Genomic DNA, 227,853 nt, shown 5'->3' on the forward strand with positions numbered 1-227,853 from the left:
CTGACCACGCTGCTGATCCTGTTGCTGCTGCTGTGGCCGTCCGCCCGTCCCGCGGCGGCCACCCCCACGCCCCGGGCCATCGAAGACCCGTCCGGCTACTGGCGCGAGGTATCCGGCCACGTCTACGCGCTGCTGCCGCTGTGGGCGGGCCACATCTCGCTGGGGCGGGAACAGATAGACGACGCCGCCACCCAGCTCACCGCGCGCTTCGAAGGCATGCTGCGCCAGCTGGCCCCCCCGCCGGCGGAAGCCGGCGAGCCGTCGCCCGAGCCGCAGGATGCCCCGCCCGGCGACGGGCCGCCCGACTGGCGCCAGCGGCTGCCGCAGCTGGTCGAGGCCGGCCAGCGGCTGGAGACGCTGGCGCAATCGGAGCAAGACGGCCGTCTCGCCGAACAGGCCGGCAGCCTGAGACGACAGCTGGAAGAGCTGGAGCGCGATGTCCGGGCCGCGACGCCGTTGCGGCTGGACGCGGCCGTCAGCGGCAAATTGCAGGCAGCCATCGAGGACATCCTGACCCAACTGCAATTCCAGGACCGGGTCAGCCAGATACTGTCCCATGTCCAGAACGATATCTGGCAACTGGAAACCACGCTGCACGAGGCCTTGCACAGCGACGGGGAACTGCCGGCGCCGCCGGATACCGAGGCCTGGCTCGCCGCGCTGAAAAGCAGCTACACCACCCACGAGCAGCGCGCGCTCCACAACCGGGAGCATAACGACAAGACGCCCGGATCGAGCGACATCACCTTTTTCTGAAATACGGGGACGCGCCAGATGGCCAAGACCATATTGATAGTCGACGACTCCACCACCTTGCGACAGGTGGTGCGGATGACGCTGGCCGGCGCCGGCTACGAGGTGCTGGAGGCAGGCAACGGCAAGGAGGCGCTGGACATCCTGGACGGCCGCAAGATCCATCTGATCATCTCCGACGTCAACATGCCCCAGCTGGACGGCATCGGCCTGCTCAAAAGCATCAAGCAGCTGCCGCATTACAAATTCACTCCGGTCATCATGCTGACCACCGAGTCCGCCGAGGACAAGAAACTGGAAGGCAAGGAGGCCGGGGCCAAGGCCTGGGTGATCAAACCCTTCCAGCCCCCGGTGCTGCTGACCGCCGTATCCAAGCTGATCCTGCCCTGAACGGCCCGACCGACGAAGGAGCCGATCATGCCGCTTGTCATTGCCTCGGGATGCGAACAAACCATCTACCAGGCGGCGCAATGGCGCGCCGAACTGGAACAGGCGCTGCGCGCCGACGGTGACGGCGACATCGAACTCGACCTGTCGACGGTGGAGGAATTCGACTGCGCCGGCGCCCAGGTGCTGCTGTGGCTGTTGCGCGAGGGCGAGCGCCGCGGACAGCGGGTGGCGCTGCGCGCGCCCAGCCGCTGCATCCGCGACTTCGTCCGGCTGATGGGTCTGAACGAGCTGGCCTTGCCGGCCGAGGGGGACGGCGATGGATCTTGAACAGGCGCGGCAGACCTTTCTGGAAGAGGCCCGCGAGCTGTTGGCCGAGATGGAGGGCATCCTGCTCGACATCGAGCCGGCCCGGGCCAGCGGCGAGCAGCTGAACGCGCTGTTCCGCACGATGCACACCATCAAGGGCTCGGCCGGCCTGTTCGGGCTGGACGCCATCGTGGGCTTCACCCACCAGGTGGAAAACCTGCTGGACCAGTTGCGCGACGGCCAACTGGCGCTGGACGACGAGCTGGTCGGCCTCTTGTTGCGCTGCCACGACCAGGTCAAGCTGATGATACAGGCGCTGGCCGCCGGCGAGCCGCTGGAAACCCTGCTGGACGAAGCGCTGCTGGCCGCGCTGCTGGGCTATCTGGCGCTGCCGCAGGCGATGCAGCCGGCCGACGAGGCCGCGGCGGAGCCGCTCGGGGAGAAGGAGGCCCGGCGCTGGCTGCTGTCGCTGCGCTTCGGTCCGGACGCGTTGCGCAACGGCCTGGACCCGTCGTCCTTCATCCGCTATCTGGCCACGCTGGGCACGGTGGAGCGGATCGAGACCATCGCCGCCAGGCTGCCGGCCGGCGACGCCTTCGACCCCGAAAGCAACTATCTGCGGTTCGAGGCGCTGTACTACGGCGACACCGGCGAACGGGCCCTGCACGAGGTATTCGAGTTCGCCCGCGAAGACAGCATGATAGGCATCTGGCCGCTGGACGCCGCCGCCGCCCATCTGGGGGAGGCCTGCATAGACTCGGCGCCGGACGAGGCCGAGGCGGTGCGGCAGGCCTGGTCTCGCTTCGGCGCTTTCGGCCCGGCCGCCGCGCCGGTCCAAGAGGCGGAAGCCGAAGCGCAAGCGCTGCAGCCTCTTCCCGACGCCGCGACGGCGCCGCCCGCCCCGACGGCGGAAGGCCGCGGCGGCAAGGCGGCCGAAAGCAAGTTCCTGAAAGTCGAGGCCGGCAAGCTGGACAGCCTGATCGACCTGATAGGCGAGCTGGTGATCGCCGGCGCCGCCGCCAACCTGATCGCGCGGCGTTCGCAACAGACGCCGCTGGTCGAGGCGACGCTGACGATAGCCAACCTGATCGAGCAGATACGCGCCGGCACGCTGTCTATGCGCATGGTGCAGATAGGCGAGATCTTCCAGCGCTTCCCCCGCGTGGTCCGCGACGTGTCTCGCGAGCTGGGCAAAGATATCCAGCTGCACATCGTCGGCGCCGAAACCGAGCTGGACAAATCGATGGTGGAGAAGCTGGGCGATCCGCTGATGCACATCGTGCGCAATGCGATAGACCACGGCATCGAAACGCCGCCGGTCCGCCAGGAGAACGGCAAGCCGGCGTCGGGCAATCTGTGGCTCAACGCCTATCACGAATCCGGCAGCGTGGTGATCGAGGTCGCCGACGACGGCGGCGGCCTGAAGCGCGAGCGCATCCTGGCCAAGGCGCGCGAACGCGGCCTGATCGGCCCCGACGACGAACCGCCGGACAATGTGGTGTACCAGCAGATCTTCGAAGCCGGCTTTTCCACCGCCGAACAGGTGACCAGCCTGTCCGGCCGCGGCGTCGGCATGGACGTGGTCAAGCGCAGCATAGAACAGCTTCACGGCATGATAGACATAGACAGCGAGGCCGGCCGCGGCACCAGCTTCCGCATCCGCCTGCCGCTGACGCTGGCCATCATCGACGGCTTCCTGGTCGAGGTCGGCCGCTCCACCTTCGTGCTGCCGCTGGAAGCGGTGGTGGAATGCATAGAACTGCCGGCCGGCCTGCCGGAGAACGGCGTGCACGATTGCATCAATCTGCGCGGCGAACTGCTGCCGCTGCTGCACCTGTCGCGCTTCTTCGAGCAGGAGCCGGTCGCCGTGGCGCGACGCAACGTGGTGGTGGCGCAGTACGGCGAACGCAAGGCCGGCCTGGTCGTCGACGCGCTGGGCGGCGAGTTTCAGACCGTGATCAAGCCGCTGGGGGCGCTGTTCAACACGCTGAAGGCGATCAGCGGCTCCACGATACTCGGCACCGGCGAGGTGGCTTTGATACTGGACGTGCCGTCGCTGATCCGCCACGCCTGCCGCAAGGAGGCCGAACGTTTCGTTCTGCCGCCTCCGTCCCCGCAAACGCAAGGGAGCGCATCATGACCGCGATATCGGGCATGCGCCTCGCCACCCGGCAGGCCCTGGGCTACGGCGCCATCGTCGTCCTGCTGCTCTTGTGCATCGCCGTGGCGATGCTGGGCTTCGGCGAAATCAACGCGGCCATCCGCGACATCACCCGCGTCAACAACGTCGAGGCGCGGCTGGCGCACCGGATGCTGGAGCAGAACCAGCAGGTCCGCATCGACATCCGCAACGGCCTGCTGGCGCAGACACCCGAAGAGGTCGCGCGCGCCGGACAGGCGCTGCAGGATTCGCTGCGCCGCTATGCGGACACCGAACAGCAACTGGCGCAGATGCTGCAGCGCGAGCCGTCGACGAGCGCCCGCGAGCACGAGCTGATCGCCGCCATCCAGGCAAACAGCCGGGAAGTCCACCAGGAATACCAGCGGGCGCTGGAGCTGGTACAGCGGGGACAAGGCGGGCAGGCCCGCGCCCAGGCCACCGCCGGCAAGGGCGCGCGCCTGAACGACACCATAGGCGCGCTGGCCGACGTCGAGGACAAGCTGAACGATGACCTGGCCCGCAGGAGCGAGGCCATCTACGCCGCCAGCCTGCAGCGGATGATGATCCTGGCGGCCGCCGCCGTCGCCGCCAGCCTGCTGATCGCCGCCGCGATACGACGCAATCTGCTGAGCACGCTGGGCGGCGAACCGCAGCAGGTGGCCGACATGATGCGCGAAGTGGCGCGCGGCAATCTGCTATGCGCGATTCCGCTGCGGCCCGACGACCAGCACAGCCTGGCCGCGTCCATCGTGCAGACGATACAGACGCTGGGCGCCATCATTGGGGAAGTGAAGACCGGTTCGGAAAACCTGTCCGTCGCCGCCCAGCACATCCACTCCACCTCGCAGCTCTTGGCGCAATCGTCCAGCGAGCAGGCCGCCGGGCTGGAACAGACCTCGGCCTCGGTCGAACAGATGTCGGCCTCGATCAACCAGACCAACGACAACGCCCGGATCACCGAGGGCATCGCCGAGAAAGCCTCCAGCGAGGCCGCCGCCGGCGGCGAAGCGGTGCAGCAGACGATACGGGCGATGCGCGAGATCGCCGACAAGATAGGCATCGTCGACGACATCGCCTATCAGACCAATCTGCTGGCGCTGAACGCGGCGATAGAGGCCGCCCGCGCCGGCGAGCACGGCAAGGGCTTCGCCGTGGTCGCCGCCGAAGTGCGCAAGCTGGCCGAACGCAGCCAGGTGGCCGCGCAGGAGATCAGCGGCCTGGCGCGCGGCAGCGTGGCGCTGGTCGACGGCGCCGGCAGCCTGCTGGAGGAGATCGTCCGCTCCAGCAGCCGCACCTCGGACCTGGTGCAGGAAATCGCCGCCGCCGCCAGCGAGCAGTCGGCCGGCGTCGGCCAGATCAGCCTGGCGGTGCAGCAGCTGAACCACAGCACCCAGCAGAACGCCAGCGCCAGCGAGGAACTGGCCGCCACCGCGGAACAGATGAACCGTCAGGCGGAGAACCTGCACGACCTGATAAGCTTTTTCCACCTGGGCGCGCTGCATGCCGGCGGCGCGGCGGCGCGCGGCGGCATGCCGCACTGAAGCGGGAAAGGAATCGAGATGGCCGCACTGAACATCCTGCGCCGCAGCGACAGTTATTCCGCCCAGCAGGAGAGCGCCGAAGTCCGGCAATTCCTGACCTTCCAGCTGGCCGGCGAGACGTTCGCCATCGGCATCCTGCGGATACGAGAAATCCTGGAATACGTCCGCCCCACCGTGGTGCCGCTGATGCCGGACTTCATCCGCGGCGTGATGAACCTGCGCGGCGCCGTGGTGCCGGTGATAGACCTGTCGCTGCGCTTCGCCCGCGAGCCGACCGCGATCAATCGCCGCACCTGCATCGTCATCATCGAGATGGCGCACGAGGAACAATGCCAGCTGATCGGCGTGCTGGTGGACGCGGTGCACGAGGTGCTGGCGATTCCCGACGACGAGATCGAGCCGCCGCCGCAGTTCGGCAGCCGGATCCGCGTCGACTTCATCCAGGGCATGGCCAAGGTCGATAACCGCTTCGTCGTGCTGCTGGACGTGGACAAGGTGCTGTCGCTGAGCGAAATGTCCTTGCTGTCCGAACTGAGCCGGCAGGAAGAGGCGGAGGAGGAATGATGGCGCGCCCGCCGTCGATCCGTCCGTCGCCCGCCGCCGGCCATGGGGGAAACGCATGAGAAAACTGACCGTGCGCCGGCAATTCATGCTGCTGGCCGCCTGCGCCATCGTCAGCCTGTCGCTGCTGGCCGTCACCGCCTGGCAGGGCTTGCGCACCGTGATGATCAACGGCGATCTCTACCACCAGGTGGTGATAGGCAAGGACTTCATCAACGACCTCGATCCGCCGACCCAGGCGCTGGAAGCCGCCTTCCTGCTGGTCAACCAGCTGCGCAACACGCCAGACCCGTCGATACGCCAGCGCCTGCTCGAACAGCTGCAGGCGCTGCGCGCCGAATTCTACAACGGCCAGAAGAAATGGGCCGACAGCGCGCTGCCGGCCGAAATCCGCGCGGTGCTGGCGCAGCAGGTGAAGTCTACCGCCGACGCCTTTTTCCAGGAGGTCGACAGCCGTTTTCTGCCGGCGCTGGACGCCCACGACCAGCTGGCGATCAATCTGTCCTTCGACCGGCTGGCCGCGCAGTACGAACAGAACCGCCAGGCCGTCCAGCCGCTGATCGCCCGCACCGGCGAATTGCAGCGGCAGACGGAGGCCGCCGCCGACCGCAGCACCCGGCGCACCTTCGCCACGCTGGCAGGCGTCAGCGCGGCGGCGCTGCTGCTGCTGGTCGCCTCGCTGATCCTGATCTACCGCCAGCTGATCCACCGCCTCGGCGGCGAGCCGCACCAGGTGGTGCGCGCCACCCGTGAAGTGGCCGCCGGCAAGCTGGACATCGAACTGCCGCCTGCGCCGGAAGGCAGCCTCAGCGAATCGATGCGGCAGATGTGCCAGCAACTGCGGGCCATCATCGCCGAAGTGAAGAACAGCTCGGACGGCGTCGCCAGCGCCGCGCTGCAGATCAGCTCCACCGCGATGGCCCTGTCGCAGAGCGCCAGCGCCTCCGCCGCCGGGCTGCAGCAAAGCTCGGCCTCGATCGAGCAGGTGTCGGCGTCGCTGAATCAGACCAGCGACAATTCCCGCGCCACCGAGGCGATCGCCGAAAAGGCCTCCGGCGAGGCCACCGAGGGCGGCCAGGCGGTGCAGCAGACGGTGCAGGCGATGCGCCAGATCGCCGACAAGATCGGCATCATCGACGACATCGCCTATCAGACCAATCTGCTGGCGCTGAACGCCGCGATCGAGGCCGCCCGCGCCGGCAAGCACGGCGCCGGCTTCGCTGTGGTCGCCGCCGAGGTCCGCAAGCTGGCCGAGCGCAGCCAGGTGGCGGCGCAGGAAATCGGCGAACTGGCCGAGCGCAGCGTCGGCGTGGCCGAGCAGGCCGGTCGCTTGCTGAAGGAAATCGTGCGCTCCAGCGGGCGCACCTCCGACCTGGTGCAGGAGATCGCCGCCGCCACCCGCGAACAGGCCGGCGGCATCGGCCAGATCAACCATGCGATCCAGCATCTGAACCACGCCACCCAGCAAAACGCGGCGGCCAGCGAGCAGCTGGCATCCACCGCCGAGGAGATGACGCTGCAGTCGGAACGGCTGCAACAGGCGATGGGCTTCTTCCAGCTCGGCGGCGCCGCGCCGCCGCCGGCCGCCGAGCCTCTGCCCCCGCGCGCGCCGGAAGCGCCGCCGACGCCGGAACAGGACGCCTACCAGGATCTGTTCCGCTTCTGAAACGGTCGCGGACAGGCCCTTGTACTAAATTGAAACCATGGACGCCGCGGCAGACCGCCCGGCGACGGACAAGGAAGCGAGACATCATGACCCCGACTCCGCCGGCCTCGCCGGCGGCCCCCTCGACGCCCGACAGCCGGCTCGGCAGCTCCGCGACGGCCGACCCGAACGGCGAAGCGGTCTTCCTCCATCCCGGAGACTGGCACTTCGGCGGCGGCGGCACCCGCATCCGCACGCTGCTAGGTTCCTGCGTGTCCATCATCCTGTGGCACCCGCAGGCGCGCGTCGGCGGCATGTGCCATTACCTGCTGGCGCAGCGCACCGGCCGTCGCGGCGAAACCCTGTCCGGCCGCTACGGCGACGAGGCGATGCTGCTGCTGCTGCACGAAATCCTGGCCTGCGGCCTGCCGCTGCAGGAGTTCCACGCCCGGCTGATCGGCGGCGCCTCGATGCTGCTCAACCGGGAACGCAAGCTCAGCCACGATGTGCCGTCGCGCAACATCAGCCTGGCGCGCGCAATGGTCAAGCAGCTCGGGCTGCGGCTGCAGGCCGAGGACCTGGGGGGCAATTGTCCTCGGCTGGTGCTGTTCGACGTCGCCAGCGGCCAAGTCTGGATCAAACAATCACAAGAGGCCGAACTGGAAATGACGCCTCCACCCAACACAAGGATCCACAAATGAGCATCAAGGTCATGATCGTCGACGATTCCGCGGTGGTCCGCCAAGTATTGACCGCCGTGTTCAACGAGGCCAACGGCATCGAGGTGCTGGACGTCGCCAACGACCCGTACATGGCGATGGACAAGATGAAGCTGAAATGGCCCGACGTGCTGGTGCTGGACGTGGAAATGCCGAAGATGGACGGCATCACCTTTCTGAAACAGCTGATGGCCACCCGGCCGACGCCGGTGGTGATCTGCTCGTCGCTGACGCAGAAGGGCACCGACATCAGCATGCAGGCGATGGCGGCCGGGGCCGTCGAGGTGATCGCCAAGCCGGTGGCCGGCGTCAAGGGCTTTCTCGAGGACAGCGCCAACCATCTGGTGATGGCGGTGCGCAGCGCCGCCGCCGCGCGGATGAGCCGGGTGCGCGTGATGCCGTCCGCCTCGGCCCCGCCGTCCGGCCACGCGCCCGGCGCCAATCCGCTGGAAACCCGGCCCAAGCTGTCGGCCGACGCCATCCTGTCGGCGCCGACCGGCGGCAATGTGTTCGCCACCACCGAGCGCATCATCGCCATCGGCACCTCGACCGGCGGCACCCAGGCGCTGGAGGCGGTGCTGACCGAGCTGCCGCGCACCTGCCCCGGCCTCGCCATCGTCCAGCACATGCCGGAGAAATTCACCCGCTCGTTCGCCGAGCGCCTGAACAGCCTGTCGCAGATCGAGGTGAAGGAAGCCAGCAACGGTGACCGCATCCTGCCCGGACGCGCGCTGATCGCGCCCGGCGGCAAGCACATGATGGTCAAGCGCAGCGGCGCCTACTATCAGGTGGAGGTGGTGGACGGCCCGCTGGTCAGCCGGCACAAGCCGTCGGTCGACGTGCTGTTCCGCTCGGCGGCCAAGTTCGCCGGCAAGAACGCGCTGGGCATCATCATGACCGGCATGGGCGACGACGGCGCCAAGGGACTGAAGGAAATGCACGACTGCGGCGCGCGCACCATCGCGCAGGACGAGGAGAGCTGCGTGGTCTTCGGCATGCCCAAGGAGGCGATCAAGCTCGGCGCCGCCGACGAGGTGATGGCGCTGGAGATGATAGCCAAGGCGATCTGCCGCTGATTCGGGGCGCCGGCCTCAGGCCGGCGCCCGGCACCTCAACACGACCAAAGCGGCGCCTCGTCCATCAGCGCGATCTGCTCGCGCAGCGACAGGATCTGCTCCTCCCAGTACCGTTGTCCGCCGAACCAGGGGAAGGCCGCCGGAAAGGCCGGATCGTGCCAGCGTCGGGCCAGCCAGGCGCTGTAATGCAGCAGGCGCAGCGTGCGCAAGGCCTCCAGCAGGTTCAACTCGCGCGTGTCGAATTCGCAGAAATCCTCGTAGCCGGCCAGCACCTCGGCCAGCTGGCGCGACTGATCGGCCCGGTCGCCGGACAGCAGCATCCACAAGTCCTGCACCGCCGGTCCCGTCCGGCTGTCGTCGAAATCGACGAAATGCGGGCCGGCGTCGGTCCACAGCAGATTGCCGACATGGCAGTCGCCGTGCAGCCGCAGCGTGCCCACCGGCCCGGCCCGCTCGAAGCAGCGCGCCACGCCGGCCAGCGCCTGCTCGGCCACGCCGCGGTACACCGCGGCCAGCTCCGGCGGCAGCCAGTTCCCGGCGACGATGAAGTCCACCGGCTCGCGGCCGAAGCTCTGGATGTCCAGCGACGGGCGGTGGCGATACGATTCGGTGCGGCCCAGCGCGTGGATGCGGCCCAGGAAGCGGCCCACCCATTGCAGCGTCTCGTCGCGGTCCAGCTCGGGCACCCGGCCGCCGCGGCGCGCGAACAGCGCGAAACGGAAGCCGGCGTGGCCGTGCAGCGTGCGTCCGTCGAGGACCAGCGGCGGCACCGCCGGGATTTCGCGCTCGGCCAGCTGCAGGGAAAACGCGTGTTCCTCGAGAATGGCCTCGTCGCTCCAGCGCGCCGGGCGATAGAACTTGGCCACCAGCGGCGCGCCGTCGTCCATGCCTATCTGATAGACGCGGTTCTCGTAGCTGTTCAACGCCAGCAGGCTGCCGCTGGCGCGCAGGCCCAGGCTTTCGACTGCGTCGAGTATGGTGTCCGGCGTCAGGCCGGCGAACGGGGGCGATATATTGTCCATGACCGGATTATACCGGCAAGCGGCACCGTCCAGCGCGGCGCCTTCGCGCCGCCGCCTCGGCAGTGCGGCTCATTATCGTTTTCATTATCATTTAAAATTGCAATCGATTTTAAATGACCAATAAAAAAAACAATGCGATAATTGCACTACCCACCCGCAGGATGCCGACCATGAACCACCCTCTTTCCGCCCGCGACGGCCTGGACAGCGCCGAGCGCCGTCAGGCCGCCCGCAGCAGCACCCTGGTCAGCGTCGCCGTCAACCTGTTGCTGTCGACGCTGCAGATCATCGCCGGCGCCTGGTCCCATTCGTCGGCGCTGATCGCCGACGGCATCCACTCGCTGTCCGATCTGATCGCCGATTTCGTCGTCCTGCTGGCCGGCCGCCACAGCGGCAAGGGACCGGACAGCGACCACCAGTACGGCCACCAGCGCTACGAGAACGGCGCCTCGCTGGCGCTGGGCCTGTTGCTGCTGGCCGTCGGCGGCGGCATGCTGTATTCGGCCGCGGCCAAATTCCTCCACCCTGAGCAGATCCCGGCCGTGCACTCGCTGGCGCTGTGGATCGCCGCGCTGGCGCTGCTCGCCAAGGAAACGCTGTTCCGCTACATGCTGGCGGTGGCGCGGCGTGTGCGTTCCAGCCTGCTGGTCGCCAACGCCTGGCACGCCCGCTCCGACGCGGCTTCGTCGCTAGTGGTGGCCGCCGGCGTGGCCGGCAATCTGCTCGGCTATCCGATACTGGACCCGGTGGCGGCGCTGATCGTCGGCCTGCTGGTCGGCAAGATGGGCTTCGGCTTCGCCTGGGACGCGCTGCACGATCTGATGGACCGCGCCGCCGACGAGAGCGACGTCGCCGCGATCCGCGACACACTGTTGTCGACGCCCGGCATCGCCGGCATCCACGATCTACGCACCCGCAAGATGGGCGATCAGATCCTGGTCGACGTGCATCTGGAAGTGGACGGACGCATCAATGTCTACCAGGCGCACGCGATCACCGAGGACGCGCAACGGCGCGTGCTGCAGCGCCATCCGGTGCTGGACGTGATGACCCATATCGATCCGGCCGGCCTGCCGCACCATGGCGGCATGCCTGCCGCGCACTAAAGCGGGTTCTGCGTTTTTTGTAAAACGCATCTTTTACGTGCAACTTTTCGCGCATCGTCGTAGTCTATACATACTATGACGATACCATTTCAATCGGTGCCGCGCTGGCTGCTGCATGCCTTGCTGCTGCTGCCGCTGCTCTGGCAATTTGAGACCTACGCCGTCAGTCGCGCGCCCGCCGCGCCCCACCCGGAGCCGACCACCATCAGCACCTGGACCGAGCATCTGCCGGACGATACGCCTTTCCTGCTGGTCCAGGAGGTGCGCGACCGTTTCCGCCACGCCGACGCGAAACGCGACGCCGGCACGCCTGTGCGCGACATCGCCGCGATGCCGTTGCGTCCCGACGGCGCAACCTGATATCCGCGCTTGAACGAAAAACGCCGGCCGCAAGTTGCGGTCGGCGTTTTTTATTCCATATAGATTTTATCGGCGCCAGCGGACGGCCTGGCGGATTGCGGGACCGGCCGCCGGGATGGCCGCGATCGATGGCACCGCCCCAAAAAAACCAAGCCCGCGGCAGACGGGCTTGGTTCAAGGTCAGCGGATGATCTCGACCTTGTAGCGCGGCGGCAACAGCAGCGCCGGCACCTCGCGCTTTTCCTTGCGATTGCGGCGCCCCGGCCTAGCCTGTTTCAAGCCCTCACCCTTGCCGGCGCTCAGCGCCGGCGCCTGCGGCGCGGATTGCCGCTGGAATTCGCGCTGGGGTTCGCGCTGGGGTTCGCGCTGGGGTTCGCGCTGGGGCTCGCGCTGCGACTTCGGCCGCGGCAGCCAGGACGGCCAGAAACCGTCTACGCTCTGCGGCGTCAGCGTCTGCTTGGTCAGCTTCTCGATCGCCTCGTGCTGGCGGGTTTCCTCCGGGCTCATCAGCGAAATCGCCACGCCGGTGGCGCCGGCGCGGCCGGTCCGGCCGATGCGGTGGACATAGTCCTCCGGCGCATTGGGCATCTCGAAGTTCACCACATACGGCAGCTCGGAAATATCGAGACCGCGCGCGGCGACGTCGGTGGCCACCAAGACGCGCAGCTGGCCTTCCTTGAACGCCGCCAGCGTCTCCAGCCGGGCGCCCTGGGTCTTGTCGCCGTGGATGGCCTCGGCGTCCAGGCCGTCCCGCTTCAGGTCGCGCGCCAGCTGGTCGGCGCTGATCTTGGTCTTGCAGAACACGATGACCTGGCTCATTTCGCGCGAGCGGATCAGATGCGCCAGCAGCTGGCGCTTCTTGAACGCGTCGACCTGGAACACCAGCTGCTCCACCTGCTCGTTGGTGGCGTTCTGGCGCGCCACCTCGACGGTTTGCGGCGTATGCATGAAGTCGGCCGCCAGCCGCTTGATCTCCGGCGCGAAGGTGGCGGAGAACAGCAGGGTCTGACGCTCCTTCGGCAGCATGCTCATGATCTTGCGGATATCCTGGATGAAGCCCATGTCCAGCATGCGGTCCGCCTCGTCCAGCACCAGCACTTCCACCTTGTTGAACTGCACGGCCTTCTGCTGGATGTGGTCCAGCAGGCGGCCCGGCGTCGCGATCAGGATCTCGACGCCGCGGCGCAGCTCCTGGGTCTGCGGATCCATGTTGACGCCGCCGTAGACGGTGGTGGCGCGCAGCGGCAGATACTTGGTGTAGCTTTGCACGTTGACGCCGATCTGGTCGGCCAGCTCGCGCGTCGGCGACAGGACCAGCGCGCGGATCGGGTGCATCGCCGGCGATACGCTGGTATTGGCGAACTTCTTCAGCCGTTCCAGAATCGGCAACATGAAGGCGGCGGTCTTGCCGGTGCCGGTCTGCGCGGCAGCCAGCAGGTCGCGGCCGGACAGCACCAGGGGGATCGCCTTCTCCTGGATCGGCGTCGGCTGGCTGTAGCCCTGCTCTTCGATCGCGCGCAGGATCTCCGGCGACAAGCCGAGTTCGGAAAACAACATGTAACACTCCTGCAATACGTAAGGGCACGTTGCAAGGTGCAACGCGCCCCGATGTTCATTGATAAACCGGCGGCGGATAAAGCAAATGCCGCCCCGAAAGGCGGCAACACACCGTCAGCCCATATGGCTGGCCACGCTGATCAGCAGCGTCACCGCCAGCCACAGCAGCGCGGAGCGCCAGACCAGTCCGACCGCGCTTTTCAGAAAACTGGGATCGGCCTCGTCGCCCAGTCCCAGTTCCGGCCGGTATTTCACCGAGTAGTCCTGCCTGAGCGGATCGCCCAGCTTCACGCCCAGCGCGCCGGCGGCCGAGGCGAGCAGGATGCCGTTGGCGTAATTCCCCCAGGTCCGGGCCTGGGAACGCCAGCAATAGATCGCATCCTCGAAATCGCCCATGATCGCGAAGGCGGCGGCGGTCAGCCTGACCGGAATCCAGTCCAGCCATGCCGCGGCCCTAGCCGCGAAGCGCCCGAACGGGTCCTCGTCCACGTCGCGGCTGCCCCATTTCTGGTTCAGCATAGAACACAGCCGGTACAGCAGCGCGCCGGACGGTCCCGGCAGCACCACGAACCAGAACATCGTGCCGAACACGTGGCGATAACTGTCCAGAATGCCCTGCTCGATCGCCAGACGGGAAATCTCCTCCACCGACAACTCGGCTGTCGGCTGCCCGGTCCAGTTGGCCAGCGCCACCCGCGCATCCAGCTCCCGCCCTTCGGCCAGCGCCTGCGAGATATCCGAGAATGCGCCCGAGAAATGGCGAAAGCCCATGGTCAGGTACAGCATCAGCACATTGAAGGCCAGCGCCAGCAGCGGACTCACCGATTTCAGCGAGTAGAACACCAGCAGGCTCAGCGCCAGCGCGGGCAGGATGGCGACCAGCCAGGCCAGAACGCCATGGCGCTCGGCGCCGGCGTTCAGATTGCGCTCGAGATGGTTGGCATAGCGGGTAAACAACAACCACACCCGGTTGCGATTGCCGAGCGGTCTCAGCTGCTCCAGGGCCAGGGCGAGAATCAGGGAGATCAGAGTCATGGGTTCTGGATGTGATTTTCACGGGACCGCTGGGGAAGATACCATAAAGGCCAGCCTGCGCCCACCCGCGCGCGGCGCAAATGCGAAGGGCGTCGTTCGGACGCCCCGTTTCCAAACCCTGGGGCTCAGGCCGAACCGAGCAGCCGGCGGCCGGTGACCGCTTCGCGCTGATTGCCGCCGCGGTCGTATCCCAGCGTGGCGGCGGCGGCGGCGCGCAACACACCCAGCGACTCCTCGACCTTGGCCAGCTTCTCGTTGACGAAGCTGCCGTTCAGCTGGTTGATGCTCTGCGCGCGATTGACCGCGTCCTCCAGATCGGTCCAGGCCTCGCAGGCCGACGGCTTGTCTGCCAGCCAGATGTAAAGCGTGTCTCTATCCAGCACGCCCAGCGAGCCCATCAGGCTGCCGCGCGCCGCCGATTGCCGCGCCAGCTCGTCCAGCACCTGGCTCTTGCTGTCGGACAGCGACTCCAGCTTGTGCTCCTCGCCGTGGATCAAGAGCTTCTGCTCTTCCTCCAGAAGCGCAACCAGCCGGGACACGAGTTCGGCCTCGTCCCGGCAAAAACTTACAAACTCATCGATGACTGACATGTTCCCGCTTCTTCCATGCCGCCCGTCAGCCGTTCAACAGCTCCTGGGCCGAGGAGATCAGGCCGTCGGCGATCTTGTCGGCATTGATGCTGAAGCTGCCGTTGGCGATCGCGGACTTGATCGACTCCACCTTGGCGGCGTCGAACGACGGTTGCTGCGTGCTGGGATCGTTGCCGATCGCGCTCAGGCGGCTGGCAAGCGAATTGATCTGCACATTGTCGCTGCTGCTGCCGGCGCTGCTGGCGGAACTGGACGGCGCACGGGCGGCAGTCTTGCCCTGCGTGCCGTAGGTGCCGGACAGCTTGCCCGAATTGTCGATTTTCATGGCCAGGCCTTCCCGTAGCTAAACTCAACTGATCCTATTATCGACCGAAAAAACAATCTCTTGAACTCTTTTTTCACGGCGGCCGCGGACTAGAAAACCACCGCCACGCTGCCGTCGGCCTGCACCGTGCCGCGCACCACCCTGCCGGTGCTCAGCCGCACGCTGATCTGGTCGCCCTGGGCCGCGTTGCCCAGCGCCGTGCCTTCGGCTTCGGCGCTGAAGCCGTCGCCCTGCGCCATCACCTTGACCTGCTGATTGCTGCGCACCAGATAAGGCGCGCGCACCATGAAGTTGCGCAGCCAGGCCCCGGTCGGGGCGCCGGTCCGCATCACCTGGCCTATCGCCTGGCTGGCGTCGGTCAGCACATTGCCGGCCAGCGCCGGATTGCTGATGTCGACCAGCCTGACGTCGTCGGCGGTGATCTGCTCGCCGGGCGCCATCGCCCGGTTCAACGCCACGCCGACGCGCTTTTCGTCGATCCTCACCGGAATCCGCAGCGCCCAGCCCAGATCGGGACAGGACACCGCCACCGCGGTGGCGCCGGTGGTCACGCCCGGCGTCGCCCAATCGGCTTTGGGCTTGTCGCAGGCCGGCACCACCAGCCTCCGGTCCAGCTGGCCCAATTTCCAGGTGGCCGCGCGCAGCGCCAGCTCGTGTTTCAGGAACTGGTCGGCCAGCTTTTCCAGCAGGCCCAGGTTCTGATTGCCGGCCGCCCAGGCCGGCGCCGCCAGCATCAGGCAGCAGCAACACCACAGTATTCTTCGCATGCCGTATTTTAGCCGAAGCCGCGGCGACGGCGCGATGCCGATTGACAACCCTCCCCGACCTCTCGAATAATCGTTTGAATAGAGCTTAGACTCTTGACACTAAATACAACATCAACATACTCGTTTGTCGAGGAGGAACTCGATGCGCAGCCGCCTGACCGTCATCGCCCTGGCCACCGCACTGGCCGTGCCCGCCGTGGCCAATGCCTACAGCAATTTCTATTTCTTCGGGGACAGCCTGTCCGACATCGGCGCCTTTGGAGGCCAGGCCGGCCTGCCGGTCGGGGCCCACTGGACCTACCAGAACAAGCCCAACTGGACTTCCGTCCTGACAGGACACTACGGTCTGAGCTCCGTCGCCAACAACCCCAGCAACGCCCAGAACACCAGCAGCACGGGCAATAATTACGCCCAGGGCGGCGCCGTCGCGCAGAGCTATCAATCGATCACCCAGTTCCCGGGCACCACAGGGGCGAACGGCTCCGTCGAGCAGTTCGGCCCGGACGGTCAGACCGCCATTCTGGAACTGCCGACCCAGGTGCAGAACTACCTCGCCGCCACCGGCGGCAAGGCCAACCCCAATGCCGTATATTCGGTATGGATCGGCGGCAATGACTTGTCGGCCGCGGCGGGCACGCTGAGTTCCGACATGACGGGAACGACCGCGACCAAACTGCTGGCCACGTCAGCCGCCACTGCCAGTCAATTGATCGGAACCCTGCAGGGCGCCGGCGCAAAAACGATCATCGTGCCCAATGTCCCCAATCTCTCGTCGACTCCCGCCGCGCTATACCAGACCGTGCAAGGCGTCGCCACCGCAGTCGGCCAAGGGGCAGGACTGAGCGGTGCCAACTTGACCGCCTATGTCAACAATGCGGTAAAAGCCGCCTGGACCGCGATCAGCAGCGGCAGCGCCACCCAGGCCAATCAGGCCACCGTCATTTCCCAAGCGTTGGCCGCGGCCAACGCCGCGATGGGCGCGCCGGACTCCGTCACGACCCTGACCGCGCAATACAACACCACCTTGGCCGTCCTGCAGCAACTGACGACCGGCTACAACAGCCTGGTCGACCTCGCCCTGCAAACCAACGGACAACAGCATGGCGTGGTACGCGCCAACATCGCCCAGCTGATGACGGAAATCAGCGCCAATCCGGGCAAATACGGCTTCACGAATACGCTCGGCTCGATCTGCCCTGCCGATGCCATCACCTGCTCGCAATCGGCCTACAACCAGAACTACGTCTTCACCGACGGCCTGCACCCGACTCCTGCCGCGAACCAGATCATCGGCGACTACATCTACGGCCTGCTGCAGGCGCCCTACTTCGCCGGCGCCATCCCGGAGGCCTCGCTGAGCAACGCCCGCCAGCTCGGCGGCGCGCTCGACGCCCGCTATCAGGCGATACGCGCGCAGCAGCGCGCGGTCGGCACCGTCAGCGCCTTCGTCGACGGCGCGTTCAGCAGCGACAAGATCGGCTACGACAACGGCCTGAGCGCCAAGCCCAAGGGCCAGCTGTACACGCTGGGCATAGACTATCAGGCCACGCCGGCGCTGAGCGTCGGCATCGCGATGTCCCGCCAGCAGGGCAAGACCGATATCGACAGCGGCGGCGCCGCCGGCAGCATCAACGACCGCAGCACGCTGATGAGCGGCCTCGTCAGCTACAACCAGGACAAGTTCTGGCTGGACGGCGACCTTCATATCGGCTCCGGCGATCTGGACCTGAGCCGCAGCGTGTCGCTGGGCTCGAGCTCGATCACGGAAAGCGGCAAGACCCGCGCCACCCAGTACGGCCTGCGCGTCGGCGGCGGCTACCGCCTGCAGTACCGCGGCGTCACCACCGGCCCGGTGGCCGGCCTGGAATACAACTACGCCAACGTCAACGGCTATAACGAGCAGAACGGCGACAGCAGCAGCATGTGGTACAACGGCCAGCACATCAGCTCCCTGGTCGGCCGCGTCGGCTGGCAACTCGACGCCGCCATCGGCAAGTTCAACCCGTACGCCAAGGTCAGCTTCGCCCACGAGTTCAAGCAGGACGAGCGCAGCGTGACCTCCGGCCTGACCAGCAGCATCGGCGACTGGACCACCAATCTCGGCAAGCCGGGCGGCAACTGGATGGAATGGACCGCCGGCGTCAGCGCCAACTTCAGCAAGAGCGTCAGCGCCTTCGGCCAGCTGACCGCCACCAGCGGCAGGAACGGCGGCAACCAGGCCGGCGGCAACATCGGCGTCGCGGTATCGTTCTGATCCCGTCCGAGGCAAAAAAAACAGGCTCCCTCGGGAGCCTGTTTTTTTTGTCCGCCCTCGATCGCGGATCAGCCCAGCGCCTTCTCGATCAGCGCCTTCACCGCGCCGGCGTCGGCCGGCAGCGTCACCACCCGCTGAGGCAGCGATTCCAGATGCTCGAAACCGGCCGGGCGCGGCGGATCGCGGTCCAGCGCCTCGCGTATGGTCTCGGCGAACTTGGCCGGCAGCGCCGTCTCCAGGCAGACGACGTTCTCGCCGTCTCGGCGCAGCTGGCGCGCCACCTTGATGCCGTCGGCGGTGTGGGTGTCGACGACGACGCCGTCCTCGGCGTCCACCTGCCGTATCGTCGCGATGCGGTCGGCGTGTACGCTGCTGCCGGAGACGAAACCGAAGGCGTCTCGCACCCGGCCCATCGTTTCCGCATCCAGCTGGAAGCCGCCGCCGGCGTCCACTTCGGCCCACAGCCGCTTGACCTCGGCCCCGTCGCGACCGACCAGGTCGAACACGAAGCGCTCGAAGTTGGACGCCTTGGAGATGTCCATCGACGGGCTGGACGTGACATAGGTGCGTTCGCTGCCGCGCGGCGCGTAGCGGCCGGTGCGGAAGAATTCGTCCAGCACGTCGTTCTCGTTGGTGGCGACGATCAGCCGCTCCACCGGCAGGCCCATGCTGCGCGCCACATGGCCGGCGCAGACATTGCCGAAATTGCCGGAAGGCACGCAGAAGCTGACTTTCTCGTCATTGCTCTCCGTCGCCCGGAAATAGCCGTTGAAGTAGTACACCACCTGGGCGACGACGCGCGCCCAGTTGATCGAGTTGACGGTGCCTATCCTGTGGCGCGCCTTGAACGCGTGGTCGTTCTGCACCGCCTTGACGATGTCCTGGCAGTCGTCGAACATGCCCTCGATGGCGATGTTGTGGATGTTCCCGTCCTGCAGGCTGTACATCTGCGCGCGCTGGAAGGCGCTCATCTTGCCGTCCGGACTCAGCATGAACACATTGATGCCGCGCTTGCCGCGCATCGCGTATTCGGCGGCAGAGCCGGTGTCGCCGGAGGTGGCGCCGACGATGTTCAGCGTCTCGCCGCGTTGGTCCAGCACGTACTCGAACAGCTGGCCGAGAAACTGCATCGCCATGTCCTTGAACGCCAGCGTCGGGCCATTGGACAGTTCCAGCACGGCCAGGCCGTCATGCAGGCGCTTGATCGGCGTGATGGCCTCGCTGCCGAACGTTTCCGGGCGATAGGCCCGCTCGACGATGCCCTTCAGATCGTCTGCCGGGATGTCGTCGGCGAACAGGCTGATGATCTCGAAGGCCAGCTCGGCGTAGCCCAGACGGCGCCAGGCGTCCAGCGTGGCGCGGTCGATTCGCGGATAGCGCTCCGGCAGCAACAGGCCGCCGTCCGGCGCCAGGCCCATCAGCACGGTCTCGCAGAACGGCAGCGGCGCCATGCCGCCGCGGGTACTGATATATCGCATCAACGTTGTTCCAGGTATTGGCCGCAGGCGGCGGAGGCTTCCTTCAGCCTCTGCTTGCCGCGCGGGTCGTCCTTCTTGATCTGGCCGGTGACCACGCCCATCACCTCTTCCTCGGTGAAGGTGCCGGCCAGCTTCTCGCTCGCGCACTGGCAGTAGCGCTGCACCTGCTCGTTGCCGGGCTGGCCGACGCCGTCGGACGCCGGCGTGCGCTTCAGACAGCCGCGCATCAGGAAACCCTGCAGCAACTGGTGCTGTCCGGGGCTGAGCGGCGTGGCCGCGGCGACGCCGGCCAATAATGCGGCGCACAGGCCGGCTTGCCAAAGTCTAGTCATTCAGTTCTTCCATCCTCAGGCGCACCACCTTGCCGGCCACGCTGTCCAGCGCTTCGATGCCGTCTATGGCGCGGTTGATCGCCTTCTCCTGCACCCGGTGGGTCAGGATCACCACTTCGGCGGTACCGTCGCTGACCGAGCCTTTCTGGATCAATGCCTCGATCGAGATGCCGTTCTCGGCCAGCAGGCGGGTAATGTTGGCCAGCACGCCGGCGCGGTCTATCGCCCCTATCCGCAAGTAGTAGGAACTCGTGACCTCGGCGATCGGCAGAATCGGCAGATCCTGCAGCTGGTCCGGCTGGAACGCGAGGTGCGGCACGCGGTGTTCCGGATCCGAGGTCAACAGGCGGGTGACGTCGACGATGTCGGCCACCACCGCCGACGCGGTCGGCAAGGCGCCGGCACCGGCGCCGTAGTACAGCGTCGGCCCCAGCGCGTCGCCCTTGACCAGCACCGCGTTCATCACGCCGTTGACGTTGGCGATCAGCCGGCCTTCCGGAATCAGCGTCGGGTGCACGCGCAGCTCCACGCCCTTGTCGGTGCGGCGGGTCAGGCCCAGCAGCTTGACGCGGTAGCCCAGCTCCTCGGCGTAGCGGATGTCGCGGCCGTCGAGCTGGCTGATGCCTTCCAGATAGCACTGGTCGAACTGCATCGGGATGCCGAAGGCCAGCGCCGCCATGATGGTCAGCTTGTGGCCGGCGTCATGGCCCTCGATGTCGAAAGTCGGGTCCGCTTCGGCGTAGCCCAGCTTCTGCGCCTCGGCCAGCACCTCGGCGAAGCTCGCGCCCTTGTCGCGCATCTCGGTCAGGATGAAATTGGAGGTGCCGTTGATGATGCCGGCTATCCATTCGATGCGGTTGGCGGCCAGGCCCTCGCGCAAGGTCTTGATGATGGGGATGCCGCCGGCCACCGCCGCCTCGAACGCCACCATCACGCCCTTTTCCTGCGCGCGGGCGAAGATCTCGGTGCCGTGCAGCGCCAACAGCTTCTTGTTGGCGGTGACCACGTGCTTGCCGTTGGCGATCGCCTTCAGCACCAGGTCCTTGGCGACGGCGTCGCCGCCGATCAGCTCGACGACGATGTCGACTTCGGGGTTGTCGACGACCTGCTGCACGTCGTCGACCACCGACACCTCCGGCCCCAGCGCGGCGCGCGCCTTGGCCGCGTCGCGGCTGGCGGCCACCAGCAGCCGGATTTCGCGGCCGGCGCGGCGGGTGATCTCGCCGGCGTTCCGTTTCAGCACGGTGGCGGTGCCGCCGCCGACGGTGCCCACGCCCAGCAGGCCGATATTGATCGGTTTCATGTACATCTCCATTCAGTCCCTGGTTTTATTCCGGCCGAAGGCCGTCTGGACAGGCGCGTCCTGTCCGGGCGGTCCTCGGGCGGCGGGAAGACCCGCCGCCCGCGCTCGCTTCAAACGATCAGGCGGTCGCGCCGTGACGCTTGCGGTAGCTTTCCAGGAAACGCGCGATCCGGCCTATGGCCTCGATCAGGTCGTCCGAATTGGGAAGGAATACCACGCGGAAGTGATCCGACGCAATCCAGTTGAAGCCGGTGCCCTGCACCAGCAGCACCTTCTCCTGCTGCAGCAATTCCAGGATGAACTGCTGGTCGTCGGCGATCGGATAGACCTTGGGATCCAGTCTCGGGAACAGATAGAGCGCGCCCTGCGGCTTGACGCAGCTGACGCCGGGAATCTCGGTCAGCAGCTTGTGCGCGAGGTCGCGCTGGCGGGCCAGCCGCCCGCCGGGCGCCACCAGGTCGTCTATGCTCTGGTAACCGCCGAGCGCGGTCTGGATCGCGTACTGCGACGGCACATTGGCGCACAAGCGCATCGAGGCCAGCATGTTCAGGCCTTCGATGTAATCCCTGGCGTGCTTCTTCTCGCCGGACAATATCATCCAGCCGGCGCGGTAGCCGCAGGCGCGGTAGTTCTTCGACAGGCCGTTGAAGGTCACCGTGAACAGGTCCGGCGCAAGGGACGCGATCGAGGTGTGCTTGACCTCGTCGTACAGCACCTTGTCGTAGATCTCGTCGGCGTAGATGATCAGCTGGTGCTGGCGGGCCACATCGACGATGCGCTGCAGCAGCTCCGGCGGGTACACGGCGCCGGTCGGGTTGTTCGGATTGATGATGACGATGGCGCGGGTGGACGGCGTGATCTTGGCCTGGATGTCCTCGATGCTGGGGAACCAGCCGTTCTCCTCCTCGCAACGATAGTGCACGGCCTTGCCGCCTGCCAGGCTGACCGCCGCGGTCCACAGCGGATAGTCCGGCGCCGGCACCAGCACCTCGTCGCCGTTGTCCAGCAGTGCCTGCATCGCCATCACGATCAGCTCGGACACGCCGTTGCCGACGATGATGTCGTCCATCGCCACATTGGGCAGATGCTTCTGCTGCGCGTAGTGCATGATGGCCTTGCGCGCGGCGAACAAGCCCTTGGAGTCGGAATAACCGGACGCCGCCGGCAGATTGGCGATCACGTCCTCGATCAGCTCGTCCGGCGCGAAGAAGCCGAACGGCGCCGGATTGCCGATGTTCAGCTTGATGATGCGGTGGCCCTCGTCCTCCATCCGCTTGGCGTGCTCGAGCACGGGACCGCGGATGTCGTAACAGACGTTGGCGAGTTTCTGCGATTTGTGGACTGGCTGCATGGCGGCGGCGGCTTCCGTATCTGGCCGCCCGCCGGACGGGACGGTCTTGCGTTGGCGGTGTGCTTGTTTCATGGGGTCTCTGTAATCGTCGGCGCCCGGCGCTTGAAACCATATTCAGGGCGTGGTCGCGCCGTGGCCGGGTCTGGGTATAATCCTATCCCAATCTTTGGTGCGCTGCACAGCGCCGCCGCGCGGCCCGTCCGCCGCGCCCCGAACTCACGCCAACGGAGCCAAACCGATGAAAATGCAGCAATCGCTGGGACAGGGCAAAAACCTGTTCACCGGCTATGGCGATGGCCATGTGCTGATCAACGCCGAGCGCCACGACGGCAATCTGATCGTCAGCGGCGACGAGATCGCCGCCTGGGCGGCGCCGGACTTCGCCGGCCTCGCCGCCGAACATTTCGAGGCGCTGCTGGCCTACCGGCCCGAAGTGGTGCTGTTCGGCTCCGGCCGCAGCCAGCGCTTCGTCCACCCGCGGCTGTACGCGGCGCTGACCGGCGCCGGCATCGGCGTCGAGAGCATGGACACCCAGGCCGTCTGCCGCACCTTCAACATCCTCCTGGCCGAAGACCGCCGCGTCGTCGCCGCGCTGCTGGCGATCTGAGCTATCGCTCGGGCCCGCCGCCGTCGCGGTGGTAGGCCCACACGACGGCGGCGGAGGCCAGCGACACCAGCGCCAGCAGCGCGAACAGCGCCGACTGGCTCCAGGCCAGACCGATCAGCACGCCGCCCAGCCACGGCCCCAGCACCGAGCCGACGCGGCCGACGCCCAGGCTCCAACCGACGCCGGTGGCCCGAAGGCCGGTCGGATAGGCGCTGGCCGCCAGCGCGTTGACCGCCGGCTGGCCGCCGATGATGAAGAAGCCGACGCAGAACAGCAGCACGTACAGCCACAGAGCCTCTCCATTGATCCGGCCCAGCACCCACAATCCCAGCGCGGCCGACAGGAAGCTGGCCAACAGCACATTGCGAAAACCGACGCGGTCTATCCAGTATCCGAAAGACAGCGTCCCGGCCACGCCGCCCAGCTGCAGCATGCTGCCGGCCAACAGCGCGTCGCGCATCTGTAGCCCCTGGGCCCGCAGCAGCGAAGGCATCCAGTTGGACAGGAAATACAGCACGATCAGATTGAGGAAGCTCAGCAGCCACAGCAGCAGCGTGCGCCGGGCCAGGCCGTCGCCGAACAGCGCGGCGACAGGGCTTTGGGACGGCAGGCTCTCCGCCAGCCACGGCCGGCAGTCGGCCGGCAAGGCCGGCTCCATCCGCCGCAACCAGAACAGCGCCTGAGCCGGCCTGCCGCGCAGCAGCAGGAAGCGCGCCGATTCCGGCAGGCCGCTCAGCATCGGCAGCCACAGCAGCAAGGGCGCGACGCCGCCGACGACGAAGACCGCGCGCCAGCCGTGCGCCGGAATCAGCCAAGCCGCCAGCAGGCCGCCCAGCAGCGCGCCGGCGGTGAAGCCGCAGGAAATCATCATCATCAGGCTGGCGCGCCGCCGCGCCGGGCTGTATTCGCCGGCCAGCGCCATCGCGTTCGGCATGATGCCGCCCAGGCCCAGCCCGGTCAGAAAGCGTAGCGCGATCAACTGCGGCAGCGTCTGCGCGGCCGCCGTCGCCAGCATGCCGGCAGAGAACCCCAGCGTGCAGACCAGCAGGATGGGTCGACGGCCGACCCGGTCGGCCAGCGCGCCGAACAGCAGGGCTCCCAGCAACAGGCCGAACAGTCCGGCGCTGAACACCGGCCCCAGCGCCGACTTGGCGATGCCCCAGTCCTCCAGCAAGGCCGGCGCGACATAGCCCATCGCCTGCACGTCGAAACCGTCCAGAATCATGCACAGCCCGCACAAGGCCAACAAGCGGTACTGAAACCCGCCCAAGGGCCGCTCGTCCAACCACCCGCCCAACTCCATGCCCGCCCCTTCGATATGCAAATGTCAAAACAGCATCGAATAAAGGCGGGAGCGGGTCAAGCTGCGGCGCAGCACACATTCAAGCGTATGTTATCCATCCATGAATGACAAAGCAGTGGCCACGCCATGGCAAGTCATCAGTTGTATCCGCTGCGCGGATAATATTTTAGGTGGCGGTTCCGCCCGCCAAACGGGCCAGGGGCTGTGCGGCCAGCCCCTTGGCGATCCCAGGCCGCCCCTCAGCCCGCGAAACCCCGGCAAAAAAGCGCCTGGCCAGGAGCCGCCGAAACTAGCCGCGCGCTAACGTCGCGCGGCGTCGAACAAATCGGCGGCTTAAAACCTGGCCAGACGCTTTTTTGCCGGCGCGTGCCGAAGGGGGTATGGTCGCCCATCAGCCATCTACCCGAACGCCAAAACCGGCAGACATCCACTGCTTTGTCTCCAAAGAAAATGCCGCTCGCCAAACCGGCGAACGGCATCGATGCAGACGGGCCCGGCCCCGCCGGAGCCGCCTCAATGCAGCTTCAACGCCGGCCGCGCCGCCCGCCTCAGCTTGTCGCCGATGAACAGCAGTATCGCCAGCACCCAGCCGTGCACCGCCGCCTGGTGCATCCGATACAAGGACGCGTAGATCAGCTTCGCGCCACGGCCCTCGACGTGGTAGTCGCGCTTCGGTCCGACCAGCGCCGCCAGGCTGCCGACCGCGGTGTGCTTGCCCAGCGACACCATCATGCCCTGCGGCTTGAAGACGAAGGGCCGCGCCGGCTTGTCCTCCAGCCTGCGCGCCAGCTCGTCTGCCAGATAGCGCGCCTGCTGGTGCGCCACCTGGGCGGTGGCCGACAGCATGCGGCCGCTGTCGCCGTCAGGCGCGGCGGCGCAGTCGCCCATCGCGTAGATGCAGTCGCCGCCGGCGCAATGCAGGCGGGTGTCGACCACCAGCTGGTTGACGCGGTTGGTCTCCAGCCCGTCCAGGCCGGCCAGCCAGCCCGGCGCCTTGACGCCTGCCGCCCACACCGTGATGTCGGCCTCCACCTTGCCGCCATCCTGCAGCGCGACGCCGTCGGCCTCGACCGCCGCCACACGGCTGCCGGTCAGCACCCGGATGTGCTTGCCGGCCAGCTGCTCCTCCGCATAGGCCGACAAGGACGGCGGCGCGGCGGCCAGGATGCGGTCGGCCCCCTCGATCACGCTGATCTTGACCCGCTCCGGCTGCAGACGCGCGCCGTAGTGGTGCAACTCGCACATCGTGTGGTTCAGCTCGGCCGCCAACTCGACGCCGGTGGCGCCGCCGCCGACGATGGCGATGGACAGCGCGCGCGCCGGCGCCGCGCCGCCGCTGGCGCGAAAGGCCTGCTCCAGCACGCGGTGGCGCAGCTTTTCCGCGTCGGCCGGCGTGTTCAGGAACATCGCGTGCTCCGCCACGCCAGGCGTGCCGAAATCATTGGCCTCGGCGCCGACGGCGATCACCAGCCAGTCGTAGGGCACGTCGCGCTCGGGACTCAGCTCGCTGCCGTCGTGGCCGCGTATCGCCGCCAGCCGGATCGCGCGCCGGCCCTGGTCGAGGCCGGTCATGTAGCCGAACTCGAAATCGTAGCCGTTGCGGTAGCCGTGGGCGAAGTAGTTGACCTCGTCCTCGCCGGTGTTCAGCGCGCCGGTGGCCACTTCATGCAGCAGCGGCTTCCAGATATGGGTGGGCGAACCGTCGACCAGAATGATCTGCGCGCGGTGGCGCGCGCCCAGCGTGCGCCCCAAGCGCGTCGCCAGCTCCAGCCCCCCGGCCCCTCCCCCGACGATGACGATGCGCGGCAAGGCCGCGTTTCGGCTCAACATAAGCAGCTCCTGATGAGTGGTATTTTTTGCCAAGATTACCGCATTTTCTGTCCGGCCTGCGGCGCCCGGCGACAATTAGCACCATGCCATGGAGGATAGATGCCGCCGGTCTGCCGCCATGCAATAAAAAACGGGCAACAGCCAGCGGCCATTGCCCGTTTTCCGTCCCCGGTCCGCGCCGGCGCCCTACCATAGCGACTTCGCCAGCAACGCCGCCAGCAGGATGGCGATCAGCAGCAGCAGGCAGTTCTGCCGCTTCTGCTCTCGCATCAGCTGGATATAGCCTTCCACCAGCAGGTCGGTCTTGGCCGACGACAGCGTCTCGTGCAGCTTGCGCGGCAAGGTAGGCAGCGTGGTCGCCCATTGCGGCGCCTCGTTCTTCAGCGTGCGCAGCAAGCCGCGCCAGCCGACCTGCTCGTTCATCCACTTGGTCAGGAACGGCTTGGCGGTGTCCCACAGGTCGAGATCCGGATCCAGCTGCCGGCCCAGTCCTTCGATGTTCAGCAGCGTCTTCTGCAGCAGCACCAGCTGCGGCTGGATCTCGACATTGAAGCGGCGGCTGGTCTCGAACAGCCTCAGCAGCACCATGCCGAACGAGATCTGGCTCAGCGGCTTCTCGAATATCGGCTCGCACACGGTGCGCACCGCCGCCTCCAGCTCCTCGGCGCGGGTGTCCTTGGGCACCCAGCCCGATTCGATGTGGGCGGTGGCGACGCGGTGGTAGTCGCGGTTGAAGAAGGCCAGGAAGTTGACGGCCAGATAATGCTTGTCGTTGTCGGTCAGGCTGCCGACGATGCCGAAATCGAGCGCGATGTAGCGGCCGTCCGGCGCGACGAAGATATTGCCCGGGTGCATGTCGGCGTGGAAGAAGCCGTGGCGGAACACCTGGGTGAAGAAGATCTCGACGCCGTAGCGGCTGAGCTTCCTCAAATCGACGCCGGCTTCGCGCAGACGGTCTATCTGCCCCACCGGGATGCCGTGCATCCACTCCAGCGTCAGCACTTCGCGGCTGGACTGGTCATAGAACACCTCGGGCACGATCAGCAGCTCGGAGCCTTTGAAATTGCGCCGCAGCTGCGAGGCGTTGGCCGCCTCGTGCATCATGTCCAGCTCGTCATGCAGGTATTTGTCGAACTCGGCCACCACCTCGCGCGGCTTCAGCCGCTTGCCGTCGGAAAACAGCCGCTCCACCCAGCCGGCCAGCGCCCGCATCAAGGCCAGATCCTGCTCGATCACCGACAGGATGCCGGGGCGCAGCACCTTGACCGCCACCTCGCGGCCGCGGCCGCCGTCCGGCTGCCTGAGCCAGGCCTTGTGGACCTGGGCGACCGAGGCGCTGGCCACCGGCTTCGGGTCGAAATCGACGTAGACGTCCTCGACCCGGCGGCCCAGGCTGCTTTCCACGACCTGGCGGGCGACGGCGCCGTCGAACGGCGGCACCCGGTCCTGCAGCAGCGCCAGCTCTTCGGCGTATTCCGCCGGCAGCAGATCGCGGCGCGTCGACAGCACCTGGCCGAACTTGACGAAGATCGGCCCCAGGCTCTCCAGCGCCAGCCGCACCCGGCGCGGCAGCGGCGCCGAGGTGTCCCGGCGGATCGGACACAGGCCGAACAGCTTGTGCAGCAAGGCGAGTTTGGAGTGCCCCTCGAGGAAATCGTCCAGACCGTAGCGGTACAGGGTGGCAACAATCTTCAGCGAACGCGATATCGGCATAAATCCGTCAGGTCTGGGAATTCTGTTTATTGAGTTCGGCTTCCAGCCGCGCCAGCCGCTTGTCCAGCCGGCCGGCGTCGTCGCGCAGGCGATCGACGTCGGCGACGAAGCGCTGCACCAGATGGCGGCTGGCCAGCAGCGGCGCCTCTTCGCGCAGATGTTCGATCCAGCCGTCGGCCAGGCGGAAGGCCAGTTGGCCCTTGAAGCCGAACAGGCCGCGCGCCAGGTTCTCCATCCGCTCGGCGGCGGCGTCGCCGAACACGCGCGACAAGTCCTCGCCGGCGTGCCAACGCAGCTGGCCGACGATGCGGCCGACCGCCGACGCCAGCTCGACGTCGCCGTCCAGCGAAATGTCGGACAGCCTCGGCGCCTGGCCGGACAACTGCGACAGCATCGCGCCGTGACGCAGTTTCAGCCTGGCCTCCGGCTCGCCGTCGCAAGACGCCAGCCAGCCCTCCGCCGTGATCACGCCGACCACCTCCAGCGGCGGCAAGGCGATCGCCACCCGGCGGCCGGCGTGGGCGGCCAGTTCGGCGCGCCGCGCCGGATGCTGGTTCAGCAAATGGTTGAAAGCCGCAATCTGGATGGCCATGGCTCGCTCTCCCGCGAGATCAGAATTTGACGCCCTTGTGCAGCGCAACAACGCCGCCGGTCAGATTATGGTAGTCCACCTTGCCGAAACCGGCGTCCAGCATCATCTGCTTCAGCGTCTCCTGATCCGGGTGCATCCGTATCGATTCGGCCAGGTACTGGTAGCTGTCGGCGTCGTTCGCCACCAGCTTCCCCATGATGGGCAGCGCCTTGAAGGAATAGAAGTCGTAGAGAGGCGACAGCGGCTTCCACACCTTGGAGAATTCCAGCACGAACAGCTTGCCGCCCGGCTTCAGCACGCGGCACATCTCCTTCAGCGCCGCGTCCTTGTGCGTCATGTTGCGCAGGCCGAACGCCACCGACACCGCGTCGAAATAATTGTCCGGAAACGGCAGCTTCTCGGCGTCGGCCAGCGACACCGGCAGGATCAGGCCCTCGTCCAGCAGGCGGTCGCGGCCGACGGTCAGCATCGAGCTGTTGATGTCGGTCAGCCACACTTCGCCGGTCTTGCCGACGCGCTTGGCCCAGCCGCGCGACAGGTCGCCGGTGCCGCCGGCGATGTCCAGCACCTTGTCGCCGGCGCGCACGCCAGAGGTGGTCAGCGTGAAATGCTTCCACACCCGGTGCAGGCCGCCGGACATCAGGTCGTTCATCACATCGTATTTGCCGGCCACCGAGTGGAAGACTTCGGCCACCTTGCCGGCCTTGTCGCTTTCCGCCACGGTCTTGTAACCGAAATGCGTGGTCTTATCCATATTCACTCCCTGCTCGCGCCGGCGGCGGCGAGCTTGTCCAGGTATTGCTGCCAATACTGGTCGCGCTTGGCGCCCAGCTCGTATAGATAGGTCCAGCTGTAGAGGCCGCTGTCGTGGCCGTCGTCGAAGGTGATCTTCAGCGCGTAATGGCCCACCGGCTCCAGCGCCGTGATGCCCACGTGCATCTTGCCGGTCTGCAGCGTTTCCTGGCCTATGCCGTGGCCGCGCACCTCGGCCGACGGCGAATGGACGCGCAGGTATTCGCACGACAGCTCGAAGCGGGCGCCGTCGTCGAAGGCGATCTCCAGCACCTTGGACAGCTGGTGCAGCTGGATTTCCACCGGCTGGGCGGTTTGCGGGGCGGCTCCGGACATGGGCGGCATCCTTGTTTGTCGTTGGACCGCGGACGGTCAGGCCTTCTTTTCCAGCAGCATGGCGTCGCCGTAGCTGAAAAAACGGTATTCCTTCTCCACCGCGTGGCGATAGGCGGCACGGATCTCGTCATAGCCTGCGAAGGCCGACACCAGCATCAGCAGCGTGGACTTCGGCAGATGGAAATTGGTCAGCAGGCGGTCCACCACGCGGAAACGGTATCCTGGCGTGATGAAGATGTCGGTCTCGCCGCGACCGGCCGCCAGCTCGCCGCTGCGGGCGGCGGACTCCAGCGCGCGCACGCTGGTGGTGCCGACGGCCAGCACGCGGCCGCCGCGGGCGCGGGCGGCGGCGACGGCGTCCACCGTGGCCTGCGGGATCTCGTAGATCTCGCTGTGCATCTTGTGCTCGGCGACGTTGTCCACCTTGACCGGCTGGAAGGTGCCGGCGCCGACGTGCAGCGTGACGAAGGCGGTTTGCACGCCCTGGGCCTTCAGACCGGCCAGCATCTCGTCGGTGAAGTGCAGGCCGGCGGTCGGCGCCGCCACCGCGCCCTGCTCGCGGGCGTAGACGGTCTGATAGCGCTCGTCGTCGTCGTTGCCCGCGCTGCGTTCGATATAAGGCGGCAGCGGCAGCTTGCCGGACGCCTCCAGAATGTCGAACACATTGTCGTCGGCCAGGAAGCGCAGCTTGAACAGCGAATCGTGCCGTTCCACCATCTCCGCCTCCCAGCGGCCGGCGAAGATCAGCCGGCTGCCCGGCTTGGGCGCCTTGGACGCGCGGACGTGGGCCAGCGCGGTATGGTCGTCCAGCACGCGCTCGATCAGGGCCTCCACCTTGCCGCCGCTGGCTTTTTCGCCGAACAGCCGGGCGCGGATGACGCGGGTGTCGTTGAACACCAGAAGATCGCCGGCTTGCAGGCAGGCGGGAAAATCGGCGAAGGCCAGATCGGACAGCGTCATGCCGTCTACGCGCAACAGGCGGCTGGCGCCGCGCACGGCCGGCGGGTGCTGGGCGATCAAGGCCTCGGGCAGGTGGTAATCGAAATCGGAAAGCTGCATGGCGGGAACTGTCATTCAGAATCGGCAAATTATACCTGCGCGCTTCCGCCCGGCACAGTGCCGCGCAACAAGACCGTCATTTGCCCGATCGGTCGCCATGCTGATATTCTATTGGCATATCGCAAATCCGCCACAATCCCAAAGCACTGCAAAACCTAGCGTTTTCACTCTAAAACCTTGGCGGAGCCGCGTGGAAACAAGCTCAAACGGCCGTTTCAAATTCCGTAAACACTAGACATCTTGCGGCGAAGTGCGGCAAACTCGCGGCCAAGATGAAAAACAGGAGTCAGGCCTTGAGCCGATCCATCCTTGTGCTGCACGGCCCTAACCTCAACTTGCTGGGGGTGCGGGAACCTCAACACTACGGCCGGGACACCCTTGACGCCATCAACCAGCGGCTGACCGCGCAGGCCAAGGCCGCCGGTTTCGCCCTGTCGGCGCTGCAAAGCAACGCCGAACATGTACTGATAGAACGCATACACCAATGTCTGGATGACGGCACCGCCTTCATCCTGATCAATCCGGCCGCTTTCACCCACACCAGCGTCGCGCTGCGCGACGCGCTGGCGGCGGTGAAGCTGCCGTTCATTGAAGTACATCTATCCAACGTCCACGCCCGCGAGCCGTTCCGCCAGCATTCGTATTTTTCCGATCTGGCGCTCGGCGTGATATGCGGACTGGGCTCCCATGGTTACGAGCTGGCTCTTGCGCACGCCTTGCGGCACCTGTCCGCGCAAGCCTGACCGCCGTTACTGACAGAACATCCCATTCGAAGGATTGACAATGGACCTGCGTAAACTGAAGAAACTGATCGACCTGGTCGAAGAGTCCGGCATCGCCGAACTGGAAGTGACCGAGGGTGAAGAGAAAGTCCGCATCACCCGCGTGTCGGCCAACCAGCAACAGGCTTACGTCCAGCCGATGGCGCAGATGTACGCCGCCCCGACGGCCGCCGCGCCGGTCGCGGCACCCGCCGCCGCCGCCGAAGCCGCTCCGGCAGCCGCCAACGACAAGAACGCGATGAAGTCGCCGATGGTCGGCACCTTCTACCGTTCGCCGAGCCCGGGCGCCAAGTCCTTCATCGAAGTGGGCCAGAGCGTCAACGCCGGCGACACGCTGTGCATCATCGAGGCGATGAAGCTGATGAACGAGATCGAAGCCGATCGTTCCGGCGTGGTCAAGGCCATCCTGGTGGAAGACGGCCAGCCGGTGGAATACGGCGAACCGCTGTTCGTCATCGAATAAGGCGCTCGGACGACATCGCGAGATTCAGGGCACGGCCAAGGTCTGTGCCCTTGTCGTTTGACGTGACAGCAACGGCCCCCGGCCGGAACGGGCGAAACGCCCCGCCGGGGCCTGTCCGCGGAGAGATTCCATGTTCGAAAAGATTCTGATCGCCAATCGTGGTGAAATTGCGCTGCGCATCCAGCGCGCCTGCCGTGAAATGGGCATCAAGACCGTGGTCGTGCACTCCGAGGCCGACCGCGAAGCCAAATACGTGAAGCTGGCCGACGAGTCGGTCTGCATCGGCCCGGCGCCGTCGACCAAGAGCTACCTGAACGTGCCGGCGCTGATCGCCGCCGCCGAGGTCACCGACGCCCAGGCCATCCACCCCGGCTACGGCTTCCTGTCGGAAAACGCCGACTTCGCCGAACGCGTCGAGCAATCCGGCTTCGTCTTCATCGGCCCGCGCCCCGACACCATACGGATGATGGGCGACAAGGTGTCGGCCAAGCACGCGATGATAGAGGCCGGCGTGCCCTGCGTGCCCGGCTCCGACGGCGCGCTGCCGGAAGATCCGGCCGAAATCGTCAAGATCGCCAAGAAGATCGGCTACCCGGTCATCATCAAGGCGTCCGGCGGCGGCGGCGGTCGCGGCATGCGCGTGGTCCATTCCGAAGGCGCGTTGATCAGCTCGGTGCAGATGACCCGCACCGAGGCCGGCGCGGCCTTCGGCAACCCGACCGTCTACATGGAAAAATTCCTGGAGCTGCCTCGCCACATCGAGATCCAGATCCTGGCCGACGAGTACGGCAACGCCATCTACCTGGGCGAGCGCGACTGCTCGATGCAGCGCCGCCACCAGAAGATCATCGAGGAGGCGCCGGCGCCCGGCATCACCGACAAGCAGCGCCAGAAGATAGGCGAAGCCTGCGCCGAAGCCTGCCGCCGCATCGGCTACCGCGGCGCCGGCACTTTCGAGTTCCTGTACGAAAACGGCGAGTTCTACTTCATCGAGATGAACACCCGCGTGCAGGTCGAGCATCCGGTGACCGAAATGATCACCGGCGTCGACATCGTGCAGGAGCAGATCCGCATCGCCGCCGGCGAGAAACTGCGCTATAAGCAAAAAGACATCGTGCTTTCCGGCCATGCGATGGAATGCCGCATCAATGCCGAGGACCCGTTCACCTTCGTGCCGTCCCCGGGCAAGATCGAGAGCTACCACCCGGCCGGCGGCCCCGGCATCCGCATCGACTCGCACATCTACCAGGGCTACACCGTGCCGTCGCACTACGACTCGATGGTGGGCAAGCTGATCGCCTACGGCGACACCCGCGAGCAGGCGATGGCGCGGATGCGCGTGGCGCTGTCGGAAATGGCGATTTCCGGCATCAAGACCAATATCCCGCTGCACCAGGAGCTGTTCCTGGATGCGGCCTTCCAGCGCGGCGGCACCAGCATCCATTATCTGGAGCACCGGCTGCAGCAGAAAAAAGGGGAAGCCTGATGGCCTGGTTGCAAGCCACCATTGACTCCGATTCCGCGGTCGCCGAACGCCTGGCCGACGCGCTGATGGACGCAGGCGCCTTGTCGACCGCGATCGAGGACGCCTGGGCCGGCACCGACCGCGAACAGCCGATCTTCGGCGAACCGGGCGAGCCGGTGGAGCAGATGTGGAGCCAGAGCCGCATCATCACGCTGTTCGACGAGAACGCCGAACCGGCGCTGCTGATCGCCGCCGCCGCCAACGCCTGCCGTCTGGCGGTGCCCAGCTACAAGCTGGAGCGCGTCGAGGAGCAGGACTGGGTGCGGCTGACCCAATCGCAGTTCGAGCCCATCCGCATCTCCGACCGGCTGTGGATCACGCCGACCTGGCACGAGGCCCCGGCGCCGAACGCCGTCAACCTGCAACTGGATCCGGGCCTGGCCTTCGGCACCGGCAGCCATCCGACCACCCGCCTGTGCCTGCAGTGGCTGGACAAGCAGCTGGCCGGCGGCGAAAGCGTGCTCGACTACGGCTGCGGCTCCGGCATCCTGGCCATCGCCGCGCTGAAGCTGGGCGCCGCCTCCGCCGTCGGCATCGACATCGATCCGCAGGCGGTGCGCGCCAGCCGCGACAATGCCGAGCAGAACGGCGTCGAGGCCGAGTTCCTGCTGCCCGACGCCACGCCGACGGCCCAATACGACGTGGTCCTGGCCAATATCCTGGCCAATCCGCTGCGCATGCTGGGCGAGCTGTTGGCTAGCCATGTCAAAACCGGTGGTAGAATCGTGCTTTCCGGCATCCTCGCCGAACAGGCCGACGAGCTGTCGGCCATCTACGGCCAATGGTTCGAAATGGACGCGCCGGTGTTCGACGAAGGATGGACCCGCTTGACAGGAACCCGACGCGCCCAGGTATGACGTATACGACTCAGTGCCCAAACTGCCAGACCCGCTTCAAGGTCAACGACTCCCAACTGGCGGCCGCCAACGGACTGGTACGCTGCGGGCGCTGTTCGCATGTATTCCGGGCACCTGATCATTTCGTCGCCGCGCAAGCCGCCCCGGCGGCGATGAGCGCCGCGCCGGCCCCGGCCGAGCGCGACCCCATCGACGACTTCGAGCTGGAAGTGCCGGATTTCGATCCGCAGGCGCAGCAGGCCGAGGAAGCCGTCGCCGAAGCGGAAGCGCCGGCCGAACCGGAGGCGCCGCCGCAGCAGGAACTGGAGGCGTTCCAGCGCGCGCTGGCCGAGGCAATGCAGAATCGCCATGCCACCGCGCCTATCGGCAACCCGTTCGACGAGCCCGCGGCAGCGCCCGAACCCGAAGTCTTCGGCAGCCGCCGCCGCGCCGAAACGACGCCGGAGCCGGCGGCCGAGCCGCCTCGTCCGGCCGTCCGGCCGTTGCCCGAGCCGGAGCCCCCGCTGTTCACCGACGCCGACGCCGAACAGGAGGATGAGGCGCGCCGCCACCGCCGCAGCGCGCCGTGGCTGAACGGCGTACTGGCGGCCCTGGGCGTGCTGGGGCTGCTGTTCCTGGCCGCACAGCTCGTCTACATCAACCGCACCCGCATCGCCGCCGAAGTGCCGGAATCCCGGCCGGCGCTGGAGCGCCTGTGCCAGTCGCTGGGCTGCGAGGTGCCGTGGCCGACCGATATCTCGCGCATCCGCACCGAGTGGTCTGAACTGGCCTTCGTCCCCGATTATCCCAACCTGATCCAGTTGTCGGCGACGCTGAAGAACCACGCGCAATACGCGCAGGCCTATCCGATGCTGGAAGTGACGCTGAAGGACAGCGACGACCAGGTGCTGATCCGCAAGGTGTTCACGCCCAAGGAATACCTGAAGCCGGACGACTTCAAGCTGGGCCGCTTCAATCCGAACAGCGAGTCCAGGATCACCATGCGGCTGGACGCCGGCAAGGTGCACGCGATGGGCTACAGCCTGTACTGGTTCTATCCCTGAACCGGCCCCGCCATCCAGGCGGAACGGCGGCCATCAGTCGTACGAGAATCCGAAGGTCTGCGTCAGCTGCAAGTTGGGCGCGCATTGATATTGCCGCAGCGCCGTCTCTATCGAGGCGGCGAAGGCCGCCCTGTCCTGCTCCGGCATCCCGGTATTGAATTTCAGTCGGAACAGGCCGTGGTAGCGGGCGTCGGCGCCGGTCTCGAAATAGGCCTCCACCGTCACCTTGACCGGACGCTCGCGGAACACGGCGGCCGGATACTCCGGCGCCGCCGTCCGCTCGCAAATGCCCGCCTGGGCCGCCCCCGCCGCCAACAACGGCAGCGCCGCCAATATCGATCGCTTCAGCACATCATCCCCGCTCGGCAAAAGCGCGCATCTTTCCATACCGTCGTCATCCGAAAAACTCCTCCAGGTATTCGACGAAGACCCTGACCTTGCCCGGCACATGCCGGCGCACCGGGTAGACCACCGACAAATCCAGGCAGTGCCAGTCGTAGTCCCGCAGGATGGCCGCCAGGCTGCCGTCGGCCAGCCCCTGCTCGACCAGGAAGCGCGGCTGCAGCACCACGCCCATGCCGTTGATCGCCGCGTCGGTCAGCACGTCGCCGTTATTGGCCCTCAACGGCCCCTTCACCTTGACCTTGCCCTGGACGCCGTCCGGCGCGCGGTAATCCCAGACATTGGGCTGGGCCGTCAGCGCGTACAGCAGACATTGATGCTCGGCCAGCTCGGACGGATGGCGCGGCGTACCGTGGCGCGCCAGATAGTCCGGCGAGGCGACCACCAGATCGCGGATCTGCGCCAGCCGTCGCGCCACCAGCGTCGAATCGGCCAGATTGGACACCCTGAGCGCCAGATCGAAGCCCTCCTCCACCAGGTCGACGCGACGGTCGTTCAGGTTCAGCTCCACCTCGATGCGCGGATGGCGCTGGTGGAAGCCGCCGATGATGCGGCCCAGATAGCGCATGCCGAACGATACCGGCGCCGACACCCTGAGCCGCCCGGCCGGCTCGCTGGCGCCGTGCGACAGCCGGGCGTCCAGCTCGTCCAGCTCCGCCAGCAGGCCGCCGGCCTGGGACAGATAGGTCTCCCCGGCCTCGGTCAGCGACAGCTTGCGGGTGGTCCGGTGCATCAGCCGCGCGCCCAGCCGGTTTTCCAGCGCCGCCACCAATTTGGTCACCATCGCCCGCGACAGCTCCAGGCGCTCGGCCGCGGCGACGAAGCTGCCGAGCTCGGCCACGGCGACGAAAGCGCGTATTTCGGAGAAGCGATCCATATTGTTTCTTTAAGTTAAATAATGATTTTCAAATAACCGTATTTATTGAATATATAGTCAATGGTCAAATAGCGCCATCCAACACGATACGGAACCCCCACCATGAACCGTCTGCAAAACCCCTATCTGGCCGCCCTGCTGCTGCGGCTGTCGCTGGGCCTGATGTATCTGTCGCACGGCGCGCTGAAGCTGTTCGTCTTCACCCCGGCCGGCACCGCCGGCTACTTCGCCAGCCTGGGCCTGCCCGGCTTCTTCGGCTACATCGCCATCGCGGCCGAGATCGGCGGCGGGCTGCTGCTGCTGGCCGGCATCCAGGCGCGTTGGGTCGCCCTGCTGCTGGTCCCGCAACTGCTCGGCGCAATCGCGCTGGTCCACGCCGCCAACGGCTGGATGTTCACCAATGCCGGCGGCGGCTGGGAGTATCCGGCCTTCCTGATCGCCGCCTCGCTGGCGCTGTTCTTCCTGGGTCAGCCGCCCCGCCGAGGCGCCGCGGCCTGAGCAAGGCCGAGCGCCGGTCTGCCGTCCCTTGCCGGCCCGCCCACGCGGGCCGGTTTCGCATGCCGCCGTTTTTAGAGTTGCATTACAAAAATGCAACAACCCCTCCCCGCCGCGCCTCCGCGCCAAGTCCCTGCCAGATAAGCCGATCCGCCGCAAAGCCGCGCCGATGCTGCATTGCAGCACGCAACCAAGACAATTCTGACTTGCACATTTTCTTGATTCCCATCAAGCTGCTGCGTAATTCAAATGTAGTTTAACTACAAAATAGGCAATATACGCGGCAGGCCGCCGCAGGCGCCTACAGGCACCCCGTCTGTATATAATTGCCGAAAACCATGCAGGACAAGCCAAGCCGCAGCACTTCCTCCATCCGGTCCGAATGGCGCGATAAAAACAAACGGCTTGCTTGACGCTCGTAATAAAACGACTGGAATTATCCACGTATTGAGGAGTTTCACATGGGCACCAACGCACCAAGATTAGACATCCTCGCCCCTCTCTCCGGATGGCTGGTCCCGCTGGACAGCGTTCCGGATCCGGTTTTCGCCGGCAAGATGGTGGGCGACGGCGTCTCCGTCGACCCGACCTCCGGCAGCCTGCTGGCGCCGGTCGGCGGCGTGATCAGCAATCTGCACTCCGCCCATCACGCGCTGACCATCACCACAGCCGAAGGCGTCGAGGTGATGGTGCACATCGGCATCGACACCGTGATGCTGAAGGGACAGGGCTTCTACCCGCTGGTTCAGCAGGGGCAACAGGTATCCGCCGGCCAGCCCGTCATCGACTTCGACATCGACCAGGTTGGCCGCCAGGCCGCCAGCCTGCTGACCCAGATCGTGGTGACCAACGGCGAGACCGTGGCGCGGATGCAGGCGGCGCAGGGCCTGGTGGCCGCCGGCCGCGACGTGGTGCTGACGCTGGAGCTCGCCAACGGCAAGGACGCGTCGCCGCAGGCCGGCGGCGAGCCGCTGCTGTCGGCTGAAATCGCCATCGGCAACCCGGCCGGCCTGCACGCGCGGCCGGCCGCGGTGTTCGCCGCCAAGGCCAAGACCTTCTCCTCCGACGTCCGGCTGCTGCTGGGCGACAAGGAGGCCAACGCAAAATCGGTAGTGTCCGTGATGGGACTGGCGACCAAGCTGGGCGACCGGGTGCGCATCCGCGCCCAGGGCCCCGACGCCGAAGCCGCCGTCGCGGAACTGGGCCGGCTGCTCGACGAGCGCTGCGGCGAGAAGGCCGACGAAGCGCCGACCGCCCCGGCCGCCGCGCCGACGGGCGCGATGCAACAGGACAGCGACACCCGGCTGGCCGGCGTCGGCTCCTCGCCCGGCATCGCCATCGGCCGCATCGTCCACCACCGCCTTCAGGAATTCGACGTGCCCGAGCGGGGCCAGGCCGCCAATATCGAGCAGCAGGCCTTCGCCCGCGCCACCGAGGAGGCGGCGGCCCAGCTCGACCAGGTCAAGGCCCAGCTGAGCGATCCGGCCAAGCAGGCCATCCTGGCCATGCACCAGGAACTGCTGCAGGACCCGGAACTGCTGGCGCAGACCTATTCCGGCCTGGCCGACGGCAAGTCCGCCGCCTGGTCCTGGCGCGCCGCCTTCAGCGCCTACTCCGCCCGGCTGGAGGCGCAGGACAATCCGCTGCTGCGCGAACGCGCCAACGACATACGCGACGTAGGCCGCCGCGTGCTGGCGCTGCTGGCCGGCGTCAAACAAGCCGCGCTGGACCTGCCGGCCGGCTCCATCCTGATCGCCGAAGACCTGGCGCCGTCCGACACCGCCGCGCTGGATCCGGCCAAGGTCAGGGGATTCTGTACCCGCACCGGCGGCGCCACCAGCCATGTCGCCATCCTGGCGCGTTCGCTGGGCATCCCGGCGATCTGCGGCATCTCCCAGGCCGCGCTGAAGCTGCCGGAAGGCCGCGAGGTGATCCTGGACGGCGGCGAGGGCACGCTGACGATAGCGCCGACGGCCGACGAGATCGCCGCCGCCGAACGCGAGATCGCCCGCCTGGCCGAGCGCCGCGCCGCCGAGGCCGAACGCTCGATGCTGCCGGCCGCGACCCGCGACGGCGTGCGCATCGACGTCGTGGCCAATATCCGCAACGCCGCGGACGCGCGCGAAGCGGTGGCCAAGGGCGCCGAAGGCGTGGGCCTGCTGCGCTCGGAGTTCCTGTTCGACAACCGCGACACCGCGCCGAGCGAAGCCGAGCAGGCTGCCGAATACTGCGCGGTGGCCGAGGCGCTGGGCAAGGACAGGCCGCTGGTGGTTCGCACGCTGGATGTCGGCGGCGACAAGCCGCTGTCCTACCTGCCGCTGCCCAAGGAAGACAACCCCTTCCTCGGCCTGCGCGGCATCCGCGTCAGCCTGGAGCGTCCCGACCTGTTGCGCACCCAGTTGCGCGCCATCCTCAGGGCCGCGCCGCTGACGCAGCTGCACATCATGTTCCCCATGGTGGCCTCGCTGGACGAGTTGCGCGCCGCCAAGGCCGTGCTGGCCGAGGAGCAGGTCGCCGCCGGCCAAGCCGACGTCAAGGTCGGCATCATGGTGGAAGTGCCGTCGGCCGCCGTCCTGGCCGCGCGCTTCGCGCCGGAGGTCGACTTCTTCTCGATAGGCACCAACGACCTGACCCAGTACGTTCTGGCGATGGACCGCGGCCATCCGCAGCTGGCCAAGCAGGCCGACGCGCTGCACCCGGCCGTGCTGGCGATGATCGCGCAGACCTGCGACGGCGCCCGCGCCCACGGCAAATGGGTCGGCGTCTGCGGCGGCCTGGCCTCGGACGAGCGCGCGGCGCCGCTGCTGGTCGGCATCGGCGTGACCGAGCTGTCGGTCAGCACGCCGGCCGTCGCCTCGGTCAAGGCCACGCTGGCGCGCTGGAGCCTGGACGAATGCCGGCAGCTGGCCGACGAGGTGCTGGCGCTGTCGACGGCCGCCGAGGTACGCCACAGCCTGAATCAGAGCGCTCGCTGAAGGAATGGGCGCCGACGCGGACGCAGCCCGCGCCGGCGCTTGCATAGAGGGGACGGCGTCATCGCCGCACATTCAATAAGCATGTCAAAGCAGGATAATAATCATGTTTAGTCAATCGTTCGCTTTTCTGCAGAAGATAGGCAAGGCGCTGATGCTTCCGGTGGCGGTGCTGCCGGTGGCGGGCCTGCTGCTCGGCATCGGCGCCACCGACTTCCACACCCATAACACCATCGCGCTGGCCATCCTGTCGCTGATGAAGAACTCCGGCGACGTGATCTTCGGCAATCTGCCGCTGATCTTCGCCGTCGGCGTCGCGCTGGGCTTCACCGAAAACGACGGCGTCGCCGCCATCGCCGCCGTGATCGGCCACCTGGTGACAACCGTCACGCTGGGCGTGATGGCCGGCCTGATGGGCGTCAAGCCCGACACCATCATGGGCCTGCCGTCCATCCAGACCGGCGTGTTCGGCGGCATTCTCGCCGGCGGCCTCGCGGCCTATATGTTCAACCGCTTCTACCGGATCAGGCTGCCCGAATACCTGGGCTTCTTCGCCGGCAAGCGCTTCGTGCCCATCATCACCGCCGTCAGCGCCATCGGCCTGGGCGTGGTGCTGTCCTTCGTATGGCCGCCGATAGGCAACGGCATCAAGGCCTTCTCGCAGTGGGCCGCCGTCAGCGACCCGCGTACCGCCGCCACCGTCTACGGCTTCGTCGAGCGGATGCTGATCCCGTTCGGCCTGCACCACATCTGGAACGTGCCGTTCTTCTTTGAAATCGGCGCCTTCCCGGACGCGTCCGGCAAGATCATCCACGGCGACATCAACCGCTTCTTCGCCGGCGATCCGACTGCCGGCATCCTGTCCGGCGCCTTCCTGTTCAAGATGTTCGGCCTGCCGGCCGCGGCCATCGCCATCTGGCACTCCGCCAAGCCGGAGAACCGCGTCAAGGTCGGCGGCATCATGATCTCGGCCGCGCTGACCTCCTTCCTGACCGGCATCACCGAACCGATCGAGTTCTCCTTCCTCTTCGTCGCCCCGGTGCTCTATCTGATCCACGCCGTGCTGGCCGCCTCGGCGCAATTCGTCGCCAATACGCTGGACATGCACATGGGCTTCACCTTCTCCCAGGGCGGCATCGACTTCCTGATGTTCAACCTGATAGGCGACAAGGCCAAGCACGCCGTCTATGTGTTCATCCTCGGCCCGATCTACGCCGTGATCTACTACTCGGTGTTCCGTTTCGTCATCGCCAGGTTCAATCTGAAGACGCCGGGCCGCGAGGATGAAAGCGCGGAAACGGCAGGCGCCGTCAGCGAGGACCAGCGCGCCCGCGAGCTGGTGCTGGCCTTCGGCGGCCGCTCCAACATCCGCAGCCTGGACGCCTGCATCACCCGCCTGCGCATCGCCGTGCAGGACACCGCCAAGGTCAACCAGGCCAAGCTGAAGGCCATGGGCGCCTCCGGCGTCGTCGTCGTCGGCAGCGGCATCCAGGCCATCTTCGGCCCGCTGTCGGAGAATCTGAAGACCGATATGGAGATCTATCTGCGCAGCGCAGGCGCCGATGCCGAAGTCGGCGCGTCCCCGGCGCCGGCCCAGTCCGCACCGGCGCCGCAGGCCGCCGCGCCGGCCGCGGCCAGCGCCGACGTCGCCGCGCTGGAGAAGGCGCTGGGCGGCCGCGCCAACCTGGCCAAGGTGGAGGCGATCGCCCACACCCGGCTGCGGGTGGAATTGAAGGACGCCGGCCGCTTCGACGCCGCCGCCGCCAGCGCCGCCGGCGTGACGGCGTCGATGCAGGTGGCGCCGGGCACGCTGCACCTGATCGTCGGCGATCAGGCCGCCGCGCTCGCCGCCGCGCTGCAGGGCTGACGCTGGCCGACTCCCGGAAAAACGCCGGCGCGATGCGCCGGCGTTTTCGCTTTCGGCCGCCTCAGCGCGCGACGCGCAGGCCGCCCTCGACGCCTTGCGGGCTGAACAGCACCTGCCACAATTGCAGGTCCCGCGCGCGGAAGGCGCCGGCGCAGGCGTTCAGGTAATAGCTGAACATCCGGTAGAAGCGCTGCGGATAGCGCCCGCTCAGTTGCGGCCAGGCTTGCTGGAAACGCTGCAGCCAGGCCATCAGCGTCAAGTCGTAGTCGGCGCCGAAATTGTGCCAGTCCTCCATCACCCAGCCGGCGGAACTGGCCTCGTCTATCTGCCCGATCGACGGCAGGCAGCCATTGGGAAAGATGTATTTCTCTATCCACGGGTCCACCCGCATGTCGCCGACCCGGCTGCCGCAAGTGTGCAGCAGCAACAGGCCGTCCGGCTTCAGGTTGCGCGCGGCGACATCGAAGAAGGCCCGGTAATTGCGCGGCCCCACATGTTCGAACATGCCCACCGAAGCGATGCGGTCGGCCTTCAGCCGCAGTTGGCGATAGTCCTGCAGCCTTATCGTCACCGCCAGCCCGGCGCACCGCGCCTCGGCCAATTGCCGCTGCTGTTCGGAAATCGTGACGCCGGTGACGGTGACGCCATAATGGCTGGCGGCGTAGGCGGCCAGACCGCCCCAGCCGCAGCCTATGTCCAGCAGATGCATGCCGGGCGCCAGCTGCAGCTTGTCGCAGATCAGCCTGAGCTTGTCCTCCTGCGCCTGTTCCAGCGTCGCGGCGCGGTTCCAGTAGGCGCAGGAATACTGCATATGGGGATCGAGCATCGCGGCGAACAGATCGTTGCCGAGATCGTAGTGCCGCTCGCCGACATGGCGGGCGCGCCGCAGAGACTGCGGATTGAACAGGCGGGCCGCCATCGCGTACAGGATGTCGCGCAGTCGATGCGGCAGGCGCCGCTCCAGGCCGGCGCGCAGCGCGCGCTGGAAGAAGACATCGAGGCGCTCGCACTCCCACCAGCCGTCCATATAGCTTTCTCCGAGCCCCAGCGAGCCCTCGCTCAGCACCCGCCGGAAAAACCGCGGATGACGGACCTGGATGTCGAACGGTCGGCTGCCGTTGACGGCGATGTCGGCGGCGGCGAGCATCGCCTCGACGACGGCCCTCCCCGGCTGGCGGATATCTCCGCCTCCTTTTTCCAGACACGATGAATTCATGACAGCCCCCCTGGCATGGCCATTCAGCACGACGAACCCGATCGACAATCAGAAACAAGGACAGATGTTTCATCCAGCTTAGCCCGCCCTCTCCCCGCTTTGCCAGCGGCGGCGGGCCCAGGCGCCCGTCCGCGGCCTTCTCGAGGCGGCAGGGCGCACATTCGACGAAGCGGACGATGCCGGAAAAGAAGCGTGAACCGGCGCTAACCGAGTTGGAACAATTCGCGCAGATGCAGCGCGACGCCCGACTCCGCATGGCTGCCTATGCGGCGGGCCTGCGGCAACATGTCGCTGAGCCGGGGATGGGCGTTCGCCATCACCCGCGGATGCCCGGCCGCCAGCAGCAGCTCGACATCGTTCTGCCCGTCGCCGAATGCCAGGCAGGCGTCGGCCGGAATGCCCAGCCGCCGCAGCACCAGTTCCAGCGCATGGCCCTTGGACACCCCGGCCGCCATCACCTCCAGGCAATGCTCCAGCGAGAAGGTGATGTAGAGCCTGTCGCCGAAACCTTCCCTCAGCCTGCTCTCCAGCTGCAGCAGGTGCTCGTGCGGCGCGATGTACAGGACCTTGCCCACGCCCTCGCCGTCATGGCCGGCCAGGTCGCACACCCGGTACACCGTGCCGGAATCCTTGTGCATGTCCAGCAGTTCCTGGCTGGGCTGGTCTATCAGCCATTCGTCGTCGAGATAGAAATTGACGATGGTGCCGGCGGCGAACTCCGGCTGGGCGATGGCGCGCACCAGCTCCGCGTCGATGTCCTGACGATGGATCAGCGCGTCGTCCGGGTCATGGACCCGCGCGCCGTTGGAGGTGATCAGGTGGGCGCGCACGCCCAGCGCCTCGCGTATGCCGCGCACGTCCATATGGTGTCGGCCGGTGGCGAGGGCGAACTGGATGCCGCGCGACTGCAGCGTCTGCAGCGTGGCGGCGGTCAGCGCGTTGACGGCGTGATGCTGATCCAGCAGCGTGCCGTCGAGATCTGAAGCGATGAAACGGTAAGACATGAAGGCTCCGGGTGCGTCGGAAGTGCCTGATTATACGCTGATAGCGCTAACAGTGCGGACTGTTGCCACACGTCCGAACGGCCAGCGCGCCCTGGCCGACGCCGGATGAGCGAATTCTGGAAGCGGCCCGCCCCTCAGAATATAAGAATTCCCTCATCAATGAAACCGGACGCCGCCAAGCGGCGTGAAACCCGCCATGCCCGATTTATCCGCCTTCCATCGCAACGCAGCCGATCTGCTGCGCCACCTGGGCTTCGACGCGCCGCCGGCCGACGGCCGCGACCTGATCAGCCTGACGGTGGAACAACGCTTCCAGCTTCACCTGGGCGCCATCGACCATGACAGCTGGTTCATGCTGGCCGAGCTGGGCAGCCCGCCGGCGTCGCCGGAGGCGGCGCTGCGGGCGCTGGACGGCAACCGACTGGCCGCGTCCCCCTGGCAGCCGGTGGCGGCGCTGGACGACGACGGCCGCTTGTGCTGCTGGCTGCGCCTGCCCGGCAGCGGCTGCGATCTGCCGCAGCTGGCCACCGCCTTCGACGCGCTGATCGCCCGCGCCGAAGCGCTGCTGGACGATACGCCGGCCGCGCCTTGACCCGGCGCGCCGGCGCGCTGCGCCGGCCGCCGCCATAAGCCCCGATGGGCAACCCACTAAGAAAGAGGCAAGACATGAGCACCATCCACACCGGCATCGCCATCGCCCGCCCCGATCTGGCCGGCCTGAACCGTCTGAACGACGGCAAGATCGATGCCGACACCGCCCGCATCGGCATCCGCAAGGACGGCGCCCTGGTCGTTTACACCGGCCGTTCCTATCTGCTGCATCCGGACCAGACCCGCCGCGCCCAGCAATTCCTGCGCCGCGAAGGCCTGTTGGAAGCGCAGGAACGTCCGCGCGACATCCGTCTGGTCGACCTGATCACCCGGCTGAACACCCGCGCCAACACCGACACCAGCCCCAGGAAAGAAGACCTCGCCGCCCCGCCGCGCAGCCAGCGCCCCAATCTGCGCTGGGCCGACACCGAGGCGCAGCAGGCACGCCGGCAGGAAAGCGCCACGCTGAGCCAGCGCCGCGGCCTGTCGCTGAAATTGACGCCTGCGGCCTCCGGCTCGCCTGACGGACTCAAGGCCTCGCTGGCTCAGAAGCTGGGCAGCAGCGACAAACGCGTCGGCCTGTTCGACGCGCTGCAGCGCCAGGTCGGCCCGGCGGCCTCCGGCGCGGCCTTCATCGGCGATCTGGCCGGCGCCCGCTTCCGCGACGTCCCGACCGCCGCCGCCACCCTGGTACGCTCGCCGGACGGCGCGCCGCTGCCGGCCAACCGGGTACGCGTCGGCGGCGCCAATGTCGCCATCGCCAGCCAGTATCCGACCGCCGGCCAGCTGGAAAGCTATTTCGGCATGCTGGTCGCCAACCGCACGCCGGTGCTGGTGGTGCTGGCCTCGGACAGCGATCTCGCCAAGCCCGGCATGCCGCGCTACTTCGCCGAAAGCGGCCGCTACGGCCAGACCGAAGTCAGCGCCAAAGCCGGCAAAAGCATGACGCTGGCAGGCGGCCTGGAAGTGCGCCACCACCAGCTGACGGTGCAGAACGGCAGCGGGAAACTGTCCATCCCGGTGCTGCATGTGCCCAACTGGCCCGACTTCGGCGCCCAGGGCGCCGACGCGCTGAAAGCGCTGGCCGAGCATGTCGACGCCGTCGCCGACCAGAAAATCGCCTTCTACCGCAACAACAACAGCCGCGCGCTGGGCGATCCGAACAAGCTGCTGCCGGTCATCCACTGCCGCGCCGGCGTCGGCCGCACCGGCCAGCTGATCGCCGCGCGCGAGCTGCTGAAGCCGGGCGCCGCCAGCCTCGAGTCCATCGTGTCCGACATGCGCGTCAGCCGCAACCACCTGATGGTGCAGACGGCTGGGCAGCTGGACACGCTGGCCGATCTGGCCCACCAGCAGGGCCGGGCCATCCTCGATGCGGAGCAGGCCGCCGAGCCGATCTACGCCAACGATGCGCCGCCGCTGCCGCCGCGCCGCCATAGCTGAGCCGTCGCGCCGATGAAAAAAGCACGCCCAGGCGTGCTTTTTTCTTTTGCGGCCGGCCCTACGATGCCGACCGTCGTCAAATTGACAAAGACATAAGGCGCAGCTAGCTTGACCGATTGCACGAAGCCTCCCGCCGCCGCGCGGACCACCGCAAGGAGAAGCCACATGAGCAATCGATACGGCCAGTTGTTCCGCACGCCGGGCGTCCCGGCGCTGGCGCTGGCCGGCTGGGTGGCGCGGCTGCCCAGCACCATGGTGATCGTCGGCGTCATCACCATGCTGTCGCTGAGCCGGAACAGCTACAGCCTGGCCGGTTCGGTCGCCGCCACCTTGACGCTGGCCACCGCCCTGCTGTCGCCGCAGGTGTCGAGGCTGGCCGACCGCCACGGTCAGAGCCGCGTGCTGCCGCCGGCCACCGGCATCGGCGTCGTCGCCCTGTTGGCGCTGGTGCTGTGCAACCGCCTGGACGCGCCGCCCTGGACGCTATACCTGTGCGCGGCCCCGGCGGGCTGCCTGCCCAGCATCCCGGCGATGACCCGCGCGCGCTGGGCGCGGCTGCTGGAAGGCCAGACGCTGTTGCCGACGGCGTTCGCGCTGGACAGCGTTTTGAGCGAGATCGCCTTCGTCATCGGGCCGCCGCTGGCCATCGGCCTGTGCATGGCCTGGTTTCCGGAGGCCGGCCCGCTATTGGCCGCCCTGCTGATGCTGCTCAGCGTTTTTGCGCTGCTGCGCCAGAAATCCACCGAACCCCCGGCCCATCCGGGCACCGCGGACAGCCGCCGTCCGGCGCTGTTCCTGCGGCCGGTGCCGGCCCTGGCGCTGCTGATGGGCACGCTGGGCGCCATCGCCGGCACCATCGACGTCGCCTCGGTGGCCTTTGCCAAGGCGCAGGGTTCGCCGTCGGCCGCCGGCTGGGTGCTGGCGCTGTACGCGCTGGGCTCCGGCATAGGCGGGCTGGCCTTCGGCGCGATCAAGCCGGCCATGCCGCTGGGCAGGCTGCTGCTGTACTGCTGCGCGGCCACCGCGGCGAGCTCCGCCTTCATCGCGCTGGCGCCGAACGTCGCCTGGCTGGCCGCGGTGATGCTGCTGTCCGGGCTGTCGTTCGCGCCGACGCTGATCGTCGCGATGGAAATGGTGGAGAAGGCGGTGCCCCGCGCGCGGCTGACCGAAAGCCTGACCTGGCTGGTCACCGGCATCCAGCTGGGCGTGGCCGGCGGCGCTTCGCTGTGCGGCTTGGCGACCGACGCCTACGGCGCCCGGGCCGGGCTGAACCTGGCGCTGGCGGCCGGCGTCTGCGCGCTGCTGATCGCCGCCGCCCTGCCGCGCGCGCCGCAGCCCAAACGCGCCGTCGAGGACGCCTGAGCGCGACGGAATGCAAAAAGCCGAACCCTTGCGGATTCGGCTTTTTCAATCTGGTGGCCAGTCGCGGAATCGAACCACGGACACGCGGATTTTCAATCCGCTGCTCTACCAACTGAGCTAACTGGCCTTGCTGTGGTGGCCAGTCGCGGAATCGAACCACGGACACGCGGATTTTCAATCCGCTGCTCTACCAACTGAGCTAACTGGCCACTTCTCCCAACCGCGCTGTCGCGCCGTCAGAGCCACGCATTTAATCAGAGCAGCCCGGTCGAGTCAAGGAATAATTGCAAAAAAACCGCCCGGCCATCGCTCTGCGAAGCAGGCGGCCCGCCCGCGCGCGGCGGGCGGGCCGTCGGATCAAACACTTACACCGCGTCCGGCTGCCGGGACGGATGCGCGTCGGCGAAGGCCGGCACGCGCTCCAGCGCGTCGGCGACGCGGACGATGTTCGGATAGCGCGCCATCTCCACGCCGAAACGACGGGCGCTGAACACCTGCGGCAGCAGGCAGACGTCGGCCAGCGTCGGTTCGTCGCCCGCGGCATAGCGGCTCGACGACTCGGCCAGCAACGTCTCCAGCGCGTCGAAGCCGGTGCCGATCCAGTGGCGTATCCACCCGGCCTTGCCCTCCTCGTCCTTGCCGTACTCGGTCTGCAGATACTTGCCTACCCGGGAGTTCTGCAGAGGATGGATGTCGGCGGCGATGGCGAGCGCGAGCGAACGCACCCGCGCCCGCGCCGCCGGATCGGCCGGCAACAAGCGCGGGGTGTCCGGATACGCCTCGTCCAGGTATTCGCAGATGGCCAGCGACTGCGCGATCCTGACGCCGCCATCGTCCAGCAGCGGTACCAGACCGTGCGGATTGATCGCCAGGTACTCTGGACTCTGCTGTTCGCCCTTCAGCAGGTTGATCGGCTGGTAACGGTAATCCAAGCCCTTCAGGTTCAGCGCGATGCGAACCCGGTAGGCGGCGCTGGAGCGGAAATAACCGTAGAGGACGCGCTCAGCCATGGGCCACCACGGTCTGCTCGATGACGCCGAAGATGCTCTCGCCGGCGGCGTTCCGCATCTCGATGCGCACGGTGTCGCCGACCTTCATGAACGGCGTCTTGGGCGCGCCCTGCTCGATGGTTTCTATCATCCGCTGCTCGGCCAGGCAGCAGGAGCCGACGCTGCGGTCCTGGTTGGAGATGGTGCCTGAGCCGACGATGGAGCCGGCGACCAGCTCGCGGGTCTTGGACACGTGGGCGACCAGCTGCGGGAAGTTGAACTGCATCTCGACGCCGCAGTTGGGCTTGCCGTAGAAGGCGCCGTTGTAGTCGACCAGCAGCGGCAGATGCACCTTGCCGTCCCGCCATGCGTCGCCCAGCTCGTCCGGCGTGACGGCGACCGGCGAGAAGGCGGTGGCCGGCTTGCTCTGGAAGAAGCCGAAGCCCTTGGCCAGCTCGCCGGGGATCAGGCCGCGCAAGGTCACGTCGTTGACCAGCATCAAGAGGCGGATATGCTTGGCGTCGGCCGGCGCGCCCAGCGGCACGTCGCCGGTGACCACCGCCACCTCGCCCTCGAAGTCCAGGCCCCAGGCCTCGTCGCGCAGCGGGATGTCGGCCGTCGGCGCCAGGAAGGCGTCGGAGCCGCCCTGGTACATCAGCGGGTCGGTGTAGAAGCTTTCCGGCACCTCGGCGCCGCGCGCCTTGCGCACCAGTTCCACGTGGTTCAGATAGGCGCTGCCGTCGGCCCACTGGTAGGCGCGCGGCAGCGGGCTCAGGCAACGCTTGGCGTCGAAGGCGACCTCGTCCGGCACCTTGCCCTGGTTCAGCGCGGCGTAGACTTCCTTCAAGCGCGGCTCGGCCTGCGCCCAGTTGTCCAGCGCGCCCTGCAGCGTGGCGGCGATGGCCGGCACGGCGACGGCGCGGGTCAGATCGCGGCTGACGACCATCAGCTGGCCGTCGCGGGTGTGGTTGTGATAAGTGGCTAATTTCATCTTGATGTTCTTTCTGCTAGCGGCCGCTGCGGGCCGTTCCTCTATGTCAATTCTTCAGCCTGGCCTGAACGCGATTGCGTCGCGAGCGGGCCGAGGTCGGCGGGAGAAGCGCAGCGGTACAAACCGTACCGCGAGCATCGCAGCGCCGAGATCGGCTCGCGCAGCAGCAATGGCGTCAGGCCTGTTTGGGTTTCCAGCTGTCGACGTAGCCCTGCCACTCTACGCTGGCCAGGCCCGGGCCCTGCTCCAGCGCGTCGCGGGCGTCTATCATCACCGCCACCTCGTCGGTGAAGGTCTTCGGGTCGGTCATCGCCTTGGCGAAGGCCTTCGGGTGCGGACCGTGGGTGAAGCCGGCCGGATGGAAGGTCAGCATGCCCGGCTTGATATTGTCGCGGCTGAAGAAGTCGCCCGCATGATAGAAGATCACTTCGTCGTAATCGTCGTTGTTGTGATAGAACGGCACTTTCAGCGCGCCCGGATCGGACTCGATCGGCCGCGGCACGAAGGTGCAGATCACGAAGCCGTCGGCGACGAAGGTGGTGTGCGCCGACGGCGGCAGATGGTAGCGGTGGCTCATCAGCGGGCGGATGTCGCGCCAGTTGACGCGCGCCACCGACAGATTGCCGTGCCAGCCGATGGCGTCCAGCGGATTGTACGGATAGGTGACGGTGGACAGCGCGCCGCGGCGCTTGATCACCACCTGCCATTCGTCCTCGGTCTGCTGCGCGCGGAAGGCGTCGTCTATCGCCGGTACGTCCAGCACCGCCTCGTCGAAAATCGCGTGCGGGCCGACCAGGCCCTTCTCCGGCAGCTGGTAGGCGCCGTTGCTGGTCTCGATCATCAACATGGTAGTCGGGCTGGCCGGCTCGATGCGCCAGCTGGTCGAGCGCGGCACCAGGATGTAGTCGCCGTCGCGGTAGCTCAGGTGGCCGTAGTCGCAGAACAGCTCGCCGCTGCCGGCGTGGATGAACAAGAGGTCGTCGCCGTCGGCATTGCGGAACAGCTGGGTCATCGCCTTGTCGCAGCGCCAGATGCGCAGCTTGCACTGGGCGTTGTGCAACACCAGCGGCGCATCCCACGGCGCCGGCGTGCCGTGCGGCAGTTCGTTCAGATCGAAGGCGCGCGGGCGCAGCGGGCCCTCCCAGGCGCTCCAGCCGGTCGGCGGATGCTTGTGGTGCAGATGGGTGGCCGGGCCGAAGAAGCCGCTGCGGCCCACTTCGCGCTCGTAGATGGCCTCGGCCGGGAAATCGGCGTGGGCCTGCCGCGAGATGGTGCCCTCGCGGTGCGGGTAACTGATCCATTTACGCATTTTGAATGTCCTGTCGGCGCGGCCGGCGACGCACAGACCGCGCCCTTGCATGATGTACGCACGGCAAAACGCCGCGGCGCCCGTCCGGGAATCCGGGACGGGCCGCCACGGCGGGAATGGATCAATCGGCCTTCAGCACGCCGCGGCGGATCTGGTCTTCCTCGATGGACTCGAACAGGGCCTTGAAGTTGCCCTCGCCGAAGCCCTCGTTGCCCTTGCGCTGGATGATCTCGAAGAAGATCGGCCCGATCACGGTCTCGGTGAAGATCTGCAGCAGGATGCCTTCGACCGGCGCGCCGTCGATCAGGATGCTGTTCTTCTTCAGGCGGGCGACGTCCTCGCCATGGTCCGGCACGCGGCTGTCCACCTTCTCGTAATAGGTGTCCGGCGTATCCAGGAAGCGGGTGCCGCGGGCCTTCAGCGTTTCCACCGTGGCGTAGATGTCGGCGGTGGTCAGCGCGATGTGCTGGATGCCTTCGCCGTTGTACTGGCGCAGGAATTCCTCGATCTGGCTCTTGTCGTCGGACGATTCGTTGATCGGGATGCGGATCTTGCCGCAGGGGCTGGTCATCGCCTTGGACACCAGACCGGTCAGCTTGCCTTCGATGTCGAAGTAGCGGATCTCGCGGAAGTTGGCGATGCCGGTGTAGAAATCGGCCCAGGTGGCCATATTGCCGCGCGCGACGTTGTGGGTCAGGTGATCGATCTCGGTCAGGCCGACGCCGTACGGATGCTGGTCGACGCCGTCCAGCGGCACGAAGTCGATCTCGTAGATGTCCTTGTCCTTGCCGTAGCGGTCGACGAAGTACAGCGCGGAGCCGCCTATGCCCTCGACGGCGGGGATGTTCAGTTCCATCGCGCCGACCGGGCGCTGGTACGGCTTGGCGCCGTGCGACAGCGCGTACTCGTACGCCTTGGCGGCGTCCTTGACGCGCCAGGCCATCGCACAAGCCGACGGGCCGTGCGCCTTGGCGAATTCGCTGGCCGGCTGGCTGCGCTCGGCGTTCAGGATGAAGTTGATGTCGCCCTGGCGGAACAGGCTGACGTCCTTGCTGCGATGGCGGGCCACTTCGGTGAAGCCCAGCGACAGGAACAGCTGGCGCAGCTTCTGTACGCCTTCGGCGTCGGGCGCGGTGTATTCGACGAACTCGAAACCGTCGGTGGCGAGCGGATTTTGCAGCATGGCTTCCATTTTCATCTGTTTCTCCTCTGTTTATAGATCGCCGCAGGATTATCCGGTGAACGATAATCGATGCGGTCTGAACTCTACTTGTAAACGTCTGCAGGCGATCCGCGTTATGTAAGCAGGCCGCCGCCGTCCCGCAGTGCGGGACAATGGCAGTTCGACGGAACGGGAAGAAGCAGAACAAGGAAAACCGGGATGCGCGCGGGATGCCGGCGCCACCTTCGGCCGCCGCCGGCGGCCCGGTCTGGTTCTCCTCCGAACGAATCGTTATCTGCTGTCACGCACCATCGACATGCACCGGCAGTCTGGCGCTGCCGTTTGCTGATTTAGGCTTTTTATTCTATGGAAAGCGCCCAGCAATTATCTTGCTAAATAGCTTGGAATGGGCAATACATAGGAATAAAATGTCTCAACAAACCGATAATCAGGAGAAAATATGCCAAGTCTCACATTAGATAAGACAGACTTGCGTATTCTGGCCGAATTGCAGCATGACGGCCGGTTGACCAACGTCGAACTGGCCGAGCGCGTCGCCCTGTCGCCATCGCCCTGTCTGCGCCGGCTCAAGCAGCTGGAAGAGTCCGGCGTGATCCGCCAGTACGTCGCGCTGCTCGATCCTGCCCATATCGGTCTGGGCCTGCAGGCCTGGGTGCGTGTGACGCTGGAAAAACGCGGCAATATGCACCTGCAGAGCTTCATCGAAGCGGTTCAGAACTGGCCGGAAGTGATCAATTGCTTCGCGATGACCGGTGAAATGGACTATCTGCTGCAGGTGTATTTCGAAGACATGGAGCACTTCTCGCGCTTCGTGATGGACGAGCTGCTGCAGCATCCGGGCGTGGAGGACGTCAAGTCCAGCTTCGTGCTGAAGGAGATCAAGCGCACCACCGCGCTGCCGCTGGGACAGATGCGCGGCATCTGACCAGTCCCGCGCGGAAAAGCGAAACGGCCCTCACGGGCCGTTTCGCATTGGGGCGCGCGCTCAATGGCGCTGATGCTGGGCGGTGCTGCCCGCCAGCAGCTTGTCGGTATAGGCTATCGCCGCCGCCGACAGCAGGAAGGCCAGGTGCAGGAACAGCTGCCACTTGATCGTGTGCTCGTCGATGCGGCTGGCGTTGATGAAGGTCTGCAGCAGGTGGATGGACGAGATGCTGATGATGGCCATCGACAGCTTGACCTTCAGCACCGAGGCATTGACATGGTCCAGCCATTCGGGCTGGTCCGGATGGCTGTCTATGCGCAGCCGCGACACGAAGGTCTCGTAGCCGCCGACCGTCACCATCACCAGGAGATTGGCGATCATCACCACGTCGATCAGGCCCAGCACCGCCAGCATGATGTCGGTCTCGGTCAGGTGGTTCAGCCCCTCCAGCAGCTCCCACAACTGCGCGAGAAACTTCCACGCATAGACGCCCTGCACGACGATCAGGCCGAGGTAGATGGGCAGTTGCAGCCAGCGGCTGCCGAAAATCACCTGGCCGAGCAGCGACTTCCTGGGTTCGGATTGGACTTGCGCTTGGACGTGTTGCTGGTCTTGCATGGGCTTTCCTGTCATTCGCGGCGGCGGGAGACGCAAGGCCTCCCGCGCGCCGTCACAGGCCCAGCCTCTGCCAGATGGTGGAGACCAGGCCCGCCTGGTTCAATGTGTAAAAATGCAGTCCGGGCGCACCGCCCTGCAGCAGGCGGTCGCACAGCTCGGTCACCACGTCCAGGCCCAAGGCGCGGATGGACGCGGTGTCGTCGTAATAGGCCTGCATGCGCAGGCGCAGCCAGCGCGGCACTTCCGCTCCGCACATGTCGGAGAAGCGGCACAGCTGGCCGAAATTCGAGATCGGCATGATACCCGGCACGATGGGAATGTCCACCCCGCGCGCGCGGACTTCGTCGACGAAGCGGAAATAGCTGTCGGCGTTGAAGAAGTACTGGGTCATCGCGGAATCGGCCCCGGCCCTGACCTTGCGCACGAAGTTGGCCAGATCGTCCTCGGCCGAACGCGCCTGCGGATGGAATTCCGGATAGGCGGCCACCTCGATGTGGAAATGGTCGCCGTGCTCGGCGCGTATGAATTCCACCAGCTCGTTGGCGTAGCGGAATTCGCCGGCCGCCACCATGCCGGACGGGATGTCGCCGCGCAAGGCCACCAGGTGGCGGATGCCGTTGCCGCGGTATTCGTCCAGTATCGCGGCGATGTTCTCGCGGGTGGAACCGATGCAGGACAGGTGCGGCGCCGCCGCCTGCCCCTCGCTGCGGATCTCCAGCACGGTGGACAAGGTGCCGTCGCGGGTAGTTCCGCCGGCGCCGAAAGTCACCGAGAAGAACTGCGGCTTGAACTGGGCCAGCTGCTGCCGCGTCGTGCGCAGCTTGGCCACGCCTTCCGGCGTCTTGGGAGGGAAGAATTCGAAACTGAAGGTGCGGGGCGTCTGCGTCATGGTGATCCTCTCTATCGCGGTCCTGGCTGCCGGCCTCTTTGTGCCGTTGATCGTTTTGCGTGCCCGAAAAAAACGGACAGCTCCATTTTATGGGGGCTGTCCGTTGCGCCTTGGTTCAATAATCAATAACGATAGTGATCCGGCTTATAAGGCCCCTGCTTGGGCACGCTGATATAGGTGGCCTGCAGGTCGGAAAGCTCGGTCAGGCGCGCGCCGATGCGCGCCAGGTGCAGCCGGGCCACCTTCTCGTCCAGGTGCTTGGGCAGCACATAGACCTTCTTGTCGTACTGCCGGCCGTTGGCGAACAGCTCGATCTGCGCCAGCACCTGGTTGGTGAAGCTGTTCGACATCACGAAGCTCGGGTGGCCGGTGGCGCAGCCCAGGTTCACCAGGCGGCCTTCGGCCAGCAGGATGACGCGCTTGCCGTCGGGGAAGATGATGTGGTCGACCTGCGGCTTGATGTTTTCCCACTGGTACTGGCGCAAGCTGGCAACTTCGATCTCGCTGTCGAAGTGGCCGATATTGCAGATGATGGCGTTGTTGCGCATCTTCTTCATGTGCTCGTGGGTGATCACGCCGACGTTGCCGGTGGCGGTGACGAAGATGTCGGCCTGATCGGCCACCTCGTCCATCCGCACCACGCGGTAACCTTCCATCGCCGCCTGCAGCGCGCAGATCGGGTCGATCTCGGTCACCCACACGGTGGCGCCGAGGCCGCGCAGGCTCTGCGCGCAGCCCTTGCCGACATCGCCGTAGCCGAGCACCACCGCCACCTTGCCGGCGATCATCACGTCGGTGGCGCGCTTGATGCCGTCGACCAGCGATTCGCGGCAGCCGTACAGATTGTCGAACTTGGACTTGGTCACCGAGTCGTTGACGTTGATCGCCGGGAACGGCAGCTGGCCGTCCTTCTCCAGCTGGTACAGGCGGTGCACGCCGGTGGTGGTCTCCTCGGTCACGCCCTGGATATGCTGCAGGCGCTTCGAGTACCAGTGCGGATCGACGGCCAGGTGGCGCTTGATCGACGCGAACAGCGCGGTCTCTTCCTCGTTGGTCGGATGGGCGATCGCGCCGATGTCCTGCTCCGCCTTGCTGCCCAGCATCAGCAGCAGCGTGGCGTCGCCGCCGTCGTCCAGGATCATGTTGGCCGGCTGGCCCTCCGGCCATTCGAAGATCTTGTGGCTGAATTCCCAGTACTCGTCCAGGCTCTCGCCCTTGAACGCGAATACCGGAATGCCGGCGGCGGCGATCGCGGCCGCGGCGTGGTCCTGGGTGGAGAAGATATTGCACGAGGCCCAGCGCACTTCGGCGCCGAGCGCGGTCAGCGTCTCGATCAACACCGCGGTCTGCACCGTCATGTGCAGGCTGCCGGCAATGCGCGCGCCACGCAGCGGCTGGCTGGCGCGGTATTCGTCCCGGGTCGCCATCAGACCGGGCATCTCGGTCTCGGCGATATTCAGTTCCTTGCGGCCCCAGTCTGCAAGCTTGATGTCAGCTACGTGAAAATCGGAAAAATCAGCCATCGCGAACAGTCCTTGTTTCACGCGGCCAGGCAGGATGCGGCTCACCCGTCATCCCGTACCCGCCACGGTCAATGAGTCAGGCGAGCGCCGTTTGGTCGCCGGACGACGAGGTGGCCGGCGGCTCCCGAGCCTGGGGATCCGGCTTTCGCATCGAAACCGTCCTCGCAGCGCCCCTCGGGATGCCAGGCAAGTATACCGGGTCCGCCCGAAAAAGGTAGGGCCTGTCGCGGCGCCGCTTTCCGCCGCCTCCGGACGCAAAAAAACCGCCGGCTCGCGCGGGCGGTTTCCATGGTCCGGCCGTTCGGCCTACAGGCCGGCGTCGGCGCGCAGCGCCTCGACCTTGTCGGTGCGTTCCCAGCTGAATTCCGGCTCCTCGCGGCCGAAGTGGCCGTAGGCGGCGGTCTTGCCGTAGATCGGGCGCAGCAGGTCCAGCATCTGGATGATGCCTTTCGGACGCAGGTCGAAATGCTTCTTCACCAGCTCGACGATCTTCTCGTTCGGGACGCGGTTGGTGCCGAAGGTGTCGACGGCGATCGAGGTCGGCTCGGCCACGCCGATCGCGTACGAAACCTGGATCTGGCACTGGCGCGCCAGGCCCGCGGCGACGATGTTCTTCGCCACGTAGCGGCCGGCGTAGGCGGCGGAACGGTCCACCTTGGACGGATCCTTGCCGGAGAAGGCGCCGCCGCCGTGCGGCGCCGCGCCGCCATAGGTGTCTACGATGATCTTGCGGCCGGTCAGGCCGCAGTCGCCCATCGGGCCGCCGATGACGAAGCGGCCGGTCGGATTGATCAGGAACTTGGTTTCCGGCGTGATCATCTCCGGCGGCAGCACCGGCTTGATGATGTCCTCGATCACCGCGTCGGTCAGCGTCTTGTGGTCGATGTCCGGCGTGTGCTGGGTCGACAGCACCACGGTGTCGATGCGCTTCGGCAGACCGGTGGCGGCATCGTAGACGCAGGTGATCTGGCTCTTGGCGTCCGGGCGCAGCCACGGCAGGCGGCCGTCCTTGCGCAGTTCGGCCTGACGCTGCACCAGGCGGTGCGCGTAGTAGATCGGGAACGGCATCAGCGTCGGGGTTTCGTCGCAGGCGTAGCCGAACATCAGGCCCTGGTCGCCGGCGCCTTGATTCAGATCCAGACCCTCGCCCTCGTTGACGCCCTGGGCGATGTCCGGCGACTGCTTGTCGTAGCAGGCCATCACCGCGCAGCCGCGGAAATCGAAGCCCAGCTCGGAATCATCGTAGCCTATGCGCTTGATGGTCTCGCGCGCGATCTTGATATAGTCGACATTGGCGGTCGTGGTGATTTCGCCGGCCAGCACGACCAGGCCGGTGTTGACCAGCGTCTCGGCCGCGACGCGGGCATGTTTGTCCTCGCGCAGGATGGCGTCGAGGATGGCGTCGGAAATCTGGTCCGCCACTTTGTCCGGATGACCTTCGGACACCGATTCCGAAGTAAACAGGTATTCGCTCATTTATTCTGCGTTCCCAAAAAATACAAAACCCTGTGATGGTAAAATAGGCCGCTTTCAGACCAAGACTGCAGCATCGCTCATGTCCAAGCTAGCTAGATTACTACTGTCTTTCCTGGCGCACCTCCCCTTATCCTGGCTACAAGGTCTGGGGGCCGCTCTCGGGCGGCTGACTTATCTCAGCTCCCCCGGCTACGCCGGGCGGCTGCGCGAGAACGTCAGCTCTAGTAAAATCTTCGAAAGCTATCAGGATTTGCCGCAGCAAGTCAAACGCTGCTGCGCCGAAACCGGCAAGGGCGCGCTGGAGCTGGCGATCGCCTGGTGCCGCAGCCCGGAGGACATCGCCGCCATGGTCAAGGCCTGCCACGGCTGGGAGCATGTTGAGGCGGCGTTGGCGCGCGGAGACGGTATTATATTCGTAACGCCGCATTTAGGCAGCTATGATATCGCCGGACGTTATATCAGCTCGCGGCTACCGTTCCCGCTGACCGCGATGTACCGCCCGCCGAAACTCCAATGGCTGGAACCGGTGATGCAGGCCGGCCGGGCCCGCGGCAAGGGCAAGACCGCGCCGGCCACCGCGGCCGGCGTCCGCGTGCTGATGAAGGCGCTGAAATCCGGCGAAGCCACCATCATCCTGCCGGACCAGGTGCCCGGCAACGGCGAAGGCGTCTGGGCGCCGTTCTTCGGCCGGCTCGCCTACACGATGACGCTGGTTCCCCGGCTGGCTCAGATGAACGGGGTGAGCACCCTGTTCTTCGTCGGCGAGCGCCTGCCGCGCGGCCGGGGCTTCGCCGTCCACATCGAGCCGCTGGCAGCGCCGTTCTCCGGCGACAAGGATGCCGACTGCGCGCGGATGAACGCTCAGGTGGAAGGCCTGATCCGCCGCTTCCCCGAACAGTATCTGTGGAGCTACAACCGTTACAAGTGTCCGGCCGGCGTCAGCCGCCCGGAAGCAGAACAAGGACACGCATGAAATTCGCTTTCGCCCTGTTGTGGCTGATCCGCCTGCTGCCTATGCGGGCCATCGGCCTGATCGCCGCCGGCCTGGGCAATGTCGCCTATCTGCTGGCGCGCGGCCGCCGCCGCGTCGGCCTGATCAATCTGCGGCTGTGCTTCCCCGACATGCCGCTGGCGGAGCGCCGCCGGCTGGTGCGCAAGAACTGCCAGCACATGATACGGATGGTGCTGGAATACGGCGTGTGCTGGTGGAGCTCGGCCAAGCGCATCGACGATCTGGTCGACATCAAGAACCTGCACTACGTGACCGAGCTGCGCGACCGCGGCGAGGACGTGATCCTGTTCTATCCGCACTTCGTCGGCTTCGAGATGTGCGTGTACGCGCTGAACCAGTACATCCCGCTGGTCAGCGTGTATTCGCACCAGAAGAACGAGGCGCTGGACAAGCAGATCTACGCCGGCCGCCAGCGCTACGACAATGCCTATATCGTGTCGCGCCAGGAGGGGCTGCGCCCCATCATCAAGGCGATGCGCAAGGACCACGCGCCCTTCCTCTATCTGCCGGACCAGGACTTCGGCGTCCGCGACTCGCTGTTCGTCGACTTCTTCGGCGTCAAGGCCGCCACCATCACCGGCATGTCCCGCATCGCCAAACTGGCCCGCGCCAAGGTGGTACCGGCCATCGCCCGCCGCGTCGGCGACCGCTTCGAACTGGAGTTCTACCCGCCATGGGACGACTACCCCAGCGAGGACATCGAAGCCGACACCCGCCGGATGAACGCCTTCCTCGAAGAGCGCATCCGCGAGATTCCCGACCAGTACTTCTGGCTGCACAAGCGCTTCAAGAACCGTCCGCAGGGCGAGGCGCGCTTCTACTGACCAGCCTGCCCGGCCTCACGACGGCCGGGCGGCTTTCGATGCCCCGCTACCATTTGGGCAGCAAGAACGGCTCCGAGCAATTGTCCTCGTACTCGCCGGCCGGCGTATCGACCAGGCTGTCCGCGGACGGGAAGCTGTCCAGCTTGTCCGTCCTTATCGTGAACCAGGCTTGCGTCAGCACATTGCGCTGCCTGGCGTCCTTGCCGCACTGCAGTTGCAGCGCGCGGCGCTGGTCGGTGCCGAAAGCCTTGGCGAACGCCTCGACCAGCTCCTCGCGCGTACGCACGGTGCCAGCCTGCGCCAGCAGGTAGCGGCCGAAATCGCTGTCTACCACATCCTCGCGCATCTGCAGCGCGGTGCCGAAGAAATCGGCGGCCTTGTAGCCGAAACATTGCACGTGCTTGACGTACTCGTGCGTCAACAAGTCGTCCTTCAACTGCGGCATCGTCTGCCGCAGCCGCTGCCGCAGTTCGGCCGGCAAGACTGGGATCGCGTTGACATGCGGGAAGAAGGCGCAGCCCTTGGCCCACCATTGCTGCACCGGCACTTTCTGGGCTATCAGGCTCTGCGGCAGCGACGGCCACAGGCCGTGCAGACCGATCAGCTCCTCTTTCGGCTGATCGGGAAGGCAGCCGTCGCCGGTGGCACAGAAGCCGGGCTGCCAGGTCAGCGCATAGGTGTAATGGGCGAAATCGCCGTGGCGGGCGGGTTCCAGCGACTGGGCGGAGACGGCGCCGGCGAACAGCAGCGCGCAAAGACTGAGAAATTTAAGCATGATGTCGGGCAATGGTCATGACCCCGCACGCGTGCGGGTGGCGCGGACAATACATGCTAATGTCAACCTATTCCGCCATGGTGGCAAGCCATCGCCGTAAAAAACAAAAAAGCACCGCGATGCGGTGCTTTTTTGCCATGGAAAACCGTCTACAGCGCCGGTTTTCGCCAGAAATAGCGGTAGACGAAGCCCGGGAAGGCCGCCACCAGGAACAGCGCCAGCGTAGTGACGTAGAACTGCCAGTGCTGCTCATGCACCGGCATCTGGCGCGACTCCAGCAAACGGGCCAGGCCGCCGACCAGCGCGAACAGCACCGCCAGCTCCAGCGCCTGCCAGCCGAAATGCTTGCGCGCCACCTTGAACACGCCGGCCACCCGCGAAGTGGCGAACGGCAAGTTGGCGGCCGCCACGGCCAGCAACAACAGGATCACGATGCTGCTCTGCATGGCCGCCGCCTCAGATCATGCCCAGCGACTGGCGCATCGCCTGCACGCACAGCTCGAGCAGAGACTGCGGCAGCACGCCGACCACCAGCAGCGCCAGCGCGTTCAGCGACAGCACCAGCTTCATGTCGCCGCGCACGGCGATCGGGGCGGTATCCTGGGCCTCGTCGAAGTAGATGGCCTTGACCACGCGCAGGTAGTAGAACGCGCCGATCACCGACATCAGCACCGAGAACACGGCCAGCTTGATCATGCCGATGTCGACGATGGCCTTGATCACGACGAACTTGGCGTAGAAGCCCAGCAGCGGCGGAATGCCGGCCATCGAGAACATCGCCAGCAGCATCAGGATGGCGTACCAGCTGTTGCGGCTGTTCAGGCCCTTCAGGTCGTCGATCTTCTCGCACTCGAAGCCCTGGCGCGACAGCGCCAGCACGATGCCGAAACCTACCATCGACATCGCCACGTAGACCACGGCGTAGAACAGCGCGGCCGCGTAACCCTGCTGGGTGCCGGCCAAGACGCCGAGCAGCAGGAAGCCCATGTGCGAGATCGTCGAGTAGGCCAGCATCCGCTTGATGTTGGTCTGCACGATGGCGGTGATGTTGCCGATCGCCATCGACAGCACGGCGACGATGACCAGCATCGATTGCCATTCGCCGACCAGCACGTCCAGGCCCTGGGCCAGGATGCGCAGCACGAAGACGAAGGCGGCCAGCTTGGGCGCGGCGCCGACCATCAGCGTCACCGAAGTCGGCGAGCCCTGGTAGACGTCCGGCACCCACATGTGGAACGGCACGGCGCCCAGCTTGAACGACAGGCCGGCGACGATGAAAACCAGGCCGAACACCAGCAGCATGCCGTTGGCGGAATGCGACTTGATGGACTTGGCGACGGCGGCCAGCTCGAGCGAGCCGGTGGCGCCGTAGATCATCGAGATGCCGTACAGCAGCAGGCCGGAGGCCAGCGCGCCCAGCACGAAGTACTTCATCGCCGATTCGGTGGCCGCCACCGAGTCGCGCTGCAGCGCGATCAGCGAGTACAGCGCCAGCGACAGCAGCTCCAGGCCCATGTACAGGGTCAGGAAGTGCGAGGCCGACACCATCAGGTTCATGCCCAGCAGCGCGAACAGCGACAGCGAGAAGTACTCGCCCTTGAACAGGCCGCGGTCGGCGGTGTACTGGCGGCTGTACACCAGCACCACCGCGGTGGTCGCGTACATCGCCAGCTTGACCAGCGAGGCCAGCGGGTCGGCGACGTACATGCCGGAGAAGGTCGTCACCGGGTAGGGGACGAAGGTCCATACCTGGACCGCCGCGGTGCCGGCCAGGGTCAGCAGCGTCAGGCCGTAGGTGATGCAGCGCTTTTCATCGGGGATGAAAAGATCCAGCATCAGCACCACCAGCAGCGCGCCGATCAGGAACAGCTCCGGCATCGCGGGTATCAGGTTGAGATCAGCCCAATTCATTTGTATGTATTCCTTCCGCGCTTACAGCTTGCTCTGCGCAACATGCGTGATCAGGTCGTTGACGGCGAAGTGCATCTTCTCGACGAAGGGCAGCGGGTACAGGCCCATGCCCAGCACCGCGATCGCCAGGATGGCCAGCACCAGGAACTCGCGCTTGTTGACGTCGCTCAGCTCGGCCACATGCTCGTTGGCGACGTCGCCGAAGATCACGCGCTTGTACATCCACAGCGTGTAGGCGGCGCCGAAGATCAGCGTCGTGGCGGCCAGCGCGGCGTACCAGAAGTTCACCTGCACCGAACCCAGGATCACCATGAATTCGCCGACGAAGCCGGAAGTGGCCGGCAGGCCGGAGTTCGCCATCGCGAACAGCATCATGAAGGCCGCGAAGATAGGCATCTTGTTGGCCACGCCGCCGTAGTCGGCGATGTTGCGGCTGTGCACGCGGTCGTACATCACGCCGATGCAGAAGAACATCGCGGCGGAGACGAAACCGTGGGACACCATCTGCACCAGCGCGCCCTTGACGGCCCAGGCGTTCATTTCATTGCCGGCGAACAGGAACATGCCCAGCGTCACGAAGCCCATGTGGGAAATCGACGAGTAGGCCACCAGCTTCTTCATGTCGGACTGCACCAGCGCCACCAGGCCGATGTAGACCACGGCGATCAGCGACAGCACGACGATGATGGGCGCCAGCTCGCGCGAGGCGTCCGGCAGGATGGGCAACGCGAACCGCAGGAAGCCGTAGGCGCCGATCTTCAGCGTGATCGCGGCCAGCACCATCGAGCCGCCGGTCGGCGCCTCGACGTGGGCGTCCGGCAGCCAGGTGTGCACCGGCCACATCGGCACCTTCACCGCGAACGACAGGAAGAAGGCGACGAACAGCAGGATCTGCACCGTCAGCGGAATCTTGGCCAGATTCTGGAAGGCGTGGATGTCGAAGGTCTTGCCGGCCTGGAAGTACAGGTAGATGAAGGCCACCAGCATCAGCAGCGAGCCCAGCAGCGTGTACAGGAAGAACTTGATCGACGCGTAGACGCGACGCGGACCGCCCCAGATGCCGATGATCAGATACATCGGGATCAGCATGCCTTCGAAGAAGACATAGAAGAGGATGGCGTCCAGCGCGGCGAATGCGCCGTTGATCAGGCCGGACATGATCAGGAAGGCGGCCATGTACTGCGACACGCGCTTCTGGATCACTTCCCAACCGGCGACCACCACCAGCAGCGTGGTGAAGCTGTTCAGCACCACGAACAGCATCGAAATGCCGTCGACGCCGAGGTGGTAGTTGATGTTGAGCGCGGAAATCCACGGCTTCAGCTCTTCATACTGCATGCCGCCGTTGAAGTTGTTGAACTCGGTGAACAGCGGCACCGACAGCAGGAAGCCCGCCAGGGCTCCCGCCAGGGCCAGCCAGCGCGCCAGCGGCGCGCGCCGGTCGCCGGCGGCCAGCACCACCAGGCCGGCCACGATCGGCGTCCAGATCACCAGACTGAGCAGATTTGTGAACATAATCAAACCTATATTGTTATTTCAATCCCGAAGCCCGGACTCAGCGCAGAATCAGCGGCACGATCCACCAGCTCATCAGGCCCAGCACGCCGATGATCATCGCGGTGGCGTAGCTGTAGATGAAGCCGGTCTGCAGGCGGCGAATCACGCCGGAGAAGCAGCCCACCAGCTTGGCGGTGCCGTTGACCAGCAGGCCGTCGATCAGCAGCATGTCGCCGACCTTCCAGAACAAGGTGCCCAGCGCGCGCGAGCCTTTGGCGAACACGGCGAAATAGATCTCGTCCAGGTAGTACTTGTTTTCCAGCAGCTTGTGGATAGGCGCGCACTTCTCCTTGATGGCGGCCGGGATATGCGGCGCCTTCATATAGAAGTACCAGGCGACGACGACGCCGGCGATGGCCAGCCACAGCGGCAGCGTGGTCAGCGAATGCAGGCTCATCGCGACGGCGCCGTGGAACTCGTGCGCCAGCTCTTCCATGCCCGGATGCGCTTCGTTGTTGATCGCGATCACGCCCTTGAAGAAGTCGCCGTACACCAGCTTGTCGATGGCGAAGAAACCGACCAGCACCGACGGGATGGCCAGCAGCACCAGCGGCAGCGTCACCACCCACGGCGACTCATGCGGCTTGTCGTTCGGACCCAGGCCGTGATGGTGGTCGTGCTCGTCGTCATGGCCGTGGTCGTGATGGTCGTCCTTCTTCTCCATCCAGCGTTCCTTGCCGTGGAAGACCAGGAAGTACATGCGGAACGAGTAGAAGGCGGTGACGAACACGCCGGCGATGACGGCGAAGTGGGCGAAACCGGCAGCCGGCAGGTGCGAGGCGGCGACCGCCTCGATGATCGAGTCCTTCGAGTAGAAGCCGGAGAAGAACGGCGTGCCGATCAGCGCCAGCGAACCGATCAGCGAGGTGATCCAGGTGATCGGCATGTACTTGCGCAGACCGCCCATATTCCGCATGTCCTGATCATGGTGCATGCCGATGATCACCGAGCCGGCGGCCAGGAACAGCAGCGCCTTGAAGAAGGCGTGCGTCATCACGTGGAACATCGCCACCGAGTAGGCCGAGGCGCCCAGCGCGACGGTCATATAGCCCAGCTGCGACAGCGTCGAGTAGGCCACGACGCGCTTGATGTCGTTCTGCACGATGCCGAGGAAGCCCATGAACAGCGCGGTGATCGAACCGGCCACCAGGACCACGTTCAGCGCGGTGTCGGACATTTCGAACAGCGGGCTCATCCGCGACACCATGAAGATACCGGCCGTCACCATCGTGGCGGCGTGGATCAGCGCGGAGATCGGGGTCGGGCCCTCCATCGAGTCCGGCAGCCACACGTGCAGCGGGAACTGGGCGGACTTGCCCATCGCGCCGATGAACAGCAGGATGCAGGTGACCGTCATCAGCGACCATTGCTGGCCCGGGATGATCTCGACGGTCTTGCTGGCCAGCGCCGGAGCGGCGGCGAACACGTCGCTGTAGTTCAGCGAACCGCCGAAATAGGCCAGCACCATGCCGATACCCAAGAGGAAGCCGAAGTCGCCGACGCGGTTGACCAGGAAGGCCTTCAGGTTGGCGAACACCGCGGTCGGGCGCTTGAACCAGAAGCCGATCAGCAGGTAGGACACCAGGCCCACCGCCTCCCACCCGAAGAACAGCTGGATGAAGTTGTTGCTCATCACCAGCATCAGCATCGAGAAGGTAAACAGCGAGATATAGCTGAAGAAGCGCTGATAGCCCGGATCTTCCTGCATGTAGCCTATGGTGTAGATGTGCACCATCAGCGACACGCTGGTCACCACCACCAGCATCATCGCGGTCAGCGAGTCCACCAGGAAGCCGACCGCGTAGTCGTGGCCGTCCATGGTCAACCAGGTGTAGACCGGTCCGTTGAACACTTCCGCGCTTCCGTTCAGGAAACCCAGGAGCACCTTGAGCGACAGCGCGGCGGACACCGCCACGCCGGCTATCGTGACGACGTGCGAGGCGCGCCGTCCGATCGCCCATCCAAACAGGCCTGCAATGATGGAACCCGCCAGCGGAGCGAGTGCAATCAGCAGGTATAAGCTCTTCATATCCATGCTTTTGTGCTTTAGTTGTGGTTCCGGTTTGCCTTAGCCCTTGAGGCTGCCCAAGTCTTCAACGTTGATGCTCTGCAGGTTGCGGAACAGCACCACCAGGATCGCCAGACCAATGGCGGACTCGGCGGCGGCAACCGTCAGGATGAAGAATACGAAGATCTGGCCTGCCGAATCCGACAGGTAATGCGAGAACGCGATGAAATTGAAATTCACCGCCAGCAGCATCAGCTCGATGGCCATCAGCAGGATGATCAGGTTTTTCCGGTTCAGGAAAATCCCCAGCACGCTGATGGCGAACAGGATGGCGGCCAGCACCAGAAAGTGAGTCAGTGTCAGCACGTTTCCTCCCTTATTGGTTTATTGGCCGTCAGGCCTGTTGCTCACCGGAATCGGCCGGCTCGGCCTCTTCCACTTGTTTCACCGCGTCCATCTTGACGATGCGGACGCGGTCCTCGCGGCGCACCTTCACCTGGCTCGCCGGATCCACCACCTTGCTGTCCTTGCGCGCGCGCATCGTCAGGCCGATCGCGGCGACCATGGCCAGCAGCAGCACGACGGCTGCGATCTCGAACGGCAGCAGATAGGTGGTGTACAGCTGATGGCCCAGCACCTTGACGTTGCTGAAGTCGGCGGCCAGCGGCGCGCCGGCCTTGTAGGTGTCGAGGCCGGTCTTCGGGCTCATCAGGATCAGCGCCATCTCGGCGACCATGATCAGGCCGACGGTGGCAGCGACCGGCAGATTGCGCCAGAAGCCTTCACGCAGCTTCTCGATGTTGATGTCCAGCATCATCACCACGAAGAGGAACAGCACCATCACCGCGCCGACGTAAACCAGCACCAGGGTGATCGCCAGGAACTCCGACTCCATCAACAGCCAGTGGCCGGCGCTGGTGAAGAAGGCCAGCACCAGGTACAGCGCGGCGTGCACCGGGTTCTTGGCCGTCACCACGCGCAGACCGGCGAAGATCAGGATGGCGGACAGAACGTAGAAAATTACCGTTGTAAGGTTCATGGCCTCCCCTTAGCGATACTTGGCGTCGGCCGCCTTGTTGGCAGCGATTTCGGCCTCGTACTTGTCGCCGATGGCCAGCAGCATCGGCTTGGTGTAGTAGAGGTCGCCACGTTTTTCACCGTGGTATTCGAAGATGTGGGTTTCCACGATCGCGTCCACCGGACAGGCTTCCTCGCAGAAGCCGCAGAAGATGCACTTGGTCAGGTCGATGTCGTAGCGGCTGGTGCGGCGGGTGCCGTCGTCGCGCTCTTCCGACTCGATGCTGATCGCCATCGCCGGACACACCGCCTCGCACAGCTTGCACGCGATGCAGCGCTCTTCGCCGTTGGCGTAGCGGCGCTGCGCGTGCAGGCCGCGGAAGCGCGGCGAGATCGGCGTCTTCTCTTCCGGGAACTGCACCGTGATCTTGCGGGCGAAGAAGTAGCGGCCGGTGACCATCAGGCCCTTGACCAGCTCCACCAGCAGGAAGGTCTTGAAAAAGTTGCGGATCGAATTCATTTTTTCACCTATCCCCTGTCTCAGTGCCAAATCGACAGCGGGGTAAACATCCACACGCCCACCACCAGAATCCACACCAGGGTCACCGGGATGAACACTTTCCAGCCCAGGCGCATGATCTGGTCATAGCGATAGCGCGGGAAGGTGGCGCGGAACCACAGGAAGCAGAACAGCACCAGCGCGACCTTGATCGCCAGCCAGATGAAGCCGCCGGCGCCCAGCAGGCCCCACGAAGCCGGGAACGGCGACAGCCAGCCGCCCAGGAACAGCAGGGAGGTCAGCGTGGCCACCAGGATCATGTTGGCGTATTCGGCGAGGAAGAACACCGCGAAGGCCATGCCCGAGTACTCGACGTGGAAGCCGGCGACGATTTCCGACTCGCCCTCGGCGACGTCGAACGGCGCGCGGTTGGTCTCGGCCACGCCGGAGATCAGGTAGACGATGAACAGCGGAAACAGCGGGATCCAGTTCCAGGACAGGATGGAACCGGCGCCCATGCCGAAGGACTGCTGCTTGACGATGTCGACCAGGTTCAGGCTGCCGGACACCATCAGCACGCCGACCAGGGCGAAGCCCATCGCCAGTTCGTACGAGACGATCTGGGCGGCGGAGCGCATCGCGCCGAGGAAGGAGTACTTCGAGTTGCCCGCCCAGCCGGCGATGATCACGCCGTACACGCCCATCGACGTCAGCGCCAGGATGTACAGCAGCGAGGCGTTGATGTTGGCCAGCACCAGGCCGTCGGTGAACGGCACCACCGCCCAGGCGGCCAGCGCCGGACCGATGGCCAGCACCGGCGCCAGCAGGAACAGGCCCTTGCTGGAGCTGGTCGGCAGGATGATTTCCTTCATCAGCAGCTTCAGGCCGTCGGCGATAGGCTGCAGCAGGCCGAACGGACCGACGCGGTTCGGGCCGATGCGGATCTGCATATAACCGATCACCTTGCGCTCGGCCAGCGTCAGGTAGGCGACCGCGCCCATCATCGGCAGCACGATGGCGATGATCTTCAGCAGGGTCCACACCAGGAGCCCCGCTTCAGTGCCAAGAATACCTTGCAAGAACTCCATGGTTTACCCCTGCTTGATCTCGATAGCGTCGAACATGCCGCCCAGCGCCAGCGTCGAGGCGTGCGCAACGGCGACCCGCACCACGTCGGCCGGCAGGCTGTCGTCGGCCTCGACCGAAACGCGCGCCTCGCCGGCGCCCTGCTTCAGCACCACCTCGGCGCCGGAGGCGATGCCGAGCTTGGCCAACAGGCTGCCATGGACGCGCGCGACGGCGGCGCCGCGGGCTTCGCTGGTTTCCTGCAGGGACGGCGCGCGGCGGCAGACGGCGTCGGCCTGGTACATCGGCACCTCGCCGACGCGCACCAGACCGGAAACGGTCGCGGCTGCGGTGGCGGAGACCGAGGCCAGCGCGTTGTTCAGCACGGCGGCGATGTCGCCGTTCGCGAACTCGGCGCGCACTTCCTCCGCGCTGTTGTAGTCGAAGCCGGCCAAGTTCAGCATATTGCCCAGCACGCGCAGCACCTTCCAGGCCGGACGGGCCTCGCCCAGCGGCTTGACGACGCCGTTGAAGGTCTGCAGCTTGCCTTCCATATTGACGAAGGAGCCGGCGGTCTCGGAGAACGGCGCGATCGGCAGCAGCACGTCTGCGTAGTCGAGCAGACCCTGGCCCTTGTAGGCGGTCAGCGCGATCACGGTGGCGGCCTGCTTCATCGCGGCCACGGCGGCCTGGCCGTCGTAGCTGTCGAACTCGACTTCGGTGTTCAGCAGGAAGTAAGCCTTCTTCGGCTTGGCGATCATCGCGGCGGCGTTATCGCCGGCGTTGACGGCCGAACCCAGCGCGCCGCGGGTCGGCAGCGCGCCGACCAGTTCGGCGCCGACGCTGTTCGCGGCCTCGGCCAGCACGCCGAAGCGGCCGCCGGTCAGACGCGCGATTTCCTGCGCCAGCGACAGCAGCTGGCCGTAGGCCGGATGGTGCTGGGCGACGTTGCCGAGCACGATGGACGCGGTTTCGGCGCCGCTCAGGCTTTCGGCGATGCGGCGGGCCTCGGCGGAGACCTCGACGCCGGCCAGATCGATCTGGCTGGCGCCGGACTTGATCTCGGCCACGGCCTTCAGCACTTGCGACAGCGCGTTCACCAGCGCCAGCGGCGACACGATCAGCTTGCCGTTGATCTTGGTCAGCAGATTGTCGTCGGCGACGTGGATAATGTTCAGCTCGGTACCCTGCTTGACCGAGGCGCGCAGGCGCGAGGCCAGCAGAGGCTGTTCCTTGCGCAGCGTGGAGCCGACGGCCAGCACCGACTTGGCGGAGGCCAGCTCGACGATGGTCGAACCCAGCCATTCGGCGCCCTGCTTGGCCGCGTCGGCCGAGAAGTCGCTGCGGCGCAGGCGGTAGTCGATGCTGTTGACGCCGAAGGCGCGCGCCAGCTTCTGAGCCAGGAACAGCTCCTCGGTCGTCGAGTGCGGGCTGGTCAGGAAGCCGATGGCCTCCTTGCCGTGATCGGCGGACACGCCGTTCAGGCCCTTGACCACGTATTCGAGCGCGGTTTCCCAGTCGGTCTCGTGCCACTTGCCGTCGAACTTGATCATCGGCTTGGCGAGGCGCTCGGCGCTGTTCAGGCCTTCATAGGAGAAGCGGTCGCGGTCGGCGATCCAGCACTCGTTGATGGCTTCGTTTTCCAGCGGCAGCACGCGCATCACCTCGTTGCTCTTGACCTGGACCACCAGGTTGGAGCCGAGGCCGTCGTGCGGGCTCACCGACTTGCGGCGCGACAGCTCCCAGGCGCGGGTGCTGTAGCGGAACGGCTTGGACGTCAGCGCGCCCACCGGGCACAGGTCGATGACGTTGCCGGAGATTTCCGAGTCCACGGTCTTGCCCAGGAAGGGCAGGATCTCGGAGAACTCGCTGCGGTTGGCCATGCCGATTTCCTGGAAGCCGCCGACTTCCTCGGTGAAGCGGACGCAGCGCGTGCAGTGGATGCAGCGCGACATTTCCTCGGCCGAGACCAGCGGACCCATGTCCTTGCCGACCACCACGCGCTTCTCTTCCTCGTAGCGCGAGGTCGAGTTGCCGTAGCCGACGGCCAGATCCTGCAGCTGGCATTCGCCGCCCTGGTCGCAGATCGGGCAATCCAGCGGGTGGTTGATCAGCAGGAACTCCATCACGCCCTGTTGGGCCTTCTTGGCCAGCGGGGACGCGGTGTGGACCTTCATGCCGTCGGTGACCGGAGTGGCACAGGCCGGCAGCGGCTTCGGCGCCTTTTCCACTTCCACCAGGCACATCCGGCAGTTGGCCGCGATGGACAGCTTCTTGTGGTAGCAGAAGTGCGGAATATAGGTGCCCACCGAGTGGGCAGCCTCGATGACGGTGCTGCCTTGCGGCACCGTCAGTTTCTTACCGTCGATTTCGATTTCAAGCATCGCTCAACACCATTTGTGATCCACCAAGGTCTTTCCGTGTTCGATCGCGTGCTCGAACTCGTTGCGGAAATGCTTGGTGAAACTGCGAACCGGGAACACCGCGGCGTCGGCCAGCGCGCAGATGGTGCGGCCGGCCATATTGTTGCCCACGGAATCCAGAAGCTCCAGATCGCCCGGACGGCCCTGGCCGTTGGCGATGCGGTGGATCACCTTGTACAGCCAGCCGGTGCCTTCGCGGCACGGCGTGCACTGGCCGCAGGATTCCTCGTGGTAGAAATAGGCAAGACGCTCCAGCGCCTTGACCATGCACACGCCGTCGTTCATCACGATCACGGCGCCGGAGCCCAGCATCGAACCGGCCTTGGCGATGCTGTCGTAGTCCATCGTGCACTGCATCATGATGTCGGCCGGCAGCACCGGCGCGGACGAACCGCCCGGGATCACCGCCTTCAGCTTGCCGCCCTTCATGCCGCCGGCCATTTCCAACAGCTCGGAGAACGGCGTGCCCAGCGGCACTTCGTAGTTGCCCGGACGGTTGACGTGGCCGGAGACCGAGAACAGCTTGGTGCCGCCGTTGTTCGGCTTGCCCTTCTCGAGGAAGGTCTGCGCGCCGTCGCGGATGATGAAGGGCACCGAGGCGAACGACTCGGTGTTGTTGATCGTCGTCGGCTTGCCGTACAGACCGAAGCTGGCCGGGAACGGCGGCTTGAAGCGCGGTTGGCCCTTCTTGCCTTCCAGCGATTCCAGCAGCGCGGTTTCCTCGCCGCAGATGTAGGCGCCGTAGCCGTGGTGGGCGTAGAGCTCGAAGTTGAAGCCGGTGCCGAGGATGTTCTGGCCCAGGAAGCCGGCCTTGCGGGCCTCTTCCAGCGCCTCCTCGAAGCGTTCGTAGTCTTCGAAGATCTCGCCGTGGATGTAGTTGTAGCCCGCCTTGGTGCCCATCGCGTAGCCGGCGATGATCATGCCCTCGATCAAGGAGTGCGGGTTGTAGCGGATGATGTCGCGGTCCTTGAAGGTGCCCGGCTCGCCCTCGTCGGTATTGCAGACGACGTATTTGTCGCCCGGGAACGAGCGCGGCATGAAGCTCCACTTCAGGCCGGTCGGGAAACCCGCGCCGCCGCGGCCGCGCAGGCCGGAGTTCTTCACCTCCGCGATCACATCCTCTTGCGCCATCTTGGCGTCGAGGATGCGGCGCAGCGCCTGGTAGCCGCCGCGGGCCACATAGGCGTCCAGACGCCAGCAGTCGGGCTGCGCGGTGTCGACGCCGTCGAAAATCACGCCATTAGCGAAGACTGCCATTATTTCAACTCCGCCAGTTTTTTGTCGATTGCTTCGGGCGTCATGAAGCTGCACATCTTGTGGTTGTTCACCAGCAAGACCGGCGCGTCGCCGCAGGCGCCCATGCATTCGCCTTCCAGCAGGGTGTACATGCCGTCGGCGCTGGTTTCGCCGATGGCGATGCCCAGTTTCTTCGAGATGTACTGGGCGGCATTGACGCCGCCGGACAACGCACAGGGCAGATTGGTGCAGACGGTGATCTTGAATTTGCCCACCGGCTTCATGTCGTACATGTTGTAGAAGGTGGCGACTTCGTAGGCGGCCACCGGGGCAATGCCCAGGTAGTTCGCGACGAACTCGATCAGCTCCTTGTTCAGGCAGCGCGTTTCCGGGGTTTCACCGGTGGCGCGCCGCTCGTCCAGCGCGATGCGCAAAGCGCCCATCACTGCGGAGCGCTTCTGGTCGGCCGGATATTTGGCGACCTCGCGGTCGATCAAGGCTAGCGATTGTGCGGACAGCATCAGCGGTCAATCTCCCCAAACACGATATCCTGCGTACCGATGATCGCGACGACGTCGGCGATCATGTGGCCGGTGGCCATCTCGTCCAGCGCGGCCAAGTGGGCATAGCCCGGCGCGCGGATTTTCAGGCGGTACGGTTTGTTGGCGCCGTCGGACACCAGATAGATGCCGAATTCGCCCTTCGGGTGTTCCACCGCCGCGTAAGCCTCGCCCTCCGGCACGTGCATGCCTTCGGTGAACAGCTTGAAGTGGTGGATCAGGTCTTCCATATTGGACTTCATGCCTTCGCGCGAAGGCGGCGCCACCTTGTGGTTGTCGGTGATCACCGGACCCGGATTGTCGCGCAGCCAGGCCACGCACTGCTGGATGATGCGGTTGGACTGGCGCATTTCCTCGACGCGGACCAGGTAGCGGTCGTAGCAGTCGCCGCCGACGCCGACCGGCACGTCGAAATCCATCTTGTCGTACACATCGTACGGCTGGGTCTTGCGCAGGTCCCAGGCGACGCCGGAACCGCGCAGCATCGGGCCGGTCATGCCCAGATTCAGCGCGCGCTCGGCCGACACCACGCCGATGTCCACGGTACGCTGCTTCCAGATCCGGTTGTCGGTCAGCAGCGTCTCGTACTCGTCGACATAGGTCGGGAAACGCTTGGTGAAGTCGTCGATGAAGTCCAGCATCGAGCCCTTGCGGCCTTCGTTCAGCCGCGCCAGCTCCTTGGCGTTCTTGATCTTGGACACCGTGTACTGCGGCATCGAATCCGGCAGGTCGCGGTAGACGCCGCCCGGACGGAAGTAGGCCGCGTGCATCCGCGCGCCCGACACCGCCTCGTAGCAGTCCATCAGGTCTTCGCGCTCGCGGAAGGCGTACAGGAACATCGTCATCGCGCCGATGTCCAGCGCGTGGGCGCCGATCCACAGCAGGTGGTTCAGCACGCGGGTGATCTCGGCGAACATCACGCGGATGTACTGCGCGCGCTCCGGCACCTCGATGCCCATCATCTTCTCGATGGCCAGGCAGTAGGCGTGCTCGTTGCACATCATCGACACGTAGTCGAGACGGTCCATGTAGGGCAGCGACTGGATGAAGGTCTTGCTCTCGGCCAGCTTCTCGGTGCCGCGGTGCAGCAGGCCGATGTGCGGGTCGGCGCGCTGGACGACTTCGCCGTCCAGCTCCAGCACCAGGCGCAGCACGCCGTGCGCGGCCGGGTGCTGCGGACCGAAGTTCAGGGTGTAGTTACGGATCTCAGCCACCGTAGTTCTCCTCGCGGATGATGCGCGGGGTGATTTCGCGCGGTTCGATGGTAACGGGCTGATAGATCACGCGCCGCTGGTTCGGGTCGTAGCGCATTTCCACGTGCCCCGACAGCGGGAAGTCCTTGCGGAACGGGTGACCGACGAAACCGTAGTCGGTCAGCAGGCGGCGCAGGTCGGGGTGGCCTTCGAACACGATGCCGAACAGGTCGAACGCTTCGCGCTCGAACCAGTTGGCGGCGTTCCAGATGCCGTTGACCGACGGGATCACCGGGAAATCGTCGTCTTCGGCGAAGACGCGCAGGCGGATGCGGTGGTTCAGCTTGACGGACAACAGGTGGTATACGGCGGCGAAGCGCGGGCCGTCCCACGGCTCGTCGCGGTAGGCGCTGTAGTCCATGCCGCAGACGTCGATGCACTGCTCGAAGGCGAGCTCGGCATGGTCGCGCAGCGTCTGCGCGACGGACAGCAGATCGGACGCCTTGCACACAATGGTCAGCTCGTCCAGGGCCAGCGTGCTGCGCACGAGCTTGTCGCCCAGCGCCGCGGCAACGACCGAACCCAACGCTTCCATTTTCTTGGAGGCCATAAGTTTCTACCTTAGCGGGCGATGGTGTTGGTACGTTTGATCTTGTTCTGCAGCTGGATGATGCCGTACAGCAGCGCCTCGGCGGTCGGAGGACAGCCCGGAACGTAGACATCGACCGGCACGATGCGGTCGCAGCCGCGAACAACGGAATAGGAGTAATGGTAATAGCCGCCGCCGTTGGCACAGGATCCCATCGAGATCACCCAGCGCGGTTCGGCCATCTGGTCGTACACCTTGCGCAGCGCCGGGGCCATCTTGTTGCACAGCGTGCCGGCGACGATCATCAGGTCGGACTGCCGCGGGCTGGGGCGGAAGACGATGCCGAAACGGTCAAGGTCGTAACGCGCCGCGCCGGCGTGCATCATTTCCACCGCGCAACAGGCCAGACCGAAGGTCATCGGCCACAGCGAGCCGGTGCGGGTATAGTTGATAAGCTTGTCGGCCGTCGTCGTGACGAAGCCTTTCTCCAGAATCCCTTCTACTCCCATTCCAGAGCTCCCTTCTTCCACATGTAGACGAAGCCGAGCGTCAGCACGGCCAGAAACTCGACCATCACGCCCAAACCATAGACGCCCAGATCCTTCAGCACCACGGCCCACGGAAACAGGAAGGCGATTTCCAGGTCGAACAGGATGAAGAGGATGGCGATCAGGTAATAGCGGACGTCAAACTTCATGCGGGCATCTTCGAAGGCCTCGAAGCCGCATTCGTATGGAGAAAGTTTCTCAGCGTCGGGACGATTGGGTGCCAGCAGTTTGCCCAAGACGATAGGGCCCACGCCGACCAGAAGTCCGACGATGACAAACATCAGAATGGGAAAGTAGTTTTGCAGCATTTCCCGTACACCCCCAAAAAAAGAGGGGTCGCCCCCTCTTGGCTCCAAATAAAACAGGCCACCGGAGTCCCGGTGGCCTGTTTTTGAATGGTGGTGCCGACAGTGAGACTCGAACTCACACAGCTTTCGCCACTACCCCCTCAAGATAGCGTGTCTACCAATTTCACCATGTCGGCACAGCAAAGCTTTTTAAATTGTCACTCCGGAATCTTCGATGCCGTTCCGGAAGCGTTTTTATTAGGCGCGCCTGCCGGGATTTGCGGCGCCACCTGTTCAATCTTTCCGCCCATCACGCCCAGATCGTTCTTTCCACCCCCGGAAAGATAGACCAAGCTCAGGGAAGTCGCGAAGAATACTGCCGCTGCGATGGCAGTCGTCCTACTCAAGAAATTCGCAGAACCAGACGCCCCAAACAGACTGCCGGACGAACCGCTACCAAAGGCCGCGCCCATATCCGCACCCTTGCCGTGCTGCATCAAAACAAGGACGATGATGGTCACTGCGGACAGGAGGTTTACAATCCAAATAAGCGTCTTAAGAAGTTCCATACTATATCATATTTCCTGCGGCTTGGCAAATCACTCTGAATGAATCGGCGTCCAGAGAGGCCCCTCCAACCAATGCTCCGTCGACGTTTTTCGTCGCCAGGATGGCCTCGGCATTCTCTGCTTTGACACTGCCGCCGTAGAGGACGCGAATCTTATCCGAGCCGTCCGTGTTTTGCAAGCACCAGTTTTTGATGAATGCATGAATCTCGGCGATCTGTTCCAGCGTCGCCACCTTGCCCGTGCCTATCGCCCAAACCGGCTCGTAGGCGATGACGTATCCGTCGCCGGCGATCTCGGTCAGGATGGCCAGCTGGTCCGCGATCACCGCCAGATGGCGGCCCGCCTCGCGCTCCGCCAGCGTTTCGCCGACGCACAGCACCGGCGTCACGCCGGCCGCTGCGGCATTGCGCATCTTGGCCAGCAGCGCCGCATTGTCCTCGCCGAAATACTGTCGCCGCTCGGAGTGGCCGACCAGCGTGTAACGGCAACCGACATCGGCCAGCATCGAAGCGCTGGTCTCCCCGGTATACGCGCCGTCGGCGGCGAAACGGCTGACATCCTGCGCCGCCAGCGCCAGGCGGCCGCCGGCCAGTTGCCGGGCCAGATCGGAGAGATACACCGCCGGCGCGGCGATGCCTACGCCTTCCCGGTTGGTCGCCGAGTCGGCCAGCAGCGCCGCCGCCAATTCGCGCGCGCCATCGCCGCGCGTGTTCATCTTCCAGTTGCCGATCACCAGCTTGCCGGACATGCGTCTCTCCACATCATATATCGGATTACGGGTCGCCGCCGATTATAGCGCGATGCGACGCCGGCTCCAAACCGCCGCCGGCCGTACCTTCGACCGTACGTTTACGACTTGTAATATTAATGAAAGATTTGCCCGATACGATGGCGGCCATCACAACAGCAATCCCAACCTTGCTCGGGAGTTAAGCATGAAACAGTCTGTACGTCTGGCAGCCGTTCTCGGTTCCGTGCTGATCGCAGGTTCGGCCTACGCCGCGGACATCACCGGCGCCGGCGCGACTTTCCCCTATCCGCTGTACGCCAAGTGGGCGGCCAGCTACAAGGGCAGCACCGGCAACAATATGAACTACCAGTCCATCGGTTCCGGCGGCGGCATCAAGCAGATCCAGTCCAAGACCGTGGATTTCGGCGCCTCCGACATGCCGTTGAAGCCGGAAGAGCTGGACAAGTCCGGCCTGACGCAATTCCCGACCGTGATGGGCGGCGTGGTGCCGGTGTACAACATCCCGGGCATCGCCGCCGGCCAGATCAAGTTCACCGGCCCGCTGCTGGCCGACATCTACATGGGCAAGGTTTCCAAGTGGAACGACGCGGCCATCGCCAAGCTGAACCCGGGCGTCAAGCTGCCTGACCAGCGCATCTCCGTGGTCCGTCGCTCCGACGGCTCCGGCACCACCTTCATCTTCACCAACTACCTGTCCAAGGTATCGCCGGAATGGGCGAAGGACGTCGGCTCCAATACCGCCGTCAGCTGGAAGGGCAGCTCGGTGGGCGGCAAGGGCAACGAGGGCGTGGCCAACTACGTGTCGCGCATCAAGGGCGCGATCGGCTACGTCGAATACGCCTACGCCAAGCAGAACAAGCTGGCCTACGGCCTGCTGCAGAACCAGGCCGGCGCCTTCGTAAAGCCGGACGAGGCCTCGTTCAAGGCCGCCGCCGCCAACGCCGACTGGCACAAGGCACCGGGCTTCTACCTGCTGCTGACCAACCAGCCGGGCAAGCAGAGCTGGCCGATCGCCGGCGCCACCTTCATCCTGATGCACAAGAAACAGGACAAGCCGGCGCAAGCCTCCGAAGTGCTGAAGTACTTCGACTGGGCGTACAAGAACGGCGACAAGACCGCCCAGGAGCTGGACTACATCCCGATGCCGGACAATGTGAAGACCATCATCCGCACCAGCTGGAAGCAGATCACCGACGGCAGCGGCAAGGCCGTCTGGAACTGATCCGCGAGCAGTCCGCCGCAACCAGGCCGGAGGGAGCCCGCTCTCTCCGGCCTTGTGTCTGAACCATCAAGAATCGACACATGCAAAAACTGAGCAATGACCGGCAGCTGGGCCTTCAGCAGCAGCTGGACCAGATTTTCCGCGTGACCACCCGCTGTTTCGCCTTCCTCGTGCTGGCGCTGCTGGTGGGCATACTCATTTCGCTGCTGGTCGGCGCGATGCCGAGCATCAGGGGCTTCGGCTGGGGCTTCCTGGCCAGCACGGACTGGGACCCGGTGCAGCAGAAGTTCGGCGCCATCGTGCCCATCTTCGGCACGCTGGCCACCTCCATCATCGCGCTGCTGATCGGCGTGCCGGTCAGCTTCGGCATCGCGCTGTTCCTGACCGAGCTGTGCCCGACCTGGCTGAAGCGGCCGCTGGGCATCGCCATCGAACTGCTGGCCGGCATCCCGTCCATCATCTACGGCATGTGGGGCCTGTTCGTATTCGCGCCGTTCTTCTCCGACCACATCCAGCCGTGGATCATCGACCACCTGGGCGACGTTCCGCTGATCGGCTTCCTGTTCCAGGGCGCCCCGATGGGCATAGGCTTGTTCACCGCCGGCCTGATCCTGGCCATCATGGTGATCCCGTTCATCGCCTCGGTGATGCGCGACGTGTTCGAGGTGGTGCCGGTGATGCTGAAGGAGTCGGCCTACGGCCTCGGCTCCACCACCTGGGAGGTGGTGCGCTACGTGGTGCTGCCCTACACCAAGACCGGCGTCGTCGGCGGCATCATGCTGGGCCTCGGACGCGCGCTGGGCGAGACGATGGCGGTCACTTTCGTCATCGGCAACTCCACCCGCTTCACCACCAGCCTGTTCGAACCGGGCAACTCCATCGCCTCGTCTCTGGCCAACGAATTCGCCGAGGCCAATGGCGACCTGTACATGGGTTCGCTGATCGAACTGGGCCTGATCCTGTTCTTCATCACCTTTGTGGTGCTCGCCTGCTCCAAGCTGCTGCTGCTGCGCCTGAAGAAGCAGGAAGGCAAGCCTTCCTGACATGAAAGACGCCACCACGATGAGCCAAGCAACAATGAACGACGCCTTGCCGACCTCCTCCGCCGTCAGCCTGAAGCAGGACAGCGCCACCTACCGCCGGCGCCGGCTGACCAACCGCCTGACGATGACCGCGTCGATGCTGACGATGGCCTTCGGCCTGTTCTGGCTGTTCTGGATCCTGATCACGCTGCTTCAGCACGGCCTGTCCGGCATCAACTGGCAGGTGTTCACCGAAAGCACGCCGCCGCCGGGCTCGACCGGCGGCCTGGCCAACGCCATCTACGGCAGCCTGGTGATGACCGGCTTCGGCACGCTGTTCGGCACGCCGATCGGCATCCTGGCCGGCATCTATCTGGCCGAGTTCGGCCAGCGCGGCTGGCTGGCGCCTGTGACCCGCTTCATCAACGACATTCTGCTGTCCGCGCCGTCCATCGTCATCGGCCTGTTCGTCTACGAGGTCTATGTGGTGTCGGTCGGCCACTTCTCCGGCTGGGCCGGCTCGTTCGCGCTGGCCATCCTGGTGATCCCGGTCGTCGTGCGCACCACCGAGAACATGCTGCGCCTGGTGCCGAACAGCCTGCGCGAGGCAGCCGCGGCGCTCGGCGCGCCGCAATGGAAGGTGACGCTGTACGTGACGCTGCGCTCGGCCAAGGCCGGCGTGCTGACCGGCATCCTGCTGGCCGTGGCCCGGATTTCCGGCGAGACCGCGCCCTTGCTGTTCACCGCGCTGAACAACCAGTTCTTCAACAGCAATATGAACCAGCCTATGGCCAACCTGCCCATCGTGATCTTCCAGTTCGCGATGAGCCCGTACGAGGACTGGCACACGCTGGCCTGGGCCGGCTCGCTGCTGATCACCTTCAGCGTCCTTACCCTGAATATCGTCGCCCGCTGGATGGGCGGCCGCAAGAATCAATCGAATTAAGGCATGACGACCATGACCAGCACCGCCTCCAAGCTCGAGGTCCGCAATCTCAACTTCTACTACGGCAACTTCCACGCGCTGAAGAACATCCAGCTGGAAATCGCGCCGCGCAAGGTCACCGCCTTCATCGGCCCGTCCGGCTGCGGCAAATCGACGCTGCTGCGCACCTTCAACCGCATGTACGAGCTGTATCCCGGCCTGCGCGCCGACGGCGACATCCTGCTGGACGGCCAGAACATCCTGGCCCGCGACATCGACGTCAACCTGCTGCGCGCCAAGGTCGGCATGGTGTTCCAGAAGCCGACGCCGTTCCCGATGTCCATCCACGACAACATCACTTTCGGCGTGAAGCTGTACGAGAAGCTGTCCAAGGGCGAGATGGAGGACCGCGTCGAATGGGCGCTGCGCAAGGCGGCGCTGTGGGACGAGGTCAAGGACAAGCTCAAGCAGTCCGGCAACTCTCTGTCCGGCGGCCAACAGCAGCGTCTGTGCATCGCCCGCGCGGTGGCCTCGAAGCCGGAAGTGCTGCTGCTGGACGAGCCGACGTCGGCGCTGGACCCGATCTCCACCGCCCACATCGAGGAGCTGATACACGAGCTGAAGGAGGACTACACGATCGCCATCGTCACGCACAATATGCAGCAGGCGGCGCGGGTGTCCGACTACACCGCCTATATGTATCTGGGCGAGCTGGTCGAGTTCGGCAACACCGACACCATCTTCACCACGCCGCAGAAGAAGGCGACCGAGGACTACATCACCGGCAAATTCGGCTGAGGCCCGTCGCGGCCGGCTCATGCCGGCCGTCGCCCTTCCATCGGCCGGCCCATGCCATCGCCATTCGGCAAATCATGGGCTTAGCCGTTTTTCAACCCGCCGCTGTCAAGCGGATTTTGCCGTTTTCGCAGGCAAAACCACAGGCTTTGCATTTTTTTTATAAAGACTTGACGGCACTGGCGGGGGACACAACAATCCCGCCTTTACGATAATCTCAGACACGCCATGCTGGACCTGTTTTCCGGGCTCGACCCCCATGTAGCCGTCACCTTGCTACTTTCGCTGGGCTTCGTGCTCGCCTTTGAGTTCATCAACGGTTTCCACGACACCGCCAACGCGGTCGCCACCGTCATCTACACCCAGTCGATGAAGCCGCGGCTCGCCGTGTTCTACTCCGGCGTCTGCAACTTCCTCGGCGTGATGAGCGGCGGCCTGGCCGTCGCCTACGCCATCGTCCACCTGCTGCCGGTGGATCTGTTGATCTCGGTGAACACCACGCGCGGCATGGCGATGGTGTTCGCGCTGCTGGCCGCCGCCATCCTGTGGAATCTCGGCACCTGGTACCTGGGCCTGCCGGCATCCAGCAGCCACACGCTGATCGGCGCCATTCTCGGCGTCGGCGTCGCCAACAGCCTGATCAACCACACCTCGCTGTCGCACGGCATCAACTGGGGCAAGGCGATCGACGTCGGCGCCTCGCTATTGGTCTCGCCCGTCGTCGGCGCGGTGATGGCGGGCCTGATCGTCATCCTGCTGCGGCGCTACCGCCCGCACAGCAACGTCCACAAGACGCCGTACCAGCGCCAGCAGGTCGAGGGCCGCAAGCACCCGCCGTTCTGGACCCGCTTCATGCTGATCGTGTCGGCGATGGGCGTCAGCTTCGCCCACGGCTCCAACGACGGCCAGAAGGGCGTCGGCCTGATCATGCTGGTGCTGATCGGCATCGTGCCGGCCAAGTTCGTGCTGAACCTGGACAGCACCCCGTACCAGCTGGAACGCACCCGCGACGCGGCGCAGCACCTGCAGCAGTTCTACCAGCGCCACGAGGCCGACCTGTCGAAGATCATCGTCAAGTCCAACAGCACCAGCCAGTACGAGTGCCATCCGCAGCAGACGGTGGCCACCGCCGAGCAGCTGCTGAAGCTGATGGGCGACGGCAACGACTACCACAAGCTCAGCGCCGCCCAGCGCTGGGAAGTGCGCACCCAGCTCTTGTGCCTGGACGACGCCGCGAAGAAGGCGTCCGCGCTGCCCAAGCTGTCGTCCGACGACAAGCAGCTGCTGGACAATCTGCGCAAGGACCTGACCACCACCACCGAATACGCGCCGACCTGGGTGATCATCGCCGTCGCGCTGTCGCTGGGCATAGGCACCATGGTCGGCTGGAAGCGCGTGGTGAAGACCGTGGGCGAAGGCATAGGCAAGAAGGACATGACCTACGCCCAGGGCGTGGCCGCGCAGACCACCGCCGCCGTCTCCATCGGCCTGGCCAGCTGGTTCGGCTTCCCGGTGTCCACGACCCATGTGCTGTCCAGCGGCGTGGCCGGCACGATGATAGCGGACAAGGCCGGCCTGCAGCTGTCCACCGTGCGCTCGATCGCACTGGCCTGGCTGTTCACGCTGCCGGCGTCGATGGCGCTGGCCGGCGGCCTGTACTACCTGTCGGCTCAGTGGTTCTGAGCCCGGCATGGCCCAAACGAAAAGCCACCGCTCGCGGTGGCTTTTTTCATCGGTTGACCCAGATCAAGGAAGCGGCGGACTGCGCTTGAAGAAGAAATTCATCGATTGCTAATATGTATCCGCTTCATCAATGGTTTCTTTTGTTTGCAGCAACCCTCCTTCGCCGCCGCGTTTACCCCCGAACCCGGCGGTTTTTTACGCCTTCAGGAACTGCTCGCGTCCAGCCAGCCATCGCTCCAGATGCGCCTCGGCCGCCTGCGGCCAGCGCTCCAGCAGCATAGGCGCCAGATCGCGCGCCGCCTCCAGCAGCGCCTGGTCCTGTTCCAGATCGGCGAAGCGCAGCATCGGCAGGCCGCTCTGGCGCGCGCCGAGGAACTCCCCGGGGCCGCGGATTTTCAGATCCTGCCGCGCGATCTCGAAACCGTCGGTATTCTCGTAGATCACCTTCAGCCTGGCCTTGGCCAGATCGGACAGCGGGTTCTCGAACAGCAGCACGCACACGCTCCTGGCGCTGCCCCGCCCTACCCGGCCGCGCAGCTGGTGCAACTGGGCCAGGCCCATGCGCTCGGCGTGCTCTATCACCATCAGGCTGGCGTTGGGCACGTCGACGCCGACTTCGATCACCGTCGTCGCCACCAGCACGTCCACCTGGCCGGCGGCGAAGGCTGCCATCGCCTCGGCCTTCTCCGCCGCCTTCATCCGGCCGTGCACCAGGCCGATACGACGGCCCGGCAGGTCCTGCTGCAATTGCTGATGGCAGTCCACCGCCGTCTGCAGCTGCAGCGCCTCGGACTCCTCGATCAGCGGGCACACCCAGTAGGCCTGATTGCCCTCCTGGCAGGTCTTCTCGACGAACTGGACGACTTCGGCGCGGCGGGGACTGCCTATCAGCTTGGTGACGATGGGGGTGCGGCCCGGCGGCAGCTCGTCTATCACCGACACGTCCAGATCGGCGTAGAAGCTCATCGCAAGCGTGCGCGGGATAGGCGTGGCCGACATCATCAGCTGGTGCGGCTCCCCGCCCTTGTCCTGCAGCGCCAGCCGCTGGCCGACGCCGAAGCGGTGCTGCTCGTCGACGATGGCGAGACCCAGATTCTGGAAGGCCACGTCGTCCTGGAACAAGGCGTGGGTGCCGACGGCCAACCGGCACTGGCCGGAAGCGATCTCGTCCAGCGCCTGCTGCCTGGCCTTTTTTCGCAGGCTGCCGGACAGCCAGGACACGCCCAGCCCCAGCGGCGCCAGCCAGCCGGACAGCTTCAGATAATGCTGCTCCGCCAGGATTTCGGTCGGCGCCATCAGCGCCACCTGGTAGCCGGCCTCTATCGCCGCCAGCGCCGCCAGCGCCGCGACGATGGTCTTGCCGCTGCCGACGTCGCCCTGCAACAGCCGGTGCATCGGGTGGGCCAGCCGCATGTCGGCGCGGATCTCGTCCAACACCTTGCGCTGCGCGCCGGTCAGCCGGAACGGCAGATGGGCCAGCAGCTTCTCGCTGAGGCTGCCGTCGCCGGCGATGCGCGGCGCGTGGCCGAGCCGGCGCGCGCGGTAGGCCAGCCGCATCGACAGCTGCTGCGCCAACAGCTCGTCGAACTTCAGCCGTTGCCAGGCCGGCAGCCTCGGATCGGACAGCTGCTGCGCCGACCACTCCGGCGGCGGCTGGTGCAACAGGCGGATCGCGTCGGCGAACGGCTGCAGCGCCAGCGGCGCCATCAAGGCCTCAGGCAGCAGTTCGTCCAGCCGCTGCGCCCGCAGCTCGGCGTCGACCAGTTTGCGCAACACCGGCTGGGTCAGGCCGTTGACGGTCGGATAGACCGGGGTCAGGCTGGCGGCCAGCGGCGCGCCCTCGCGCACCTCGCGGGTCTTAGGATGGACCATCTCGTCGCCGGCGAAGCCGCGGCGTATCTCGCCGAGCGCGCGGACGCGGCTGCCTTCGGCGAACTGCTTGAGCTGACTGGGATAGAAATGGATGAAGCGCAGCAGCAGCGTGCCGCTGCCGTCCTCGATCTGCACCCTGAGCTGCTTGCGCGGCTTGAAGCTGACCTCGTGCGCGACCACCGTGCCCTCGACCAGCGCCGGCTGGCCGTAAGGCGCGTCGGCGATCGGGTAGATGTGGGTCTCGTCCTCGTAGCGCAGCGGCAGATGCAGCACCAGGTCGAAGCGGCGGCGTATGCCCAGCTTCTCCAGCTTCTTCGCCAGCGCGGCCGGCACGGCCGGCGGCTGGTTGGCAAGATCGGTCGGCGGATTCATGAGGACAGATTGTACCCAACAATGCAAAAGGCGGAAGCGGCTTGCGCCGGCTTCCGCCTTTTCGATGGACCTGGCGTCCGTCGGCTTACTGCTGGCGCTCCCAGACCTGGGAACGGAAGAAGGGGCCGATATAGCCGCGCACGCGCAGCTTCTTGCCGTCTTCCATCAGCTTGGCGCCGGAGGTGTAGATCTTGCCGGACTTCGGATCGAGGATCTGGCCGTCGGACCATTCCTCGCCGTTCTTCTTCAGGCCCCACAGGATCTGCATGCCGTTGACCGGCTTGCCCTTGTTGGCGCCGTCGCACTTGTCGCATACCGCGTCCGGATGCAGGTAGAGCTTGACGACCTTGCCGGTCAGCTCGCCGTTCGGCGCTTCGTTGATCTGCACCAGCGCCTTCGCCTGGTGGGTTTCGTCGTCTATGGTCTTCCACAGGCCGGCGGCGCTGCCGGCCAGCGCCAGTTGGCTGGCCAGACCCAGCACTGCGGCGAGACCGGCGGCTTTGGCGATTCGAATCATGATGTTTTCCTCGTCTTGCTTATTATCGGCAGTTTATGAAACAGCAGTTTGGAGTAGCGGCTCTAGGATGCCAACAGCCGACCGCAACGTCAAGCCGGGCGACGGGGTCAACAGCGGAACTCGCCTCCGCCCATGAACTGGGTCCGACCGCCTACATTGACCGCGCCGTCGGCATCGACGTCCAGATGGAGCACATTCGGCCGGCCTATCGCCTCGCCCTGCTCCAGCCGCCACGACAGCGGCGCCAGGCCGTTCAGCGCGCACCAGCCGCCCAGATTGGCGCAGGCGCTGCCGGTGCCCGGATCCTCCAGCACCGCGCCGTCCTGTTCGAAGAACAGCCGCACGGTGGCGACGCCTTCGCGCTGGTGCCAGACATAGGCGACGCTGCGCCCCGGCCTCAGCGTCGCGTGCCGGACGAACAGCACCGGATCGGGCCGGGCGCGCAGCACCGCCTCGCGGCTGGAGAGCGCGATCAGCAGCTGTTCGCTGCCGGTATCGACCCATTGCGGCGCGTGTCCGATGTCGGCCTCGTCCAGACCCAGCATCGCCGCCGCCTCGGCGGCGGCGCAGCCCGGCCTCGCCTTCGCCGGCAGCGCCCGCAGCCGGAACACCCCGTCGTCGTGCGAGATGGCGATCGGGCCGGCGCGGGTGCGCAAGGCAAACGCGTCGCCGTGCTCGCCGGCCGCGTGCAGAACGGCCGCCGCGCCCAGCGTCGGATGGCCGGCGAACGGCAACTCATGGCCGGGCGTGAAGATGCGCAGGCTGGCGGCGCAGTCGGCGTCGCCGGGAAGCAGGAATACGGTCTCGGACAGATTGAACTGCCGCGCGATCTGCTGCATGTCGCCGTCGGACAGGCCGGCGGCATCGGTGAACACCGCCAACGGGTTGCCGCCGAAGCGCTGCTCGGCGAACACATTGACGATCTGGAATCGGTAAGCGCCCATCAGTCCTCCTGATATAGATGGCAGGCCCGATCCTGCATCTGTTCCTCGAGCTTGGCAAGGCGCTGCCGCCCGCGCGCGGCTTCCCGCAGCGGCAGGCTGCGGCGCAGCTCGGCGGCCAGGACGCCGCGCCTGGCGTCCAGCCTGCGGCAATGCTCCCGCTCGGCCTGCCGCTTACTCCGCTGAGCGGCCCGTTCGCGCTGCTCGGCGCGGGCATCGGCCCGCCGGCGCTTCTCGCGTCCGTCCGACCACTGCTCCAATTGCTCGCGGTAATGCCCCGCCTCCCGCCCGCCGTCTTCGCGCTCGATCACGCTGAAGGCGCCGGAGGCCGACTCGAGCGCCCGGCTGCCGGGCGGGCAGGGCTGCTGGCCGTAATGGATGCCGCCGTCGGCGTTCCGGCACTTGAATACTTCGGCCAGGCACAGGTCCGCGCCTAACAGCAAGCCGAGCAGGAAAAGATTTTTCATCTCGCGGCCTCAGAGTCTCAGTCTCTGAACCATGCCCCACTTCCCTCCGCCTCGCCACTGCCCGGCCGGACAAAAATGACAAACGAAAAATGTCAATATACTATCACGTCCTAATTTTTCTTCCCCGCTCTGCGAAACCAGAATCATTCGAATGATGAATACCGTGATGAAACAACCCATTCTCGCCTTGGCCTGCGCGCTCGCGCTGACGGCCTGCGAAAGCAACGACGACCACGCGGCGTCCGGCGCCAGCGGCCAGACGCTCGGCCAAATCAGCGGTACCGCGGCTTCCGGCGCCCCCTTGGACAATGGCTCGATCACGATCAAAGACGCACAGGGCCGCGCGATTACAGTGCAGACCGATGCGCAAGGACGCTACAGCGCGGACTTGAGCCAGTTCGCCTCGCCTGTGCTGCTGGAAGCCACGGGCCTGATCGGCGGCATGCCGGTATCGCTCCACTCCGTCGCCACGCAAGCCGGAGCCGTCAATATCACCCCGCTGACCGATGCCATCCTGTCGATGAGCAGTGGCGTCGAGGCAAGCGAGTGCTTCCTCAACGCCGCGGCTTGCACGGCAAAGTTCGACATCGCCAAACTGGAGCAGAGCCAGGCCAGTCTGAAAGCCGCGCTGGCCTCCCTGATGCAGGCGGTCGGCCTGGATAGCCGCACCGATCTGCTGCGGACCGCCTTTGCCGCCGACAAGACCGGGCAGGATAAATTGCTGGAAATGGTGGACGTCTCCGCCGACGGCCAAGCGGGAAGCATCCGTTTGCAAAGCAAGCGCGCCCAAACGGCAATTAAGGTGAGCCGCGATCAAAAGCCAAGCCCGTTGCCGGCCAACGATCTACCCGACCTGAGCCGGCTGGATGAGCTGGCCGCACAGCTGAACGCCGCGTATCTCAGCGCGGACGGCCTGGACAAGCGCCTGGCGACATTGCTCAGCGACGATTTCCAGTTTGACGGCGACAATGCGGCGCAATACCTCGCGCGGGAAATGGATGACGCCGGATACGGGGAAACCTATGTCGGCGGACGTTTCTCGCCGCCGAAAGTGGAAACCTGCTACAGCGCCGCGCTTTGCCAGATTTCGATGACGGTCCGCGTGCCGGGCATGGCACCCGGGTCTTTCCGCATGAAGGCCCGCTTGCAGAAAGAAGGCTGGAAGCTGGCGGGAAATGACAGCCCCGTCTCCTTGCAAATGGATGCCGGGGCCCGCCAGATCATCAGCGCTCCCGACAAGAGCAGCGCCAAGGTCAGCCTGCTGAATCTGGTGCTCAGCCAATATGCCCGGCACGACAACCCGATCTATATCCAGCCAGACCGTCCCGCCGCGCAAATTGTCGCCCGCAGCGCCCAGTTGCTGGCCGATGGCAAAGCCATCCTTACCCTGAAGGAAAATGCCGAGTGCGCGCAACTGGAGCCTCAGGAGCTGGCATCGGCGAATCCTGACTATCCTTGCCCGGTAAATTACCTGACGCCCGACAGCTTTGCCGCCGTCTACAACGACGCCTTGAGCCGGAACGCTCTGAAATTGCGCTTTTACGCCGATGATCACTTCGCCCAGCCGGTCGGGAAGGACTTCAGCCCGCGCGCGCCGCTGTTCACCGCCGGCGAAATCGCTCAGCAGGCTTTTCCCGCTCTGACAAGCGACACGCTGCAGACGCTCGCCAAGGCCAACGGCGCCAGCGATCTGAAAGTTGCCTGGCAGATACCGCCGCAACTCTGGTTCAACAGCCTGCTGCTGGACATGCGTCAAAAAGGCCAGCCGCAACGCATCGAAGACAACGCGGGCGCATTGGCCAATCCGCTGACGCTCAACGCCCGCAAGAGTCCGACGCTGACCTCGCCCGACTTCCTGCGCGTCACGATCTGGAGCCAGGATCGACAAGGCAGGGGCCTCTACACCCGCTATCAACTGCGCTGAAACCGTTTCTCAGCAAAAAGCCCCGGATTTCCGGGGCTTTTTTTTGCGGTGGGGATGCGCTTACAGCACCAGCACCGCTTCGGCTTCCACCAGCACGCCCTTCGGCAGGCTGGCCACGCCGACGGCGGCGCGGGCCGGGAACGGCTGGCTGAAGTACTGGCCCATGATTTCGTTGAAGGTGGCGAAATTGGACAGGTCGGTCAGATAGGCGTTGAGCTTGACGATCTGGTCCAGGCTGCCGCCGGCGGCTTCGCACACGGCCTTCATGTTCTTGAACACCTGGTGGGTTTCGGCGGCGAAGCCGCCTTCCACCACGGCCATGGTGGCCGGATCCAGCGGGATCTGGCCGGACAGGTAGACGGTATTGCCTGCCTTGACGGCTTGCGAGTAAGCGCCGATGGCGGCCGGAGCCTTGTCGGTGTGGATAATTTCCTTGGCCATTATTGATCTCCTTCTTTGAGGAACAGGGTGAGCAAATCGTTGAGGAAGCGCTGGCCTTTCAGCGTCGGCCGCAGAATGGCGCCGTCGCCGTCCAGCAGGCCTTGCGCCCGGGCCTCGTCCAGCTGGCGGCGGATCAGCGCCAGCGGCAGTCCGGTGCGCTCCTGGAACAGGCGGCTCTCGAAGCCGCCGGTCAGGCGCAGCAGATTCATCATGAATTCGAACGGCAGGTCGGCGCGGGCGACTTTCTGGCTGCTGAACAGCGGCTTGCCGTCCGCCACCGCCTTCAGATAGGCCGCCGGCTGCTTGTGCCGCATCTGGCGGACGATGCCGGCGTGGCTGCTGATCTTGCCGTGGGCGCCGGCGCCGATGCCGACGTAGTCGCCGAACTGCCAGTAATTGAGGTTGTGCCGGCTGTGTCGGCCGGGTCTGGCGAAGGCCGAGGTCTCGTAGTGATCGAAACCGGCGGCTGCCAGACGGGACTCTATCGCCTCCTGCATGTCGGCCGACACCTCGTCGTCCGGCAGATTCTTCGGCGTCTCGACCGCGAACATCGTATTCGGCTCGATGGTCAGATGATAGGCCGACAGATGGGTGATGCCGTAGGACAGCGCGGTGTTCAGGTCGGACAGCGCCTCGTCCATGGTCTGGCCCGGCAGCGCGTACATCAGGTCCAGATTGACGTTGTCGAAATGGGTCAGCGCGATCTCGACCGCGCGCTTGGCCTCGTCGCCGTCGTGGACGCGGCCCAGCGCCTTCAGGTGCCTGGGATCGAAGCTCTGGATGCCGATGGACAGCCGGTTGATTCCGGCCTCGCGATAGCCGCGGAAGCGTTCGATCTCGAAGGTGCCGGGATTGGCCTCCATCGTGATTTCGGCGTCCGGATGCAGTTTCAGCCGCGCACGCACGCCGGCCAGCAAGACGTCCATCGCCTGCGGGCTGAACAGGCTGGGCGTGCCGCCGCCCATGAAGATGCTGCTCAGCGGCCGGCCCCACACTTCCGGCAGCGAGTATTCCAGATCCCGCAGCAGCGCGTCGACATAGGCCATCTCGTCGAAACCGCTCTTCGGCTCGTGCGAGTTGAAGTCGCAATACGGGCACTTGCGTATGCACCACGGGAAATGGATGTACAGCGACAGCGGCGGCAGCTCGCGCAGGCCGCCGCTCAACGCCGACAGGTCGACTACGCTCATGCCAGCGCCTTGAGCTTGGCCATCAGCGCGGCCAGCGCCTGACCGCGGTGGCTGATGCGGTTCTTCTCGGCGGCGTCCAGTTGGGCCACGCTGACGCCGTGGCTCGGCAGGAAGAAATAAGGGTCGTAACCGAAGCCGCCGTCTCCGGCGGCCTCGTCGCGCACCTCGCCCAGCCAGATGCCGTCGGCCACCAGCGGCTGCGGATCGTCGGCGTGGCGCACCAGCACCAGAACGCAGTAGTACCAGGCGCGGCGGTTGGCCTCGCCCTGCAGCTTTTCCACCAAGAGCGCGTTGTTGCGCGCGTCGGACTTCGGCTCGCCGGCGAAGCGGGCGGAGTACACGCCCGGCGCGCCGCCCAGCGCCTCGACGCAGATGCCGGAATCGTCGGCCAGCGCCGGCAGGCCGGTCAGCCGGCTGGCATGACGCGCCTTTTCCAGCGCGTTTTCCAGGAAGGTGTGGTGCGGCTCCGGGCATTCCGGCACATCGAAATCGCGCTGCGGACGCACGGTGACGCCCAGCTCGGCGAATAGCGCGCCGAATTCCTTCAGTTTGCCGGCGTTATTGCTGGCAAGAACCAGTTGCTCGAACATCTTTTCGCTCTTTCTATCTCGTGATTGCGGCCGAACCGGATCGATGGCGTCCGGCCAGGCCGCCAGCTTAGCGGCTGACCTTCACTTCCGTCCACATCCGCGCCAGCGCGCGACGCTCCACCGGCGCCAGCTCGCGCAATACCGTCCATTTCTTCGCCTGCTCCGGCGTCGGATGGATCACCGGGCTGGCTTTCAGGTCGGCGCGGAAATATTGGCCGGCGGTGGCCACCGGATTGGTCGCGCCGTTCAGATTGGTCAGCTGGGCGGCGTTCCGGCCGTCCAGCATGAAATTGATGAACTGGTGCGCCAGGTCCGGTCGTTTGGCGCTGGCGGTGATCGCCATCGTGTCGACGCCGAGCTCGTTCCCCTCGCGCTGCGGCACATTGCCGATGTGGAACGGCCGCCTGGTCAGCCTGGCGTCCTCGCTGGCCTGGAAGAATTCGGTCGAATAGCCGAGCGCCACCCAGATGTTGCCGACAGCCAGCTGCTTCAGATAGCTGGCGTTGGAGAAGGCGGCCCAGTAGGGCTTGGCCTTTTTGATCACATCGCGCGCGGCGCGCATGTCGGCGTCCGAGGCCTGGTTCGGGTCCTTGCCCAGGTAGAACAGCGCGGCGGCGAACACCTCGCGCGAGCTGTCCAGCACCGTCACCTTGCCCTTGATCTTGCGCAGCACCGCCGGATCGAAGATCACCGACCAGCTGCCGGGGTCGACGCCCAGCTGCTTCAGCTTCTCGACGTTGTAGCCGACCGAGGTCAGCGACAGCACCGTCGGGACCGTATAGCGGTTGCCGACATCGTAGCTTTGCGACAGATAGGCCGGCGCCACGTTCTTCAGATTGGGGATCTGGCGGTGATCCAACGGTTGCAAAAGCTTCTGCTTGGTCATCGCCTGCACGACGAAGCTGGACGGGAACACCATGTCGTAGCCCTTGGCGCCGGCGGCCAGCTTGGCCAGCATTTCCTCGTTGTCGCCGTAATAGTCCTGCACCACCTTGCAGCCGCAGTGCTGCTCGAACTGCCTGACGATGCCATCGGACAGCGAGCCGCTCCAGTTGTAGATGTGCAGCACGTCATTGGGGCCGGCCCAGGCCAGGCCGGAAGACAGCGACAGGGCGAGCGTCAGCCTTTGCAACTTTTTCAATTGGGATCCACCTCCAGACGGTCATGCCGGGCATGACGACCATGACAAAAGGCGGCCGTAGCCGCCTGGCGAAGACAGCCGCCCGTCGGCGGCTATCGGATAATCAGGCGCGGCGACCCGCCAGCGTCGCCTCGTAGGCCTGGCGCAGCAAGCCGGCGTCGGCGCCGTCCAAGAGCTTGGCGTCGGACAGCATCCGGCGCCAGTTGCGCGCGCCGGGCAGGCCCTGGAACAGGCCCAGGATGTGGCGGGCGATGTGGCGGACGTTGCTGCCGTCCCCCAGACGCGCCGTCACATAGGGCATCATCGCATCGACCACCGCCGCGCGCTCCGGGCCGGCGGCCTCGTCGCCGTAGAACAGCGCATCCCACTCGGCCATCAGCCACGGGTTGTGGTAGGCCTCGCGGCCGACCATCACGCCGTCGACGTGCCGCAGATGCTCGGCGATCTCGGCATTGGTCTTGACCCCGCCGTTGATCAGGATTTCCAGATCGGGCCGCTCCCGCTTCAGCCGGTAGACGTAATCGTACTTCAACGGCGGGATCTCGCGGTTTTCCTTAGGGCTCAGGCCCTTCAGGATGGCGTTGCGCGCATGGACGATGAAGGTGCGGCAGCCGGCCTCGGCCACGGTATCGACGAACTCGCGCAGGTAATCGTAATGCTCGATCTGGTCGATGCCGATGCGGTGCTTGACGGTGACATCAATGTCGACGACGTCGCGCATCGCCTTGACGCAATCGGACACCAGCGCGGGCTCGGCCATCAGGCAGGCGCCGAAAGCGCCCTTCTGCACCCTCTCGGACGGACAGCCGACGTTGAGGTTCACTTCGTCGTAGCCCCACTGCTGGGCCAGCTTGGCGCAAGCAGCCAGCTCGGCCGGCTCGCTGCCGCCCAGCTGCAACGCGAGCGGATGCTCGGCCTCGTCGAAGCGCAGATGGCGCGCGACGTCGCCGTTCAGCAGCGCGCCGGTGGTCACCATCTCGGTGTACAGCCAGGCATGGCGCGTGATCTGACGGGCGAAGTAGCGGTAGTGGCGGTCGGTCCAGTCCAGCATCGGGGCGACGGACAGACGGCGCGGCGGCAACGGGGGATGTGCTTGATTCATGCGGCGAAATCGGGCTTGCCGCGACGGCGCCGGCCCGAGGCCGGGGCAACCCGGCGTCCGGCATCCAGACGACTGCGACTAAGCGTTTGTAATCAAACGAGGAATTATCCTACCGACGGCCGGCCAGGGTCAAGGATCAATACGGGCGGACTACTCCACCCGCCGCATGTGGGCGCGCACCCAGTCGCGCTCGGCGGCCTCGAAATGCCACCACTCGGTGGCGATGCCGTGAAAGCCCACCCGCTCCATGCAGCCGCGCAACAGCAGGCGGTTGGCCAGCTGCGGACCGCTCAACAGGCCGTCCGCCTGCATCTGCCGCTCGCGCTGCGGCTGGGCCAGCTCGGTGAAGTCGTCGAAACCGGTGCCCATGTCCAGTTCCAGCCCGCGCTCGTCCTCCAGCGTCAGGTCCACAGCCATGCCGAAGCTGTGTATCGAGCCGCGCGCCGGATCGGCGACATAGATGCGCTGCGGCGTGTCCTTGACGATGTCCCATAGCACCCGCTGCACCCGGCCCGGCCGCAGCGCGTCGAAAATCCGCAGCCGATAGCCCGGCCACAGCCGATCCAGCTCGCGCGCGGCCAGCCTGAGCCGCTCCGCCGCCCGCCGGTGCAGCAGCGCCGGCACCGCGCCGCCGTACAGGTCCCGGCCGACGAAGTTGTCGGCGCAGGCGTAGCGCAGGTCCAGCCGGACCCCGTCGATGTCCGCGATCGGGACATATTCCGGATCGCCGGCCAGGTCCTCCAAGCTGATCATCGCCGCCATCTCTCGCCTCCAGACTGTCTGAAACATCGCAAACCGCCGCCGTCCGCTCGCGGTCCCGGCCGCCGAGTATGCGATACTCTGCGGGCACATCCCACCCGGGCGCCGTCGACTGCCGCCGCGCGCCAGCCAACAGGAAAACGGCCATGATCCTATCCCGTTCCCTCTACGCCCTGCTGCTGAGCGCCGCCCTGGGCGCGGCGGTACCCGCCGGCGCCGCCAGGCCGCTGGTCTTCTGCGCCGAAGCGTCGCCGGAAGGCTTCGACCCGGCGCTGTGGGACAGCGCCACCACCTACAACATCACCAAGCCGGTGTTCCAGGGCCTGGTGGAATTCCAGCGCGGCGGCGTCGCGCTGCGCCCGGGCCTGGCCGAGAGCTGGACCGTGTCCGACGACGGCCTGCTTTATACATTCAGACTGCGGCGCGGCGTCAAGTTCCATCGCACCGGCTATTTCGCGCCCAGCCGAGACTTCGGCGCCGACGACGTGGTGTTCACCGTCAAGCGCTGGATACGCCCGGAACTGCCGTTCAACCAGGCGTTCAGGACCCCGCTGACCGGTCCCGACGGTTACGGCCTGTCCAAGCTGATCGCCTCGGTGGCCAAGGTGGACGAGCGCACCGTCCAGATCCGGCTGACCGAGCGCAACGCCACCTTCCTGACCTTCTTCGCGATGGGCTTCGCCGGCATGCAGTCGGCCGAATACGCCGAGCAGCTGCTGAAGGCCGGCAAACCGCAGCAGATCAACCTGCTGCCTGTCGGCACCGGCCCGTACCGCTTCAAGAGCTACGCCAAGGACTCCATCATCCGCTACGAGGCGAGTCCGCAATACTGGGGCAAGCCGCAGAAGACCCGCGACCTGGTGTTCGCCATCGTCGCCGATCCGCAGGTCCGCCTGCAGAAGCTGAAGGCCGGAGAATGCCATGTCGCGGCGGCGGTCCGCGAATCGGACCTCGACGCGCTCGCCGCCGACAAGCGCATCAGGATCGCGTCCACCGGCGCCAGCAACATCTCCTACCTGGCCTACAATCTGAAACGGCCGCAGTTCGCCAAGCGCGACGTGCGGGTGGCGCTGGACATCGCCATCAACCGCGACGCGCTGTTCAAGGCGATGTTCCCGAAAGGCGGCGCCACCCAGGCGGTCAATCCCTTCCCCCCGTCGACCTGGAGCTGGAATCCCAATACCCGCAACGAATACAACCCGGCCAGGGCGAAGGCCCTGCTGGCGCGGGCCGGCTACCCCGACGGCTTCACCGTCAATCTTTGGGCGCTGCCGGTGCAGCGGCCGACCAATCCCAACGGCAAGCTGATGGCGCAGATGATCCAGCAGGACTGGGCCAGGATAGGCGTCAAGGCCAATATCCAGTCCTACGAATGGGGCGAATACCTGAAGCGCGCCGCCGCCGGCGAGCACGACGTCTATATGTCCGGCCTGACCAGCAACTCCGGCGATCCGGACGACTTCCTGTGGAACAGCCTGTCGTGCAGCGTCAGCAAAGGCGGACAGCGCTTCTGCGACGCCGAGTTCGACCGCCTGCTGCAGCAGGCCCGCCAGACCACGGACCAGAAACGGCGGACGCAGTACTATCTGAAGGCGCAGGAGATCTTCAAATACCAGCGTCCATGGATCACCATCGCCCATTCCCGCATCTACATCCCGCTGCGCGCCGATGTGCAGGGCTTCGTGATCAATCCTAACGGCGCTTTCGATTTCGAGGACGTATGGCTCAAATGAATCCGGACTGGCCTCAGGCCTTCGCCCACCACCGCTACCAGGCGCTGCGCGCCGGACCCAGCCTGATCGTCACCGGCGCCGTGCACGGCAACGAGATCTGCGGCGCCATCGCCATCCGCCGCGTGATCGCGGAGCTGGAGCGGGGCGCGCTGGCGCTTTGCGCCGGCCGGCTGACGCTGGTGCCGGTGGCCAATCCGCTGGCCTACCGGCTGGGCCAGCGCGGCGGCGACCGCAATCTGAACCGCAATCTGGCGCCGGTGGCGGCGCCTCGGGACTTCGAGGACCACGTCGCCAACTGGCTGTGTCCGCTGCTGGCCGAGCACGAGGCGCTGCTGGACCTGCATTCGTTCCGCTCGCCGGGGCAACCCTTCGTCTTTCTCGGCCCGGCCGACAACGACGGCGCGCTGGAACCGTTCGGCCACGCGGCCCGCGAGGAAGCGCTGGCCCGGCTGCTGGGCGTGGCGCGCGCGGTGGACGGATGGCTGTCCACCTACGCGCTGGGCGTGGAGAGGCGGCGGCGGAACCCGCTGGGCGACCCGCGGCAGCGCGAGCTGAACGGCGACGCCCGCTACGGCGTCGGCACTACCGAATATATGCGCAGCCGGGGCGGCTGGGCGCTGACGCTGGAATGCGGCCGCCATGATGACCCGGACGCGCCGGAAGTCGCCTACCGCGCCATCGTCAACACGCTGGCGCATCTGGGCATGATCGCGGCGCCGGCACCCGAACCCGGGCCGATGGAGCTGTTGAGCCTGTACGAGGTGGTGGACAAGACCGACGACGCCGACCGCTTCGCCCGCGGCTGGGCCAGCTTCGACGCCGTCGCCGGCGGCGAGACCATAGGCTGGCGCGCCGACGGCGAGCCGGTGCTGGCGCCGGAGGACGGCCACATCGTGTTTCCCAACCCGGATGCGCCGGCCGGCCAGGAGTGGTTCTATCTGGCCAAGCCGTCGGCGCGGCTGGGCCGCTGAACGGCGGCCAAAGAAAACGCGCGGCCGACAGACCGCGCGTTTTGTCCTTCATACGCCGCCGGAATGCGCTCAATCGCCCTGGCGCACGTCCAGCAGTTCCTGCAGCTGGCTCAGCGTGCCGCTGTCCTTGACCACATGCTGCAACCATTCCTCCAGGCTCATCTCGGCCCAGCGCGCGGCGCGCTCGGCCAGCAGCGCCACCGGGCTGTGCGGCTCGTTGTGACGGAAATAGCGCGCCACCTCGGTCAGCGCGGTCACCGCCTCCTGGCGGCTGCGGATCTGGCCATTGAAGGCGCTGGCCGGAACGGCGGTATGGACCGGGCTGGACGGGGTCTGGCTCACAGGCTTGCTCTCCTCGACGGGCTGCCGTTGCGGCACGGCCGCCGGCTGGTTGACGGCGAACTGCTGGCGGTAGCGCAGCACCAGGTCCTGGCAGGCGTAGACGGCGTTGCGGATGTCGGCCAGGCTGGGGCCGTCCTGGCCGAAACGCTGGTCGACCAGCGCGTCCAGCTCCTCGTAGGCGGTCAGCAAGGCCACCAGTTCCTCGGCCTTGGCCTGGAACCAGCCGTGGCCGGACAGGGTGGCGGCCTTCTCGAAGGCCTCGCCGCTGAGCTTGCCCTCGGCGATCGCCGCTTCCCGCGCCTCCCCGTCCTTCAGGCCCAGGTTCTCGACGTCGCGGGACTGCTGCCACTGGTGCCAGCTGTAGCCGCCGAACTCGGGCTTGATCAGCGGCACATTGCGCAGCGCGTTGCCGAGCTGCTGGTTCATCCATTCCAGCTTGGCCACGCGCTCGTCCAGATCGTGCGGGTCCAGCTCCGGATAGCCGCTTTCCCAATACTCACGCAGCCAGCCGCCGACCAGGGCCAGCCCGCGCGTGAGGCCCTGGACGCCGTTGACCTGGGTCTGCGCCTCGGCGTACCAAGCCAGTAGTTGCAGATCCTTGCTCTTGTTCTGCAACGCGTCCTCGCACAGCCGTATCACCTGCGGCCACTCTGCCGTCTTCAGCGACTGCTCCCAGTCGCCCATCGCCAGCGACGGATCGTCGCTGCGGCGCGCCTCCCGTATCTGGTCGAAGATCAGCGAATAGGCCAGGTCCTCCCCGGCCGGCGCGGCCGGACTCACCGGCCGCATCAGGTGTTCAATGCTTTGATCCATATGCTTTCTCTATCCCTTGCCGACCTGCGGCAACGTCGAAATCAACGTGGCGCCGCAGCTGACCTTGTGTCCCTCCAACGCCACCGCCTTGCCGCCGACCAGCCAGCTGCCGTCGCCTTCGACGATGGTGCAGTTGACGTGGCCCTGCTTCGGGCAGGTGACGGAATCGCCGACGCAGGCTACCTGCTTGCCGAACAGCGTGGTGCTGGACGCGGCGCTGACCACCTTGCCGCCATGGTCGGTCGGGTCTCCCAAACGGATTACAGCCTTCATGCCGTCGCCTCCTCCGCCGGCGGCCTGGCCAAGGCCAGCGACACCAGCTCGTCTTCAAAATGGGTAATCACGGCGGGCGCCTGCAGCCGCGCGCAATGACTGACGGCCGCGGCTGCCAGCAGCATCGGCGTCGCCGCGCCGGCATCGCCCCATTCGCGCACGACATTGCTCGCCTCGTCTATCGGATGCAGCTCCACCTGGTGCCGCGACAGCGCGGTGGCGATGGCGGCCAGCCGCACGCCGCCGACGTCGATCTGGCCGCTGTTGTGGCACAGCCAGGCCAAGCTGGACGCCTGGTTGTTTTCCGGCCTGGCCTCCTCCGGGCTGAACGGATAGTCCAGCAGCGCCGCGTTGACCAGCGCGTTGTCCAGCACCGGCTGCAGGCTGCGCGCCAGTTGCAGCGCCCTGCCCTGCGCCAGGCTGATCGAACTCGACTGCGCCAGCACCGCCAGCGTCGGCAGGCCGGCCAGGCTGGCCTGCCGGCTGGGCGGCACCGCGCCCCAGCCGGCGGCCGGACCGGCGAAATCCCTCTCCCAGTAAGGCTGGTACGGATCGGCCCCCTCCTCCTGCCGCCACTCCAGCGGCAGGGGCAGGCCGTCGCGCAGGAAAAGCATGGCCACCACCGCCATGCCCGGCTCGCCATGCCAGCGGCGATGCTCGCGCAGCGCCGGCTCGACCTCGCCCCAGTCGTCGTCTCCGTCCAGCGCGGCCAGCGGCGCGTCGGCCGCCAGCACCACCAGGCCCGGCAACTCCGGGTCCTGCCTGAAGACCTGCAGCACGCGGTCGGCCAATTGGCCGCTGCCGGGCAGGAAGCGGCAGTCGCCGGACGCCTGGGCGTCGGCGCCCAGGCAATCGGCGGCGGCCTGCCGCCTCAAGGCCTTGATCCGCGTCAGCTGCTCGACGCCGGCCACCTGCGCCATCGGCTCCAGATACAGCGGCAGCCAGGCGGCGCCCGGCGCCTCGGCGTACAGGCCGGCCAAGAGCTCGGCCAGATGCGGCTCCAGCGCGTCCAGCGCGTCGCCCGCCTCCACCTCGTCCTTGTCCAGCGCGATCCAGGTGGCGCCGTCGCCGGTCTGGGCCAGCCAGGCCGGCTCGTCCTTGGCCGGCGTCGCCGCCGCCCACAGCCAGCGGCAGGCTACCGCGCGCTGGCGCTCCTGCAAGGCGGCCAGATGCTGGACCCGCGCCGCCTCGCGCTGGCCGTCGCGCTCGGCGGCGGCCCGCTCTTCCTGCTGCCTGGCCTCGTCGGCCGCGCGCTTTTCCTTCAGATAGCCCCACAGCTTGATGGCCGCGCCCAGCAGCATAGGCGGCGCCAGATGCAGCATCAGGATGGCCGACGGGCTGATGCGCTGCCAACTCTGCGGCAGCGCCAGCCACAGCAGCGCCCACCAGCCTATGGTGATGCCGCCGAACAGGCCCAAGGTTCTCCACATCGCGAACACTCCTTAACTGACCTTCACCTTGAGCTGCTCGCCCTTCAGCGCGACGGCGATCTTCTTCACCGGCTTGCCGGAGGCCATCCGCGCCAGCAGGTCGTTGGAGATCTGCGCCAGCAGCGTGCGGGTCAGGATGGCGTCGGCGTTGCGGGCGCCGCTGTCCACATCCAGGCAGCGCGCGGCCATCTGCTCGGTCAGCTCCTCCGGGAACTCGACGTGCGCGCCGTGGTTGTCGGCGATGCGCCGGCGGATCTTGTCCAGCTTCAGACCGACGATGGCGCGCAGCACCTCGTCGCTGATCGGGAAGTAGGGCACGATGGTCAGGCGGCCGAGGAAGGCCGGCTTGAACGTCTTCTGCAGCGTAGGACGCAGGATTTCCACCAGGTCGTCGGCGCTGGGATCGCGGGTCTCGCCGTCCACCGTCACGCCGTGCTCGCAGGCGCGCATCACCAGGTCGGTTCCGGCGTTCGACGTCAGCAGGATGATGGTGTTCTTGAAATCCACCTCGCGGCCTTCGCTGTCTTCCAGCACGCCCTTGTCGAACACCTGGAAGAACAGCTCCATCACGTCCGGATGCGCCTTCTCCACCTCGTCCAGCAACACGACGGAGTAAGGCTTGCGGCGCACGGCCTCGGTCAGCACGCCGCCCTCGCCGTAGCCGACATAGCCCGGCGGCGAACCCTTCAGGCCGGACACGCTGTGCGCCTCCTGGTATTCGGACATATTGATGGTGATCAGATTGCGCTCGCCGCCGTACAAGGCCTCGGCCAGCGCCAGCGCGGTCTCGGTCTTGCCGACGCCCGATGGTCCCACCAGCAGGAACACGCCCTTGGGCTTGCCCGGGTCTTCCAGATTGGCCTTGGCGATCTGCACGCGCTCGGCGATCTGCTCCAGCGCGTGGTCCTGGCCGATCACGCGCTCGGCCAAGAGCTTGGCCAGCCTCTGCACCTGTTCCAGCTCGTTGCTGACCATGCGGCCCAGCGGGATGCCGGTCCAGCCGGAGATCACGTCGGCGATCACGCTCTCGTCCACGCACTCGAAGGCCAGCGGCTGATGCTTCTGCAGCTCGCGCAATTCCTTGCGCTTGGCCTGCAGCGGGCTGGCCTTCCTGCCCTTGGCCGGCTTGGACTCGTCCTTGGCCGCCTTCAGCTCGTCGATCTCGGCGATCAGCTTCTGCTGCGCCTCCCAGGCCTGGTGCAGCGCGGCCAGGTCCTGCTCCAGCTCGGCGCGCCGCGCCTGCAATTCGGCGATGCGCTCGGCGTGGCCGTCCTCGCGCTCCAGCGCCGCGGTTTCGCGGTCGATATTGTCTATCAACACCGTCACGTCCTCGATCGGACCGGGTTTGCCGGCGCGCGACAGCGCGACGCGGGCGCAGGCGGTGTCGAGCACGCTGATGGCCTTGTCCGGCAGCTGGCGGCCGGCGATGTAGCGGCTGGACAGCTGCACGGCCGCGGCCACCGCCTCGTTGAGGATTTCCACCTTGTGGTGCTTGGCCATCGCCTCGGTCAGGCCGCGCACCATCTGCACGGCGATCTCCGGCGCCGGCTCTTCCACCTTCACCACCTGGAAACGGCGCGCCAGCGCGGCGTCCTTCTCGAAATACTTCTTGTACTCGGCCCAGGTCGTCGCGGCGATGGTGCGCAGCTCGCCGCGCGCCAGCGCCGGCTTCAGCAGATTGGCCGCGTCGTTCTGGCCGGCCGCGCCGCCGGCTCCGATCAAGGTGTGCGCCTCGTCGATGAACAGGATGATGGGCACCGGGCTGGCCTTGACCTCGTCTATCACCTGGCGCAGGCGGTTCTCGAACTCGCCCTTGACGCTGGCGCCGGCCTGCAGCAGGCCCAGGTCCAGCGTGCGCAGCGTGACGCCGGCCAGCACCGGCGGCACCTCGCCCAGCACGATCTTGCGCGCCAGGCCTTCGACCACCGCGGTCTTGCCGACGCCCGGCTCGCCGGTCAGGATGGGGTTGTTCTGCCGGCGCCGCATCAGGATGTCTATCATCTGGCGGATTTCGACGTCGCGGCCCAGTATCGGGTCTATCCTGCCGGCCTTGGCCTGCGCGGTCAGGTCTATCGTGTATTTGTCCAGCGACGGGCTGCCGCGCTTGCCCTGCGGCGCGGCCGGCTGCTCGCCGCCCTCCTCGGCCAGGGCCTCGGGCTGCGCGCCGTCGGCCGTTTCGCCGCCGTGCTGGCGCAAGGCCGCGTAGGCGCCGTCCAGCCGGCCGGCGTCCTGGCGCGCCAATGCCGGCGCGCCGGACTGCAGCGTGCCGCGCAAGGCCTCGTCCTGCCACAGCGCCAGCAACAGGTCCAGCGTGGAGACCTTGTCCTGGCCTCGCTCGGCGCTGGCCGACAGCCAGGCCTTTTCCAGCCACTTCGGCAGCCACGACGACAGCACCGGATTGCGGGTATTGCCGCTGCGGAAATTGTCCAGCGCGGCGTCCAGCTCGCGCTCGACGCGGGACAGGTCGGCACCCAGCGCGCGCAGCGCCGCCAAGGCGGCGTTGTCGTCCTGGTCGAACATCGCCAACAGCACGTGCTCGATCTCGATCTCGAAATGGGTGCGGGCCAGCGCGCGGCTGGCGGCCTGCTCGATGGCCTGACGCGCGGTGGGCGTCAGCCGGTCTATCAGCGATTTCAGCGCTACGGACATAGGTGCTCGTTTTCTCTAAAGGTATCGATTCAAATCATTCGTCGTTGGCGGCGACGATCGGCATCATCCCGTCCAGCCAGTCCTTGAGCGCCACACAACCGTCTTCGTCAAGGTCGGCCAGCATCGCGCCATACCAGTCCCGGAGCTGCGCCGGCCTCAGGCACTGCTGCAGCAAGGGCCAGCTGCTTTCCAGGAAAACCGCCAGAAAGGGCACGCCGCGCCGCTGCAAAAACCTGTCGTCGGTGACCTTCAACTGGCGGTACAGCTCGCGCAGCCAGGTCAGATAGGGCAAGGTCTCCGCCGCGTGGCCGGCCTGGGCCAACGCCGCGATGAAGCTGGCGTAGGCGGCGGCACAGGGCACGTCGCGGCTGACGCGGTTCAGCTCGTCGAACTTCATCAGCCAGGCCTTGCCACGCCCGACCTCGCCGGCCATGACCGAGGCGGTGGCCAGCTCCAGCGCGTTGTGGGCGGACGGCTCCAGCTCGAACAGCTTCTGCCAGCAGGACAAGGCCGTGCGCCATTGTTCCAGCCGGCTGGCGGACAGCGCGCACAGCCGATAGGCGTCGGCGCGCAACTCGGCCGACTTCGCCTCCAGGTGCGGCTGCGCCAGCCGCAGCGCCCGTGGCCAGTCGTCCTGCCGCAGCGCGGCCACCGCCGGCCGCAGCTCGGGCGGCGTGTCGCTGCGTTCCACGCCCAGCGTTGGGGACTTCCGGCGCCCCAGCAAACGGTTGATGATGCTCATGCCTTTCCGATCTCAGTTCAACAGCGTGTAACGCATATCGTCGGGATGGCCCTGCGGCCGTCCCAGCCAACTGTCCCCGCCCAGGCTCAGCGCGGCCGATCCCAGCACCGCCGGCGCGACGTCGCGCTCGTCCAGCACCAGGCACACCTCGGCGGCCAGGCTGTGGCCGAGCGCGAACTGCATCAGGGCCCGCAAGGCCTGCGCGCCGGCGGCGTGCGGCTGCAGCGCGTCGAACTCGGCGCGCCTGAGCGGCCCCAGCCTCAGCTTCAGCTTGGTCTGGCGGTCCCAGATGCGCTCGCCGGCGAAGGCCGACAGGCCCAGCTCGCAACCGGCCATGCCCAGCTGGCTCTGCTCGCCGTCCGGCACCTGAAGCCATTGGCCGACGAACTGCTCCAGCGCGGCCCGCACGCCGAAGAAACCCTCGACCAGCGTCAGCAGCGCCTGGCCGGACAAGGGCTTCTGGCTCAGCAGGCCGGCGTAGTAGACGAACATCCGCTCGTCCAGCTCGGCGCCCGGCCCCATCTGCTGCCTAAGCTGCGACAGGCCCACGCCGCCGAGATCCAGCAGATTGCGGGTGAAGCCGTCGCGCTCGCCGGCCTCGACATGGATCCAGCTGCGGTACTTGCACCAGGCCTCGAAGAACAGCGAGGCCGCCCGGTGGCTGAACAGGTCGAAGAAGGCGTGCATCGTGTCGTCGCGGTGGCGCAGCCGGCGCTCCAGCAACAACTCGGTGTAGGCGGTGGGCAACGCGCCGCTCGGCCCGGTCAGGCCGAGAAAGCTGATCGTCATCTCGTCCGCCGCGTCGCCGTCTTCGGCCGCCGCCGGCTTGTAGGCGGTCAGCTCGCTGGCCGGGAAGGACAAGGACGCCAGCGTGCGGAAGCGCAGCCGCGCCGGCAGCCTGCCGGCGCGCGCGCCGGCCCGCTTGTGGCCGGACAGGCCCAATATCCGCGCCGCCTGGAAGAAGCCGAACTGACTGGCGTCGGCGGCCAGCTCGCCGCGCAGATCGCGCGGCTTGCGGCCCGGCGGCGGCGCCTTCCCGACGACCGGCACGTCGGCCGTTTCGAGATCGACGCTCATATCACCAGCGCCTCGCCTGCCCGCGCCGGCCATGCGGCCACTTCCTGGTTCTGCTGCGTCGTCTCCACCCGCAACCGGGTGAAGCTGTTCGGCGCGCAATACAAGGCGAAGAAGCGCTCCAGCACCGAGGCGAACAGATAGACGCTGCCGCCGACATAATAATCGGCGTCCAGTTTCAGGCGGATGTCGCTGCCGCGGACGAAGCCGGCGAAATCGCGGCCGCTGACGCGCGTCACCGCCGCCTCGCTATGTATGCCGACGATGCCCTGGATCTGGCGCACATTGACCGGCGAGGCGGTCAGATTGTACAGCGCCAGCATCTCCTGCAAGGCGGCCACGCCGGAATCGACGATGGACATGTAGTTCAGCGACAGGTGGGAGATCAGCCGCCATTGCACCGCGCGGCCCAGCGGGCTGCGCTGGCTGGCCGACGGCTTGCGCAGCAGCCGCACCCGCTTGACCACCGAATGGCCCGGCAAGGAGAAATCCGTGCGCTGCGCCGCCTGGCTGCCGCCGAACGGGATCTGCTCCGGCAGGTCGCGGTTGCTGCACAACAGGTCCAGGCTCAACACCTCGGCCGCCGGCCGCACCGCGTTGAACTGCAGGTCGACCAGGTGCAGTTCCAGATCGGTGCCGCGGTCGCCCTGGCGCGGCGAGCCTTCGCGGCTCGCATGCCAGTAGAAGCGCGGCGCCTGGCGCTCGCCGCCGTGGCGCGTCGCGTAGAACGGCGGCACCTCCTCGCTGCTTTCGCCGTCGCCGGACTTCTCCACCCTCACCACGCGGCGGATCTGGATCACCTCGTAGGCCTGCTGCTTGCGTCCGTCGGCCAGCACCGGGTAGCCGGTCTTCTGGTGGCTGACGCGTATCGGCTCGCCGGGCTGATTGAACAGATTGACGATGGGCGTGCAGCCCAGCTTCAGATGCTGGGCCTGCAACTGCGCCAGCAGCCGGTGGTGGCGCTCGCTGTCCGGATAGTCGGCCAGAGCCAGCTGCAGCACCAGCTTGCCGCCGTCCAGACGCGCCGCGGCCTTGCCGAGCTCGGCGATGTCGATGAAGAGGAATTTGTCCGGATAGCAGAAGTATTCGGTCAGCAAGCGGTAGCCGACGAAGGAGCGCTGGTCGTACTCCAGCATGCCCTCGTCGCGGCCGAAGCCGACCGGGCGGATGACGGAGGCCGGCAGCGTCGTCGTCGAGGCCGGATTGTCGCCGCCGTCGCCGACTCGGATGCGCAGCACCTGCGACAGCAAGAGCTCGTACAGCAGATGCATCAGCGCCGGCTCGCCGTCGAGGAAGAAGCGCAGCGACTCCAGGCCGATGTCGGCCAGCGGCAGGCCGCCGTGGGTCTGGAATTCCAGCGTCAACAGCGCCGCCGCGTCCGGCGCCTGCTGGCGCAGATACGGCGAGCCGGCGGTCAGCTCCAGCCGCGCGCTTTCCAGCGACAGCGGATACAGGTCCACCGGATAGGCGCTGCGGAATTTGCACACCACGCCATTGATCGCCGGCGCCTGCACCTGCTGGCCGCGCTCGACGCGGTAGCGCTTGGCGATCTCCGGCCGCGCCGGATCGCACTCGAACTGGACGACGGTGGCCGACGGAATCGGCTGCAGATAATGCGGATACAGCACGTCGAGGAAGCTCTCCGCCACCTCGGGATAATCGTCGTCCAGCTTCTTGTGGATGCGCGAGGCCAGCAGCGCGAACGACTCGATCAGCCGCTCGGTGTGCGGATCGGCGCACTGGTCGCCTTCCATCTGCAGCCGGCCGGCGATCTTCGGATAACGGCGCGCGAACTCGCCCGACAGCTCCCGCAGGTGGCCGAGTTCGCGTTCGTAATAGGGAAGCAGGCTTTCTAACATTGCATCAGCTTATTAATCATCTCGTTCATTCACTACCGGAAATCAGTTGCCGCCCATCGATTGGCGGTTTTCCTCATCGCGCGCGCGCATTTCGCGCTCAATATCCTTGGCCCTGGGCGACGAGCAAATTTCGCTCTTATTGTTATTGCCGTCGGTGAAGAACACCGTGCGGTAGCGCAGATAGCTGCCATGCGGCTCTAGTTCGTCCAGCGCGGAGTGCATGAACCAGGCGCGGGAATCATGCACATGCTCGTCGTACAACGCCATCAGGTCCGCATCGCCCAGCACCGTCGGGTACAACTGCTCGCCATCGGGGATCAGCATTTCACGCTCTGCTCGGCAATCGGTGCCGAACGGCCGCGAAAAGGCGGTGAAGAACGACACCAGCTTGCCGGTGAAATTGCCGGAGGGCGACGATAGGCCGAGATAAGCCCTGCGGAAGTCGTCCGCGCCGACACGCAGTTGGCGCTGGTCGCGGCATGGCTCGTAGGACTTGTCGACATTCGGGGTATACCACTCGTCCTTCGCCTGATCCTTTGGCAGATTCGGATTTGTCAGTTTCGCCGGCCTGCGGCGGTTGGCGATATCCCGCGGCTGCTTGTCCCAGGCGGCCCTCTCCTGCTCGATCCGCCACTCCGGCGTGTCCTTGGCATTCTTGTAATAGTCGGTATCTTTTTGGCCTGGACCGCCAGCGCCCTTGATGCCGCCGGCGTACCGCGCGATGCGCCAGGCGGTGATCTGCGCGGTCTGGTATTCCATGATGGCTTCCAGCGGGCCGTCGCTGCCGGCCTTGGCGCGCCAGGCTTCGAAGCGCTTTTTCAGCTCCACAGAGATTTCGAATTCCTTTGGAGTCTTGTCATCCATAAATCGCCACGGCTCATCTGCTTGCAGCTTTGCCAACCGTTCTTTGTCGCTATCGGGAAATACAGATGGATCGATCTGCAATGGAGCCCCGGCATCAAACGCCAGCCGATACATATGCAACAACGGCAGCTGCGACAGCAACATGCCCTGCCCCTGGCTCGCCTTGCCCTGGTCGCCGGGCGGATAGCCGCCGCCGACATCGCTGTGCATGCCCGGATACACCCATTCTCCTCGCGAGCTGCCCGGATAGCTGCCGTTCTTCAGCCTGATGGAATCCAGCGGGAAGCACAGGCGCTGCTCGTGGCCGCTGACCAGGTGGGCGCAGCCCTTCAGCAGCGTGGTGTCGGCCGGCAACTCCATCGTGTTGTCGGCCCAGCCCATATGGCCGCGCGCGCCCGGCGCCAGCTCGGTCAGCCCCACCGACGCCACGGTGTCGAACAGGCCGAGAAACTCTATGCTGATCGGCACGCCGTAAAACGTGCCCGCCGCCTCGTCGCACAATTCGCGCAGCCGGCCGACGAAGGCGCGCGCCTCGGCCGCCCCGCGCGAGAAACCGTAGACGAACAGTTTCATCCTCAACACTTTGGGCTCATAGCTCAGCAGCTTGGCCGCCACCTCCTTCATCGCCTCGTCCATCGCCGCCTTGCGGTCCGCCTTCAGCGCCGGCGCTACTTTTTCGATATTGCGGTCGTCCTTGTAGCGCACGTACTCCATCTTCTTGATCAGCGCCAGCGCATCGGCGGCGCCCAGGAAGTCGCCCTGGGCGCTGACGGAGCGGCGCAGCGCGTCGACCAGCCGGGTCAGCCCCCACAGGATGCGCCGCTCGCCGCCGGTGGCGAAACGCAGGCCGTTGTCGCTGGGCTCGGTCTCCCCGATTTCCTTGAACACGGTGCCGACACCCTGGATGTAATAGGTGTAATACCCGCTGGGACGCGCATCGTCCTGAACGGTTGCGTGGAACAGGCGGGCGACATTGCTGGTGGACACCGGATTGGCCAGCTTGTCCGACGGCTCGTGATTATTGGTGCCGTCAAAGAACAGGCTGATATTCAACACCTGGGCGCAGGGCGCGGGCAGCCCCTTGGCCCGCTCCGCCATGCAGCTTTCGCTGACCTCGGCCTGCTGGCGCTTGCGCTGCGCCAGCACCTCGGTCAACCGGGTCGGCAAATAGCCCGCCGGCGGAAATGCCGGCGCGATCAAGGCTTGGGACATATGCTCTTGCCCCCCAAGCGGCGCTGGATTTCCGGCTTCATCGCATTGCCGCCAAACACCCGGCTGTGTTGCTTGGTGTCTATCAATGGATATACTTCATCGCAGGGCAAAAATACCAGAACCAACGAGGCTACCTTATCGTACTGAGGTACCGGAACCGTTGCGATATGGCGCCGATAATTGGCCTCATGTGTTTCCATCCATCGTTGCCTCTCAACCGTTGTCGTGCCATCGGGATTCGGCCTCGGTCGTTTGACGCCCCCCGGATTCACCCCTGGGCTAGGATCGACTTCCCACTCGATAGTCGCCGTCATCCCCGGCTGCCAGCGCAGCGGCAGGCTGACGCAGCAGCCCTCCCCCCCACCGCTCGTCACCGGTTGGCCGTTGTAGATGGCGCTGACTATCGTGGTGCCCGGCACCGTGTTCACCACGCTGGCGCCCGCGCCTATCGTTTCCGGCTGCGCCAGGCTCTGACAGGCGCTCAGCCCCGCCAGCGCTACCACCGCCAATAGCTTGTACCACCTCATGGCCGCCTCTCCTTAAAAGTACTGTTGATGCTTTGCTCTACGCCGCCTCGGCCATACCGGGAGCTGTGCATGTTCACGTCCCGCCACCGGATGAATGCATGCTCCCACTCATCTCCCCTCGCCGGAACCATCAAGACTTGGAACATAAGCCTGTCCTCCCTAACCGCCGGACAATTTCGGGCTCCCACAACCGCCCCCCAGGCAAATTGCCCATCACCTGGCTATGTTGCTTGGTATCAATCAACGGATACACCTCATCGCAGGGTAGGAACACCAACACCAGCGAGGCCACCTTGTCGTATTGGGGAACGGGAATCGTCGCCGCACGATGTTGATAATTTTTCTTATGCACCTCCATCCAGCGTCGCCATTCCGGCGTGGAGGATCCATTAGGATTACGGCGTGGCGGCAAAGAACCATCTGGATTTCGTTCACTATCCGGGTCTATCGTCCACTCGATGGTCGCCGTCATCCCCGGCTGCCAGCGCAGCGGCAGGCTGACGCAGCAGCCCTCCCCCCCACCGCTCGTCACCGGTTGGCCGTTGTAGATGGCGCCGACTATCGTGGTGCCCGGCACCGTGTTGACCACGCTGGCGCCCGCGCCTATCGTCTCCGGCCGCGCCGGACTCTGGCAGGCCGTCAGCCAGACCGCCGCGGCCAGCGATGCGGCGGTCCTCATCCGACGCCTTCCTGCAACAGGCTCTCCACCAGCGGCATCCGCTCGGGCTCGGACCACAGCCTGGCCTTGTCGGCCGCCTGATGCGCCCGCGCCAGCCGGCGCATCAATTCCTCTTCCGAGTCCAGTCCGTACATCGCCGGCGTCAGCAGATAATCCCGCCGCCAGGTTTCGGCCAGATGCCAGCTGCTCAGCGCGTCGATATGCCGCTGATCCAGCGGCATCGTCTCCTCCGGCCAGGCCAACGGCGGCTGCGCCCGCAGCGCGGCCGCGTCCAGCATGCGGGCGTGGCCGTCCCGATCCAGCCAATGCCATTGCGCCGCCGGCTCCAGCAACAGCTGGCGGCGCGGCTCGTCCAGCGCGTCGACCACGGCGGCGAACAGCCTGGGATCGTGATAGCGCAATACCCCCTGCTGCAAGCCTTTGTCCCAGGAGGCTTGCAGGCATAGCGTCAGCCGCTGCGCCAGGACATCGAATGGCCAGTCGCCGAGCAGCGCCAGCACCCGCGGCTGGCCCCGCCACTGCCGCAGCAGCTTCAACAGTCGGAGCTGCGATTGCTGGACGGGCAGGCGCACCAATACCGGGCCCTCGTCGGCGGCGTCGGCATGCGGCGTCGCCTGCAGCAGCGCCAGCGGCGGATGCTGCGTGTCCAGGCGGCGCTGCCAGCGCGAACCGATCCCGGCCTGATCGACGATCAGGTCCAGCGACGACAGCCCCAGTTCGCGCGCGCCTTGCAACAGCAAGGCCAGCCACGCTTCCGGACTGGCGGCGCGCATCACGATAGCCGGCGTCATTTGGCGGCCACCAGCGGATTGGCCTGGCTGAAGGCCTGGGCCATGCATTGCTTGCACACGGTGTTGGGGAAGCGCGGCAGCGGCGGATTCATGCTGGCCGGGCCGCTCCAGTCATGGCTGGCCCCCTTGAAACTGACGGTGCCCGGCGCATGCAGCTCGATCTTGCCGTCCTTGATCCGCACATAGGCGCCTCCGCTGGTCAGCAGCACTTCCTGCTTGGCGTTGAACTGGATTTTCTGTTTGACCGAGGTGATGGTGAGGTCCTGGTCGGCCGTCAGCTCCATCGCGTCGCTCTGCGCCTGCACCTGCACCTTGCCCTTCGCCGCGATCAGCTTCAGCGCCACCTTGTCCTTCACCCCCGCCACGAACAGGCTGATGTGCTGCCCGACATTGTGCAGCCAGCGCCGGCCCGTCACCTGGTTCGCGTCCCGCTGCGCCACCAGGTTCAGGTTCTGCCCGGCTGAGACGGTCTGGCTTTGCTCGGTGACGCTGGCGATGCCGGCCGGACCCGACAGCACCAGCAGCGGCTGTTGTCCCGCCTGCTCCTTGCCGCTCTTGCCATCTTTGTCGGTGTTGCTGCCCGCTTCCCAGGCCTTCAGCGCCTCCGCGTGGTGCTGCAGGTGGCCGTCGGCCTTCTTGCCGGCCTTGCCGTTGTCCGGATCGATGCCGTCCGGACCGGTTTCCATCGTGTCGGCCAGCTGGCCCGCCGCCGCCTCGCCCAGCGATTGCGCCAGGTTCAGCGCCGTATCGAGCTGCGATTGAGCGTGCTCTCTGGCCAGTTGTTTGCCGGACGCGCCGTTCTGCGCTTCGGTGCTCAGCAAGAGACCGTGCGCGGCGCGGATGGCGCCGTGGTGGTCGGTCCTCAGTTCGAAGCCTTCGCCGCGCGGCTGCGCCTTGCCGTTGCTGCGCGGGTGGGCGAGGTAGCCCTGGTTCAGCTGGGTCTTGCCCGCTTCGCTGCTGAGCTTGGCCCGCACTTCGCCGGGGGTGTCGTCGAACAGCAGCTCGCTGTAGCCGCCGCCCTGGTGTTCCTTGCTCTTGATGCCGGACAGCGTCTTGTTGGCCGGCAGGCTGCCGGCGCCGCTGAAGTCCGGCGTCGGATGGCTGCCGTTGTACAAGACCCCGGTGATCACCGGGCGGTCGATGTCGCCTTCGATGAAGTCCACCAGCACTTCCTGGCCGATGCGCGGCAGGAACTGGTGGCCCCAGCCGGCCCCGGCCGACGGCATCGCCACCCGCAGCCAGCACGACGATTTGTCGTCCAGGCCGGCGCCTATCGTCGGGTGTTCGTCCGGCCGCTGCCAGTGGAACTGCACCTTGATCCGGCCTTGCTCGTCGGTGTGCACTTCCTCGCCGGCGGGGCCGACCACGGTGGCGGTCTGCACCCCGAGGCTGGTCGGCCTGGCCTGTTCCGTGTGGGCGTAGGCCGGCGTCAGCGGAATGCCGCGGCGCTGGGCCTGGATCCGGGTGGTGAACGGGGCGTCGGCTTTGTCGCCCGCCGGTAGGATGGACTGCAGATCGGTCGGCAGGTTGTTGCGCACCTGCAGGGTCTGGCCGGTGACGACGAATTCGCGCTGCTCGGCGGCGTCGCCTTCGTGCGCCGGGTGGTCGTCGAGGCGGAACCACTGGCCGGCGGTCAGGCCGCGGATGGAGCCTTCCCCCTCGAAGGTCTTGGCTTCGGCGTCGTGCGCCTGCTGGCGCAGCCGGGCGTAGTGGCTCAACTGCTCGGCGTCGCCGGCGTAATACAGGCCCTGCGGGTCGTAGTCCTGCAGGCTGGCTTGCAGCGCCTGGCCGGCCTGGCCCTGTTCGATCTGGCTGCTGTCGCCGCTGTGCTGCGTCGACACCGGTCGGTAGTCGAAGCTGGCCAGCGCGACGCTGCCGGGCACGATCCGCCGCGCCGCCTGCCAGTCGGTCAGGCCATCCTCCTCTTCCGTCGCGTCGCTGCGGTGGAAGCGCACGCGCTCGACTTCGGCCGGCGGCAGGCCGTAGACGTCGTCGAACACCACCAGCTTGACCTGCGGGCTGTCTCCATCAAGATGTTCGAAACGCCAGGCATAGCCCTCTTCGTGCAGCAGGCGGACGATGAAGTCGTAGTCGCTTTCGCGGTATTGCAGGCAGTAGCTTCTGGGAGAGGTCGGGCCGACCTGGATGTCCAGCGCCTGCACGCGGGCGAAGGCCGGGTTGGCCGCCTGGTGTTCTTCGAGGATCTGCCGGACGATGGCCGGCACGTCGAGGTCCTGGAACACGCGCGAGGCGCGGCGGTGGCGCAGCAGCGCGAACGGCGGTTCCACCGTCAGTTCGTAGCGGGAGAAGCCGCCGTCGGAGCCGGCGAGCCGGGCCTGGCTGACGACGCCGCAGCGGACGGTTTCGCGGCCCTGGGCGTCGGCGATGCCGAGGCGGGCGCTCTGGCCGAGCAGGGTCTTCAGTTCGATATTGGCGTCGGGCGACAGGCAGCTGACGGTGTAGCGGTACGGTCGGGACACGCCCTCCTCGCCGTCCAGCGTCTGCGGCAACAGTTGCCCGGCGGCGATGTCGCCGTAGCCGAGCGCCAGCGTCAGCAGGCGGTGGTCCTGGGTGAAGGCGGAAGCAAAGCTGGCGAGCAGGGTGCTGATGTCCATGGCGGTGCGTATATCGTGTCTATTCTGAGGCATGGCCCGATGCCGCGGCTGCCGCCGCGCGCCAGGCTGATGGGGCGATCGGCAGCTTGCGGTACAGGGCGGCCCGGTATCAGTTGTCTACCACCAGGCGCACGGCGTGCAGCGAGCGTTCGGTGTCGTAACGCAGGACGATCTTGCTCGACGGGATGCCGGCGTCCACCAGGTATTCGCGCACATTGGCGGCGCGGGTCTGGGCGGCGGCCTTGGCATTGCCGATGTCGTTGCGATAGCAGTGGCCGCGCACGACGATGGACTTGGCGGTCTTCAGGCTGGGCATCAGCAGCACCAGTTGCGCCTCGCCGACCGGGCTGAGCTTGGCGCTCATCTTGTCAAACGGGATCAGCGTGGAATCGGCGGCGTAATTGGCGGCCGCCTGCTTAGCGATCTGAACTTTGGGATCGTTGGCGGCGGCTTCGGCGGCTGCCTTGTCGGCCTCTTCTTTAGTGGGCATGGTCTTGCAGGCGGCGCAGGACAATGCGACAAGCAAGGCGATCAACAAACGTTTCATGGCTAAACTTCCCCAGTGACGAAAAAGACTGAAAAACCCGCCCGAGACCGGGCGGGTCGGCATTCCGCTAGCGGAATCAAGCGATCGTTTTGTTCGCGGTCAGGTCCCAGCCGGCGCTGACATTGCCGCCGCCGGCGCCGTCGGCGCGCTTCTGCTGGGTGTAGGTCCACTTGATCTTGCCGTAGCTGAAGCTGACCTTCTCGCCCGGGAAGCCGCTGTCGGTGGCGGAACCTTGCGGCTCGACCTTGGAGATCAGGACTTGTTCCATCTTGATTTCCATGTACTTCACCTTGTCGCCGCCTGCACGGCACAGCTCGATGGTGATCTCCTTGATGTGCTTGCCGGTGCAGCACGCCTCGTAGATCTTCGGGCTGGCCTTGTCCAGGAAGTGGGTGATTTCGTACACGCCGTGGTTGACGCGCTCGGCGGTGGCGCCGCCGGCGGTGCTGGCGGAAGCCTGGGCCGGCTGTTCCAGCTTGTGGCTGAACGATTGGATCTCGATCCAGTCTTTGTGCTTGTCGTCGCTGCTTTCGCCAGGAATGCCATCGATTTTCAGGAATGCATCAAAAGCCATTACTACGTCTCCTTACAAAGGTCGAAAAACGGGGGAAGGCTCTCCCCCTGTCTGATCAATGCGTCAGCCGTCAGCCCGCCGGTTGCGGCAACTCTGCTACCAGACGCAAAGAAATGGTCAGCTCATCGAGCTGGAAGTGGGGACGCAGGAAGGCGGCCGCGCGGTAGACGCCGGGCTTGCCCGGCACTTCCACCACGTCGACGCGCGCTTCGCGCAGCGGATACTTGGCCTTGGCTTCCTGGCTGGCGGAGTCGTCCAGCAACACGTATTGGGCCAGCCAGGTGTTCAGGTAGTCCTGCACGTTCTGACGCGAGGCGAAGCTGCCGATCTTGTCGCGCATGATGGACTTCATGTAATGCGCGATGCGCGACACCGCGAAGATGTACGGCAGCTGCGTGGACAGCCGCGCGTTGGCGTTGGCCGAGTCGGTGTTGTAGGTCTTGGCCTTCTGCGCCGACTGGCCGCCGAAGAAGGCGGCATAGTCGGTGTTCTTGCAGTGCACCAGCGAGATGAAGCCGAGGTCGGACAGCAGCTTCTCGGTGCGGTCGGTGATCGCCACTTCGGTCGGGCACTTCAGCGCCACTTCGCCATCGTCGGTCTTGAAGGTGTGGGCCGGCAGGCCTTCCACCAGGCCGCCGCCTTCGACGCCGCGGATCGCCGCCAGCCAGCCGTACTGGGCGAAAGCGTCGGTCAGCCGCGCGGCGTAGGCGTAGGCGGCGTTGGTCCACAGATACTTGTCGTGGTTGCTGCCGTCGACATTCTCTTCGAAGTCGAATGCCTCGACCGGCACATTGTCGCGGCCGTACGGCAGGCGGCCCAGCACGTGCGGCAGCACCAGACCGACGTAGCGGGAGTCTTCCGATTCGCGGAAGGACTTCCACTTGGCGTATTCGACGGTGTCGAAGATCTTGGCCAGGTCGCGCGGCTTGCCGATGTCGGAGAAGCTCTCCAGGCCGAACAGGCCCGGATCGGCCGACGAGATCAGCGGCGCGTGGGCCGAGGCGGCCACGTGCGACAACTCGTCCAGCAGATAGAAGTCTTCCGGATGGCGGGTGAATTCGTAATCGCCGACCAGCGCGGCGTAAGGCGCGCCGCCGAAGGTGCCGTACTCTTCCTCGTAGATCTTCTTGAACAGCGCGCTCTGGTCGAACTCGGCCGCCGCCTTGAAGTCCTTGACCAGGTCCTTCTTCGACGCGTTCAGCACCTTGATCTTCAGCTGGGTGCTGGTCTCGGACTGCATCACCAGGTAGTTCAGGCCGCGCCACGACGCTTCGAGCTTCTGGAACTCGGCGTGGTGCATCACATTGTTCAGCTGGTCGGAGATCAGCTTGTCGATCTCGGCGATGCGGGCGTCTATGCTGGCGGACAGGTCGCGCGAGACGGTGACGCTGCCTTCCAGCACCTGGTCGACCAGTTCGCCGATCAGGTCGCGGGTGTGGTTTTTCTCGCTGTCGTTGGTGGCGATGCGGCTCTGCTCGATGATGCTGTCGAGCAGGCTGGCGCCCTCCGCCGCGGCCGGCGCCGCCTGTTGTTGCAATTCCGCGCTCACTGCTCGCCTCCTTCTTTCTTGCCGCCGATCTGGCGCAGCTTCTCGGTGTCGCGCACCACTTCGTCCAGCAGCTCTTCCAGCTTGTCGTTGCCGGCCAGCTTGTTGCGCAGGTCGGCCAGGCGGGTGCGGGCCTCCAGCAGCTGGTTCAGCGGTTCGATCTGACGCACCACGTTCTGCGGCTCGAAGTCGGACAGGCTTTCGAAGTTCAACTCGACGCCCAGCTGGGTGCCGTCGTCCTTCAGCGCGTTGTCGACCTTCACCGCCAGCCGCGGCGCCATGCCTTTCAGCACTTCGTCGAAGTTGTCGCGGTCGATCTGGACGAACTTGCGCTCCTTCATCTTCGGCAGCGGATTCTTGCTGTGGCCGGAATAGTCGCCCAGCACGCCCAGCACGAAAGGCAGCTCCTTGGTCTCGATCGCATCGCCGATCTCGACGTCATAGGTGATCTGCACGCGCGGCGGGCGTACCCTCGACAATTTTTTCTGAGTGCTCTCTTTACCCATGGCTTTTCTCTAAGGAATCAAAAGGTTCGAAAAGATGACTACGCGATATTGCGCGCAAGGCTGGATAGAATAGTCCGCAGCTGTACTAAAGACAGGTTCGGATCATTCAATTGGCGCCCCAGCACATAGGCCGCCTCGGCATAAGCCTGGTGGCTGCGCCACGGCGCCTTGACGTCTTCGATGTCGACCACCAGCTTGGTGTCGAGCGGGCCGCCCCAGCACTGCGCGGCGATGGACTCGTTCAGGCCGGCCGGCAGCAAGGCCAGGAAATGGCCTTCCGGACGGCGCAGGATCAGGCATTGCTCCAGCGCCGCGTCGTTGTCGGTGGCGGCGTGGTACAGCGCCAGCCAGGTGACGGCGGCCAGCACATTGTCGCCCTCCACCGCCGGCAACGGCAGGAAGTAGGCCTGCACCGGCAAGCTGTCGCGGAATTTCTTCAGCAGCCTGTGATGAAAGATGAAGGCCAGCAGCACCGATTCCAGATCGCCGCGGCCGGCCTGGCTCAGGCTGCGCATCAGCTCGGAGACCGGCGTCACCGTCAGGTGCTTTTCCAGCAACTGCTGCGCCAGGTCGATGTCGGCCACCGAGGAGGCGCCGAAACGCAGCTGCTCCTCCAGGAACTGCTTGCAGGCCAGCATTTCCACCGAATTCTCGATGGCGCTGGCCAGCTGCTCCCGAAGGCCGGTGAAGAACAGCTCGTTGGCCAGCAACAGGATGGCGGTGGACGGCAGCGACGGATCGACCGCCACCAGCGAGGCCGCAACCAGCGGATAGTTGCGCCCGCCCTCGTCGCGGCTGGGCTGGATCACGCCCAGCGACAACCAGTTCTGGTCGCGGCTTTGCAACACGAAGGAGCTGGCGGGCATCGCCAGGTAATCGCGCGTGGCCTCCGGTCCGAACTCGACCCGCTGCAGGCTCTGCGCCAGCAGCTGGTCCAGCTGCATCGCGGCCGGATGCGTCGCGTTGACGCGCACGAAGTCGGCGCGTCGCGGCAACTTGCCGAAAATGCAGAACTGCGGAGGCACCTCCTGGGTGCGCTTGAAATTGAACGCCATGCCGGTTCTTCTCCTTACAACGTCACGCGTTCGGGCAACGTCAGTTTGTAGAGGCGGTTCAGCTGCAGCGGGTTGACGCCGCCCAGCATGCGGAAATTGAAGCGCACCGTCTGGCCGTCGGCGCCGCTGCCCTTGGGCAGGCTCCAGCTCAGCTGGGCGGAGCCGTCCGGACCGTCCTGGCTGACCTTGGCGCCGGCCAGCAGGCGCATCAGGCCCATCCGGCCCTGCTGGTTGCCGACCACGCTGCTGGCGCCGGCGTAATTGACCACCTGGATGCGCGCGCCGTCGCCGCCGCCGCTGCCCGGCCAGTTGAACGGCTGCCATGCTTGCGGACCGTTGCGGTAGCGCAGCTCCTGGCCGTCTATGCTGAGCACGATCTCGGACAGGCCCGGGGTCGGCAGCGGCTGCAGTTCGAAGCGGCTGTTCTCGCCGTCCTGCAGCTGGCTGCTGGCCAGGGCCATCAGGCGACTGGCGCCGACGAGGAATTCCGGATTGAAGCGCACGCCCTGGTTGCCCCAGGCGCGCGGCACCAGCTCGTCGCCCTTCTTCTGCACCAGGCCGGACAGGTATTTGTTGACGAACTTGTCCAGCGTGCCGTCGTTGGCCTTGACGAAGCGGTTGATGTCGGCGACCGAGGCGCTGCTGCTGGAGTCGCTGAACGGATACTTGCCGGCCAGCTGCTTCCATTGCGGCAACACCTCGGTGGCCCAGGCCTGGTTGATGTCCTGAGCCACCGGTCCCAGCAGCGCGCTGTAGGACTGCGACAGCGGACGCACCAGCATCGGGCGCACCATTTCCACGGTGTCGGCATTGGCGCCGGCCAGCAGCGTGTTGTCGACATAGGACAGCGAATCGCCGAGCTCGGAACCGGAGCCGCTCAGCGTCGCCTGCAAGGCGGCGCGCGCCTGCGGGCCCGGCTGGTCGGTGGTGGCGATGGCCGCCATCTTGGCCTTCAGCTTGCCCAACTGGTCCAGGTAGGCGTTGATCGGCGCGTTATCGCCCTTGACCAGCGCGGCCACGCCGGCGAAGTGGGCGCCAACCGTGCCGTACTGCTTGTCGCCCTTGGCCTCGGCCGGCGCGTCGCCGCTCTTGAAGAAGGCCGTGGTCTTCTCCAGCACCGAGCGCTTGGCGCTCTCCAGCGAGCGATTCAGTTCGGACGGGTTGTCCCAGGCGGTCTCCTGCGCCGCGCGCGCCAGGATCAGCTTGATCGGCGAATTCTGCTTGTCCGACAGCCTGGCCATCGCCGACGCCGACTGCGCCGGATTGGCGATGTCGCGCACCACCACGCCGGCCAGGAACTTGTGCCAGGCGACGATGTACTGGGCGCGGTACAGCGCCTCCAGCGCGGCGCGGTTCTTTTCCACGTCGCCGTCCTTGCCGAGATTGTCCTGGCTGCTGGACGCCAGCACCCAGTCATCGCTGCGGATTTCACCGCGGCTGGCCTCGTCGATGGCGCCGCGCACATAGGTGTTCCAGGCCTCGCGGGTGTAGGCGCCCTCCACCATCTGGCTGCTGGCCATGATGTCCATGTCGCGGTTGTCCAGGATGCGGGCCACCGTCAGCGGCGCGAAGCGGGTATTGGCGCGCGCCTTGATCTCGTTGAACACGCGCTCCTGCGCCGACAAGCGCTTGAACGAGCCGCGCAGCACATCGCGCGCGTCGGCCACAACCTTGGGATCGTTGTCTATCAGCGGCAGATCGGGCTCCTTGATCTGGCTGACGTAGAAGGCCACCAGCTTCTCCGCCTGGCCCATCACCTCGCTGACCGGATACTCGCCGCGCTGGCTTTCCAGCCACGGGCGCCAGTAACGCGGCAGCTGGTCGGCCAGCTGCGCCTCCTCCATCCGCTTCTGCTCATGCAGCATCAGATAGGTTTTCAGCGCGTTGTAGGCCACGTCCAGCTGCGGCGACTTCTGCTGCGGCTTGTCGGCCGCGCCGGCCGCCGGCGCCGAGGCGTCCAGCTTGGCGGTGGTGGCGCGCTGCGGCAATTCCAGCGCGCTCAGATTGATATTGGGCAGGCCGTGGCCCTTCGGGCGCGGGCGATGCGGCTTGGCCGGCGCCACAGGCGGCTTGGCTTCCGGCTTGGGCGCCGGCTTGGCCTCCACCGGCGGTTTGGCCGGCTCGGTCACCGCCACCGGCTGCGCCACGCCGGGCTTCAACGACGCCAGCGTGGTTTCCAGATTGCGCTGCACCGGGTTCAGCATCACGTCCTTCAGGCCGGCGAAATAGGCCTTGCGCAGATTGCGTTCCAGCTGCTCGCCCTGATACAGGCCCAGGCCCACCTGCCACGGCTCGCCGTTGCGGCGGTAGTTCTGCAGCTCCTCCAGCCTGCGCTGCAGGATCAGCAGGCCGCCCAGGCGATCGTACAGCTGGCCGGAGGCGGCCAGCTTCTGCGCCTGCACGCGCTCGGCGTTGATCTGGGCGATCATCTGCTGGTTGCCGATGAAGGACCAGGTCCACAGGCCGGCCGCCGCCGCCAGCGTCACCAGGCCGGCCACCATGCCGGCCAGGCGCCAGCGGCTGCCGCTGGGCTTGGTCTGCTGGAAGATCAGATGCTGGTCGGGGAACAGCACTTCGCGGAACAGGCCGCGCAGGAAGTAGCTGTACGACGCCGGCGCCTGCTGCTTGTCCAGGCTGGCGGAGGACAGGTCGAACTGGCCTTGCACCCTACCGGCGGTGACGATGCGCGGCACGCCCTCCTGCAGGGCGCTGGTGAAGTAGAAGCCGCGCAGCAGCGGACGCGAGTGGTACGGGTCCTCCTCGAACAGCAGACGCACGAACTTGACCACCGCCTCCTGCAGGCCGTGGAACTCGATCGGGAAGGCGAAGTGGGCCGACTTGACGGCATTGCCGCCGGCATTCACCAGTTGCGCCTCGCCCATTTGCACCAGGCCGCGATACAGCTGCTCGAATTGCTGAGACACGACGGCGCCGGCGTCGAAGCCGGTGCCCTGGTCGGCCGACAGCGTCGCGCCCCATACGCGGGAACGCTCCTCCTCGCCGGCGTCCTGGAAGAACTGGGCGAAGCCGCCCAACAGGTCCAGCTTGGTGAAGACCAGATAGATCGGCACCATCAGGCCGAAGGTGTTGCACACCTCGTGGATACGCTCGCGCACCTGGCGCGCGTACAGCACGAAGCCCTCGCTATTATGCTGGGCCAGTTCGGGCAGGCTGATCGCCACCATGATGCCGTTGACCGGCGCCTTGGCACGATGCTTCTTCAACAGCTTCAGGAAGGCCAGCCACTCGCCGCGATCCTCGCTCTCGGTGGCGTAGCGGCCGGCGGTGTCCAGCAGGACGCCCTCGGTCGAGAAGAACCAGTCGCAGTTGCGGGTGCCGCCTATGCCCTGGATGCCGCTCTTGTCGCTGAACGGGAAGGACAGGCCGGACTGCAGGATGGCGGAACTCTTGCCGGCGGCCGGGTGTCCGATGATCATGTACCAAGGCAATTCATACAGCGCGGCGCTGCCGCGGGCGCTGCCGATATTGGACTTCTTCAGCGTGTCGATCGCGCCCAGCAGCCGTTGGCGCAGCAGCGTCACCTCGGCCCGCTTGTCGGCGCTGGCGTTGATCACCGCGTCGTCGGCCTGGCGGCGCAGCATCCCCTCCAGCATGCCGCCGGCGCGGCGTGCCAGCGCCTGGCCGATCAACAGGGCCAGCACCCATACGATCATCACCGCCACGATCCAGCCCAGCCTCGCCTCGACCGACTTCAGGCCGAGCCAGGGCCCCAGCCACCAGATCAGCGCGATCAGGATCAAGAATCCGATGGCGGACGCCACCTTGGCATTGCGTAGCCAACCTTTGTTAAACACGTGTACCTTCCCTTAAGAAGCTGAAAAGACAATCATTTGCCATTGCGCCGCGCCAGCAGCGCGCGCAATGAGCCTGTTCGCTCGATGTGGCCGTAGTCGCGGAAACTCCACACACCGCCCCAGGTCAGACCGATCGCGCGGGACTCTTCCCCCAGCGCGTTGTAAGCCTGCATCGCCCAGGGATCCCGCTCGGAAATCACCACCTTGCCGTTTCGCACCGGCGCCAGATCGGCCGCCAGGCCGTACTGATGCTTGCTCTCGCCGCCCTTGGCCTGCGTCACCTTGGTGCCGCCGCCGGCCAGACGGTCCTGCCGCTCGGCGCTGCGGAAGCCCTCCAGCAAGACCATGGGGAAGCCGCGCGCCTTCATTCTCTCCATCACCCTCAGCACGTCCTGCACGAAGGCGGGATCCATCTTGCTCCAGTCGCGATCGGCCTTGTCCAGCGCCAGCTGCGGCTTTTCCGCCACCGCGTCGACGAAGGCGCTGGGCGGCAACGGCGGAGGCGGAACCAGCTTTTCCTCCAGCAGGGCCTGCCGGATCTGGCTGCCGTGCGCATATTCCTTGGGCATGAACTGCGGATCGCGGTGGTAACCGGCAAAGTGCAGCGTAATCGCCACAACCGCGCCCACCAGCGACAGCGACGCCAGTGGCAAGACGACGCGCCGCGAGGGGAGCCTCAAGCGCGAAAACGGCGCGAACGCCCCCTTCGCGACACGCAAAAATCCGCCTGCGGGCCGGTCGTTTGCAACCGGTTCGCCAGTCGGATTCGGGGAAGGGCCAATCGTCGCCTGTTGAACTTGCAGCCTTGCTCCGCCAAGGAAATAACGCCAGCCGAGCCACAACAAAAGCAGTACGATGCAAGCCACTATCAGTGGCGCCAATAACATCATCGGAATTTTTTATACAAACGATTGATGAAGGTGCAAATAACGCGATATGCTTGATTTGATTTGCAAAGAAGTCAAGAGGCCGCGTCGAATTCGACACGGCGCTTGCAAGCAGCAGCAAGCGGATTGTTTAGAATCCACGCTTGTCCGCCATCTTATTTCGGGTGTGAATTATATGGATTTAACTCAGCACTGGCAAAAAACTTGCGCGATCACAGCCGTGATGATCCTGCCATTGCTCGGCGGCTGTGCAGGCCCAAAAAATATCATGGTTAACAGCGAAGCCAGCCCAACGATAAACCGCGACAGGCATGGAAAACCGCTGTCCGTCGTCGTCCAGCTCTATCAGCTAAAGAACGACCAGGCATTCAAATTACTCACACCTGACCTTTTGGCCAGTGGAAAGCCGATTCAAGATGTGATTGGCTCCGCGGTATTATCGAGCAAGGAACTTATATTCGTTCCGGGCAGCAAGCAGCAGTTGGATCTGACCATCCAGGAAGACGCTAATTATATTGGGGTTATTGGTTACTTCCGTCAGCCCAACCCCCATTTCTGGCGCCTGCTTTATGACGCCGGCAGGGTACGCAGCAAGGATCTTAAATTCAAAGTCGGCGATTGCTATTTACAGGCGATCAAACCTGAAACGATCGCGCTGCCCGATCAACCCAATAACAGCAACATAGAATGCCCAGCCGGCCGCAACCCTTAAGCGCGCGCCGGCCGGACACCAAGCCGAGGTTCAAGCAGTAATGCTTCACGCACAGAGAATCCTATGGGGCGAAGGCATGTTCCTTCGCCCGCAGCATTTCCAGCAACTGGCGCTGTTCCAGGAGCAGACCCAGGCCACGCTGCTGCAACTGACGCGCCGCCACGCCTGGGGCATACAGCGGCTGGCGCTGGACGAGGCCGCGCTGAAAGGCGGACTCGTCCGCGTCGACGGACTGACCGCGCTGTTCCGCGACGGCACCCTGTACCAGGCGCCGGAACATGCGCCGCTGCCGCTGAGCCGCGACCTGGCCGCCGTGCCGCAGATAGGCATCAAGACCACGCTGTACGCCTGTCTGGCCCAGTTGCAACCGTACGGCGGCAACACCCGCAACGGCGAGGCCAGCGCCCGGCCGACCCGCTACCACAGCGACCACCGCGAAGTGTCGGACCTGTACACCCAGGCGCTGGCCGCCGATCTGACCACGCTGCAGCTGGACGTCAAGCTGATGCTGGAGGAGGAAAACCGCGATGGTTACGACTCCATCCCGCTGTGCCAACTGGAAAAGGACGCCACCGGGCAGTGGACGGTCGGCCGCGACTACCTGCCGCCGTTGCTGGCGATCGAGGGTTCGACCGAACTGATGCAGATGCTGCGCCGGCTGCTGGACATCCTGCTGGTGAAGAGCCAGGCGCTGGCCGGCGCCCACCGCGAGCGTGCGAAGAGCGTGATGGAATTCGGCTCGGCCGACATCAGCTCCTTCTGGCTGCTGCACACCGTCAACCGCAACTTCGCGCGGCTGCGCCACCTGTCGCAATGCCAGCCGCTGCCCCCGGAAGAGTTGTACATGGCGCTGGCCGAGTTCTGCGGCGAACTGCAGACTTTCGCCACGCTGTACACGCTGTCCGACATCCCGGCCTACCGCCACGACCGTCTGCACGAAGTGTTTCCGCCGCTGGACCTGCAGATCCGCGAATTGCTGGAGACCGTCGTGTCCGCCCGCTACAAGGTGATTCCACTGCACTCGCCGCGGCCGTCCTTCCATATCGGCCGTCTGGAAAGCGACCGCCTGCTGGACAATGTCGACTTCTACCTGTCGGTGCAGAGCGACCAGCCGGCCAGCCACGTCATCGACAATGTGCCGCTGAAGCTGAAGATAGGCGCGCCGGACGACGTAGAGCGGATACTGAACTCGGCGATGCGCGGCGTCAGCCTGGCCCACTCGGCGCAGACGCCGTCGGCGATACCGGTGCGGGTCGGCAACCACTACTTCGCCCTGGAGCCGCACAGCGAGATCTACAGCCGCATGCTGCAATCGCGCAGCATCTGCATCTATGTCCCGCAAACCCTGGCCGATATTTCGATAGAACTGATTGCGGTCTTCCGCTGATAACGCCATGAACCAAGCAAGCACCCAGACCCCGGAACGCGCGATCGCCGTTTCCGCCCCCGCCGCCCCGACGCTGCGCGAGATGCTGGAGGACGGCATCTACCTGCTCTTCCTGCTGAAGGAAGGCAATCCGCCGAGCAGCGCGGTGGAATTCAACCGCCGCGTCGACCACTTCCTCGGCCAGTTCGAACGCAATGCCCGCAACTTCGGCAAGGACGGCAACGCGATCAGCCACGCCAAATACGCATTCTGCGCGCTGATGGACGAGATCATCCTGTCCTCCGAATTCGCGCTGCGCGACGAATGGGAACGGATGCCGCTGCAACTGAGGCTGTTCGGCGAGCACCTGGCCGGCGAAGGCTTCTTCAACCGCCTGGAACAGCTGCGCAACAATCCGGCCGAGAACATCGAGGCGCTGGAAGTGTTCTACACCTGCCTGCTGCTGGGCTTCCAGGGCAAATACCTGCTGGAAGGCCAGGAGAAGCTCGGCTATCTGGTGCACAAACTGGGCCAGGAGATCCAGCAGGTGCGCGGCGGCAAGGCCGAGTTCGCGCCGAATTGGCAACTACCGCAACGCTTCCAGGCCTTCGTCCGCCACGAGCTGCCGCTATGGCTGTACTTCGCGCTGCTGGCGGTAGCCGGCGCCGGCATCTTCGTCGCCTTCCGCTGGATGCTGGCGCGCCAGGCGGCCTCCGTATTCGGGCTATGAGCGGCAACCGCCACGCCCAGATCCTGCCGTCGGTGCTGGACCGACTGCTGGACGACGCGCCCGAGCTTAGCCACACGGAGCCGGTCAGCCTGTTTGAACTGTCGCAGTTCAGGCAGGCGCTGGCCCGCGACCTGGAAGCCTTGCTGAATACCCGGCTGATGCCAATGGAAGAGACGCTGGAGCCCTTCCCCCAGGCCCGCGACAGCCTGCTCAGCTATGGCATCCCGGACCTGTCCGGCATCAGCCTGCTGAATCCGGACGACCGCGAACTGCTGCGCGAGCAACTGCGTCGCTCGATCGAGCTGCATGAGCCGCGGCTGTCCCGCGTGCGCGTGCATCTGGACGCGCCGCGCGAAATGGAGCGCCATCTGCGCTTCCGCGTCGACGCCGTGCTGAAGGTGCATCCGCACCGCCCGCCGGTGACCTTCGACGCCACCCTGCAACTCTCCTCCAACGTTTACAAGGTGCAGGGCTGATCCCCCGACCTCACGACCTTTACCGCCATGGACCTTAGCACCCTGCTCGCCAGCTTCGCCTCCGCCTTCACCCAGGACCACCGTCTGCTGACGCTGGCGCTCGGCCACGGCGACATCGCCGCCGGGCAACTGTTGCCGCAGACGCTGGACGGCGAGGAGGGCGTGTCCCGACCGTACCGCTACACCGTCAGCTGCCTGTCGCCCGACGCCAATATCGAACTGAAGACCCTGCTCGGCCAGAGCGCCCGCCTCGGCATCGCCGACGCCCAGGGCCGCGAAACCGTCCGCTGCGGCGTCGTCAGCCAGGCCCGGCTCGCCGGCTCCGACGGCGGCTTCTCCCGCTACGAACTGACGGTGGAACCGCCGTTCGCGCTGCTGCGCCACCGCCGCGCCTCGCGCGTGTTCCAGGACCTCGACGTGCCGGCCATCGTCCGGCAGATCCTCGAAGAACACCAGGCGGCCAACCCGGCCTTCGCCCGCGTGCAGGCGCTGGACATCCAGGTCGGCCCGACCTCTCCCAGAAGCTACTGCCTGCAATACCGCGAAAGCGACTACGACTTCATCGTCCGCCTGCTGCACGAAGAGGGCTATGCCTGGCGTTTCGAACATCTTGATGGAGACAGCCCGCAGGTCAAGCTGGTGGTGTTCGACGACGTCTACGGCCTGCCGCCGGCCGAAGTCGAGCGCGTGCGCTTCCACCGCAGCGACGCGACGGAAGAGGAGGATGGCCTGACCGACTGGCAGGCGGCGCGGCGGATCGTGCCCGGCAGCGTCGCGCTGGCCAGCTTCGACTACCGACCGGTGTCGACGCAGCACAGCGGCGACAGCAGCCAGATCGAACAGGGCCAGGCCGGCCAGGCGCTGCAAGCCAGCCTGCAGGACTACGACCCGCAGGGCCTGTATTACGCCGGCGACGCCGAGCAGTTGAGCCACTACGCCCGGCTGCGCCAGCAGGCGCACGACGCCGAAGCCAAGACCTTCGAGGGGGAAGGCTCCATCCGCGGCCTGACCGCCGGCCAGTGGTTCCGCCTCGACGACCACCCGGCGCACGAAGGCGACGCCGCCGAGCAGCGCGAATTCGTCGTCACCGGCCAGACCCTGCAGGTGCGCAACAACCTGCCGACCGATCTGCAGTCCATCCTACCGGCGGGCGACAAAGCCGACGCCCCGTTCACCACCCGGATCCAGGCCCAGCGCCGCGGCATTCCGCTGACGCCGGCCTACGCCCACACGGAACAGGCCAGGCCGACCAGCCTCGGGGTGCAGACCGCCACCGTGGTCGGCCCCGCCGGCGAGGAAGTGCACACCGACGAGCAAGGCCGGATCAAGGTGCAGTTCCACTGGCAGCGGCCGGACGAACACCCGACGATAGGCGCCGGCCTGGACGACAAATCGTCGTGCTGGCTGCGGGTGGCGATGCCGTCGGCCGGGGCCGGCTGGGGCCACCAGTTCCTGCCGCGCATCGGCCAGGAAGTGCTGGTGGACTTCATCGAAGGCGACATCGACCGCCCGGTGATCACCGGGGTCTTGTACAACGGCAGCCATCCGACGCCGGACTTCAGCGGCGCCGGCAGCCTGCCGGCCAACAAGACGCTGTCCGGCATCAAGAGCAAGGAACACCAGGGCGGCGGCTACAGCGAGCTGCTGTTCGACGACACCCCCGGCGAAGTGCGGGCCAAGCTCAGCAGCGAAGCGGGCAAGACCCAGCTGAACCAGGGCTACCTCGCCCACCCGCGCAGCAACGGCAAGGCGCAGCCGCGCGGCGAAGGCTTCGAACTGAGGACCGACCACCACGGCGCGATCCGCGCCGCGCACGGCTTGCTGCTGTCCACCGAAGCGCAGAACGGCGCGTCCGGCAAACAACTGGCCAGAGAGCACGCTCAATCGCAGCTCGACACGGCGCTGAACCTGGCGCAATCGCTGGGCGAGGCGGCGGCGGGCCAGCTGGCCGACTCGATGGAAACCGGTCCGGACGGCATCGATTCGGACAACGGCAAGGCCGGCAAGAAGGCCGACGGCCACCTGCAGCACCACGCGGAGGCGCTGAAGGCCTGGGAAGCGGGCAGCAACACCGACAAAGACGGCAAGAGCGCCAAGGAGCAGGCGGGACAACAGCCGCTGCTGGTGCTGTCCGCACCCGCAGGCATCGCCAGCGTCACCGAGCAAAGCCAGACCGTCTCAGCCGGGCAGAACCTGAACCTGGTGGCGCAGCGGGACGCGAACCAGGTGACGGGCCGGCGCTGGCTGCACAACGTCGGGCAGCACATCAGCCTGTTCGTGGCGGGGGTGAAGGACAAGGTGGCGCTGAAGCTGATCGCGGCGAAGGGCAAGGTGCAGGTGCAGGCGCAGAGCGACGCGATGGAGCTGACGGCCGACCAGGATGTCACCATCACCTCCAGCAAGGACAAGATCATCGTGCACGCCGGCGACGAGATTCTGCTGACCGCCGGCGGCGCCTACATCCGCATCAAGGGCGGCAATATCGAGGTCCACGCGCCCGGCAAAGTGACGGTAAAGGGCGCCAGCCATACGCTGGACGGCCCGGCCAGCATGGACTGGTCGCAGCCGCAGTACAAGAAGATCGTCTGCACCGAGCAGATCGACGCCCAGCTGCTGACCGAGGCCCACCCAGAATTCAGCGGCAAGAAATACGTCTACTACTCCGCCGACACCGGCAAGAAGCTCGCGACCGGCGCGCTGGACGGCAGCGGCATGACCGACCGCATCCACCTGCCCGGCGTCAACAACATCAAGGCCCTGATCGGGTCAGGCGAATGGGAAATCCTGTAATGAATCATCGCTACGCTATTATCGCCATCGGCGCGCTGGCGCTGTCCGCCGCCCACGCCGGCGCCGCCAACCAGCCCGAGGACGTCTCGGTGGACCTGGGCTGGAACACGCTGCAGCTTCACGCCAGCCAGACGCTGGCAAGTTCGACGCCGGCGCAGTATTCGGCGAAGAACCTGTTCGACGCGAGCCCGGCCAAGGCCTGGGTATTCCATGGCGAGCAAACGTCGCGCGAATCCGATCAGATCAGCAATCCGGCGACACTGACGCTAACGCTGGCAAAGCCGAGCCCGCTGTTCGCCGTCGCGCTGACGCCGGGCTACGCCAAGTCGGCGGCCACCCAGTTCCAGAACGCCTCGCCGAAGAGCGTCACCATCAGCCTGTACCGGCCGCATGAGGACAAGCCGTTCGAAACGCGCCGCTTCGCCCTCAGCTACCACGCCCGCGAGTACTCGCTGCCCCAGTTGCAGCGGGAGCTGAAAACCGTGGCCTTCGGCAACCAGTCCGACGACAAGATCACCGGCAAATCGGACAATGCGCTGAACACCGCCGAACGGCTGCTGCTGATCAATGCCGGCGGCGCCGAAGTCGCCAAGCTGGAGCTGAAGATCTCCGCCATCGAGCCGGGAGCGAAATTCACCGATGTCGCCGTCAGCAAGCTCCGGCTGCTGGACCGGCAAGCCGGTCAGAACAGCGCCGAATTCCGGCTGGCCCGCTTCATCGCGCGCGACCTGGACAAGGCCGCCGGCCGGCTGGCCGGCCTCCCCCGCTGCCTGGTCTACACCGAGCAGAACCCCTGGCCGCTGCTGAGCGACCGCGCCTGCACCGGTCCGGCCGCGCAACTGCAGCAAGGCCAGGCCGATCAGGGCGTCGACGACGTCATACTGAGCCGCAAGGACGCGGCCAGCCGTCAATACCAGGTTCCGTTCGCCGTCGCGCTGCGCGACGCGCAAGCCAGCGGCGCCGGCGGCAGCCGGCGGCTGCGCCTGTCCGCCGCCGACGTGGCGGGCAATGAGCTGATACTCGGCAAGAACGCCGGCGGCCAGTTGCAGGCGCTGTCCGGCCTGACGCTGACCCAGGCCTTCCTCGCCAACCGGGCCGACGGCTTCGGCAAGGCTTATCTGCAGCCGCAGGGCAGCCCCTACTTCTTCTTCGCCTATGCCCGACCGCAGTTCACGCCGGACAAGGACGGCTACCAGCTGAGCATCTACGGTCCCGCCGGCCGCCAGGAGGCGCAATGGGCAACCAAGTAGAAAAGTACAAGGATTTCGACTTCGGCAAATACAGCGAGGAACAGAAGTACGACATCCTGCAGCGGCTGTTCGAACACCACGCCGCCGCCAATGGCAAGAACAATGTCGACGGCTTCGCCTTCGAGACCGCCAACGGCCGGGTCAACCTGATAGGCGCGCGCGGCTTCGACCACGGCAAGGTCGTCAAGGACAGCAACAAGGTATTCGACGACACGCTGTTCGTCGTCTACAAGGACGCGTCCGGCCAGAAAAAAGTCGCCGAGTTCGAATTCAACACCGAACCGTACAGCAAGCAGAACGGCCAGCTGGCCGGCCGGGTGCTGATCAACGGTCTGTACCAGTACCGGCTGGGCAATCACAAGATATCGTCCTACCACGACCATGCCAGCTTGGCGGAAATGCAAAGGACGCACCATTTCGCCCAGCGCCACAACTACCGGGCGCTGAGGATAGTCAAGGGACTGGCCTTCCGCGCCCAGAACACCGGCAGCGCCAAAGCCCCCGAATACGAGTTCAGTCCGGACCAGCCCGACGCGCCGTCGACGACCTACGAACACAATATCCACTACGGCGGCGAAGGTCCGGGCAACCGCACCAGCAACTGGAGCGAAGGCTGCCAGACGGTCAAGGGCCTGGACAACTACATCCGGCTGCTGAAGATACTGGAGCAGGACTACAGCCTCTTCGGCACCATCCACAACGAGCTGATCGCCAAGCCGGCGGTCGACGGCAAGCGCGCCGTGGTCTACGCGCTGCTGGACGGCCACCAGATCGCCGACGAAACCAAGATCCAGGCCAAGTTCCTCGACCGCATCCTCCAGCCCATGATCGATGTCTGGTATGAAATCCGCCACGGCGACCTGATCATCACCGGCAAGACCGATCACGATGGCGACACCGGCCCACTGTTCGGCCACGATCCCAAGGACAAGATAGACGTCAAGGTGAAAGGGCCGGTAGGCGATGCCAAGAAGCTACCGCCCGTGCAGGCTGAAGAAAGCGTATTCCACAAATACCTGTGCGTGATCAGTCCCAAAGTGTTGTGTGACGGCTTGTCGCGTCCGGACGCCGACCATAAGGAACCGGAGATCGACAAGACCCAATCCAAGACGCACAAGCACCACAACAAGGAACGCAAGCCGGTTTCCAAGGTGGAGGTGCCGAAAGACCGCAACCCGCTGGAAAAACCGATTCCGGACGATGAGTTCGAGGACTGCAACGCGCTGAGCCAGGAGCAGATCACCAGCATCATCAAGGCCAACAATCCGGTGCTGGTCGACCAGTACCAGGCTGATGTGCTGGTCTACAAGGCGGCGCAGAACTACAAGCTGAACCCCAAGGTGCTGCTGGCGACGATGAAGCAGGAACAGGGCTGGGCCAAGAATAACAATAAATACAACAAGCTGATGGGCGTCGGCCCGGGCGGCCAGCCGACATCGATGGGGGTGGAGGCGTCGATCAACAAATCTGCGGGCATCTATCGCAAGCAGTTCGACGACGGCAAGAAAAAGCTTTCATCGTTCAAGATCAACTACGACCCCGGCGCCCACGAGGTGGCGGCTGTCGGCAGCGGCGGCGCCGCCGTCAGCGAGGACGAGGCCAAGGCGATGAAGGAAGGCTATCTGTACACGCCGCGCACCGCCTCCGAATACGCCAAGCTGCACTACACGCCGTGGACCTATTTCCCGCCGCAGCGCAGCCGCCCTTACGATACCTGGGTGAAAACCTTCCGGAGCTTCTGAATGAAAATCTCACTCCTGCTGGCCCTGGGCGCCCTGCTGCTGACCCAGCATGCGCTGGCCGCCTGCGACAAGGACGACTGGCGGCAGTTGCTGCGCCACGCCGACGCGCCCGCCGTCGCCGGCTATGTCCAGCGCAATCACTGCGACGTCGACCAATCGCTAGACGACGTCTCCAAGACGCCGCTGATCTACGCGATAGACGCCCGCAACCGCGCCGCGGTGCAGGCCCTGCTCGGGGCCGGTGCCAATCCCAATGTCGACGGCTACGACGGCAACACCCCGCTGTTCTACGCGGCCAAGAGCAACGACGCCGGCATCGTCTCAGACCTGATCGCGAAAGGCGCCGACGTCAACGCGTCCACCCGCACCAGCGAAATCACCGTGCTGATGAGCGCGGTGCTGGATGCCAGCCCGGCCATCGTCCGCTATCTGGTCGCGCACGGCGCATCGCTGAGCGACACCGACAAATACAATCAGACCGCCGCCGACTACGTCGGCAAGCTGCCGGCCGCGCGCCGGGCCGCGATGCGCGCCGCGTTGAAGAAGAACTGAGCGGCAGACGCCCAAACCAAAACGGGGAGCCGCGCAAGCGGGCTCCCCGTTTCCAATCCAATAGATGCAGCGCCTGGCTGCATCGCGGGCCGTCCCGGCAAGCCGTTTGCTACAAGCGGCGCGAACCGAGCATGCCGATCAGATCGCGACCTATCATATTATTGGCGTAGTCCGAAATATGGTCCCCGTAGCTGTACAGGAAGCTGCCCTTTCTCTCGATCGGACAAACGCCATGCTTGAGATCGCACAATAACGGCACCGGGTTATAAATCAGCAAGCCGGGATTCCGCGCATGCAACTCGTCGACCAATGCCCGATATTCCTGCGTATCACGCAGGTACTTCTGGTAGCTCATATGACAATCGGGATTTCCTTTCTTCTGCTGCAGCCAGGCATTGAGCAGCGGCACTTCCGTCCATCGGGGCGCCAGGCACGACTTCGCTTCCGGCAAGGTCGGATTATCGACGACAAAAACCACCTTCTTGCCGGCAGACTCCAGCCGCTTTACCGCCTCGGTCAAGCCAGAGATCACCGCCTGCCGTGACGATTGCGCCGACGCGTCCGCGGTATAGTTGGCGTTGAGCAGAATTCGTTGAGCCGTTGCCAATACCACGACCTTGATACTTGAATCGGATATGATGTCCTGAAACGCCAGTTCATTCGATCTGGCGCACTCGGACGGATCGTAATCCGTCGCGCTGTAAGTGCTTGTCCTGTGCACCCCCACCATCGGTGCGCAGCTATACCGCCCCAGCATCATCCAACCGCCGCTCTGCTTGGCTTGCCTCACCAGGCCCCAATAGAGCGCATCGCCCTTGCTGTCGCCCCAGACCGCGTACTTCTGGCGCACCCCTTTGCTCTGATGACAAAAGCTCACAAACCTCTTGCCATCACCGGAAATGCCACAGTTGTCTTCAGCATATTGATCTCGCTCAGCTCCGACAACAGCAGTCCGCACATCCAGATTCATCTTGGTAATTGGCCTGAAATCCAGACCATCACGCTGGTACGCATTGTAACCGGCATAACCAACGCCACTGAGTAGCAGACATAAAAATGCCGGCTTCAACCACCCTTTAGGCTGACCAAAACGTATTGGCTTTTCAATCAAACGATAAGTCAGCCAGGACAGCAGAACCGCCGCCGCAAGCAATAGCATTCTGACCGCAGTACTCGGCATGTCTGCCTGCATGATATAAGCAAACGAAAGCAAGGGCCAATGCCAGAGATACAGTGGATAGCTGATCGCACCAATAAACAGCATGAAGCGATTGGACAAAACGCGCTCATTTACCCAGGCCACCGGCCCGGCAAGAATCAACAAGAAGGCACCCATTACCGGCAGCAACGCCCAGGCTCCGGGGAAAAGACTATCCTTATCGAGCAACAAAATGCCCAAGCCAATCGACAATAGTCCAGCAAAAGACAATATAGTATTCAGCGAATCAAGACGATCAAGCGATGATTTTTCCTGCCTGCGAAAAATTACCACCATCAAAAAGCGAGATACTTTCTCACGGTGAAACATCTGCAGATAGGCAAGACATCCACCAGCCAGCAACTCCCAGAACCTACCCTGTGGCAGGAAAAATGCTGCAATAGGATCCTTGGACAACAACCAAAGGCCCCAGCCAAATGACAATGACAATAAAATCAGCAAGATCGACAACAAGTTCAACCCTAATCGCCATACCAGCAAAACCAGCAGTGGGTATAGCAAATAGAATTGTTCCTCAATCGCCAACGACCATAGATGCATCAGCGGCTTCAACTCCGATGCATGATCAAAATAGCCAGCCTCACTCCACAGCATCAGATTTTGTATAAAACCAGCCCCGCTGACGATATGCTTGCCAAGCTGCTTGAATTCATCGGGCAATAATACTGCCCATGCAGCGCAATAACAGGTCAATAAAACGACAATCAGCGCAGGAAAAATTCTCTTAACTCGATGAATATAGAAGTCAATGATACTGAAATTCTGATTAACCATCCCTTTGAATATGATGCTGGAAATCAAAAAACCAGAAATGACGAAAAATATATCGACACCGGCATAACCTCCCGGCAGACGGCCAGGAAACGCGTGAAACAGTACTACTGACAAAATAGCGACAGCTCTCAGACCATCAATATCTGGCCGGTACGATAACGCTCCCGGCTTCTTCTCCGTACTCGGTACCGCTTTCATTCAATTCCCCACGCCCGGCATCAACACAAAAGTTGTTGATTCTACACCTCCTTCATAATTCTCACCAGTTCTGAAAATTGACAACAAATCAAGCAATTTATTGTAAAAAACATATGCATATTGGAATTTTATGTGAAGCATCACGGAGTTAAATGATATAAACAACCAATTTAACTTTTTATGATTTAATAAATTAATTATTTAATTATCAACCATCGGTCCGGCGTCAATCATCGTCCGTCGGGCTGGCCTGTCATGACAGCTGTAGCGGCCCAAGAATAAAAAACGGGGCGCCGCGCAAGCGGCCCCCCGTTCGTCATTGATGCGATGGTTCGATTAACGATACATGCCGGCGTCCGCCGTCATCACCGCGCGGCCGCGCGGCGGTGTCTGCCCGTCCACCGCCATCATCACGCTCAGAGAAGTGATGGTGATGATGGAGAAGAAGAAGACCTGGCGCGCCCAGGCGCGGTCATCGGTTTCCCGCTTGTAGCCGGACAAGGCCATCTTCAGCCACCACAGGCTGGTGGCCACCGCCACCGCCAGATAGCCGTAGCCGGCGTAGCCGCCGAAGACCAGCATCACCGTTGCCGCGCCGAAGGCCAGGATGTACAGCACGATCTGCTGCTTGGCGGCCGAGATGCCCTTGACCACCGGCAGCACCGGGATGCCTGCCGCCTCGTAATCCTTGAAGCGGAAGATGGCGATCGCGTACGAATGCGGCATCTGCCACAGGCAGAACATCAGCAGCAGGATGGCAGCGCCCATGTCGAAGCGGCCGGTGACGGCGCAGTAGCCGGCCACCGGCGGCACCGCGCCGGACAGACTGCCGACCAGGGTGCCGTACACCGAGTTGCGCTTCATGTACAGGCTGTACACGCCGACATAGATCACGAAACCGAACAGCACACAGCCGGTAGCCAGCGGATTGGTGCAGAACCACAGCAGGGCGAAGCCGGCCAGGCCCAGCAGCACGCCGTGGGCCAGCGCGGCCTTGGCGCTCATCGCGCCGGTGACCAGCACCCGTTTCTGGGTACGAGCCATCTTGGCGTCGATGTCGCGGTCTATGCAGTTGTTGATCGCGCAGCCGGAGGCCACCACCAGCGACAGGCCGATGACGGTGGCCGCCAGCAGCCACCAGTCCACCGGCCCTCGGGCCGCCAGCAGGAAACCGCCGACGGCCGAGATCAGGTTGCCGAAGATGATGCCCGGCTTGGTGACCTGAAGATAGCGTTTGAACTTCAAAACGGTGTCCTCAACACGGCCTCAGCGCATCATCAGCGCGTCGGCGGTGTAGATGATCCAGATCGACAGGCCGACCAGCAGCACGATCACCATGCCGGTGAACAGGAAGGAGAAGCTGTTCAGCTTGCCTTCCTTGCTGAAGTCCAGGTGCAGGAAATACTTCAGGTGCACGATGATCTGCACCACCGCCAGCGCGAAGATGCCGATCAGCGTCGCCTGCTTGGTGAAGGCGCCGCCCATCACCATCCAGAACGGGATGGCGGTGAGGATCACCGACAGCACGAAGCCGACGATATAGCTCTTCACGCTGCCGTGATTCGCTTGCTCATGCGCGTGACTCATCACATGGCTCCTTTCAGGTAGACGACGGTGAACACGCAGATCCACACGATGTCGAGGAAGTGCCAGAACAGCGACAGGCAGTTCAGGCGGGTCATGGCGCGGCCGGTCAGACCGGTCTTCACCACTTCCAGCATCATCACCGCCATCCAGATCAGACCGGCGGTCACGTGCAGGCCGTGCAGGCCCACCAGGCCGAAGAAGGCCGACAGGAAGGCGCTGGTCTGCGGGCCGTGGCCCTCGACGATCAGGTGGTGGAACTCGTTGATTTCCAGGCCGATAAAGGCGGCGCCGCACGCGAAGGTCACGGCCAGCCAGCCGAGAACGGCGGACTTGTTGCCTTTGTGGCCGGCTATCATCGCGAAACCGTAGGTGATGGAGGACAGCAGCAGCGCCGCGGTCTCGACCAGCACATAGGGCAGCTCGAAGATTTCCTTGCCGGACACGCCTTCCGCCACGTTGCGGAACAGGACCGCATAGGCCGCGAACGCCGTCGCGAACAGGATGCAGTCGGTCATCAGGTAGAACCAGAAGCCCAGAACGGTCTGTGAACCGCTGTCGTGGTGCTCGTGGTCCTCATGCGCGTCGTGCGCTTCTTTTACATAAGTCGTCATGTCGGATTCAGCCTGTTACGCGGTCGTGGTCGGACGGGCGGCCTTCTTCGGCTTGGCCTGATCACGCTCGGTGTAGTTGTCGACGTCGATGCCCAGCTTCTCGAAGCGTGCGCGCTCGATCGCCTCCACTTCGTCCACCGGCACGTAGTAGTCCAGGTCGTTGTCGTAGGCGCGGACCAACATGCTGCCGACGATGCCGACCAGGCCGACGATGGCCAGCCACCAGATGTGCCAGATCAACGCGAAGCCCAGCGCCGTGGTGAAGGCGCCGATATAGATGCCCACCGCGGTATTGCGCGGCATGTGGATCGGCTCGTACGACTTCGGCACCACGTAGGCCACGCCCTTTTCCTTCATGTCGGTGAAGGCGTCGATGTCATGCACTTGCGGCAGCTTGGCGAAGTTGTAGAACGGCGCCGGCGACGAGGTCGACCATTCCAGCGTGTGGCCGTTCCACGGGTCGCCCGTTTCGTCGACCAGCTTCTTGCGGTCGCGGATGCTGACGGCGATCTGCAGCAGCTGGCAGGCGATGCCGGCGGCGATCAAGAGCGCACCGAACAGGGCGATGTACAGCCACGGCTCCCAGGCCGGGTTGTCGGTGTGGTTCAGGCGGCGGGTCATGCCCAGGAAGCCCAGCACGTACAGCGGCATGAAGGCGAACATGAAGCCAATCTGCCAGAACCAGAACGAGGCCTTGCCCAGCTTGTCGTTCAGCTTGAAGCCGAACACTTTCGGGAACCAGAACGACACGCCGGCCAGGTAGCCGAACACGGCGCCGCCGATGATGGTGTTGTGGAAGTGGGCGATCAGGAACAGGCTGTTGTGCAGCACGTAGTCGGCGCCCGGCACGGCCAGCAGCACGCCGGTCATGCCGCCGATCGAGAAGGTCACCATGAAGCCCAGCGTCCACAGGATCGGCGTTTCAAAGCGCAGGCGTCCCTTGTAGATGGTGAACAGCCAGTTGAACAGCTTCACGCCGGTCGGGATCGAGATGATCATCGTCGCGATGCCGAAGAAGGCGTTCACGTTGGCGCCGGAGCCCATCGTGAAGAAGTGGTGCAGCCATACCATGAAGCCCAGCACCGAGATCGCGCCGCTGGCGTAGATCATCGACTTGTGGCCGAACAGGCGCTTGCCGGAGAAAGTGGAAACCACTTCCGAGAAGATGCCGAAGGCCGGCAGAACCAGGATGTACACCTCGGGGTGGCCCCAGGCCCAGAACAGGTTCAGATACATCATGGCGTTGCCGCCGGCTTCCGCGGTGAAGAAGTGGAAGCCCAGGTAGCGGTCCAGGCTCAGCATCGCCAGCGCGCCGGTCAGGATCGGGAAGGAGGTGGCGATCAGCACATTGGCCCAGGTGCAGGTCCAGGTGAAGATCGGCATTTCCATCAGCTTCATCCCCGGAGCGCGCATCTTGATCACGGTCACCAGGAAGTTGATCGCCGTCAGCGTCGTCCCTATGCCCGATATCTGCAAGGCCCAGGTGTAGTAGTCCACCCCGACGTCGGGGCTGAAGCCCAATTCGGCCAGCGGCGGATAGGCGACCCAGCCGGTGCGGGCGAAGTTGCCGACGCCCAGCGACAGGTTGACCAGAATCACAGCCGAAACCAGCAGCCAGAAGCTCAGCGAGTTCAGGAAGGGGAAGGCCACGTCGCGCGCGCCGATCTGCAGCGGCACCACGATGTTCATCAGGCCCGTCATGAACGGCATCGCCATGAAGATGATCATGATCACGCCGTGGGCGGTGAAGATCTGGTCGTAGTGCTCAGGCGGAAACACGCCGTGGGCGCCGCCGGTGGCCATCGCCAGCTGGGTGCGCATCATCAGCGCGTCGGCGAAGCCGCGCAGCAGCATGATCATGGCGACGATGATGTACATCACGCCGATTTTCTTGTGATCGACCGAGGTCAGCCATTCGTTCCAGAGATAGCCCCACTTGCCGAACTTGGTGATCAACGCGAACAGCATCAGCCCGATCAGGCCGGCGCCGCCAAGCGCCCCCATGATGATGGGCTCATGGTACGGGATCGCGTCCAGAGTCAGTTTACCTAACCACATCAATCGTTACTCCTTGACAACCGGCGGCGTGATCGCGGCGCACAGTTCTTTGGTCATCTTCGTCAGCTTGATGGCGTCATCGCTATCAGCCAGCGACGGACGACCGGCCATGTACTTGTGCACCACGGCCTCGAACAGATACGGCGTGGTCGACGCGTAATAGTTGACCGGGTTGTTCTCGCTAGGCTTCAACAGCTGCAGGTAGGCCGGCGCGTCCAGCGTCTTGCCGGAGGCCTTCACCTTGGCCACCCAGGCCTCGAACTCGGCCGGAGTCTTGGTGGCGATCGCGTTGAACTTCATGCCGGAGAAACCGGCGCCGCTGTAATTGGACGAGAAACCCTTGTAGGTGCCCGGCTCTTCCGCCAGCAGATGCAATTGGGTCTGCATGCCGGCCATCGCGTAGATCTGGCCGCCCAGCTGCGGGATGAAGAAGGAGTTCATCGCCGCGTCGGAAGTGATCTTGAAGCTCACCGGCACATTGCTCGGGAATACCAGCTCATTGACCGAGGCGATCTGCTGCTCCGGGTAGATGAACAACCACTTCCAGTTCAACGCCACCACCTGTACCTGCACCGGCTTGACGGCCGAGTCCAGCGGACGATAGGGATCGAGCTTGTGCGTGCTCTTCCAGGTCAGCGTCGCCAGGAAGGCGATGATGATGCAGGGGATCAGCCAGACCACGATCTCGATCTTGGTCGAGTGCGACCATTTCGGTTCGTAGGCGGCGTCCGTGTTGCTCGCGCGGTACTTCCAGGCGAAGTACAGCGTCATCACGATCACCGGAATGACCACCAGCAGCATCAGCGCGGTTGCCGTGATGATCAGGGACTTCTGGTCCGCCGCCACCGGGCCCTTGGGGTCAAGGATACCGCCTTGACAACCGGAGAGCAGTGCGACGAGCGGAGAAAGCCCCCACAACAGGCGGGAGGGTCTATGGTTTCTCATCTTACGACTTTACGGGTTAAAAATCCTTCAACGCGCCGATGCGCAACAGGCGTTGCGAGCCATGCTCCAACGCCAGCGAAATGTTCAGCAGACGGCCCCTCCTCCCCGGACTCCGAGGGAAGGCGACGTCAGGCGAAACAACAGACTTTCAGGGCTCGCGGATTCCGCGAATCGCCGGCGCGCATCCGTTTCCACGGCGGAAACGCACCGGGTGGAAGCGACTCCACAATCGCTTCCGGGCGATGACGTGACAGCTGAAGCTCCACTGTCCGAGTGAGGCGCCGGGGCGCGGCGCGGCAAGACAGGAATTCGGCAAACACTAACATCTGCGCTCGCCGCGGGCCGCTGCGGCAAATCGTCGCAGCACACGTGACAAGCGGGCGTATTAGAAACATTTTTGCCTGATATTTCAAGGGCCTTGACCAGGATCAAAAGTCGCCCGCGGCAAGATATGCAAATCGATTGACGCTCATCAAGATCAGCGTCCGGGAAAATCTATAGCCGCAACAATGGTTTAAGACAATGTACTTAACGTGATATCGTCATGACCGACATTGCAAACTGTTACAAAAAAGTTCGGAACCGAGATAGGGCATCGCAACAAGCGAACAAATCTTGCAGGGCGATGCAAGATCGGCGTCAAAGAATAGGCTGGCCGCGCGCAATCGCGCATAGTGATTTGCGGGTTTGCGCGCAAGAAACTGCCAAGCGCTTTCCGGCGCGGCGCGCATGGAATGCAAAAAGCCGAATCGGAACGATTCGGCTTTTCGGGAATGCTTGGTTGCGGGGGCAGGATTCGAACCTACGACCTTCGGGTTATGAGCCCGACGAGCTACCAGACTGCTCCACCCCGCGTCAGAGAGGTTGCATATTAAGACTATCGAATCACTTCGTCAACAACTTTTTTCGAAATACCATGAAAAAGGGCGGCCAAGGCCGCCCTGTCCACCGCTTCGCGCGCTTACTTCCTCTCGGCGCGGGCCTTGGCGATCAGCTCGTTCATCACCTGGATCATCCGCTCAGGCGTGCTGGTCACCACCACGTATTTGCCGTTGACGATCACGGTCGGCGTGCCCTGGATCTGGTAGTCGCGGGTGATCTTGGCCGCGCGCGCCACCTGGGCGTTAATGCCGAAGGAATTGTAGGTCTGCAGCAGCTTGGCGCTGTCCACGCCCTTCTGTTGCTTGATCCACTTCTGGAACTGGTCGGCGTCGGCCAGGTTCACGCGCTGCTTGATCTGGGCGTCGAAAGCGGCGCGGTGCAGCTTGTCGAAAGTGCCGGTGGCGTTGAACGTCGCGAACATGCGCGCGAAGCCTTCCATCGACTTCTGCCACACGATCTGCTCCTTGCGGAAGCTCACGTCGGCAGGCAGCGTCTTGGACCAGGCATTGAAGGCCGGATCATCGTCGTAACAATGGATGCAGTGATAGGAAAAGAACTCGATCACTTCGACCTTCTTGGGATTGGCCACCGGCTGAGGCGTGCTCAGCATCGTGTAGTCCTTGCCCAGCTCGATGGCGGCATTCGCCATGCCGCTCACCGCCAGCAACATCAACAGCAACCATTTCTTCATCTTGTTTTCCCGTATGTTCAAATAAGGCCTACTCGGCCTTCACCACATTGGCGCTGATACCGTCCTGCTTCAATTGCGCGCGCAGTCGATCCACCTCGTCCTGGCGGCTCAGCGGCCCCACCCGCACCCGGTGCACCATCCCCTTGTCCGGCACATTGACCGACTGGATCTTGGCCTCGACGCCCAGCAAGGCCAGCTTGGCCTTCAGGTTGTCGGCGTCGTCCTGGTTCTGGAACGCGCCCAGCTGCAAATAAACCCGTTTGGCAGTCGCCGACGACGAAGGTTCCGACGAACGTCCGCCCTTGGCGTCGGACGTCACCGCATCGACCTGCCCCGGCAGGATCTTGTAGAAATCGAAGCGCTGGTCGTTCTTGTCGCTCTTGGCCTGGGCCGCCGGCGCGGCCGGCTTGGCCTTGGCTTCCGGCTTGGCCTCGTGCGGCTGGACCGGCGGCGGCAGCGGTATGCTGTCCCCGGAGTCCAGCGTCGCCTGCGGCTGCGCCTGGGCCGCCGGCTGCGGCGCAGGCGCGGTGGCCGACGCGGCGTCGGCAATGCGGGTGCCCGGCGCCAGCAACTCGGTCGGCGGTTGCGAGGTCTCGGGCTTATTGGCATTCTTGGCTTGGAACGGCGCCGGCGAGCGATTGAGATACATCGCCAGGCCCACCGCCACCGCGACGCCGACGATCAGGCCGATGATGATGCCGGCCAGCATGCCGCCGCCGCCGCGCGACGAGGAGGACGAGTTGCCGCGTCCGCGCGACGGACGGGGGGAGTTTTTCAGATCTCGATTAGCCATTCACCACTACCGCTGTTGTCTGTCCGGACGGCGACGCGCCGTCCGGGCTGGATTGATCAATTTCTTATGTCAGGCGCCGCCAGGCATCATGCGCCGCAGCTGTATCGCCTGCAGGACATGGCCGCGGCCGATCCGTTCGGCCTGTTCCAGATCGGCGATGGTGCGCGAAACCCGCAGTATCCGATGATACGCGCGCGCCGACAAGCCGAGCCGCGGCAAGACCTCGGCCAGCAAGGCCAGCGCCGACTCGTCGCCCTGGCAATGCCGCTCCAGCGCCGCGCCCTGCAAGGCCGCGTTCAGGCAGCCCTGCCTCCGGTGCTGGCGGAGCCGGGCCAACTCGACCCGCTGGCGGACCGCCGCGCTCGACTCTCCGGGCGCCGCCTGCTGCAATTCCACGGCGCTCAGCGCCGGCACCTCCACCTGCAGGTCGATGCGGTCGAGCAATGGACCCGAGATTTTACCGCGATATCGTCCCACTTGCTCGGGCGTGCACCGGCAGCGGCCCGATGGATGGCCGTGATAGCCGCATGGGCAGGGGTTCATCGCCGCCACCAGCTGGAAGCGCGCAGGGAAACTGGCCTGTCGAGCCGCTCGCGAGATATGGATCACACCGCTTTCCATCGGTTCGCGCAGCACTTCCAGCACCTTGCGGTCGAATTCCGGCAACTCGTCGAGAAACAGCACGCCGTGATGCGCCAGGCTGATCTCGCCGGGCCGCGGCTCGCCGCCGCCGCCGACCAGCGCCACCGCCGACGCGGTATGGTGCGGCGCCCGAAACGGCCGCACCCGCCAGCGTTCCGGCTGAAAACCCTGCGAGCCGAGCGACAGCACCGCCGCGCTCTCCAGCGCCTCCGGCTCGGACAGCGGCGGCAGCAGGCCCGGCAGACGCGCCGCCAGCATGGACTTGCCGGTGCCCGGCGGCCCCATCAACAGCAGGCTGTGCCCGCCGGCGGCGGCGATTTCCAGCGCGCCGCGGGCGACGGCCTGGCCTTTGACATCGGCCAGATCCGGGTAGTTCGGCGCGGCGGCGGGGGCCGGCTGCGCCAATGCCTCCAGCGGCTGCAAGCCATTCAGAAAGGCGCAGGCCTGAGGCAGGGACTGCACGGCGTAGACTTCGGCGGAGGCCAGCACGGCCGCCTCCGCCGCGCTGGCCTCGGGCAACACGAAGGCGCGGCCGGCCGCATGGCACTGGCAAGCCATCGCCAGCGCGCCGCGCACCGGACGCAAGGCGCCGCTGAGCGCCAGCTCGCCGGCGAATTCGAAACGGGCGATGTCCTCGCACTTGACCTGGCCCGAGGCCAGCAGGACGCCGATGGCGATCGGCAGGTCGAAACGGCCGGAATCCTTGGGCAGGTCTGCCGGCGCCAGATTGACGGTGATCTTGCGGGCGGGGAATTCGAAACCGGAGGTGAGGATGGCCGCGCGCACGCGGTCGCGGCTTTCCTTGACCTCGGTCTCGGGCAGGCCGACGATGTTGAACGCCGGCAAGCCGTTGGCCAGGTGGACCTCGACGGCCACCTCCGGGGCGTCAAGCCCGGACAAAGCCCTGCTCGCCACCACCGCCAGCGTCATGGCCGCTCAGGAATGGCCGAGTTCGGACTGCTCTTCCACCCTGGCCGCTGCCTCGTCCGGAAACAGCTGGGTTTCCAGACGCGCCAGACGCGTCTCCAGCGCAGCCAGCTGTTCGCGGGTGCGCGTCAAGACCGCCTGCTGCACGTCGAATTCCTCGCGCGTCACCAGATCCATCTTCGCGAAGGTCGAGGACATCATCGCCTTGACGTTCTTCTCGATGTCCTTGGCCGGGCTGGCGGCGATGGTTTCGCTGATCTTGGCGCTGATCTCTTCAAACAGTTTCTGGCTCAACATGGTGGCGGCTCCCGTCGGGTGTCTTGACATGTTGCCGAGTGTAGCAAAAAGCGCCGTCGCGCTCCCGTTTTCCTGTACGCATAGTCATGGTCGCCGCGTCGCCAGCCGCGGCCATTCGACTCGACGATGCTGCAGCGCAACTTTGCACCAAAGTTGTGCAGTCTAGGCAGGCACGGTGCACAAGGAAAGTGCCCAAACGGCCAGAGACGTCTCTTTTGCACTGCATCACAATTCAGAGAACGTCCGCGGCGGCCTGGCACGATTCCTGCATTGACCGCCGCAGCAGCAATCGTCAGTCACTCGACCTTCCGAGAAGGAGCCACCATGAAGCTCGTCACCGCAGTCATCAAGCCGTTCAAGCTTGACGAAGTCCGCGAAGCGCTGTCCGCCATCGGCGTCCAGGGCGTCACCGTGTCCGAGGTCAAGGGCTTTGGCCGCCAGAAAGGCCATACCGAGCTGTACCGCGGCGCCGAATACGTCGTCGACTTCCTGCCGAAGGTGAAACTGGAAATCGCCATCGACGACGCCCTGCTGGACCAGGTGGTGGAAGCGATAGAGAAGTCCGCCCGCACCGGGAAGATCGGCGACGGCAAGATCTTCGTCTACGACCTGGAGCAGGTGATCCGCATCCGCACCGGCGAAACCGGCGCCGACGCCGTCTGACCACCGGAAAACTGGGGAAACATAATGAAAAAGATGCTCGCCGCAATGGCCTCCGGCCTGACCGCCCTCTCCCTGCCCGCGCTGGCCGACGCGCCGGCCGGCCCGGCCGTGGCCGCCGCCAAGGTCATCAATTCCGGCGACACGGCCTGGATGCTGACATCGACCGCGCTGGTGCTGTTCATGACCATACCCGGCCTGGCCCTGTTCTACGGCGGCATGGTCCGCAAGAAGAACGTGCTGGCCACGCTGATGCAAAGCTTCGCCATCACCGCGCTGGTGACGGTGCTGTGGACCGTGATCGGCTACAGCCTGGCCTTCACCGTCGGCACGCCGTACATCGGCGACCTGTCGCGCCTCCTGCTGGACGGCATGGTTTACATGAAGGACGCCGGCAAGCTGGCCGTGCATCCGCTGGCCGGCACCATCCCGGAATCGGTCTTCATGACGTTCCAGATGACCTTCGCCATCATCACGCCGGCGCTGATCACCGGCGCCTTCGCCGAGCGGATGAAGTTCTCGGCGATGCTGGTCTTCATGGCGCTGTGGTCGCTGCTGGTCTACGTGCCGGTCGCGCACTGGGTGTGGGCGCCCGGCGGCTGGATGGGCGACAAGGGCGTGCTGGACTTCGCCGGCGGCACCGTCGTGCACATCAACGCCGGCGTGGCCGGCCTGGTGACCGCGCTGGTGCTGGGCAAGCGCATCGGCTTCGGCAAAGAGGCGATGCCGCCGCACAACCTGATTCTGACGCTGGTCGGCGCCTCGATGTTGTGGGTAGGCTGGTTCGGCTTCAACGCCGGCTCAGCCGGCGCCGCCGACGGCCGCGCCGGCATGGCGATGGTCACCACCCAGGTCGCCACCGCGATGGCCGCGCTGGCCTGGATGTTCGCCGAGTGGGCGACCAAGAAGAAGCCGTCCGTGCTGGGCATCGCCTCCGGCGCCGTGGCCGGCCTGGTGGCCATCACGCCGGCCGCCGGCTTCGTCGACGTCAAGGGCGCGCTGGTGATCGGCCTGGCCGCCGGCGTGGTGTGTTTCTGGGGCGCCACCGGACTGAAGCACATGCTGGGCTACGACGACTCGCTGGACGCCTTCGGCGTGCACGGCGTCGGCGGCATCGTCGGCGCGCTGCTGACCGGCGTATTCGCCGTCAAGGACATCGGCGGCGCCGACGGCAGCCTGGCCACCCAGGCGCTGGGCGTCGGCGTCACCATCGTCTACTGCGGCATCGTCACCTTCGTTCTGCTGAAGCTGGTCGACATCGCGCTGGGATTGCGCGTCGCCGAGGACGAGGAGCGAGAAGGGCTGGACGTGGTGCTGCACGGCGAACGGGTCGAATAGCGCCGACAGCGATAACGATTTGTTGTGTAAGGGACTTTCGGGGCGTTCGCGCCCCGTTTTTTTTGCGCCGCGCGGACAGCAAAAAACCGGCCACGGGGCCGGTTCGAATCCAAAGGCGGGCGTCTACTTGACGATGCGCAGGCTGGGACGTCCGCTGGGACGGCCGCCCGGCCCCGGATCGTCTCCGTCCGGCCGCCCGTCGCCTTCCGGCGCCGGCCGCTCCTGGACGGCCTCGACCGCCGGCTCCACCTCGAAGCCCATGCCCTCGCCGGTTTCGCGCGCGAAAATCGACATCACGTTGCCGACCGGCACCCAGATATCGCGGGAGACGCCGCCGAAGCGGGCCGAGAACGAGATCCAATCGTTGTCGATCTGCAGGTTCTTGGTGGCGCCGTAGGCGATATTGAGCACGATCTCGTTGTTCTTGACGTACTCTAGCGGCACGTCGGCACGATCGTTGACCCATACGACGATGTACGGGGTATGGCCGTTGTCGCTGCACCACTGGTGCAGCGCGCGGATCATATAGGGCTTGGTGCTTGAGCTCATCGCGTCACCCTTATTTGCGCATCGCCTTTTCGGACGGCGTCAGCGAATCGATGAAGGACTGGCGCTGGAAGATGCGCTCGGCGTACTTCAGGATAGGCGCGGCGCTCTTGCCCAGATCGATGTTGTAATGCTCGAGGCGCCACATCAGCGGGGCGATGGCCACGTCTATCATCGAGAAATCGTCGCCCAGCATGAATTTCTGCTTGGAGAAGATCGGAGCGATGGTGGTCAGGCCGTCGCGGATCGCTTCGCGCGCCTTGGCCGCTTCCTTGCCGGTCGCACCGGCTTCCAGCGTCTTGACGTGGATGAACAGCTCGTTCTCGAAGCGATGCAGGAACAGGCGCGCGCGGGCACGCATCACCGGATCGGCCGGCATCAGCTGCGGGTGCGGGAAGCGCTCGTCGATGTATTCGTTGATGATGTTGGACTCGTGCAGGATCAGGTCGCGCTCCACCAGAACCGGCACTTCGTTGTACGGGTTCATCACAGCCAGATCTTCCGGCTTGTTATGGATATCCACATCGATGATTTCGAAATCCATTCCCTTTTCGAAGAGCACAATGCGGCAGCGCTGACTGAACGGGCAGGTGATTCCGGAGTAGAGGGTCATCATGGCGGAGTAAATCCTTGACTAACTTAAAAAATGAGTGCAGCGCGCATTCTAGCACCTTCGGCACGCCACATTCCAGCCTTTCAACACAACATCATGATTTCAAAAAGAAAAAAGGCGGAATCGCTTCCGCCTTTCCGACTCACGCCGACACGCGTCAATGCACGTCGCGCCAGTACTCCTTCTTGAGCAGATAGACCAGCGGGAACAGCAGCAGGCCCAGGAACATCAGCACCACGTAGCCGATCTGCTGGCGCTTCACCGCCGCCGGCTCGCCCATGAAGACCAGGAAGTTGGTCAGGTCGGCCATTCGCTTGTCGTACTCCACGGTATTGGCCTTGCCGTTCTCCAGCTTGGTCAGCGTGCCGGCCTTGACCAGCTCCAGCTTGTGCACCTCGTTGCCCTCGGCGTCCTTCGAGGTCTTCAGCACCTGCTCGCCCTGCCACTCCCAGAAGATGTGCGGCATGCCGACCTTGTCGAACACCAGGTTGTTCCAGCCGGTCGGGCGCGACGGATCGCGGTAGAAGCCGCGCAGATAGCTGTACAGATAATCGGCGCCGCGCGACCGGGCGATCAGCGACAGATCCGGCGGCGTCGCGCCGAACCAGGCCTTGGCGTCCTTCTTGTCCATCGCGATATTCATCTGGTCGCCGATCTTGGCGCCCTCCGGCAGCAGGTTCGCCTTGATCTGCTCGTCGCTGAGGCCGATGTCCTCCAGCCGGTTGTAGCGCAGCATGCTGGCCGAGTGGCAGGACAGGCAGTAGTTGACGAAGATCTGCGCGCCGCGCTGCAGGCTTTCGGTGTCCTGGATGTCGATCGGCGCCTTGTCGAGCTTCGGACCGCCCTCCTCGGCGAAGGCCGGCGCCGCGAACGGCAGCAGCAGCGCGACGGCGGCGATCAGCTTGCGGATATTGTTGTTCATTTTCCTTATCCCCCTGCTTACACGTTCATGGCGAACAACGCGGCCAGGAACACGGTCGCGGCCACCATGATCAGGAACTGGAGCTGCCGGCTGGCATTGGTCTCGGTCACGCGCTCCGGCACCGGAATGCTGCCGTCGGTGTTCTCGACCAGCACCAGGCCCAGCAAGGCCGCCAGATACACCACGGCCAGCACCACCGTCACCGTCGGCACCGCGGCCAGGTTCGCCATCACGACGTAGACGCCGGCGGCGCCGAACGCCACCAGCAACGGCAGCGACATGGCCAGACCCGGCTTGCGCGGCGCGGTGAAGCCCGGCATGCCGATGAAGAACAGGAAGTAGAACAGCGTGAGGAACTGCGACAGCGCCCCGCGCAGCGAGGTCGGCGGCATCGCGCCGAGTATGCCCAGGCCGATGAAGGACGCGATGAACAGCAGCAGCGCCGCCTTGAACTTCAGTCCGCGGTAGCGGATGGACTTGACCGGCGAACGGTCCAGCCACGGCAGGAAGGCGATCAGCACCACCGCCGCGCCCATCGCCAGCACGCCCCAGACCTGGGTGCCGGCGAAGGACGGCACCGCGCGCAGAATCGCGTAGAACGGGGTGAAGTACCATACCGGCGCGATGTGCGGCGGCGTCTTCAGCGGATCGGCCTGATCGAAGTTCGGATGCTCGAGGAAGTAGCCGCCCATCTCGGGCAGGAAGAACACGATCACCGAGAACACCACCATGAACACCACGACGCCCAGGATGTCCTTGATCGTGTAGTACGGATGGGAGTAGATGCCGTCCAGGTAGAGGCCGGTGTTCGGATCCTTCGGCTGCTTCTTGATCTCGACGCCGTCCGGATTGTTGGAACCGACTTCATGCAGCGCCATCAGGTGGGCCGCCACCAGCGCCAGCAGCACCAGCGGCACAGCGATCACGTGCAGCGCGAAGAAGCGGTTCAGCGTCGCGTCCGACACCACGTAGTCGCCGCGTATCCACACCGACAGATCGGGACCGATCACCGGGATCGAGCCGAACAGGTTGACGATCACCTGGGCGCCCCAGAACGACATCTGGCCCCACGGTAGCAGATAGCCCATGAAGGCCTCGGCCATCAGGCACAGGAAAATCAGCGTGCCGAACACCCACACCAGCTCGCGCGGCTGCTTGTAGGAGCCGTAGATCAGACCGCGGAACATGTGCAGATAGACGACGACGAAGAACATCGACGCGCCGGTGGAGTGCATGTAGCGGATGATCCAGCCGCCTGCGACGTCGCGCATGATGTACTCGACCGAGGCGAAGGCCACCGGCACGCCGGCGGCGTTCAGCGTGCCGTCCGGCTTGTAGTTCATCGTCAGGAAGATGCCGGTGACGATCTGCAGCACCAACACCAGCATCGCCAGCGAGCCGAAGAAGTACCAGAAGTTGAAATTCTTGGGGGCGACGTATTTGCCCCATTGGCTTTCCCACAAGGCGGTCAGCGGAAAGCGCTCGTCCACCCAGTTCAGCAACTTTTGTGCTTTGCTCATTATTGCGCCCTCAGCTTATTTGTCGTCGCCAATCATCAGGCGGGTATCGGACAGATACTTGTGCGGGGGGATTTCCAGGTTCTTCGGCGCCGGCACGCCCTTGAACACCCGGGCGGCGAGGTCGAACTTGGAACCGTGGCAGGGGCAATAGAAGCCGCCCAGCCATTCCGGCCCCAGATCGGCGGGCGCCAGATCGGGCCGGAATGTCGGCGAACAGCCCAGGTGGGTGCAGATGCCGACCGCCACCAGGAACTGGGGCTTGATCGAGCGGTGTTCGTTTTTGCAATACGGAGGCTGCTGGTCGACTTCCGAGCCCGGATCGACCAGCTTGGGGTCATTCTTGGGCAGGTTCTTCAATTGCTCCGGCGTCCGGTTCAGAATCCAAACCGGCTTGCCGCGCCATTCGACGTTGATCTTCTGCCCCGATTCAATCTTGCCGATGTCGACTTCGACCGGCGCGCCCGCCGCCTTCGCCCGCTCAGACGGGAAAAAGCTCATGAAAAAGGGCGTGGCCGCGCCAACTACCGCAACACCCCCAACAGCGCTGGAAGCGATCGTCAAAAAGCGACGGCGCCCCGTATCGACTTGTTGCTCACTCATACAGTCATCCTCAATCGTGGAAATCGAGCCCTAAACCGCCAGATTTTACCCGATTACTAGTAGGGACTTGAAGCTTCTATGCAAATAAATTGATCAGGACGCCAGCAAGATGCTTATACCGGATTAAAAACGTCAATAAATTCGACACTTATGCCGTTGGATTGTGATAAATGCTGTCCCAAGGCTCTGATGCCGAAGCGTTCCGTGGCATGATGTCCGGCGGCAATGAATGCGATATCGCTTTCCATCGCCATGTGGTAATTCTGTTCCGATGCCTCACCGGTTATGAAGGCATCGACGCCGAGGGCGATGGCGTCCGCGAAAAATCCCTGAGCCCCGCCGGTGCACCACGCCACCTTGCGCACCGGCTTGTCCGTCCGTCCCAGTAATTGGGCTTCCCTGCCCAGCGCCGCCGACACATGGCCGGCCAGCGCGGCGGCGTCCCCGCCTCCGTTCCAGTCGCCATGCCACAACAGCCCCTGCTCCCCGGCCTGCCCTCGCGCCTCCAGCCCGAGCACCTTGCCCAGCTGCGCGTTGTTGCCCAGCTCCGGATGCCCGTCCAGCGGCAGATGGTAGGCCAGCAGGCTGATGTCGTGTTGCAGCAGACTGCGGATGCGCTGCCGCTTCATGCCGCAGATCCGCGCGTCCTCCCCCTTCCAGAAATAACCGTGATGCACCAGGATGGCGTCGGCGCCGCGCGCCGCGGCGGCATCGATCAGCGCCTGGGACGCCGTCACGCCGGTCACGATCTTGCGCACCTCGCCTCGTCCTTCGACTTGCAAGCCATTCGGAGCATAGTCCTTGTAACGCCAAGGCTCCAGGCAAACGTCCAGGATATTGAGCAATTCTTTAAGCTGCATTGAGTTCATGTCCTAAATATCGATTACCGCCACCGCTTTGTCATCATGGCGCGTGCATTCTGTACCGTCGGCGCCGGCGCACAAGTTTTGCCGAATGTTTTCAAAGCCGATAAAATCGGCAAGCCTGTATAGGTATCGCCTATATCGGCGCGGCTTAAGACCCGCTAACAAAACCCCTGATCCTGCGTTGCGCCTCCTTGTCGTACTACTTGTACTGCCTGCGTCGGCGCGCCTTGGCTCAGGTACGCTATGCGGTTTTGTTAGCGACTCTAAATAGCCGCCGACAAAACCTTTCGGGTCCTGCTGCGACGCGAAGCGGAACGGAGGTTTTGCCAGCCACGCCGAATCACACCGGACACGGAATCAACCGCCGCTTCGGCGCGGAGCGCGCCGTATCCGGATGCATCTCCCCGCGGACGGCGCGCGCGTCCGCACATGCGATCGAATACATCGGCTCCGCGGCGCGATCCGCCCGGCCTCAAAACCGGCTTAGAGACGCCAGCCCGCCGAGCCTCACCCGAATCATACAGGAAGCTTCAATGACCATTCTCGTCACCGGCGGCGCCGGCTTCATCGGCGGCAATTTCGTCCTGGACTGGCTGGCGCGTCACGATGAAAAGCTTGTCAACCTGGATGCGCTGACCTACGCGGGCAATCTTGAAACGCTGCAGACGGTGGCCCGGCACCCGCAGCACGTCTTCGTCCGAGGCGACATCGGCGACCGGGACGGCGTCGCCGCGCTGCTGCGCCAGCACCGGCCCAGGGCCGTCGTCAATTTCGCGGCGGAGAGCCACGTCGACCGCTCCATCCACGGGCCGGCCGACTTCATCCAGACCAATATCGTCGGCACCTTCAACCTGCTGGAGTGCGTGCGCGAATACTGGAGCGGCCTGGACGGCGAGGAGCGCGCGGCCTTCCGCTTCCTCCATGTCTCCACCGACGAGGTCTACGGCACGCTGCAAGCCGGCGACGCGCCGTTCGCCGAGACCCACCGCTACGAGCCGAACAGCCCCTATTCGGCGTCCAAGGCGGCTTCGGACCATCTGGTCCGGGCCTGGCACCATACCTACGGCCTACCGGTGCTGACCACCAATTGCAGCAACAACTACGGCCCCTACCACTTCCCGGAAAAGCTGATTCCGCTGGTGATACTGAACGCGCTGGCCGGCAAGCCGCTGCCGATCTACGGCGACGGCCGCCAGGTGCGCGACTGGCTGTACGTCAAGGATCACTGCGGCGCGATCCGCCGCGTGCTGGAAGCCGGCGTGCCCGGCGAGACCTACAATGTCGGCGGCTGGAACGAGAAGACCAATCTGGAAGTGGTGCACGCCATTTGCGCCATCCTGGACCGGACCCGGCCCCGCGCCGACGGGCTCGGCTACCGGGAACAGATTCAGTTCGTCGCCGACCGGCCCGGCCACGACCGCCGCTACGCGATCGACGCCGGCAAGCTGGAGCGCGAGCTCGGCTGGCGGCCGGAGGAGACCTTCGACAGCGGCATAGCCAAGACCGTCGAATGGTATCTGGCCAACCCGGAATGGATAGAACATGTCAGCAGCGGCAGCTACCGCGACTGGCTGAACAAACAATACGGTTGAACGCCATGCCCCGCATCCTCATCACCGGCAGCAACGGCCAGGTCGGCCACGAATTGGTGCGCAGCCTGGCGCCGCTCGGCGAACTGATCGCCACCGACCGACGGCAACTCGATCTCGGCCAGTCCCCGGCCGTGATCGAAGAGGCGCTGGAACGATTCCGGCCCGACATCATCGTCAATCCGGCCGCCTACACCGCGGTGGACCGGGCGGAAGGCGACGAGGCCGCCGCCATGGCCGTCAATGCCGCCGCGCCCGGTGTCCTGGCCCGCTGGGCGGCCGGGCATCGGGCGCTGCTGGTGCACTACTCGACCGACTACGTCTTCGACGGCGGCGGACAACGGCCGTGGCGCGAGGACGACGCGACGGCTCCGCAATCGGCCTATGGCCGCAGCAAGCGGGACGGCGAGGAGGCGGTGCGCCGCGAGACACCATCCCACCTGATCCTGCGCACCAGCTGGGTATTCGGCGCCCATGGCGGCAATTTCCTGAAAACCATGCTGAAACTGGGACAGGAAAGGACAGCGCTCAAGGTGGTCGACGACCAGATAGGCGCGCCGGCCTCGGCCGCCTGGATCGCCGACGTGACCGCGGAGCTGATACGGCGATACCTGGCCTCGCCGGCCGGCTTCGCCTACGGCACCTACCACCTCGCCCCCGGCGGCGAAACCAGCTGGCATGGCTACGCCGCCTATCTGCTGAAGCGCGCGGCAGCCCTGGGACTACCGCTGGCGCTGGACCCGGAGCGCATCGAAGGCATCCCGAGCAGCGAATATCCGCTGCCGGCCAAGCGCCCGGCCAATTCCCGGCTGTGCTGCGACAAGCTGCGACAAACCTTTGGCATCGAGCAGCCCGCCTGGCAGGCCGGCGTCGACCAGGTCCTGGCCCAGCTGCTGCCGGCCGAAAACAACCACGCCACGCGCCGATAAAAGGAAAACCATCATGAGACGCAAAGGCATCATTCTCGCGGGCGGTTCCGGAACCCGGCTCTATCCGGCCACCATCGCGGTCAGCAAGCAGCTGCTGCCGATCTACGACAAGCCGATGATCTACTATCCGCTGAGCACGCTGATGCTGGCGGGCCTGCAGGACATCCTGATCATCTCCACTCCGCAGGACACGCCCCGCTTCCAGCAACTGCTCGGCGACGGCAGCCAGTGGGGGATCAATCTGCAATACGCGGTGCAGGCGAGCCCGGACGGACTGGCCCAGGCCTTCCTGATAGGCGAGTCCTTCCTCGACGGCAGCCCGTCGGCGCTGGTGCTCGGCGACAACATCTTCTACGGCCATGAGTTCTCGACGCTGCTGCAGACCGCCAACGCCCAGGACGACGGCGCGACGGTGTTCGCCTACCGCGTCAGCGATCCGGAGCGCTACGGCGTCGTCGAGTTCGACCAGCGGGGCAAGGCGCTGTCCATCGAGGAAAAACCGGCTCGGCCGAAATCCAGTTATGCGGTGACCGGCCTGTACTTCTACGACAATCAAGTCGTCGAAATCGCCAAGAGCATCCGTCCGTCCCCGCGCGGCGAGCTGGAGATCACCGACGTCAACAACCGCTATCTGCAGCAGGGGCGGCTGACGGTGCAGACCATGGGCCGCGGCTACGCCTGGCTGGACACCGGCACCCACGAGTCGCTGCTGGAGGCCGGCCAGTTCATCGCCACGATAGAAAATCGCCAGGGGCAGAAAGTCGCCTGCCCGGAAGAGATCGCCTTCCGCCAGGGCTGGATAGGCGCCGAGCAGGTCGCTCGCCTGGCCCAGCCGCTGCAGAAGACCGGTTACGGCCGCTATCTGATGGCCATGCTGGCGAACTGAGAACTCCGGACGGAACACATGAACGTAATCGATACCGACATCCCCGCAGTCAAGATCATCGAACCCAAGGTATTCGGCGATGAGCGCGGCTTTTTCTTCGAAAGTTTCAATCATCGGCAGTTCGAGCAGGCGATCGGCGAGACCGTCGCCTTCGTGCAGGACAATCACAGTCGCTCCGGCAACGGCGTGCTGCGCGGCCTGCACTATCAGCTGGATCCGCATCCGCAGGGCAAGCTGGTGCGCGTCGTCGCCGGCGCGGTATTCGACGTCGCCGTCGACATCCGGCCCGGCTCCGAGACCTTCGGCAAGTGGGTGGGCGTGGAATTGAGCGCGGCCAACAAGCGCCAGCTGTGGATTCCCGCGGGTTTCGCCCACGGCTTCCTGACGCTGAGCGACGACGTGGAATTCCTGTACAAGACGACGGACTACTGGCATCCGGAGCTGGAACGCAGCATAGCCTGGGACGATGCCGAGCTGGCGATCGCCTGGCCGCTGAGCGGCGCGCCGACGCTGTCGGCCAAGGACCAGGCCGGCGCGCCGTTCGCCTCGCTGCCGCGCTGAAACGCCGCGCCGCAAACAAACAGCCCCGCAGGCTTGCGCCGCGGGGCTGTTTGCGTCGACGGGCATGCGAACATGCCCGCCTGTACGGCTCGATTTACATCATGCCGCCCATGCCGCCCATGCCGCCCATGTCCGGCATGCCTGCGGCCGGCTTGTCTTCCGGCAGCTCGGCGATCATGCAGTCGGTGGTCAGCATCAGGCCGGCCACGGAAGCGGCGTGTTGCAGCGCGGAGCGGGTCACCTTGGCCGGATCCAGCACGCCCATTTCCAGCATGTCGCCGTATTCGCCGCTGGCGGCGTTGTAGCCGAAGTTGCCCTTGCCTTCCAGCACCTTGTTCACGACAACCGACGGCTCGTCGCCGGCGTTCTTGACGATCTGGCGCAGCGGAGCCTCGATCGCGCGCAGCACGATCTTGACGCCGGCTTCCTGGTCGACGTTGTCGGTCTTCAGGCTTTCCAGCGTGGCGCGGGCGCGCAGCAGGGCTACGCCACCGCCAGGCACCACGCCTTCTTCAACCGCGGCGCGGGTCGCATGCAGCGCGTCTTCGACGCGGGCCTTCTTCTCTTTCATTTCCACTTCGGTGGCGGCGCCGACCTTGATCACGGCAACGCCGCCGGCCAGCTTGGCCACGCGCTCTTGCAGCTTCTCGCGGTCGTAGTCGGAAGTGGCTTCTTCGATCTGCTTGCGGATCTCGCCGACGCGTGCCTGGATGGTGGCGGCTTGACCGGCGCCGTCGATGATGGTGGTGTTTTCCTTGCCCACTTCAACACGCTTGGCTTGGCCCAGCTGGTCCAGCGTAGCCTTTTCCAGCGTCAGGCCGACTTCTTCGGCGATCACTTCGCCGCCGGTCAGCACGGCGATGTCGTTCAGCATGGCCTTGCGGCGGTCGCCGAAGCCCGGAGCCTTGACGGCGACAACCTTCAGGATGCCGCGGATGGTGTTCACCACCAGCGTAGCCAGCGCTTCGCCTTCGACGTCTTCGGCGATGATCAGCAGCGGACGGCCGGACTTGGCCACCTGCTCCAGCACCGGCAGCAGATCGCGGATGTTGGAGATCTTCTTGTCGAACAGCAGGATGAACGGATTGTCCAGAGCGGCGATCTGCTTGTCCTGGTTGTTGATGAAGTACGGGGACAGGTAGCCGCGGTCGAACTGCATGCCTTCCACGACGTCCAGCTCGTTGTTCAGGCTCTTGCCGTCTTCAACGGTGATCACGCCTTCCTTGCCCACTTTTTCCATCGCGTTGGCGATGATTTCGCCGATATCGCTATCGGAGTTGGCGGAGATGGAGCCGACCTGGGCGATTTCCTTGGAGGTCGCGCACGGCTTGGCGATCTTGGCGATCTCGCCGACCAGCGACACCACGGCCTTGTCGATGCCGCGCTTCAGGTCCATCGGGTTCATGCCGGCGGCGACGAACTTCATGCCTTCCTGCACGATGGCCTGGGCCAGAACGGTGGCGGTGGTGGTGCCGTCGCCGGCCACGTCGGAAGTCTTGGAAGCCACTTCCTTCACCATTTGCGCGCCCATGTTCTCGAACTTGTCCTTCAGTTCGACTTCCTTGGCGACGGACACGCCGTCCTTGGTGATGGTCGGCGCGCCGAAGGAGCGGTCCAGCACCACGTTGCGGCCTTTCGGGCCCAGGGTCACCTTGACCGCGTCGGCCAGGATGTTGACGCCGGCCACCATCTTGGTACGGGCGGATTCACCGAACTTAACGTCTTTAGCTGCCATGCTTAACTCTCCAGAATTCTGTCTTTAAGTGATCGGTTCAGGGGTCGGATTACTCAACGATGCCCATGACGTCTTCCTCGCGCATCACGAGGACTTCATTGCCGTCGACCTTGACGGTCTGGCCGGAGTACTTGCCAAAAATCACTTTGTCGCCGGCTTTCAGTTCCAGCGGACGGCGCTCGCCGTTTTCCAGGATCTTGCCGTTACCAACGGCCAGGACCTCGCCCATGTCCGGCTTCTCGGCCGCGGCGCCCGGCAGAACGATACCGGAAGCGGTCTTTTCTTCAGCCTCGAGGCGCTTGATAACAACACGGTCGTGCAGGGGACGGATTGCCATTGATCTCTCCTAATGCAGTGGCTGTTTGAGAGTTGAAAACCAAAATCTATCTGGGTAGCGGCCAAGCGGATTAGCACTCGACCATCGCGAGTGCTAATAATAGGGACGACACGGGGGGTTTTCAAGAGGGGCGGCCGCCCCTCCGGAAACGGCGGCCTCAGCGGGCCGTCGAGGAACGCCGCAGCACCAGCCAGCGCGGCGTGCGGAAACGGATGATCATCCGGTAAACCGCCATATAAGCCATCACGAACAGCAGGCAGAAGGCGGCCAGCACCGGGGTGCTCTGCCAGAACAGCATCGCCGGCACCACCGAGATGCTGGACAACGCCCACAGATAGGGCGAGGTCAGGCTGTTGCGCAAGGTCAGGTGCATCGCGTCCTTGGAGCCGACCATCCAGCGCACCAGCCGCTTGTACACCAGCATGTGCAGGTGCAGGCCGTCCGGCATGCCGGGCGACATGCCGCGCAGAAACTTCTTGCGGTAGATCGAATACAGCGTCTCGAACACCGGGTAGATCACGCACAGCATCGGGAACCACGGCGACACCTGCGGATGGCGCGCCACCAGCAACACCGCCACCTCGGCGATCATGAAGCCCACCAGATAGGCGCCGCCGTCGCCGGCGAAGATCAGGCCCCGCGGGAAATTCCAGAACAGAAAACCGGCTATCGCGCCTATCATCGCGAAACAGACGCCCAACAACAGCGGGTCCTGTACCTTGAACGCGACATAGGCCATCGCCAGGAAGATGAAAATGGCCACCACGCCGGACAGGCCGTTATAGCCGTCGATGATGTTGACCGCGTGCGCGACGCCGCCGACCGCCACCACCGTCAGCAGAAAGGACAGCACGGCGAAATGGCTCAGCAACGGGTCCAGGAACGGAATGTCGAGCCGCGTCAGCCCGGCGCCCAAGGCGAAATAGGCCAGACCCGCCGAGACGAAGGTGGCCAGCAACCGCGGCAACGGACCGATCTTCTTGGTCATGTCCTCCAGCAGGCCGGCGCAGAAGGCCGGCAGCGCGACGGCCAGCAACAGCAGGATGTCCAGATCGCGCAGCAGCCAGGCCAGCACGCAGCAACCGCCCAGCAAGCCCGCCGCCAGCGGCACGCCGCCGACCCTAGGCACAGGCAGCGCGTGGAATTTCTGAACCCCGCCGAGATCATGGTCGGAAGTGAAACGTTCGTGCAGATGGCTGAAGTGGATCAGGAACATCGCAACGAATAACGATAGAAAAGTCGAAATTATCAGAATTTGTAGCATAAGTTTTCGCCGACAGTTCAGATTGAGAAAGTCCGGTGCCGGCGGCGCGGTGGGTCGCCCCCAGCCACACCAAGACCGCCCATACCTCCACCGGGATCCATACCTGCGTCCAAGAAACCGATATGACCATGTTGCAAACAAAAAGCTCCCGCCCAGCGGCCATGCTGCCAACGCGCAAGCCCATTACCGCAGCAAACCCATGCTACAAACATTCAACCCGATACCGCGCATGCCCAATCTCCCGCATGCGCCGCCGCATTATAAGCCGGTAAGGCCACTCAGCCAAAACAAGCGCGCGCCGGCCGCCTCTTGCATTCGATTTCATAGTCGATTTACCCTGTTCCCCGATACACCGGCCTTGTCCGGCGCCGCCATGACAAGCTGCGGCGCTTCCCCCATGCCGGGGCCCCCGGCGAGGGCGTCGCACGGCCAGAGCGGTATTTCGATGTCGATGCAAGTCCGGCCCCCCGGACGTTTGGCCAGGGGAGAACATCCCCCCGGCCCGGAGAAAATAAGCGACAATCGCCGGCTCCGGCAGACGAAATGACAACAAGATGTGCCGGCGACGTTCCGCACCCGAGGATTTGCCAGTCAAATCATGCGGAGAGTGCTATAAATCCGATTGGAGCCGGTAAAAACGGCCGCATCCCAAAACGAACAAAACAATAATGAATCAGGGAAAGAGAAACTCCGCATCTATCCCTGAAAAAGCATCTGTCTGACATACGGTTTACGCTGCAAATAAAACAAGCTCGTCCCGACAAGCCGTCGGAAGACAGCCGAACGATCCAGAACCTGCATTGCCAATTGCACAGGGGGATTTGCAAGCCATGTCGATCAGTCTAGCCACATTCCGCGAGAGCAGCGCTTCCCGCGCCGCGACGTCTCCTTTTTGCCCGAGCGCCATCTGCCGGCAATCTCCTCCCCAACGACAGGCATCCCGCCCAGTCCTCCGCCCGCAACCATGGGCAGGCGACCGCACACGCGGCCGGTCATAAGCTCACACGCGTCTTTACATAGCAACGATACGCAGCCGCCGCATCCTTGAGCGGGCGTGCGCGCCCATTTCCGGAATTCCTTCCAAGGAGGAAGTATCGAAATGAAAGCCGTTATTCTTACCGGTGGCCTCGGCACCCGAATCAGCGAGGAAACGATAGCCCGGCCGAAACCGATGGTGGAAATCGGCGGCAAGCCGATACTGTGGCACATCATGAAGATCTACTCCCATTACGGGATCAACGACTTCGTGATCTGCTGCGGTTACAAGGGCTATGTGATCAAGGAATACTTCGCCAATTACTTCCTGCACATGTCCGACGTCACCATAGACATGTCGAACAACCGGATGGAAGTGCATCAGCGCTACGCCGAGCCGTGGCACGTGACGCTGGTCGATACCGGCGAACTGACGATGACCGGCGGCCGCCTGAAGCGGGTGCGCAAGTATCTGCAGGACGAGGACGCCTTCTGCTTCACCTACGGAGACGGCGTCGCCGACATCCACATCGGCCAGTTGATCGACTTCCACAAGACCCACGGCGCCCGCGCCACGCTGACGGCGGTCTACCCGCCGGCCCGCTTCGGCGTGCTCGACATCCAGGGCCACATGGTCTCCACTTTCCAGGAAAAACCCAAGGGCGACGGCGGCATGATCAACGGCGGCTTCTTCGTGTTGTCGCCTTCGGTGATAGACCTGATCCCGGATGACGGCTGCGTCTGGGAAAAGGAGCCGCTGGAAACGCTGGCGGCGCAGGGCCAGCTGGCAGCCTTCGCCCATGACGGTTTCTGGCACGCGATGGACACGCTGCGCGACAAGCTGCATCTGGAGGAGTTGTGGAAGAGCGGCCGCGCCCCATGGAAGGTCTGGGAATGAATCCCGACTTCTGGCGCGGCAAGCGGGTTTTCCTGACCGGACACACCGGCTTCAAGGGCGGCTGGCTGGCCTTGTGGCTGCACGCCCTCGGCGCCGAGGTCACCGGCTACGCGCGCGAAACCGCCCCGGGCCTCAGCCTGTACGAGGCCGCCGGTATCCGCGACGCGATGCAGGCATCCATCATCGCCGACATCCGCGATCCCGAGCGCCTGCGCGAGGCCATGATCGATGCCCGCCCGGACATCGTGCTCCATCTGGCGGCGCAGGCGCTGGTCCGCCCGTCCTACGCCCATCCGGTAGACACCTACGCCGCGAATGTGATGGGCACCGTCTATCTGCTGGAGGCGGTGCGCTCGACGCCGACGGTGCGCGCCGTCGTCTGCGTCACCAGCGACAAATGCTATGAAAACCGCGAATGGCCATGGGGCTACCGCGAGAACGAGGCGATGGGCGGCTATGACCCCTACAGCAGCAGCAAGGGCTGCGCCGAATTGGTCGCTGCGGCCTACCGCAACTCCTTCTTCCATCCAGAGCGTTTCGACGCCCACCGCGTCGCCGTCGCCACCGCCCGCGCCGGCAATGTCATCGGCGGCGGCGACTGGGCCCAGGACAGGCTGATCCCCGACTTCATCCGCGCGATCTCGGCCGGCCAGACGCTGGCTATCCGCAATCCGGCGGCAATCCGGCCATGGCAGCATGTGCTGGAGCCGCTGGCCGGTTATCTGCTGCTGGCGGAGAAGCTGTACCGGCATGGCCCCGAATTCGCCTCGGCCTGGAATTTCGGTCCGCGCGAAGACGATGCCCGCACCGTGGAATGGATCGCCGCCGAGCTGACGCGGATCTGGGGAGAGGGCAGCGACTACCGGGTGCAGCGAGACGACGGCGCCGTCCACGAGGCCCATTACCTGAAGCTGGACTGTTCCAAGGCGAGGCAGGCCCTGGGCTGGCGGCCGCGCTGGACGCTGCCGGACGCGCTGCGGCGGATCTGCGACTGGCACCGCCGCCATCGTGCCGGCGACGACATGCGCGCGGTCTGCCTCGAGCAGATAAACGACTTCCAGCTCGCCGCGGCAACGGATTGATTGACCACACTCACGATGAGAACGCGCCGGCATCGGCGCCCGCTTGTACAGATTGGATGCGATATGGAAGAAAAAGCGCAACAGCTGCGCCGGCAGATTGCCGAACTGGTGGCCGAATACGCCGACATCGCGCTGGCCCCCCGCCCCTTCGTTCCCGGCCAGACGGTGATTCCGCCGTCGGGCAAGGTCATAGACGGCGCCGAACTGCAGCATATGGTGGAGGCCTCTCTGGACGGCTGGCTGACCACCGGCCGTTTCAACACCCGCTTCGAACGGCAGTTGGCGGAGTTCCTGGGCGTCAAGCACCTGCTGACCACCAACTCCGGCTCGTCGGCCAACCTGCTGGCGTTTTCGGCGCTGACCTCGCCGCAGCTGGGCGAGCGCGCGATCCGCAAGGGCGACGAGGTGATAGGCGTCGCCGCCGGCTTTCCGACCACCGTCAATCCGATACTCCAGTTCGGCGCGGTGCCGGTGCTGATCGACGTCGACATCCCCACCTACAACGTCAAGGCGGAGCTGATCGAGTCGGCTATCACGCCCAGGACCAAGGCCATCATGCTGGCCCACACGCTGGGCAATCCGTACAACCTGGCCGCGGTGCGGGACATCTGCGACCGCCACGGCCTGTGGCTGATCGAGGACTGCTGCGACGCGCTGGGCTCGACCTACGACGGTCGCCTGGTCGGCAGCTTCGGCGACATCGGCACCTTGAGCTTCTACCCGGCGCACCACATCACGATGGGTGAAGGCGGCGCGGTCTTCACCAATAGCGAGCAGCTGAAGAAAATCGTCGAATCGTTCCGCGACTGGGGCCGCGACTGCTACTGCGCGCCCGGCTGCGACAATACCTGCGGCAAGCGCTTCGGCTGGCAGCTGGGCAGCCTGCCGCTCGGCTACGATCACAAATACACCTACAGCCACCTCGGCTACAACCTGAAGATCACCGATATGCAGGCCGCCTGTGCGCTGGCGCAGCTAGGCAAGCTGGAACGGTTCATCGACGCGCGGCGCGCCAATTTCGCCTATCTGAGCGAGCGCCTGGCCAGCTGCGAGGAGTTCCTGATCCTGCCCCGCGCCACCGAGCGCTCGTCGCCGTCGTGGTTCGGCTTCCCGATCACCATCCGCCCGGACAGCGGCATAGCGCGGGTCGACGTGCTGCGCTATCTGGACGAACACAAGGTGGGCACCCGATTGCTATTCGCCGGCAACCTGACCCGCCAACCGTATATGCAGGGTCAGAACTACCGCGTCCACGGCGAACTCGCCAACACCGACCTGATCATGAGCCACACCTTCTGGATAGGCGTGCATCCGGGCCTGAGCCGGGACATGCTGGACTACGCGGCGGAAAAGCTCGAAACCATCATAGGCGTGAACTTCTAAGGAGCAGGCAATGGAAAAGACCAGACTATCCGTCTACAACGCGGCGGTTGCCGCCAACTTTTCTTTCCTGAAACAGGCCGGCGACATCCAGCAGGCCTATCTGCGCGCCGTGCCCATCGCCGGCGGCGGCTATCTGCTGCCGGTCTGCCGCATGCACCTGCAGGACGCGGCGCTGATCGCCAAACTGACCGAATGGCGCAACCGCAATGCGGCGGTCTATCCGACCCAGTTCACCGCCACCGGGGAAAGCACGCGGGACTGGATGGAAAAGCAGCTGCTGGACATCGATGACCGCATGCTGTTCCTGGTGGTCACCGCCGCAGGCGAAACGGTCGGCCATATCGGTTTCAACCGCTGCCGCAACTCCGACATGCTGTTCGAAATCGACAATATGGTGCGCGGCGTCGCCGGCGTCGAGCCGGGACTGTTCTCCCGCGCGCTGGCCACGCTGATCGAGTGGGCCCGGACCACGATCAACGTGAACGGCTTCTTCCTGCGCGTCATCGACGATAATCCGCACGCTATCGCCTTCTATCGGAAAAACCACTTCTCGGCCGAGTCCGACACGCCGCTGGTGGCGGTGCGCGACGGCGACAGCGTCAGCTACCGCGAGGCCCTGCCATCGGAGACGCCGAGCAAGCATTTCGTCCGCATGGTCTACAAGGCGCCGACGCAAGCCGTCGGCGACAGCATGATCCTGACGGCCGGCCCTTCGATCTCGGCGCGCGAGGCCGCCTACTCCTTCGACGCCGCGCTCAACGGCTGGAACGGCAATTGGTCGAAATACCTGAACCGCTTCGAGAAAAGCTTCGCCGAATACGTCGGCGTCCGCCATGTGCTGGCCACCTCCAGTTGCACCGGCGCGCTGCAGATCGCGCTGATGGCGCTGGACATCGGTCCCGGCGACGAAGTGATCGTGCCGGACCAGACCTGGGTCGCCACCGCCAACGCCGTCCGTTACACCGGCGCCATTCCGGTGTTCGCCGACATCGAGCTCGACACCTGGAACATCGACGCCCGTTCGGTCGAGTCGCTGATCACAAGCAAGACCAAGGCCATCGTCGCCGTCCACATGTACGGCCACCCGGCGCGGATGAACAAGATCCTGGATGTGGCGCGCAAATACAATCTGAGAGTGGTGGAGGATGCCGCGCCGGCGATAGGCGCCGAATGGCAGGGCAAGCGCTGCGGCAGCTTCGGCGACTTCGCCGCCTTCAGCTTCCAGGGCGCCAAGCTGATGGTCACCGGCGAGGGCGGCATGCTGGTGACCGACGACGACGACCTGTACAAGAAGGCGTACAAGATCTGGGATCAGGGCCGCAATCCGTCGCGCACCTTCTGGATCGACGAGGACGGCGTCAAATTCAAGATGTCCAACATCCAGGCGGCGCTGGGCCTCGGCCAGCTGGAGCGCGTCGACGAACTGATAGAAATGAAGCGTCGCATCTTCGACTGGTACCGGGAGGGCCTGGAAGGCGTGCCGCACATCCGCCTGAACCGCGAAGTGGAAGGCGCGCGCAGCATCTACTGGATGAGCAGCATCCTGCTGGAACCCGAGGCCCGCCTCGGCCGCGATCAATTGATGCAGGAGTTGAAGGCCCGCAACGTCGACACCCGCCCGGTCTTTCCGGCCATCAGCCAGTATCCGATCTGGCCGCGGCAGCAAGAGCCGCAGCCTAACGCGATGTTCGTCGGCCAGCAGGCGATCAACCTGCCCAGCGGCGTCTGCCTGAGCCGCGACGAGGTCGCCTACGTCTGCCAGCAGATACGCGGCCTGCTGCTCGGATGAGCGCGATGGAACACGCTATCGCCCTGGCCCGCGAGATACGCGCCACCGCCTTGCGCATGGTCCATGCCGCCCGGGCCTCGCATATCGGCGGCGCGCTCTCCATCGCCGACATCCTGGCGGTGCTGTACGGCGGCCGCCTGCGCTTCGACCCCGCCAAGGTCGACGATCCGGAGCGCGACCGCCTGATCCTCAGCAAGGGCCACGCCTGCGTCGCCGTCTACGCGGCGCTGGCCGAAATCGGCGTGCTGAGCCGCGACGAAATCGCCAGCTACGGCCAGGACTTCTCGCCGCTGATGAACCACATCAGCCACAAGGTCCGCGGCGTCGAGTTCTCCACCGGTTCTCTGGGTCACGGCCTGCCGTTCGCGGTCGGCAAGGCGATGGCCGCCAAGCTGCGCCGCCAGCACTGGAAAAACTATGTGCTGCTCGGCGATGGCGAGATGGACGAAGGCAGCAACTGGGAGGCGCTGATGTTCGCCGCCCACCACGGACTGGACAATGTCGTCGCCATCATAGACCGCAACAATCTGCAGAGCCTGACCACGGTGGAGGCCACGCTGGCGCTGGAGCCGCTGGACCGGAAGCTGGAGGCCTTCGGCTGCCGCGTGTTCGACGTCGACGGACACGACCACCAGGCGCTGGACGCGGCCTTCGCCGCCGCCGCCGCGGTGCGCGGCCAACCGACGGCGCTGATCGCCCGCACCGTCAAGGGCAAGGGCGTCAGCTTCATGGAAAACAGCGTGGACTGGCACTACCGCAGCCCGGACGCGCAGCAGTTGCGGCAGGCGCTGGCGGAACTGGGAGTGCAATATGCGTAACGCCTTCATCGACGAGCTGGTCAAGCTGGCCACAATTCACGACGACATCGTGCTGATGGTCGGCGACCTCGGCTATGCCGTGGTGGAACCATTCGCCGAGCGTTTTCCCGACCGTTTCATCAATGCCGGCATCGCCGAGCAGAACATGATGGGCATGGCCGCCGGCATGGCGTCGGAAGGCTGCCACGTATTCGTCTACAGCATCGCCAACTTCCCGACTTTCCGCTGCGCCGAGCAGATCCGCAACGACGTCGACTACCACAAGCTGCCGGTCACCGTCGTCAGCGTCGGCGGAGGTCTGGCCTACGGCAATCTCGGCTATTCGCACCACGCGGTGCAAGACTACGGCCTGTTGCGGATGATGCCGAACATGCTGATCGCCGCGCCGGGCGACCCGATGGAGGTACGCGCCTGCCTTCGCTATCTGGCGCGCCACCCCGGACCGTCCTATCTGCGTCTGGGCAAGGCCGGCGAACCCTGCCTGCACCGCGAAGTGCCGGATGTCGCGCCGGGCCGCTGGCTGCCCATTTCCCTTCGCGACGGTGCGGCGACATTGCTGTCCACCGGCGCAGCCGTGTCCAGCGCGCTGGAATGGCTGGACACGCCAGCCTACGCCGGCCACTCGCTGCATTCGATGCCGCTGTGGGGCATGGGGTCGAAACCGCAGCAAGCCGAACGGCTGTCCGGATGGGGCGAGGTGATCACGGTCGAGGACCATATCCACGACGCCGGCTTCGGCAGCTGGCTGCTGGAGGCCGCCGCCTCGGCCGGCCTGGCCGGCAAGGTGCGCAACCGCGCGCTGTCGACGGAAATATTCGGCCAGGTAGGCAGCCAGAAAACCCTGAACCGGCTGGGCGGGCTGTAATGATCCTGGCGCTGAAGAAGACGCTGGGCCTGGACCGCGCCATCATATTCGTCCTGTTGAACCGAAGCTGGACGGTATTGGCCGGCTTCGCGACGCTGTATCTGATTTCGACGCATCTGAACAAGGCCGAACAGGGTTTTTACTACACGTTCTCAAGCATTCTGGCGCTGCAGATCTTCTTTGAACTCGGTTTCAGCGGCATCATCGCCCAGTTCGCCAGCCACGAGATGGCCAGGCTGCACTGGCGGGGCGGCGATCTGGTCGGCGACCCTCAAGCCCGCCGGCGCTTGCTGTCGCTGTTCCGGCTGGCGATCAAATGGTACGGCGTCATCTCGTTGCTGACGGTGCTGCTGCTCAATACCGCCGGCTACGCCTTCTTCTCCAACTCGGCGCCGCAGACCGAGGTGCTCTGGCGAGCGCCCTGGGCGCTGCTGACGCTGGGCGCGACGCTGAACCTGTTTCTCAGTCCGCTGCTGGCGCTACTGGAGGGCAGCGGACTGATCGCCGCCGTCAGCGCCCTGCGCCTGCTGCAATCCGTCGTCGCCTACACCGCTGGCTGGATCGTGCTGCTCAATGGCGGCAAACTCTATGCCGCCGCGGCCATTTCACTGCTCACCGCCGCGACCGGCTTCCACTGGCTGCTGCGCCACTACGCGCCGCTGCTGCGCTCGCTGCGGGAGGATTTGCGCCATGGCCCGCGCGACGACAGGATTTCCTGGCGCGACGAAATCTGGCCGATGCAATGGCGGATCGCGCTGAGCTGGCTCAGCGGCTATTTCATCTCGCAGCTGTTCACGCCGCTGGCCTTCCGCTACCAGGGCTCCGAGACCGCGGGCCGGCTGGGCATGTCGCTGAGCATCGTCACCACGCTTTCCACCGTCGCCAGCGCCTGGCTGAGCACCAAACTGCCGCGTTTCGGCATGCTGATCGCCGATGGGCGGCGCGACGAACTGCGGGCGCTGTTCCGCAGCAGTTGCGCGCAATCGGCCGCGGTCCTGCTGACGCTGCACTGCCTGTTCTTCGGACTGCTGCTCGCGATGCGCCAGCTTGACGTCGCTTTCGCCGGCCGGCTGCTCGCGCCGGTCGAACTGCTGCCGCTGCTGCTCGCCTCGCTGGCCAGCCACATCGTCTTCCTGCAGGCCTCGTATATACGCGCCCACAAGATCGAACTGTATCTGAAACACGCCATCATTCTCGCCGTTCTGATCTCCTGCTCCAGCTATTACCTGATCCGGCACGGCTCCGTCGGCGAAATGCTCGTCGCCTATGCGCTGGTCTGCTGCACCGTGGGCCTGGGCTACTCCAGCTATATTTATATTGGCTTCAATAGAAAAAAAACCATGGAGCGCTGAAATGGAACAGGCACTGCTGTCGATCTGCATCCCGACCTTCAATCGGGAAAAATATCTGAAACGCCTGCTGGACGCGCTGCTGCCCGCGATCGCCCGCCAACAGGGAACCGTGACGCTATCCGTGATAGACAATGCCTCCAGCGACGGCACAGGCCAATTGTGCCGCGACTATCAGTCGGCAGGTCACGCGCTGACTTATATCCGCAATGAAGAAAACATCGGCGCCGACGCCAACGCGGTCAAGGCGTTCGAACAGGTGGACGGCATTTACGGCTGGGTATTGGGCGACGACGAATATGTCTATGAGCAGACGCTGGACAGCGTGGTCGCCGTTCTGAGCAATCGGGCTCCCGCCATCGTCTACCTGAAAAGCGAGACCTGCACCGCCGCCGCCATAGCCGACAACCGTGCCAGGGGCCAGGCCTTCGACTATCACACATCCCGGCTCGACTATGCCCGCAACATCGGCGTCTATTTTACCTTCATCTCGGCGATCATCTTCAGGAAAGCCCTGCTGGTCTCGGCAGACAAGCCACCGCTCAAAATCATATACGGCACTTATATCCCTCAACTGGCCTGGGTACTGCCGCTGCTGGAGCAAGGTTCGCTGTTCGCCTGCAGCCGGGAATGTCTGATCGCTGCCGAGCCCAACAATACCGGCGGATACCGCTTGTTCGAGGTATTCGGCGCCAATATAAAAACCATGTTGGATCATTTTCTTATCGATGAGCCAAAAATTAGAAAAGTCATATTAACGTCCGCAATGTGGTTCTTGGCCAGTTTCTTTTACGGCAGCGCCAGCGATTTTAAAAAAGAAAACCCTTTAACCGCATTCGACTTTGCATTCAAAGAGCTTTTCTCTTATCGTCTTTTCGTACGCCCATTATTGTCATACAAGAATCTGGCATCGAAAATTTTCGTCAAAGCGATTTGCCACATACGAAAAAATACACTGTATCAATCATAAGACCGTGATCGACTCATTACCTGGGGTGTGGTGCTCTCATGAAGATACTCATCATCAAGTTATCGGCATTAGGAGATGTATTGGCCAGCAGTCCAATTTTTCATCTGATCAAAGATGAACATCCAGAATGCCAATTGCACCATTTGGTCATGAAACAGTGTTCCGTCGCGACGGAAAGCAATCGCCACATCGACAAACAACATATTATCGAATTGGTCCCATCCGGAAAAATACTGCGAGATTTGAAGATTCTGACGGTGCTATGGTGGAAAATGCTGTGGGAACGTTATGACACAGCCATCATACTGCATCGAAACATCCGCTTTCAGCTCCTGTGCAAGGCTGCCGGAATCAAGCGACTGATCGGTTTTTCGAGACAGGAGTGGAATATTCTAGACTGCTCTATGGAATTCACCATGAAGGGCAATCGCACCATGCAAGAAGTCGAGCTGCTGCGCAAAGCGGATCTGATACATGGCAACCCCACCTCGCTTGAGTTCTATATAGATACCAACAAGGTCGATTTAGCCAAGCTATCCGTATTGCCCGCCAACTATATCGCCGTCAACCCATGCGGTGGAAATCCGCATGCGCCAGCCGACAACAAGATTTGGCCAACAAGCAACTATATCACCCTAATAAACAGCCTTGACCTTCCCGTCATACTACTGGGAAATGGGGACCGGGAAAAAGCGATTGCCGACCTGATAGAGCAGAATTGTAACACCCCTGTCATCAATATGGTCAATAGAATAAATTTTCATGAAGCCGCCCATATCATTCAACGCGCCAGGCTTTATATCGGCAATGATAGCGCCCTGCTCTATCTTGCTGCGGCATTGAAAACCCGCTCGATTGGCCTGTATGGTCCGACAGCAGTCAGCGCATTCTTGCCATTGGGGAATAAACAGTTTTACATCCATTCCCAAACCTCCTGCTCCCCATGTTATAATTCGCTGGATGGCGTCAAATCCAAAATGTATTCCTGCGCCGATAATGTTTGCATGAAGAGCATTTCTCCATCACAGGTCTTGAAAAAAGTTCAGTCGATACTGGAGATAGAGAACCAGGTTTGTAAATGAAACTCAAAACATTGAAATTTTTCGATAAACTATTGGCTACGATAGTGAGTCGACTTTCCCCCAAAACCATGCGCCACCATGCAGCGCCGCCTTCCCGGATACTAATCATCAAGTTATCCGCCATGGGCGATGCCTTATGCATGTTCCCCGCCGTGCGCCAATTATCCATAGCCTTTCCTGATGCCCGCATCGAATGGCTGACGACCAATCGCAGCAATCCGTCCTATTTCTCAGGACTGCCATTTCTCAACAAGATCATTATTCTCCAGACATCTATACGGAATATTTTCACCTCCGGCCTTCGTATTTTTCTGTCCTTGAGAAAATATGATCTTATTATCGATTTTGATCAGTATTATCGCGTATCGGAATTACTGTCCCACTTCGGCGCAGTCAATGCCGGCTTTGAGGCTCCGTTGAAAGGTTCGGCTTTCACAATCAAGATTCCTTACGATCCCGACATCAATGAAACCGATATGTTTCATCGTCTGATCGCCCGAGTCCTGGCCGAGTATTCGATTCCATCGGCAGCACCCGTCCGCTTCGACCTGCCGGAACTGCTGTCCGGCTTTCAACCATCGGACCGGCTGCGGGAGATCGCCGTCCGGATCCGTTCCATTGGCTTGCCGGTACTGGCGTTCTATCCCGGCTCAAGCCGTAACGCCGCCTTTCGTCGACTGGACTCGGCTAAATACCTGCAAGTGATAGAGAGCCTGCGCAACCGTTGTGCCATCGTCATTGCCGGCGGCCCGGACGAGGCTGAGCTGAAAACCGTCTTTCCCGCCTCTTCGACTCAACTGTTCAATCTGATAGGAGAATTGAGCCTGCAGGAATGGACCTGGCTATTTCATTCGGCCATCGACGTCTTCGTCGGCAACGACGGCGGCCTGCTGCATGTGGCTGAAAGCCAGTCCGTCCCCGTCGTCGGCATCTTCGGCCCGGCTCTGTACCGGAAATGGGGATCGGCCAACCCGAAATCGATCGCCGTCGAAACCAGTCTGCCCTGCCGCCCCTGTCTGAAGAACTACCTCGGAGTGGTTCCGTCCCGCTGCCAGTTCGAGACTGTCAAATGTCTGGATGCGATCGCGGCGCAATCCATCGTCGACGCCGTCGATGCCGTGCTCGACAAAACAGCCGTCCCACATCGGTGAGCCCATCATGCGACTCCTGGCCCAACTGAACGAGTTACTTTTCCGGCGCGCCGGGCCGCGGCTCCGCGGCCGGCTGTCCGGGCCGCTCCGCCAGGTATCCTTTCATCGCCTGGGCCGCCACAACAAGATTTATGGCGGCACGGCGATCCGGACCGGCCAGCGGGTCTGCATCGGCGACTTCTGCTGGATAGAGGCCGTCGTCCGCTACGGCGCGCAGTCGTTCCAGCCCGCCATCGTGCTGAACGACGGCGTGATGATATCGGACATGACCCATATCAGCGCCGTCTCGCGGATAGAGATAGGAAGGGACTGCCTGCTGGGCAGCAAGATCTATATCGGCGACCATTCCCACGGCACGGCGAGGCTGGATGCCGACAGCTGCCGGATACCGCCCGGCCGACGGCCGCTGGACGACATCGCCGAGATCGCGATAGGCGACAGCTGCTGGATAGGCGATGGGGCCGTCATCCTGGCCGGCAGCCGCATCGCGGCCGGCTCCATCGTCGCCGCCAACGCCGTCGTCAAACTGCAGACAGACAGGCCGGCGCTGATCGCCGGCAATCCGGCCAAGGTTGTTCGTTACTTCGAGTGAATCGACATGACCACCATTACCGTAGCGGTACCATCGTTCTCCCGTCCGAATGAATTGAGGGAGCTGATCGAGTCGGTGCTCGGCGCGGACGAGCTGCCCGACGAGCTGTTGATCTGCGAAGACCGCTCACCGCGACGCAACGAGATCGCGGCCGTGGTCGGCAGCTTCCGAGAGGCCTTCGCCGCCACCGCCTGCAAGCTGAGCCATGTCGAAAACGAGCAGAATCTCGGTTACGACGGCAATATCCGCAATCTGCTGCAGCAGGCGTCCAGCGACTACGTGCTGATCCTAGGCGACGACGATGTCATCTACGCCAACGCCATCGCCGAGTCCCGGCGCTTCATCGATGCCCACCCCGGCATCGCCTTCGTGTCCCGCACCTACAGCCGCTTTTCCTCATCGCCGCGGGACATCATCAACACGACCTGGCTGCGCGGCGAAGACTGCGTGGTGAATCCGTCGAACTCGACGCCGAATCTGGTGTTCCGGCTCTGCGGCTTCGTCGGCGGCCTGATCATCAAGCGCGACTGGGCCAACGCCAAGGCGACCACGCGCTACGACGGCTCGCTGTACTACCAGTTCTATCTGGCCTGCCTCGCCTACTACGAAACCGGAATAGGCTATATCTTCGCCTCCATCGTCGGCGGCAGGGCAGGCAATCCGCCGCTGTTCGGTTCCGCCGAACACGAGAAAGACGTCCACATTCCAGGCTCCTACCGCCCGAAGGGTCGCGCAAAGATGTGGGCCGGCTTGCTGCGTATCGCCGCCGACGTCGACGCCGGGGGGCATGCCGGCCTCTACCGCAGCATGCGCAATGAAATCGCAGGCCGGCAATCATTCCACATCTTCGAAATGATGCCGGCCCAGGGCCGCAGGGCGACACTGGAGCTGTTCTGCGAACTGCGCAAGCTGCGCTTGACCCACAAGTTCCTGCCCTGGCTGCTGACCACCTTCATCTGCATTTTCGGAAGCTATGCCGGGCTGGGCTTCGCGCTGTTCCGCAAGCTCCAGTTCTCGATCGAAGGCGGCATCGGCGTCAAGATGTGACCGCAGGCGGCTGGCCAGGCAAACCGACACAAGGCGCGACGGCATGAGAAAACTGACGCTGTTCTACTTTTACTTCATCTGCCTCTACTGGTACCCCGCCACATTGCTGCAATGGGGCTCCTACGGCAGCGTCGAAGAGGCGATACCGGCCTGGTTCAAACTGCTGCGCGCGGTGCTGGTGCTGGTTCTCGTCGCCCAGATCGCGTCTTCGCCCAGCATCAACCGCAAACTGGTGATGCCGCTGGCCTTCTTCTGCTACTGCGTGCTGCTGTCGCCGCAACTGCCCGCCGTCATCGCGCTGGGCACCTTCGTGCTGTCGATCGCCATCAGCTACAAGATCCGGATAGCGACGATAGACTGGGATCGCCACATCCGGCTGATCAGCTGGATCAGCTATTTCGCCTGCGCGCTGGAGATCGCCGGCATCGTCGTCTCGCCCCACTCCTACGGCGGCGAACTGCGGGTCGTCGCCACTTTCGGCGGGCCCAACAACGCCGGGATCATCCTGTCCGGCTTCGCACTGCACCACTATCTCCGCTTCCGCGACGGCAGAAAGTTGTCCGACCTGCTGCATTTCGTCGGCTGCACGCTGGTGTCGCTGCAGACCGCGTCGCTGAGCGCCACGATGGCGTTCGCGCTATGCCTGGCCGCGCTGAACCCTATCATCGCCGTGCTGCTGCCGGTCCTGCTGCTGGCCACCGCCTCCGTCAACGATTTTCTGACGCTGAAAATCGAGCATCTGATGGATACCGTCAACGGCGGCAACTCGATAGGCTCGTTCAACGACCGGGTGGACAATATCAACAGCATCATCGGCAACTTCAACGCCTCGCCGTTGAAAGCACTGTTCGGCAGCCGGCTGGGCTCGGAAAGCGATTATCTGGGAACGCTGGGCCAGTACGGTCTGGTCGGCGTGGCGCTGCTGCTGCTGTCGCTGCTGCCGCTGCGGCTGAACGTGTTCCTGGCGCTGGGCCTGCTGCAGGGCGTTTTCACGCCATTCCTGTTCTCCTTCCCCAGCTTCGCCATCCTGTTTCTGTTATCGCGGATTCACCAGTATCGGAAACAGAACGCACTCGCCGGATCCCCTCCTCCGGCGCGACCGCGGGCGGCGACGCCGCCGCCGCTTGCCTAAGCGTAGCCCGCGCCCGATTGCAGCACCGCCACAAAGCCATATCGCCAACTGTATCGATGAACCACCACAGGATCATGATCATGAAAAACCAGTTCAAGATAGCCTTGTTCGCCAATCACTATCCAGGCTTGCAGATCGCACGATACCTGGCGGCCAATCACGCGACCGACACCGTGGCCGCGCTCTACCTCGCCGGCGAACAGGCCGACAACGACCGCGCCATCGCGGAAGCCCTCAATATCGACAGTGACCGGGTCTTCGTCGGCCGTGCGGCGATACAGGACGCCGAACATATCCAGTGGTTCCGCGCCCAGGACTTCGACGCCATCATCTGCGTCTACTGGCCCTGGTTGCTGGGCAAGGAAGCCTTCACCGCGGCGCCGATCACCGTCAACTTCCACCCGGCGTTGCTGCCGATCAACCGCGGCTGGTTCCCGCATGTGCACAGCCTGATCGACGGCAGCAAGACCGGCGTCACGCTGCACAAGATAGAGGACGGCGCCGACACCGGCTCGATCTGGGCCCAGAAAGAGGTACCGATCGCACCGACCGACACCGCAAAAGACATCTACGATCGGCTGCAGCAGGAAATCATCGCGCTGTTCCAGCAAAAATGGGACGACATCAAGCATGGCCGCATCACACCGACCTTGCAGAACGAGGCCGGAGCGGTCTACCACGGCAAGAAGGAAATCGAGGGACTGGACCGGATCGACCTGGATCGCGACTACAGCGCCCGCGAGCTGATCAACCGCATGCGCGCCCGGACTTTCGGCAACCGCGGCTTTGCCTACTACGAGGAAAACGGCGAGAAGATCTATGTGAAGATTTCGCTGTCGCGCAGCAGCAAGTTCGACTGAGCCGCTCCGCCGTCCAATGAAAAGCCCCTGTCGCGCAAGCGACAGGGGCTTTTCAAGCAATGGCGATCAGATGATGTCCAGATAGCCGAGAATGCCTTCGGCCGCCTGGCGGCCGTCATGCACCGCGCGCACCACCAGATCGGCGCCGCGCACCATGTCGCCGCCGGCGAAGATCTTCGGATGGCTGGTCTGGTAAGCATGCCTGCCGCGCGCCGGCGCCAGCGTGCGGCCGTTGGCGGCGGTGGCGATGCCCAGGGCCTCGAACCAGCCGGCCGCCTCGGCCTGGAAACCGAAGGCGACGATGACGTGGTCGCACTCGACGATCTCCTCGCTGCCCGCCACCACCTCGGCGCTGCGGCGGCCATTGGCATCCGGCTCGCCCAGGCGGGTCTCCGCCAGCTTGACCGCCAGCGTGCCGCCTATCATCGGCTCAATCGCGAGCGGCTGGCGGTTCCACAGGAACTCGACGCCCTCCTCCCTGGCATTGGCCACCTCCCGCTTGGAGCCCGGCATATTGACCTCGTCGCGGCGATAGGCGCAGATCACCCTCCTGGCGCCCTGGCGTATCGCCGTGCGGTTGCAGTCCATCGCGGTGTCGCCGCCGCCCAGCACCAGCACGCGCTTGCCGCGCATCGACAGCGCCGCTTCGTCCTTGGGCAGCGTGCCCAGGCTCTGGCGGATATTGTTGACCAGATAGGGCAGCGCCTCCATCACGCCGGGGCTGTCCTCGCCGGGAAAACCGCCGCGCATATAGCGATAGGCGCCCATGCCCATGAACACCGCGTCGTGCTTCTTCAGCAGCTTGTCCATCGGGATGTCCTTGCCGATCTCGGTATTCAGTACGAACTCGACGCCCATGCCCTCCAGGACCTCGCGCCGGCGGCGCACCACCGCCTTCTCCAGCTTGAACTCGGGGATGCCGAAGGTCAGCAGGCCGCCGATCTCCTCGTAGCGGTCGTAGACCACCGCCTTGACGCCGTTGCGCGCCAGCACGTCGGCGCAGGCGAGGCCGGCCGGGCCGGCGCCGATCACGGCGACGGACTTGCCGCTGGCGATGACCCGCGACATGTCCGGCCGCCAGCCGGCCTTGAACGCCTCATCGGCGATGTATTTCTCGATGCTGCCGATGGAGACGGCGCCGAAACCGCCCTGGTTCAGCGTACAGGCGCCTTCGCACAACCGGTCCTGCGGGCAGACGCGGCCGCAGATCTCCGGCAGGCTGTTGGTCTGGTGCGACAATTCCGCCGCCTCGAACAGCCGGCCCTCTTCGACCAGCTTCAGCCAGTTGGGGATGTAGTTGTGCACCGGGCACTCCCACTCGCAATACGGATTGCCGCAAGACAGGCAGCGGCCTGCCTGGTCGGCGGCGTCCACCGCGTGCAGCGGCTGGTAGATTTCCTTGAACTCGACCTTGCGGACCGCCGCGTCGACCTTGTCGCCGGGGTTGCGCGACAACTTCATGAACTGGAATACATCGGACATCTTGTTCTCTCCCGCTGGGATGGGGCGGCGCCTCCGGGCGCCGCCGCGTATCGATTCAGGCAGCGCTTAGTCTTTGAGCAGGCTTTCCAGCTTGGCGGCCTTGGGCTTCACCAGCCAGAAGTAGTCGACGTAGTCGTCGAAGTTCTGCAGCATCGCGCGGCCGGTCTCCGAGCCGGTCAGCTCCACGTGCTTGGCGATCTTCTCCAGCAGGAAGGCGCGGTACATGCCCATCGCCTCGCCGTTGATCAGATGGATGTCGATCAACTCATTGTTGTAGCGGTAGGCGAATTTCTCGCTCGGGTCGTAGACGAAGGCGAAGCCCCCGGTCATGCCGGCGCCGAAGTTGTAGCCGGTCTCGCCGAGCACGACGACGGTGCCGCCGGTCATGTACTCGCAACAGTGGTCGCCGGCGCCCTCGATCACGGCCAAGGCGCCGGAGTTGCGCACGCCGAAACGCTCGCCGGCGATGCCGGCGGCGAACAGCTGCCCGCCGGTGGCCCCGTACAGACAGGTGTTGCCGATGATGATGGACTCGCCCGCCTTGTAGCCGGCATCCTTCGGCGGATAGATGGTGACGCGGCCGCCCGCCATGCCCTTGCCGACGTAATCGTTGGCGTCGCCTTCCAGCTCCAGATGCAGGCCGGGCGCGTTCCACACGCCGAAACTCTGGCCGGCGCTGCCGGAGAACTTCACCTTCAGGCAGCCGAACGGCAGGCCGGCCGCGCCGTGGACGCGGGCGATCTCGCCGGACAGGCGGGCGCCTATCGAGCGGTGGGTGTTTTCTATCGGATACGCCAGCTCCAGCATCTGCCGGTTGTGTATCGCCGGCAACGCGTCGCGCTGGATTTGCTCGGCCAGCTCGCCCTTGTCGAACGAGGGGTTGCTGTCCTGCACGCAGAAACGCGGCTCGCTGTCCGGCACCGTGCCCAGCGACAGCAGCGGCGCCAGGTCCAGCCGGCCCTGGCGCTCGGTCTCGCCGTCCAGCGCCTCCAGCAGGTCCATGCGGCCGATCAGTTCCTCCATCGAACGCACGCCCAGCCTGGCCATCCACTCTCGGGTCTCGCGGGCGATGAAGAGGAAGTAGTTGACCACCATCTCCGGCAGGCCGGTGAAGTATTTGGAGCGCAGCTTGATCTCCTGGGTCGCGACGCCGGTGGCGCAGTTGTTCAGATGGCAGATGCGCAGATACTTGCAGCCCAGCGCCACCATCGGACCGGTGCCGAAACCGAAGCTCTCGGCGCCGAGTATCGCGGCCTTGACCACGTCGAGGCCGGTTTTCAGGCCGCCGTCGGTCTGTACCCTCACCCGGCCGCGCAGGCCGTTGGCGCGCAGCACCTGCTGCGCCTCGGACAGGCCCAGCTCCCACGGCGAGCCGGCGTACTTGACCGAGGTCAGCGGCGAGGCGCCGGTTCCGCCGTCGTAGCCGGAAATGGTGATCAGGTCGGCGTAGGCCTTGGCCACGCCGGCGGCGACGGTGCCGACGCCGGGCTCGGCCACCAGCTTCACCGACACCAGCGCCGTCGGGTTGACCTGCTTCAGGTCGAAGATCAGCTGCGCCAGATCCTCGATCGAATAGATGTCGTGATGCGGCGGCGGCGAGATCAGGCTGACGCCCTCCTTCGCGTGGCGCAGCCGCGCGATCAGGCCGGACACCTTGTCGCCGGGCAGCTGGCCGCCCTCGCCCGGCTTGGCCCCCTGCGCCACCTTGATCTGCAGCACCTCGGCATTGACCAGATAATGCGGCGTGACGCCGAAGCGTCCCGACGCCACCTGCTTGATCTTGGACATCTTCTCGGTGCCGTAGCGCGCCGGGTCCTCGCCGCCCTCGCCGGAGTTGGAGCGGCCGCCCAGCCGGTTCATCGCGATCGCCAGCGCCTCGTGCGCCTCCGGCGACAAGGCGCCCAGCGACATGCCGGCCGAATCGAAACGCTTGACGATGGCTTCCACCGGCTCCACCTCGTCGAGCGGAACCGGCTCGCCGGCCGGCTTCAGCCGCATCAGGTCGCGCAGCATCGCCACCGGCCGGGTATTGACCGTCTCGGCGTATTGCAGATAGGCGTCGTAGTCGCCGTTCTGCACCGCCTTCTGCAGCAGCTGCACCACGTCGGGGTTATAAGCGTGGTATTCCTCGCCGTGCACATATTTCAGCAGACCGCCCTGGTTCAGGCCGCGCATCGGGTTGAACGCCAGCTTGGCCAGTTTTTTCTGATCGGCCTCGAAATCGGCGAAATTGGCGCCGGACACCCGCGACACCGTGCCTTTCAGGCACAGCTCGACCACCTCCTCGTGGATGCCGACCGCCTCGAACAGCTGCGCGCCGCGATAGGAGGCGATGGTGGAGATGCCCATCTTGGACAGCACCTTCAGCAAACCCTTGTTGATGCCCTTGCGGTAGTGCTGCAGCGCCTCGTTCGGCTTCAGTCCCACCTCGCCGTTGTTCACCAGTTCCAGAATGGACTGGTAGGCCAGATACGGATAGACCGCGGTGGCGCCGTAGCCGATCACGCAGGCCATCTGGTGCGCGTCGCGCACCGCGGCCGTCTCGACGACGATATTGGTCTTGCAGCGCAGGCCGGCGTCGATCAGCGCGTGGTGCACGGCGCCGGTGGCGAACAGCGCGTGTATCGGCAGCCGCTCGCCGGTGGCGTGGCGGTCGGACAGCACCACGACCACCGTGCCCTCTTCCACCGCCTCCACCACGTGGCGGCTCAGACAGGCAATCGCCTCGCTGAGCGTGGTCTCGGCCGGGTCGTAGCACAGGTCGAAATTGGTGGCCTTCAGATAAGGCTCGGGCCGGGTGGTGACGCGGACGAACTTCTCGTGACTCAGCACCGGGCTGCGCACTTCCAGGCGCTTCGCGTGCTCGGCGCTCTCCTCGAACATATTGCGCTCCGGGCCGAACACGGTGTTCAGCGACATCACCACCGCCTCGCGTATCGGGTCTATCGGCGGATTGGTCACCTGGGCGAACTGCTGGCGCAGGTAGTCGAACGGCGACCGGACCTTCTGGCTCAACACCGCCATCGGCGTATCGTCGCCCATGGAACCGACCGCCTCCTGGCCGTCCTCGGCCAGCACGCGCAGGATCTGGTCGCGCTCCTCGCGGCTGAAGTTGAACAGCTTCTGCAGCCGGCTCAATTCGTCGCCGGACAACGGTTCGACGCCTGCGTCGTCCTCTATCGACAGTTCCAGATACTTGGCGCTGTCCTTGATCCACTGCCGGTAGGGCTTGGCGCTCTTCAGCATCGCATCGATGTATTCGGGCAGCAGCAGCTCTCCGCTGGCGAGGTCCGCGGCGAACAGCTGGCCCGGCTTGACCCGGCCTTTGCGGACCACGTCCTGGGCGCGGTAATCCCAGACGCCCACTTCCGAAGCGATAGTCAGGATATTGTCTTTCGTCAGCACCCAGCGCGCCGGTCGCAGGCCGTTGCGGTCCAGCATGCAGGCGGCGTAGCGGCCGTCGGTCAGCACGATGCCGGCCGGACCGTCCCAGGGCTCCATGTGCATCGAGTTGAATTCATAGAAGGCGCGCAGGTCCTTGTCCGTGCTGTCGACGTTCTGCCAGGCCGGCGGCACCAGGAGGCGCAGCGCGCGGAACAGCGGAATGCCGCCCATCAGCAGCCCCTCCAGCATATTGTCCAGGCTCATCGAATCGGAACCGTCGGTCTGGACGATGGGGCGGACCGCGTCCATGTCCAGATGCGGCGAGGCCATGATGCGCTCGCGGGCGCGCGCCCAGTTGCGGTTGCCCTGCACCGTGTTGATCTCGCCGTTGTGGGCGAGGAAACGGAAGGGCTGCGCCAGCTTCCACTGCGGCCAGGTATTGGTGGAGAAGCGCTGGTGGAACACCGCCAGGCTGGATTCGAAGCGCGGATCGGCCAGGTCCAGGAAGAAGCGCGGCAGGTTCTCCGGCGTCACCAGGCCTTTATAGGAGAGGGTGTGCGGCGACAACGTCGGCAGGTAGAAACAGGGATCGTCGTCGCGGTTGGCTTTTTCGGCCAAGCGGCGCCCCATGTACAGCCGACGCTGGAAGGCCAGCTCGTCCATGCCGAACGGGCAGTTCACGAAAACCTGGGAAATGGCCGGCAGGGACGCCAGCGCGGTCTCGCCGCAGGCGGCATGGTCGACCGGCACCGCGCGGAAACCGGCCACGTCCAGTTGCTGCGCCTCGAGCTGCTCGCGCAGCCGGGCGAGACTGCGCTCGCCTATCGCCCGGTCCGGGTGGTGGAACACCAGGCCGGCGGCGTACACTGACTTCAGCGCGATGCCGGCCTCGCCCGCCACTTCGCGCAGAAAGCCGTCCGGTTTCTTGAACAGCAGACCGCAGCCGTCGCCAGACTTGCCGTCCGCCGCCACCGCGCCTCTATGGGTCAGCTTGGCCAGCGACGAGATGGCGGTGGCCACCAGCCAGTGGCTGGGCTTGTCGTCCAGTTGGGCGATCAGACCGAAGCCGCAGCTGTCCTGTTCGAATTCCGGTTTATACAATGTGCCCTGCAGTCGGCTCTGTCTGTCCATTTCTCTGCCTATTTATACTTTGTAGTGATGGCTTTGATTCTAAGGGCAAGATCCCGGCAGCCGCAAGACACGCCGCTGCGGTGCAACAATCATTCAAACTCAACCACTTAAGATTCAATTTATTGATTATTAATGTAATTTCCCTACCTGAAATTGACGGATTTATTGATTTTTTGAGACTTTTATTTTCAAAAAAGCGACAGGGTCGCAGGTATCAAAACGGATACAAAGCCGCATTTTTCGCAATATTTTGTATTTTGTAAGACAAAATTCAAAAAACACCATGACCCACGAAGACCAGTCATTGCAAACGCTGCAGTTCGTCCGTCAGCTGGCCGAACAGGCGCTGTCGCGCTCAGCCGGCGCCCCGCTGGTGCCCGGAAACCGGGTGCGACTGCTGTACGACAGCGCCGACAACTTCCCTGCCTGGGAGGCCGCGATCGCCGGCAGCGGCGATTCGGTCTTCATTGAAATGTATATTTTCGCCAATGACCAATTTGGCCTGAAAATTCGTGATTTGTTGGTAGAAAAAGCGAAAGCGGGCATCCAGGTATGTCTGCTATATGATTGGCTGGGTAGTTGGCGCGCCCATCTGGCCGGCTTTTTCAAGCCGCTGATCGAGGCCGGCGGCCAGGTGCGCGCCTACCATCCGCCCAGCCTGGGCGGCGGCCTGAGCCTCTTGGGCCGCAATCACCGCAAGATGATCATCGTCGACCGGCGCCAGCTGTTCGTATCCGGCCTGTGCATCAGCGCCAGTTGGCAGGGCAGGCCGGATCAGGGCCTGGCGCCATGGCGCGATACCGGCCTGGCGCTGGAGGGGCCGCTGTTGACGCCGGCGCTGGCGGCCTTCGCCGATAGCTGGGCCAGTTGCGGCGAGCCGCTGGATGACGGCTGGCTGCAAGCGTCCAGCGACGAGCTCTGCGGCCCCGCCTCCGCGCGGCTGATCGCCACCACGCCGTCGACAGCGAGGATGATGCGGCTGGACCTGCTGGTGGCCAGTTTCGCCCGCCGCACGCTTTGGCTGACCGACGCCTACTTCATGGCCACCAGCCTGTATCTGTCGGCGCTGCAGCAGGCGGCGCGCGACGGCGTCGACGTGCGCCTCCTGGTGCCCCGCTCCAGCGACATCCGCTGGATCGCCACCGTATCGCGCACCCAGTATCGCCCATTGCTTGAGGCCGGGGTCAGGGTGTTCGAATGGAACGGGCCGATGATACATGCCAAGACCGCGGTGGCCGACGGACGCTGGGCGCGCATCGGCTCGACCAATCTGAATCTGTCCAGCTGGCTGGTCAACCGCGAGCTGGACGTGGCGCTGGAGGACGAGGAACTGGCCGGGGAGCTGGCGCAGCGTTTTCTGCAGGACCTGGAGCAGTCCACCGAGATCGTGCTGCGCCACGAGAGGCGGCGGCCGGTGCCGCGGCCGGTGCGGCAGGAGAAGCGCCAGCGCGGCACGCCCAAGGAAATGGCGATCAGCGGCGCGAGCGCGGCCGCGCGCCAGGCGATGCGGATAGGCGACGCGCTGGGCGCCGTCGTGCGCGGCAGCCGCAGCGTCGAAAGCAGCGAGGCGCCGGCCTTCCTCAGCATAGGCGTCGCGCTGTGCGCGCTGGCGCTGGCCATCGCCTATTTCCCCTGGCTGGCCGCCGCGCCGCTGGTGCTGTTGCTGGCCGGCAGCGGCCTTGCGGTCGCATTCAAGGCCTGCGGCCTCTACCTGGAAAAACGGAGAAAAAAACAACAGTCGCGGCAGGCATCCGGCGGCGATGACAGCGACAGGACGCCGCCGGCAGACTGCCAATGAAAACAGCGGCTTAGTCTGCATTCGATACCGAGCCGCCCCCAGGCCGCACCCCGTCCCGCGCCAGGCCATGGTTCAAGCTGCGATTTTTTCGCGGCATCTGCCGCAGCGCACAACAACATGACAGGCAAAAGGTCTACAATGCGCGCTTCTTGGGATGTTCTCCAGGCCGGCTGACGTGACGCAACCGCAGGTTGCCAGGTACGGACCGCGGCGCAAAGCGACCCGTTTTATTCGCGCCTCAAGGCCAGCCTCCAGGGCGGCGGCGAAGACCCGTTCTTCAGCCCGTGCGTACAGATCTGCGCCCCACGCGCACCTAGCGACATTGCCGTGGCAAAGTCCGGTGACGCCATCGGCTCCGCTGCAGTGTCCGAGTTAACAGCAACAAGGACTCAGGTATGCGTTTTCACTTCCCCATCGTGATCATCGACGAGGATTTCCGCTCGGAAAACACCAGCGGTTCCGGCATCCGCGAACTGGCCGCCGCCATGGAGGCGGAAGGCATGAGCGTGATCGGCTACACCAGCTACGGCGACCTCACTTCGTTCGCCCAGCAGCAGAGCCGCGCCGCCGGCTTCATCCTGTCGATAGACGACGAGGAATTCCAGACCGAGGATTCGGCGCAGCAGGCGCTCGGCGGCCTGTACGGCTTCGTCGCCGAAATCCGCCGCCGCAACCCGGACATCCCGGTCTATCTGTATGGCGAAACCCGCACCGCCCGCCACATTCCCAATGACATCCTGCGCGAGTTGCACGGCTTCATCCACATGCACGAGGACACGCCGGAATTCGTCGCCCGCCACATCATCCGCGAGGCCAAGAGCTATCTGGACAATCTGGCGCCGCCGTTCTTCCGCGCGCTGGTCGACTACGCCTACGACGGCTCCTATTCCTGGCACTGCCCCGGCCACTCCGGCGGCGTCGCCTTCCTGAAGAGCCCGGTCGGCCAGATGTTCCACCAGTTCTTCGGCGAGAACATGCTGCGCGCCGACGTCTGCAACGCGGTGGACGAGCTGGGCCAGTTGCTGGACCACACCGGCCCGGTGGCGGCGTCCGAGCGCAACGCCGCCCGCATCTTCAACGCCGACCACCTGTTCTTCGTCACCAACGGCACCTCGACATCGAACAAGATCGTCTGGCACAGCTGCGTCGCCGCCGGCGACATCGTGCTGGTGGACCGCAACTGCCATAAATCGAACCTGCACGCCATCATCATGACCGGCGCGATCCCGGTCTTCCTGATGCCGACGCGCAACCATTACGGCATCATCGGCCCGATCCCGAAGTCCGAGTTCCACCCGGACAACATCAGGAAGAAGATCCTGGCCAACCCGTTCGCGCGCGAAATGCTGGAGAAGCATCCGAACCGCAAGCCGCGCATCCTGACGCTGACCCAGTCCACCTACGACGGCATCCTGTACAACGTCGAGGAGATCAAGGGCCTGCTCGACGGCGAGGTCGACACGCTGCACTTCGACGAAGCCTGGCTGCCGCACGCCAGCTTCCACGACTTCTACCGCGACTTCCACGCGATAGGCGAAGGCCGTCCGCGCTGCGAGGACAGCCTGATCTTCTCGACCCAGTCCACCCACAAGCTCTTGGCCGGCATCAGCCAGGCCTCGCAGATCCTGGTGCAGGACCCGCAGAACCGCCAGTTGGACACCGCCTGGTTCAACGAGGCCTATCTGATGCACACCTCGACCAGCCCGCAGTATTCGATCATCGCCAGCTGCGACGTGGCCGCCGCGATGATGGAACAGCCGGGCGGCCAGTCGCTGGTGGAGGAATCGCTGGTCGAGGCGATGGAGTTCCGCCGCGCGATGCGCAAGGTCGACGAGGAATACGGCCGCGACTGGTGGTTCAGCGTATGGGGCCCGGACGATCTGTCCGACGACGGCATCTGCGACCAGCCCGACTGGACGCTGCGCCCGAACGAGCGCTGGCACGGTTTCGCCGGCATCGAGGAAGGCTTCAACATGCTGGACCCGATCAAGGCCACCGTGCTGACGCCGGGTCTGGACGTGGACGGCAGCTTCGAGGAAATGGGCATCCCGGCCGCCATCGTCACCAAGTATCTGACCGAACACGGCGTGGTCGTCGAGAAAACCGGCCTGTACAGCTTCTTCATCATGTTCACCATCGGCATCACCAAAGGCCGCTGGAACACGCTGATCTCGCTGCTGCAACAGTTCAAGGACGACTTCGACAAGAACCAGCCGATGTGGCGCGTGATGCCGGAATTCGTCGCCAAGCATCCGCAGTACGAACGCGTCGGCCTGCAGGACCTGTGCCAGCGCATCCACGGCCTGTACGCCAAGCACGACGTGGCGCGGCTGACCACCGACATCTACCTGTCCGACATGGAGCCGGCGATGCGCCCGGCCGACGCCTTCGCCAAGATGGCGCACCGCGAGATCGAACGCGTGCCGGTGGACCAGCTGGAGGGCCGCGTCACCGCGGTGCTGCTGACCCCGTATCCGCCGGGCATCCCGCTGCTGATCCCCGGCGAGCGCTTCAACAAGACCATCGTCGACTACCTGCGCTTCGCCCAGGCCTTCAACCGCGAGCTGCCGGGCTTCGAGACCGACGTCCACGGCCTGGTGGCGGTCGAGGTGCAGGGACGCAATGTCTACTGCGTCGACTGCGTCAAGCAGTAGGAGCGGCGACCGGAAACGACAAAGGCGGGAGCGATCCCGCCTTTTTTTCATGCAGAGGCCGATGCCCCGAGCCATATCACCAGCGACAGCGCTGCCGCCGATTGCCGGCGGCACTAGTAAACGATGCTAGCCCGCTAACCGCGCGCGCTGGCGCTTGACGATGAATCGGGTCCAAACCAGCAGCGCTACCCCGATCGACAACAGCACCACCGCCGCGACATACGTCCCTCCCCATAGCAGCAACAAGGCGATCAGCACCAACACCAGGCCAAGCAGGCCCAGAAACACCGCCGCCAGCCACCCCAGCGCCGCTGGCATGGGCATCTGCGCCTGCATTGACTGCCGCTCCTGCTTGCGTTTGTCGCGATACGCCTCAATCGTCGGCATCCGCCCCAGCAGCACGGCCAACGCGCCCGGCAGCAGGGCCAACAGCAGCGCCTCGACGTCGTAAACGCCATCGCCGGACAAGCCTTGCAGCAGCAGGCCACCGAACAGACCGTACAGGAACACGCCCCAAGCCAAGGTGCTCAACGGCCGCCGCCAACGCATCACATCCGGCCGCTGCGTCACCAATGGCAACAGCAGGAGCAACGCGGCGATCAACAAGGCCGCCTCCAGCATATTGCTCGCCCAGCCATGCAGATGCATGCCAGGGCCATGCTTGGCGGGCATGTAGAAGTCGCGCCGCCAGTAACTGAAACCGGCGTACGACGCCGTAGCGACGGCCAGCAATGCCCGAGTCGCCTTGTCGCGCGGCGTCAGCGCCGGCTCTCTCCGTTCGATTTCTTCCATATCTCTCCCCACGCTCAACGCTGGCCGGCCGCCAGCAGCCGCATCGCCAGGCCGCCGAACACCGTCGCCAGCAGATACTGCGGCCAGCGCCCGCCGCTGCCGCCGGCCAGCATCCGCCCCATCCGGCTGCTGGCGACGATGACCAGCGCGTTGACGACGAAGCCGACCGCGTTCAGCACCGTGGCCAGCAGCATGATCTGCAGCGCCACCGGACCGGCCTGCGGCTCGACGAACTGCGGAAACAGCGCCAGCACGAACAGCGCCATCTTGGGATTCAGCAGATTGGTGGTCAGCCCCTGCAGCGCGATGCGCGCCAGCGGCCGGCCGGGCGCGGCGGGATCGGCCGCGCGCAACACGCTCTTGCTGCGCAAGGTGGTCCAGGCCAGGTACAGCAGGTAGGCGGCGCCGGCGATGCGCACCGCGTCGTAGGCCACCGGCACCATCACGAACAGCTGGGCCAGGCCCAGCGCCGCCAGCAGCGCATGGCAATAAGTGCCCAGCAGGATGCCGAACAGCGTGGCGAAGCCGGCGCGCAGCCCCTGCCCCGCGCTGCGGCTGGCGATCAGCAACATGTCGGGGCCGGGCGTGGCAGCCAGCGCGAGACAGGCAAGCGAGAACAGCAGCAGGGTGGACAAGGTGGGCATAGGCAAGACTCCGCAATCGGTGACGAAGGCATTCATCATACCGATATCATCTGGACGCGAACAACCATGCCGGCATGGCTTGAAGATGGGCGGCGTTCAGGATATATCTACTTGTCCTACCAAGGAGAGCTGATGGATTTCCCCGCCCTGCATACCCCGCGCCTGACGCTGCGCGAAATCACGATGGACGACGCGCCGGCGCTGCTGGGCATCCACAGCGACGCCGACGCGATGCGCTGGTTCGGCACCGACCCGATCTCCACGCTGGAACAAGCCCGGCAGATGGTGGAGAAGTTTGCCGGCTGGCGAAACCTGCCGGCGCCCGGCACGCGCTGGGGACTGGCGCTGCGCGCAGGCGGCCCGTTGATAGGCAGCGTCGGCCTGTTCAAATGGAACCCAGGCTGGCGCTGCTGCACGCTAGGTTATGAGTTGGCGCGCGGCCGGCAAGGGCAAGGCCTGATGAGCGAGGCGCTGCGCGCCGCGCTGGCCTGGGGCTTCGAACAGATGGCGCTGAACCGGATCGAGGCCCAGGTCCATCCGGACAACCAGGCTTCGCTGAAACTGCTGGAACGGCTGGACTTCAAGACGGAAGGCCGCGCCCGCCAGGCGGGCTTCTGGCTGGGCCGCCATCACGACCTGCTCAATCTGTCTCTGCTGCGCGGAGACAGCGCGCTGTCAGACGCCGGACACTGAACGCTTACCAGCCGTTTTCCAGCACGATGTGGCCCGGCGCGTTCTGCCGGGTCATCCGGTAACCCATCTTGATCAGCTGACGATGGGTATCCTCCACCATCTTCGGATTGCCGCACAACATGAAGCGGCTGTGCTCCGGCGCCATCTCCACGCCGGCCCGCGCCGCCAGCTCTCCGCTGTCCAGCAAGACCGGCAGGCGCCGGTTCAGCATGCCTGCCGGCGCGTCTCGCGTCACCACCGGCAGATACTGCAATTTATGGCCGTGTTCGCCCCACAGCGGATGTTCGCGCAGCGCGGCGATCTCGTCCTGGAACGACAATTCAGCCGCCTCCCGCACGCAGTGCGCCAACACGATGCGCTCGAAGCGCTGCCAGACCTCCGGCTGCTTCAGGATGGACAGATAGGGCGCGATGCCTGTGCCGGTGGCCAGCATCCACAAATCGGCGCCGTCCGGCAGCCGGTCGGCCTGGAAGAAGCCCATCGCGCGCTTGTCCAGCATCACCTCGCCGCCCGCTTGCATCCTGGCCAGGCGGGAGCTGAACTGGCCATCCGGCACCACGATGGAGTAGAAATCCAGAAATTCGTCGTACTCGGCCGAGCACATCGAATACGCGCGCCACACCTGGCCGCCGCCCTCCAGCGGCAGGCCCAGCCGGGCGAACTGGCCGGCCGCGAAACGGAAACCGGCCGGGCGCGTCAATCGGAAGCCGATCAGCTTGTCGGTCCAGCGCCTGATGTCGGTGATGGTTTCAACGGTGTATTTCTGTTGAATCTCGGCTTCCAGCGCGGCGTCCATCTTCACTCCAATTGTCGAGTAATTTACTCGACTATTATGCGCCCGAGCGCGTCGGCTTGCCAAGCCCGCGCCGCCGCTGGCGCGTTCCGGCGAAAAGCCTCATGCTGGCCACATCGCTTATCCGCACAACGGGAGACTCGCATGACCATCGCCCTCGCCCTGCATGGCGGCGCCGGCACGCTGCGCCGCAGCGACATGGACGCCGAACTGGAGCGCGCCTATCGCGCCGGCCTGGAGCGCGCGCTGGAGGCCGGCCACGCGGTGCTGCGCGGCGGCGGGCCGGCGCTGGACGCGGTATGCGCGGCCGTCTGCGCGCTGGAGGACGATCCGCTGTTCAACGCCGGCCGCGGCTCGGTTTTCAATCTCGACGGCAGGCAGGAGATGGAGGCGGCGGTAATGGACGGCCGCCGCCAGGACGCCGGCAGCGTCGCCGGCCTGTCACGGGTCAAGAACCCGGTGCTGCTGGCGCGGGCGGTGATGGAGCGCAGCCCGCACGTGACGCTGGCCTACGCCGCCGCGGAGGACTTCGCCGTCAAGCTCGGACTCGACACCCGGCCACCGGAATACTTCCATACCGACAAACGCTGGCAGGCGCTGCTGGCGGAACGGGAAAGACTGGCGAACGGCGGCGCCGACGACGACATTCCGGAGGACCGCAAGCACGGCACCGTCGGCGCGGTGGCGCTGGACGCGCAAGGCCGGCTGGCGGCGGCCACGTCCACCGGCGGCCGCACCGCCAAATGGCCGGGCCGCATCGGGGACACGCCGGTGATAGGCGCCGGCACCTGGGCCGACGCCTGTTGCGCGGTATCGGCCACCGGCCATGGAGAATACTTCGTCCGCGCCGCGGCCGGACATGAGATATCGGCCCGCGTCCGCCATCTGGACGAAACACTGGCCCAGGCCTGCGACGCGGTGGTCTACGGCCAGCTGCTGCCTATGGGCGGCACCGGCGGCGTCGTCGCCGTCGACCGCCGCGGCCGGGTGGCGCTGCCGTTCAATTGCGAAGGCATGTACCGGGCGGCGATAGACGGCGATGGCCGGCGCATCGTCGCCATCTACGCGGACGGCTAGCGGTAGGCCGCCTGCCACTCGCCCTGCAGCTGGGACACCAGTTCGGCGGCGGGCACTTCGCGCGCATCCGCCACGCCCTCGCCGGCCCACAAGGACATCAAATCGTCGCGCCCCGCCTGGGCGGCGGCGGCGCGCAGCGGGCCGCTCAGCGCATTCATCACCGGATAGGCCGGCAGCTTGTCCTGCCACTGCGCCATCTCCTCGATATAACGGTTGCTCAAACCGCGCGCGTAACGGCCGGAAAAGGCGCGCGTCAGGCAGGTCGCGCCATTGCCGGCCTTCGCCAGCGCCTGCTTCCATGGCGCCGAAATGCCGGACTCCGGACAGCGCAGGAAGGCGGTGCCCAATTGGCAGGCCTGGGCGCCATTGCGCATCGCCGCGGCGATGTCCCGGCCATTCATGATGCCACCGGCGGCGATCACCGGCAGCGGCAGGTTCTGCGCCAGTTCGTACACCAGCGACAGCATCGGCCGCAGCGACTGCTGCTGTTCCCCAATGAAGGTGCCCCGGTGGCCGCCGGCCTCCCTCCCCTGCGCGCACACCGCGTCGGCGCCGAGCTCCGCCCAGGCCAGGCCCTCGGCCAGATTGGTCGCGGTGCCGACCACCGCGATGCCGGCCTCCTTGCACGCGAGCATCTGATCGGAGGTCAGGATGCCGAAAGTGAAGCTGAGCAGGGCCGGCCGCAAGGCCAGCGCCGTCTGCAACTGTTCGCCGAACGGCTGGCAGAAGCCGGCCGGCAACGCCGGCGGCGCGATGCCCAGCTCCTCGTGCCATGGCCGCAGCAGACTCAGCGCCAACTCCAGCTCGGCCTCGTCCGGCGCCGGCATCCCCTGCACGAAAAGATTGATGCCGAACGGCCGCTCGGTCAGCGCGCGGATTTTCTCCGTCTGCTCGCGGATCTGCTGCGGCGCCAGCATCGCGCCGGCCAGGAATCCCAGGGCGCCGGCGTCGGAAACCGCCGCCACCAACTGCGGCGTCGTCGCGCCCCCGGCCATCGGCGCCTGCACCAGCGGCAGCTTGAGCCGCCAACGCTGCCAAAATGCTTCCGCCATTCCATCTCTCCCAATGATCGCTACCTCTCGGGGCGCCGGATCAGTCGGCCAGCGCCTGCTCCAGATCGGCCAGGATGTCGTCGATATCCTCGATGCCGATGGACAGCCGCAAGCCGCCCTCGACAATGCCGAGCGCGGCCTTCTGTTCGGCCGGCATGCCGCCATGCGACATCGTATAGCTGTGATTGACCAAGGACTCGACGCCGCCCAGCGACTCCGCCAGCGCGAACAGCCGCAACCGTTGCGCGACGCGGCTGGCCGCCTCGCGGCTGTCGTCGGCGAGCCGTATGCTGATGATGCCGCCGAAGCGACGCATCTGCCGCCGCGCCAGCTCGTGCCCGGGATGCTCCGGCAAACCGGGGTAGTAGACCTTGGCCACCTTCGGCTGTCCCGTCAGCCAGGCCGCCACCCGCTCCGCGTTGTCGCAGTGTCGCTCCATCCTCAGCGCCAGCGTCTTGATGCCGCGCAAGGTCAGAAAGCAATCCTGCGGTCCCGGCACCGCGCCGGCGGCGTTCTGCAGGAAGCGGATATCGTGGTGCAGCTTGTCGTCGTTGACCGCGACCAGGCCCAACAGCACATCGGAGTGGCCGCCCAGGTACTTGGTCGCGGAATGGACGACGACGTCGGCGCCCAGCGACAGCGGCCGCTGCAGGTAGGGCGTGGCGAAAGTGTTGTCGACCGCCACGACGACGCCGTGCCGGTGGGCGATGGCCGACAAGGCGGCGATATCGACCATGCCCAGCAGCGGATTGGTCGGCGATTCCAGCCACAGGAGCCGCGTCGCCGGCGTGATCGCCGACTCCAGCCGCGCCGGATCGGACAGATCGGCAAAGCTCACCTTGACGCCGGCCGGTTCCAGCACCCTGGTCAGCAGCCGGTAGGCGCCGCCATACAGGTCGGCCACGGCGACCACCTCGTCGCCGGGCTTCAGGCAGGCGCGCAGCACCGCGTCTATCGCCGCCATTCCGCTGGCGAAGGCCATGCCGTGGCGCGCGTCCTCCAGGCTGGCCAGGCAGTCCTGCAAGGCGCTGCGGGTCGGATTGCCGGTACGGGCGTAGGCATAGCGCAAATCCTCGCCGACATGGTCGAAGGCGAAGGCCGAAGTCTGGTACAGCGGCGGCATCACCGAGCGGTTATGATCGGCGCTGTCGTAGCCGACATGGATGGCACGGGTGGCGAATTTCACGAAAACTCCTCTAAATCATGCACTTGGACAAATTGCCCTACAATCAAACCTGAATTCCCGGCAAATCATGCATTCGCCATGACCTTTTCATCGCGATGCGAAAATTTAAACGCAATTGCTAGCAAATACCTGCGATTTGTCCTGATTTTCGCCAAGCGATCACGGATTTTTACTTTACATCCACCCGCTTTAGGGCTATTTTGCTGCGTTTCGCATTAAAACCATCGTTTGCATGAAGCTAGAACGCGTCTTCGACATCCTGCACCATCAGCTGGCCCATCATCCGCGCCCGGACTGCCTGGCGGCCAAAACCGGCCAGGGCTGGCGGCAATTGTCGACCGCAGAAGCCTTGGACGCCGTCCGCGACATCGGCCTGGGCCTGCTCGAGCTGGGCATAGGCCGCGGCGACAAGGTGGCCATCGCCGCCGACAACAGCATCGAATGGGTGCTGGTGGATATCGCGCTGCAGCAAATCGGCGCGGTCAGCGTGCCGCTGTATCCGACGATCACGGCCGATGATGCAAGCTATATCCTGATGCATGCCGAGGTCAAGCTGGCCTTCGCCGGCAGTGCTGCATTGCAGCGAAAGCTGCACGGGGCGCTGGGCAAGCTGTCCTGCCCGATCTACGGCCTGTCCGATATAGAAGGCGTGCCGTCCTGGCGGGAGATCGCCGAACGCGCGCGGCCGGAGCGCATGGCCGAGCTGGAGGCCCTGCGCGACGCGGTGCGCGCCGACGATGTCTACACCATCATCTACACTTCGGGCACCACCGGCCGTTCCAAGGGCGTGATGCTGAGCCACCGCAACGTGCTGAGCACCGTCGTGGCGACCGCCGCCTTCACCGGCCTGCCGCAGGGCCGCTGCCGCGCGCTGAGCTTCCTGCCCTTGTCTCACATTTTCGAGCGCGCCGGCGTGTTCTACTACCTGTACAGCGGCACCGGCATCTATTTCACCAGCGTCGAATGCCTGTCCTCGGCGCTGGCCGACGTCAAGCCGCACACCTTCAGCGCCGTGCCCCGCGTGCTGGAAAAAGTGCATGAAAAGCTGGTCGGCAAGGCGCGCGACCTGAGCGGCGCCAGGCGCCGCATCTATCGATGGGCGCTGGCCCGCGCCGAAAGCTTCGATCCCAACCGCCGCCGCTCGCCGCTGGACGCGATCCAGCACGCGCTGGCCGACAAGCTGGTGTACAGCAAATGGCGCGCGGCAATGGGCGGCGAACTCATTTCCATCAATGTCGGCTCCGCCGCTTTGCAGCCGCGGCTGGCGCGGATGTTCTGGGCCGCCGGCATCGCCGTCGCCGAAGGCTACGGCATGACCGAGAGCTCGCCGGTGATCTCCGCCAATCCGTTCACCGCCGGCGGCGTGCGCATAGGCAGCGTCGGCCTGCCGCTGCCCGGCGTCGAAGTCCGTCTGGCCGGCGACGGCGAGATCCTGGTGCGCGGCGACAACGTGATGTCCGGCTACTACAAGGAACCGGAGCAGACCGCCGAGGCGCTGCAGGATGGCTGGCTGCACACCGGCGACATCGGCGTGCTGGAAAACGGCTACCTGCGCATCACCGATCGCAAGAAGGAAATGTTCAAGACCAGCAACGGCAAGTACATCGCGCCGCAGGCGCTGGAGAACAAGCTGAAGGAGTCGGCCTTCATCGACCAGATCATGGTGGTCGGCGACGGCCAGAAATACGCCGCCGCGCTGATCGTGCCGCTGTTCGAGAAGTTGAAGGAATGGTGCGGCGAACACGGCATCGCCTACACCACCGACTGCGAAATGAGCCGCCACCCGAAGGTGGTGGAGCTGATAGACCGCGAGGTCAAACGCTTCAACCGCTATTTCGGCAGCTGGGAGCACATCAAGAAGTTCTCGCTGCTGGACAAGCCGTGGTGCGTCGACGCCGGCGAGCTGGCACCGACGCTGAAGCTGCGCCGCAAGGTGATCACCGAACGCTGCCGCGCGCTGATAGAGGGCATGTACGGCATGCCGGAACCGGCGTAAACAAGAAGCCCCGCGATGCGGGGCTTTTTCATTCTCGCGGCGCTCAGCGCTGGTGCGCCAGATTCAGCCGGTTTTCCACATGGCGCTGCAAGCGCTCGAACAAGGCGCTCAAGCCCCAGTAGATGGCCGCGGCGGCCAGATACAGCGGCAGCGGCTGGAAGGTCTGGGCGATCACCTCCTTGGTCGCCAGCATCAGCTCGGTGACGGTGATCACCGACACCAGCGAGGTGTCCTTGATCAGCGAGATCAGGCTGTTGGACAGGCTGGGCACCGACAGGCGCAAAGCCTGCGGCGCGACGATGTGGCGCATCGTCTGCCACCAGGAAAAACCCAGCGAGAACGCCGCGTCCCACTGCCCCCTGGCCACGCCGGCGATGCCGCCGCGCAGGCTCTCGGACAGATAGGCGGCAACGTTAAGCGTCAGCGCCAGCACCCCGGCCGGCACCGGATCCAGCTCCAGACCGATGCCGGGCAGACCGTAATAGATGACGAAAATCTGCACCAAGAGCGGCGTGCCGCGCATCGCGCTGACGTAGAACGCCGCCAGCTGAGACAAGACCGGCAGCTTCGCCACCCGCACCATCGCCACCGCGAAACCCAGCGCCAGGCCCAGCACCATCGCCACCAAGGCGAACAGCAAGGTATGCGCCGCGCCGGCCAGCATCACCGGCAGCGCCGCCTCGAACAGCGCCATCCAATCGCTCATGCCCTTCCTTCCCTGAAAAACCGACGCCCCCGCGCGGGCAGGGGCGTACGGTGAAACCATCTTACTCGAAGTTTACTTCTTGGCGGACGGCGCCTTCGACACGTCGATGCCGAACCACTTGACCGAGATCTTCCTGAAGGTGCCGTCGGCCTTCATGCCGCCCAGCGCCTGGTCTATCGCCGCCTTGAACTGCGGATTGCCCTTGGCGAACGGAATCGCCATCGTCGCCACCTCGCCGACCGGCGCCCCCGCCTTCAGCGGCAGCTTGGCCTGCTTGATCGCGAACGGAATCAGCAGGCTGTCGTTCAGCGCCGCGTCCAGTCGGCCGGTGGCCAGGTCCTGCAGGTATTCCGGCGCGCCCGGATATGTCTTCACCTGCACGCCGGCCGCGGCCTTGGCCATGTCGGCGTAGTTGCTGCCCTGGCCTACGCCGAGCTTTTTGCCTTTCAGATCGGCCAGGCTCTTGAAGTCGCGGCCTTCGTTCTTGCGCACGATCAGCTGGGCGCTGGAGTAGGTGTACGGCTGGCTGAAATCGAACACCGCCTGGCGCTGGGCGGTCACGCCCACCTGGTTGACGACGATGTCGAACTTGCCGCTCTGCAGACCGGCCAGCAGGCCGCTCCACTCGGCGGTGGTGAACTCCGGCTTCACCTTCATCCGCCGTGCGATCTCGCTGGCGATCTCGACGTCGAAGCCGGTCAACTGCTGCTTGGCGTCCTTGAAATTGAACGGCGGATAAGTGCCTTCCAGCGCGATCCGCAGCGCGCCGCGCTGTTTCACCGCGTCCAGCAGGTCGGCGGCCACCGCCTGGCTGCCGATGCCGGCCAGCAACAACGCGATAATCCATTTGCGCATATAATTATTCCTAAAAGTTATATATTATTGAATTAATATAAGCGGGAAATAATAACAGCGCCGCAGCGGCTTTGCAAAACAAAACCGCCTCCGGAAGAGGCGGTTCGGCATCGGTTCGTTCGCTATGGATGGGCATGCAACAGCGGCCGCAAACGCCGCCATTGCATCTTCCACGCCGCCAGCGCCGCCGCCAGGCCCAGGCCGGCGAAGCCGGCCAGCAACACGATCAGGACACGCTTCGGCCCCGATCTGTCCAATGGCGGCGCGGCCGCCACGACCACCTGGACATCCTGCGACGCCAACACCTTGGCGATCGTGATCTGTCTTTGCAGCTCGCCGACCAGCGCGCGGTTGAAATACCAGGCGCGCAAGGCCGCCAGTTGGCTCGCCGGCATCCGGTAGATCTGCCCATTGGCTTTTTCCAGCTCGCTGCGCAGCTGCAGAATGGCGGTCTGCAGATTGGACGATGCGGCGACGGCCCTGTCGTCCATCAGCGCCATCTGCGCCTCCAGCTCGGCAAAGCTGCCTATGATCTGCTCGGCCTCGCCGTTCAGCGCGCCATCCGAATCCGGCGCCAGTCTGGCCGCCGCGCCCGCCGTCTGCCGCAACTGCTCCTGCGCGACGGCCAGACGCTGCTGCAAGGCGTACCAGCGCCGGCTCTGCTCGGTCAGATGGCTGTCCAACACCTGCTGCCTCGTCCTGTCGACCACGTAATTGGCCAAGTCCGCCGCCCGCTTCGGATCGATGTCGGTGACGGCGATCTCCAGCAGGCCGTCCTTGGTCGGCGTGGTTTTCACCATGCCGGACAGTTGCAGCATCGCCATGCGCCGGCTATCCGCCTGGAAGACCCGCTGCAGCTGGAAACGGTCGACCGCCGGCCCCAGCACGCCGCTATCCTGCACGATGCCGGCACCGCCGGCGGCGCCGACCGGCGCCGGTATCATGATGACGGCCTTCGCCTGGTACTGATTCGGCAGCCAGAAACACAGCGCCGCGGCCAAGGCCATGCAAACCACCGGGACAATCAACAACTGCCGCCAGTTTTGCCGCACAAACAACACAATATCGATCAAACGCAGCTCATCGGAGTCGGACATCTGTTTCAATTATGCATTCCCCTATGCGGGTAGCCGGATCGCGGACAATGTCTCCGCGGCCAATTCAAGCAATACGCATCATGACACGGCGGCGACGCGCCTCCAAATCAGACGTTGAACAGGAAGTTCATCACGTCGCCGTCCTGCACGACATAGTCCTTGCCCTCGGCTCGCATCTTGCCGGCTTCCTTGGCCTTGGCCTCGCCGCCCAGCGCGACGAAATCCTGGAAGGAGATGGTCTGGGCCCGGATGAAGCCGCGCTCGAAGTCGGTGTGGATCACGCCGGCCGCCTGCGGCGCGGTGTCGCCGACACGGATGGTCCAGGCGCGCACTTCCTTGACGCCGGCGGTGAAGTAGGTCTGCAGGCCCAGCAGCTTGTAGCCGGCGCGGATCAGGCGGTCCAGACCCGGCTCTTCCAGGCCCAGCGTTTCCAGGAACTCGGCCTTGTCGGCGTCTTCCAGCTCGGCGATCTCGGACTCGATGGCCGCGCACAGCGCGACAACCGGGGCGCCTTCCTTGGACGCGTACTCTTCCACCTTGGCCAGCAGCGGATTGTCGCTGAAACCGTCCTCGGCCACGTTGGCGACATACATCGCCGGCTTGATGGTCAGCAGGCACAGCGGCTTGATCAGCGCCTTCTCCTCGTCGGACAGGCCCAGCGAGCGAGCCGGCTGGCCTTCGTTCAGATGCGTCACCAGCTTGTCCAGCACGGCGATCAGCGCGCGCGCGTCCTTGTCGCCGGCCTTGGCCTTCTTGCCTTCGCGGGTGATGGCCTTCTCGACCGCGGACAGATCGGCCAGCGCCAGCTCGGTCAGGATGGTCTCGATGTCTGCGATCGGATCGACCTTGCCGGCCACGTGCACGATGTTCGGATCATCGAAGCAACGCACCACGTTGACGATGGCGTCGGTTTCGCGGATGTTGGCCAGGAACTGGTTGCCCAGACCCTCGCCCTTGGACGCGCCGGCCACCAGGCCGGCGATGTCGACGAACTCGACGATGGCCGGCTGGATCTTCTGCGGATTGACGATCTTGGACAAGGCGGCGAGCCGCGGGTCCGGCACCTCGACGATGCCGACGTTCGGCTCGATCGTGCAGAACGGGTAGTTGGCGGCTTCGATGCCGGCCTTGGTCAGCGCGTTGAACAGGGTGGACTTGCCGACATTGGGCAAGCCGACGATACCGCATTTCAGACTCATGACTGTCTCTTCCTAACTCTGTATTTCAATCCATTATGGCGGCGGTCCGGTGGACCGCCAGCCCGCATTCACTTGGCTTCGGTGTGCAGCGCCTTCATCGCCTCGGCCATCTTGCCGGCGATCGCGCGCGGCAGCTCGCGCAGCGAGGCCAGAATGGCCTCGTCCAGCGCCTGCTGCTCCTCGGCGCGCGGTTTCTTCAGCACGAAATTGGCCACTTCCTTCTTGTCGCCGGGATGGCCGATGCCGAGCCGCAGCCGCCAGAAGGCCGGCGAACTCAATCTCGCCGCGATATCCTTCAGGCCGTTGTGCCCGCCATGGCCGCCGCCCTGCTTGAAGCGGGCGACGCCGGGCGCCAGGTCCAGCTCGTCGTGCACCACCAGCATCTCATCCGGCAGGATCTTGTAGAAATGGGCCAGCGCCAGCACGGCCTGGCCGGACAAATTCATATAGGTCATAGGCTTCAGCAGCCAGACGTCCCGTCCATCGATCTGGATCCTGGCGACGTCGCCATGGAATTTGCCTTCGCTGCGCCAGCTGCCCTTGAACTGCCAGCACAGCTCGTCCACCAGCCAGAAGCCGGCGTTGTGACGCGTCTTTTCGTATTCGGGGCCCGGGTTGCCCAGGCCGACAATCAGGCGGATGCCGGACATATCGCTCATTCCAATGGAAAAAGCCCGCTGCCCGCCACCTGGGCGCACAACGGGCTTTTCACCGTCACCGCGAACGGCGACGGCAGCAGGGATTACACACGAGCGAAGTCGATGTGCAGCACTTGCTGTTTGTACGGGTGCATCTGGAACGCGGCAACCTTGACCTGTTCCTTCTGGCCGTCGATCACCAGATCCAGCACCGAGGTGTGGAAGTCCGCGTGCTTGACGGAGTGGTACAGGGTGTTGTGGTCCAGTTCCAGGGAAACGGCTTCCTTGCCGGCGCCGTAAACCACGGCCGGCACTTTGCCAGCGTGACGCAGGCGGCGGCTCGCACCCGTACCCAGATCAGCACGCTTGGCAGCAATCAGTTCGTAAGACATGTCAAAACTCCAGTTTCAGATTAAAAGCACCCGGCCCGCCGCGACCAGCGGACCCGATGTTTACGGCAGGCAAGCGCCCGTCGCAACCAGTTCCTCATTGAAGAGGTAGGACACCGATTCCTCGTTGTTGATCCTGCGCAGCGTCTCGGCCAGCAGGCCGGCGATCGAGGCGACCCGGATGTTCGGGCAGGCCTTGGCAGCGGCGGTCAACGGGATGGTGTCGGTCACCACCACCATATCGATATCGGAATTCTTGATGCGATCCACCGCCTGACCGGAGAAGATGGCGTGGGTCGCGTAGGCCAGCACGCGCTGGGCGCCGCGCTCCTTCAGAGCGCTGGCCGCCTTGCACAGCGTGTTGGCGGTATCGATCATGTCGTCGACGATCAGGCAGGTGCGGCCCGACACGTCGCCGATGATGTTCATCACTTCGGCCACATTGGCCTTCGGACGGCGTTTGTCGATGATGGCCAGATCGGTGTTCAGCGCCTTGGCCACCGCGCGGGCGCGGACCACGCCGCCGACGTCCGGGCTGACGACGATCAGGTCGTCGAAGCGCTGGGCGCGGATGTCCTTCAGCAGCACCGGGGTGGCGTAAACGTTGTCCACCGGGATGTCGAAGAAACCCTGGATCTGGTCGGCGTGCAGATCGACGGTCAGCACGCGGTCGATGCCGGCGCTGGTCAACATATTGGCCACCAGCTTGGCCGAGATCGGCACGCGGGCCGAACGCGGACGGCGGTCCTGGCGGGCATAGCCGAAATACGGAATCGCCGCGGTGATCCGACCGGCGGAGGCGCGCTTCAGCGCGTCGGCCATCGTCAGGATCTCCATCAGATTGTCGTTGGTCGGGGCACAGGTCGACTGCAGGATGAAGACGTCGCGGCCGCGAACGTTTTCCAGCAACTCCACCGCCACCTCACCGTCGCTGAACTTGCCGACGTCGGCGCGTCCCAACGAGATATCCAAATGCTTGACTACGTTCTGAGCAAGTTCCGGGTTAGCCGTTCCGGTAAACACCATCAAACTGTCGTATGCCGCCATGATTCGCTTTGCCTTAGCTGGATAAAGAAAAAGCGTGTAAGGCATTCTTACACGCTTTTTTCATGCTCTCTCTTATATGGAGAAAGTCCTGGCTGGGGAGGTAGGGATCGAACCTACGAATGCCGGAATCAAAATCCGGTGCCTTACCACTTGGCGACTCCCCAGTAACCTTATTCAGCGCCGTCGAACAGGGGGTGGACGTCAAGTCCCTCAGCTACAAACCCCTGATATTTTTCCGACAACACCCGGTAAACTTTATCGGCTTCGTCTTTTGAACCAAATTCCAGAAACACGCAGGCGCCGGAACCGGTCATCAGCGGCGAACCATATTTTTTCAGCTCGCTCAGTACTTCATTCACCGCTGGAAACTTTTCCAAAACAACGTCTTGCAGGTCGTTTCGCCGCTGCTGCGTTGTTTCGAGGATTCGCATTATGCCGGCGCCCCCTACAGCTGTCAACATCGGTCGAGAAAAATTTCGGAATACCGCCGCGGTCGGCACATGGACCTGTGGGTGAATTACCAAATACCAGGCCGGCTTAAGCGAAACCGGCTCCAATATCTCGCCGACCCCGGTCGCCAGCGCGCTGCGGCCGAAGATGAAAACCGGCACGTCGGCGCCCAACTGCAGGCCCAGCGCCTGCAGGCGCTCGCGCGGCCAGCCCAGCCCCCACAGCCGGTTCAGCGCCATCAGCACGGTGGCGGCGTCGGAACTGCCGCCGCCAAGGCCGCCGCCCATCGGAATGCGCTTCTCCAGCCGGATATCGGCGCCGAGACGACAGCCGCTTTCCCGTTGCAGCAGCCGCGCGGCGCGGACCGTCAGGTCCTGCTCGGACGGCACGCCGTCGGTAGGCGTCAGCAGTTCGATCTCGCCGTCGTCGCGGACGGCCAGCTGCAGCGTATCGCCGAAATCGATGAAGCGGAACACGGTTTCCAGCAAGTGGTAGCCGTCGGGACGCTTGCCGACCACGTGCAGCAATAGATTGAGCTTGGCCGGCGCCGGGAACGAATGATACGGGTGTTGCATGCTTTATCTGGATGTCTGACAAGGATTGAGGAACGGCGCCGCCGGCTACTGCCAGCTCTGCACCACGACCTTGACGGTCAGGCCTTCGCGCTGCATCTCCACCCGCTTCGGATGGTCGGCCTCGACGTCGGCGTCGCGGATGAAACGGATGCGCCAGCCCTGCTGCTCCAGGCTGCCGTCGGCGTCCTGCCGACTCGGCGCGCCGGGCGCCGGCAGGCCCCGTATCCACCAGACCAGATTGGACAGCGGCAGCGGCCAACCCATCACCTGGCGGGTCAGGCTTTCGACGTCGTCAGCCTGCCAGCGCTTGCCGTCGGCCAGCAGCGTGACCCCGTCTGGGTCGCGCAGCACCTTGGCCACGGTATTGCCCAGCGGAGAATTGATCGCCACCTCGTCGCGAGGCGGCTGGTGCCGCCAGTCGAAGTTGGCGACATGGCCCTTGCCGTCCAGCGTCGCGGACAGCCTGCCGCTGACGCTGAACGGCGCATCGGCCGCCTGCTGCGACGATCCGGGGCGGAACAGGGCCTCGTGGGCGCAGCCGGCCAGCAGCAGCGCCATCGCCAGCAGCGCGGCGCGGCGGATCAAGGCTTGGCTCCCAGCCGCCGCATCGTCTCGGTCAGCACCTGGTGGTCGGGATGCTGCGCCAGCGCCTTGCGCCACAAGGCCTCGGCCTCGGCGTGCCGCCCCTGCTTCCACAGCACCTCGCCCAGGTGGGCGGCCACTTCCGGATCGGGCATCGCGCCGTAGGCCTTTTCCAGATTGCGGCGCGCCGGCTCGAGACGGCCGAGCTTGTATTGCACCCAGCCCATGCTGTCCAGGATCACCGGATTGTCGGGCTCGGCCTTCAGCGCCTTCTCGATATAGCCGTAGGCCTCCTGGTAACGGCCGGTGCGGTTGGCCAGCGTGTAGCCCAGCGCATTCAGCGCCTGCACGTCGCCGGGCTTGTCCTTCAGTATCTGGCGCAAGTCGCGCTCGGCGTTGCCGACATTGCCCAGCATGTCGGACACCAGCGAGCGCTCGTAAAGGAGCTCGCCCGATTTCGGCTGGCCGCGCAGGGCCCGGGTCAGCAGCTCGTAGGCGCGGTGCGGCTGCTTGGCGTCGCGCGCCAGCTGCGACTGCAGCAGCGCCAGCGACACTTTTTCCTGTTCGGTGCCGCCGAGCTGGCCGAGCCGACTCAGCGCCTCGTCCAGATGGCCACGGCCGGCCTCCAGCATCGCCAGCCGCGACTGCGCCGGCAGATACTGCTGACCGGGGCCGACCTGGCGGTACCAGCCTTCGGCGCGCGCCGGATCGTGGTCGTCCTCGGCGATCTGGCCCAGCGTGTAACGGACGAAGTCGCGCTCCGGGTATTGCTGGGCCAGCGCGCGCTGCAGCCTGTCGTCGGCGGTTTTCAGATCGCGCATCTGGTAGGCCAGCAGGCCGGTCGCGTACAAGAGGTCCGGATGGTCCGGCTGGGCCTTCAGCAAGGCCTCGAACGCCGCGCGCGCCTCGGGGAAGCGCTTGGCGCCGACCAGCAGGCGCGGATAGGCGATCTGCAGATCGATCCCTGCGTCGGGCCGGCGCGCCAGCTCGCGCTGCAGGAAGACCGCGGCGGCGTTGACGTCCTTGCGCCGCAGCCTGTCCACCTGCCAGGCCACCGGCAGGTCCCACTTCGGCGCGATCTTCGCCAGCGTGTCCAGCTCGCGGTCGACCACCGCCTGGTCGTTGTTATCGGCGGCGGCGGCCAGCACCGCGAAACGCGCCTCCGGCAAATCGGGGTAACGGCCGGCCAGTTCGGACACCAAGCGGTACGCCTCGGCCGAGCGGCCGTCCTGGCGCGCGCTCAAGCGCGCCAGCTGGACGAAGATCGCCGGCGCGCGTTTGGGCTCGCGCTGCAGCAGGTCCTCGATCAACGGCTTGCTTTCAACCAGCTTGCCGCTGCGCATCAGCGCGACGAACAGCTGCTCGCGCGCCGGCAGCGAGTCCGGATCGAGCGCGATCCACAACGACAGGGCCTCGGTCGCTTCTTTCAGTTGGCCGGACAACAGGCAGAATTCGGCGGCGCGCTGCGCCATCCGCGGATCGCGGGTCTGCCGCGCCAGATCGAGATAGGTCAGGCCGGCCGAGCCGACCGCGCCGCGCCGGGCGGCGATCTCACCGGCCAGCACGCCGTAGAGGATTTCCGGGGTCAGCTCTTGTTTGGGCAGCTTGGCGTCGCTGGACGCATCACCGTCATCGGCCGCGTCCTGCGCGGCCGGGACCGGCTGCGCGGCCGCCGGAGGCTTGACGCCGGCGCACGCCGACAACAGCAGCGCCAGCAGCAACGGGAGAGTTCGTTTCAGCGGTTTCATTCGCATGGAGTAAGTTGCCTGCTCAAAGCCTGTTGAACGCGTAGAATAGCATGTCCGGTTTTCCTCTTTATACCATTTACCGAATCGCAGCCCGCCATGCCAGAATTGCCAGAAGTCGAAACCACCCGCCGCGGCGTCGAGCCGCATATCGCCGGCCGCGTCCTGCGCGGCGCCGTGGTGCGCAACCCCAGCCTGCGCTGGCCGGTGCCGCCCGATCTCGCCGAGCGCGTCGCCGGCGAAAAGGTGCTGTCGGTGCGTCGCCGCGCCAAATACCTGCTGCTGGAGTGCGAAAGCGGCACCCTGCTGATCCACCTCGGCATGTCGGGCAGCCTTCGGGTGATGCCGGCCGGCACGCCGCCGCAGAAGCACGACCACCTGGACCTGCTGCTCGATGATCAGCTGCTGCGCTACCGCGATCCGCGCCGTTTCGGCGCCGTGCTATGGCACATCGGCCCGATCGAGCATCACCCGCTGCTGCGGGAGCTGGGCCCGGAGCCGTTGTCCTACGCCTTCGACGGCGCGGCACTGCACGACGCCGTCCGGCGCCGCGGCAGCCCGATCAAGCTGGTCATCATGGACAATCATGTGGTCGTCGGCGTCGGCAATATCTACGCCAACGAGTCGCTGTTCCACGCCGGCATCGCCCCGACCCGCTCCGCCTCGGCGCTGTCGCGGGCCGACTGCGACCGGCTAGCCGCCGAGATCAAGGCCGTGCTCGAACGCGCGATAGACGCCGGCGGCAGCACGCTGCGCGATTTCGTCGACAGCGAGGGCAAGCCCGGCTACTTCCAGCAAAGCTATATGGTGTACAAGCGCCAGGAAGAGCCGTGCCGCCAATGCGGCACGCCGATCCGGCATATCCGACAGGGCCAGCGCAGCACTTACTATTGCCCGCTGTGCCAGCCATGTTAGAGTGGCGACCTGTCATCCCTCAGACTTGAAACCTTAACGATCTTGAAGTCATCCGCCATCACCCCTGTCTCGACCCGCTGCGGCCGCGTCCTGCGCCTGCTCGGCCACCTCGCCGTCGGCGTGTTCATCGTCGCCACCCGCTACTCGCGCCTCGCCCAGGCCGAGCGCGCGGTCGTGACCCGCCGCTGGGCGCAACAGGCGCTGAAGATACTCGGCGTCAGCATCAAGGTGCAGGGCGTCAATCCGGGCTTCTATCCGCCCAACACGCTGCTGGTGGCCAACCACGTGTCCTGGCTGGACATCGCGGCGCTGAACAGCTGCACCGTGTCGCGCTTCGTCGCCAAGCGCGAAATCCGCAAATGGCCGCTGCTCGGCTGGCTGGCCTATGTGGCCGGCACGCTGTTCATAGATCGCGGCAACCGCCGCGACGCCAGTCGCGTCAACCAGATACTGGCCGACGCGATGAAGAACGGCGGCTGCATGGCGGTGTTCCCGGAAGCCACCACATCCGATGGCAGCGGCCTGCTGCCGTTCAAGGCCTCGCTGTTCGAGGCGGCGCTGCTGGCAGGCGGCACCGTGCAGCCGGTGTCGCTGCGCTACCAGCGGCCGGACGGCACGCTGCTGCTCGAAGCGGCCTATATCGGCGAGCTGTCGCTGCTGCAAAGCTTAGGGCAGGTGCTGCGGGTGCCGCAGATCGAGGTGGAGATCAGCTACGGCCAGCCGCTGAAGGCCGGCGATGCCGGGCTGGACAACCGCTTCCTGCTGGCCGACGCGGCGCGGCGCGAAGTGGCGCGCGGCCTCGGCCTGGCACTGGAGGAAACGCCGCCGCCGGCCGTGCCGGCCGCGGAGGAAACCCGGACCTGAGCGTCCGCTCACGGTCCCTTTCGAACGGCCCGGCCCCGGCGCGAGCCCGCCGGGCGCTCAGCGCGCCAGCCGCTGCATCAGGCCGGCGTACAGATCGTCGCCCAGCCGTTGATAGCCCGGCGCGGTGAAGTGCACCATATCGGGACGGCCCAGCTGCTGCCGCTGCCAGACCCGCATGCTGCACGGACCGCCCATCGCCTGCTCCCAATCCCAGTACAACAGATGATTGTCGTGCGCCAGCTGGCGCTGGACCTGCTGCACCGCGCTCAGCATCAGCGGCCGCCTCGGCGCCGGGCACTCCTGGCTGACCGGGCCCTGGCGCCGCGCCGAATCGGGCGCGCCGAGCAGCAGGATGGCCGCCTGCGGCAGCTGGCCGCGCACCAGGCCGATCGCGCCCTGCAGCGTGGCGCGGTATTCGGCCAGGTCCAGCTTGGCGTCGAAGGCCTCGTTGGTGCCATAGGCCAGGATCACCAGATCGGCGTCGCGCTCGCCCAACTGGCGGCCCCAGCTGCCGCCCCAGCGCCGCCATAGCGCCAGCTCCGCGCCGTTGCTGCCGACGCTGTCCAGCAGCACGCCGGGCGCCAGCCGCTCCAGTTCGTAGCCGCCCAGCTCCGGCGCCGGAAAGGTCGCGGCGCTCAGGGTGAACGGCAATTTCAGCTTCATTTCCACCCGCTGCCAGCCGGCGCCGGCGGCCGCCTGCAGGCGGCGCACGCCGCCGCCGTCGTCGACTGCCAGCGCCTGGCCTTCGCCGCTCTGACGCAGCCAGACCCGCACCCGCCACAGTTCGCCGTCGGCGGCACGCGGCTGCACGCGGACCTGCGCGCTGGCGCGCTGGGCGACGCCGATGAAGCCGCCCAGCGGATAGTCGGCCTCGTCGTCGCGGCGGCTGTTGCGCAGCCCCCAGCCCTCGCTGCGGACATAGGCCAGCGCATTGCGTTGTCCCGGCACGTTCAGCGGCGGCAACCAGCCTATGCCGGCGTCGCCGAAGCGCGCCTGCAGCCTGGCGCGCAATTCGCCGCTGAAATAGTCGGCGGCGGTATGCGAATCGCCGAACTGGACGATGCGCACCGGCGGCTGGCCATCGCCCTGCAGGCTGAACCGCGCCGCCAGGCGGGCGAGGTTGGGCTCGCCGAAATCCTGCACCGGCGCGGCCTGCGCCTGGGCGGCCGCGGCCACCGCGACCGCCCAGCGCGTGGCGCGCAAGATTCTGTCTAAGGTCATTCGAACCTCAATTCCGCCAGTACGCGTCGCGCCAGCTGCAGTTGGCCCTGGCGGGTGAAATGCACGCCGTCGGCCGTCCGCACCGCCACTTCGCCCTGGTCGGGCAATGTCATGAATTTGGTGAAGCTGTCGTCGGTGCTGCCCAAGGCCTCCCGGGTCGAGACGAAGCGTCCGCCGGCGGCACCCACCTCCTCGCGGTACAGCCGATTCAGATAATGGGCGCCATCGTTCAACTTGTCCCGTCCCATATTCGGCAGACCCAGCCACAGCACCTGCACCTTGCGCTTGCCGGCGCTCTGCAGAATGCTGCGGATCCGCTCGCGATAGCGCCGCTCCCAGTCCGGCGACGCGAAACGGATGTAATGGTTGCCGCTGACCATGTCCCAGGTATCGTTGGCGCCGACGAACATCACCAGCAACTGGACTTTGGGATTGGCGGCCAGCTGCTTTTCTATCGTCGCCGGCCAATTGAAGAAGTCGGGATAGGTCAGGCCGGTGCTCTGCTTGCTGATGTCGAGCGCCCTGACCTGGTGCTGGCGGAACAGCGGCGGCAGCAAGTGCAGCGCCACGCCCTGCATCATCGAGTCGCCGGCCAGCAACACCGGCAGGCCCTCCTCCAGCGCCAGGCGGGCGTCCATAGCCTTGACGACGGCGGCGGCGGCCGATGCCTGCGGCTTGGGCGCCGCCGGCCTGGCCGCGGCAAGCGGCGCTTCCGATCCCGGCTTCAGGCAGCAGGCGTTCAGGCCATCCACCATGCGGCGGTCCCAGTTGCCCACCTGCTGCTGCAGCGCCTCGCTGTGCCGGCGCAGGCCGCCGCCTAGCGAGCCTCCCTCGCGCCACGGCGACAGCGCGTCCAGCTGCTCCAGCAGGCTGGGACTATGGAAGGTCTGCCGCCAATAGGCGTTGACGGCGGCTTGCTCCAGCCAGAACAGCAGCAGCATGCTGCTGAGCAGGATGACGAAGATGCGGCGATGCGGATAAGCGGCGAGCATGGCGTGAAGGTGCGGATCAGAATTGGTAGTAAATGAAAGCCGGGATGCCGGACGGCGCCAGCGAAATCACCGCCAGCGCGATGCCGCTCAGCAACAGCGGCTTGCCCCACCACGGCAGCGCGGCCAGCCGGGCGAAGCAGCGCTCCGGCAGCGCCGACAAGGTCGGCAGCGCCGCCAGCCACAGGACGAGCAGCAGCAGCAGGCCCGGCGCGTTCAGCGTCAGTTCCTGGCCCGGCGGCGCGAACATCGCGCGCAGGAACTCCATCGCCTCGTCCAGCGACTGCGCGCGGAAGAACACCCAGGCCAGACAGACGTAATGGAAGGTGATCAGGCGGGCCAGCCACGGCGAGACGCCGCTGACGGCGTCGCGCTTCCACACCTTGTCGCCTATGTTCAGCGCCACCACCGCCAGGCCGTGCATCGCGCCCCATACCAGGTATTTCAGGCTGGCGCCGTGCCACAGGCCGGACAGCAGCATCGCCGCCAACAGGTTGATCTGGGCGCGGACGAAGCCGTTGCGGTTGCCGCCGAGCGGGATATAGATGTAGTCGCGTATCCAGCTGGACAGCGAGATATGCCAGCGCCGCCAGAAATCGCGCAGGTTCAGCGCCATATACGGCGCGTCGAAATTGCGCGGCAACTGGATGCCCAACAGCAGCGCCAGCGCGGTGACCAGATCGGTATAGCCGGAGAAGTCCAGATAGATCTGCAGCGCGTAGGCGTAGAACGCCGCCCACACCTCCAGCGTGTGGAAGGTGTCCGGCGCGGCGAACACCGGGTCGACCCAGGCGCTGGCCAGCCAGCCGGCCAGCCACAGCTTTTTCAACAGCGCCAGCACGATCAGGCCCAGCGCGCGGTCCAGCTGCGCCACCTGCCGCCGCGCCGGGCTGCGCAGCTGCTCCAGCAGATCGGCCGCCCGGCAGATCGGCCCGGCCAGCAGCGTCGGAAAGAAGACGAGGAAGAGCGCGAACTGGGGCAAGGCCGCCGGCTTGAGCTCCCGGCGATACACCGATACCAGATAACTGACCGACTGGAAGGTGTAGAAGGAAATGCCGACCGGCATCAGGATGTCCAGCGCCGGCAGCAGCGCCGAGACGCCAAGCGCGTGCAAGGCCGCCTGCGCGCTTTCGCGGAAAAAGTCGAAATACTTGAACAGCGCCAGATTGCCGACGGCCAGCGCCAGCGACGCCCGCAGCCAGCGCGTCGGCCGCGCCGACGCCAGCATGCGCCGCGACAGATGGTGCTGGATCAAGGTATAGGCGGCCAGGATGGCGGCGAAGCGCCAATCGAGCTTGATGTAGAACAGATAGCTGGCGACCAGCAACAGCAGGTTCTGCAGGCCGGGCACGCGACGGCAGCCCCAGTAGACGGCGAAGAAACCGACGAAGGCCAGGGCGAATTCAATGGACAGATAGCTCATGCTAAGGTAACAAGCTGGCGGAGGCGGCAATTATGACAACAAGGCCGTCCTCGCACCAGCGCCGGTAAAATTTTATTTATTTGCCGGCCGCCAACTCGATCGGCCGATAGGCCTCGCACGGCAGCGAGAACAGCTGCCTGTCGTCCAGCCGCAGCGCCGACAGGCTGCCGCCCCACAGGCAGCCCGAGTCGATGGCCAGCACGTCCTCGTCCAGATGGACGCCCAGTGCCGACCAGTGGCCGCAGACGATGGGCGTGCCGCCATGGCGGCGGCCCGGCGCCTGGAACCACGGCAGCAGATGGGCAGGCGCGCCGTCGATCTCGCCCTTGTAGCCGAGATCCAGCTCGCCGTCGCGCGTCAGGAAACGCATCCGCGTCATCACGTTGACGATCAGCCGCAGCCGGTCCGAGCCCTTCAGATCGTCGCTCCAGCGCGTGGGCTTGTTGCCGTACAGGCGGCCGAGGAACTCTCGGTGCCGCTGTCCGGACAGGCCGAACTCCACCTCCTCGGCCAGCCTGAGCGCCTTGGAAATGGTCCACTCCGGCAGCAGGCCGGCGTGGACCATCGCATAGCCGTGCCCCTCCAGCATCATCGGCTGGCAACGCAGCCAGTCCAGCAGCACCTTGCCGTCGGCGGCGTTGAGGATATCGTCTATCGTGTCGTCGCGGTGCAGCTTGCCGAAGCCTTCCGACACCGCCAGCAGGTGCAGGTCGTGATTGCCCAGCACCATCTCCACCTGGTCCTGGTGCTGGAACACCCAGCGCAGCACCTCCAGCGACTGCGGGCCGCGGTTGACCAGATCTCCGGTCAGCCACAGCGTATCCTTGCCGGGATTGAAGTCGATCAGTCTCAACAACTGCTGGAACGGGCCGAAACAGCCCTGGATGTCGCCGATTGCGTAGATGGCCATATTCTTTTCCTGGGAAGCGGATCGGGCGCGAGCGTGAGATTCCATCCGCGATAAGCCATGATACCGCATGCTACAATGCACGGCCTTGATTACCGATTCGCTACGCCCGTCCGGGCCAGACCGCCATGTCCGCTCCCTTGCTCAATCCGCCGCAGCGCGCGGCCATCCACTATCTCGACGGCCCCCTGCTGGTGCTGGCGGGCGCCGGTTCGGGCAAGACCCGGGTGATCACCTACAAGATCGCCCACCTGGTGCGCGAAGGGGGCATACCGGCGCGCCACATCGCCGCGATCACCTTCACCAACAAGGCGGCGCGCGAGATGCTGGAGCGGGTCGGCAAGCTGATGACGTCGGCCGAGATCCGCGGCATCACCGTGTCCACCTTCCACTCGCTGGGCATGCACATCCTGCGCCAGGAGGCCACGCATCTGGGCTACAAGCCGCAGTTCTCGATACTGGATTCCTACGATGCCGGCAAGATCATCGCCGACATCCTGAACACCACGTCCAAGGACGAAATCCGCAAGGTGCAGAGCCAGATCTCGCTGTGGAAGAACGACCTGAAAACGCCGGACGACATGCTGCTCTCGGCCCAGGACCAGTGGGAAAGCGTCTGCGCCAGGACCTATATCGCCTACCAGGACACGCTGACCGCCTACCAGGCGATGGACTTCGACGACCTGATCCGCTTGCCGGTGCAATTGTTCCGCGAGCATCCCGAGGTGCTGCTGAAATGGCAGGGCAAGCTGCGCTACCTGCTGATAGACGAATACCAGGACACCAATACCTGCCAGTATCAGCTGGTCAAGCTGCTGACCGGCGTGCGCGGCCTGTTCACCGCGGTAGGCGACGACGATCAGTCCATCTATGCCTGGCGCGGCGCCAATATGGAAAACCTGCGCTTGCTGCAACAGGACTTCCCGGCCTTGAAAGTGATCAAGCTGGAGCAGAACTACCGCTCCACCGCCCGCATCCTGCGCGCCGCCAACAGCGTGATCTCCAACAATCCCAAGCTGTTCGAGAAACAGCTGTGGAGCGAGCTGGGCCTGGGCGAGCCGATACACGTCGTCCAGTGCAAGGACGAGGAGCACGAGGCCGAGACCGTCGTGCAGCGACTGCTGGCCCATAAGTTCGAATGCCGGACCGACTTCAAGGACTACGCCATCCTCTACCGCGGCAACTACCAGGCGCGGATTTTCGAGCAGGCGCTGCGCAACCAGCGCATCCCCTACCAGATGGCCGGCGGCCAGAGCTTCTTCGACAAGCCGGAGATCAAGGACCTGCTGGCCTATATGCGGCTGATCACCAATCCGGACGACGATCCGGCCTTCATCCGCGCGCTGACCACGCCCAAGCGCGGCGTCGGCGCCGGCACGCTGGAGAAGCTCGGCGCCTGGGCAGGCCAGTACGGCAAGAGCCTGTTCGCCGCCGCCCACGACGCCGGGCTTCGCGTCCAGGTGCAACAGGCCCAGCTTGCGCCGCTGGAACAGTTCTGCGAATTCATCACCCAGCTGCAATACCGCGCCACCGGCGAGGAAGCCGGCAGGCTCGCGCTGGAGCTGCTGCAGGCGATAGGCTATGAAGCCTGGCTGTACGACAGCGAGGACAGCCCGAAGATCGCCGAGACCAAGTGGAAGAACCTGCTGGAGATGGTGGCCTGGCTGGCCAAGAAGGGCGAGGCCGACGGCAAGAACCTGATCGAGCTGACGCAGACCATCGCGTTGATCACGATGCTGGAAGGCCGCGACGAGGGCGAGGTGGACGCGGTCAGGATGTCGACGCTGCACGCGTCCAAGGGCCTGGAATACCCGCACGTCTTCCTGGTCGGCTGCGAGGAAGGCATCCTGCCGCACAGCGAGTCGGTGGAGAACGGCATGGTGGAGGAAGAGCGTCGGCTGATGTACGTCGGCATCACCCGCGCCCAGCGCGGCCTGACGCTGAGCTACTGCGTCAAGCGCCGCCGCGCCGGCGAATGGCAGTTCATCGAGCCGTCGCGCTTCATCAGCGAAATCGACGGCGACGATCTGCGCCATTTCGGCAAACCGGGCGCCGAGCCGCTGGTCAGCAAGAGCGAGGGCAAATCGCGGCTGGCCAATCTGACGGCGATGCTGGCCGGCAAGGACAAGTCCGGCGAATCCACGACCGATTGAGAGCGGAAAAAGAAATGGCGTCTGAAAAGACGCCATAAAGAAGAATGAGGAACATCTCTGGGTGAAGCGAGGCTGGGGAACCTCACCTGACTGATAAGCTTGAGCCGCCTACCGGTCAATCAGATGTGCCTATGATGCCGTAAACGCGGCCTGCCGCCACCTGTCCTTTTTAACCGGTCACGTTAATTGACATTTCAAGGCAAATCCCGAAATGAAAACACCCCGCTGTCGCGGGGTGTTTTTGTTCGATCTGAGGCTTACTTGGAATTGTTGACCATATATTCGATCGCGGCGCGGAATTCGGCATCGCTGCCGGTATAGCCGCCCTTCGGCGGCATCGCGTTCAGGCCCTTGGTGGCGATCTTCACCACCTCGTCCATCCCCGGCTTCAGTCGCGCCGCCCAGGCGGCCTTGTCGCCGAACTTCGGCGCGCCGGCGACGCCGGCCGCGTGGCAGGCCACGCACACGCTCTCGTAGATCTTCTTGCCGACCACCGCCGGATCGGCCGCCGCCGCCGCGCCGCCGGCGCCGCCGACCGGCGGCTCGGTGAACTTGGCGCCGCCGGCGTTGCCCATATAGGCGACCGCGCGCTTGACTTCGTCGTCGCTCATGTCAGGCGAACCGCCCTTGGCCGGCATCGCGTTGAAGCCGTGCAAGGCGTGGTCGACCAGGGTGTCCCAACCCTTGGCGATACGCGGCCCCCAGGCGCCGGCGTCGCCGAACTTGGGAGAGCCCGCCAGGCCGGTGCCGTGACAGGAGATGCAGATCGCCTTGTATACCTGTTCGCCGGTGCGCATGCCCGGCGGCGCGTCGCTGGCCTTGGCTTCGCCGACCGGCTTCAGGCGGGAGGCCACCGCCTCCTTGGTCATCACTTCGGCATCCACATTGAAACCACTGGTGGCGAGCTTGGCCAGCAGCCAAATCGCCACGACAAGAAAGACAACGATGCCGACCAGAACCTTCACGATCTGGCCAGGGGCCATTGCGTTCTCATTACTCATCCCGAGCCTCGCCTGAAAATAATGACAATTAAAACCCGTCGATTATAAGGGATGCATGTTTGCAAGGCAAAAAACCATACCCTGGACTCGGATTAGTTTTTTGCTGTATGATGCGTCCACTTGATTGAAATTCACAGCGCACCCGTAGCTCAGTTGGATAGAGTGTCAGTTTCCGAAGCTGAAGGTCACAGGTTCGATCCCTGTCGGGTGCGCCAACAAAATCAAAGGCTTGACGGCATATTGCCTCAGGCCTTTTGTTTTTTCTCCCACGTTTCCCATTGAATTTCCCTTTTTCCGGCAAACCGGAAAACTTCCCGTTCGAGCCAGAGACAGGCTCCGCCCTGGCGGCAGGCCCTCGCCGACAGCGTTTTTTTACGCATCAAATTTGATATAGATCATTCGGGCAGTGCTTTTGGCCTAATTACATGATGCCGTTCTGCCACACCGGCGCGACGGCGCCGTCCATGCGGCCATGTCGACGCGCTAATCGGATGATAGGCGATGAACGGCGGCGGCGATGCAGGAGCCGCGCCCTTGCGCCGCCCGGCAATAAAAAACCCCGCCTGGGCGGGGTCCGTCCTGCTCAGCCCATCAGCGACAGGCCTTCGTTCTCGTCGTCGTCCTCCTCGCCGAGGAAGCCTCCGCTCTGGTGCGCCCACAGCCGGGCGTACAAGCCGCCCTGCGCCAGCAGCTGCTGGTGGCTGCCCTCCTCGACGATCTGGCCGCGGTCCAGCACGATCAGCCTGTCCATCGCGGCTATCGTCGACAAGCGGTGGGCGATCGCCACCACGGTCTTGCCTTCCATCAAGCGGTACAGGCTGCGCTGGATCGCCGCCTCCACCTCGGAATCCAGCGCGCTGGTGGCCTCGTCCAGCAACAGGATAGGCGCGTCCTTCAGCATCACCCGCGCGATGGCCACGCGCTGGCGCTGGCCGCCGGACAGCTTGACGCCGCGCTCGCCGACATGGGCGTCGTAGCCGGTCCTGCCCTTGGGGTCGGTCAGCGTGCGGATGAAATCGTCGGCCTCGGCGCGGCGCGCGGCCGCGACCATGTCCTCGTCCCCGGCGTCCGGACGCCCGTACAGCAGATTGTCGCGCACAGAGCGGTGCAGCAGCGAGGTATCCTGCGTCACCATGCCGACCTTGGCCCGCAGGCTGTCCTGGGTCACGCCGGCGATGTCCTGGCCGTCGATCAGGATGCGGCCGCCGTCCAGGTCGTAGAAGCGCAGCAACAGATTGACGATGGTGGACTTGCCGGCGCCGGAGCGGCCGACCAGGCCGATCTTCTCGCCCGGGCGTATCGTCAGATTCAGGCCGGCGATCACGTTCTTGTCGCCGCCGTAGGCGAAATCGACGTTGTCGAAGCGGATCTCGCCGCGCGGCACTTCCAGCCTGGCCGCGTCCGGCCTGTCGACCACCGCCACCTTGCGCGACAGCGTGGTGATGCCGTCCTGCACCGTGCCGATGTTCTCGAACAGGCTGGACATCTCCCACATGATCCAGTGCGAGATGCCGTTCAGCCGCAGCGCCATCGCGGTGGACGCCGCCACCGCGCCGACGCCGACCTCGCCTCGGCTCCACAGCCACAGCGAAGCGCCGGCGGTGACGCCTATCAACAGCATGCTGCTGAACTGGTTGACGACTTCGAAGCCGCTGACCAGGCGCATCTGGCGGTAGGCGGTGCTGAGGAACTCCTGCATCGCGCCCTTGGCGAAGCGCGCCTCTCGCTGGCCGTGCGAGAACAGCTTGACGGTGGCGATATTGGTGTAGGCGTCGGTGATGCGGCCCGTCATCAGGCTGCGCGCGTCGGCCTGCAGCGTGGCGGCCTTGCCCAGCCTGGGCACGAAGAAGCACAGCGTGGCGATGTAGAACGCCAGCCAGCCGAGGAAGGGCAGCAGCAGGAAACGGTCGAAATGGCCGAGCACCGCGATCATCGTGACGAAGTAGATGACGACGAAGACCAGGATGTCGGTGACGATCAGCACGGTGTCGCGCACCGCCAGCGCGGTCTGCATCACCTTGGCGGACACCCGCCCGGCGAACTCGTCCTGATAGAAACTCAGGCTCTGGCCCAATAGATGGCGGTGGAAGTTCCAGCGCAGCCGCATCGGAAAGTTGGAAAACAGGCCCTGATACTTGCTCATCGCCTGCAAGGCCACCAGCACGATGCTGCCCAGCAGGATGCCGGCCAGCAGCAGCAGGTGGCCGCGCTCGCGCTGCCACAGCAGGTCGGCCGGCGTCTTGGACAGCCAGTCGACCACCGAGCCGAGCATCGAGAACAGCAGGGCTTCGAACGCGCCTATGGTGGCGGTCAGCAGCGTCATGCACAGTATCAATCCGCGCATGCCTGCGGTACAGAACCAGATGAAGGAGAAGAAGCCCTGCGGCGGCTGGGCGGCGGGCGCGTCGGGATAGGGGGAAACCCGGCGTTCGAACCAGGAAAACATAAAGATCGCTCCGTTTTCCGAAACCGGGAGGTTTCAGATTGGGGGTTAGGGGAGCGATGACGGTAGCCTATCCTGCGCTTGTCCGCAATGGGAAAGTTGCTCTTCGCTCATCTTCGTCAAAAAGATGGACGACTGGATATCGGCGGCATGGCGTCCGCAAACCGCTCTAGGCCGGCTCGACCCGGATGTAGACCTCTTCCAGTTTTTCCGAGGTGCGCGCCTTGACGTCCACCTTGTGCACCTCGGCGCGCAGCCGCCCCTTGTAGACGTGCAGCATCAGCTCCGCCGCCCGCCGCGCCTGTTCCTGCGTCGGGTGCAGCGGTCCCCTGTCGTCGATGCCGAAATCCGGAGAAATCAGTTTCAACCGATACATTATTGTTGACTCTAGCTAAAACGGCGTTGTTTGGAGTTTTTATACTAAATGCATGTCCTCCATCCGATTCTACATGAGTTTAACTGCGCGCTGCCACCATCATGATTTTGCGAGCATTCGACTGAATTTTGTCGACAATCGATGAAAAATCCCGGCAATTCAAGCAAGGATTGAAAATCTAGGAATCATCTTAAATGCAGTAATGAATGAGTAAAAAGCATGACGAACGCGGCGCGGACAAGAAAAAACCCGCCGGTTCGGGCGGGTCGGGGCTTTGGAAATGGCGATTTCAAGCCGGCAGCGCCGTGTCGGCCGCCAGATCGTGGCGCACCCGCGCCAGCGCGTCGGCCACCTGCCGATTGCGCGCGCCCCAGTAGCCCAGCCGGCACAGCGCGTCCAGACAGACCAGCGCGGCGTCTATCATGAAGCGCTCGGCCACCAGCAGCCGCTCCACCTCGGCCAGCGGCAGCAGCAGATGCTCGGCCACCTCGCCATCCTGACAGCGCGGCTGCGCGCCCGGCTCCAGCCACAAGTCGTAGACGCACAGCCATTCGCGGTGCAGGCCCCGCGCGACCGGCCGCTGCGCCAACAGCAGCGCGACCGGCCTCGCATCGCCGAGCCGTTCGCGGGCGACGCCGGCCTCCTCCCACGCCTCGCGCTCCAGCGCCAGCGCCAGCGTCTCGCCGGCGGCGACGCCGCCGCCGACCAGATTGTCCATGCGATTGGGGTCCACCGCCTTGTGCGGGCTGCGCCGGCCGACCCACATCCGGACCTCTCCATCCGCCATCCTGCACAGGCCGTTGACGTGGACGGCGCGGCTGGTCAGGCCCAGCGGCCGGAACGCGGCGCGCTCCAGTTCGAAATACGGGGAGCCGTCGCTGCGGAAGGCGGTGAAGTTCTCGTTGCGCCAGCCATTGAGCCAGCCGGCCTGCTGCCAGCGGCGCGCCGCCTGCGCCAGACCGTGGCTGATGCTGCGATAGCTGCCGCCCAGCCGGCAGAGCAGGCCCTGGAAGTTCTCCTCGAACAGCGCCGCCTCGTGCCGCAGCAAGCGCTCCTTCCACTCCCCATTGACGCAACCCATTCTTTCGCCGCCGATGAACAGCGGCGTGAACGGTCGCGCGTCGAAACGGCTGACCTTGTCGAGATAGCCCAGTACGGCATCCACCAGCATGACCACTCCCCCTGCGTTTTACCGGGAAGGCTGCATATTAGGACGTCTGTCGGCGCTTGACTAATCGTTGCCCGCACAAAGCCGGCAAGTGTTGCATTCTGTCTGCTGCCGGCTCAGCGCAGGCGGTCGGCCAGGCCCGAATCCCGCCGCGGCGCCAGCCCCACCCCGTCCAGCCAGACCTCGCCGGCGCCGATCGCGGCAAAGCGCGTTCGCGCGCGGGTGACGGCGGTGTACAGCAAGGCCCGGTTCAGCAATCCCCCCGCCTGCGGCGGCAATTGCAGCCATACCTCGTCGTACTCCGAGCCCTGGCTCTTGTGAACGGTCATCGCGAATACCGTGTCGTGGGCCGGCAGCCGGCCCGGCGCGAATTCACGCCAGCCTCCGTCGTCGGACGGGAACAGCACCCTCAGCCCGGCCGGCCGCTGCAAGGCGAAGCCGATGTCGCCGTTGAACAGCCCCAGGCCGTAATCGTTCTCGCCTATCATCACCGGCCGTCCCGGATACCAGTCCCGACCCGGCTGCTTGACGCCACGCTCTTCCAGCCGGCGCTCGATGCGGCGGTTGCAATCGGCCACCTGGCGCCGCTCGGCGGCCAGCAGCATGAAGGCGGCGAATGCCCGCTGCACCTCGTCCGGCCCGGCGCCGGCGGCCACCGTCTGCAGGTATTCGGCGCGCATCGCCAGCAGCGCGTCGTCGTCGGCCGCGTCCCGCAGGCCGATGTCGGCCCAGCCGTCGTCCTGCAGCAACCGCAGCGAGGCCGCGCCGTCGCCGCCGTTGACGCGCCTCGCCAGCTCGCCGATGCCGGAATCGGCGCCGAAGCGGTGGCTGCGCGTCAGCAGCGCCACGCAATCGGTCAGCGCGCCGCCGTCGACGCCGTCCTGCGGCAGCGTCCCCCCCGCCACCCGCGCCAGCCAGCCCAAGGTGTCGTCGCGGTAGCCGATGCGGGCGCACAACTCTCCCAGCACCGCGCCGGCCTCGACCGACGACAGCTGGTCGCGATCGCCCAGCAGCACCAGCCGCGCCTGCGACGGCAGGGCCGCCACCGTATTGGCCATCATCGCCAGATCTATCATCGACGCCTCGTCCACCACCAGCACATCCAGCGGCAGCGGATTGCCGTCGTGATGGCGCGGCTGCCCGGCGCCGGGCCTCAGGCCGAGCAGGCGGTGCAGCGTTTCGGCCTTCGCCGGCAGTTGGCGCCGCACCGATTCGTCCACGTCCAGCCGCTCGCGCGCCGCCCTCACCGACTCGGACAGCCGCGCCGCGGCCTTGCCGGTCGGCGCCGCCATCGCCATCACCAGCGGACGCGGCGATGCGGCCGCCAGCAAGGCCAGCAGACGCACCACGGTGGTGGTCTTGCCGGTGCCGGGACCGCCGGAAATCACCATCAGCCGCTGCCGCGCCGCCAGCGCCGCCGCCAGTTTCTGCCGGTCAGGCCCGGCCTCGGCGCCGCCGGGGAAGAGCCGCGCCAGCCAAGCGGCCAGCGCCGTCTCGTCCGGAGGCGGCAGCGGCTCGGCCAGCCGGGCCAGCCCTCGGGCCAGCCTGTCCTCGTCGTGCCAGTGGCGGGCGAAGTACAGGCGGCCGGCCTCATCCAGGATCAGCGGCGCGTATTCGCCGGGCGCGCCGACCAGGGCGCTGCCGCGCAATGCCCGGCTCTCGGGCCGGTGCGCCAGCGGCAGGCAGACATGGCCGGCCAGATTGGCGCGGCCCAGCTCTCCGACCAGGGCCAGCACCGTGTCATCGGCATCGGGCGCCAGGCGGGCGAACAGCCGGACCAGCTGATCGGGCAATAATGGGGGAGCGAAACTCATGAAGGCATCCGGAAATGGGAAACGCGCCGGCGCTCAATCGCGCCCGGCGAACAGCGGTTTCAACCGGCCCTGGCCGGCCAGCGCCTGGATGGCCTGATTCAATCTGGGCAGCAGCTCGCGGTGCTGGGGATGCAGCCTCAGCATCACCGGCAGACTGCCGACCGAATCGCCCGGCAGGCAGCGGCTGCCCTCGGGACGCCGGTTCCAGTATTGCGCGCGGCCGCGCTCCAGCACCACCGCCTGCACCTGGCCCTGGCGCAGCTTGTCCAGCAATTCCTCCTCGTTGGCCGAGGTGTCGCGCTTCAAGCGCTGCGACTGGAAGGCAGGCGCCAGCAGCGGATATCGCTGGCCGCTCAGCATGCCTATGGTCCAGCCCTTCATGTCGGCCAGCGGCGTCGGGACGCGGCCGCGTCCCGGCGGCAGGCACAGCCGGAACTCGACCTCGCCGACAGGCTGGGTGTAGAAGCCCGCCACCGGCGACAGCGCGCGCCAGCCGGGATTGACGCCGACCTCGACGTCCAGCCGCCCCAGTTGGAACAGCTGCTCCAGCCGCTGGGTCGGATAATAGTCGAGCTGGAAGCGGATGCCGCTCTGCCGGGTGATCAGCGCCAGCGCGTCCCGGTAGGCCTGCAGCAGCCCGCCCTCGGCGGCCTGGCGCAGCGGTTCGCTGGTATCGTTGGCCACGCCGGCTCGCAGCGCATCCTGCGCCAGCGCCGGAACGCCGGCGGCCACGCCCAGCAGCAGCAACAGCCCGCACAACAGCCTATTCACCCAGTCTCGCCTCCAGCGCGTCGCAGATCGTGGACAGTATCTTGATGCGCGCAAAATATTTGTTGTTGGCCTCCACCAGCGTCCAGGGCACCTTGCTGGTGCTGGTGCGGTCGACCATATCGCTGACTGCCTGGCGGTACAGTTCCCATTTGTCGCGGTTGCGCCAGTCCTCATCGGTGATCTTGAAACGCTTGAAGCCGGTCTCTTCGCGCGCCTTGAAGCGCGCCAGCTGCTCGTCCTTGCTGATCGCCAGCCAGAATTTCAGCACGATGGCGCCGTTTTCGGTCAGTTGGTGCTCGAAATCGTTGATCTCGTAATAGGCGCGCATCCAGTCGGCCTCCGGCGCGAAGCCCTCCACCCTCTCCACCAGTACCCGGCCGTACCAGCTGCGATCGAAGACGGTGGTGCCGCCCTTGCCCGGCACATGGCGCCAGAAGCGCCACAGCCACGGCTTGGCCTTTTCCTCCTCGCTCGGCGCCGCCACCGGCACCACCCGGTAGCGGCGGGCGTCCAGCGCCTGGGTGATCCGGCGTATGCTGCCGCCCTTGCCGGCGGCGTCGTTGCCCTCGAACACCAGCACCAGCGAGTGGCGGGCAAAGCGCGGATCCCGCGTCAGCGTGTTCAGCCTGCCCTGCAGCTGCTCCAGCTTTTTCCGGTAGTCGTCCTTGTCCAGCTTCCGCTCCAGCTGCAGCGTGTCCAGCACCAGCTTGTTGTCTATCGGGGCCAGCAGCGGCGGCGCCTCCACCCTGTCCGGCGACGACGCAGGCTGGCCGATGCGGCTGCGTATCGCCTCCAGTATGGTGTTGGCCACCGTCAGGTTGCGGTAGTTGGCGTCCTCGCCGTCTATGACTATCCACGGCGCATGCGAGGTATTGGTCAGCCTCAGCATGTGCTCGCCGTACTTGCGTATCTTGTCGTAGCGCTCGTAGTGCTCCCAGTCCGTCTTGCTGACCCGCCAGCTGGTGGCCGGATCCTGCTCCAGCGTCTTCAGCCGCTGCTTCTGCTTGTCGCGGCTCAGATGGAACCAGAATTTCAGCACGACCGCGCCGTCCAGCGTCAGCATCCGCTCGAAGCGCAGGATGTCGAAGATCTGCCGGTCGAAGGCGTCGCGGTCGCTGCGGTTGAACACCCGGTCGAACAAGGTATCGGAATAGTAGGAGCCGAAGAACATGCCGATCCGGCCCTTGGCCGGCAGTTCGCGCCAGTAGCGCCACATCCACGGCCGCGCGCGCGCCTCGTCGTTGGCGTCGGCGAAGGCTACGGTGTGGATCAGCCGCGGGTCCAGCCATTCGTTGATCAGATTCATCGTCTCGCCGCGGCCGGCGCCGTCGAAACCATGGATCAGGATCAAGACCGGAAAATCCGCCTTCTCCTTCAAATCGTACTGAACGTCAAGCAATGCCTCGCGCAGCGCCGGCATCATCTTGCGAAAAGTGTCTTTGTCTATGCGGTGCCCGATTTCGGCGGATTCAAACATGTCTAGCATCCCTATCCATTGCTTAGCTTAGTTGCAGTCCCCGGTCGCCATCACTGAGTAGAACTACCAGTGCCGCGCTTGGTTCCGCGGCCGTCCAGCAGCGCGTCCAGCGCGTCCAGCAGCGCCGGCGCAGGCATGTCGGCCCACACGCCGCAGCCGGCCTCGCCCATGCCGCGCAGGAACAGATAGCGCACGCCGCCGAAGCGGCCTTCCCAATCGGCGCCGCGCGCGGCGAAATAACGCCGCAGCGCCACCAGGTAGATCAGGTACTGCAGATAATAATGCTCGCGCGCCACCGCCCGCAGCAGACCGTCCTCGCGATAGTCGTCGTAGTCGTCGCCCAGGTGATTGGACTTGTAGTCGATCAGGTAGAATCGGCCGCCCGCCTCGCAAACCAGGTCGACGAAGCCTTTCAGGAAGCCCTGCACGCTGGCGAAATCGAGCTCGCCGGCGGCCCGCCGGAACGGCTCGGCCAGACCGTGCTCCGGCTTTTGCAGCACGGCGATCAGCGCCGCCACGTCCAGCCTCTTCACCGGCAGCGTGAATTCCAGCTCTATCAGCCGCTTGCCGTCGGCGACGTCGCACAGGCGCGCGCCGGGGGCGATTTCGGCGCGCAAGGTCGATGCGATCAGCTCGCAGCCGGCGTCCAGCCATTCGGCGCCGAAACCGTGCCGCTCCAGCGCCTCCGCCACCGCCGCGCGGACAGCGTCGTCGCCGGCGCCGAAACTGATGTTCTCGAATATCTCGTGCAGGCAGATGCCGGCCTTGGCGCCGCGCGGGAAGCGGAAGCGGTCGCGCAGCGGCTCCGCCGCCGGCTCGACCTCGGCCGGCCTGGCCACGCGGTCGTAATCGGGGGCCTCGGCCAGATGGCTGCCGGCGTCGTGGGTCAGCGAGGTGAAGCTGGCGATCTTCCACGGCGTGAACAGCTTGCGCTCGAACGGCCGCGCGGCGTAGGCGCGGCCTTCGCCGCGGCCGCCGGCCAGCGCCTGCCTGCCGTCGCCGTCCAGCCAGCGCGCCGCCTCTCCCCGCCCGTCGAGAAAGGCCCGCAACTGCGCCGCCACCATCCCGCCGTCCAGCTCCAGCGCCTCCAACGCCGCCAGATCGCGCGCGCCCGGCGCGTGCAGCAGCCAGGACAGCGCGGCGGTCTTCAACTCCCTCACCCAGCCCCAGGCGATGTACTGGCGGTATTGGGCGCGGGTCAGCGCGACGTACAGCAACCGCAGCTTCTCGGCCAGCATCTCGCTCCTGGCCGCCTGCCGGACGCCGTCGTCGGCGGCCGCCTCCGGCGCCAGCCACGGCTCGTCGCCGTCGTGGTAGCTCCAGAAGCCGGCGCCGCGCCGTTCCAGAGCGCCATTCCACAAGAAAGGGCAGAACACCACCGGATACTGCAGGCCCTTGGCGGTATGAACGGTGACGATCTTGACCAGGGCGGCATCGCTCTCCAGCCTCAGCGACGCGTCCTCGCCGCGCGGCGGATCGGCGACGCGGGCGGCAAACCACGACAGCAGCGGCGCCATGCCCTGGCGCCCCTCGCTCTCCTGCTGGATCAATTCGGCCAGATGGCCGAGATTGGTCAGCCTCCGCTCGCCGTCCGGCAGCGGCAACAGCCGCTCCGCCGCCCGTTCGCGCGCGAACCAGTGCCGCCAGGTGGCCATGAAGCCGCGCTCGCGCCAGCGCTGGTGATCGTCGGCGTTCTTCAACAGCTGCCGTTCCCAACGCGCCTCGTCTTCCAGCTCCGTCTTGATCTGCGCGGCGTCGAGGCCGGCCAGCTCGGTGGCCAGCGCGCGTCGGAGCCTGCCCTCGTTCGCCGGTTCGGCCCAGGCGTGCAGCAAGGCCAGCATCTCGCCGGCCTCTCTGCTGGCGAACACGCTCTCCTGGGTCAGCGCCACGCTGGCCACGCCGCGCGCGCGCAACTCGCTCCTCACGCGATCGCCCTGGCTGTGGGTGGCCACCAGCACAGCGACATCGCCGCCTGCCAGCGCCCGGCGAACCTCGCCCTTGACGATGGCGGCGCGGTCCTCGGCCGCCAGCGTCAGCAAGCGGGCGATCTCGTCGGCGCAGGCTTCCGCCGCCGCCTGTTCGGCGGCCTCCTTGCTCAATTCCTTTTCTCCGGCCGCGATCCACTGCGCGTTGAACGGCGCGCGGTCGTCGTCGACGTCCAGCCGACCGCCGGACGACGGGCTCGCCGCCACCGGCTGATAGGCGATGCCGTCGAGCAGGAAGGGCAGCTCGCGGCCGAACAGCGCGTTGACGGTGGCGACCAACGGTTCGTCGGAGCGGCGGTTGGTGTCCAGCGTGTACTGGCGCTCGGCGTCGTGCCGGGCGGCCAGGTAGGCGAAAATGTCGGCGCCGCGGAAGCTGTAGATCGCCTGCTTGGGATCGCCGACCAGGAAGACCGGCCGGGCCTCCTCGACGAAGCAGCGACGGAAGATCCGGTATTGCGTCGGATCGGTGTCCTGGAACTCGTCGATCAGGGCCACCGAGAAACTGTCGGCCACCTGCGCCGCCAGCATCGGGCCGGTTTCCGGATGGTCCAGCGCCGCGCCCAGATCGGTCAGCAGATCGTCGAAGCCGCGGCTGCGCTCGACGCCGCGGCGCCGCGCCAACTCCTCGTTGGCCCAGGCGATCAGCTCCAGCTTCAGCCCGGCCAGCGAGTGGGCGACCTGGTCCATATAGACGTCCCAGGCCGCAAGCCAGGCCTCGATCCGTTCGAACAGCGGGTGGGCCGGCGCGTCGAAGCCCTTCTTCATGCCCTTGGCCAGCGCCTCCGGCCTCAGCTTGTCCAACAGCTTGCGGCTGTCGCTGTCCAGCTCCGGCAACGCGTCCGGCAAAGCCAGCCAGCCGCGCAGATTGCCGGCGATGCGCGCCATCGTGTCCGGCCGGTAGACATTGGCCTTGAAGCCGTGATGGGCGAGGAAGCGCTCCAGCCCCTCCTCGAGCAGCTCCGGCTCGCCGGAAAGAGCCTGCCAGCGCTCGAAGGCCAGCCGCTGCGCGGTCTCCAGCCGGATGGCGTCCGGCGCGCGCAGCTTCAGATAGGGCTTGGACAGATAGGGGCGGATTTCGGCCAGCCAGGCGTCCGGCGTTTCCCGCCTCTCCACCAGCACCTGGGCCAGCAGCGGCTCGGCGACGATGCGCCGGCGCCAGAAATCGTCGACGATTTCGGCGAGGCGGGCCGCGTCGTCCTCGACCAGTTCGGCCTGGAAGGTCTGTCCGCTCTCGAAGGCCGCGTCGGTCAATACCCGCTGGCAGAAGCCATGTATCGTGTAGATGGCGGCGGCGTCGAAGCCGTTGACCGCGGCGGTCAGCCGCTGGCGAGCCACCTCGCGCGCCGGCCCCGGCGGAAAGCGGGCGGCCAGCGCCAGCAGGAAGTCGTCTCCGCCGGCCTTGCCGTCCAGCAAGGCCAGCATCTCGCCCAGGCGGCGGCGCAGCCGCTCGCGCAGCTCGGCGGTGGCGGCCTTGGTATAGGTGACCACCAGTATCTGTTCGATGGACGGCGGCGGCGCGCCGTCGCGCTCCTCCAGCAACAGCCGGGCGAACAGCGCGGCGATGGTCCAGGTCTTGCCGGTGCCGGCCGAGGCCTCGATCAGATTGACGCCCGACAACGGGCAGTTCAGCGCGTCCAGCGCTTGCGGCGCCGTCATGCCTCGCCCCCCTGCAAGCGTTCGGCCAGCGGCAGCAGCAGCGTTTCCGCCAGCTGGGCGAACAGCGGATCGTCCAACGGCGACTGGTGGCGGAAGGCCAGCGCGATCGCCGGCTCGTCTTTCTGCGCGATGCCGTCGCCCTGGATGAAATTGGGCTCCCATTTCTGCCAGGCGGCGGCCAAGGCCTTTTCTCGGTTCTCGGGCGCCTTCGCCAACGCCTCGGCATAAGCCCAGCTGGTGCGGCCGAAGAACGGCAGCGGCTGCGCCTGGCCCTGGCGCCAGCGGACCAGCCACGGCGCCAGCAGGCCGGCGGCGTCGATCTCCTCGTGGAGCAGCGTGCTGCCGGTGTCGTCGTAGCAGGCGCTGTGCGGGACGACGCCGGCCGGCCTCGCCGCGCACAGGATCAGGTGGTTCAGCCACAGCGCGACGCGCTGGGCGGCGTTCATCTTGCCGACGATGAAGTCCAGCCGGCCCTCGGGCCGCAGGCCGTACAGCTCGCCGACCAGCGTGAAGCCGGCGATGTCCAGGTGCACCGGCCGCGGCGGCAGCGCTTCCTCGCCCAGCGCGCGCGGCAGCCGACCGGCCAGCCGCACGCTGGCCCGCCCCTCCTCCTGCAGCCAAGCCCGGCCCAGCTCCCCGCAAGGCAGCAGGCCGGCCGCCGCGGCCCGCTCCCGCGCCGGCGCCGACGGCTTGCGGTGCAGCATCGCCTCCACCAGCTGGCGGCGCAGCGCCTGGCTGGCGTCGCGCTCCATCGCGAACGGCTCGCGCGCCGGCTGCGCGTCCCCGTTGTAGGCGACGCGCAGCGCCAGCCGATCGGCCAGCCAGGCCCGCGCAGGGTTCTGCCAGAAGCGGATGAAATCGTGCAGATTGACCACCGTCGCCGTCGCCTCGTCCGGCAGCGGCGCGACGAACGGCGCCGGCTCCGCCGGCGGCGCGGCCAGCGCGGCGGCGAAGACCGGCTCGAAGCTGGCCAGCCGCGCGTCGCCGCCGTCGAAGGCGCTGGGCGAGAACGGCTGCAGCGGATGGCGCAGCGTCAGCCGCGCCGCCATGTCCTCGCCGCACATCGCCGACAGCGTGTCCAGCAGCTCCGACACCAGCGGCGACGGCGGCAGCGGCTCGCCGCTGCGCGCCGACTGGCCGACATAGGACAGATACAGGCGGCCCCGCGCCGACAGGATGGCCTCCAGGAACAGATAACGGTCGTCGAAGCGGCGCGAGCGGTCGCCGCGGCGCGGATTGCGCGCCACCAGATCGAAGCTGACCGGCCTCTCGTCGCGCGGGTAGGCGCCGTCGTTCATGCCGACCAGGCATAGCGTCTTGAACGGTATCGAGCGCATCGGCACCATCGCGCAGAAGGTCACGCCGCCGGACAGGAAGCCCTGGGCCGACGACAGCGACAGCTTGCGCAGCAGCCAATCCCGGACCACGGCCAGGCCCACCGGCCGGTCGAAGCCGGCCAGTCCGGCGTCCCCGGCCAGCTCGGCGAAGGCCTCGCGCAGCAGCTCCAGCGCCGCCTCGTCGTCGCCGTCGGCCAGGAACAAGCGCTCGCCGGCCTGAAGGAAGCGCCGCGCCCAATCCTGCGGCGACGCCGGCCGCGCCCATTCGTCGGCCAGCGCGTCCAGCGCATCGTAGAACGCGGCGAAGCGCGCCAGCGTCTCGCCCAGTTGGCCCTGGGCCGCGGTATGCGGCAGCAGACCGGCGAACAGGCCCGCGTCGTCCCCGGCCAGCGCCGGCGGCAACACGGTGCCCAGGAGCAGCCGATCCAGTCCCCAACGCCAGGTGTAGGCGGCCTCGGCCGGCAGGCCCAGCGCCGCCTTGTGCGCCGCGTTCCGTCCCCAGCGTATGCCGGCCACGCGCACCCAGTCCTGGACGAAGGCGAGATCGGCGTCGGCCAGGTCGAATCGGGCCAGCAGCGCCGGACAATCCAGCAGCGCCAGCACCTCGTCGGCGGCGAAGCGGGAATCGGCCAGCTTCAGGACGGCGGCGTAGGTGGCCAGCAGCGGCTGCTCGCGCTCGACGCGCCGGTCGGCGATGCTGTACGGGATGTTGGGCGCGTCGTCGCGACGGCCGAACACCGCGTCGATATACGGCGCGTAGCGGTTGATGTCCGGCGTCAGCACCGCCACGTCGGCCGGGCTGAGCTTGGGATCGGAGGCGAACATCGCCAGCAGCCTGTCCTTCAGCGCCTCCAGCTCGCGCATCGGACCGTGGCAGGCGTGCACCTCGACCGAGTCGTCGTCCGGATCGTAGGCGCGCGGCAGCTGCGACGGATCGTTGAGCTCCAGGATGTCGCGCTGCAGCCGGGCGAGCAGACTGTCGCCGCCGGGCGCCGCGAACAGCGGCCTGGCGTCCAGCTCGGCGTCCTCGGCGATCAGTTCGAAGAAGTCGCGCCCCTGCTTGCCCAGCGACGCCAGCAGCGGGTGGCCCTCGCTGGCGAACAGGTCGCCGGCCTGCCTGAGCTTCAGCTTGCGGCGCGCGTCGACGATGTCGCCCCAATACGCTTCGCAGGGGTTCAGCGTGAACAGGCAGACGTCGGTCAGCTCGGAGAGCCGCTTGACCAGCGCCAGGTACATCGGCGCCAGCGACGCGATGCCGAACAGCGTCACCCGGGGCGGCAGGTGCTCCGGCCTCAGATCGGCGAAGAACTGATCCAGCATCCGCACGCGGTGCCGGCCGGGATCGCTCTCGGCCAGCCGCCGCCACAACGCCGCCTGCCAGACCTCGTCGTCGCCCAGGCCAAGCAGTTCGCCGGCCTCCCAGGCGCGTATCCAGTCCGGCCGGAACACCAGGTATTGGTCAAAGATGTCGGCGATCTTGCCGGCCAGCTCGAAAGCCGCGGCCTCGCCGCCTTCGAGATAATGGATCACCGGGCCGAACGGCTCGCCCGACAGCGTCGGCAGCAGCGCCAGCAGCCGCCAGGCCAGCACCTCGGGCACGAAGGCCGATTTGCGCGGCAGCTCCGGCATCACTTTCTGCATCAGCCGCCAGGCGAAGGCGGCCGGCAGCGCGAAGTCGATATTGGCGGCCACGCCGGCCTTGCGCGCGACGTCCAGCGTGATCCAGCGCCCCATGCCCCGACTCTGCACGATCACGGTCTCCGCCGCGAACGGATCGGCCAGCGGCATCGCCTGCGTCATGCCGCAGAACAGCTCGCCCAGTTGCTCGAGACGGTTGGATTGATAGAGAAACAGCATGGGATGGTGTGCGCGCGCCCGGATGCGGATATGGCCGGATTGTAGCATCGCGCGGCCGCCGCCCGGCGAACCGGCGGCGATTGACTCCCGTCAATGCCGGATTCGCGCCGATGTCATTCAATGCCGCCATGCCATCGACATCTCACGTTTCCGCCTCCGCGCTCGCTACAAAACGCAGCCCGCGCCGTGTACCATGGCCGGCATCGGCGCGCCGCGCGCCTCACCGATCGACCCGCCATGTACCCATACCTGATCGTCAAGCACGCCCACATGGGCTTCGCCTATCTGTCCATCCTGCTGTTCGCCGCCCGAGGCGCGCTGGTACTGGGCGGCCGCGGCCATCTGCTGCAGAACAAGCCGCTGCGCATCCTGCCGCACGTGATAGACACGCTGCTGCTGGCCTGCGCGATCGCGCTGGTGGTGATCGGCGGCTGGCCGATACTGCAAAGCCCGTGGCTGCTGGCCAAGATCGCCGGCCTCGTCGCCTATGTCGCGCTGGGCCGCATCGCGCTGCGCGGCGCCACGCCGCGGCATCGGCTGCTGGCCTTTCTCGCCGCGCTGGCCACGGTGTTCTACATCGTGCTGGTGGCCAAGACCAAGGCCGTGCTGCCGCTGCCCTGATCCGAGCCGCCGGCTTGACTGCGCCGGCCGGGGCTTCTAGGACACAGTAGGGACGCGCGATGCAGCCCCTGATCCCGTTCCCGTCCCCGGAGTCCGCCGCCAGATGATTCGCGATCTTCCCGCCTCCCTCCGATCCCGCGCCGGATTTTCCTTGCTGGAACTGTTGATCGCGCTGGCGCTGGTCGCCATCGTCGTCGGCATCGCCCTCCCGAGCTACCAGGGCTATATGCAGCGCGGCCGCCGCAGCGACGCGCTGGACGCCCTGTACCAGCTGCAGCAGGCGGAACTGCGCTACCGCGGTTTCCACGCCGGCTACGCCGCGGGCCTGGGCGATCTGCAGACGCCGTTCGCCGGCGGCATCAGCCGCCAAGGCTATTACCGGCTGGAAACCGGCATCCCCAGCGGCGGCCAGCCGGCCTCCAGCTATTTCATCCGCGCCACCGCCGTCGCAGGCGGCGCCCAATCCGGCGACTCGGAGTGCCGGACCATCACGCTGACCCAGCGCCAACACACGGTGACGCAGGAACCGCTGCCTTGCTGGGGCAAGCGATGAGGCATCGCCAGCGCGGCCTGACGCTGATCGAGCTCGCCGTAGTGCTCTCGCTGGCGGCCCTGACGATGACGCTGGCGCTGCCGGCGCTGGGCAACTGGATCGCGCGCCAGCAATTGCAGGGCGCGCTGGACGACATCCGCTACGGCCTGACGCTGGCGCGCAAGGCCGCCACGACCCGCCAGAAGCGGATCTGGGTCGAGTTCGGTCAGAACGGCGGCGGCTGGTGGATGAAGATATCGGAACAGGAGAACGGTCCGGGCTGCGACCCGGCCCGCGACCTGCGCTGCCTAGGCAGCGAGCAGCATGCCGGCATCTCGCTGTCGTCCAGCCCTCCGCTGCCGCAGCGACTGGCCTTCTCGCCGCTCAGAGGCATGCCCCAGGACGCGTCCCGCCAGCCGCTGAAACAGCTGGATCTGCACCTGGCGCGCGCCGGCTGCCGCTCGGCTCAACTGACGCTGCTGGCCACCGGCCTGCTCGTCTCCACCGCGGGCAACTGCCCATGAAGGCGCAGCACGGCGTCAGCCTGCTGGAACTCCTGGTGGGCATGACCATAGGCCTGCTGTTGCTGCTGGCCGTCTCCGGCCTGCTGGTCGGCCTGCTGGAAAGCCAGGCCCGCGAGCGGCGCCAGGCCCAGCTGGGGGAAATGCTGGACGGCGCGCTGTCGCTGATGGCGATGGAGCTGCGCCGGGCCGGCTACTGGAACGGTAGCGGCGATCCGGCCGCCAATCCCTACGGCCGCATCTACATCGAACAGAACGGCCGCTGCCTGCGCTACGGCTACGACACGCCGCCGGGCGGCAAGCCCGGCCTCCCGCGCCACTTCGCCTTCCGCCTGAGCCGCGACGGCGCCGGCCGCGGCGAGATCCAGCGGCTGGAAGCGGAACCGGCCGACTGGCGCTGCGACGCCGACGACGCGCGCTGGAACAATCTCAGCCAAGCCGGCATCGGCGACGTCCAGTCGCTGCGCTTCAGCCGCAATGCCGACGGCGGCGCCATCGAGCTGGAGGTCGCGGCGCGGACGCAGGCCGGCGCTGCCGACGAACGCGTCGACATCCATGCGCTGGTCACGCTGCGCAACCGGCCGACGGTGGAGTCCCCGCCATGAACGCGCCGCGCCGTTCCCGCGGCCTGGCCACGCTGTTCGCGGTGCTGACCCTGCTGACCATCGCCAGCCTGGTACTGCTGGCGGCCTCGCGCCAGCTGGTGCTGGCCCACGCCAACGCACAGAACCAGCACCGCTACCACCAGGCGCTGAACTACGCCGAGGAGGGGCTGAGGCAAGGCGAGCGGGCGCTGACCGCGGGCCTGCCGCTGCCGCCGACCGACCCGAAGCGACATTACCGGCTTCAGCAGTTGCCCGCGAAGCAGGCCGGCGACCCGATCGTCCTGCTGAGCACCGGCCTGTTCGACGGCCACGAAGTGACGGTGCGACGCGCCTTCCGCCCGGCCTCCGGCGGCGACGCCAGCCCCGAGGCGCTGTCCATCGTCGGCGATCTGGACCTCGGCGGTTCGGTCAATCTGCTCAGCGGCAAGCCGGTGGACATGACGGTGGACGGCAAGGTGACGCTCAGCGGCTCGATCTCCGGCATCGCCACGCTGCAGAGCACCAGCGACATCGTCGTCAGCGGTCCGCAGGCCATAGCCGTGCTGCACGCCAACGGCAATATCGAGCTGGCCAACGGCAGCTACAAGACGGTCAAGGCGGTCGGCGATCTGACGCTGCGCGGCGACGCCTCCATCTCCAGTCTGGCGCGGGTCAACGGCAAGGCGGCCTTCCTCAGCAGTCCCGGCGCCGATCC

General features: G+C 65.4%; 201 protein-coding genes, 6 tRNA genes and 1 riboswitch (2 of these 208 running past the window's edge). Of the genes, 77 read left to right on the forward strand and 130 right to left on the reverse strand.

From position 1 onward, the window contains the following. From WNM05_RS19605 to WNM05_RS19645, 9 genes are all read left to right on the forward strand, one after another. Nucleotides 1–756: the 3' portion of a hypothetical protein gene (locus WNM05_RS19605; RefSeq protein WP_434630109.1), read on the forward strand. 117 nt of this gene lie to the left of the window's left edge; 756 of the gene's 873 nt are visible here — the last part of the coding sequence; its start codon lies off the left edge, out of view; its stop codon occupies nt 754–756. A gap of 18 nt (nt 757–774) precedes the next feature. Then, nucleotides 775–1,143, forward strand: coding sequence for a response regulator (locus WNM05_RS19610; protein ID WP_434630110.1), 369 nt, complete (start codon nt 775–777; stop codon nt 1,141–1,143). A gap of 27 nt (nt 1,144–1,170) precedes the next feature. Then, on the forward strand, nt 1,171–1,470 hold the full coding sequence (locus WNM05_RS19615) for an STAS domain-containing protein (RefSeq protein ID WP_434630112.1): 300 nt from the start codon (nt 1,171–1,173) through the stop codon (nt 1,468–1,470). Next, nucleotides 1,460–3,589 (forward strand): chemotaxis protein CheA, encoded by a 2,130-nt coding sequence (locus WNM05_RS19620; RefSeq protein ID WP_434630114.1) that lies wholly within the window; start codon nt 1,460–1,462, stop codon nt 3,587–3,589. The genes WNM05_RS19615 and WNM05_RS19620 overlap by 11 nt, the downstream gene beginning before the upstream one ends. Then, nucleotides 3,586–5,151, forward strand: coding sequence for a methyl-accepting chemotaxis protein (locus WNM05_RS19625; protein WP_434630115.1), 1,566 nt, complete (start codon nt 3,586–3,588; stop codon nt 5,149–5,151). The genes WNM05_RS19620 and WNM05_RS19625 overlap by 4 nt, the downstream gene beginning before the upstream one ends. 18 nt (nt 5,152–5,169) lie before the next feature. Then, nucleotides 5,170–5,715, forward strand: a complete 546-nt coding sequence (locus WNM05_RS19630; protein ID WP_434630117.1) for a chemotaxis protein CheW — start codon at nt 5,170–5,172, stop codon at nt 5,713–5,715. A 55-nt stretch (nt 5,716–5,770) separates the two neighbouring features. Further along, nucleotides 5,771–7,378 (forward strand): methyl-accepting chemotaxis protein, encoded by a 1,608-nt coding sequence (locus tag WNM05_RS19635; RefSeq protein ID WP_434630119.1) that lies wholly within the window; start codon nt 5,771–5,773, stop codon nt 7,376–7,378. An 86-nt stretch (nt 7,379–7,464) separates the two neighbouring features. Beyond that, nucleotides 7,465–8,058 carry a chemotaxis protein CheD gene (locus WNM05_RS19640; RefSeq protein WP_434630121.1) on the forward strand — a complete coding sequence of 198 codons (594 nt, stop codon included), beginning with the start codon at nt 7,465–7,467 and terminating at the stop codon, nt 8,056–8,058. After that, on the forward strand, nt 8,055–9,152 hold the full coding sequence (locus WNM05_RS19645; RefSeq protein WP_434630123.1) for a protein-glutamate methylesterase/protein-glutamine glutaminase: 1,098 nt from the start codon (nt 8,055–8,057) through the stop codon (nt 9,150–9,152). Before WNM05_RS19640 ends, WNM05_RS19645 begins: the two co-directional genes overlap by 4 nt. 35 nt (nt 9,153–9,187) lie before the next feature. Here the strand turns inward: WNM05_RS19645 and WNM05_RS19650 are convergent, their stop codons facing one another. Beyond that, entirely contained in the window at nt 9,188–10,174 is a 987-nt protein-coding gene (locus WNM05_RS19650; protein WP_434630125.1) for a serine/threonine protein kinase, read from the reverse strand. Between the two features lie 170 nt (nt 10,175–10,344). Here WNM05_RS19650 and WNM05_RS19655 point away from each other — a divergent pair, with 170 nt between their 5' ends. Then, nucleotides 10,345–11,280, forward strand: a complete 936-nt coding sequence (locus tag WNM05_RS19655) for a cation diffusion facilitator family transporter (RefSeq protein WP_434630127.1) — start codon at nt 10,345–10,347, stop codon at nt 11,278–11,280. 75 nt (nt 11,281–11,355) lie between these two features. Then, nucleotides 11,356–11,640 (forward strand): hypothetical protein, encoded by a 285-nt coding sequence (locus WNM05_RS19660; protein WP_434630129.1) that lies wholly within the window; start codon nt 11,356–11,358, stop codon nt 11,638–11,640. A 180-nt stretch (nt 11,641–11,820) separates the two neighbouring features. Here WNM05_RS19660 and WNM05_RS19665 read toward each other — a convergent pair whose 3' ends face one another. The 5 genes from WNM05_RS19665 to flgA all read right to left on the reverse strand — a co-directional run bounded on the left by WNM05_RS19665 (nt 11,821) and on the right by flgA (nt 15,914). Further along, nucleotides 11,821–13,197: a DEAD/DEAH box helicase gene (locus WNM05_RS19665; RefSeq protein WP_434630131.1), complete on the reverse strand. Its 1,377-nt coding sequence runs from the start codon at nt 13,195–13,197 to the stop codon at nt 11,821–11,823. Between the two features lie 114 nt (nt 13,198–13,311). After that, nucleotides 13,312–14,232, reverse strand: coding sequence for a CobD/CbiB family protein (locus tag WNM05_RS19670; RefSeq protein WP_434630132.1), 921 nt, complete (start codon nt 14,230–14,232; stop codon nt 13,312–13,314). Between the two features lie 125 nt (nt 14,233–14,357). Continuing rightward, the gene (locus WNM05_RS19675) at nt 14,358–14,822 is read right to left on the reverse strand and encodes a flagella synthesis protein FlgN (protein WP_434630133.1); all 465 of its coding nucleotides are present in this window, start codon (nt 14,820–14,822) and stop codon (nt 14,358–14,360) included. A gap of 25 nt (nt 14,823–14,847) precedes the next feature. Further along, the gene (flgM, locus tag WNM05_RS19680) at nt 14,848–15,147 is read right to left on the reverse strand and encodes a flagellar biosynthesis anti-sigma factor FlgM (protein WP_434630135.1); all 300 of its coding nucleotides are present in this window, start codon (nt 15,145–15,147) and stop codon (nt 14,848–14,850) included. Between the two features lie 89 nt (nt 15,148–15,236). Continuing rightward, entirely contained in the window at nt 15,237–15,914 is a 678-nt protein-coding gene (gene flgA / locus WNM05_RS19685; RefSeq protein WP_434630137.1) for a flagellar basal body P-ring formation chaperone FlgA, read from the reverse strand. Nucleotides 15,915–16,056: 142 nt separating this feature from the next. On the opposite strand from flgA, the gene WNM05_RS19690 reads away from it, so the two are divergent. Next, nucleotides 16,057–18,168, forward strand: coding sequence for an autotransporter outer membrane beta-barrel domain-containing protein (locus WNM05_RS19690; protein ID WP_434630139.1), 2,112 nt, complete (start codon nt 16,057–16,059; stop codon nt 18,166–18,168). Nucleotides 18,169–18,236: 68 nt separating this feature from the next. On the opposite strand, the gene thrC is transcribed toward WNM05_RS19690, so the two are convergent. From thrC to WNM05_RS19710, 4 genes are all read right to left on the reverse strand, one after another. After that, nucleotides 18,237–19,646, reverse strand: a complete 1,410-nt coding sequence (thrC, locus tag WNM05_RS19695) for a threonine synthase (protein WP_434630140.1) — start codon at nt 19,644–19,646, stop codon at nt 18,237–18,239. Then, nucleotides 19,646–19,978, reverse strand: a complete 333-nt coding sequence (locus WNM05_RS19700) for a hypothetical protein (RefSeq protein ID WP_158300932.1) — start codon at nt 19,976–19,978, stop codon at nt 19,646–19,648. The genes thrC and WNM05_RS19700 overlap by 1 nt, the downstream gene beginning before the upstream one ends. Continuing rightward, nucleotides 19,971–21,281, reverse strand: coding sequence for a homoserine dehydrogenase (locus WNM05_RS19705; protein ID WP_434630143.1), 1,311 nt, complete (start codon nt 21,279–21,281; stop codon nt 19,971–19,973). The genes WNM05_RS19700 and WNM05_RS19705 overlap by 8 nt, the downstream gene beginning before the upstream one ends. A gap of 118 nt (nt 21,282–21,399) precedes the next feature. Then, complete coding sequence (locus WNM05_RS19710; RefSeq protein ID WP_434635170.1) at nt 21,400–22,632, reverse strand: pyridoxal phosphate-dependent aminotransferase; 1,233 nt, start codon at nt 22,630–22,632, stop codon at nt 21,400–21,402. Between the two features lie 238 nt (nt 22,633–22,870). Here WNM05_RS19710 and WNM05_RS19715 point away from each other — a divergent pair, with 238 nt between their 5' ends. After that, nucleotides 22,871–23,239: an Mth938-like domain-containing protein gene (locus tag WNM05_RS19715; protein WP_434630145.1), complete on the forward strand. Its 369-nt coding sequence runs from the start codon at nt 22,871–22,873 to the stop codon at nt 23,237–23,239. A gap of 1 nt (nt 23,240) precedes the next feature. Here WNM05_RS19715 and WNM05_RS19720 read toward each other — a convergent pair whose 3' ends face one another. The 7 genes from WNM05_RS19720 to queA form a co-directional block, all read right to left on the reverse strand. Beyond that, a complete protein-coding gene (locus WNM05_RS19720; RefSeq protein ID WP_434630147.1) occupies nt 23,241–24,542 on the reverse strand; it encodes an MFS transporter in 1,302 nt (433 codons plus the stop codon). A 513-nt stretch (nt 24,543–25,055) separates the two neighbouring features. Then, nucleotides 25,056–26,372 carry an NAD(P)/FAD-dependent oxidoreductase gene (locus WNM05_RS19725; protein WP_434630149.1) on the reverse strand — a complete coding sequence of 439 codons (1,317 nt, stop codon included), beginning with the start codon at nt 26,370–26,372 and terminating at the stop codon, nt 25,056–25,058. A gap of 186 nt (nt 26,373–26,558) precedes the next feature. Further along, nucleotides 26,559–28,085 (reverse strand): ubiquinone biosynthesis regulatory protein kinase UbiB, encoded by a 1,527-nt coding sequence (gene ubiB / locus WNM05_RS19730; protein ID WP_434630150.1) that lies wholly within the window; start codon nt 28,083–28,085, stop codon nt 26,559–26,561. Between the two features lie 7 nt (nt 28,086–28,092). Next, nucleotides 28,093–28,677, reverse strand: coding sequence for a ubiquinone biosynthesis accessory factor UbiJ (locus WNM05_RS19735; RefSeq protein ID WP_434630152.1), 585 nt, complete (start codon nt 28,675–28,677; stop codon nt 28,093–28,095). A 19-nt stretch (nt 28,678–28,696) separates the two neighbouring features. Further along, nucleotides 28,697–29,431 (reverse strand): bifunctional demethylmenaquinone methyltransferase/2-methoxy-6-polyprenyl-1,4-benzoquinol methylase UbiE, encoded by a 735-nt coding sequence (ubiE, locus tag WNM05_RS19740; RefSeq protein ID WP_434630154.1) that lies wholly within the window; start codon nt 29,429–29,431, stop codon nt 28,697–28,699. Between the two features lie 2 nt (nt 29,432–29,433). Then, on the reverse strand, nt 29,434–29,805 hold the full coding sequence (locus WNM05_RS19745; RefSeq protein WP_434630156.1) for a gamma-butyrobetaine hydroxylase-like domain-containing protein: 372 nt from the start codon (nt 29,803–29,805) through the stop codon (nt 29,434–29,436). A 36-nt stretch (nt 29,806–29,841) separates the two neighbouring features. Then, entirely contained in the window at nt 29,842–30,864 is a 1,023-nt protein-coding gene (gene queA / locus WNM05_RS19750; RefSeq protein WP_434635171.1) for a tRNA preQ1(34) S-adenosylmethionine ribosyltransferase-isomerase QueA, read from the reverse strand. 272 nt (nt 30,865–31,136) lie between these two features. On the opposite strand from queA, the gene aroQ reads away from it, so the two are divergent. The 5 genes from aroQ to WNM05_RS19775 all read left to right on the forward strand — a co-directional run bounded on the left by aroQ (nt 31,137) and on the right by WNM05_RS19775 (nt 35,534). Next, complete coding sequence (gene aroQ, locus WNM05_RS19755) at nt 31,137–31,607, forward strand: type II 3-dehydroquinate dehydratase (RefSeq protein ID WP_434630157.1); 471 nt, start codon at nt 31,137–31,139, stop codon at nt 31,605–31,607. A 40-nt stretch (nt 31,608–31,647) separates the two neighbouring features. Further along, nucleotides 31,648–32,109: an acetyl-CoA carboxylase biotin carboxyl carrier protein gene (gene accB / locus WNM05_RS19760; RefSeq protein ID WP_434630159.1), complete on the forward strand. Its 462-nt coding sequence runs from the start codon at nt 31,648–31,650 to the stop codon at nt 32,107–32,109. A 130-nt stretch (nt 32,110–32,239) separates the two neighbouring features. Continuing rightward, nucleotides 32,240–33,595 (forward strand): acetyl-CoA carboxylase biotin carboxylase subunit, encoded by a 1,356-nt coding sequence (gene accC, locus WNM05_RS19765; protein ID WP_434630161.1) that lies wholly within the window; start codon nt 32,240–32,242, stop codon nt 33,593–33,595. Then, on the forward strand, nt 33,595–34,491 hold the full coding sequence (gene prmA / locus WNM05_RS19770; RefSeq protein WP_434630163.1) for a 50S ribosomal protein L11 methyltransferase: 897 nt from the start codon (nt 33,595–33,597) through the stop codon (nt 34,489–34,491). Before accC ends, prmA begins: the two co-directional genes overlap by 1 nt. Continuing rightward, complete coding sequence (locus tag WNM05_RS19775; RefSeq protein WP_434630164.1) at nt 34,488–35,534, forward strand: DUF3426 domain-containing protein; 1,047 nt, start codon at nt 34,488–34,490, stop codon at nt 35,532–35,534. The genes prmA and WNM05_RS19775 overlap by 4 nt, the downstream gene beginning before the upstream one ends. Nucleotides 35,535–35,567: 33 nt before the next feature. On the opposite strand, the gene WNM05_RS19780 is transcribed toward WNM05_RS19775, so the two are convergent. Next, nucleotides 35,568–35,885, reverse strand: a complete 318-nt coding sequence (locus WNM05_RS19780; RefSeq protein WP_434630166.1) for a hypothetical protein — start codon at nt 35,883–35,885, stop codon at nt 35,568–35,570. 43 nt (nt 35,886–35,928) lie between these two features. Further along, the gene (locus tag WNM05_RS19785; RefSeq protein ID WP_434630168.1) at nt 35,929–36,813 is read right to left on the reverse strand and encodes a LysR substrate-binding domain-containing protein; all 885 of its coding nucleotides are present in this window, start codon (nt 36,811–36,813) and stop codon (nt 35,929–35,931) included. 102 nt (nt 36,814–36,915) lie between these two features. On the opposite strand from WNM05_RS19785, the gene WNM05_RS19790 reads away from it, so the two are divergent. From WNM05_RS19790 to ptsG, 3 genes are all read left to right on the forward strand, one after another. Beyond that, nucleotides 36,916–37,311 carry a DoxX family protein gene (locus WNM05_RS19790; protein WP_434630170.1) on the forward strand — a complete coding sequence of 132 codons (396 nt, stop codon included), beginning with the start codon at nt 36,916–36,918 and terminating at the stop codon, nt 37,309–37,311. Between the two features lie 458 nt (nt 37,312–37,769). Continuing rightward, the gene (gene ptsP / locus WNM05_RS19795; protein WP_434630172.1) at nt 37,770–40,283 is read left to right on the forward strand and encodes a phosphoenolpyruvate--protein phosphotransferase; all 2,514 of its coding nucleotides are present in this window, start codon (nt 37,770–37,772) and stop codon (nt 40,281–40,283) included. 103 nt (nt 40,284–40,386) lie between these two features. Then, the gene (gene ptsG / locus WNM05_RS19800) at nt 40,387–42,147 is read left to right on the forward strand and encodes a PTS glucose transporter subunit IIBC (RefSeq protein WP_434630174.1); all 1,761 of its coding nucleotides are present in this window, start codon (nt 40,387–40,389) and stop codon (nt 42,145–42,147) included. A gap of 61 nt (nt 42,148–42,208) precedes the next feature. Here the strand turns inward: ptsG and cfa are convergent, their stop codons facing one another. Both cfa and WNM05_RS19810 read right to left on the reverse strand, forming a co-directional pair. Beyond that, a complete protein-coding gene (gene cfa, locus WNM05_RS19805; RefSeq protein WP_434630176.1) occupies nt 42,209–43,363 on the reverse strand; it encodes a cyclopropane fatty acyl phospholipid synthase in 1,155 nt (384 codons plus the stop codon). 203 nt (nt 43,364–43,566) lie between these two features. Then, nucleotides 43,567–44,367: a Cof-type HAD-IIB family hydrolase gene (locus WNM05_RS19810; protein WP_434630178.1), complete on the reverse strand. Its 801-nt coding sequence runs from the start codon at nt 44,365–44,367 to the stop codon at nt 43,567–43,569. A 196-nt stretch (nt 44,368–44,563) separates the two neighbouring features. Between WNM05_RS19810 and WNM05_RS19815 the strand changes: the two genes are divergently transcribed. The 3 genes from WNM05_RS19815 to WNM05_RS19825 all read left to right on the forward strand — a co-directional run bounded on the left by WNM05_RS19815 (nt 44,564) and on the right by WNM05_RS19825 (nt 47,763). Next, nucleotides 44,564–44,959, forward strand: a complete 396-nt coding sequence (locus tag WNM05_RS19815) for a CesT family type III secretion system chaperone (RefSeq protein ID WP_434630180.1) — start codon at nt 44,564–44,566, stop codon at nt 44,957–44,959. 74 nt (nt 44,960–45,033) lie between these two features. Then, the gene (locus WNM05_RS19820) at nt 45,034–46,401 is read left to right on the forward strand and encodes a protein-tyrosine phosphatase family protein (protein WP_434630181.1); all 1,368 of its coding nucleotides are present in this window, start codon (nt 45,034–45,036) and stop codon (nt 46,399–46,401) included. A gap of 165 nt (nt 46,402–46,566) precedes the next feature. After that, nucleotides 46,567–47,763, forward strand: coding sequence for an MFS transporter (locus tag WNM05_RS19825; protein WP_434630183.1), 1,197 nt, complete (start codon nt 46,567–46,569; stop codon nt 47,761–47,763). A 51-nt stretch (nt 47,764–47,814) separates the two neighbouring features. On the opposite strand, the gene WNM05_RS19830 is transcribed toward WNM05_RS19825, so the two are convergent. The 6 genes from WNM05_RS19830 to hppD form a co-directional block, all read right to left on the reverse strand. Continuing rightward, nucleotides 47,815–47,890 (reverse strand) — tRNA-Phe (locus WNM05_RS19830). A gap of 6 nt (nt 47,891–47,896) precedes the next feature. Then, nucleotides 47,897–47,972 (reverse strand) — tRNA-Phe (locus tag WNM05_RS19835). A gap of 156 nt (nt 47,973–48,128) precedes the next feature. Beyond that, on the reverse strand, nt 48,129–48,773 hold the full coding sequence (maiA, locus tag WNM05_RS19840; RefSeq protein ID WP_434630185.1) for a maleylacetoacetate isomerase: 645 nt from the start codon (nt 48,771–48,773) through the stop codon (nt 48,129–48,131). After that, complete coding sequence (locus WNM05_RS19845; RefSeq protein ID WP_434630187.1) at nt 48,766–49,743, reverse strand: fumarylacetoacetate hydrolase family protein; 978 nt, start codon at nt 49,741–49,743, stop codon at nt 48,766–48,768. The genes maiA and WNM05_RS19845 overlap by 8 nt, the downstream gene beginning before the upstream one ends. Nucleotides 49,744–49,918: 175 nt before the next feature. Continuing rightward, nucleotides 49,919–51,052 (reverse strand): homogentisate 1,2-dioxygenase, encoded by a 1,134-nt coding sequence (locus WNM05_RS19850; RefSeq protein ID WP_434630189.1) that lies wholly within the window; start codon nt 51,050–51,052, stop codon nt 49,919–49,921. Nucleotides 51,053–51,173: 121 nt separating this feature from the next. Continuing rightward, on the reverse strand, nt 51,174–52,250 hold the full coding sequence (hppD, locus tag WNM05_RS19855; RefSeq protein ID WP_434630191.1) for a 4-hydroxyphenylpyruvate dioxygenase: 1,077 nt from the start codon (nt 52,248–52,250) through the stop codon (nt 51,174–51,176). Nucleotides 52,251–52,674: 424 nt separating this feature from the next. Here hppD and WNM05_RS19860 point away from each other — a divergent pair, with 424 nt between their 5' ends. Beyond that, entirely contained in the window at nt 52,675–53,160 is a 486-nt protein-coding gene (locus tag WNM05_RS19860; protein ID WP_101709558.1) for an Lrp/AsnC family transcriptional regulator, read from the forward strand. Nucleotides 53,161–53,220: 60 nt separating this feature from the next. Here the strand turns inward: WNM05_RS19860 and WNM05_RS19865 are convergent, their stop codons facing one another. The 4 genes from WNM05_RS19865 to metK form a co-directional block, all read right to left on the reverse strand. Then, nucleotides 53,221–53,778, reverse strand: a complete 558-nt coding sequence (locus tag WNM05_RS19865) for a TIGR00645 family protein (protein ID WP_434630193.1) — start codon at nt 53,776–53,778, stop codon at nt 53,221–53,223. Between the two features lie 52 nt (nt 53,779–53,830). Continuing rightward, nucleotides 53,831–54,667 (reverse strand): methylenetetrahydrofolate reductase [NAD(P)H], encoded by an 837-nt coding sequence (metF, locus tag WNM05_RS19870; RefSeq protein WP_434630194.1) that lies wholly within the window; start codon nt 54,665–54,667, stop codon nt 53,831–53,833. Nucleotides 54,668–54,789: 122 nt separating this feature from the next. Next, nucleotides 54,790–56,190, reverse strand: coding sequence for an adenosylhomocysteinase (ahcY, locus tag WNM05_RS19875; RefSeq protein WP_434630196.1), 1,401 nt, complete (start codon nt 56,188–56,190; stop codon nt 54,790–54,792). 75 nt (nt 56,191–56,265) lie between these two features. Beyond that, nucleotides 56,266–56,372, reverse strand: a riboswitch (S-adenosyl-L-homocysteine riboswitch). A gap of 124 nt (nt 56,373–56,496) precedes the next feature. Then, on the reverse strand, nt 56,497–57,666 hold the full coding sequence (gene metK / locus WNM05_RS19880; protein ID WP_434630198.1) for a methionine adenosyltransferase: 1,170 nt from the start codon (nt 57,664–57,666) through the stop codon (nt 56,497–56,499). Between the two features lie 79 nt (nt 57,667–57,745). On the opposite strand from metK, the gene WNM05_RS19885 reads away from it, so the two are divergent. Together WNM05_RS19885 and WNM05_RS19890 are read left to right on the forward strand one after the other, a co-directional pair. Next, nucleotides 57,746–58,639, forward strand: a complete 894-nt coding sequence (locus WNM05_RS19885) for a lysophospholipid acyltransferase family protein (protein ID WP_434630200.1) — start codon at nt 57,746–57,748, stop codon at nt 58,637–58,639. Then, complete coding sequence (locus tag WNM05_RS19890) at nt 58,636–59,502, forward strand: lipid A biosynthesis lauroyl acyltransferase (RefSeq protein ID WP_434630202.1); 867 nt, start codon at nt 58,636–58,638, stop codon at nt 59,500–59,502. Before WNM05_RS19885 ends, WNM05_RS19890 begins: the two co-directional genes overlap by 4 nt. Nucleotides 59,503–59,548: 46 nt before the next feature. Here the strand turns inward: WNM05_RS19890 and WNM05_RS19895 are convergent, their stop codons facing one another. The 19 genes from WNM05_RS19895 to tpiA form a co-directional block, all read right to left on the reverse strand. Further along, nucleotides 59,549–60,277, reverse strand: a complete 729-nt coding sequence (locus tag WNM05_RS19895) for a ribonuclease T2 family protein (protein ID WP_434630204.1) — start codon at nt 60,275–60,277, stop codon at nt 59,549–59,551. A gap of 149 nt (nt 60,278–60,426) precedes the next feature. Beyond that, nucleotides 60,427–60,723, reverse strand: coding sequence for a DUF2818 family protein (locus WNM05_RS19900; protein WP_434630205.1), 297 nt, complete (start codon nt 60,721–60,723; stop codon nt 60,427–60,429). 10 nt (nt 60,724–60,733) lie between these two features. Beyond that, nucleotides 60,734–62,188: an NADH-quinone oxidoreductase subunit NuoN gene (gene nuoN / locus WNM05_RS19905; RefSeq protein WP_434630207.1), complete on the reverse strand. Its 1,455-nt coding sequence runs from the start codon at nt 62,186–62,188 to the stop codon at nt 60,734–60,736. 21 nt (nt 62,189–62,209) lie between these two features. Next, a complete protein-coding gene (locus tag WNM05_RS19910; protein ID WP_434630209.1) occupies nt 62,210–63,703 on the reverse strand; it encodes an NADH-quinone oxidoreductase subunit M in 1,494 nt (497 codons plus the stop codon). Between the two features lie 40 nt (nt 63,704–63,743). Continuing rightward, entirely contained in the window at nt 63,744–65,780 is a 2,037-nt protein-coding gene (nuoL, locus tag WNM05_RS19915) for an NADH-quinone oxidoreductase subunit L (RefSeq protein WP_434630211.1), read from the reverse strand. Between the two features lie 33 nt (nt 65,781–65,813). Beyond that, nucleotides 65,814–66,119: an NADH-quinone oxidoreductase subunit NuoK gene (gene nuoK / locus WNM05_RS19920; protein WP_011134506.1), complete on the reverse strand. Its 306-nt coding sequence runs from the start codon at nt 66,117–66,119 to the stop codon at nt 65,814–65,816. Nucleotides 66,120–66,147: 28 nt separating this feature from the next. Next, the gene (locus WNM05_RS19925; protein WP_434630214.1) at nt 66,148–66,792 is read right to left on the reverse strand and encodes an NADH-quinone oxidoreductase subunit J; all 645 of its coding nucleotides are present in this window, start codon (nt 66,790–66,792) and stop codon (nt 66,148–66,150) included. A gap of 9 nt (nt 66,793–66,801) precedes the next feature. Next, nucleotides 66,802–67,281: an NADH-quinone oxidoreductase subunit NuoI gene (gene nuoI / locus WNM05_RS19930; protein ID WP_434635173.1), complete on the reverse strand. Its 480-nt coding sequence runs from the start codon at nt 67,279–67,281 to the stop codon at nt 66,802–66,804. A 29-nt stretch (nt 67,282–67,310) separates the two neighbouring features. Next, entirely contained in the window at nt 67,311–68,357 is a 1,047-nt protein-coding gene (nuoH, locus tag WNM05_RS19935; RefSeq protein ID WP_434630216.1) for an NADH-quinone oxidoreductase subunit NuoH, read from the reverse strand. 3 nt (nt 68,358–68,360) lie between these two features. After that, nucleotides 68,361–70,718 carry an NADH-quinone oxidoreductase subunit NuoG gene (gene nuoG / locus WNM05_RS19940; RefSeq protein ID WP_434630218.1) on the reverse strand — a complete coding sequence of 786 codons (2,358 nt, stop codon included), beginning with the start codon at nt 70,716–70,718 and terminating at the stop codon, nt 68,361–68,363. 3 nt (nt 70,719–70,721) lie between these two features. Further along, entirely contained in the window at nt 70,722–72,014 is a 1,293-nt protein-coding gene (gene nuoF / locus WNM05_RS19945; RefSeq protein WP_434630220.1) for an NADH-quinone oxidoreductase subunit NuoF, read from the reverse strand. Further along, nucleotides 72,014–72,514: an NADH-quinone oxidoreductase subunit NuoE gene (nuoE, locus tag WNM05_RS19950; protein WP_434630222.1), complete on the reverse strand. Its 501-nt coding sequence runs from the start codon at nt 72,512–72,514 to the stop codon at nt 72,014–72,016. Before nuoE ends, nuoF begins: the two co-directional genes overlap by 1 nt. Further along, a complete protein-coding gene (locus tag WNM05_RS19955) occupies nt 72,514–73,767 on the reverse strand; it encodes an NADH-quinone oxidoreductase subunit D (RefSeq protein WP_434630224.1) in 1,254 nt (417 codons plus the stop codon). The genes nuoE and WNM05_RS19955 overlap by 1 nt, the downstream gene beginning before the upstream one ends. Continuing rightward, complete coding sequence (locus tag WNM05_RS19960) at nt 73,760–74,356, reverse strand: NADH-quinone oxidoreductase subunit C (RefSeq protein WP_434630226.1); 597 nt, start codon at nt 74,354–74,356, stop codon at nt 73,760–73,762. Before WNM05_RS19960 ends, WNM05_RS19955 begins: the two co-directional genes overlap by 8 nt. A gap of 11 nt (nt 74,357–74,367) precedes the next feature. After that, the gene (locus WNM05_RS19965; protein ID WP_019103471.1) at nt 74,368–74,844 is read right to left on the reverse strand and encodes a NuoB/complex I 20 kDa subunit family protein; all 477 of its coding nucleotides are present in this window, start codon (nt 74,842–74,844) and stop codon (nt 74,368–74,370) included. Beyond that, nucleotides 74,835–75,191 (reverse strand): NADH-quinone oxidoreductase subunit A, encoded by a 357-nt coding sequence (locus WNM05_RS19970; protein WP_011134496.1) that lies wholly within the window; start codon nt 75,189–75,191, stop codon nt 74,835–74,837. Before WNM05_RS19970 ends, WNM05_RS19965 begins: the two co-directional genes overlap by 10 nt. Nucleotides 75,192–75,282: 91 nt before the next feature. Continuing rightward, nucleotides 75,283–75,367, reverse strand: a tRNA-Leu gene (locus WNM05_RS19975). Nucleotides 75,368–75,388: 21 nt separating this feature from the next. Next, nucleotides 75,389–75,739: a preprotein translocase subunit SecG gene (gene secG / locus WNM05_RS19980; protein ID WP_434630229.1), complete on the reverse strand. Its 351-nt coding sequence runs from the start codon at nt 75,737–75,739 to the stop codon at nt 75,389–75,391. A 1-nt stretch (nt 75,740) separates the two neighbouring features. Continuing rightward, a complete protein-coding gene (tpiA, locus tag WNM05_RS19985) occupies nt 75,741–76,487 on the reverse strand; it encodes a triose-phosphate isomerase (protein WP_434630231.1) in 747 nt (248 codons plus the stop codon). 187 nt (nt 76,488–76,674) lie between these two features. Between tpiA and pstS the strand changes: the two genes are divergently transcribed. From pstS to WNM05_RS20010, 5 genes are all read left to right on the forward strand, one after another. Further along, the gene (pstS, locus tag WNM05_RS19990) at nt 76,675–77,712 is read left to right on the forward strand and encodes a phosphate ABC transporter substrate-binding protein PstS (RefSeq protein ID WP_434630233.1); all 1,038 of its coding nucleotides are present in this window, start codon (nt 76,675–76,677) and stop codon (nt 77,710–77,712) included. Between the two features lie 80 nt (nt 77,713–77,792). Further along, nucleotides 77,793–78,755 (forward strand): phosphate ABC transporter permease subunit PstC, encoded by a 963-nt coding sequence (gene pstC / locus WNM05_RS19995; RefSeq protein WP_434630235.1) that lies wholly within the window; start codon nt 77,793–77,795, stop codon nt 78,753–78,755. Nucleotides 78,756–78,789: 34 nt separating this feature from the next. Next, nucleotides 78,790–79,680 carry a phosphate ABC transporter permease PstA gene (gene pstA, locus WNM05_RS20000; RefSeq protein WP_434635174.1) on the forward strand — a complete coding sequence of 297 codons (891 nt, stop codon included), beginning with the start codon at nt 78,790–78,792 and terminating at the stop codon, nt 79,678–79,680. A 3-nt stretch (nt 79,681–79,683) separates the two neighbouring features. Continuing rightward, nucleotides 79,684–80,457, forward strand: a complete 774-nt coding sequence (gene pstB, locus WNM05_RS20005; RefSeq protein WP_434630237.1) for a phosphate ABC transporter ATP-binding protein PstB — start codon at nt 79,684–79,686, stop codon at nt 80,455–80,457. A 225-nt stretch (nt 80,458–80,682) separates the two neighbouring features. Next, complete coding sequence (locus WNM05_RS20010; RefSeq protein ID WP_434630239.1) at nt 80,683–82,137, forward strand: inorganic phosphate transporter; 1,455 nt, start codon at nt 80,683–80,685, stop codon at nt 82,135–82,137. Nucleotides 82,138–82,332: 195 nt separating this feature from the next. On the opposite strand, the gene recG is transcribed toward WNM05_RS20010, so the two are convergent. From recG to WNM05_RS20030, 4 genes are all read right to left on the reverse strand, one after another. Then, the gene (gene recG / locus WNM05_RS20015) at nt 82,333–84,381 is read right to left on the reverse strand and encodes an ATP-dependent DNA helicase RecG (RefSeq protein WP_434630241.1); all 2,049 of its coding nucleotides are present in this window, start codon (nt 84,379–84,381) and stop codon (nt 82,333–82,335) included. An 85-nt stretch (nt 84,382–84,466) separates the two neighbouring features. Continuing rightward, nucleotides 84,467–84,898, reverse strand: coding sequence for a DUF2147 domain-containing protein (locus WNM05_RS20020; RefSeq protein WP_434630243.1), 432 nt, complete (start codon nt 84,896–84,898; stop codon nt 84,467–84,469). A 107-nt stretch (nt 84,899–85,005) separates the two neighbouring features. Further along, a complete protein-coding gene (locus tag WNM05_RS20025; RefSeq protein ID WP_434630245.1) occupies nt 85,006–85,842 on the reverse strand; it encodes a PhzF family phenazine biosynthesis protein in 837 nt (278 codons plus the stop codon). Beyond that, entirely contained in the window at nt 85,842–86,306 is a 465-nt protein-coding gene (locus WNM05_RS20030) for a DUF4124 domain-containing protein (protein WP_434630247.1), read from the reverse strand. Before WNM05_RS20030 ends, WNM05_RS20025 begins: the two co-directional genes overlap by 1 nt. A 151-nt stretch (nt 86,307–86,457) precedes the next feature. Between WNM05_RS20030 and WNM05_RS20035 the strand changes: the two genes are divergently transcribed. Continuing rightward, nucleotides 86,458–88,230, forward strand: a complete 1,773-nt coding sequence (locus WNM05_RS20035; RefSeq protein ID WP_434630249.1) for a carboxypeptidase-like regulatory domain-containing protein — start codon at nt 86,458–86,460, stop codon at nt 88,228–88,230. 60 nt (nt 88,231–88,290) lie between these two features. Here WNM05_RS20035 and WNM05_RS20040 read toward each other — a convergent pair whose 3' ends face one another. The 6 genes from WNM05_RS20040 to WNM05_RS20065 all read right to left on the reverse strand — a co-directional run bounded on the left by WNM05_RS20040 (nt 88,291) and on the right by WNM05_RS20065 (nt 93,456). Then, complete coding sequence (locus WNM05_RS20040; protein WP_046155452.1) at nt 88,291–88,671, reverse strand: RidA family protein; 381 nt, start codon at nt 88,669–88,671, stop codon at nt 88,291–88,293. Further along, nucleotides 88,671–89,861 (reverse strand): radical SAM family heme chaperone HemW, encoded by a 1,191-nt coding sequence (gene hemW / locus WNM05_RS20045; RefSeq protein ID WP_434630251.1) that lies wholly within the window; start codon nt 89,859–89,861, stop codon nt 88,671–88,673. Before hemW ends, WNM05_RS20040 begins: the two co-directional genes overlap by 1 nt. Further along, a complete protein-coding gene (rdgB, locus tag WNM05_RS20050) occupies nt 89,858–90,451 on the reverse strand; it encodes an RdgB/HAM1 family non-canonical purine NTP pyrophosphatase (protein ID WP_434630253.1) in 594 nt (197 codons plus the stop codon). The genes hemW and rdgB overlap by 4 nt, the downstream gene beginning before the upstream one ends. A 67-nt stretch (nt 90,452–90,518) precedes the next feature. Continuing rightward, entirely contained in the window at nt 90,519–91,592 is a 1,074-nt protein-coding gene (locus WNM05_RS20055; RefSeq protein ID WP_434630255.1) for an ABC transporter substrate-binding protein, read from the reverse strand. A 103-nt stretch (nt 91,593–91,695) separates the two neighbouring features. Next, nucleotides 91,696–92,694 carry a tRNA dihydrouridine(20/20a) synthase DusA gene (gene dusA / locus WNM05_RS20060; protein WP_434630257.1) on the reverse strand — a complete coding sequence of 333 codons (999 nt, stop codon included), beginning with the start codon at nt 92,692–92,694 and terminating at the stop codon, nt 91,696–91,698. A 150-nt stretch (nt 92,695–92,844) separates the two neighbouring features. Then, nucleotides 92,845–93,456: a M15 family metallopeptidase gene (locus WNM05_RS20065; protein WP_434630259.1), complete on the reverse strand. Its 612-nt coding sequence runs from the start codon at nt 93,454–93,456 to the stop codon at nt 92,845–92,847. Nucleotides 93,457–93,599: 143 nt separating this feature from the next. Here WNM05_RS20065 and WNM05_RS20070 point away from each other — a divergent pair, with 143 nt between their 5' ends. Continuing rightward, nucleotides 93,600–95,186, forward strand: a complete 1,587-nt coding sequence (locus WNM05_RS20070) for an ABC transporter substrate-binding protein (RefSeq protein WP_434630261.1) — start codon at nt 93,600–93,602, stop codon at nt 95,184–95,186. Further along, a complete protein-coding gene (locus WNM05_RS20075) occupies nt 95,183–96,157 on the forward strand; it encodes a succinylglutamate desuccinylase/aspartoacylase family protein (RefSeq protein WP_434630263.1) in 975 nt (324 codons plus the stop codon). Before WNM05_RS20070 ends, WNM05_RS20075 begins: the two co-directional genes overlap by 4 nt. Before the next feature lie 69 nt (nt 96,158–96,226). Here WNM05_RS20075 and tssA read toward each other — a convergent pair whose 3' ends face one another. The 19 genes from tssA to WNM05_RS20170 all read right to left on the reverse strand — a co-directional run bounded on the left by tssA (nt 96,227) and on the right by WNM05_RS20170 (nt 120,723). Beyond that, nucleotides 96,227–97,312 carry a type VI secretion system protein TssA gene (gene tssA / locus WNM05_RS20080; protein ID WP_434630264.1) on the reverse strand — a complete coding sequence of 362 codons (1,086 nt, stop codon included), beginning with the start codon at nt 97,310–97,312 and terminating at the stop codon, nt 96,227–96,229. 9 nt (nt 97,313–97,321) lie between these two features. Further along, on the reverse strand, nt 97,322–97,585 hold the full coding sequence (locus WNM05_RS20085) for a PAAR domain-containing protein (RefSeq protein WP_434630266.1): 264 nt from the start codon (nt 97,583–97,585) through the stop codon (nt 97,322–97,324). Next, the gene (locus WNM05_RS20090; protein WP_434630268.1) at nt 97,582–99,015 is read right to left on the reverse strand and encodes a hypothetical protein; all 1,434 of its coding nucleotides are present in this window, start codon (nt 99,013–99,015) and stop codon (nt 97,582–97,584) included. Before WNM05_RS20090 ends, WNM05_RS20085 begins: the two co-directional genes overlap by 4 nt. 12 nt (nt 99,016–99,027) lie before the next feature. Next, nucleotides 99,028–101,664, reverse strand: coding sequence for a type VI secretion system ATPase TssH (gene tssH / locus WNM05_RS20095; protein WP_434630270.1), 2,637 nt, complete (start codon nt 101,662–101,664; stop codon nt 99,028–99,030). A 34-nt stretch (nt 101,665–101,698) separates the two neighbouring features. Then, nucleotides 101,699–102,406, reverse strand: a complete 708-nt coding sequence (locus WNM05_RS20100; RefSeq protein WP_434630272.1) for a hypothetical protein — start codon at nt 102,404–102,406, stop codon at nt 101,699–101,701. A gap of 12 nt (nt 102,407–102,418) precedes the next feature. Next, nucleotides 102,419–103,483 (reverse strand): type VI secretion system baseplate subunit TssG, encoded by a 1,065-nt coding sequence (gene tssG / locus WNM05_RS20105; protein ID WP_434630274.1) that lies wholly within the window; start codon nt 103,481–103,483, stop codon nt 102,419–102,421. Further along, complete coding sequence (gene tssF, locus WNM05_RS20110; RefSeq protein ID WP_434630276.1) at nt 103,480–105,339, reverse strand: type VI secretion system baseplate subunit TssF; 1,860 nt, start codon at nt 105,337–105,339, stop codon at nt 103,480–103,482. Before tssF ends, tssG begins: the two co-directional genes overlap by 4 nt. A gap of 42 nt (nt 105,340–105,381) precedes the next feature. Continuing rightward, nucleotides 105,382–107,415, reverse strand: a complete 2,034-nt coding sequence (locus tag WNM05_RS20115) for a T6SS phospholipase effector Tle1-like catalytic domain-containing protein (RefSeq protein ID WP_434630278.1) — start codon at nt 107,413–107,415, stop codon at nt 105,382–105,384. Next, a complete protein-coding gene (locus WNM05_RS20120; protein ID WP_434630280.1) occupies nt 107,400–107,942 on the reverse strand; it encodes a DUF3304 domain-containing protein in 543 nt (180 codons plus the stop codon). The genes WNM05_RS20115 and WNM05_RS20120 overlap by 16 nt, the downstream gene beginning before the upstream one ends. 130 nt (nt 107,943–108,072) lie before the next feature. Next, entirely contained in the window at nt 108,073–108,621 is a 549-nt protein-coding gene (locus tag WNM05_RS20125) for a DUF3304 domain-containing protein (protein ID WP_434630282.1), read from the reverse strand. Further along, nucleotides 108,618–109,412: a DUF4123 domain-containing protein gene (locus WNM05_RS20130; RefSeq protein ID WP_434630284.1), complete on the reverse strand. Its 795-nt coding sequence runs from the start codon at nt 109,410–109,412 to the stop codon at nt 108,618–108,620. The genes WNM05_RS20125 and WNM05_RS20130 overlap by 4 nt, the downstream gene beginning before the upstream one ends. Continuing rightward, entirely contained in the window at nt 109,409–112,027 is a 2,619-nt protein-coding gene (locus tag WNM05_RS20135; RefSeq protein ID WP_434630286.1) for a type VI secretion system Vgr family protein, read from the reverse strand. Before WNM05_RS20135 ends, WNM05_RS20130 begins: the two co-directional genes overlap by 4 nt. Before the next feature lie 109 nt (nt 112,028–112,136). After that, a complete protein-coding gene (locus WNM05_RS20140; RefSeq protein ID WP_434630288.1) occupies nt 112,137–112,574 on the reverse strand; it encodes an OmpA family protein in 438 nt (145 codons plus the stop codon). 76 nt (nt 112,575–112,650) lie between these two features. Then, on the reverse strand, nt 112,651–113,148 hold the full coding sequence (locus WNM05_RS20145; protein WP_434630290.1) for an Hcp family type VI secretion system effector: 498 nt from the start codon (nt 113,146–113,148) through the stop codon (nt 112,651–112,653). Nucleotides 113,149–113,218: 70 nt separating this feature from the next. Next, nucleotides 113,219–114,697, reverse strand: a complete 1,479-nt coding sequence (gene tssC, locus WNM05_RS20150) for a type VI secretion system contractile sheath large subunit (RefSeq protein WP_434630292.1) — start codon at nt 114,695–114,697, stop codon at nt 113,219–113,221. Then, a complete protein-coding gene (tssB, locus tag WNM05_RS20155; RefSeq protein ID WP_434630294.1) occupies nt 114,694–115,149 on the reverse strand; it encodes a type VI secretion system contractile sheath small subunit in 456 nt (151 codons plus the stop codon). The genes tssC and tssB overlap by 4 nt, the downstream gene beginning before the upstream one ends. Before the next feature lie 89 nt (nt 115,150–115,238). After that, a complete protein-coding gene (gene tagF, locus WNM05_RS20160; RefSeq protein ID WP_434630295.1) occupies nt 115,239–116,255 on the reverse strand; it encodes a type VI secretion system-associated protein TagF in 1,017 nt (338 codons plus the stop codon). Between the two features lie 14 nt (nt 116,256–116,269). Then, a complete protein-coding gene (gene tssM, locus WNM05_RS20165) occupies nt 116,270–120,070 on the reverse strand; it encodes a type VI secretion system membrane subunit TssM (RefSeq protein ID WP_434630297.1) in 3,801 nt (1,266 codons plus the stop codon). 32 nt (nt 120,071–120,102) lie between these two features. Next, on the reverse strand, nt 120,103–120,723 hold the full coding sequence (locus WNM05_RS20170; protein WP_434630299.1) for a M15 family metallopeptidase: 621 nt from the start codon (nt 120,721–120,723) through the stop codon (nt 120,103–120,105). Nucleotides 120,724–121,006: 283 nt separating this feature from the next. On the opposite strand from WNM05_RS20170, the gene tssJ reads away from it, so the two are divergent. The 8 genes from tssJ to WNM05_RS20210 are packed head-to-tail and all read left to right on the forward strand — an operon-like array spanning nt 121,007 to nt 130,575. Next, the gene (gene tssJ / locus WNM05_RS20175; protein WP_434630301.1) at nt 121,007–121,669 is read left to right on the forward strand and encodes a type VI secretion system lipoprotein TssJ; all 663 of its coding nucleotides are present in this window, start codon (nt 121,007–121,009) and stop codon (nt 121,667–121,669) included. Nucleotides 121,670–121,709: 40 nt separating this feature from the next. Further along, on the forward strand, nt 121,710–123,056 hold the full coding sequence (gene tssK, locus WNM05_RS20180; RefSeq protein WP_434630303.1) for a type VI secretion system baseplate subunit TssK: 1,347 nt from the start codon (nt 121,710–121,712) through the stop codon (nt 123,054–123,056). Between the two features lie 7 nt (nt 123,057–123,063). Next, entirely contained in the window at nt 123,064–123,765 is a 702-nt protein-coding gene (gene icmH / locus WNM05_RS20185; protein WP_434630305.1) for a type IVB secretion system protein IcmH/DotU, read from the forward strand. Beyond that, nucleotides 123,762–124,241, forward strand: a complete 480-nt coding sequence (gene tssE / locus WNM05_RS20190; protein WP_434630307.1) for a type VI secretion system baseplate subunit TssE — start codon at nt 123,762–123,764, stop codon at nt 124,239–124,241. Before icmH ends, tssE begins: the two co-directional genes overlap by 4 nt. A gap of 27 nt (nt 124,242–124,268) precedes the next feature. Beyond that, nucleotides 124,269–127,031: a type VI secretion system Vgr family protein gene (locus WNM05_RS20195; RefSeq protein WP_434630309.1), complete on the forward strand. Its 2,763-nt coding sequence runs from the start codon at nt 124,269–124,271 to the stop codon at nt 127,029–127,031. Next, nucleotides 127,031–128,281, forward strand: a complete 1,251-nt coding sequence (locus WNM05_RS20200; RefSeq protein WP_434630310.1) for a hypothetical protein — start codon at nt 127,031–127,033, stop codon at nt 128,279–128,281. Before WNM05_RS20195 ends, WNM05_RS20200 begins: the two co-directional genes overlap by 1 nt. Then, the gene (locus WNM05_RS20205; protein WP_434630312.1) at nt 128,266–130,023 is read left to right on the forward strand and encodes a hypothetical protein; all 1,758 of its coding nucleotides are present in this window, start codon (nt 128,266–128,268) and stop codon (nt 130,021–130,023) included. Before WNM05_RS20200 ends, WNM05_RS20205 begins: the two co-directional genes overlap by 16 nt. Next, nucleotides 130,024–130,575 (forward strand): ankyrin repeat domain-containing protein, encoded by a 552-nt coding sequence (locus WNM05_RS20210; protein WP_434630314.1) that lies wholly within the window; start codon nt 130,024–130,026, stop codon nt 130,573–130,575. It abuts the gene before it with no gap. Nucleotides 130,576–130,684: 109 nt separating this feature from the next. Here the strand turns inward: WNM05_RS20210 and WNM05_RS20215 are convergent, their stop codons facing one another. The 11 genes from WNM05_RS20215 to WNM05_RS20265 all read right to left on the reverse strand — a co-directional run bounded on the left by WNM05_RS20215 (nt 130,685) and on the right by WNM05_RS20265 (nt 142,199). Beyond that, on the reverse strand, nt 130,685–132,766 hold the full coding sequence (locus WNM05_RS20215; protein WP_434630315.1) for an acyltransferase family protein: 2,082 nt from the start codon (nt 132,764–132,766) through the stop codon (nt 130,685–130,687). A gap of 336 nt (nt 132,767–133,102) precedes the next feature. After that, complete coding sequence (gene cyoE, locus WNM05_RS20220) at nt 133,103–134,011, reverse strand: heme o synthase (RefSeq protein ID WP_434630317.1); 909 nt, start codon at nt 134,009–134,011, stop codon at nt 133,103–133,105. 21 nt (nt 134,012–134,032) lie between these two features. After that, a complete protein-coding gene (gene cyoD / locus WNM05_RS20225) occupies nt 134,033–134,353 on the reverse strand; it encodes a cytochrome o ubiquinol oxidase subunit IV (protein WP_434630319.1) in 321 nt (106 codons plus the stop codon). Further along, nucleotides 134,353–134,964, reverse strand: a complete 612-nt coding sequence (gene cyoC / locus WNM05_RS20230; RefSeq protein ID WP_434630321.1) for a cytochrome o ubiquinol oxidase subunit III — start codon at nt 134,962–134,964, stop codon at nt 134,353–134,355. Before cyoC ends, cyoD begins: the two co-directional genes overlap by 1 nt. A gap of 15 nt (nt 134,965–134,979) precedes the next feature. Then, nucleotides 134,980–137,022, reverse strand: coding sequence for a cytochrome o ubiquinol oxidase subunit I (gene cyoB / locus WNM05_RS20235; RefSeq protein WP_434630323.1), 2,043 nt, complete (start codon nt 137,020–137,022; stop codon nt 134,980–134,982). A 6-nt stretch (nt 137,023–137,028) separates the two neighbouring features. Continuing rightward, a complete protein-coding gene (cyoA, locus tag WNM05_RS20240) occupies nt 137,029–137,967 on the reverse strand; it encodes a ubiquinol oxidase subunit II (protein WP_434630325.1) in 939 nt (312 codons plus the stop codon). Nucleotides 137,968–138,745: 778 nt separating this feature from the next. Beyond that, a tRNA-Met gene (locus WNM05_RS20245) sits at nt 138,746–138,822 on the reverse strand. Nucleotides 138,823–138,928: 106 nt separating this feature from the next. Beyond that, the gene (locus WNM05_RS20250) at nt 138,929–139,540 is read right to left on the reverse strand and encodes a thiol:disulfide interchange protein DsbA/DsbL (protein WP_434630326.1); all 612 of its coding nucleotides are present in this window, start codon (nt 139,538–139,540) and stop codon (nt 138,929–138,931) included. A 28-nt stretch (nt 139,541–139,568) separates the two neighbouring features. Further along, complete coding sequence (locus WNM05_RS20255; protein ID WP_434630328.1) at nt 139,569–140,333, reverse strand: SPOR domain-containing protein; 765 nt, start codon at nt 140,331–140,333, stop codon at nt 139,569–139,571. 69 nt (nt 140,334–140,402) lie between these two features. Continuing rightward, nucleotides 140,403–141,905: a YifB family Mg chelatase-like AAA ATPase gene (locus tag WNM05_RS20260; RefSeq protein WP_434630330.1), complete on the reverse strand. Its 1,503-nt coding sequence runs from the start codon at nt 141,903–141,905 to the stop codon at nt 140,403–140,405. 6 nt (nt 141,906–141,911) lie between these two features. Next, nucleotides 141,912–142,199 carry an accessory factor UbiK family protein gene (locus WNM05_RS20265; RefSeq protein ID WP_434630332.1) on the reverse strand — a complete coding sequence of 96 codons (288 nt, stop codon included), beginning with the start codon at nt 142,197–142,199 and terminating at the stop codon, nt 141,912–141,914. 324 nt (nt 142,200–142,523) lie between these two features. Between WNM05_RS20265 and glnK the strand changes: the two genes are divergently transcribed. Next, nucleotides 142,524–142,862 carry a P-II family nitrogen regulator gene (gene glnK / locus WNM05_RS20270; protein WP_021478498.1) on the forward strand — a complete coding sequence of 113 codons (339 nt, stop codon included), beginning with the start codon at nt 142,524–142,526 and terminating at the stop codon, nt 142,860–142,862. A 24-nt stretch (nt 142,863–142,886) separates the two neighbouring features. Next, entirely contained in the window at nt 142,887–144,197 is a 1,311-nt protein-coding gene (locus WNM05_RS20275; protein WP_434630335.1) for an ammonium transporter, read from the forward strand. 123 nt (nt 144,198–144,320) lie between these two features. On the opposite strand, the gene WNM05_RS20280 is transcribed toward WNM05_RS20275, so the two are convergent. The 6 genes from WNM05_RS20280 to WNM05_RS20305 form a co-directional block, all read right to left on the reverse strand. After that, nucleotides 144,321–144,746 (reverse strand): ClpXP protease specificity-enhancing factor, encoded by a 426-nt coding sequence (locus WNM05_RS20280; protein ID WP_434630337.1) that lies wholly within the window; start codon nt 144,744–144,746, stop codon nt 144,321–144,323. Nucleotides 144,747–144,756: 10 nt separating this feature from the next. After that, a complete protein-coding gene (locus WNM05_RS20285; RefSeq protein WP_071108968.1) occupies nt 144,757–145,359 on the reverse strand; it encodes a glutathione S-transferase N-terminal domain-containing protein in 603 nt (200 codons plus the stop codon). A gap of 154 nt (nt 145,360–145,513) precedes the next feature. Next, nucleotides 145,514–146,278, reverse strand: coding sequence for a cytochrome c1 (locus WNM05_RS20290; RefSeq protein ID WP_434630339.1), 765 nt, complete (start codon nt 146,276–146,278; stop codon nt 145,514–145,516). Nucleotides 146,279–146,295: 17 nt separating this feature from the next. Beyond that, the gene (locus WNM05_RS20295; RefSeq protein WP_434630341.1) at nt 146,296–147,798 is read right to left on the reverse strand and encodes a cytochrome b; all 1,503 of its coding nucleotides are present in this window, start codon (nt 147,796–147,798) and stop codon (nt 146,296–146,298) included. A 15-nt stretch (nt 147,799–147,813) separates the two neighbouring features. After that, a complete protein-coding gene (gene petA, locus WNM05_RS20300; RefSeq protein WP_434630343.1) occupies nt 147,814–148,398 on the reverse strand; it encodes a ubiquinol-cytochrome c reductase iron-sulfur subunit in 585 nt (194 codons plus the stop codon). Between the two features lie 113 nt (nt 148,399–148,511). Further along, entirely contained in the window at nt 148,512–149,258 is a 747-nt protein-coding gene (locus tag WNM05_RS20305) for a Nif3-like dinuclear metal center hexameric protein (protein WP_434630345.1), read from the reverse strand. Between the two features lie 539 nt (nt 149,259–149,797). On the opposite strand from WNM05_RS20305, the gene rfbB reads away from it, so the two are divergent. From rfbB to rfbC, 4 genes are read left to right on the forward strand one after another with little or no spacing between them, the layout of a single operon-like run. After that, complete coding sequence (rfbB, locus tag WNM05_RS20310) at nt 149,798–150,856, forward strand: dTDP-glucose 4,6-dehydratase (protein ID WP_434630347.1); 1,059 nt, start codon at nt 149,798–149,800, stop codon at nt 150,854–150,856. A gap of 5 nt (nt 150,857–150,861) precedes the next feature. Next, nucleotides 150,862–151,782, forward strand: coding sequence for a dTDP-4-dehydrorhamnose reductase (gene rfbD / locus WNM05_RS20315; RefSeq protein ID WP_434630349.1), 921 nt, complete (start codon nt 150,862–150,864; stop codon nt 151,780–151,782). A 13-nt stretch (nt 151,783–151,795) separates the two neighbouring features. Beyond that, the gene (gene rfbA, locus WNM05_RS20320; RefSeq protein ID WP_434630351.1) at nt 151,796–152,668 is read left to right on the forward strand and encodes a glucose-1-phosphate thymidylyltransferase RfbA; all 873 of its coding nucleotides are present in this window, start codon (nt 151,796–151,798) and stop codon (nt 152,666–152,668) included. 18 nt (nt 152,669–152,686) lie between these two features. Next, nucleotides 152,687–153,229, forward strand: coding sequence for a dTDP-4-dehydrorhamnose 3,5-epimerase (rfbC, locus tag WNM05_RS20325; protein ID WP_434630353.1), 543 nt, complete (start codon nt 152,687–152,689; stop codon nt 153,227–153,229). Between the two features lie 94 nt (nt 153,230–153,323). Here rfbC and groL read toward each other — a convergent pair whose 3' ends face one another. From groL to WNM05_RS20340, 3 genes are all read right to left on the reverse strand, one after another. Further along, on the reverse strand, nt 153,324–154,964 hold the full coding sequence (groL, locus tag WNM05_RS20330) for a chaperonin GroEL (RefSeq protein WP_434630355.1): 1,641 nt from the start codon (nt 154,962–154,964) through the stop codon (nt 153,324–153,326). 49 nt (nt 154,965–155,013) lie between these two features. Continuing rightward, nucleotides 155,014–155,301 carry a co-chaperone GroES gene (groES, locus tag WNM05_RS20335; protein ID WP_434630357.1) on the reverse strand — a complete coding sequence of 96 codons (288 nt, stop codon included), beginning with the start codon at nt 155,299–155,301 and terminating at the stop codon, nt 155,014–155,016. 157 nt (nt 155,302–155,458) lie between these two features. Continuing rightward, complete coding sequence (locus tag WNM05_RS20340; RefSeq protein WP_434630359.1) at nt 155,459–156,517, reverse strand: MraY family glycosyltransferase; 1,059 nt, start codon at nt 156,515–156,517, stop codon at nt 155,459–155,461. Between the two features lie 1,147 nt (nt 156,518–157,664). On the opposite strand from WNM05_RS20340, the gene rfbF reads away from it, so the two are divergent. The 14 genes from rfbF to WNM05_RS20410 all read left to right on the forward strand — a co-directional run bounded on the left by rfbF (nt 157,665) and on the right by WNM05_RS20410 (nt 172,558). Next, nucleotides 157,665–158,438 (forward strand): glucose-1-phosphate cytidylyltransferase, encoded by a 774-nt coding sequence (rfbF, locus tag WNM05_RS20345; RefSeq protein ID WP_434630362.1) that lies wholly within the window; start codon nt 157,665–157,667, stop codon nt 158,436–158,438. Beyond that, a complete protein-coding gene (rfbG, locus tag WNM05_RS20350) occupies nt 158,435–159,520 on the forward strand; it encodes a CDP-glucose 4,6-dehydratase (protein ID WP_434630365.1) in 1,086 nt (361 codons plus the stop codon). The genes rfbF and rfbG overlap by 4 nt, the downstream gene beginning before the upstream one ends. Before the next feature lie 63 nt (nt 159,521–159,583). Further along, nucleotides 159,584–160,903, forward strand: coding sequence for a lipopolysaccharide biosynthesis protein RfbH (gene rfbH / locus WNM05_RS20355; protein WP_434630367.1), 1,320 nt, complete (start codon nt 159,584–159,586; stop codon nt 160,901–160,903). A gap of 10 nt (nt 160,904–160,913) precedes the next feature. Next, nucleotides 160,914–162,692, forward strand: a complete 1,779-nt coding sequence (locus WNM05_RS20360; protein ID WP_434630369.1) for a bifunctional GNAT family N-acetyltransferase/PLP-dependent aspartate aminotransferase family protein — start codon at nt 160,914–160,916, stop codon at nt 162,690–162,692. 5 nt (nt 162,693–162,697) lie between these two features. Then, on the forward strand, nt 162,698–163,510 hold the full coding sequence (locus WNM05_RS20365; RefSeq protein WP_434630372.1) for a transketolase: 813 nt from the start codon (nt 162,698–162,700) through the stop codon (nt 163,508–163,510). After that, a complete protein-coding gene (locus WNM05_RS20370; protein ID WP_434630375.1) occupies nt 163,503–164,375 on the forward strand; it encodes a transketolase family protein in 873 nt (290 codons plus the stop codon). The genes WNM05_RS20365 and WNM05_RS20370 overlap by 8 nt, the downstream gene beginning before the upstream one ends. Beyond that, on the forward strand, nt 164,375–165,727 hold the full coding sequence (locus WNM05_RS20375) for a hypothetical protein (RefSeq protein WP_434630377.1): 1,353 nt from the start codon (nt 164,375–164,377) through the stop codon (nt 165,725–165,727). Before WNM05_RS20370 ends, WNM05_RS20375 begins: the two co-directional genes overlap by 1 nt. Nucleotide 165,728: 1 nt before the next feature. Then, on the forward strand, nt 165,729–166,694 hold the full coding sequence (locus tag WNM05_RS20380; RefSeq protein ID WP_434630380.1) for a glycosyltransferase family 2 protein: 966 nt from the start codon (nt 165,729–165,731) through the stop codon (nt 166,692–166,694). A 38-nt stretch (nt 166,695–166,732) separates the two neighbouring features. After that, on the forward strand, nt 166,733–167,776 hold the full coding sequence (locus tag WNM05_RS20385; protein ID WP_434630383.1) for a glycosyltransferase family 9 protein: 1,044 nt from the start codon (nt 166,733–166,735) through the stop codon (nt 167,774–167,776). Further along, complete coding sequence (locus WNM05_RS20390; protein WP_434630386.1) at nt 167,773–168,927, forward strand: glycosyltransferase family 9 protein; 1,155 nt, start codon at nt 167,773–167,775, stop codon at nt 168,925–168,927. The genes WNM05_RS20385 and WNM05_RS20390 overlap by 4 nt, the downstream gene beginning before the upstream one ends. 7 nt (nt 168,928–168,934) lie before the next feature. Further along, the gene (locus WNM05_RS20395; protein WP_434630389.1) at nt 168,935–169,519 is read left to right on the forward strand and encodes a hypothetical protein; all 585 of its coding nucleotides are present in this window, start codon (nt 168,935–168,937) and stop codon (nt 169,517–169,519) included. Nucleotides 169,520–169,525: 6 nt separating this feature from the next. Next, nucleotides 169,526–170,566: a glycosyltransferase family 2 protein gene (locus WNM05_RS20400; protein WP_434630391.1), complete on the forward strand. Its 1,041-nt coding sequence runs from the start codon at nt 169,526–169,528 to the stop codon at nt 170,564–170,566. Between the two features lie 43 nt (nt 170,567–170,609). Then, nucleotides 170,610–171,698 (forward strand): hypothetical protein, encoded by a 1,089-nt coding sequence (locus WNM05_RS20405; protein WP_434630394.1) that lies wholly within the window; start codon nt 170,610–170,612, stop codon nt 171,696–171,698. Nucleotides 171,699–171,778: 80 nt separating this feature from the next. Next, the gene (locus tag WNM05_RS20410; protein ID WP_434630395.1) at nt 171,779–172,558 is read left to right on the forward strand and encodes a formyltransferase family protein; all 780 of its coding nucleotides are present in this window, start codon (nt 171,779–171,781) and stop codon (nt 172,556–172,558) included. Between the two features lie 66 nt (nt 172,559–172,624). On the opposite strand, the gene WNM05_RS20415 is transcribed toward WNM05_RS20410, so the two are convergent. Together WNM05_RS20415 and gltB are read right to left on the reverse strand one after the other, a co-directional pair. Then, on the reverse strand, nt 172,625–174,040 hold the full coding sequence (locus tag WNM05_RS20415) for an FAD-dependent oxidoreductase (protein ID WP_434630398.1): 1,416 nt from the start codon (nt 174,038–174,040) through the stop codon (nt 172,625–172,627). A 66-nt stretch (nt 174,041–174,106) separates the two neighbouring features. Further along, on the reverse strand, nt 174,107–178,555 hold the full coding sequence (gene gltB / locus WNM05_RS20420; protein ID WP_434630401.1) for a glutamate synthase large subunit: 4,449 nt from the start codon (nt 178,553–178,555) through the stop codon (nt 174,107–174,109). A gap of 283 nt (nt 178,556–178,838) precedes the next feature. Between gltB and WNM05_RS20425 the strand changes: the two genes are divergently transcribed. Continuing rightward, on the forward strand, nt 178,839–180,353 hold the full coding sequence (locus tag WNM05_RS20425; RefSeq protein ID WP_434630404.1) for a phospholipase D-like domain-containing protein: 1,515 nt from the start codon (nt 178,839–178,841) through the stop codon (nt 180,351–180,353). 395 nt (nt 180,354–180,748) lie between these two features. Then, nucleotides 180,749–183,007 carry an Orn/Lys/Arg decarboxylase N-terminal domain-containing protein gene (locus WNM05_RS20430; protein WP_434630407.1) on the forward strand — a complete coding sequence of 753 codons (2,259 nt, stop codon included), beginning with the start codon at nt 180,749–180,751 and terminating at the stop codon, nt 183,005–183,007. A 126-nt stretch (nt 183,008–183,133) separates the two neighbouring features. On the opposite strand, the gene WNM05_RS20435 is transcribed toward WNM05_RS20430, so the two are convergent. Continuing rightward, the gene (locus WNM05_RS20435) at nt 183,134–183,799 is read right to left on the reverse strand and encodes a hypothetical protein (protein WP_434630409.1); all 666 of its coding nucleotides are present in this window, start codon (nt 183,797–183,799) and stop codon (nt 183,134–183,136) included. Between the two features lie 14 nt (nt 183,800–183,813). Further along, the gene (locus tag WNM05_RS20440; RefSeq protein ID WP_434630412.1) at nt 183,814–184,443 is read right to left on the reverse strand and encodes a LysE family translocator; all 630 of its coding nucleotides are present in this window, start codon (nt 184,441–184,443) and stop codon (nt 183,814–183,816) included. A 132-nt stretch (nt 184,444–184,575) separates the two neighbouring features. On the opposite strand from WNM05_RS20440, the gene WNM05_RS20445 reads away from it, so the two are divergent. Further along, complete coding sequence (locus WNM05_RS20445) at nt 184,576–185,136, forward strand: GNAT family N-acetyltransferase (RefSeq protein ID WP_434630415.1); 561 nt, start codon at nt 184,576–184,578, stop codon at nt 185,134–185,136. Nucleotides 185,137–185,140: 4 nt separating this feature from the next. Here the strand turns inward: WNM05_RS20445 and WNM05_RS20450 are convergent, their stop codons facing one another. Further along, on the reverse strand, nt 185,141–185,932 hold the full coding sequence (locus tag WNM05_RS20450) for a ferredoxin--NADP reductase (protein ID WP_434630417.1): 792 nt from the start codon (nt 185,930–185,932) through the stop codon (nt 185,141–185,143). Nucleotides 185,933–186,073: 141 nt separating this feature from the next. Between WNM05_RS20450 and WNM05_RS20455 the strand changes: the two genes are divergently transcribed. Further along, nucleotides 186,074–187,006, forward strand: coding sequence for an isoaspartyl peptidase/L-asparaginase family protein (locus WNM05_RS20455; protein ID WP_434630420.1), 933 nt, complete (start codon nt 186,074–186,076; stop codon nt 187,004–187,006). On the opposite strand, the gene WNM05_RS20460 is transcribed toward WNM05_RS20455, so the two are convergent. Further along, complete coding sequence (locus tag WNM05_RS20460; RefSeq protein ID WP_434630422.1) at nt 187,003–188,058, reverse strand: NAD(P)H-dependent flavin oxidoreductase; 1,056 nt, start codon at nt 188,056–188,058, stop codon at nt 187,003–187,005. The two genes, WNM05_RS20455 and WNM05_RS20460, sit on opposite strands and share 4 nt — an antisense overlap. A gap of 40 nt (nt 188,059–188,098) precedes the next feature. Then, the gene (locus tag WNM05_RS20465) at nt 188,099–189,244 is read right to left on the reverse strand and encodes a cystathionine gamma-synthase (protein ID WP_434630424.1); all 1,146 of its coding nucleotides are present in this window, start codon (nt 189,242–189,244) and stop codon (nt 188,099–188,101) included. Nucleotides 189,245–189,476: 232 nt separating this feature from the next. Here WNM05_RS20465 and WNM05_RS20470 point away from each other — a divergent pair, with 232 nt between their 5' ends. Next, nucleotides 189,477–191,240 (forward strand): AMP-dependent synthetase/ligase, encoded by a 1,764-nt coding sequence (locus WNM05_RS20470; protein ID WP_434630426.1) that lies wholly within the window; start codon nt 189,477–189,479, stop codon nt 191,238–191,240. Between the two features lie 43 nt (nt 191,241–191,283). Here WNM05_RS20470 and WNM05_RS20475 read toward each other — a convergent pair whose 3' ends face one another. The 11 genes from WNM05_RS20475 to WNM05_RS20525 all read right to left on the reverse strand — a co-directional run bounded on the left by WNM05_RS20475 (nt 191,284) and on the right by WNM05_RS20525 (nt 200,532). Next, entirely contained in the window at nt 191,284–191,946 is a 663-nt protein-coding gene (locus tag WNM05_RS20475; RefSeq protein WP_434630429.1) for an amino acid ABC transporter permease, read from the reverse strand. A 72-nt stretch (nt 191,947–192,018) separates the two neighbouring features. After that, nucleotides 192,019–192,801, reverse strand: a complete 783-nt coding sequence (locus WNM05_RS20480) for a transporter substrate-binding domain-containing protein (RefSeq protein WP_434630431.1) — start codon at nt 192,799–192,801, stop codon at nt 192,019–192,021. Between the two features lie 122 nt (nt 192,802–192,923). Then, nucleotides 192,924–193,898: a Wzz/FepE/Etk N-terminal domain-containing protein gene (locus WNM05_RS20485; RefSeq protein ID WP_434635175.1), complete on the reverse strand. Its 975-nt coding sequence runs from the start codon at nt 193,896–193,898 to the stop codon at nt 192,924–192,926. 107 nt (nt 193,899–194,005) lie between these two features. Then, nucleotides 194,006–195,097 (reverse strand): redox-regulated ATPase YchF, encoded by a 1,092-nt coding sequence (ychF, locus tag WNM05_RS20490; protein ID WP_434630434.1) that lies wholly within the window; start codon nt 195,095–195,097, stop codon nt 194,006–194,008. A 68-nt stretch (nt 195,098–195,165) separates the two neighbouring features. Then, nucleotides 195,166–195,747: an aminoacyl-tRNA hydrolase gene (gene pth / locus WNM05_RS20495; RefSeq protein ID WP_434630436.1), complete on the reverse strand. Its 582-nt coding sequence runs from the start codon at nt 195,745–195,747 to the stop codon at nt 195,166–195,168. A 92-nt stretch (nt 195,748–195,839) separates the two neighbouring features. After that, complete coding sequence (rplY, locus tag WNM05_RS20500) at nt 195,840–196,127, reverse strand: 50S ribosomal protein L25 (protein WP_101709688.1); 288 nt, start codon at nt 196,125–196,127, stop codon at nt 195,840–195,842. 60 nt (nt 196,128–196,187) lie between these two features. Further along, a complete protein-coding gene (locus tag WNM05_RS20505; RefSeq protein ID WP_101709689.1) occupies nt 196,188–197,171 on the reverse strand; it encodes a ribose-phosphate pyrophosphokinase in 984 nt (327 codons plus the stop codon). 89 nt (nt 197,172–197,260) lie between these two features. Then, nucleotides 197,261–197,335 (reverse strand) — tRNA-Gln (locus WNM05_RS20510). 6 nt (nt 197,336–197,341) lie between these two features. Further along, nucleotides 197,342–198,196: a 4-(cytidine 5'-diphospho)-2-C-methyl-D-erythritol kinase gene (ispE, locus tag WNM05_RS20515; RefSeq protein ID WP_434630438.1), complete on the reverse strand. Its 855-nt coding sequence runs from the start codon at nt 198,194–198,196 to the stop codon at nt 197,342–197,344. 45 nt (nt 198,197–198,241) lie between these two features. After that, entirely contained in the window at nt 198,242–198,781 is a 540-nt protein-coding gene (lolB, locus tag WNM05_RS20520) for a lipoprotein insertase outer membrane protein LolB (protein ID WP_434630441.1), read from the reverse strand. After that, nucleotides 198,778–200,532, reverse strand: a complete 1,755-nt coding sequence (locus WNM05_RS20525; protein WP_434630444.1) for a tetratricopeptide repeat protein — start codon at nt 200,530–200,532, stop codon at nt 198,778–198,780. Before WNM05_RS20525 ends, lolB begins: the two co-directional genes overlap by 4 nt. A 90-nt stretch (nt 200,533–200,622) precedes the next feature. Between WNM05_RS20525 and mutM the strand changes: the two genes are divergently transcribed. Beyond that, entirely contained in the window at nt 200,623–201,438 is an 816-nt protein-coding gene (gene mutM / locus WNM05_RS20530; protein ID WP_434630445.1) for a bifunctional DNA-formamidopyrimidine glycosylase/DNA-(apurinic or apyrimidinic site) lyase, read from the forward strand. A 42-nt stretch (nt 201,439–201,480) separates the two neighbouring features. Continuing rightward, the gene (locus WNM05_RS20535; RefSeq protein ID WP_434630447.1) at nt 201,481–202,302 is read left to right on the forward strand and encodes a lysophospholipid acyltransferase family protein; all 822 of its coding nucleotides are present in this window, start codon (nt 201,481–201,483) and stop codon (nt 202,300–202,302) included. A 57-nt stretch (nt 202,303–202,359) separates the two neighbouring features. Here WNM05_RS20535 and WNM05_RS20540 read toward each other — a convergent pair whose 3' ends face one another. The 4 genes from WNM05_RS20540 to WNM05_RS20555 form a co-directional block, all read right to left on the reverse strand. After that, nucleotides 202,360–203,523, reverse strand: a complete 1,164-nt coding sequence (locus tag WNM05_RS20540; RefSeq protein WP_434630450.1) for an SGNH/GDSL hydrolase family protein — start codon at nt 203,521–203,523, stop codon at nt 202,360–202,362. After that, nucleotides 203,520–204,515, reverse strand: a complete 996-nt coding sequence (locus tag WNM05_RS20545; protein ID WP_434630453.1) for an SGNH/GDSL hydrolase family protein — start codon at nt 204,513–204,515, stop codon at nt 203,520–203,522. Before WNM05_RS20545 ends, WNM05_RS20540 begins: the two co-directional genes overlap by 4 nt. A 16-nt stretch (nt 204,516–204,531) precedes the next feature. Then, nucleotides 204,532–205,935 (reverse strand): MBOAT family O-acyltransferase, encoded by a 1,404-nt coding sequence (locus WNM05_RS20550; RefSeq protein ID WP_434630455.1) that lies wholly within the window; start codon nt 205,933–205,935, stop codon nt 204,532–204,534. A 76-nt stretch (nt 205,936–206,011) separates the two neighbouring features. Continuing rightward, the gene (locus tag WNM05_RS20555) at nt 206,012–206,845 is read right to left on the reverse strand and encodes a symmetrical bis(5'-nucleosyl)-tetraphosphatase (protein WP_434630458.1); all 834 of its coding nucleotides are present in this window, start codon (nt 206,843–206,845) and stop codon (nt 206,012–206,014) included. Nucleotides 206,846–206,970: 125 nt separating this feature from the next. Here WNM05_RS20555 and WNM05_RS20560 point away from each other — a divergent pair, with 125 nt between their 5' ends. Continuing rightward, on the forward strand, nt 206,971–208,995 hold the full coding sequence (locus tag WNM05_RS20560) for a UvrD-helicase domain-containing protein (RefSeq protein ID WP_434630461.1): 2,025 nt from the start codon (nt 206,971–206,973) through the stop codon (nt 208,993–208,995). A gap of 257 nt (nt 208,996–209,252) precedes the next feature. Here WNM05_RS20560 and WNM05_RS20565 read toward each other — a convergent pair whose 3' ends face one another. Next, nucleotides 209,253–209,978: a c-type cytochrome gene (locus WNM05_RS20565; protein ID WP_434630464.1), complete on the reverse strand. Its 726-nt coding sequence runs from the start codon at nt 209,976–209,978 to the stop codon at nt 209,253–209,255. 156 nt (nt 209,979–210,134) lie between these two features. Between WNM05_RS20565 and WNM05_RS20570 the strand changes: the two genes are divergently transcribed. Next, nucleotides 210,135–210,211, forward strand: a tRNA-Arg gene (locus WNM05_RS20570). 368 nt (nt 210,212–210,579) lie between these two features. On the opposite strand, the gene WNM05_RS20575 is transcribed toward WNM05_RS20570, so the two are convergent. The 8 genes from WNM05_RS20575 to recC all read right to left on the reverse strand — a co-directional run bounded on the left by WNM05_RS20575 (nt 210,580) and on the right by recC (nt 224,880). Continuing rightward, nucleotides 210,580–212,442 (reverse strand): ABC transporter ATP-binding protein, encoded by a 1,863-nt coding sequence (locus WNM05_RS20575; RefSeq protein ID WP_434630466.1) that lies wholly within the window; start codon nt 212,440–212,442, stop codon nt 210,580–210,582. A 166-nt stretch (nt 212,443–212,608) separates the two neighbouring features. Next, nucleotides 212,609–212,815 (reverse strand): hypothetical protein, encoded by a 207-nt coding sequence (locus WNM05_RS20580; protein ID WP_434630469.1) that lies wholly within the window; start codon nt 212,813–212,815, stop codon nt 212,609–212,611. A 289-nt stretch (nt 212,816–213,104) separates the two neighbouring features. Further along, nucleotides 213,105–213,986 (reverse strand): NUDIX hydrolase, encoded by an 882-nt coding sequence (locus WNM05_RS20585; RefSeq protein WP_434630471.1) that lies wholly within the window; start codon nt 213,984–213,986, stop codon nt 213,105–213,107. A gap of 113 nt (nt 213,987–214,099) precedes the next feature. Then, a complete protein-coding gene (recD, locus tag WNM05_RS20590; protein WP_434630472.1) occupies nt 214,100–215,797 on the reverse strand; it encodes an exodeoxyribonuclease V subunit alpha in 1,698 nt (565 codons plus the stop codon). Nucleotides 215,798–215,830: 33 nt separating this feature from the next. Beyond that, a complete protein-coding gene (locus WNM05_RS20595; RefSeq protein ID WP_434630474.1) occupies nt 215,831–216,568 on the reverse strand; it encodes a substrate-binding periplasmic protein in 738 nt (245 codons plus the stop codon). Beyond that, on the reverse strand, nt 216,561–218,045 hold the full coding sequence (pap, locus tag WNM05_RS20600) for a polyphosphate:AMP phosphotransferase (RefSeq protein ID WP_434630476.1): 1,485 nt from the start codon (nt 218,043–218,045) through the stop codon (nt 216,561–216,563). Before pap ends, WNM05_RS20595 begins: the two co-directional genes overlap by 8 nt. A gap of 50 nt (nt 218,046–218,095) precedes the next feature. Next, on the reverse strand, nt 218,096–221,686 hold the full coding sequence (gene recB / locus WNM05_RS20605) for an exodeoxyribonuclease V subunit beta (RefSeq protein ID WP_434630478.1): 3,591 nt from the start codon (nt 221,684–221,686) through the stop codon (nt 218,096–218,098). Then, entirely contained in the window at nt 221,683–224,880 is a 3,198-nt protein-coding gene (recC, locus tag WNM05_RS20610; protein WP_434630480.1) for an exodeoxyribonuclease V subunit gamma, read from the reverse strand. Before recC ends, recB begins: the two co-directional genes overlap by 4 nt. Before the next feature lie 237 nt (nt 224,881–225,117). Between recC and WNM05_RS20615 the strand changes: the two genes are divergently transcribed. The 5 genes from WNM05_RS20615 to WNM05_RS20635 form a co-directional block, all read left to right on the forward strand. After that, nucleotides 225,118–225,501, forward strand: coding sequence for a SirB2 family protein (locus WNM05_RS20615; RefSeq protein WP_434630482.1), 384 nt, complete (start codon nt 225,118–225,120; stop codon nt 225,499–225,501). 103 nt (nt 225,502–225,604) lie between these two features. Next, nucleotides 225,605–226,054, forward strand: coding sequence for a type IV pilin protein (locus tag WNM05_RS20620; protein WP_434630484.1), 450 nt, complete (start codon nt 225,605–225,607; stop codon nt 226,052–226,054). Then, the gene (locus WNM05_RS20625) at nt 226,051–226,557 is read left to right on the forward strand and encodes a GspH/FimT family pseudopilin (protein ID WP_434630486.1); all 507 of its coding nucleotides are present in this window, start codon (nt 226,051–226,053) and stop codon (nt 226,555–226,557) included. The genes WNM05_RS20620 and WNM05_RS20625 overlap by 4 nt, the downstream gene beginning before the upstream one ends. Continuing rightward, a complete protein-coding gene (locus WNM05_RS20630) occupies nt 226,554–227,159 on the forward strand; it encodes a PulJ/GspJ family protein (RefSeq protein ID WP_434630488.1) in 606 nt (201 codons plus the stop codon). Before WNM05_RS20625 ends, WNM05_RS20630 begins: the two co-directional genes overlap by 4 nt. Further along, on the forward strand, nt 227,156–227,853 hold the start of the coding sequence (locus tag WNM05_RS20635) for a hypothetical protein (protein ID WP_434630490.1). 1,123 nt of this gene lie beyond the right edge of the window; only the first 698 of its 1,821 coding nucleotides appear in the window; it begins with the start codon at nt 227,156–227,158; the stop codon falls past the right edge of the window. The genes WNM05_RS20630 and WNM05_RS20635 overlap by 4 nt, the downstream gene beginning before the upstream one ends.

Origin of the sequence: Chromobacterium sp. CV08 (assembly GCF_051129845.1) — a bacterium.
In the GTDB taxonomy this organism is placed as follows: domain Bacteria; phylum Pseudomonadota; class Gammaproteobacteria; order Burkholderiales; family Chromobacteriaceae; genus Chromobacterium.

What these genes read in the sequence shown, in the direction of transcription:
- WNM05_RS19610 (WP_434630110.1), top strand. Translation starts at nt 775, where the DNA reads ATGGCCAAGACCATATTGATAGTCGACGACTCCACCACCTTGCGACAG.
- WNM05_RS19615 (WP_434630112.1), top strand. Translation starts at nt 1,171, where the DNA reads ATGCCGCTTGTCATTGCCTCGGGATGCGAACAAACCATCTACCAGGCG.
- WNM05_RS19620 (WP_434630114.1), top strand. Translation starts at nt 1,460, where the DNA reads ATGGATCTTGAACAGGCGCGGCAGACCTTTCTGGAAGAGGCCCGCGAG.
- WNM05_RS19625 (WP_434630115.1), top strand. Translation starts at nt 3,586, where the DNA reads ATGACCGCGATATCGGGCATGCGCCTCGCCACCCGGCAGGCCCTGGGC.
- WNM05_RS19630 (WP_434630117.1), top strand. Translation starts at nt 5,170, where the DNA reads ATGGCCGCACTGAACATCCTGCGCCGCAGCGACAGTTATTCCGCCCAG.
- WNM05_RS19635 (WP_434630119.1), top strand. Translation starts at nt 5,771, where the DNA reads ATGAGAAAACTGACCGTGCGCCGGCAATTCATGCTGCTGGCCGCCTGC.
- WNM05_RS19640 (WP_434630121.1), top strand. Translation starts at nt 7,465, where the DNA reads ATGACCCCGACTCCGCCGGCCTCGCCGGCGGCCCCCTCGACGCCCGAC.
- WNM05_RS19645 (WP_434630123.1), top strand. Translation starts at nt 8,055, where the DNA reads ATGAGCATCAAGGTCATGATCGTCGACGATTCCGCGGTGGTCCGCCAA.
- WNM05_RS19650 (WP_434630125.1), bottom strand. Translation starts at nt 10,174, where the DNA reads ATGGACAATATATCGCCCCCGTTCGCCGGCCTGACGCCGGACACCATA.
- WNM05_RS19655 (WP_434630127.1), top strand. Translation starts at nt 10,345, where the DNA reads ATGAACCACCCTCTTTCCGCCCGCGACGGCCTGGACAGCGCCGAGCGC.
- WNM05_RS19660 (WP_434630129.1), top strand. Translation starts at nt 11,356, where the DNA reads ATGACGATACCATTTCAATCGGTGCCGCGCTGGCTGCTGCATGCCTTG.
- WNM05_RS19665 (WP_434630131.1), bottom strand. Translation starts at nt 13,197, where the DNA reads ATGTTGTTTTCCGAACTCGGCTTGTCGCCGGAGATCCTGCGCGCGATC.
- WNM05_RS19670 (WP_434630132.1), bottom strand. Translation starts at nt 14,232, where the DNA reads ATGACTCTGATCTCCCTGATTCTCGCCCTGGCCCTGGAGCAGCTGAGA.
- WNM05_RS19675 (WP_434630133.1), bottom strand. Translation starts at nt 14,822, where the DNA reads ATGTCAGTCATCGATGAGTTTGTAAGTTTTTGCCGGGACGAGGCCGAA.
- flgM (WP_434630135.1), bottom strand. Translation starts at nt 15,147, where the DNA reads ATGAAAATCGACAATTCGGGCAAGCTGTCCGGCACCTACGGCACGCAG.
- flgA (WP_434630137.1), bottom strand. Translation starts at nt 15,914, where the DNA reads ATGCGAAGAATACTGTGGTGTTGCTGCTGCCTGATGCTGGCGGCGCCG.
- WNM05_RS19690 (WP_434630139.1), top strand. Translation starts at nt 16,057, where the DNA reads ATGCGCAGCCGCCTGACCGTCATCGCCCTGGCCACCGCACTGGCCGTG.
- thrC (WP_434630140.1), bottom strand. Translation starts at nt 19,646, where the DNA reads ATGCGATATATCAGTACCCGCGGCGGCATGGCGCCGCTGCCGTTCTGC.
- WNM05_RS19700 (WP_158300932.1), bottom strand. Translation starts at nt 19,978, where the DNA reads ATGACTAGACTTTGGCAAGCCGGCCTGTGCGCCGCATTATTGGCCGGC.
- WNM05_RS19705 (WP_434630143.1), bottom strand. Translation starts at nt 21,281, where the DNA reads ATGAAACCGATCAATATCGGCCTGCTGGGCGTGGGCACCGTCGGCGGC.
- WNM05_RS19710 (WP_434635170.1), bottom strand. Translation starts at nt 22,632, where the DNA reads ATGCAGCCAGTCCACAAATCGCAGAAACTCGCCAACGTCTGTTACGAC.
- WNM05_RS19715 (WP_434630145.1), top strand. Translation starts at nt 22,871, where the DNA reads ATGAAAATGCAGCAATCGCTGGGACAGGGCAAAAACCTGTTCACCGGC.
- WNM05_RS19720 (WP_434630147.1), bottom strand. Translation starts at nt 24,542, where the DNA reads ATGGAGTTGGGCGGGTGGTTGGACGAGCGGCCCTTGGGCGGGTTTCAG.
- WNM05_RS19725 (WP_434630149.1), bottom strand. Translation starts at nt 26,372, where the DNA reads ATGTTGAGCCGAAACGCGGCCTTGCCGCGCATCGTCATCGTCGGGGGA.
- ubiB (WP_434630150.1), bottom strand. Translation starts at nt 28,085, where the DNA reads ATGCCGATATCGCGTTCGCTGAAGATTGTTGCCACCCTGTACCGCTAC.
- WNM05_RS19735 (WP_434630152.1), bottom strand. Translation starts at nt 28,677, where the DNA reads ATGGCCATCCAGATTGCGGCTTTCAACCATTTGCTGAACCAGCATCCG.
- ubiE (WP_434630154.1), bottom strand. Translation starts at nt 29,431, where the DNA reads ATGGATAAGACCACGCATTTCGGTTACAAGACCGTGGCGGAAAGCGAC.
- WNM05_RS19745 (WP_434630156.1), bottom strand. Translation starts at nt 29,805, where the DNA reads ATGTCCGGAGCCGCCCCGCAAACCGCCCAGCCGGTGGAAATCCAGCTG.
- queA (WP_434635171.1), bottom strand. Translation starts at nt 30,864, where the DNA reads ATGCAGCTTTCCGATTTCGATTACCACCTGCCCGAGGCCTTGATCGCC.
- aroQ (WP_434630157.1), top strand. Translation starts at nt 31,137, where the DNA reads ATGAAAAACAGGAGTCAGGCCTTGAGCCGATCCATCCTTGTGCTGCAC.
- accB (WP_434630159.1), top strand. Translation starts at nt 31,648, where the DNA reads ATGGACCTGCGTAAACTGAAGAAACTGATCGACCTGGTCGAAGAGTCC.
- accC (WP_434630161.1), top strand. Translation starts at nt 32,240, where the DNA reads ATGTTCGAAAAGATTCTGATCGCCAATCGTGGTGAAATTGCGCTGCGC.
- prmA (WP_434630163.1), top strand. Translation starts at nt 33,595, where the DNA reads ATGGCCTGGTTGCAAGCCACCATTGACTCCGATTCCGCGGTCGCCGAA.
- WNM05_RS19775 (WP_434630164.1), top strand. Translation starts at nt 34,488, where the DNA reads ATGACGTATACGACTCAGTGCCCAAACTGCCAGACCCGCTTCAAGGTC.
- WNM05_RS19785 (WP_434630168.1), bottom strand. Translation starts at nt 36,813, where the DNA reads ATGGATCGCTTCTCCGAAATACGCGCTTTCGTCGCCGTGGCCGAGCTC.
- WNM05_RS19790 (WP_434630170.1), top strand. Translation starts at nt 36,916, where the DNA reads ATGAACCGTCTGCAAAACCCCTATCTGGCCGCCCTGCTGCTGCGGCTG.
- ptsP (WP_434630172.1), top strand. Translation starts at nt 37,770, where the DNA reads ATGGGCACCAACGCACCAAGATTAGACATCCTCGCCCCTCTCTCCGGA.
- ptsG (WP_434630174.1), top strand. Translation starts at nt 40,387, where the DNA reads ATGTTTAGTCAATCGTTCGCTTTTCTGCAGAAGATAGGCAAGGCGCTG.
- cfa (WP_434630176.1), bottom strand. Translation starts at nt 43,363, where the DNA reads ATGAATTCATCGTGTCTGGAAAAAGGAGGCGGAGATATCCGCCAGCCG.
- WNM05_RS19810 (WP_434630178.1), bottom strand. Translation starts at nt 44,367, where the DNA reads ATGTCTTACCGTTTCATCGCTTCAGATCTCGACGGCACGCTGCTGGAT.
- WNM05_RS19815 (WP_434630180.1), top strand. Translation starts at nt 44,564, where the DNA reads ATGCCCGATTTATCCGCCTTCCATCGCAACGCAGCCGATCTGCTGCGC.
- WNM05_RS19820 (WP_434630181.1), top strand. Translation starts at nt 45,034, where the DNA reads ATGAGCACCATCCACACCGGCATCGCCATCGCCCGCCCCGATCTGGCC.
- WNM05_RS19825 (WP_434630183.1), top strand. Translation starts at nt 46,567, where the DNA reads ATGAGCAATCGATACGGCCAGTTGTTCCGCACGCCGGGCGTCCCGGCG.
- maiA (WP_434630185.1), bottom strand. Translation starts at nt 48,773, where the DNA reads ATGGCTGAGCGCGTCCTCTACGGTTATTTCCGCTCCAGCGCCGCCTAC.
- WNM05_RS19845 (WP_434630187.1), bottom strand. Translation starts at nt 49,743, where the DNA reads ATGAAATTAGCCACTTATCACAACCACACCCGCGACGGCCAGCTGATG.
- WNM05_RS19850 (WP_434630189.1), bottom strand. Translation starts at nt 51,052, where the DNA reads ATGCGTAAATGGATCAGTTACCCGCACCGCGAGGGCACCATCTCGCGG.
- hppD (WP_434630191.1), bottom strand. Translation starts at nt 52,250, where the DNA reads ATGAAAATGGAAGCCATGCTGCAAAATCCGCTCGCCACCGACGGTTTC.
- WNM05_RS19860 (WP_101709558.1), top strand. Translation starts at nt 52,675, where the DNA reads ATGCCAAGTCTCACATTAGATAAGACAGACTTGCGTATTCTGGCCGAA.
- WNM05_RS19865 (WP_434630193.1), bottom strand. Translation starts at nt 53,778, where the DNA reads ATGCAAGACCAGCAACACGTCCAAGCGCAAGTCCAATCCGAACCCAGG.
- metF (WP_434630194.1), bottom strand. Translation starts at nt 54,667, where the DNA reads ATGACGCAGACGCCCCGCACCTTCAGTTTCGAATTCTTCCCTCCCAAG.
- ahcY (WP_434630196.1), bottom strand. Translation starts at nt 56,190, where the DNA reads ATGGCTGATTTTTCCGATTTTCACGTAGCTGACATCAAGCTTGCAGAC.
- metK (WP_434630198.1), bottom strand. Translation starts at nt 57,666, where the DNA reads ATGAGCGAATACCTGTTTACTTCGGAATCGGTGTCCGAAGGTCATCCG.
- WNM05_RS19885 (WP_434630200.1), top strand. Translation starts at nt 57,746, where the DNA reads ATGTCCAAGCTAGCTAGATTACTACTGTCTTTCCTGGCGCACCTCCCC.
- WNM05_RS19890 (WP_434630202.1), top strand. Translation starts at nt 58,636, where the DNA reads ATGAAATTCGCTTTCGCCCTGTTGTGGCTGATCCGCCTGCTGCCTATG.
- WNM05_RS19895 (WP_434630204.1), bottom strand. Translation starts at nt 60,277, where the DNA reads ATGCTTAAATTTCTCAGTCTTTGCGCGCTGCTGTTCGCCGGCGCCGTC.
- WNM05_RS19900 (WP_434630205.1), bottom strand. Translation starts at nt 60,723, where the DNA reads ATGCAGAGCAGCATCGTGATCCTGTTGTTGCTGGCCGTGGCGGCCGCC.
- nuoN (WP_434630207.1), bottom strand. Translation starts at nt 62,188, where the DNA reads ATGAATTGGGCTGATCTCAACCTGATACCCGCGATGCCGGAGCTGTTC.
- WNM05_RS19910 (WP_434630209.1), bottom strand. Translation starts at nt 63,703, where the DNA reads ATGTTCACAAATCTGCTCAGTCTGGTGATCTGGACGCCGATCGTGGCC.
- nuoL (WP_434630211.1), bottom strand. Translation starts at nt 65,780, where the DNA reads ATGGATATGAAGAGCTTATACCTGCTGATTGCACTCGCTCCGCTGGCG.
- WNM05_RS19925 (WP_434630214.1), bottom strand. Translation starts at nt 66,792, where the DNA reads ATGAACCTTACAACGGTAATTTTCTACGTTCTGTCCGCCATCCTGATC.
- nuoH (WP_434630216.1), bottom strand. Translation starts at nt 68,357, where the DNA reads ATGGAGTTCTTGCAAGGTATTCTTGGCACTGAAGCGGGGCTCCTGGTG.
- nuoG (WP_434630218.1), bottom strand. Translation starts at nt 70,718, where the DNA reads ATGCTTGAAATCGAAATCGACGGTAAGAAACTGACGGTGCCGCAAGGC.
- nuoF (WP_434630220.1), bottom strand. Translation starts at nt 72,014, where the DNA reads ATGGCAGTCTTCGCTAATGGCGTGATTTTCGACGGCGTCGACACCGCG.
- nuoE (WP_434630222.1), bottom strand. Translation starts at nt 72,514, where the DNA reads ATGCTGTCCGCACAATCGCTAGCCTTGATCGACCGCGAGGTCGCCAAA.
- WNM05_RS19960 (WP_434630226.1), bottom strand. Translation starts at nt 74,356, where the DNA reads ATGGCCTCCAAGAAAATGGAAGCGTTGGGTTCGGTCGTTGCCGCGGCG.
- WNM05_RS19965 (WP_019103471.1), bottom strand. Translation starts at nt 74,844, where the DNA reads ATGGGAGTAGAAGGGATTCTGGAGAAAGGCTTCGTCACGACGACGGCC.
- WNM05_RS19970 (WP_011134496.1), bottom strand. Translation starts at nt 75,191, where the DNA reads ATGCTGCAAAACTACTTTCCCATTCTGATGTTTGTCATCGTCGGACTT.
- secG (WP_434630229.1), bottom strand. Translation starts at nt 75,739, where the DNA reads ATGGAACTTCTTAAGACGCTTATTTGGATTGTAAACCTCCTGTCCGCA.
- tpiA (WP_434630231.1), bottom strand. Translation starts at nt 76,487, where the DNA reads ATGTCCGGCAAGCTGGTGATCGGCAACTGGAAGATGAACACGCGCGGC.
- pstS (WP_434630233.1), top strand. Translation starts at nt 76,675, where the DNA reads ATGAAACAGTCTGTACGTCTGGCAGCCGTTCTCGGTTCCGTGCTGATC.
- pstC (WP_434630235.1), top strand. Translation starts at nt 77,793, where the DNA reads ATGCAAAAACTGAGCAATGACCGGCAGCTGGGCCTTCAGCAGCAGCTG.
- pstA (WP_434635174.1), top strand. Translation starts at nt 78,790, where the DNA reads ATGAACGACGCCTTGCCGACCTCCTCCGCCGTCAGCCTGAAGCAGGAC.
- pstB (WP_434630237.1), top strand. Translation starts at nt 79,684, where the DNA reads ATGACGACCATGACCAGCACCGCCTCCAAGCTCGAGGTCCGCAATCTC.
- WNM05_RS20010 (WP_434630239.1), top strand. Translation starts at nt 80,683, where the DNA reads ATGCTGGACCTGTTTTCCGGGCTCGACCCCCATGTAGCCGTCACCTTG.
- recG (WP_434630241.1), bottom strand. Translation starts at nt 84,381, where the DNA reads ATGAATCCGCCGACCGATCTTGCCAACCAGCCGCCGGCCGTGCCGGCC.
- WNM05_RS20020 (WP_434630243.1), bottom strand. Translation starts at nt 84,898, where the DNA reads ATGATTCGAATCGCCAAAGCCGCCGGTCTCGCCGCAGTGCTGGGTCTG.
- WNM05_RS20025 (WP_434630245.1), bottom strand. Translation starts at nt 85,842, where the DNA reads ATGGGCGCTTACCGATTCCAGATCGTCAATGTGTTCGCCGAGCAGCGC.
- WNM05_RS20030 (WP_434630247.1), bottom strand. Translation starts at nt 86,306, where the DNA reads ATGAAAAATCTTTTCCTGCTCGGCTTGCTGTTAGGCGCGGACCTGTGC.
- WNM05_RS20035 (WP_434630249.1), top strand. Translation starts at nt 86,458, where the DNA reads ATGATGAATACCGTGATGAAACAACCCATTCTCGCCTTGGCCTGCGCG.
- WNM05_RS20040 (WP_046155452.1), bottom strand. Translation starts at nt 88,671, where the DNA reads ATGGCCAAGGAAATTATCCACACCGACAAGGCTCCGGCCGCCATCGGC.
- hemW (WP_434630251.1), bottom strand. Translation starts at nt 89,861, where the DNA reads ATGAGCGTAGTCGACCTGTCGGCGTTGAGCGGCGGCCTGCGCGAGCTG.
- rdgB (WP_434630253.1), bottom strand. Translation starts at nt 90,451, where the DNA reads ATGTTCGAGCAACTGGTTCTTGCCAGCAATAACGCCGGCAAACTGAAG.
- dusA (WP_434630257.1), bottom strand. Translation starts at nt 92,694, where the DNA reads ATGAATCAAGCACATCCCCCGTTGCCGCCGCGCCGTCTGTCCGTCGCC.
- WNM05_RS20065 (WP_434630259.1), bottom strand. Translation starts at nt 93,456, where the DNA reads ATGGCGGCGATGATCAGCTTGGAGGACCTGGCCGGCGATCCGGAATAT.
- WNM05_RS20070 (WP_434630261.1), top strand. Translation starts at nt 93,600, where the DNA reads ATGATCCTATCCCGTTCCCTCTACGCCCTGCTGCTGAGCGCCGCCCTG.
- WNM05_RS20075 (WP_434630263.1), top strand. Translation starts at nt 95,183, where the DNA reads ATGAATCCGGACTGGCCTCAGGCCTTCGCCCACCACCGCTACCAGGCG.
- tssA (WP_434630264.1), bottom strand. Translation starts at nt 97,312, where the DNA reads ATGGATCAAAGCATTGAACACCTGATGCGGCCGGTGAGTCCGGCCGCG.
- WNM05_RS20085 (WP_434630266.1), bottom strand. Translation starts at nt 97,585, where the DNA reads ATGAAGGCTGTAATCCGTTTGGGAGACCCGACCGACCATGGCGGCAAG.
- WNM05_RS20090 (WP_434630268.1), bottom strand. Translation starts at nt 99,015, where the DNA reads ATGTGGAGAACCTTGGGCCTGTTCGGCGGCATCACCATAGGCTGGTGG.
- tssH (WP_434630270.1), bottom strand. Translation starts at nt 101,664, where the DNA reads ATGTCCGTAGCGCTGAAATCGCTGATAGACCGGCTGACGCCCACCGCG.
- WNM05_RS20100 (WP_434630272.1), bottom strand. Translation starts at nt 102,406, where the DNA reads ATGAGCATCATCAACCGTTTGCTGGGGCGCCGGAAGTCCCCAACGCTG.
- tssG (WP_434630274.1), bottom strand. Translation starts at nt 103,483, where the DNA reads ATGAGCGTCGATCTCGAAACGGCCGACGTGCCGGTCGTCGGGAAGGCG.
- tssF (WP_434630276.1), bottom strand. Translation starts at nt 105,339, where the DNA reads ATGTTAGAAAGCCTGCTTCCCTATTACGAACGCGAACTCGGCCACCTG.
- WNM05_RS20115 (WP_434630278.1), bottom strand. Translation starts at nt 107,415, where the DNA reads ATGTCCCAAGCCTTGATCGCGCCGGCATTTCCGCCGGCGGGCTATTTG.
- WNM05_RS20120 (WP_434630280.1), bottom strand. Translation starts at nt 107,942, where the DNA reads ATGAGGTGGTACAAGCTATTGGCGGTGGTAGCGCTGGCGGGGCTGAGC.
- WNM05_RS20125 (WP_434630282.1), bottom strand. Translation starts at nt 108,621, where the DNA reads ATGAGGACCGCCGCATCGCTGGCCGCGGCGGTCTGGCTGACGGCCTGC.
- WNM05_RS20130 (WP_434630284.1), bottom strand. Translation starts at nt 109,412, where the DNA reads ATGACGCCGGCTATCGTGATGCGCGCCGCCAGTCCGGAAGCGTGGCTG.
- WNM05_RS20135 (WP_434630286.1), bottom strand. Translation starts at nt 112,027, where the DNA reads ATGGACATCAGCACCCTGCTCGCCAGCTTTGCTTCCGCCTTCACCCAG.
- WNM05_RS20140 (WP_434630288.1), bottom strand. Translation starts at nt 112,574, where the DNA reads ATGAAACGTTTGTTGATCGCCTTGCTTGTCGCATTGTCCTGCGCCGCC.
- WNM05_RS20145 (WP_434630290.1), bottom strand. Translation starts at nt 113,148, where the DNA reads ATGGCTTTTGATGCATTCCTGAAAATCGATGGCATTCCTGGCGAAAGC.
- tagF (WP_434630295.1), bottom strand. Translation starts at nt 116,255, where the DNA reads ATGGCGTTCAATTTCAAGCGCACCCAGGAGGTGCCTCCGCAGTTCTGC.
- tssJ (WP_434630301.1), top strand. Translation starts at nt 121,007, where the DNA reads ATGCTTGATTTGATTTGCAAAGAAGTCAAGAGGCCGCGTCGAATTCGA.
- tssK (WP_434630303.1), top strand. Translation starts at nt 121,710, where the DNA reads ATGCTTCACGCACAGAGAATCCTATGGGGCGAAGGCATGTTCCTTCGC.
- icmH (WP_434630305.1), top strand. Translation starts at nt 123,064, where the DNA reads ATGAACCAAGCAAGCACCCAGACCCCGGAACGCGCGATCGCCGTTTCC.
- tssE (WP_434630307.1), top strand. Translation starts at nt 123,762, where the DNA reads ATGAGCGGCAACCGCCACGCCCAGATCCTGCCGTCGGTGCTGGACCGA.
- WNM05_RS20195 (WP_434630309.1), top strand. Translation starts at nt 124,269, where the DNA reads ATGGACCTTAGCACCCTGCTCGCCAGCTTCGCCTCCGCCTTCACCCAG.
- WNM05_RS20200 (WP_434630310.1), top strand. Translation starts at nt 127,031, where the DNA reads ATGAATCATCGCTACGCTATTATCGCCATCGGCGCGCTGGCGCTGTCC.
- WNM05_RS20205 (WP_434630312.1), top strand. Translation starts at nt 128,266, where the DNA reads ATGGGCAACCAAGTAGAAAAGTACAAGGATTTCGACTTCGGCAAATAC.
- WNM05_RS20210 (WP_434630314.1), top strand. Translation starts at nt 130,024, where the DNA reads ATGAAAATCTCACTCCTGCTGGCCCTGGGCGCCCTGCTGCTGACCCAG.
- WNM05_RS20215 (WP_434630315.1), bottom strand. Translation starts at nt 132,766, where the DNA reads ATGAAAGCGGTACCGAGTACGGAGAAGAAGCCGGGAGCGTTATCGTAC.
- cyoD (WP_434630319.1), bottom strand. Translation starts at nt 134,353, where the DNA reads ATGAGTCACGCGCATGAGCAAGCGAATCACGGCAGCGTGAAGAGCTAT.
- cyoC (WP_434630321.1), bottom strand. Translation starts at nt 134,964, where the DNA reads ATGACGACTTATGTAAAAGAAGCGCACGACGCGCATGAGGACCACGAG.
- cyoB (WP_434630323.1), bottom strand. Translation starts at nt 137,022, where the DNA reads ATGTGGTTAGGTAAACTGACTCTGGACGCGATCCCGTACCATGAGCCC.
- cyoA (WP_434630325.1), bottom strand. Translation starts at nt 137,967, where the DNA reads ATGAGAAACCATAGACCCTCCCGCCTGTTGTGGGGGCTTTCTCCGCTC.
- WNM05_RS20250 (WP_434630326.1), bottom strand. Translation starts at nt 139,540, where the DNA reads ATGAAGAAATGGTTGCTGTTGATGTTGCTGGCGGTGAGCGGCATGGCG.
- WNM05_RS20255 (WP_434630328.1), bottom strand. Translation starts at nt 140,333, where the DNA reads ATGGCTAATCGAGATCTGAAAAACTCCCCCCGTCCGTCGCGCGGACGC.
- WNM05_RS20260 (WP_434630330.1), bottom strand. Translation starts at nt 141,905, where the DNA reads ATGACGCTGGCGGTGGTGGCGAGCAGGGCTTTGTCCGGGCTTGACGCC.
- WNM05_RS20265 (WP_434630332.1), bottom strand. Translation starts at nt 142,199, where the DNA reads ATGTTGAGCCAGAAACTGTTTGAAGAGATCAGCGCCAAGATCAGCGAA.
- glnK (WP_021478498.1), top strand. Translation starts at nt 142,524, where the DNA reads ATGAAGCTCGTCACCGCAGTCATCAAGCCGTTCAAGCTTGACGAAGTC.
- WNM05_RS20275 (WP_434630335.1), top strand. Translation starts at nt 142,887, where the DNA reads ATGAAAAAGATGCTCGCCGCAATGGCCTCCGGCCTGACCGCCCTCTCC.
- WNM05_RS20280 (WP_434630337.1), bottom strand. Translation starts at nt 144,746, where the DNA reads ATGAGCTCAAGCACCAAGCCCTATATGATCCGCGCGCTGCACCAGTGG.
- WNM05_RS20285 (WP_071108968.1), bottom strand. Translation starts at nt 145,359, where the DNA reads ATGATGACCCTCTACTCCGGAATCACCTGCCCGTTCAGTCAGCGCTGC.
- WNM05_RS20290 (WP_434630339.1), bottom strand. Translation starts at nt 146,278, where the DNA reads ATGAACAACAATATCCGCAAGCTGATCGCCGCCGTCGCGCTGCTGCTG.
- WNM05_RS20295 (WP_434630341.1), bottom strand. Translation starts at nt 147,798, where the DNA reads ATGAGCAAAGCACAAAAGTTGCTGAACTGGGTGGACGAGCGCTTTCCG.
- petA (WP_434630343.1), bottom strand. Translation starts at nt 148,398, where the DNA reads ATGAGTGAGCAACAAGTCGATACGGGGCGCCGTCGCTTTTTGACGATC.
- WNM05_RS20305 (WP_434630345.1), bottom strand. Translation starts at nt 149,258, where the DNA reads ATGCAGCTTAAAGAATTGCTCAATATCCTGGACGTTTGCCTGGAGCCT.
- rfbB (WP_434630347.1), top strand. Translation starts at nt 149,798, where the DNA reads ATGACCATTCTCGTCACCGGCGGCGCCGGCTTCATCGGCGGCAATTTC.
- rfbD (WP_434630349.1), top strand. Translation starts at nt 150,862, where the DNA reads ATGCCCCGCATCCTCATCACCGGCAGCAACGGCCAGGTCGGCCACGAA.
- rfbA (WP_434630351.1), top strand. Translation starts at nt 151,796, where the DNA reads ATGAGACGCAAAGGCATCATTCTCGCGGGCGGTTCCGGAACCCGGCTC.
- rfbC (WP_434630353.1), top strand. Translation starts at nt 152,687, where the DNA reads ATGAACGTAATCGATACCGACATCCCCGCAGTCAAGATCATCGAACCC.
- groL (WP_434630355.1), bottom strand. Translation starts at nt 154,964, where the DNA reads ATGGCAGCTAAAGACGTTAAGTTCGGTGAATCCGCCCGTACCAAGATG.
- groES (WP_434630357.1), bottom strand. Translation starts at nt 155,301, where the DNA reads ATGGCAATCCGTCCCCTGCACGACCGTGTTGTTATCAAGCGCCTCGAG.
- WNM05_RS20340 (WP_434630359.1), bottom strand. Translation starts at nt 156,517, where the DNA reads ATGTTCCTGATCCACTTCAGCCATCTGCACGAACGTTTCACTTCCGAC.
- rfbF (WP_434630362.1), top strand. Translation starts at nt 157,665, where the DNA reads ATGAAAGCCGTTATTCTTACCGGTGGCCTCGGCACCCGAATCAGCGAG.
- rfbG (WP_434630365.1), top strand. Translation starts at nt 158,435, where the DNA reads ATGAATCCCGACTTCTGGCGCGGCAAGCGGGTTTTCCTGACCGGACAC.
- rfbH (WP_434630367.1), top strand. Translation starts at nt 159,584, where the DNA reads ATGGAAGAAAAAGCGCAACAGCTGCGCCGGCAGATTGCCGAACTGGTG.
- WNM05_RS20360 (WP_434630369.1), top strand. Translation starts at nt 160,914, where the DNA reads ATGGAAAAGACCAGACTATCCGTCTACAACGCGGCGGTTGCCGCCAAC.
- WNM05_RS20365 (WP_434630372.1), top strand. Translation starts at nt 162,698, where the DNA reads ATGGAACACGCTATCGCCCTGGCCCGCGAGATACGCGCCACCGCCTTG.
- WNM05_RS20370 (WP_434630375.1), top strand. Translation starts at nt 163,503, where the DNA reads ATGCGTAACGCCTTCATCGACGAGCTGGTCAAGCTGGCCACAATTCAC.
- WNM05_RS20375 (WP_434630377.1), top strand. Translation starts at nt 164,375, where the DNA reads ATGATCCTGGCGCTGAAGAAGACGCTGGGCCTGGACCGCGCCATCATA.
- WNM05_RS20380 (WP_434630380.1), top strand. Translation starts at nt 165,729, where the DNA reads ATGGAACAGGCACTGCTGTCGATCTGCATCCCGACCTTCAATCGGGAA.
- WNM05_RS20385 (WP_434630383.1), top strand. Translation starts at nt 166,733, where the DNA reads ATGAAGATACTCATCATCAAGTTATCGGCATTAGGAGATGTATTGGCC.
- WNM05_RS20390 (WP_434630386.1), top strand. Translation starts at nt 167,773, where the DNA reads ATGAAACTCAAAACATTGAAATTTTTCGATAAACTATTGGCTACGATA.
- WNM05_RS20395 (WP_434630389.1), top strand. Translation starts at nt 168,935, where the DNA reads ATGCGACTCCTGGCCCAACTGAACGAGTTACTTTTCCGGCGCGCCGGG.
- WNM05_RS20400 (WP_434630391.1), top strand. Translation starts at nt 169,526, where the DNA reads ATGACCACCATTACCGTAGCGGTACCATCGTTCTCCCGTCCGAATGAA.
- WNM05_RS20405 (WP_434630394.1), top strand. Translation starts at nt 170,610, where the DNA reads ATGAGAAAACTGACGCTGTTCTACTTTTACTTCATCTGCCTCTACTGG.
- WNM05_RS20410 (WP_434630395.1), top strand. Translation starts at nt 171,779, where the DNA reads ATGAAAAACCAGTTCAAGATAGCCTTGTTCGCCAATCACTATCCAGGC.
- WNM05_RS20415 (WP_434630398.1), bottom strand. Translation starts at nt 174,040, where the DNA reads ATGTCCGATGTATTCCAGTTCATGAAGTTGTCGCGCAACCCCGGCGAC.
- gltB (WP_434630401.1), bottom strand. Translation starts at nt 178,555, where the DNA reads ATGGACAGACAGAGCCGACTGCAGGGCACATTGTATAAACCGGAATTC.
- WNM05_RS20425 (WP_434630404.1), top strand. Translation starts at nt 178,839, where the DNA reads ATGACCCACGAAGACCAGTCATTGCAAACGCTGCAGTTCGTCCGTCAG.
- WNM05_RS20430 (WP_434630407.1), top strand. Translation starts at nt 180,749, where the DNA reads ATGCGTTTTCACTTCCCCATCGTGATCATCGACGAGGATTTCCGCTCG.
- WNM05_RS20435 (WP_434630409.1), bottom strand. Translation starts at nt 183,799, where the DNA reads ATGGAAGAAATCGAACGGAGAGAGCCGGCGCTGACGCCGCGCGACAAG.
- WNM05_RS20440 (WP_434630412.1), bottom strand. Translation starts at nt 184,443, where the DNA reads ATGCCCACCTTGTCCACCCTGCTGCTGTTCTCGCTTGCCTGTCTCGCG.
- WNM05_RS20445 (WP_434630415.1), top strand. Translation starts at nt 184,576, where the DNA reads ATGGATTTCCCCGCCCTGCATACCCCGCGCCTGACGCTGCGCGAAATC.
- WNM05_RS20450 (WP_434630417.1), bottom strand. Translation starts at nt 185,932, where the DNA reads ATGGACGCCGCGCTGGAAGCCGAGATTCAACAGAAATACACCGTTGAA.
- WNM05_RS20455 (WP_434630420.1), top strand. Translation starts at nt 186,074, where the DNA reads ATGACCATCGCCCTCGCCCTGCATGGCGGCGCCGGCACGCTGCGCCGC.
- WNM05_RS20460 (WP_434630422.1), bottom strand. Translation starts at nt 188,058, where the DNA reads ATGGCGGAAGCATTTTGGCAGCGTTGGCGGCTCAAGCTGCCGCTGGTG.
- WNM05_RS20470 (WP_434630426.1), top strand. Translation starts at nt 189,477, where the DNA reads ATGAAGCTAGAACGCGTCTTCGACATCCTGCACCATCAGCTGGCCCAT.
- WNM05_RS20475 (WP_434630429.1), bottom strand. Translation starts at nt 191,946, where the DNA reads ATGAGCGATTGGATGGCGCTGTTCGAGGCGGCGCTGCCGGTGATGCTG.
- WNM05_RS20480 (WP_434630431.1), bottom strand. Translation starts at nt 192,801, where the DNA reads ATGCGCAAATGGATTATCGCGTTGTTGCTGGCCGGCATCGGCAGCCAG.
- WNM05_RS20485 (WP_434635175.1), bottom strand. Translation starts at nt 193,898, where the DNA reads ATGTCCGACTCCGATGAGCTGCGTTTGATCGATATTGTGTTGTTTGTG.
- ychF (WP_434630434.1), bottom strand. Translation starts at nt 195,097, where the DNA reads ATGAGTCTGAAATGCGGTATCGTCGGCTTGCCCAATGTCGGCAAGTCC.
- pth (WP_434630436.1), bottom strand. Translation starts at nt 195,747, where the DNA reads ATGTCCGGCATCCGCCTGATTGTCGGCCTGGGCAACCCGGGCCCCGAA.
- rplY (WP_101709688.1), bottom strand. Translation starts at nt 196,127, where the DNA reads ATGTCTTACGAACTGATTGCTGCCAAGCGTGCTGATCTGGGTACGGGT.
- WNM05_RS20505 (WP_101709689.1), bottom strand. Translation starts at nt 197,171, where the DNA reads ATGGCGGCATACGACAGTTTGATGGTGTTTACCGGAACGGCTAACCCG.
- ispE (WP_434630438.1), bottom strand. Translation starts at nt 198,196, where the DNA reads ATGCAACACCCGTATCATTCGTTCCCGGCGCCGGCCAAGCTCAATCTA.
- WNM05_RS20525 (WP_434630444.1), bottom strand. Translation starts at nt 200,532, where the DNA reads ATGCGAATGAAACCGCTGAAACGAACTCTCCCGTTGCTGCTGGCGCTG.
- mutM (WP_434630445.1), top strand. Translation starts at nt 200,623, where the DNA reads ATGCCAGAATTGCCAGAAGTCGAAACCACCCGCCGCGGCGTCGAGCCG.
- WNM05_RS20540 (WP_434630450.1), bottom strand. Translation starts at nt 203,523, where the DNA reads ATGACCTTAGACAGAATCTTGCGCGCCACGCGCTGGGCGGTCGCGGTG.
- WNM05_RS20545 (WP_434630453.1), bottom strand. Translation starts at nt 204,515, where the DNA reads ATGCTCGCCGCTTATCCGCATCGCCGCATCTTCGTCATCCTGCTCAGC.
- WNM05_RS20550 (WP_434630455.1), bottom strand. Translation starts at nt 205,935, where the DNA reads ATGAGCTATCTGTCCATTGAATTCGCCCTGGCCTTCGTCGGTTTCTTC.
- WNM05_RS20555 (WP_434630458.1), bottom strand. Translation starts at nt 206,845, where the DNA reads ATGGCCATCTACGCAATCGGCGACATCCAGGGCTGTTTCGGCCCGTTC.
- WNM05_RS20560 (WP_434630461.1), top strand. Translation starts at nt 206,971, where the DNA reads ATGTCCGCTCCCTTGCTCAATCCGCCGCAGCGCGCGGCCATCCACTAT.
- WNM05_RS20565 (WP_434630464.1), bottom strand. Translation starts at nt 209,978, where the DNA reads ATGGCCCCTGGCCAGATCGTGAAGGTTCTGGTCGGCATCGTTGTCTTT.
- WNM05_RS20575 (WP_434630466.1), bottom strand. Translation starts at nt 212,442, where the DNA reads ATGTTTTCCTGGTTCGAACGCCGGGTTTCCCCCTATCCCGACGCGCCC.
- WNM05_RS20580 (WP_434630469.1), bottom strand. Translation starts at nt 212,815, where the DNA reads ATGTATCGGTTGAAACTGATTTCTCCGGATTTCGGCATCGACGACAGG.
- WNM05_RS20585 (WP_434630471.1), bottom strand. Translation starts at nt 213,986, where the DNA reads ATGCTGGTGGATGCCGTACTGGGCTATCTCGACAAGGTCAGCCGTTTC.
- recD (WP_434630472.1), bottom strand. Translation starts at nt 215,797, where the DNA reads ATGAGTTTCGCTCCCCCATTATTGCCCGATCAGCTGGTCCGGCTGTTC.
- pap (WP_434630476.1), bottom strand. Translation starts at nt 218,045, where the DNA reads ATGTTTGAATCCGCCGAAATCGGGCACCGCATAGACAAAGACACTTTT.
- recB (WP_434630478.1), bottom strand. Translation starts at nt 221,686, where the DNA reads ATGACGGCGCCGCAAGCGCTGGACGCGCTGAACTGCCCGTTGTCGGGC.
- recC (WP_434630480.1), bottom strand. Translation starts at nt 224,880, where the DNA reads ATGCTGTTTCTCTATCAATCCAACCGTCTCGAGCAACTGGGCGAGCTG.
- WNM05_RS20615 (WP_434630482.1), top strand. Translation starts at nt 225,118, where the DNA reads ATGTACCCATACCTGATCGTCAAGCACGCCCACATGGGCTTCGCCTAT.
- WNM05_RS20620 (WP_434630484.1), top strand. Translation starts at nt 225,605, where the DNA reads ATGATTCGCGATCTTCCCGCCTCCCTCCGATCCCGCGCCGGATTTTCC.
- WNM05_RS20625 (WP_434630486.1), top strand. Translation starts at nt 226,051, where the DNA reads ATGAGGCATCGCCAGCGCGGCCTGACGCTGATCGAGCTCGCCGTAGTG.
- WNM05_RS20630 (WP_434630488.1), top strand. Translation starts at nt 226,554, where the DNA reads ATGAAGGCGCAGCACGGCGTCAGCCTGCTGGAACTCCTGGTGGGCATG.